The organism is Nostoc sp. (assembly GCF_036917315.1).
Lineage (GTDB): Bacteria > Cyanobacteriota > Cyanobacteriia > Cyanobacteriales > Nostocaceae > Nostoc.
This window is the reverse complement of record NZ_JBALDR010000058.1, coordinates 1-174596: the sequence shown is the minus strand read 5'-3', so window position 1 is coordinate 174596 and position 174596 is coordinate 1. Positions and strand designations below refer to the sequence as shown.

170 protein-coding genes, 1 tRNA gene and 4 pseudogenes are annotated in these 174596 nt (G+C 42.5%); 90 read left to right on the top strand and 85 right to left on the bottom strand.

Going from position 1 to position 174596, the window contains the following annotated elements:
• From V7K84_RS27640 to V7K84_RS27615, 6 genes are all read left to right on the top strand, one after another.
• The coding region (locus V7K84_RS27640) for a trypsin-like serine peptidase (RefSeq protein ID WP_334842827.1) at positions 1 to 720 on the top strand (720 nt) is incomplete at its 5' end.
• Positions 721 to 1052: 332 nt separating this feature from the next.
• Positions 1053 to 2036, top strand: coding sequence for an alpha-ketoacid dehydrogenase subunit beta (locus tag V7K84_RS27635; protein ID WP_099100369.1), 984 nt, complete (start codon positions 1053 to 1055; stop codon positions 2034 to 2036).
• Positions 2037 to 2258: 222 nt separating this feature from the next.
• A complete protein-coding gene (secD, locus tag V7K84_RS27630; RefSeq protein WP_334842848.1) occupies positions 2259 to 3671 on the top strand; it encodes a protein translocase subunit SecD in 1413 nt (470 codons plus the stop codon).
• Positions 3668 to 4657, top strand: coding sequence for a protein translocase subunit SecF (secF, locus tag V7K84_RS27625; protein ID WP_334842824.1), 990 nt, complete (start codon positions 3668 to 3670; stop codon positions 4655 to 4657). Before secD ends, secF begins: the two co-directional genes overlap by 4 nt.
• A 72-nt stretch (positions 4658 to 4729) precedes the next feature.
• Complete coding sequence (locus V7K84_RS27620) at positions 4730 to 5143, top strand: hypothetical protein (RefSeq protein WP_334842822.1); 414 nt, start codon at positions 4730 to 4732, stop codon at positions 5141 to 5143.
• A 410-nt stretch (positions 5144 to 5553) separates the two neighbouring features.
• Positions 5554 to 6021, top strand: coding sequence for a GNAT family N-acetyltransferase (locus tag V7K84_RS27615; protein WP_334842821.1), 468 nt, complete (start codon positions 5554 to 5556; stop codon positions 6019 to 6021).
• A 127-nt stretch (positions 6022 to 6148) separates the two neighbouring features.
• On the opposite strand, the gene V7K84_RS27610 is transcribed toward V7K84_RS27615, so the two are convergent.
• The 6 genes from V7K84_RS27610 to V7K84_RS27585 form a co-directional block, all read right to left on the bottom strand.
• Complete coding sequence (locus tag V7K84_RS27610; protein ID WP_334842819.1) at positions 6149 to 7087, bottom strand: sensor histidine kinase; 939 nt, start codon at positions 7085 to 7087, stop codon at positions 6149 to 6151.
• 97 nt (positions 7088 to 7184) lie between these two features.
• Positions 7185 to 7793 carry an L-threonylcarbamoyladenylate synthase gene (locus V7K84_RS27605; protein ID WP_334842816.1) on the bottom strand — a complete coding sequence of 203 codons (609 nt, stop codon included), beginning with the start codon at positions 7791 to 7793 and terminating at the stop codon, positions 7185 to 7187.
• 63 nt (positions 7794 to 7856) lie between these two features.
• Positions 7857 to 8747: a peptide chain release factor N(5)-glutamine methyltransferase gene (gene prmC, locus V7K84_RS27600; protein WP_334842814.1), complete on the bottom strand. Its 891-nt coding sequence runs from the start codon at positions 8745 to 8747 to the stop codon at positions 7857 to 7859.
• A 25-nt stretch (positions 8748 to 8772) separates the two neighbouring features.
• Complete coding sequence (locus V7K84_RS27595; protein WP_334842813.1) at positions 8773 to 9600, bottom strand: Tic22 family protein; 828 nt, start codon at positions 9598 to 9600, stop codon at positions 8773 to 8775.
• 596 nt (positions 9601 to 10196) lie between these two features.
• Positions 10197 to 10270, bottom strand: a tRNA-Pro gene (locus tag V7K84_RS27590).
• A gap of 309 nt (positions 10271 to 10579) precedes the next feature.
• Complete coding sequence (locus V7K84_RS27585) at positions 10580 to 11131, bottom strand: GNAT family N-acetyltransferase (protein ID WP_334842811.1); 552 nt, start codon at positions 11129 to 11131, stop codon at positions 10580 to 10582.
• A gap of 515 nt (positions 11132 to 11646) precedes the next feature.
• Here V7K84_RS27585 and V7K84_RS27580 point away from each other — a divergent pair.
• Together V7K84_RS27580 and V7K84_RS27575 are read left to right on the top strand one after the other, a co-directional pair.
• Entirely contained in the window at positions 11647 to 12366 is a 720-nt protein-coding gene (locus V7K84_RS27580; protein WP_012410214.1) for a hypothetical protein, read from the top strand.
• 108 nt (positions 12367 to 12474) lie between these two features.
• Positions 12475 to 13392 (top strand): alpha/beta fold hydrolase, encoded by a 918-nt coding sequence (locus V7K84_RS27575; RefSeq protein ID WP_334842810.1) that lies wholly within the window; start codon positions 12475 to 12477, stop codon positions 13390 to 13392.
• Positions 13393 to 13441: 49 nt separating this feature from the next.
• Here V7K84_RS27575 and tsaD read toward each other — a convergent pair whose 3' ends face one another.
• A complete protein-coding gene (gene tsaD, locus V7K84_RS27570) occupies positions 13442 to 14491 on the bottom strand; it encodes a tRNA (adenosine(37)-N6)-threonylcarbamoyltransferase complex transferase subunit TsaD (RefSeq protein WP_334842809.1) in 1050 nt (349 codons plus the stop codon).
• Positions 14492 to 14771: 280 nt separating this feature from the next.
• Between tsaD and V7K84_RS27565 the strand changes: the two genes are divergently transcribed.
• From V7K84_RS27565 to V7K84_RS27555, 3 genes are all read left to right on the top strand, one after another.
• Positions 14772 to 15266, top strand: a complete 495-nt coding sequence (locus V7K84_RS27565) for a Photosystem I reaction center subunit III (protein ID WP_334842808.1) — start codon at positions 14772 to 14774, stop codon at positions 15264 to 15266.
• 39 nt (positions 15267 to 15305) lie between these two features.
• Positions 15306 to 15455 (top strand): photosystem I reaction center subunit IX, encoded by a 150-nt coding sequence (gene psaJ, locus V7K84_RS27560; protein ID WP_334842806.1) that lies wholly within the window; start codon positions 15306 to 15308, stop codon positions 15453 to 15455.
• Between the two features lie 276 nt (positions 15456 to 15731).
• The gene (locus V7K84_RS27555) at positions 15732 to 16253 is read left to right on the top strand and encodes a photosystem I reaction center protein subunit XI (RefSeq protein WP_334842804.1); all 522 of its coding nucleotides are present in this window, start codon (positions 15732 to 15734) and stop codon (positions 16251 to 16253) included.
• Positions 16254 to 16319: 66 nt separating this feature from the next.
• On the opposite strand, the gene gmk is transcribed toward V7K84_RS27555, so the two are convergent.
• From gmk to tyrS, 6 genes are all read right to left on the bottom strand, one after another.
• Positions 16320 to 16919, bottom strand: coding sequence for a guanylate kinase (gene gmk, locus V7K84_RS27550; RefSeq protein ID WP_334842845.1), 600 nt, complete (start codon positions 16917 to 16919; stop codon positions 16320 to 16322).
• Between the two features lie 166 nt (positions 16920 to 17085).
• Entirely contained in the window at positions 17086 to 17352 is a 267-nt protein-coding gene (gene remA, locus V7K84_RS27545; RefSeq protein ID WP_041233849.1) for an extracellular matrix/biofilm regulator RemA, read from the bottom strand.
• Positions 17353 to 17691: 339 nt separating this feature from the next.
• Entirely contained in the window at positions 17692 to 17862 is a 171-nt protein-coding gene (locus V7K84_RS34360; protein WP_442941020.1) for a DUF29 family protein, read from the bottom strand.
• 115 nt (positions 17863 to 17977) lie between these two features.
• Positions 17978 to 18658, bottom strand: coding sequence for a hypothetical protein (locus V7K84_RS27540; protein ID WP_334842802.1), 681 nt, complete (start codon positions 18656 to 18658; stop codon positions 17978 to 17980).
• Positions 18655 to 19386, bottom strand: a complete 732-nt coding sequence (gene pyrF / locus V7K84_RS27535; protein WP_334842800.1) for an orotidine-5'-phosphate decarboxylase — start codon at positions 19384 to 19386, stop codon at positions 18655 to 18657. Before pyrF ends, V7K84_RS27540 begins: the two co-directional genes overlap by 4 nt.
• 21 nt (positions 19387 to 19407) lie before the next feature.
• Positions 19408 to 20598: a tyrosine--tRNA ligase gene (gene tyrS / locus V7K84_RS27530; RefSeq protein WP_334842843.1), complete on the bottom strand. Its 1191-nt coding sequence runs from the start codon at positions 20596 to 20598 to the stop codon at positions 19408 to 19410.
• 173 nt (positions 20599 to 20771) lie between these two features.
• Here tyrS and V7K84_RS27525 point away from each other — a divergent pair, with 173 nt between their 5' ends.
• Positions 20772 to 22697 (top strand): transglycosylase domain-containing protein, encoded by a 1926-nt coding sequence (locus tag V7K84_RS27525; protein ID WP_334842799.1) that lies wholly within the window; start codon positions 20772 to 20774, stop codon positions 22695 to 22697.
• A gap of 68 nt (positions 22698 to 22765) precedes the next feature.
• Here the strand turns inward: V7K84_RS27525 and V7K84_RS27520 are convergent, their stop codons facing one another.
• On the bottom strand, positions 22766 to 23089 hold the full coding sequence (locus tag V7K84_RS27520; RefSeq protein WP_094349476.1) for a DUF1825 family protein: 324 nt from the start codon (positions 23087 to 23089) through the stop codon (positions 22766 to 22768).
• A gap of 126 nt (positions 23090 to 23215) precedes the next feature.
• On the bottom strand, positions 23216 to 24148 hold the full coding sequence (locus V7K84_RS27515) for a J domain-containing protein (protein ID WP_334842797.1): 933 nt from the start codon (positions 24146 to 24148) through the stop codon (positions 23216 to 23218).
• A 222-nt stretch (positions 24149 to 24370) separates the two neighbouring features.
• Between V7K84_RS27515 and V7K84_RS27510 the strand changes: the two genes are divergently transcribed.
• Together V7K84_RS27510 and V7K84_RS27505 are read left to right on the top strand one after the other, a co-directional pair.
• Positions 24371 to 24745, top strand: a complete 375-nt coding sequence (locus tag V7K84_RS27510) for an NINE protein (RefSeq protein WP_194042368.1) — start codon at positions 24371 to 24373, stop codon at positions 24743 to 24745.
• Between the two features lie 14 nt (positions 24746 to 24759).
• On the top strand, positions 24760 to 25293 hold the full coding sequence (locus tag V7K84_RS27505; RefSeq protein ID WP_334842795.1) for a ComEA family DNA-binding protein: 534 nt from the start codon (positions 24760 to 24762) through the stop codon (positions 25291 to 25293).
• A gap of 79 nt (positions 25294 to 25372) precedes the next feature.
• Here the strand turns inward: V7K84_RS27505 and lepB are convergent, their stop codons facing one another.
• On the bottom strand, positions 25373 to 25945 hold the full coding sequence (gene lepB / locus V7K84_RS27500; protein ID WP_334842793.1) for a signal peptidase I: 573 nt from the start codon (positions 25943 to 25945) through the stop codon (positions 25373 to 25375).
• A gap of 1589 nt (positions 25946 to 27534) precedes the next feature.
• Here lepB and V7K84_RS27495 point away from each other — a divergent pair.
• Entirely contained in the window at positions 27535 to 28446 is a 912-nt protein-coding gene (locus V7K84_RS27495; RefSeq protein ID WP_334842791.1) for a polysaccharide deacetylase family protein, read from the top strand.
• Between the two features lie 285 nt (positions 28447 to 28731).
• On the opposite strand, the gene gltB is transcribed toward V7K84_RS27495, so the two are convergent.
• Positions 28732 to 33432 carry a glutamate synthase large subunit gene (gene gltB / locus V7K84_RS27490; RefSeq protein ID WP_334842789.1) on the bottom strand — a complete coding sequence of 1567 codons (4701 nt, stop codon included), beginning with the start codon at positions 33430 to 33432 and terminating at the stop codon, positions 28732 to 28734.
• A 1016-nt stretch (positions 33433 to 34448) separates the two neighbouring features.
• Here gltB and V7K84_RS27485 point away from each other — a divergent pair.
• The 9 genes from V7K84_RS27485 to V7K84_RS27445 all read left to right on the top strand — a co-directional run bounded on the left by V7K84_RS27485 (position 34449) and on the right by V7K84_RS27445 (position 44147).
• Positions 34449 to 36497 (top strand): phosphodiester glycosidase family protein, encoded by a 2049-nt coding sequence (locus V7K84_RS27485; protein WP_442941021.1) that lies wholly within the window; start codon positions 34449 to 34451, stop codon positions 36495 to 36497.
• Between the two features lie 268 nt (positions 36498 to 36765).
• Positions 36766 to 37185, top strand: a complete 420-nt coding sequence (locus V7K84_RS27480; protein WP_099099760.1) for a cupin domain-containing protein — start codon at positions 36766 to 36768, stop codon at positions 37183 to 37185.
• 250 nt (positions 37186 to 37435) lie between these two features.
• The gene (locus V7K84_RS27475) at positions 37436 to 37759 is read left to right on the top strand and encodes a HesB/IscA family protein (RefSeq protein WP_292815805.1); all 324 of its coding nucleotides are present in this window, start codon (positions 37436 to 37438) and stop codon (positions 37757 to 37759) included.
• A gap of 133 nt (positions 37760 to 37892) precedes the next feature.
• Complete coding sequence (gene rpsL, locus V7K84_RS27470; RefSeq protein WP_012410236.1) at positions 37893 to 38276, top strand: 30S ribosomal protein S12; 384 nt, start codon at positions 37893 to 37895, stop codon at positions 38274 to 38276.
• 570 nt (positions 38277 to 38846) lie between these two features.
• Positions 38847 to 39317 carry a 30S ribosomal protein S7 gene (gene rpsG, locus V7K84_RS27465; RefSeq protein ID WP_069070112.1) on the top strand — a complete coding sequence of 157 codons (471 nt, stop codon included), beginning with the start codon at positions 38847 to 38849 and terminating at the stop codon, positions 39315 to 39317.
• Positions 39318 to 39454: 137 nt separating this feature from the next.
• On the top strand, positions 39455 to 41533 hold the full coding sequence (gene fusA / locus V7K84_RS27460; protein WP_334842787.1) for an elongation factor G: 2079 nt from the start codon (positions 39455 to 39457) through the stop codon (positions 41531 to 41533).
• 23 nt (positions 41534 to 41556) lie between these two features.
• Positions 41557 to 42786: an elongation factor Tu gene (gene tuf / locus V7K84_RS27455; protein ID WP_118168986.1), complete on the top strand. Its 1230-nt coding sequence runs from the start codon at positions 41557 to 41559 to the stop codon at positions 42784 to 42786.
• A 183-nt stretch (positions 42787 to 42969) separates the two neighbouring features.
• On the top strand, positions 42970 to 43287 hold the full coding sequence (gene rpsJ / locus V7K84_RS27450; protein WP_008232935.1) for a 30S ribosomal protein S10: 318 nt from the start codon (positions 42970 to 42972) through the stop codon (positions 43285 to 43287).
• Positions 43288 to 43499: 212 nt separating this feature from the next.
• Positions 43500 to 44147, top strand: a complete 648-nt coding sequence (locus V7K84_RS27445) for an LON peptidase substrate-binding domain-containing protein (protein ID WP_094349488.1) — start codon at positions 43500 to 43502, stop codon at positions 44145 to 44147.
• Between the two features lie 140 nt (positions 44148 to 44287).
• Here the strand turns inward: V7K84_RS27445 and pheA are convergent, their stop codons facing one another.
• A complete protein-coding gene (gene pheA / locus V7K84_RS27440; RefSeq protein WP_334842785.1) occupies positions 44288 to 45163 on the bottom strand; it encodes a prephenate dehydratase in 876 nt (291 codons plus the stop codon).
• 464 nt (positions 45164 to 45627) lie between these two features.
• On the opposite strand from pheA, the gene V7K84_RS27435 reads away from it, so the two are divergent.
• Entirely contained in the window at positions 45628 to 46215 is a 588-nt protein-coding gene (locus V7K84_RS27435) for a DUF1997 domain-containing protein (protein WP_322663547.1), read from the top strand.
• 160 nt (positions 46216 to 46375) lie between these two features.
• On the opposite strand, the gene V7K84_RS27430 is transcribed toward V7K84_RS27435, so the two are convergent.
• The 4 genes from V7K84_RS27430 to V7K84_RS27415 all read right to left on the bottom strand — a co-directional run bounded on the left by V7K84_RS27430 (position 46376) and on the right by V7K84_RS27415 (position 53304).
• Complete coding sequence (locus tag V7K84_RS27430; RefSeq protein WP_334842782.1) at positions 46376 to 47032, bottom strand: ribonuclease HII; 657 nt, start codon at positions 47030 to 47032, stop codon at positions 46376 to 46378.
• Positions 47033 to 47040: 8 nt separating this feature from the next.
• Positions 47041 to 49188, bottom strand: a complete 2148-nt coding sequence (locus V7K84_RS27425; RefSeq protein WP_334842780.1) for an Rne/Rng family ribonuclease — start codon at positions 49186 to 49188, stop codon at positions 47041 to 47043.
• Between the two features lie 935 nt (positions 49189 to 50123).
• Complete coding sequence (locus V7K84_RS27420; protein WP_334842779.1) at positions 50124 to 52826, bottom strand: TIGR03960 family B12-binding radical SAM protein; 2703 nt, start codon at positions 52824 to 52826, stop codon at positions 50124 to 50126.
• 148 nt (positions 52827 to 52974) lie between these two features.
• Positions 52975 to 53304 carry an STAS domain-containing protein gene (locus V7K84_RS27415; protein WP_334842777.1) on the bottom strand — a complete coding sequence of 110 codons (330 nt, stop codon included), beginning with the start codon at positions 53302 to 53304 and terminating at the stop codon, positions 52975 to 52977.
• A 471-nt stretch (positions 53305 to 53775) separates the two neighbouring features.
• Between V7K84_RS27415 and V7K84_RS27410 the strand changes: the two genes are divergently transcribed.
• Positions 53776 to 53976 (top strand): hypothetical protein, encoded by a 201-nt coding sequence (locus V7K84_RS27410; protein WP_094349495.1) that lies wholly within the window; start codon positions 53776 to 53778, stop codon positions 53974 to 53976.
• A gap of 619 nt (positions 53977 to 54595) precedes the next feature.
• On the opposite strand, the gene V7K84_RS27405 is transcribed toward V7K84_RS27410, so the two are convergent.
• Positions 54596 to 54961: a hypothetical protein gene (locus V7K84_RS27405; RefSeq protein ID WP_334842841.1), complete on the bottom strand. Its 366-nt coding sequence runs from the start codon at positions 54959 to 54961 to the stop codon at positions 54596 to 54598.
• A gap of 295 nt (positions 54962 to 55256) precedes the next feature.
• On the opposite strand from V7K84_RS27405, the gene clpS reads away from it, so the two are divergent.
• The 5 genes from clpS (at position 55257) to V7K84_RS27380 (ending at position 58912) form a co-directional block, all read left to right on the top strand.
• Positions 55257 to 55538, top strand: coding sequence for an ATP-dependent Clp protease adapter ClpS (gene clpS / locus V7K84_RS27400; RefSeq protein ID WP_104907504.1), 282 nt, complete (start codon positions 55257 to 55259; stop codon positions 55536 to 55538).
• Positions 55539 to 55649: 111 nt separating this feature from the next.
• The gene (locus V7K84_RS27395; protein ID WP_334842776.1) at positions 55650 to 56471 is read left to right on the top strand and encodes a CPBP family intramembrane glutamic endopeptidase; all 822 of its coding nucleotides are present in this window, start codon (positions 55650 to 55652) and stop codon (positions 56469 to 56471) included.
• The gene (locus V7K84_RS27390) at positions 56468 to 57139 is read left to right on the top strand and encodes a hypothetical protein (protein ID WP_334842774.1); all 672 of its coding nucleotides are present in this window, start codon (positions 56468 to 56470) and stop codon (positions 57137 to 57139) included. The genes V7K84_RS27395 and V7K84_RS27390 overlap by 4 nt, the downstream gene beginning before the upstream one ends.
• A gap of 179 nt (positions 57140 to 57318) precedes the next feature.
• The gene (locus V7K84_RS27385; RefSeq protein WP_334842772.1) at positions 57319 to 58365 is read left to right on the top strand and encodes a pentapeptide repeat-containing protein; all 1047 of its coding nucleotides are present in this window, start codon (positions 57319 to 57321) and stop codon (positions 58363 to 58365) included.
• Positions 58319 to 58912 (top strand): type IV pilin-like G/H family protein, encoded by a 594-nt coding sequence (locus V7K84_RS27380; RefSeq protein WP_334842770.1) that lies wholly within the window; start codon positions 58319 to 58321, stop codon positions 58910 to 58912. The genes V7K84_RS27385 and V7K84_RS27380 overlap by 47 nt, the downstream gene beginning before the upstream one ends.
• 53 nt (positions 58913 to 58965) lie before the next feature.
• Here the strand turns inward: V7K84_RS27380 and V7K84_RS27375 are convergent, their stop codons facing one another.
• The 5 genes from V7K84_RS27375 to V7K84_RS27355 all read right to left on the bottom strand — a co-directional run bounded on the left by V7K84_RS27375 (position 58966) and on the right by V7K84_RS27355 (position 63167).
• Complete coding sequence (locus tag V7K84_RS27375) at positions 58966 to 59208, bottom strand: hypothetical protein (protein WP_334842767.1); 243 nt, start codon at positions 59206 to 59208, stop codon at positions 58966 to 58968.
• Positions 59205 to 59405 carry a hypothetical protein gene (locus tag V7K84_RS27370; protein WP_334842766.1) on the bottom strand — a complete coding sequence of 67 codons (201 nt, stop codon included), beginning with the start codon at positions 59403 to 59405 and terminating at the stop codon, positions 59205 to 59207. The genes V7K84_RS27375 and V7K84_RS27370 overlap by 4 nt, the downstream gene beginning before the upstream one ends.
• Before the next feature lie 49 nt (positions 59406 to 59454).
• Complete coding sequence (locus V7K84_RS27365) at positions 59455 to 60093, bottom strand: pentapeptide repeat-containing protein (RefSeq protein ID WP_334842765.1); 639 nt, start codon at positions 60091 to 60093, stop codon at positions 59455 to 59457.
• A complete protein-coding gene (locus V7K84_RS27360) occupies positions 60090 to 61487 on the bottom strand; it encodes a DICT sensory domain-containing protein (RefSeq protein ID WP_334842763.1) in 1398 nt (465 codons plus the stop codon). The genes V7K84_RS27365 and V7K84_RS27360 overlap by 4 nt, the downstream gene beginning before the upstream one ends.
• An 87-nt stretch (positions 61488 to 61574) precedes the next feature.
• Positions 61575 to 63167 carry a photosystem II high light acclimation radical SAM protein gene (locus V7K84_RS27355; protein ID WP_334842761.1) on the bottom strand — a complete coding sequence of 531 codons (1593 nt, stop codon included), beginning with the start codon at positions 63165 to 63167 and terminating at the stop codon, positions 61575 to 61577.
• Positions 63168 to 63756: 589 nt separating this feature from the next.
• Between V7K84_RS27355 and V7K84_RS27350 the strand changes: the two genes are divergently transcribed.
• The 4 genes from V7K84_RS27350 (at position 63757) to V7K84_RS27335 (ending at position 66193) form a co-directional block, all read left to right on the top strand.
• Entirely contained in the window at positions 63757 to 64152 is a 396-nt protein-coding gene (locus tag V7K84_RS27350; protein ID WP_194041932.1) for a DUF1830 domain-containing protein, read from the top strand.
• Positions 64153 to 64295: 143 nt separating this feature from the next.
• Entirely contained in the window at positions 64296 to 64757 is a 462-nt protein-coding gene (locus tag V7K84_RS27345; protein WP_334842760.1) for a DUF4079 domain-containing protein, read from the top strand.
• A 68-nt stretch (positions 64758 to 64825) separates the two neighbouring features.
• The gene (locus V7K84_RS27340; RefSeq protein ID WP_334842759.1) at positions 64826 to 65392 is read left to right on the top strand and encodes a hypothetical protein; all 567 of its coding nucleotides are present in this window, start codon (positions 64826 to 64828) and stop codon (positions 65390 to 65392) included.
• A gap of 27 nt (positions 65393 to 65419) precedes the next feature.
• Positions 65420 to 66193 (top strand): energy-coupling factor ABC transporter ATP-binding protein, encoded by a 774-nt coding sequence (locus V7K84_RS27335; protein ID WP_334842757.1) that lies wholly within the window; start codon positions 65420 to 65422, stop codon positions 66191 to 66193.
• Positions 66194 to 66261: 68 nt separating this feature from the next.
• Here V7K84_RS27335 and V7K84_RS27330 read toward each other — a convergent pair whose 3' ends face one another.
• Positions 66262 to 67035, bottom strand: a complete 774-nt coding sequence (locus V7K84_RS27330; protein ID WP_094349507.1) for a response regulator transcription factor — start codon at positions 67033 to 67035, stop codon at positions 66262 to 66264.
• 599 nt (positions 67036 to 67634) lie between these two features.
• Between V7K84_RS27330 and V7K84_RS27325 the strand changes: the two genes are divergently transcribed.
• Positions 67635 to 67883 carry a DUF6761 family protein gene (locus V7K84_RS27325; RefSeq protein ID WP_099102685.1) on the top strand — a complete coding sequence of 83 codons (249 nt, stop codon included), beginning with the start codon at positions 67635 to 67637 and terminating at the stop codon, positions 67881 to 67883.
• A gap of 345 nt (positions 67884 to 68228) precedes the next feature.
• On the opposite strand, the gene grxD is transcribed toward V7K84_RS27325, so the two are convergent.
• The 7 genes from grxD to V7K84_RS27290 all read right to left on the bottom strand — a co-directional run bounded on the left by grxD (position 68229) and on the right by V7K84_RS27290 (position 73064).
• A complete protein-coding gene (gene grxD, locus V7K84_RS27320) occupies positions 68229 to 68552 on the bottom strand; it encodes a Grx4 family monothiol glutaredoxin (protein WP_094349509.1) in 324 nt (107 codons plus the stop codon).
• A gap of 87 nt (positions 68553 to 68639) precedes the next feature.
• Positions 68640 to 68897, bottom strand: a complete 258-nt coding sequence (locus tag V7K84_RS27315; RefSeq protein WP_094349510.1) for a BolA family protein — start codon at positions 68895 to 68897, stop codon at positions 68640 to 68642.
• 226 nt (positions 68898 to 69123) lie between these two features.
• Positions 69124 to 69732 carry a hypothetical protein gene (locus tag V7K84_RS27310; protein WP_094349511.1) on the bottom strand — a complete coding sequence of 203 codons (609 nt, stop codon included), beginning with the start codon at positions 69730 to 69732 and terminating at the stop codon, positions 69124 to 69126.
• A gap of 642 nt (positions 69733 to 70374) precedes the next feature.
• The gene (locus tag V7K84_RS27305; RefSeq protein WP_334842756.1) at positions 70375 to 71130 is read right to left on the bottom strand and encodes a lysophospholipid acyltransferase family protein; all 756 of its coding nucleotides are present in this window, start codon (positions 71128 to 71130) and stop codon (positions 70375 to 70377) included.
• Between the two features lie 113 nt (positions 71131 to 71243).
• Complete coding sequence (gene tadA, locus V7K84_RS27300) at positions 71244 to 71729, bottom strand: tRNA adenosine(34) deaminase TadA (RefSeq protein WP_334842754.1); 486 nt, start codon at positions 71727 to 71729, stop codon at positions 71244 to 71246.
• Between the two features lie 399 nt (positions 71730 to 72128).
• On the bottom strand, positions 72129 to 72443 hold the full coding sequence (grxC, locus tag V7K84_RS27295; RefSeq protein WP_094349514.1) for a glutaredoxin 3: 315 nt from the start codon (positions 72441 to 72443) through the stop codon (positions 72129 to 72131).
• A 48-nt stretch (positions 72444 to 72491) separates the two neighbouring features.
• Positions 72492 to 73064, bottom strand: a complete 573-nt coding sequence (locus V7K84_RS27290) for a DUF981 family protein (protein WP_334842752.1) — start codon at positions 73062 to 73064, stop codon at positions 72492 to 72494.
• A gap of 355 nt (positions 73065 to 73419) precedes the next feature.
• Between V7K84_RS27290 and glpX the strand changes: the two genes are divergently transcribed.
• The 3 genes and pseudogenes from glpX to V7K84_RS27275 all read left to right on the top strand — a co-directional run.
• Positions 73420 to 74457 carry a class II fructose-bisphosphatase gene (gene glpX, locus V7K84_RS27285; RefSeq protein WP_334842751.1) on the top strand — a complete coding sequence of 346 codons (1038 nt, stop codon included), beginning with the start codon at positions 73420 to 73422 and terminating at the stop codon, positions 74455 to 74457.
• Positions 74458 to 74689: 232 nt separating this feature from the next.
• A complete protein-coding gene (locus tag V7K84_RS27280) occupies positions 74690 to 75976 on the top strand; it encodes a glutamyl-tRNA reductase (protein WP_334842749.1) in 1287 nt (428 codons plus the stop codon).
• 108 nt (positions 75977 to 76084) lie between these two features.
• Positions 76085 to 76198 (top strand): annotated as a pseudogene (locus tag V7K84_RS27275) (metalloregulator ArsR/SmtB family transcription factor); the annotation flags it as partial.
• Between the two features lie 25 nt (positions 76199 to 76223).
• On the opposite strand, the gene V7K84_RS27270 reads toward V7K84_RS27275, so the two are convergent.
• The 4 genes from V7K84_RS27270 to V7K84_RS27255 form a co-directional block, all read right to left on the bottom strand.
• Entirely contained in the window at positions 76224 to 78209 is a 1986-nt protein-coding gene (locus tag V7K84_RS27270) for a sensor histidine kinase (protein WP_334842748.1), read from the bottom strand.
• 12 nt (positions 78210 to 78221) lie between these two features.
• The gene (locus V7K84_RS27265; protein WP_334842747.1) at positions 78222 to 79091 is read right to left on the bottom strand and encodes a substrate-binding domain-containing protein; all 870 of its coding nucleotides are present in this window, start codon (positions 79089 to 79091) and stop codon (positions 78222 to 78224) included.
• A gap of 182 nt (positions 79092 to 79273) precedes the next feature.
• A complete protein-coding gene (locus V7K84_RS27260) occupies positions 79274 to 80056 on the bottom strand; it encodes an ABC transporter ATP-binding protein (protein ID WP_334842746.1) in 783 nt (260 codons plus the stop codon).
• Entirely contained in the window at positions 80046 to 81179 is a 1134-nt protein-coding gene (locus tag V7K84_RS27255) for a branched-chain amino acid ABC transporter permease (RefSeq protein ID WP_334842745.1), read from the bottom strand. Before V7K84_RS27255 ends, V7K84_RS27260 begins: the two co-directional genes overlap by 11 nt.
• Before the next feature lie 238 nt (positions 81180 to 81417).
• Here V7K84_RS27255 and V7K84_RS27250 point away from each other — a divergent pair, with 238 nt between their 5' ends.
• The 3 genes from V7K84_RS27250 to V7K84_RS27240 all read left to right on the top strand — a co-directional run bounded on the left by V7K84_RS27250 (position 81418) and on the right by V7K84_RS27240 (position 83633).
• Positions 81418 to 81615: a hypothetical protein gene (locus V7K84_RS27250; RefSeq protein ID WP_104907481.1), complete on the top strand. Its 198-nt coding sequence runs from the start codon at positions 81418 to 81420 to the stop codon at positions 81613 to 81615.
• Positions 81616 to 81676: 61 nt separating this feature from the next.
• The gene (locus V7K84_RS27245) at positions 81677 to 81934 is read left to right on the top strand and encodes a cytotoxic translational repressor of toxin-antitoxin stability system (protein WP_251959737.1); all 258 of its coding nucleotides are present in this window, start codon (positions 81677 to 81679) and stop codon (positions 81932 to 81934) included.
• Between the two features lie 112 nt (positions 81935 to 82046).
• Positions 82047 to 83633 (top strand): glucose-6-phosphate isomerase, encoded by a 1587-nt coding sequence (locus tag V7K84_RS27240; protein ID WP_334842742.1) that lies wholly within the window; start codon positions 82047 to 82049, stop codon positions 83631 to 83633.
• A 320-nt stretch (positions 83634 to 83953) separates the two neighbouring features.
• Here V7K84_RS27240 and V7K84_RS27235 read toward each other — a convergent pair whose 3' ends face one another.
• Complete coding sequence (locus V7K84_RS27235) at positions 83954 to 84613, bottom strand: Nif11-like leader peptide family natural product precursor (RefSeq protein WP_334842741.1); 660 nt, start codon at positions 84611 to 84613, stop codon at positions 83954 to 83956.
• A gap of 554 nt (positions 84614 to 85167) precedes the next feature.
• Between V7K84_RS27235 and V7K84_RS27230 the strand changes: the two genes are divergently transcribed.
• Positions 85168 to 85434 carry a ribbon-helix-helix domain-containing protein gene (locus V7K84_RS27230; protein WP_334842740.1) on the top strand — a complete coding sequence of 89 codons (267 nt, stop codon included), beginning with the start codon at positions 85168 to 85170 and terminating at the stop codon, positions 85432 to 85434.
• Positions 85431 to 85733, top strand: coding sequence for a type II toxin-antitoxin system RelE/ParE family toxin (locus V7K84_RS27225; protein ID WP_334842739.1), 303 nt, complete (start codon positions 85431 to 85433; stop codon positions 85731 to 85733). The genes V7K84_RS27230 and V7K84_RS27225 overlap by 4 nt, the downstream gene beginning before the upstream one ends.
• A 170-nt stretch (positions 85734 to 85903) precedes the next feature.
• Here the strand turns inward: V7K84_RS27225 and V7K84_RS27220 are convergent, their stop codons facing one another.
• Genes V7K84_RS27220 through V7K84_RS27210 form a run of 3 tightly spaced genes read right to left on the bottom strand, consistent with a single transcriptional unit; the run spans position 85904 to position 89908 of the window.
• Positions 85904 to 87298: a DUF1802 family protein gene (locus V7K84_RS27220; protein WP_334842738.1), complete on the bottom strand. Its 1395-nt coding sequence runs from the start codon at positions 87296 to 87298 to the stop codon at positions 85904 to 85906.
• Between the two features lie 10 nt (positions 87299 to 87308).
• Positions 87309 to 89216, bottom strand: a complete 1908-nt coding sequence (locus V7K84_RS27215; RefSeq protein WP_334842736.1) for a hypothetical protein — start codon at positions 89214 to 89216, stop codon at positions 87309 to 87311.
• 38 nt (positions 89217 to 89254) lie between these two features.
• Positions 89255 to 89908, bottom strand: a complete 654-nt coding sequence (locus V7K84_RS27210) for a hypothetical protein (protein ID WP_334842735.1) — start codon at positions 89906 to 89908, stop codon at positions 89255 to 89257.
• 339 nt (positions 89909 to 90247) lie between these two features.
• Between V7K84_RS27210 and V7K84_RS27205 the strand changes: the two genes are divergently transcribed.
• Both V7K84_RS27205 and V7K84_RS27200 read left to right on the top strand, forming a co-directional pair.
• Complete coding sequence (locus V7K84_RS27205; protein ID WP_334842734.1) at positions 90248 to 90736, top strand: hypothetical protein; 489 nt, start codon at positions 90248 to 90250, stop codon at positions 90734 to 90736.
• 95 nt (positions 90737 to 90831) lie between these two features.
• Positions 90832 to 91164 carry a translation initiation factor gene (locus V7K84_RS27200; protein WP_334842732.1) on the top strand — a complete coding sequence of 111 codons (333 nt, stop codon included), beginning with the start codon at positions 90832 to 90834 and terminating at the stop codon, positions 91162 to 91164.
• Between the two features lie 169 nt (positions 91165 to 91333).
• Here the strand turns inward: V7K84_RS27200 and V7K84_RS27195 are convergent, their stop codons facing one another.
• The 6 genes from V7K84_RS27195 to V7K84_RS27170 all read right to left on the bottom strand — a co-directional run bounded on the left by V7K84_RS27195 (position 91334) and on the right by V7K84_RS27170 (position 96267).
• Complete coding sequence (locus tag V7K84_RS27195; RefSeq protein WP_334842730.1) at positions 91334 to 91471, bottom strand: hypothetical protein; 138 nt, start codon at positions 91469 to 91471, stop codon at positions 91334 to 91336.
• A gap of 145 nt (positions 91472 to 91616) precedes the next feature.
• Positions 91617 to 93191 (bottom strand): group II intron reverse transcriptase/maturase, encoded by a 1575-nt coding sequence (locus V7K84_RS27190; protein ID WP_334842729.1) that lies wholly within the window; start codon positions 93189 to 93191, stop codon positions 91617 to 91619.
• A 543-nt stretch (positions 93192 to 93734) separates the two neighbouring features.
• A complete protein-coding gene (locus V7K84_RS27185) occupies positions 93735 to 93962 on the bottom strand; it encodes an NAD(P)H-quinone oxidoreductase subunit O (protein WP_334842728.1) in 228 nt (75 codons plus the stop codon).
• Positions 93963 to 94048: 86 nt separating this feature from the next.
• Positions 94049 to 94921: a DNA-formamidopyrimidine glycosylase gene (locus V7K84_RS27180; protein WP_334842727.1), complete on the bottom strand. Its 873-nt coding sequence runs from the start codon at positions 94919 to 94921 to the stop codon at positions 94049 to 94051.
• A gap of 251 nt (positions 94922 to 95172) precedes the next feature.
• Positions 95173 to 95388: a photosystem I reaction center subunit IV gene (locus V7K84_RS27175; protein ID WP_094349537.1), complete on the bottom strand. Its 216-nt coding sequence runs from the start codon at positions 95386 to 95388 to the stop codon at positions 95173 to 95175.
• A gap of 294 nt (positions 95389 to 95682) precedes the next feature.
• Positions 95683 to 96267 (bottom strand): PAP/fibrillin family protein, encoded by a 585-nt coding sequence (locus V7K84_RS27170; protein WP_334842726.1) that lies wholly within the window; start codon positions 96265 to 96267, stop codon positions 95683 to 95685.
• Positions 96268 to 96511: 244 nt separating this feature from the next.
• Between V7K84_RS27170 and V7K84_RS27165 the strand changes: the two genes are divergently transcribed.
• Both V7K84_RS27165 and mraY read left to right on the top strand, forming a co-directional pair.
• Positions 96512 to 96754, top strand: a complete 243-nt coding sequence (locus V7K84_RS27165; protein WP_094349539.1) for a DUF3134 domain-containing protein — start codon at positions 96512 to 96514, stop codon at positions 96752 to 96754.
• A gap of 79 nt (positions 96755 to 96833) precedes the next feature.
• Positions 96834 to 97937, top strand: a complete 1104-nt coding sequence (mraY, locus tag V7K84_RS27160; RefSeq protein WP_334842725.1) for a phospho-N-acetylmuramoyl-pentapeptide-transferase — start codon at positions 96834 to 96836, stop codon at positions 97935 to 97937.
• A gap of 180 nt (positions 97938 to 98117) precedes the next feature.
• Here the strand turns inward: mraY and V7K84_RS27155 are convergent, their stop codons facing one another.
• The 4 genes from V7K84_RS27155 to dtd all read right to left on the bottom strand — a co-directional run bounded on the left by V7K84_RS27155 (position 98118) and on the right by dtd (position 101512).
• Positions 98118 to 99869, bottom strand: coding sequence for a diguanylate cyclase (locus V7K84_RS27155; RefSeq protein WP_334842724.1), 1752 nt, complete (start codon positions 99867 to 99869; stop codon positions 98118 to 98120).
• A gap of 137 nt (positions 99870 to 100006) precedes the next feature.
• Positions 100007 to 100516 carry a MogA/MoaB family molybdenum cofactor biosynthesis protein gene (locus V7K84_RS27150; RefSeq protein ID WP_442941019.1) on the bottom strand — a complete coding sequence of 170 codons (510 nt, stop codon included), beginning with the start codon at positions 100514 to 100516 and terminating at the stop codon, positions 100007 to 100009.
• 98 nt (positions 100517 to 100614) lie between these two features.
• On the bottom strand, positions 100615 to 100956 hold the full coding sequence (gene psb28, locus V7K84_RS27145) for a photosystem II reaction center protein Psb28 (RefSeq protein ID WP_194042354.1): 342 nt from the start codon (positions 100954 to 100956) through the stop codon (positions 100615 to 100617).
• Positions 100957 to 101059: 103 nt separating this feature from the next.
• Positions 101060 to 101512, bottom strand: coding sequence for a D-aminoacyl-tRNA deacylase (gene dtd, locus V7K84_RS27140; RefSeq protein WP_334842723.1), 453 nt, complete (start codon positions 101510 to 101512; stop codon positions 101060 to 101062).
• Positions 101513 to 101602: 90 nt separating this feature from the next.
• Here dtd and V7K84_RS27135 point away from each other — a divergent pair.
• Positions 101603 to 102385 (top strand): annotated as a pseudogene (locus V7K84_RS27135) (Rpn family recombination-promoting nuclease/putative transposase).
• Positions 102357 to 102509 carry a hypothetical protein gene (locus V7K84_RS27130; RefSeq protein ID WP_334842721.1) on the top strand — a complete coding sequence of 51 codons (153 nt, stop codon included), beginning with the start codon at positions 102357 to 102359 and terminating at the stop codon, positions 102507 to 102509. The pseudogene V7K84_RS27135 and the gene V7K84_RS27130 overlap by 29 nt, the downstream one beginning before the upstream one ends.
• Before the next feature lie 40 nt (positions 102510 to 102549).
• Here the strand turns inward: V7K84_RS27130 and V7K84_RS27125 are convergent, their stop codons facing one another.
• Positions 102550 to 103668, bottom strand: a complete 1119-nt coding sequence (locus V7K84_RS27125) for a CobW family GTP-binding protein (protein WP_334842720.1) — start codon at positions 103666 to 103668, stop codon at positions 102550 to 102552.
• Between the two features lie 137 nt (positions 103669 to 103805).
• Here V7K84_RS27125 and cysS point away from each other — a divergent pair, with 137 nt between their 5' ends.
• From cysS to V7K84_RS27110, 3 genes are all read left to right on the top strand, one after another.
• On the top strand, positions 103806 to 105251 hold the full coding sequence (gene cysS, locus V7K84_RS27120; protein ID WP_334842718.1) for a cysteine--tRNA ligase: 1446 nt from the start codon (positions 103806 to 103808) through the stop codon (positions 105249 to 105251).
• A gap of 82 nt (positions 105252 to 105333) precedes the next feature.
• On the top strand, positions 105334 to 106773 hold the full coding sequence (locus V7K84_RS27115; RefSeq protein WP_334842838.1) for a TldD/PmbA family protein: 1440 nt from the start codon (positions 105334 to 105336) through the stop codon (positions 106771 to 106773).
• Between the two features lie 252 nt (positions 106774 to 107025).
• Positions 107026 to 108372 carry a TldD/PmbA family protein gene (locus V7K84_RS27110; RefSeq protein ID WP_334842716.1) on the top strand — a complete coding sequence of 449 codons (1347 nt, stop codon included), beginning with the start codon at positions 107026 to 107028 and terminating at the stop codon, positions 108370 to 108372.
• 87 nt (positions 108373 to 108459) lie between these two features.
• On the opposite strand, the gene V7K84_RS27105 is transcribed toward V7K84_RS27110, so the two are convergent.
• The 3 genes from V7K84_RS27105 to coaD all read right to left on the bottom strand — a co-directional run bounded on the left by V7K84_RS27105 (position 108460) and on the right by coaD (position 110061).
• Positions 108460 to 108768: a Ycf66 family protein gene (locus tag V7K84_RS27105; RefSeq protein ID WP_334842715.1), complete on the bottom strand. Its 309-nt coding sequence runs from the start codon at positions 108766 to 108768 to the stop codon at positions 108460 to 108462.
• Positions 108769 to 108931: 163 nt separating this feature from the next.
• Positions 108932 to 109600, bottom strand: coding sequence for a DivIVA domain-containing protein (locus V7K84_RS27100; protein ID WP_334842714.1), 669 nt, complete (start codon positions 109598 to 109600; stop codon positions 108932 to 108934).
• Positions 109510 to 110061 carry a pantetheine-phosphate adenylyltransferase gene (gene coaD, locus V7K84_RS27095; protein WP_334842712.1) on the bottom strand — a complete coding sequence of 184 codons (552 nt, stop codon included), beginning with the start codon at positions 110059 to 110061 and terminating at the stop codon, positions 109510 to 109512. The genes V7K84_RS27100 and coaD overlap by 91 nt, the downstream gene beginning before the upstream one ends.
• Before the next feature lie 295 nt (positions 110062 to 110356).
• On the opposite strand from coaD, the gene lgt reads away from it, so the two are divergent.
• The 5 genes from lgt to V7K84_RS27070 all read left to right on the top strand — a co-directional run bounded on the left by lgt (position 110357) and on the right by V7K84_RS27070 (position 114496).
• Positions 110357 to 111232 carry a prolipoprotein diacylglyceryl transferase gene (gene lgt, locus V7K84_RS27090; protein WP_334842710.1) on the top strand — a complete coding sequence of 292 codons (876 nt, stop codon included), beginning with the start codon at positions 110357 to 110359 and terminating at the stop codon, positions 111230 to 111232.
• Between the two features lie 182 nt (positions 111233 to 111414).
• Positions 111415 to 112239, top strand: a complete 825-nt coding sequence (gene cobM / locus V7K84_RS27085) for a precorrin-4 C(11)-methyltransferase (protein WP_334842708.1) — start codon at positions 111415 to 111417, stop codon at positions 112237 to 112239.
• A gap of 117 nt (positions 112240 to 112356) precedes the next feature.
• A complete protein-coding gene (locus tag V7K84_RS27080; protein ID WP_334842707.1) occupies positions 112357 to 112710 on the top strand; it encodes a phenylpyruvate tautomerase MIF-related protein in 354 nt (117 codons plus the stop codon).
• A gap of 79 nt (positions 112711 to 112789) precedes the next feature.
• Positions 112790 to 113881 (top strand): 23S rRNA (adenine(2503)-C(2))-methyltransferase RlmN, encoded by a 1092-nt coding sequence (gene rlmN / locus V7K84_RS27075; protein ID WP_334842706.1) that lies wholly within the window; start codon positions 112790 to 112792, stop codon positions 113879 to 113881.
• A gap of 141 nt (positions 113882 to 114022) precedes the next feature.
• Positions 114023 to 114496, top strand: coding sequence for a hypothetical protein (locus V7K84_RS27070; protein ID WP_334842705.1), 474 nt, complete (start codon positions 114023 to 114025; stop codon positions 114494 to 114496).
• A 367-nt stretch (positions 114497 to 114863) separates the two neighbouring features.
• Here the strand turns inward: V7K84_RS27070 and V7K84_RS27065 are convergent, their stop codons facing one another.
• Together V7K84_RS27065 and uvrC are read right to left on the bottom strand one after the other, a co-directional pair.
• Complete coding sequence (locus V7K84_RS27065; protein ID WP_334842703.1) at positions 114864 to 115043, bottom strand: replication restart DNA helicase PriA; 180 nt, start codon at positions 115041 to 115043, stop codon at positions 114864 to 114866.
• Between the two features lie 679 nt (positions 115044 to 115722).
• On the bottom strand, positions 115723 to 117600 hold the full coding sequence (uvrC, locus tag V7K84_RS27060) for an excinuclease ABC subunit UvrC (protein ID WP_334842701.1): 1878 nt from the start codon (positions 117598 to 117600) through the stop codon (positions 115723 to 115725).
• A gap of 664 nt (positions 117601 to 118264) precedes the next feature.
• Here uvrC and V7K84_RS27055 point away from each other — a divergent pair.
• Positions 118265 to 118444, top strand: a complete 180-nt coding sequence (locus tag V7K84_RS27055) for a hypothetical protein (RefSeq protein WP_334842699.1) — start codon at positions 118265 to 118267, stop codon at positions 118442 to 118444.
• 21 nt (positions 118445 to 118465) lie between these two features.
• On the opposite strand, the gene V7K84_RS27050 is transcribed toward V7K84_RS27055, so the two are convergent.
• From V7K84_RS27050 to V7K84_RS27020, 7 genes are all read right to left on the bottom strand, one after another.
• Positions 118466 to 118888 (bottom strand): response regulator, encoded by a 423-nt coding sequence (locus tag V7K84_RS27050; RefSeq protein ID WP_334842696.1) that lies wholly within the window; start codon positions 118886 to 118888, stop codon positions 118466 to 118468.
• A gap of 544 nt (positions 118889 to 119432) precedes the next feature.
• Positions 119433 to 120725, bottom strand: a complete 1293-nt coding sequence (locus V7K84_RS27045) for an NF038130 family PEP-CTERM protein (RefSeq protein ID WP_334842695.1) — start codon at positions 120723 to 120725, stop codon at positions 119433 to 119435.
• Positions 120726 to 121128: 403 nt separating this feature from the next.
• Complete coding sequence (locus V7K84_RS27040; RefSeq protein WP_334842694.1) at positions 121129 to 122385, bottom strand: LL-diaminopimelate aminotransferase; 1257 nt, start codon at positions 122383 to 122385, stop codon at positions 121129 to 121131.
• Positions 122386 to 122445: 60 nt separating this feature from the next.
• The gene (locus tag V7K84_RS27035) at positions 122446 to 122781 is read right to left on the bottom strand and encodes a thioredoxin family protein (protein WP_094349563.1); all 336 of its coding nucleotides are present in this window, start codon (positions 122779 to 122781) and stop codon (positions 122446 to 122448) included.
• Positions 122782 to 122955: 174 nt separating this feature from the next.
• A complete protein-coding gene (locus V7K84_RS27030) occupies positions 122956 to 123732 on the bottom strand; it encodes a PspA/IM30 family protein (protein ID WP_334719483.1) in 777 nt (258 codons plus the stop codon).
• Positions 123733 to 123895: 163 nt separating this feature from the next.
• Complete coding sequence (locus V7K84_RS27025; protein WP_334842691.1) at positions 123896 to 124645, bottom strand: PspA/IM30 family protein; 750 nt, start codon at positions 124643 to 124645, stop codon at positions 123896 to 123898.
• A gap of 324 nt (positions 124646 to 124969) precedes the next feature.
• Positions 124970 to 126331, bottom strand: coding sequence for a hypothetical protein (locus tag V7K84_RS27020; protein ID WP_334842689.1), 1362 nt, complete (start codon positions 126329 to 126331; stop codon positions 124970 to 124972).
• A gap of 195 nt (positions 126332 to 126526) precedes the next feature.
• On the opposite strand from V7K84_RS27020, the gene V7K84_RS27015 reads away from it, so the two are divergent.
• Complete coding sequence (locus V7K84_RS27015; protein ID WP_334842687.1) at positions 126527 to 127081, top strand: DUF721 domain-containing protein; 555 nt, start codon at positions 126527 to 126529, stop codon at positions 127079 to 127081.
• A 427-nt stretch (positions 127082 to 127508) separates the two neighbouring features.
• The gene (locus V7K84_RS27010; RefSeq protein ID WP_334842685.1) at positions 127509 to 127823 is read left to right on the top strand and encodes a hypothetical protein; all 315 of its coding nucleotides are present in this window, start codon (positions 127509 to 127511) and stop codon (positions 127821 to 127823) included.
• A gap of 126 nt (positions 127824 to 127949) precedes the next feature.
• On the opposite strand, the gene menB is transcribed toward V7K84_RS27010, so the two are convergent.
• Entirely contained in the window at positions 127950 to 128783 is an 834-nt protein-coding gene (gene menB / locus V7K84_RS27005) for a 1,4-dihydroxy-2-naphthoyl-CoA synthase (RefSeq protein ID WP_334842683.1), read from the bottom strand.
• 140 nt (positions 128784 to 128923) lie between these two features.
• Between menB and V7K84_RS27000 the strand changes: the two genes are divergently transcribed.
• Both V7K84_RS27000 and V7K84_RS26995 read left to right on the top strand, forming a co-directional pair.
• Positions 128924 to 129796, top strand: a complete 873-nt coding sequence (locus V7K84_RS27000) for an Rpn family recombination-promoting nuclease/putative transposase (RefSeq protein WP_334842680.1) — start codon at positions 128924 to 128926, stop codon at positions 129794 to 129796.
• A gap of 138 nt (positions 129797 to 129934) precedes the next feature.
• Positions 129935 to 130954 carry a hypothetical protein gene (locus V7K84_RS26995; protein ID WP_334842678.1) on the top strand — a complete coding sequence of 340 codons (1020 nt, stop codon included), beginning with the start codon at positions 129935 to 129937 and terminating at the stop codon, positions 130952 to 130954.
• Here the strand turns inward: V7K84_RS26995 and V7K84_RS26990 are convergent.
• The 3 genes from V7K84_RS26990 to menD form a co-directional block, all read right to left on the bottom strand.
• Positions 130929 to 132242 (bottom strand): site-specific DNA-methyltransferase, encoded by a 1314-nt coding sequence (locus V7K84_RS26990; protein ID WP_334842676.1) that lies wholly within the window; start codon positions 132240 to 132242, stop codon positions 130929 to 130931. The two genes, V7K84_RS26995 and V7K84_RS26990, sit on opposite strands and share 26 nt — an antisense overlap.
• On the bottom strand, positions 132223 to 132483 hold the full coding sequence (locus V7K84_RS26985; RefSeq protein ID WP_334842673.1) for a helix-turn-helix domain-containing protein: 261 nt from the start codon (positions 132481 to 132483) through the stop codon (positions 132223 to 132225). The genes V7K84_RS26990 and V7K84_RS26985 overlap by 20 nt, the downstream gene beginning before the upstream one ends.
• Positions 132484 to 132660: 177 nt before the next feature.
• Positions 132661 to 134415, bottom strand: coding sequence for a 2-succinyl-5-enolpyruvyl-6-hydroxy-3-cyclohexene-1-carboxylic-acid synthase (gene menD / locus V7K84_RS26980; RefSeq protein ID WP_334842671.1), 1755 nt, complete (start codon positions 134413 to 134415; stop codon positions 132661 to 132663).
• A 167-nt stretch (positions 134416 to 134582) separates the two neighbouring features.
• Between menD and folB the strand changes: the two genes are divergently transcribed.
• Entirely contained in the window at positions 134583 to 134951 is a 369-nt protein-coding gene (folB, locus tag V7K84_RS26975) for a dihydroneopterin aldolase (protein ID WP_190939334.1), read from the top strand.
• A 983-nt stretch (positions 134952 to 135934) separates the two neighbouring features.
• The gene (locus tag V7K84_RS26970; RefSeq protein ID WP_334842669.1) at positions 135935 to 137218 is read left to right on the top strand and encodes a GGDEF domain-containing response regulator; all 1284 of its coding nucleotides are present in this window, start codon (positions 135935 to 135937) and stop codon (positions 137216 to 137218) included.
• A gap of 294 nt (positions 137219 to 137512) precedes the next feature.
• Here the strand turns inward: V7K84_RS26970 and V7K84_RS26965 are convergent, their stop codons facing one another.
• Positions 137513 to 137893, bottom strand: a complete 381-nt coding sequence (locus V7K84_RS26965; RefSeq protein ID WP_334842667.1) for a calcium-binding protein — start codon at positions 137891 to 137893, stop codon at positions 137513 to 137515.
• Positions 137894 to 138343: 450 nt separating this feature from the next.
• Positions 138344 to 139339, bottom strand: a complete 996-nt coding sequence (locus V7K84_RS26960) for a DUF1517 domain-containing protein (RefSeq protein ID WP_334842665.1) — start codon at positions 139337 to 139339, stop codon at positions 138344 to 138346.
• 895 nt (positions 139340 to 140234) lie between these two features.
• On the opposite strand from V7K84_RS26960, the gene V7K84_RS26955 reads away from it, so the two are divergent.
• The gene (locus V7K84_RS26955; protein ID WP_334842664.1) at positions 140235 to 141467 is read left to right on the top strand and encodes a glycosyltransferase family 4 protein; all 1233 of its coding nucleotides are present in this window, start codon (positions 140235 to 140237) and stop codon (positions 141465 to 141467) included.
• Positions 141468 to 141685: 218 nt separating this feature from the next.
• On the top strand, positions 141686 to 142537 hold the full coding sequence (blaOXA, locus tag V7K84_RS26950; RefSeq protein ID WP_334842837.1) for a class D beta-lactamase: 852 nt from the start codon (positions 141686 to 141688) through the stop codon (positions 142535 to 142537).
• On the opposite strand, the gene thiS is transcribed toward blaOXA, so the two are convergent.
• Together thiS and V7K84_RS26940 are read right to left on the bottom strand one after the other, a co-directional pair.
• Positions 142534 to 142746, bottom strand: a complete 213-nt coding sequence (gene thiS / locus V7K84_RS26945; protein ID WP_334842663.1) for a sulfur carrier protein ThiS — start codon at positions 142744 to 142746, stop codon at positions 142534 to 142536. The genes blaOXA and thiS overlap by 4 nt on opposite strands.
• Positions 142747 to 142834: 88 nt before the next feature.
• On the bottom strand, positions 142835 to 143950 hold the full coding sequence (locus tag V7K84_RS26940; RefSeq protein ID WP_334842661.1) for a thiamine phosphate synthase: 1116 nt from the start codon (positions 143948 to 143950) through the stop codon (positions 142835 to 142837).
• 683 nt (positions 143951 to 144633) lie between these two features.
• On the opposite strand from V7K84_RS26940, the gene V7K84_RS26935 reads away from it, so the two are divergent.
• The 7 genes from V7K84_RS26935 (at position 144634) to V7K84_RS26905 (ending at position 149561) form a co-directional block, all read left to right on the top strand.
• Positions 144634 to 146523, top strand: coding sequence for a DUF1565 domain-containing protein (locus V7K84_RS26935; protein WP_334842660.1), 1890 nt, complete (start codon positions 144634 to 144636; stop codon positions 146521 to 146523).
• Between the two features lie 256 nt (positions 146524 to 146779).
• On the top strand, positions 146780 to 146968 hold the full coding sequence (locus V7K84_RS26930) for a DUF6888 family protein (RefSeq protein ID WP_334842658.1): 189 nt from the start codon (positions 146780 to 146782) through the stop codon (positions 146966 to 146968).
• A complete protein-coding gene (locus V7K84_RS26925) occupies positions 146965 to 147144 on the top strand; it encodes a DUF6887 family protein (protein WP_100899738.1) in 180 nt (59 codons plus the stop codon). The genes V7K84_RS26930 and V7K84_RS26925 overlap by 4 nt, the downstream gene beginning before the upstream one ends.
• Before the next feature lie 22 nt (positions 147145 to 147166).
• Positions 147167 to 147340 carry a hypothetical protein gene (locus V7K84_RS26920; RefSeq protein ID WP_334842656.1) on the top strand — a complete coding sequence of 58 codons (174 nt, stop codon included), beginning with the start codon at positions 147167 to 147169 and terminating at the stop codon, positions 147338 to 147340.
• Between the two features lie 270 nt (positions 147341 to 147610).
• Positions 147611 to 148240, top strand: a complete 630-nt coding sequence (locus tag V7K84_RS26915; RefSeq protein WP_334842654.1) for a toxin-antitoxin system YwqK family antitoxin — start codon at positions 147611 to 147613, stop codon at positions 148238 to 148240.
• Between the two features lie 66 nt (positions 148241 to 148306).
• Positions 148307 to 148471 (top strand): hypothetical protein, encoded by a 165-nt coding sequence (locus V7K84_RS26910; protein ID WP_334842653.1) that lies wholly within the window; start codon positions 148307 to 148309, stop codon positions 148469 to 148471.
• A gap of 670 nt (positions 148472 to 149141) precedes the next feature.
• Entirely contained in the window at positions 149142 to 149561 is a 420-nt protein-coding gene (locus tag V7K84_RS26905) for a hypothetical protein (protein ID WP_334842652.1), read from the top strand.
• A gap of 93 nt (positions 149562 to 149654) precedes the next feature.
• Here V7K84_RS26905 and V7K84_RS26900 read toward each other — a convergent pair whose 3' ends face one another.
• Entirely contained in the window at positions 149655 to 150884 is a 1230-nt protein-coding gene (locus V7K84_RS26900; RefSeq protein WP_334842650.1) for a TetR family transcriptional regulator, read from the bottom strand.
• 173 nt (positions 150885 to 151057) lie between these two features.
• Between V7K84_RS26900 and V7K84_RS26895 the strand changes: the two genes are divergently transcribed.
• The 7 genes and pseudogenes from V7K84_RS26895 to V7K84_RS26865 all read left to right on the top strand — a co-directional run bounded on the left by V7K84_RS26895 (position 151058) and on the right by V7K84_RS26865 (position 159247).
• Positions 151058 to 151915: an acyl-CoA desaturase gene (locus V7K84_RS26895; protein WP_334842647.1), complete on the top strand. Its 858-nt coding sequence runs from the start codon at positions 151058 to 151060 to the stop codon at positions 151913 to 151915.
• Between the two features lie 121 nt (positions 151916 to 152036).
• Positions 152037 to 152846, top strand: coding sequence for an Rpn family recombination-promoting nuclease/putative transposase (locus tag V7K84_RS26890; RefSeq protein ID WP_334842644.1), 810 nt, complete (start codon positions 152037 to 152039; stop codon positions 152844 to 152846).
• Between the two features lie 208 nt (positions 152847 to 153054).
• Positions 153055 to 154110: a tRNA dihydrouridine synthase DusB gene (gene dusB, locus V7K84_RS26885; protein ID WP_334842643.1), complete on the top strand. Its 1056-nt coding sequence runs from the start codon at positions 153055 to 153057 to the stop codon at positions 154108 to 154110.
• 317 nt (positions 154111 to 154427) lie between these two features.
• On the top strand, positions 154428 to 154982 hold the full coding sequence (locus tag V7K84_RS26880) for a Uma2 family endonuclease (RefSeq protein ID WP_334842641.1): 555 nt from the start codon (positions 154428 to 154430) through the stop codon (positions 154980 to 154982).
• 162 nt (positions 154983 to 155144) lie between these two features.
• Entirely contained in the window at positions 155145 to 155288 is a 144-nt protein-coding gene (locus tag V7K84_RS26875; protein WP_334842639.1) for a hypothetical protein, read from the top strand.
• A 68-nt stretch (positions 155289 to 155356) separates the two neighbouring features.
• Positions 155357 to 155596: a helix-turn-helix domain-containing protein gene (locus V7K84_RS26870; RefSeq protein WP_334842637.1), complete on the top strand. Its 240-nt coding sequence runs from the start codon at positions 155357 to 155359 to the stop codon at positions 155594 to 155596.
• Positions 155597 to 155601: 5 nt separating this feature from the next.
• Positions 155602 to 159247 (top strand): annotated as a pseudogene (locus V7K84_RS26865) (ATP-binding protein).
• A gap of 683 nt (positions 159248 to 159930) precedes the next feature.
• Here V7K84_RS26865 and V7K84_RS26860 read toward each other — a convergent pair.
• From V7K84_RS26860 to V7K84_RS26840, 5 genes are all read right to left on the bottom strand, one after another.
• Complete coding sequence (locus tag V7K84_RS26860; protein ID WP_334842635.1) at positions 159931 to 161139, bottom strand: alpha/beta hydrolase; 1209 nt, start codon at positions 161137 to 161139, stop codon at positions 159931 to 159933.
• Positions 161093 to 162529 carry an NAD(P)/FAD-dependent oxidoreductase gene (locus V7K84_RS26855; RefSeq protein WP_334842632.1) on the bottom strand — a complete coding sequence of 479 codons (1437 nt, stop codon included), beginning with the start codon at positions 162527 to 162529 and terminating at the stop codon, positions 161093 to 161095. Before V7K84_RS26855 ends, V7K84_RS26860 begins: the two co-directional genes overlap by 47 nt.
• Positions 162530 to 162589: 60 nt before the next feature.
• On the bottom strand, positions 162590 to 163339 hold the full coding sequence (locus V7K84_RS26850; protein WP_334842630.1) for an SDR family oxidoreductase: 750 nt from the start codon (positions 163337 to 163339) through the stop codon (positions 162590 to 162592).
• Between the two features lie 95 nt (positions 163340 to 163434).
• Positions 163435 to 163569, bottom strand: coding sequence for a hypothetical protein (locus tag V7K84_RS26845; RefSeq protein ID WP_334842628.1), 135 nt, complete (start codon positions 163567 to 163569; stop codon positions 163435 to 163437).
• 79 nt (positions 163570 to 163648) lie between these two features.
• Positions 163649 to 164428 carry an SDR family NAD(P)-dependent oxidoreductase gene (locus V7K84_RS26840; protein ID WP_334842835.1) on the bottom strand — a complete coding sequence of 260 codons (780 nt, stop codon included), beginning with the start codon at positions 164426 to 164428 and terminating at the stop codon, positions 163649 to 163651.
• A gap of 40 nt (positions 164429 to 164468) precedes the next feature.
• Between V7K84_RS26840 and V7K84_RS26835 the strand changes: the two genes are divergently transcribed.
• Positions 164469 to 164597 carry a hypothetical protein gene (locus V7K84_RS26835; protein ID WP_334842850.1) on the top strand — a complete coding sequence of 43 codons (129 nt, stop codon included), beginning with the start codon at positions 164469 to 164471 and terminating at the stop codon, positions 164595 to 164597.
• Here the strand turns inward: V7K84_RS26835 and V7K84_RS26830 are convergent.
• The 4 genes from V7K84_RS26830 to V7K84_RS26815 all read right to left on the bottom strand — a co-directional run bounded on the left by V7K84_RS26830 (position 164581) and on the right by V7K84_RS26815 (position 168450).
• The gene (locus tag V7K84_RS26830) at positions 164581 to 166179 is read right to left on the bottom strand and encodes a GMC family oxidoreductase (protein WP_334842625.1); all 1599 of its coding nucleotides are present in this window, start codon (positions 166177 to 166179) and stop codon (positions 164581 to 164583) included. The genes V7K84_RS26835 and V7K84_RS26830 overlap by 17 nt on opposite strands.
• 116 nt (positions 166180 to 166295) lie before the next feature.
• Positions 166296 to 166904: a Dps family protein gene (locus tag V7K84_RS26825; protein WP_334842624.1), complete on the bottom strand. Its 609-nt coding sequence runs from the start codon at positions 166902 to 166904 to the stop codon at positions 166296 to 166298.
• A gap of 55 nt (positions 166905 to 166959) precedes the next feature.
• Entirely contained in the window at positions 166960 to 167772 is an 813-nt protein-coding gene (locus V7K84_RS26820) for an alpha/beta fold hydrolase (protein WP_334842623.1), read from the bottom strand.
• A 99-nt stretch (positions 167773 to 167871) separates the two neighbouring features.
• Complete coding sequence (locus V7K84_RS26815; RefSeq protein WP_334842833.1) at positions 167872 to 168450, bottom strand: DsbA family protein; 579 nt, start codon at positions 168448 to 168450, stop codon at positions 167872 to 167874.
• A 348-nt stretch (positions 168451 to 168798) separates the two neighbouring features.
• On the opposite strand from V7K84_RS26815, the pseudogene V7K84_RS26810 reads away from it, so the two are divergent.
• From V7K84_RS26810 to V7K84_RS26775, 8 genes and pseudogenes are all read left to right on the top strand, one after another.
• Positions 168799 to 169185, top strand: a pseudogene (locus tag V7K84_RS26810) (NF041680 family putative transposase); the annotation flags it as partial.
• 531 nt (positions 169186 to 169716) lie between these two features.
• A complete protein-coding gene (locus tag V7K84_RS26805) occupies positions 169717 to 169926 on the top strand; it encodes a hypothetical protein (RefSeq protein ID WP_334842622.1) in 210 nt (69 codons plus the stop codon).
• 24 nt (positions 169927 to 169950) lie between these two features.
• On the top strand, positions 169951 to 170115 hold the full coding sequence (locus V7K84_RS26800) for a helix-turn-helix domain-containing protein (RefSeq protein ID WP_334842619.1): 165 nt from the start codon (positions 169951 to 169953) through the stop codon (positions 170113 to 170115).
• A gap of 71 nt (positions 170116 to 170186) precedes the next feature.
• Positions 170187 to 170726, top strand: a complete 540-nt coding sequence (locus V7K84_RS26795; RefSeq protein ID WP_334842618.1) for a general stress protein — start codon at positions 170187 to 170189, stop codon at positions 170724 to 170726.
• Positions 170727 to 171071: 345 nt separating this feature from the next.
• A complete protein-coding gene (locus V7K84_RS26790) occupies positions 171072 to 172385 on the top strand; it encodes an NAD(P)/FAD-dependent oxidoreductase (protein ID WP_334842616.1) in 1314 nt (437 codons plus the stop codon).
• Between the two features lie 133 nt (positions 172386 to 172518).
• Positions 172519 to 172989 carry a hypothetical protein gene (locus V7K84_RS26785; protein WP_334842614.1) on the top strand — a complete coding sequence of 157 codons (471 nt, stop codon included), beginning with the start codon at positions 172519 to 172521 and terminating at the stop codon, positions 172987 to 172989.
• 178 nt (positions 172990 to 173167) lie between these two features.
• Positions 173168 to 174196 (top strand): phosphogluconate dehydrogenase (NAD(+)-dependent, decarboxylating), encoded by a 1029-nt coding sequence (gene gnd, locus V7K84_RS26780; protein ID WP_334842613.1) that lies wholly within the window; start codon positions 173168 to 173170, stop codon positions 174194 to 174196.
• Between the two features lie 64 nt (positions 174197 to 174260).
• Positions 174261 to 174449 (top strand): hypothetical protein, encoded by a 189-nt coding sequence (locus tag V7K84_RS26775; RefSeq protein WP_334842830.1) that lies wholly within the window; start codon positions 174261 to 174263, stop codon positions 174447 to 174449.
• The last annotated feature ends 147 nt before the right edge of the window (positions 174450 to 174596 follow it).

The window sequence follows — 174596 nt, the reverse complement described above, 5'->3', positions numbered from 1 at the left end:
TCTAAACTTAGAAAGCCAATAGCCGGCATAACAACCTGTACCCGAAGTTATATTCATCTTTATTATATGCAAATTGTAGGCGCAACAGCTTATCATTGCACAGGAACTTTAATTGATGATGATATAGTTTTGACAAATGCCCATTGCGTTATTGATCCTGATACCCATAAATTAAGTCAAAAAATTCTGTTTATGCCAAACGTCATTAATGGTGTTGTGCAGGATAAAACAGATGTTGTTTTAGTAGAGCAAGTTGTTTACGGTACAGATTTTACAGACGACAAGCTCACAAATCAGATAAACGACTGGGCACTTCTCAAAATTAATCAGCCTCTCGGTCGGAAGTATGGTCATTTAGGCTGGAAATCTTTGCGTTCTTCGACTCTCATTAATAACCCGAAAACGTTATCTTTTGTTGGCTACTCTGGCGATTTTCCCAATCCCAAGAAAAAAGGCTATGAAGACCTGACTGCTGGTACAGGATGGACTGCAAGCTTTGAAACTGGGTGTAGCATTGTTGGGGAGGAGTCAGGGGTACTTTTGCATAATTGCGCCACCGCAGGTGGTTCTTCTGGCGGGCCTCTTATTGCCTGGGTTGGTGAACAACCCTATATTGTTGCCCTGAATAATGCGGAAATTAAGAACTTAGAAACCAATCAGGATATAACCAATCTGGCTGTAAAAATCGATTTCTTGGATAAGTTGGCTGCTGGTAATTAATCCTCGGTGATTTGAATTTTGTAGGACACGCATCTTGCCTGTCCTACAAAATGGTTGATTTTTGGAGTTTTAAATGCACACTTTTCGTATATTGTCAAGATCGTAGTACATAATCTATAGAGGATTTTCTCGTTTGCCAGAGTCAGAGGCGATCGCTCATAAAACATCTAAAATCGAAGTTAAATAGCTTTGATATAGTTATGGCAATCACTCGCTCTATGCTAGGGGCCGTTTATTTAAAAAACCTAAACTCTAACTAGTGCGATCGCTCACTGTATTTGTGACAGCAGCACGATAAAATTCTAAAACCATAATCGTACTAAAAGGTCTAAATGGCAGAAACACTATTCTTCAACGCCTTACGGGAAGCCATTGATGAAGAAATGGCGCGTGATTCCAGCGTATTCGTTCTCGGTGAAGATGTTGGACATTACGGCGGTTCCTATAAAGTTACCAAAGACCTGTACCAAAAATATGGCGAACTCCGCATTCTAGATACCCCCATCGCTGAAAATAGCTTTACTGGGATGGCTGTAGGAGCTGCAATGACTGGGTTGCGTCCCATCATTGAAGGTATGAATATGGGCTTTTTACTGCTCGCCTTCAATCAAATATCCAACAACGCTGGGATGCTCCGCTATACTTCTGGCGGTAACTTTAAAATTCCGATGGTAATTCGCGGCCCTGGAGGTGTAGGACGGCAGCTAGGCGCAGAACATTCCCAACGACTAGAAACCTACTTCCAAGCTGTGCCAGGGTTAAAGATTGTTGCCTGCTCCACACCAAGAAATGCTAAAGGACTGCTGAAATCCGCTATCCGCGATGATAATCCAGTATTGTTCTTTGAACACGTTTTGCTTTACAACTTGAAAGAAGATTTACCAGAAGAAGAATACCTGCTCCCTTTAGATAAAGCAGAAATTGTGCGTGAAGGGAAAGATGTCACAATTATTACTTATTCCCGAATGCGCCATCATGTGCTGCAAGCCGTAAAAACTCTTGAAAAACAAGGATACGATCCAGAAGTTATCGATTTAATATCCCTCAAACCATTAGATTTTGATACCATTGGTGCATCAATACGTAAAACCCATAAAGTCATTGTTGTGGAAGAATCGATGCGAACTGCGGGTATTGGAGCAGAAGTCATCGCTTCAATAAACGATCGCTTATTCGATGAATTGGATGCGCCAGTACTGCGGCTTTCTTCCCAAGATATCCCCACACCTTACAACGGCAATCTGGAACGACTAACAATCATCCAACCAGAGCAAATCGTAGAAGCTGTAGAAAAAATGGTGGCTTTGCGAGTTTAGGGACTAAAGACTGACGAGGCAGAGGGGCAGAGGGGCAGTGGGGCAGAGGGGCAGAGGGGCAGAGGGGCAGAGGAGCAGAGGGGCAGAGGGGCAGAGGAGCAGAGGGGCAAGAAAAGAATAACAATGCCCAATGCCCAATGCCCAATGCCCAATGCCCAAACTCCCAACTCATAACTCCTCAAAAGAACGCTATTATAGCGTTTGTCAGTTGCGAGTTATGGTATGCAAAGACAGCGATCGCTATTAGTTTTGATTTTAGTCCTGATAATCGCCGCTATTACGGTGATTGCCACAATTCCGATACCCCTTGGGCTGGACTTGCGCGGAGGTTCACAGCTCACAATTCAGGTGAAACCATCAGCGGATATTCCCAAAATCACCGAACGAGAATTGGAAGGTGTGAAGAAAGTTGTCGAAGGCCGGATTAATGGTTTAGGTGTTTCTGAGCCAGTAATCCAAACAGTCGGCACAGATAAAATATTGGTGCAACTACCAGGAGTTAACGATCCAGAGCAAGCTGAACGGGTGCTAGGGGGTACGGCACAGTTAGAATTTCGTACCCAAAAGGCGAATACAGAAACTCAACTGCTTGCTTTTCAAGCATCAAGAGCAGAATTGAAATTTAAGCAAGAAGAATTAAGAAAGAGTACCGACAAAGCGGCAATTGTCAAGAATCAAGAAGACTTACAAAAAAATAATCAAGCGATCGCAGAATTGTTTGAAAGCACCGATCCACCGCTGATTGGCAAATACCTCAAGGATGCCTATGGTGAACCCACTCAAGGTAACAACTGGAATGTTGCCATTCGCTTCGACCAAAAGGGTGGCGAACTGTTTGCCAATTTGACGAAAAATCTCGCTGGTACTGGTCGTAGTATTGGTGTTTTTCTGGACAATGAACTAATCAGCGCTCCCACCGTGGGTATAGAATTTGCCGCCACTGGTATTACTGGTGGTTCTGCCGTGATTACAGGACGGTTTACCGCCCAACAAGCCAATGACTTAGGCGTGCAGTTACGCGGTGGCGCATTACCCGTACCAGTAGAAATCGCAGAAAGACGGACAGTCGGAGCAACCTTGGGTAAAGATAGCATTCAAAGTAGTATTTATGCTGGAGTCGGTGGTTTGACTTTAGTATTAATATTCATGGTGTTTTACTATCGACTACCAGGATTGATTGCGGATATATCATTAGTAATTTACTCCCTCTTAACTTGGGCAACCTTTGCTTTGTTGGGCGTTACCCTGACTTTGCCGGGAATTGCTGGTTTTATTCTCAGTATTGGGATGGCAGTTGATGCCAATGTGCTAATTTTTGAAAGGACGCGGGAAGAATTGCGGGCGGGTAAATCTCTGTATCGTTCTGTAGAATCTGGTTTTTATCGAGCATTTTCTAGTATTTTAGATAGCAACGTCACTACATGGATTGCTTGCGCTGCCCTGTTTTGGCTGGGGTCTGGTTTAGTCAAAGGCTTTGCTCTTACCTTGGCTTTGGGGGTAGCTGTGAGTATGTTTACCGCAATTACCTGTAGTCGGACATTGCTATTTTTGGCAATTTCAATTCACTCCTTACGGAAGACAGAACTTTTCTGTCCAAACCTGCCAGCATCGAATAAGGCAGAGGTGACTCCATGAAACTGAGTATTAACAAATCGCGATCGCTTTGGTGGACTATTTCTGCCGCTATCATCCTCGCTGGTATCATCTCAATGGTGATTTCTTGGCAACAACCCAATATTCGCGCACCTTTACGCCCCGGTTTAGATTTTATCGGTGGTACGCGGTTGCAGTTTGTCCGAGATTGCACCAAACCCGGTAACTGCGACAAACCAATTGATATCAACGCTGTTCGGGAAGTAGCAAAAGCGCAGGGACTAGGTGATAGCAGTATCCAACTTGTCTCAGAAAATGGTGCAGAAAATGGCGTACTAATTCGGTCAAAAGATTTGGGTGTCGATCAGCGTACCAAATTACAAAACGCTTTGAGCGAAGAAATCGGCGTTTTTGACCCGCAAAAGAACCAGATTGACTCCGTTGGCCCCACCTTGGGAAAAGAACTGTTTACATCCGGGATATTAGCTCTGATAGTTTCCTTCATCGGTATTACTATCTACATGAGCTTCCGCTTCCAGTTAGATTATGCTGTGTTTGCGATCGTTGCCCTATTGCACGATATCTTGATTACAGTAGGGGCTTTTTCAATTTTGGGTTTGGTGGCGGGTATCGAAGTAGATAGCCTTTTTATCGTCGCCTTACTTACGATCACAGGTTTTTCAGTCAACGATACAGTGGTAATTTACGATCGCATTCGGGAAACCCTTAAAATCCATCCCGAACAGCCGATTGCCGAAATTGTAGATGATGCGGTTAACCAAACATTGACAAGATCGATCAACACTACCTTAACCGTATTACTGACATTATCTGCAATCTTTCTATTTGGCGGGGAAACACTGAAATACTTTTCCCTTGCTTTGATTATTGGTTTCACAATGGGAGCTTATTCGAGTATTTTCATCGCCAGTACTCTTCTAACTTGGTGGCGAGAGCGTCAAGGGGAATCCCAGATGTTAGACAACGCTGATTCGATTGATACATCTCCCAGTTCCCAGGATAGTTAAACTTGTGTATATTTCACAATTGGGTGAAAGCATTTTGAATTGCTCACCCACGCCTTGCAATTTTATTCCCCTATGGATCAACCGGAAGAACGATTAAATACTGTCCCAGACTTAGAGAAATCTGACCCATCGTTTGCTCAACAAGTACAAAGGCTACATCAGCTGACAGTATATGGCAGGTGGCTATTTGTGGGCTGTCTATGGCTGACTGTTGCGCCTGTCTCCTTGTGGGGTCTACGTGGAGAAATTGCTCTGTGGCAACAATATTTTACCTGGGTGGCAGTGAGATTTGGATTATTCTACCATCCGCTGTCTACCTTTGGTCTCGCCTTTTGTTTTGGGATGACTGCCGCTGTTTTAGTTTGGCAAAGTCGGAATATTCTACTCGGACTACCACAGCAGGAAAAACAACGTTTAGAAAAACAAGTTTATCGGATACGTCAACAGGGAGCAACTCATCCTCTATGGAAGTGGGTTTGTCATTAAATTTTCTTTCTCTACACGTACAGCAATTTATAGCAAAATATGACTTAACTCAAAGTTTAAATTGATGGGTAAGCAAGTTCGTAGTGAGTTAGCGCGATCTTCTCCCAAGGGGAGACGCCAAGGGCGATAGCGCAGCGTTAGCGAGTCCGCGAGCGTCTGGGGGTTTCCCCCATGAGCGACTAACGAACCCGTTCGCGCAGCGTCTCCGTTAGGAGAAGGGTAAGGACTTTAGTACTTAATTTTCTCAACACTAAAGTGCTTACTACAAACTTTTCATTACTAGCTTAGACATCTGCTGAAAAAGAATGTAGAGATGTAGTAGTGCTAAGTCTCTACAAGATTTCTGGATCGTGCATATTTAATTTCACCAAATGTCTGCTCAAAGATACTGCTAAAAGTGGATGCCATACATGAACGATCTTCAGATTAAATTTAGCGAACGCAAGTCTGAAATTGACCTTTATCAACTCCAAGAACTGTTAAACGTTTCCGCTTTCTGGGCTAAGGGACGCAGTATTGAAGATTTAGGTATAGCTATTGCCAATAGTGAACCAGTAATTTCTGTCTGGGATCGCGATCGACTCATTGGCTTTGCGAGAGCAACATCTGATGGCATCTATCGCGCCACAATTTGGGATGTTGTGATTCATCCAGAGTATCAACATAGTGGCTTGGGAAGCAATTTAGTCAAAACTGTTTTGAGACATCCCCGGATGAGGTCGGTTGAGCGTGTTTACCTGATGACTACTCACCAGCAGGGTTTCTACGAAAAGATTGGTTTTCAAACCAACACCACCACTACGATGGTGTTACACAATCAAGCTAATCGTGCTTTCGTTTCTGCGACAGAAGTTCAGCTGCAAGAATCATCGAAATAGTTCCGAACAATAAGTGCTGAGTGCTGAGTGCTGAGTATAAGAAGTGTAGTAGTAGTAGGATATGTCAAGAAGCAAGATTTCGTCTCTACTACTCAGCACTCAGCACGGGCTAAACCCTAGCTATCCGCTAACAGCACTCAGCACTACTCACTAGGGGGATAGAGATTTGTAGTCTGGTAAGCTGCTGAAGTGGTTCCTTCACAGTAGTCGAGGGTAAGATTTCTAACTTTCCTCCCATAACTTCCACCAGAGTCTGATTGATTAATAGCCTCATTCCTGGGGAAAGAGTAGCGTTTTTTTGTTCAATCTGGGCCAACCGATCTTCAAATTTGAGCAAATCAATCGGTTCGCTCCAAGGTACAGCATGGGTTGGTAAATCTAGCCAAATGTTTACAAAATTGTTTGTAGGTAGAGTGCTAGTGGAAATACAAATGCTGCCTTCCTCCATCTGAGTAATGGCAGTGTCTATTAAACTTATCAATACTTGGCGGAGCCAGAGATAATCTGTCAAAACATAAATTTCTGAGTCGGTGGGTAATAATTTTAAGGGAAAATTGCGATTTGCCGCCAGCATATAAGTTAAGTCATGAACCTCATCTAAAATTTGGGCTAAGGGTCTGGGCTGAATATCTAATTTATTAGTGCCGTGTTCAGCTCTAGCAACATTGAGAATTTCATCCATGAGCTTCAGCAACTTCAGTGTTCGTTCGTGAGCTTGGGCAATAAATTCTCGCTCTTCAGCTGGATTTTCACACAAATCTGACAAAATTAATTGATGTAAGCCAATCAAACCATTAAAAGGCGATCGCAATTCATGGGTAGTCCGCGCCAAAAAACCAGCTTTAAACTGGCTCATTTCCCTTGCCATAAGGTATGCCAGCTGTGTTTGCTGTAGCTGTTGCGATATTAGTGACATATCCTGTTGAGCTAATGGCGCTACTGGGGATGAGCTAGATGAAACATTTGGCGATGCCTGCTTTGGGCGTAGCCATCGCCCAAATATCTGACGGAAAATCATACCTAGTGCTATTCCTGCTCCTAGATATATCCAGTTGCTCCAATTCATATCTGGCAATTATTAATTTGCTAATTAAGTACAACAGCGCAAACTAAAGTTTCAGATTTCTCTGTTGTTAACACCACGAAAACAACATTATAGCTACCTATACTTGGTTATCACTCGAAATCTCTAACTCGATCGCACCTTGTCGCAAAATTTGCCAATTTATCCCTGTCCATTTAGCAACGGTGGAAGGTACACCCATCCCTGGTATTTCACTCTGGCATTCTGTCGTTGCTAAAGTCAAAATCTGGGGAAACTGAGTCTCAATTTCTGTCATTGTTTGCAAAGGCGGCTGACCAGAAAAATTGGCGCTAGTGGTGGCAAGAGGGCCTGTTTGCGCCAAAATAGTTTGAGCGATCGCACTGTTTGGTACTCGAATCCCAATTGTTGTTGGATCGATGGGATTCATAACTTTTGGTAAGCGTTGACTCGCTGGCAAAACTAATGTCAGCCCTCCTGGCCAATATTTATCTGCTACTTCTTGCCAAACTTTATATTCATTCTCACTACCTTTGACATACGGCCACAAATCTTCAGCACTAGCCGCCATCAAAATCAAAGGTTTGTCTTGACTGCGTTGCTTCGCTGCAAAAATTAATGCTGCTTTTTCTGGCATCGCTGCAAGTGCCGGAACAGTATCCGTCGGAAAGCTCACCAAAAGACCAGCACGTGCGCCAGCTATTAAATTTGTTAAAGAAACTTGGGTCATGTTTACAAGGTTAGGAGTTAGAAGTTAGGAGTGAGGAATTTTATAACTCATCACTCATCACTCCTAACTTTTGTAGGCCAGGGCAAAACGTTCAATTCCAGCTAAATCAGCGTGAATTTGAATCTTACAATAGCTACCTTGATTTTGTAAAAGTTCTCGCACTGCATCCGCTTGTCCAGCCATCATCTCAATTAGCCACACGCCACCCGATTGCAAATAACTGGGGGAGACTTCGATCAAATGACGAATGCAATCTAAGCCATCAGCGCCACCATCCAAAGCTAGATGTGGTTCGTGGTTAACGACTTCTGGTTGCAAAGTAGGTAAGGTGCTGGTAGGTATGTAAGGGGGATTTGATACCATACCACTGAACTGACCTTTTAAGAATGCCAGTGGCTCCCACCAGGAACCTTGATAAAATTGAATCCGGTCAGCAAGACCCAAATTATCAGCGTTGGATCGAGCGATCGCTAGAGCCTCTAAACTGTAATCAACAGCATGAATTGTGGCTTTTGGCAAGACATCTGCTAATCCGATGGCGATCGCACCACTCCCAGTACCCAAATCTGCCCAGTGTCCTGAAACATTGCTAGCAGATGCTTCAGCTAAATCGATTAAACACTCTGTCTCTGGTCTAGGAATCAAAACCGCACTCGACACCGCAATTTTAAACTGACGCCAAGGTGTAACTCCGGCAATGTACTGCACTGGTAAGCGGTCATTTAATCGCCTCTGCCAGAGTTGGTCTAACTCTTCTAGCGGCAATTGCAGTTGAATTTGCGGCCAGTTTTTAAAAGACTCTAAACGTAGTGCCAAGCGGTCTAATCCAGCAACTTCGAGGAGCAACCAATCTACTTCCATTGGTGGGACATCAGTGGCGATCGCTGCTTCGATAGCTGCATTCCGCCACTGCCAAAGTTGTAAACCAGAAACTATCAGATGTTTCTCCCCCATACCTCAACCTTGGAGCGCATATCCGTTATTTTTTCGGAGCGGCGGCAGGAGCTGGCTTGGCACCGGGTGATTGATTTGGCGCCAGGGAGCGAATAAAATTGATCGACTCCCGTGATGGATATAGAACAATTTTATTGATACTAGGGTCGCTGCTGCTATTGAGAGCTTCCATAACACCGTACAAATCTACCACCTGAATTTCAGTATTGGCTCCTTCCTTTGGCACGGCTTTTTTGAATTCCTCTAACAGAGCCACTGCTTGTTCTTTCTCAAAAAAGAAAGGGATGTACCGTTCATTACCTTTAGCAAGGGGAATAGTCAGATAGCTATTATCTTTCTTAAATTTGGGTACAAATAGGGGAATACCATTGAATTGCTCTACCTTTTTACCATTTTGATTGAGCATACTTGTTGCCGAGGCTACTTGCTGTTGCGTCGGAACTAAGGTATAAATCACAGAATCTGATTTCTTTTTGCTTTCTTGGACTATTTTATAGTAGTCTGCCAAGGACAAAGGTCTAACCTGTAGAGTGCCTGCTAACTGGGGATTTTCTTTTTTGAGTCGATTATCAAGGAATTTTTGAGCATCTTGCTTGCTAATAAAAAATCCCACTTGTGACACCGGCTTAGATGCGTTGTTTGCGTTGTTTCTCGAAAGAACTACGAATTCGCCTTTAGGATTGGTGAGCGTGAATACTGGTACTTCTTGGAGCTTTTTCACTACCTGATCTTGTGGCAGAGCGATCGCCTCTAGATTGCCCATTCCTGGTAGATTGCCTATCCCTGAAAGCCCTGTTAAAAATACACTGCCAGCTATACCCAATGTTGCGCCTAAGCGAATAAATGATTTCATGACTGCTCCTCGCATCAATAGTCCAATTAAATTAAACAAATGGTTGGATTTGCACAGCACCAACTAGCTTTAGTTATATAGCAATCTATTTCAGTTTTGAAAAATTCATTGTGCGCGTTGAGGTTAAGTGTTAAGCGTCAACGGTCAAAATCCAATGTTCCCTAACTATTTAGAGTTGCTGTAGTATCGTTTTCACAAATTGGCTGTGCTAACGTTGTGTTTTTCTAGGTTTTGCTTCGCTATTGACCGCGAAATGCCGTAGATGCTTATTATATGTCTTCTCAAACAGCAAAAAGTCTCTCGATCTATCCAACCTTGGAGATGATAAATGCCATTTTATCGGCTTTTTCTAAAATTAGTTGACGCTATTAGTTAATCAATCGTTCCATCTGCGATTGCTTTAATATCTTCTCAAATCTATACAAAGCTCAGTGTGAAAAATCACCTTACTACTTAACTGCAAAATTTACCTGTTAAGCCTCAACAGGAAAACAGCTTAATTGGTCTTCTGCATAAAAATATCCAATTAAATTGCAGATTTCAGCAAATAAAACCTAACTAACTGCTCTAACTGTTAACTATATTAATTAATTGAATCGGGATGACAGGATTTGAACCTGCGGCATCCTGCTCCCAAAGCAGGCGCGCTACCAAGCTGCGCTACATCCCGTTATACTCATCCGCTTTTTTGGGTTTGGTTTTAACTCCCCATCAAAGCGATCGCGCTTTCACAAAAGCGTTAAGGCAATCATATCACATAACACCGCTCATGCCTAATATATTTATATCTTCTGCAAATACTAGCTAGATTAGATATTTAGACTGAATAAAGGTTAAAGGTTTGTCTGCCGACTTAGTTTTACAAGAGATATTACTTGTGCGTTCGTCGGCTAAACCTTGTCAAACCAAATTTAAATAATAGATTTGTACTACTATACCTGATTTTATTGTGCGAATCGGGTTGTATTTGGATTGAGCATTAGTGAGGATACCAGAACATACCTTTGATGCCTTCTGGATCGGCCATAAACCCCATAGTTCGGTAGAAATCTACAACATGGGGATCGGCAAAGAGAGTGACATTACTAATTTCTTCACTCCTAAGTTTTTTGAGAACGTATTTCATCAGCGCCTTGCCCAGTCCTTGACTTTGAAAGTCTGGGTGAACCACTACATCCCAGATAGTGGCATTAAACGCGTGATCTGAGGTAGCACGCGCAAAACCAATGAGCCGCTTTTGGTTTCCTCTCACTTGCCACATTGAGGCAACGAGAAAACTATGCTCAATAGCTTTTTTTACTTTTCTTAGAGGACGACGCGACCAACCAACTGCATCACAGAGTTCTTCTAGCTCATATAGGTCAATATCTCGTTCCGTACTGAAGACGATCCGAGCCTCCTTTGAAGCAGCTTCGCTAATACTACTGGGGCTGGAGTTGCCCGCAGTTTCCGCTGTATGCTCTTCAAAGGGGTTTGTCCTAGTTGTCCCTACAGATTCAGGAGTACTAAACCAAGTTTTCCAAAAACCCATGCCAACGCGGTTCGGGTAGTATAACTGAATTGGTTTCCACTCTCAGGAGTGTTGATTCACTTTTAACATCGCTACCCCCATTTATTACCCTTTACACTCAAAGTTTTTCGGTTGTTTTCGGGATTTGCAATGGTAGCAGCCAGTTAGAGCGTGTTTCACACCAATCATTTTCAACTTTAGCATTTTGTTGTAAAGGCTAGGAGAAATTCACCAAAACGGTAAGGATATAAACAATTCAAAATTCAAAATTCATAATGGAAAAACCTAATCCTGGCAATTGCTCGTATAGAGCTTAAATGCACGTTAGCTTAGGAATGAATTGTATACACGTGATTGGGCATTGAGAAAGAGGCAGAGGGGCGGGGTGTAGGGGGCAGAGAGAGGGTAAAACTACTCTTCTCCCTTGCTCCCTCCTCCCTTCTCTGAGTCCCCAATCCTCAGTCCCCAGTCCTTAACACCCAGCCCCCAACACCCAGCCCCCAGCTGACGAAAGCAAGCGAGTCTTACCTTTAACAATGGCTTCTGGTTTAAAATCTTCGACACTGGAACTCCTAAAGCGCTTTAACCGAGCGTTTCCCCAGTTTTATGAGCAATTCGTCAGTAGTGAAATTCAACTGCAAAATTTGCGGTTAGCCTACCGTCTCTATAAAACTAGACGCGCTGTTATTGAGCTGAAACCGGAAGGTAGCAAAAGTGCCCTGCATTTTGCTTACCGCAACCAGTCTTTTCTCCTCAGCGATATTTTTGGTGTACTAGCAGCTTATGGGTTGACTATCCACGGTTTAAGTCTATACGGTCAAATCCGTCCGCCAATGTTAGTTTTTATCAAACTGTTGGTATCTCGTGGTAGTAAAGCCTTGACCGAGAAAACGGCAGAAAATGTTTGTCGCGCGATTCGGGAGGCTTTAGGAGGTCGGTTTGAGGTAGAAGAGATGCTGGCAGTAGAATTCAATCTTGACACTGGCTTAGAGCAGGTACAAACTGAGTTCTATGTCGATCCGGTCTTTCATCTCCCTGCCTTAGTGATTGAAGCTGATAATCAACCAGGATTATTCTACAAAGTGATGTACGCCATCTGGCAGGAAGACCTGCTGGTAGTCAATGCCAATTTACTGGTTTGGCGCGGACGTACACGGCTAATTCTCTACTTGTTGGGGCCAAATGAAAGCCTGATTCCTGAATATCTGGGTCACAAAATTGCTGAAGGGGTGCGACAGAGGTTGCTGGGTAAATGAAAAAAGTGAGAAGTTATGAGTTATGAGTTAAAAATTTCTCACTTCTAACTTCTAACTCTTTCCACTTTAGTATTTAGTCGCACCCGTCCTTAAGGGTACGATACAAGTATGGCAACTATCGAAATCTTGGGCGTTCCACACGCATACGAGCTAACGGCTCCCACTTCCTGCCCCCATGCTTTAGTATTTATCCACGGTTGGCTCAATAGCCGTGGATATTGGCAACCTGTGATTTCCCGCCTATCAAATGATTTGCAGTGCCTGTCCTATGATTTGCGGGGTTTTGGTGAATCCCAATCCCAGGTAAAAACCGATTTTAGTCGAGCACAAACGTCTTTGAGTCTGACGCCCATCTCCAGTAGTACGGCTGACTCATCTTTCGATTCTCTTTATACTCCTGCTGCGTATACTCAGGATTTAGCAGCTCTCCTGAAACAGCTAAATATTACGAGTGCTTGGCTAATTGGTCATTCATTAGGAGGGACGATCGCTCTTTGGGGAGCAGATCAAATGCCTGAGTGTGTTAAGGGAGTTATCTGTATCAACGCTGGCGGTGGTATTTACCTCAAAGAAGCCTTTGAGCAGTTTCGCTCGGCGGGTCAGAAATTTTTGCAAGTCCGTCCGCGCTGGCTGTCCCAAGTGCCTTTGATTGATTTGCTGTTTACCAGAGCTAGTGTGGCTCGTCCTTTAGAGCGCTATTGGGCACGTCAGCGAGTAATAGATTTCGTTGTGGCTGACCCAGAAGCGGCTCTGGGAACTCTGTTAGACTCCACAACGGAAGAAGAAATCAATCGCTTACCTGAGCTAGTATCCCAACTGAAGCAGCCAGTTTATTTTTTGGCTGGCGCGGAAGACAAGGTTATGGAACCCAAATATGTCCGCCATTTAGCCAGCTTTCACAGGCTTTTTCAATATTGTGGTGACAATGTTCTGGAAATTCCTAATTGCGGACACCTGGCTATGTTGGAACAGCCGGATGCAGTGGCAGATCACATCCGAGCAATAGTCAATAGTCATAGGGCATAGGGCATTGATGATTACAAATGACAAATGACCAATGACCAATAACCAATGACTACTCAATAGGTTGATACAACTTCATCACCTGAGTAAGCCCTAACCTAGATTCAACGCCTAGTGTGAGGGGCGATGTATGACCACGGGATAGATGGTCAGCGGCGGCACAGCCAATCATGGCGGCGTTATCGGTACAGAATTTTAGAGGTGGGAATAGGACGCGTAGGTTATGTTTAACGGCGGCGGCTTGGAGATTTTTTCTCAAGCCGCTATTAGCTGCTACACCGCCACCAATGGCAATTGTGTCTAGACCATAGTCAAGGGCACAGGCGATCGCTCTTTTGGTTAGCGATCGCGCTACCGTATCCTGAAAGCTAGCTGCTACGTCTGCCACTGGTACTTGTCCACTATCTTTCTCTAACTGCTGCACCAAACGTAATACAGCCGTTTTTAACCCACTAAAACTCGCATCATAACGATGAAACCCGCCACCGGGTAGAGAAACTCTTCCTTCTGGTAAAGCAAAGGCTTGAGGATTACCCTGCTGTGCCAACTTGTCAATCACTGGCCCGCCCGGATAACCCAGCTTTAACAATCGCGCCACTTTATCAAAAGCTTCACCCGCAGCATCATCACGGGTTTGTCCCAGAGTTTCGTAGATACCACAATCTTTGACATAAATCAAGCTTGTATGTCCGCCTGAAACCAGTAAGCTAAGAAAAGGGGGATTTAAAGTTGATTCGCTCAAGTAAGTTGCGTAAATGTGACCTTCGAGGTGATGAACTCCCAAAAATGGCTTGTTGTGTACCATTGCTAGAGTTTTGGCAGCAGTTAATCCCACCAATAGCGCTCCTACAAGTCCAGGGGCACAAGTGGCGGCGATTGCGTCAATTTGTTCCCAATCTAGTTGGGCTTGCTCTAGAGCTTGTGCGATCGCAACATTTATCGTTTCCAGGTGCTGGCGAGAGGCTACTTCTGGCACTACCCCGCCATACTGCTGATGGACTGGGATTTGTGAGGCTACAATACTGCTGCAAACTTTACGATTGTTAACAATTGCGACGGCTGTTTCATCACAACTGGTTTCTATTGCTAAAACGGTTGTCATTGAGAGTAATCACTGCTGGGTGCTGAGTCTGGAGTCCTGAGTAATAGAGAGAAAATCTTGCTTCTTTACTACCCTACAACAACAATTCTTATACTCGACGCTCTAACTGGGCACTCAACACTCTATTTTGGTTGAGAAGCTTTAACTTTTATTGACTTAAACTTTACTCGGTTCCCACCCAAGAGTATGATGACTTCCTAGTTATGCAAATAAACAACTGTACAAGCCGCTTCGTTTTGTACAAAGAACTTCTTGTTTTGTAATAAAAGGAAACAACTCTATGCGACGATTGTTTGCTTTGATGTTAGCGATTAGTCTTTGGTTCAACTTTGCCCCCCCAGCACAAGCTTTAGGGGCTAATTTGACACCGTGTAAAGACAATGCCGCTTTTCAAGAGCTAGCAGCTAATGCCCGTAACACCACTGCCGATCCCGAATCTGGGAGAAAGCGGTTTGAGCGTTATTCTCAGGCGCTATGCGGCCCTGAAGGATACCCACACTTGATTGTTGATGGTCGTCTAGATCGTGCTGGTGACTTTTTGATCCCCAGCATTTTGTTTCTATATATTGCCGGTTGGATTGGCTGGGTAGGTCGTGCCTATCTGCAAGCGGTCAAAAAAGACCCGAACACTGAACTAAAAGAAATCCAAATCGATCTTGGTTTGGCACTACCCATAATAGCGTCAGGCTTTACTTGGCCAGCAGCAGCAGTCCAAGAACTTCTGTCTGGAAAATTAGCAGCCAAGGATACAGAAATCCCCATTTCTCCACGCTAAATCAGCTTAACTAATTCATTCGTTTTGGAGATTAAATTCATGGCAGACAAAGGCGATCAATCAGCTTATTTGATTAAATTCATTACCACTGCACCTGTAGCAGCTACCATCTGGCTGACCATCACAGCAGGTATCTTGATTGAATTCAACCGCTTTTTCCCAGACCTACTTTTCCACCCACTACCATAAGTGTCAAATGGAATTTAGGACTGTTGAATCAATGTCTTGTTTTTTGCTTAATATTGTGTAGTTGATTTTTTCAGCTTATTTAGGCAGAATTATCACTAAAATAGCCGGCAAAAATAGTTTTTTGAAACTCGTGATACTGTTTACAGATCGCGAGTTTCACGGTTTTAAAATAAGCTAAATTAATTTTTCTAAACTTCCTAAACAAAATGCTTCTTGAGCGACAATTATTATTAATATAAAAATGCCACCATTTTAATTTAGAGGCGAACATAAAATATGGCACAAGCAGTAGATGCATCAAAGAATCTTCCCAGCGATCCTAGAAATCGGGAAGTTGTTTTTCCCGCATTTGGCGATCCACAGATAGGCAACCTAGAAACCCCGGTTAATTCTTCTCCCTTGGTCAAGGGGTTTATTAATAATTTACCTGCTTATCGCCCAGGTCTGGCTCCTGCTAGACGCGGTTTAGAAGTTGGTATGGCTCATGGTTACTGGCTATTTGGCCCCTTTGCCAAATTAGGCCCACTGCGGGACACAGATAATGCTAACTTAGCTGGGTTACTGTCAGCCATTGGCTTGGTTGTAGTTCTCACAGGCGCTCTATCGCTGTATGCAAATAGCAATCCACCCAAAGCACTTCCTAGTGTTACCGTACCCAAGCCTCCAACAGATGCTTTTAACTCTAAAGAAAGCTGGAACAACTTCGGCAGTTCTTTCTTGATTGGTGGTATTGGTGGTGCAGTAGTTGCTTACTTTTTGACTAGTAATTTAGCACTAATTCAAGGTCTATTTGGTTAATTACTAGGAGTTAGGAGTTAGGAGTTAGGAGTTTAAATTCATAACTTCTAACTCTTAACTCCTAACTTATTTAAACAAAACAGCTTCAATATCATTTAAAGCAGTTTCAAAATCGTCATTAACGATTCTAATATCAAATTCATCTGCGGCTTGAATTTCTTCTTGGGCGCGGAGCAGACGACGGGCGATCGCTTCTTCAGAATCTTGGGCACGAGAGCGTATTCGTTTCTCTAATTCATCAAAGGAAGGCGGTAAAATAAAAATGCTGAGGGCACTGGGGAAGGAAGCACGAATTTGTCTTGCCCCTTCTAGTTCAATTTCCAGCACCACCAACTTACCGGAATGAATTTGGTTAAGTACAGCTTCACGGGGTGTGCCGTAATAGTTACCAGCAAATTCTGCCCATTCTAAAAATTCACCTTCAGCAACTAATTGCTCAAACTTACTGCGGCTGATAAAGTAATAACTTTTGCCATCGATTTCCCCTGGACGGGGAGAACGAGTTGTCACGGATACAGAATAATAGAGTTCTGGATGACGCTCTAGGAGCGATCGCATTAAAGTGCCTTTACCGACCCCACTGGGGCCAGTTAAAACAATTAACCTGCCTAAATGTAAGCATTCTTCGGTAGTCGCACTACTCTGGATGGGTAAAACTGGCATCATCCCTTCAACCTGTGAATCAATCAATACATATTATTCATTAGTCTTGTGTTCCTGGTCTAGTCCACTAGTGACTAAAGAATTTGTAGCAAGAGTGACAGAAAATTTGTCTAATTCACATGGTACTACTGATACGGTGCAAAGAGGAGTGGGAAAAACCCACTGCTAGTCAATTATCTACAGTTTGATGCTCGCGAGAAATCACAAAGCGATTCGCTACCGTTTCCGGCTGAATCGCTGACAAAATTACGTGGCTGGAATCGGTGATAATTACAGCTCTAGTCCGACGACCGTAAGTTGCATCAATCAGTTGACCTCTGTCTCGTGCATCGGTAATAATCCGCTTAATCGGGGCAGACTCTGGACTGACAATGGCAACTACTCGGTTGGCAGACACGATGTTACCAAAGCCGATGTTGATTAACTGAATGTCCATAAAAAAACTGACGCTAAACGCGGTTTGATAAAGCTTGAAATAAACTTCTTTCCATGTTATCGCCAAAAAACGGGAGTTACAACGCTTAAATTCAAGCCAATCTGCATTTTTAAATAATGTCTGCTTCTTTTAGCTATTTATTAGCTATTTTTCCTAAATATATTCCTAAAGATACAGGCAAAATTAGACTGATACAAGCTAATTAGGTGATGTATCTTCATCAAAAGAACTAGTAGCGCAAGGCGAATTCAAAATTAATAATGACACTTGCGGACTCGCTAACAAAATTCAAAATGAATACAGTGTAAGCATTTTACTGATTTTAAATTGGTAGTTTATTTACGCCACGCTATAAAAATTTAGCTTATCTTTAACAAGAGGGTATGCCGCGTCAGAGCATTTCAAAGTCACTAAATAACTTTCGAGCTTGTGTTTTTGCTCATTACCCAATTTTTCAATCTCTTTAATCCAATGATCCCAATCAAGATACTCTAAATTTCGTTCTTGCAATTATTTCAATGTAGTTTTTAACCACAAGTGATAATCCTATTCATAGAGAATTTGAGTAAGTATTTTTAGAAATTACTTAATATTCTTCTAGTTGGCGAAGATTGGGAATTAGGTTTTATTGACGTAAACTTCCAGCTTCACAATCGCGCAACCAAGCTTTAACCCCTTGGGCAACAGTACCGTTACTACTATCGCGCGGTGGAGATAGTGGCTGCTGTTCTGAATGGGAACCAGCTTGAGAAAACATCATTACTAGTTGCCAACCACTTTGAGTTTTAGTCAATAACAGCCAGTGAAATTCTTGCAATTCTACAACTGTCTTACCTATGTACTGCCGCTCCAAGGTAGTAAAGAAAACTTGCTCAACTCCTGATGCAGCACTTTTAGACGCATCTGCACTATATTCTTCAAGGTTAAGGGGCAGAGGAGTAAATTCAGGTCTTCCTGCCACTAACATATAACTGTAAACCTGACTGCTTCTACTGAGGCGACGGGCGCGTTGACTAGCGCGATTGGTATAACTAGGTAATTTTTGCAGTAGCTGTATAGTTAATGTTTCTAAATTTTGCTCAGAACACAAAGACTTTACGCCACTGTTGACATTTTCCCTTTCTGCTAGCGCCGAGGGTTTAGGGGTGGGGTTTATGGAGAAGGCTGGGTAAGCAAAGTTATTTGATACTACAACCCAGAAGCCACAAGCCAAAAGCCAACTATAATTTTTCTGACTGAGCGAAGAGGCAAGATTGTTCTCCCCTGCACCCTTTACTCTGAGTATCTCACAGACTCTTAGCTTCATGCCACCGTGGTTAACTCCTCAGAAATCCTCTTCCAAGCTAACTCAGGCTCAGTAGCAGCGGTGATGGGACGCCCAATCACTAGATAATCTGCACCGGCTTTAATGGCTTGGGCTGGAGTGAGCGATCGCTTTTGATCGCCTTGATCTGCCCAAGTTGGTCTAACTCCCGGACAAACTAGCAAAAAGTCATTTCCACAAGTTTGTCGTAGTTGTGCCACCTCTTGAGGCGAACAAACTACCCCATCCAAACCAGATTCCTGAGCCAGCAAGGCCATTTCTAAAGCGTATTCTGGCAACTCTAGGGGAATCTTTAAATCAAATGCCAACTGCCGAGCAGAAATGCTTGTTAGCAGAGTAATCGCAATTAACTTTGGTGGTTGTACACCTGCTTTTGCAGCCCCTTCCTGTGCCGCCTCAGTTGCGGCTTTCAGGGCATCTCTACCAGCAGTAGCATGAATTGTCAGTAAATCCACTCCGTATCTAGCTGCACTCCGGCAAGCACCAGCAACGGTATTGGGGATATCATCAAACTTTAAATCCAAAAAAATACGCTTTTGCCGAGACTGTAACACTTCCAGAATTTTCGGGCCAGTGCTGGTAAACAACTCTAAACCGACTTTCCAGAAACTAACTTGCGGTAGCCGATCTATAAGAGCGATCGCAGCTTGTTCATCGGGCACATCCAAAGCCACAATAACTCGTTGTCCTAACTGTTCCCTATTCCCCATTCCCTATTCCCCATTCCCCATTTAAGGCACTAAGCGCACAAACTTATTTTTCCCGACTTGTAAAACTTTACCTTGTAATTCACCAGGAGCATCGAAAGTGGTATCAGCATCAGTAATGCGATCGCCATCTAAACGCACTCCACCCTCTTGAATTTTCCGCTTTCCTTCTCCCGTACTTTTGCACAAGCCAGTGACATTGAGAATATACGCTAACTTAGTAGGGAACTGCTGCACGCTAGCTAGAGAGAATTCTGGAACTGCACCTTCCTTACCGCCGCTTTGGGCTGCTTCTTTTGCCTCTTGGGCTGCGGTTTCGCCGTGATACTGTTTAACAACTTCCCATGCTAAAAGTGTTTGGCGATCGCGGGGATTTTCTGGCAGTCGATCCAAAGGTAAATCCGTCAACAGTTCAAAATACTGTTCTAAGAGATTATCGGGAACTCCTTGCAACTTTTGATACTTTTGTCCTGGGTGTTCTGACAATCCGATATAATTACCTAAAGACTTAGACATTTTTTGCACGCCATCCGTGCCAATCAAAATTGGCAACAGCATTCCAAATTGGGGCTTTTGACCAAAATGGCGCTGTAAATCTCTGCCTACAGCAATATTGAATTTCTGATCGGTGCCGCCTAATTCCACATCTGCCTCAACTGCAACCGAATCAAAACCTTGCATTAACGGGTACAGGAACTCATGGATAAAAATCGGATTCTCTTTTTTATAGCGATCGGCAAATCCTTCTTTCGCTAACATCTGCCCCACCGTCATCGTGGAGAGTAACTCCAAAATTTTCTCTAAGTTGAGCTTAGAGAGCCATTCGGAGTTATAGCGCACCTCTAACCTTCCTGGTGTGTCAAAATCCAAGATAGGACGTACTTGATCTAAATAAGTCTGAGCATTTTGAGCTACATCTGCTTCTGTAAGCTGACGGCGCACTTCAGATTTACCAGTTGGATCGCCAATACGCGCTGTAAAATCGCCAATAATTAAAACTGCTGTATGACCTGCATCTTGAAAACCTCGCAGTTTTCGTACTGGTATGCTATGACCTAGATGAATATCAGTACCAGTAGGGTCAATCCCTAATTTTACCCTTAAAGGTTGGTTTGTAGTTAGTAAGAGCCTTTCTAGACTTTCGCTGTTAACATCAACTGATTGTGGGAATACTTCTACTACACCACGACGCAGCCAAGCAAAATCTTGCGTCATGTTAACAGATTCATTATTAGCTATGTTTTGCACACTAGAAGTTAAGTTGGTTATATTCACTGGCAATTTATCCACTTTCTCATCTGCCAAACTACTATAATTGCAAAAAACTAACCGCCTTGCTTCACCCAATCAATTACAGTTAAATTTACAAGTGAGGAAGTGAAATAGCCGTGTCGTCGTCTAGGACTTTTGAAGATAAACAGCCACAGCGTCGGGCTTCATCAGGTTTTGAGTTTTTGAAAGGAGTCGGTCAGGTAACTGGCGGTACTCTCCTCTCAATCACCATGCTGGCAAGTTCCATTGTAGCCGGAGGACTGGTTGGTTTAGCCATCAGTTTCCGTAATTTGCCAGATGTGAGACAGCTACGTAACTTCTTTCCCTCAGAAACGACTTACATTTATGACGTTAAGGGCAAGCTTTTAACGAGTATTCACGGGGAAGCCAACCGGGAAGTCGTACCCTTAGATAGAATTTCTCCGAATTTAAAACGGGCAGTGTTGGCAAGTGAAGATAGCCACTTCTACGATCACCACGGTATCAACCCTACTGGTGTTGGACGTGCTGTAGTAGTTAACGCTGTAGCAGGTGGAGTCAAAGAGGGTGGCTCTACTGTTACTATGCAATTGGTAAAAAACCTATTTTTGTCTCGTAAGCGCGCCTTTACTCGGAAGTTAGCGGAAGGAGTGCTAGCAATCAGGTTAGAGCAAATTCTCACTAAAGACCAAATATTAGAAATGTACCTCAATCAAGTTTATTGGGGTCATAACAATTATGGTGTACAAACGGCAGCCCGCAGTTACTTTAATAAATCATCAGAATATTTAAGCTTGGGTGAGTCGGCAATGATGGCGGGTTTGATCCAAGCACCAGAAGAATTCAGCCCGTTTGTGAGCATGAAGCTGGCAAAACAGAAACAAAAAGAAGTGCTGGGGCGAATGCTGGAATTGAACTGGATCAACCAGTCAGAATACGACAATGCCCTCAAGCAAGAAATCAAACTTGGGAGAATCAAATCCTTTCAAGGTAGTGCCCTACCTTATGTAACTAATACCGTAGCGCAGGAGTTGGCTAAAAAGTTTGGGCGTGAGACACTACTCAAAGGTGGGATGCGGGTGCAAACTACAGTTGACGCCAACTTCCAAATCATGGCTGAGGAAACTGTCGTTAAGTGGCATAAAACACTTCTGGGGCAAGGATTATCTAAGAATCAAATGGCCCTAGTGGCAATCGATCCGCGCACGCATTTTATCAAAGCACTGGTAGGTGGTATAGATCCTAAGACCAGTGAATTCAATCGTGCAACTCAATCTCAGCGCCAGCCCGGATCTTCTTTTAAACCGTTTGTATACTATACTGCTTTTGCTACTGGTAAATATGGGCCAGACTCAACAGTGGTAGATTCCCCAGTTAGCTATCGAGATGGTAACGGTTGGTACTTTCCCAGAAATTATGATGGCGGTTTTAGTGGAGCTATGCCAATCCGCAGAGCTTTAGCCCAATCGCGCAACATTCCGGTGATCAAGATTGGTAAGGCTGTGGGGATGAATAGAGTCATAGAAACGTGTCGTACCTTGGGCATTATGAGTCCAATGGAACCTGTGACTTCCTTACCACTTGGTGCAATTGGTGTCACCCCTTTGGAAATGGCTAGTGCATACGCTACCTTTGCTAATTATGGCTGGCAATCTCCACCAACTGTAATTGCCCGTGTTACCGATAGTAGTGGTAACGTTTTGCTAGATAACACCCCTAAACCACAGCTAGTCCTCGATCCTTGGGCATCAGCCGCAATTCTAGATGTGATGCGATCGGTAATCACTGAAGGTACAGGTAAAGGTGCTGCCCTCGGTCGCCCAGCCGCAGGGAAAACGGGAACAACATCATCAGAAAAAGATATTTGGTTTGTTGGGACTGTGCCACAGTTGACAACTGCTGTCTGGGTAGGGAGAGATGACAACAGACAATTAGCTGACCATGCCACAGGTGGTGTCATGGTTGCTCCCATTTGGAAAGATTTTATGGAGAAAGCACTTAAGAACGTACCCGTAGAAAACTTCAAGTCACCTTCCCAGTTTTCTCGTCCCAAGTCAAATTAAAGTTAGGAGTGATAAGTTATGAGTTATGAGTTTATTGAGAACTCCTAACTCCCAACTCCTAACTTTTGTTAGGGCTGTTTTTCTAGCTCGGCTTTCATCCGTTCTAAAGTGAGGTGCATTTGGTCAAACATTTGTTGCGGGGTGACACCGAACTGACCTAATTGTGTTTTCAGTTGTTCTACTGTCATTTGTGCCATGAAATCTTCTGATAGCTCGAAGCGCTTCATAAAGATGCGGTATCGATCCATCATGGTTTCCATTTGCTCAATAAACAGCTTTTTGCCATCGCGGTCAAATTTGCCGTAGCTGTTGCCAAGCTTGATCAGCGCTTGATAATCCTCAAACAGCTGTTTTGCTTCTTGCTGAACTATTTCAGAATCGAAGAATCCCATATTGCTTATATTAAACTGAGCGCCCAGACTCAGTAGCTTAATAGTTTTACTTCTATTTATTATTTTAGTCTAGGGGAGTAATCTAGTCACGAAGCTTCGGTTCTGGTACGGTTTGCTACCGAAATTTCAACACTTGACTTGAGAACTTTTCCCCTTGTTAAATCGACTTAATAAAGCCGCAATACTCAGAGCTTTAGCCATTGATTTCGGATTGGTATTTTCACCCGGTTCAATTTTCAGTCTGGTAGCGTATTTCAAAGCTAGTGAATCTTGCGGGTTAAGTTTTAATGCTTGACGGATGTAGACCCTGGCCATCCCGATAAATTTCTGTTTGAGATGTACTAAACCTAATAAGGCATAATAGTCACTATTATTTGGCTCTAACTTGATGGCATCGCGCAGTTCTTGCACGGCTAGGGCCCAATTGGCTAGCCTGACGTACTCAATAGCTCGCTGGTAGTGACGTTGAGCGTAGTTTGTCAAAACTGGTTTGACATTAGTTTTTTCATTTAATGTCAATTCAATTGGCTTGATTTCTACTTCAGGGATGATGGGAACAGCTTTTTGCGGTAGAAACAGGTCAGGTTTATGCAACTGTAAATAAACTAAGTTCAGTATACTAATTTGTTGTGTAACTTGATAGAACTGATGCAGTGATTTGTATTGAGCTTCTGCATAAGAGGCGATCGCTTCTTCATAAAACAATTCTGCTTGGGGTGCAGACATTTCTATAATTTCCTTAGCGATGGCACTTTTCCCACACAAAGCTTCCTGCTGTAATACTCTTGCGTCCGATCGCAGCATAGCTATAGCAATCAAGCGCTTGTGTCGATTTTTGAGTTGTTCGTAAGCTGGATTGATTAAATGGCTCAGTATTGCCGTTGCTAATTGTTGGTCTGGATTGCAGCTTTTGGCATAGCGATCGGGATGTAGGAGTTTTGCTAAAGTGTGATAGCGTTTAAAAATCTGGCGATCGTCAGCACTCACAGAAATTCCTAGCACAGCGTAAGGATCGTAAAGCTGTTTAAACCATTCTGGCGGTAGGAAGGTCTGTGACATTGCAGTAATCCGATCCATTAAAAACTTCAAATTAACATCAAAGCTCAATGCACAGTCATGTGAAACTTACTCAAATTTCTTCAAATATTTGTGGGGCTTACCACCCAAAAGTCGGCAGGGCAAAACAGGGTAATTGACTAAAATGAGTGAGTTTTGAATTGTTTCTGTGCTTTTTGGCTGTCTTATTGTAAGAACTATGGTATTCGTATATTTATTAGAAATATGTTGACTAAGCGCAAAAGCCGAAGTGTTGCCGCTGTTTTAGCTTTTTCTGGCACGCTGACAATTTCAGGATTACATAAATTCTATTTGGGACAGCCGCTGTGGGGTGTTTTGTATGTGTTGCTTTCCTGGACGCCGATCCCCAAGGTAGCTAGTGCGATTGAGGGAGTTTGGTATTTAGCCCAAGACGAAGAAGCTTTCGATCGCAATTTTAATCTCGGCAAGTCAGCGGCAAGAAACTCACAAAAGGCGATTAATCAGGTAGGAGCGATCGCTGACGCAATGCGGGAATTAGATGCTCTGCGCCAAGATGGACTGATTTCAGAGTATGAATTTGAACAAAAGCGCCGCCAATTGCTAGACCAGATTTCTTGAGGTAAGCGACAATCATGAATAACTGGCTACCTTTAAATTCCAGATTGCAAAAACTCCGCGCCAAGCTCCTCAACGATCCCTACTATCGCCTACAATCTGGGGAAGAAATTCAGATCGCAGCTCAATTAGGTATCCGCATTGATGCTAATCAAGCCACAGTAGATGATTGGTTACGCCTACCAGGTTTGTCAATTCACCAAGCGCGATCGCTTGTGGAACTTTCACATTCTGGTGTTAAATTTTACTGTATTGAAGATATCGCTGCGGCTTTGGGTATACCAGCGCCGCGCTTAGAGCCATTAAAGCCTCTACTGAATTTTATTTACTATGACCGCGAATCTTTAGAAAATCCTACCCATTTACTCAACCCGAATACAGCAACCGTTGAAAAGTTAGCACAAATTCCATTTATAGATTTGTCTTTGGCAGAAGCAGTAGTGCAAAATCGCCAATCAGCCGGGCCTTACCGTAACCTGGCTGATTTCCAGCGACGGCTGGAGTTAACTGGTGATGCGATCGCCCAGATAATGTATTATTTGAGATTTTAAGTTAAAAGTTAGAAGTCTTAAAATAACTCCTAACTCTGGCAATTTTGGATTGAAAGAAAAATCCAAAATCTAAAACTGATTAAATGAACCCAATGCGATCGAGAGGCCAAAAGCGAAACGCTGCTCGACCGATGACATTTTTTCTGGGTAAAAAGCCCCAATAGCGAGAGTCATTACTATCGTTGCGATTATCTCCCATCACAAAAAATTCGTCTTCTGGGACTTTCACTGGTTGATATGGCTGATTTGGAGGTTCTGCGATGTAGTCTTCTGCCAAGGGTTGACCGTTAAGGTAGACTTTGCCAGAAGCAACACTAATTACCTCACCAGGCTGACCAATAACTCGCTTGATAAACGCTTGGTCTTTGGGATATCCTCGACGTTGTAGTTCTGCGGGTGGCTGAAAAACAATAATATCGCCAGTTATCGGAGGGTGAAAATGGTAGGAGATTTTTTCAACTACCAAGCGATCGCCAGTATGTAAGGTGGGTAACATTGAGTCAGAAGGTATATAGCGCGGTTCGGCGATAAAAGTCCTGATTAAGAATGCCAAACACAGTGCGATCGCAATTAAGATCAGATTTTCTTGCCAACTACGCCATACTTTTAACGACGCACGCTCTTCTTTTGCATCACTTTCGTGAGGAATCATAAAAGTTTCTAGCCAGTTTCAGAAGTGAGACAAATACCTTGATTATTTTGACTCAAAAGGTATATTAATAGGAAAATAGGATTTAGGGTCAACCTATACAGACATCAAATAATACACTTATCCATTTACAACAGATAAGCAAAAGTACTGTAAATAAACTATGAATTGTCTAAGGTAATATAAGCTAATAATTAGGATTGCTAAATAGATTATTAAAAATAAAAATTCTAATTGCTGTAATTATAAGGCAAGTTATGAGACAATCGTAAGTTTTGTTGTTTACTGCAAAAGAAGCTAGTTACAGACTGCTAGAGCGATACAAGCAGTAGGTTTTTTCTTTAAACATAAAATTGGTCGTAGAGCTGCAAAATAGATATACCTCATGTTTGACAGTATCTACCTCACTTTACTGAAAAAAGGCAGAGGCAGTCTTGCTGGAGGTTGAGTTGCAAGAAAATATATTGTGGTCTATATTCTTAAGTGATATTACATAAAGTTAGCCAAGATATAAATGTATTTTTCAATGCACAAATTTGATTAAAATAAGCATTTTTAGTAAAAAATACTACTTTTAAAGATGAAATATAGACTTTATTGCTTTAATAGATAGATGCCATGCTATTGTGATTTTAATCACTTGCCTGTATCTACGAAATTAATTTCCGTAATTACACGGTGACAGTGCATATTAAACTGTACTATTAATTAAGATATAAACATACTTAACGATCGAGAAAAACATTCACAGATAAAAAGCTACTAGCAATTTCGGCTAAAGTATCAGCATCCGAAAGAGAAGTAAGCTGCTGATAGAATTATTTTTGTTGAATGAGTCAAAGGTGACTAGATTTAAAGAATACATGCCCCTTGGCAATAAGAAACTATATTGAATCAATTTTCGTCTGCTCTATTTCATAGAAGGTACAAGGTAACATTCTGTCAGTTGAAAATTTAACTTTTTCTTAAAAAGGAAACAATGGCAACAGGCAGTAAAATATATCCTATCAAGAATATAACTAATAGTTTACCAGACTCTTTTTTAAAGAGATACCGCCCTTTTAAGTAGTTTTGTATGTTAATCAAACAATTCACTTAAGTTGTAAATTATACAGTTTTACTGTCATAAAGTCTGGCTAAAAGTGCAAATTATAAGTATGACAACTGAGTTCATCTTATTTGAAAAGTTATAAAACTTGAAAAGATAATGCTGCCTTAGCGGTGAACTGAAAAACAGCAACTAATTCATAACTCCTATTTAAGAGGATTTTGGGGTGTGGTTAATTATCTGATTGTGTTCCTCTCCTTCTTAGAGCTAGCGGTAATAATGTGGAAGCACAAAGCTTACCTTTTGTGACTGGGTTGAAATTAAACAGTACCAAATATTGTATATTCAACGCTGTCAAAATCTAGAGCATATAGATTTCAGTTAAAGCAATATAGTCTGTCTTATCAATTCTGAATTACCGTTAGTACCAATTCTAATTTTCATGATTACCAGAAAGCAGCTGGTATCTAAATATCTAATAAAAATGTGCTATAACGTACCGTCATAACTGTGGTGATGGTTCGATCTTTGAAGGAGCTTTGAGGTGGAAAACAATAAGTCGTTTCTGTGGCCAGAAGGAATATTAATTGCACTACTTGCTTTAGGTGGTGTTTTTAGTCTTGCTTTTATGATGCTTCTAAGGCCAAATGCTTCGGATGCTCAGAGTAGACCAAGTATAAATATCAAGGATGTATCTGCAAACGTAGGAACTCAGCAGCGCATTGAGAAATTAAAGGCGGCGATGCTTACAAGTTGGCAGCAAGAAGCACAAACAAAGGGTCTAGCCTACCCCATACCATCACGTTTTCAAGGGGCAATCATTAAGGCTGCAAAGCTTACTCAGGGAGAGAAAGTGATTGCTCTCACCTTTGATGATGGCCCTTGGCCTGAGACTACAGAGCAAGTGTTAAATATTCTGAAATCAAATAATATCAAAGGGACGTTTTTTGTAGTCGGGCAGAACCTAAAAAATTATCCAGAGTTAGGAAGGCAGATTGTCGCTCAAGGTCACGTCATTGCCAACCATACTTGGCATCACTGGTATCACTTCTTTAATCAACAAGCAGCTGCTTTTGAAATTGAGCGCACAACAGACTTAATTTATCAAGTTACAGGTGTCAAAACAAATTTGTTCCGACCGCCTGGTGGTATGCTACACAATGGATTAACTGGTTATGCTAAAGGACAAAAGTATGCTGTGGTGATGTGGTCGGCTGATTCCACAGACTACAAGTTACCAACTGTACCAAAGTTGATCGATAACGTGATTAAAGATTCTAAACCAGGTGGGATTGTGCTAATGCATGATGGTGGTGGTAATCGTTCTAGAACTGTGCAAGCTTTACCAGAAATTATTAGCAACTTTAAAAAGCAAGGCTATCGCTTTGTGACTATTCCAGAACTTTTAGAAATCGAAGATACTGACCAAAAGTTGCTAGCGAACAAGAAACAATAATTATTAATTATGGGTAATTAGTCAATACTAATCTGCGAAAAATTAAAATTATATTTTTTGGTTAAAATGCCTAATTTTTACGTTCGGTTAGAGACTGATAATTAAGGGCACTCTAGCAGTGAATCAAAACATTTTTCTCTAAAGAGCGATCGCCCAAATATTGATACTGTATTGATATTATTACATGACTATTACAAAAGTTTTTTGGCGCTGAAAACCTTATTTTATTAAAAGGCAGGCCAGAAGGCCTGCCTCACAAGATTGAATTTATTTGTTAGAAGTCTCTTAATGACTGCTTACCAAACTTAACTCAGTTGTTTTTTCAGGATTGGCTTCTGGACTATCAGCTTCAGAAGGCGGAACTAACTGCCAGAATTTCGGCAAAAATTCTTGCCAGTTTTGCAGAATTTTCTTCGCCTTTGGTGAACCAGTGCGTTCTGCATGATTTTGGATTAATTCTTGCAGTTGCTTTGCACCTAATTCGGTAATCACGCGCTGTATTTTGACAATTTCCGGGTTGACTAACTCACGAAATGAGTCGTCTTCATCCAAGAAGTATGCGAGTCCACCAGTCATTCCAGCGGCTACGTTACGTCCTACTTTGCCGAGGACGACAATCACACCACCTGTCATGTATTCACAGCAGTGATCCCCAGCGCCTTCAATCACTGCTACGCCTTTGGAGTTTCTCACAGCAAAGCGCTCTCCTGCTAGACCGTTGGCAAATAATATGCCGCCAGTAGCACCATAGAGACAGGTATTACCAACTATCACGTTTTGTGATGCGTTATAGGTAGCATCAGTTGGAGGTTTGATGATGATTTCACCACCATGCATCCCTTTACCTACATAGTCGTTTGCTTCTCCTTCTAGGCTGAGAATTATGCCTGGGAGGTTGAAAGCACCAAAGCTTTGCCCAACACTACCTGTAAAGTTGAGATTAATTTGTCCTTCAAAGCCACTGTCACCGTATTGAGAAGCGATCGCACCCGCTAATCTTGTACCCACTGTTCTATCAGTATTGATAATTGGGTAAGTCTTGGTGACAGTAGACTGATCCCTAATAGCAGCCAGAATGTCGGGATCGGCAAGGAATTTGTCATCCAAAACCACGCCGTTGCTGTGAACTTCTTCATGCACCAACCAGCTACGATTGTCTTTGCTATTTGGTAGCTGAAGTAAGCAGTCAAGATTTAGCGATCGCGTTTTGGCGAGATTTACCTCTGGGCGCAGTTTTAACAAATCTGCACGTCCAACGATTTCTGACAAAGAACGGTAGCCAAGTCGGGCTAACAAACTCCGCACTTCTTCGGCAATGAAGTAGAAGAAGTTGACAACTTGTTCCGGTATTCCCGTAAACCGCTTGCGGAGTTCTTCTTTCTGAGAGGCAACACCGACGGGACAATTATTTGTATGGCAAATCCGCGCCATGATACAGCCTTCAGCAATCATGGCAATGGAGCCGAAACCAAATTCTTCGCCGCCCATCAATGCACCTATTACCACATCCCAACCACTCTTGAGTCCGCCATCTACGCGTAAAATCACGCGATCGCGCAAGCCATTTTCCATCAAGACGCGATGCACTTCGCTTAAACCCAGTTCCCACGGTGAACCAGCATGTTTAATCGAACTGAGTGGCGATGCACCTGTACCACCATCATGTCCAGAAATCTGGATAATATCAGCGTTTGCCTTCGCTACACCAGCCGCGATCGTACCAATGCCAACTTCTGAAACTAGCTTCACCGACACCTTTGCTTTCGGATTAATTTGGTGCAGATCAAAAATCAGTTGTGCTAGGTCTTCAATCGAATAAATATCGTGGTGCGGTGGTGGCGATATCAGCGTCACACCTGGTTTAGAGCGCCTTAACATCGCAATGTATTGGCTTACCTTGGGCCCTGGCAGTTGTCCACCTTCTCCAGGCTTGGCACCTTGGGCAATTTTGATTTCAATTTGTTTGGCGTTAACTAGGTACTCTGGTGTGACACCAAAGCGTCCCGATGCTACTTGCTTAATGGCACTATAGGCTCGATCGCCATTTTGCAATCCTTTTAAATGAGGTAAGGTTGGCGAGTGACCAGACTCGTCTACATCATCTAAAACTGTGTAGCGGACAGGATCTTCGCCGCCTTCTCCAGAATTTGATTTACCGCCAATGCGGTTCATCGCGATCGCTAAAGTTTCGTGGGCTTCTCTTGACAAAGCGCCTAAAGACATGCCGCCTGTGCAGAAGCGCTTGACTATTTCATATACCGATTCCACTTCTTCTAGAGGAACCGGGGTGCGATCGCCTTGGAAATCTAGTAAATCTCGCAAGGCTGTTGCTGGTCTGCCTTGGAGGTGCTTTTTGTAAACTTCATAGTGGTCGTAGTTTTTGCCATCTAGAGCCTTATGCAGTGCCTTAACCATTTCGGGGCTATTCATGTGGTACTCGCCGCCAGGACGGTACTGCACAAAGCCCAAGTTTTCTAACTTCTTGGTCGTTAGTTCTGGGAAAGCTTTGACGTGGAAGGAAAGCACTTCATCAGCAAGTTCGGTAATGCTCAAACCACCGATGCGGGAAGTGGTACCACGAAATCCCAGGTCGATTAAATCTCCACCGATGCCAATAGCTTCAAATATTTGGGCTGCTTGATAGCTGGAGAGCAGAGAAATTCCCATTTTGGAGAGAATTTTGAGCAAACCTGACTCTACTGCTTTGCGATAGTTTCCTAAAGCTTGTTCTAGGGTGAGGGTGGGAATTTTTTGCACACCCATTAACTTTTGAGTTTTGGGATCGGACCACCAATCACGCACCGTATCTAAAGCCATGTACGGGCAAACTGCGCCAGCACCATAGCCAATCAGACAAGCAAAGTGATGGGTACTCCAGCATTGAGCAGTATTCACAATCAGGGATGTTTTCATTCGCAACCCCTCACGAATTAGATGGTGATGCACCGCACCTACTGCTAATAGGGGAGGAATGTAGGTATATTCTGTGTTGAGACTGTCATTGACCCGATCGCGATCGCTTAATATTAAAATCTTTGCACCTGCTCGGACTGACTCAGCTGCTTGTGCTTGTAAAGATTGCACTGCGGCTTTCAATCCTTCTGGGCCGCTAGCGATCGCAAATAGAGTTGACAACTCAGCCGTGGCAAATCCTGACAGCTTAATTGCCTCTAATTCTGCATCCGTTAACACTGGCGACTCAAGTTTCAATCTCCGAGCATATTCTGGCTTGGGTTCTAATAAGTTACCCCGTTCGCCCAGTTCGACTTTCAGAGACATCACTAGCTTTTCTCGCAGGGGATCGATCGCTGGGTTCGTCACCTGAGCAAAGCGCTGTTTGAAATAGTCATAAAGTAGGTGGGGCTTTTGTGACAGCACCGCTAAGGGAATATCATCACCCATGCAGAAAGTCGGTTCTGAACCTGCGATCGCCATTGGATGAATCACCATTTCTACATCTTCTGTGGTGTAGCCAAAGGCAGTTTGACGCTGAAGTAAGGTTTGCTTGTCAATTTTGTCAGTTGGACTATGCCCGTTACCATTCTCAGCAGCCAGATGTCCATTGCCATTCACATGTGACGGCTGACTACTGACAATTTGTTTAAGTTCTTGACGGTGCTGTTGCAGCCATTCTCCATAAGGGTGCTGCTTGGCGATGCGCTGCTTAATGTCCCAATTCTTCAGCACTTCATGATTTTCTAAATCCACGGCAATCATTTGCCCTGGGCCGAGTCTACCTTTCTCGACAATATCGGCTTCTGGGAAGTCCACCACACCAGCTTCCGAAGCTACAACAATGTAATCATCTTTGGTGATCAGGTAACGAGCTGGTCTTAAACCATTACGATCTAGAGTTGCACCAACCTTTTTGCCATCGCTGAATACTAAAAGTGCTGGCCCGTCCCAAGCTTCTTGCAAACCACTGTAATATTCGTAGAAATCAACAATTTCTGGAGATTCACGTAAAGAAGGTTGATTTTGGTAAGCCTCTGGAACCATAATCATTAAAGCTTCCAAGGGGCTGCGTCCAGAGCAAACCAGCAATTCCACTACGTTGTCTAGGGTAGCTGAGTCGCTGTTATCAATATGAACTAATGGCTTGAGTTCCTGGATGCGATCGCCCCATACAGGATGATTCAGGCTAGCTTCTCGCGCCATCATCCAGTTGATGTTACCCAATAAGGTATTGATTTCGCCGTTGTGACCCAAAAGCCGCATCGGTTGGGCTAGGGGCCACTTGGGCATGGTATTGGTACTAAAGCGGCGGTGATAAACAGCAAAGGCACTTTTGTAAGCTGGATTTTTTAAATCGTCATAAAAGCTGCCCAAGACAGCAGAACGCACCATGCCTTTGTAGACAATTGTGCGACTTGACAACGAACAGATATAAAATTCTTCTGAGATGTTAGTTGCAGCTTTACTAATTCGGCGGCGGGTAATATACAACTGCCGTTCTAATTCATCACCGCTTTTGTCAACAGAAGCTAACAAAACTTGTTCAATCTGGGGCTGATTTTCTCTTGCTTGTACCCCCAGCAAATCAGATTGCACTGGCACTACTCGCCAACCCAATACAATTAATTTCTCTTCAGCAGCTACTTGCTCAACAGTCACCCTCGCTTGTTGTGCAGCTTGCTGGTCTTGTGGTAGAAATATCATCCCCACAGCTATGCGATCGCTAGATGGAAATTCCTTTCCCCTTTGGGCAAAGTCTTGTTGGAACAACTCCCAAGGAATTGCTGTCAATACTCCAGCACCATCACCAGAGTCGCGATCGGCGCTACAACCCCCCCGGTGTTCTAAGCAGGTTAAAGCAGCTAAGGCTTTTTCGACAATTTCGTGGCTGGTATGATTTTGGCGATGAGCAATAAAACCTACACCACAGGCATCTCGTTCCTCTACTAACCACTTTTGCCCCTGATAGGTATCTCTTGGGTTGATATTCGCTGTGATTTTCTGGTCTTGATTCATCGGTTGATTATTCATACCCTGTTCCTGAAGTATTGAGTTACCAATTTTGCCACTACATTGTGGGAAAAAATTTCTAATTTCAGCGATGGAAAAATATATAGGCACCGAAATTTAGGGAAAAAAAATTTTAACTTCGGTTTTACTTTATCAGTTCCCCCGTGTTAAAATAATTGCGTATTTTTATGTGTTTATGCGGTGTTAGACAAGTTACCTCCGCCAAGACATTATTTTTGCCCTGACAGTTTCTTTTTTATATTTTGAAGCTAAGTATTTTTTCAATTTATTTTTCCAGATGCACGCTAGCTACTCATGGAGCCTATTTCGGCTCACCTGAAACAAAACTAAAACTGAACGCTGCACTATTTTTTAAAGCCACAGCCCAGATAATTCGTAATTGCTCGTGACAATCAAGAACTCACTCTAAGCAGTCGCGTTGCGTTTCTTAGAGAAGCTATGCTAAAAGCTTTACGCTACGCTACCTTAATTCGTGGTTGCAATCAGTGAGGGGTTCTACCCTTCATTGTCTTGTTAACCATTGAATTAAAAATTGAGTCCGATCTGGTGTTCCTTTTTAATTACGAATTACGAATTACGAATTAGTAATTATTTGGTTATCCCGATCCAGCAATAAAATCAGCGTATTACAATATATACCCATTTGACAATTCCCAAATATTGTTGTTGTCTAGAATTTTGCCGCTTACCACTTGCCGCATGTATTACTATTAACTAGACATTACTGAAGTAATAACAGTAGCAACCTTCAGCTAGGATTAAATATTTTAATCCAATTTTGATAACCAAAACTACCGTATATAGTGTGGTTAGAATTAGTGGGAGTTAAAAAGCTTGATTGCAGTGGCTTTAGCGTCTAAGTAAATTAATGTGTGCCTAAAAGAGATAACTAGCCAATATATAGATTACCATATTTATTAAAAAATAAAGTCATGTTTCCTTTATATTTCCAAATAATTGGTTAGTTTAAACCTTGGGTAATAGTTTTCCAAAGTATCTAGTAAATTATGGTAAAAATGCCGAATTGTTGCCAATCAGAGATTAGCGATGGCTTTGCAAACGCCCTTGGCGTTTGCAAGTTTTTTCGGGCTACTGTGTCATCAATACTTTTGACAGCACTGTGCTTAACTACCACCTATGCTACCAACGCCCAGGAGTCCGCAAAAACCACCAAATCAACACCCAGGTTAATATCACAGTCACCCGCACCTCTTTTACCAGGTGTGGCATCCTCTGGTAATCAAATTTCCCTCAATGGTCATACTTTACCAGGAACTTGGTTACAGCGACCTGGAAAATCTGGACAGGTGACAACTCATCTCAGTGACGGAGCATTCAGGCAATTAATTGGAGTAAATTTCTTAAACAGTAGTAATTCAGCGAAGCAACCAATACAGTGGTTTTCGCCGGTGACAAAGCCACAGGTGTTAACCACTAGGCTACTAGGAGCATATCGCTATCTGGATATCACTAATTTTGCTCAAACATCTGGCTGGCAAATTCAAGCTAATGGCAACATTTTGGTGATTGCTACCCCAAAAACACAAATAACAAATATTGTTCAGAGTCAGGAACCTCCAGAAGCGAGTACCCCTTTGCAACAGACTCGGATTCTTGTCGATTTAGATCGTCCCACTCCCTGGCAACTTGCACAAGGGTCAGCGATCGCCAAACCGCAAACTCCGTCTTCCGATCCAGATACGCCAACTCCCAAATCCACTGTACCGCCAAATAGACAGTGGACGATTACCCTGGATGGAATAGCCGACCCTGTTTTGATAGAACGCTATACTCCCCAGCCACCAGTAGCACCACCAACATTGCTGCCAAACCTACTCAAACAATTATCACCAGCTACACCAACAGAACCAACACCACCAGCCCCTGAACCACTGATTCAAAAAGTGGAGGTGGTGAAAAACCAAACGATTATTAGTCTGAGCGTTCCCTTTGGTCTATCGCCTCAAGTTAGTACTGTAGATAACCCCAATCGCCTGATTATCAATATTCGACCCGATCCTCTAGAAGAACAAGATATTACTTGGGCCCCAGGATTGCGTTGGCGACAGCATTATGTCAACTTAGGCACAGAGCGTTTTCCTGTAGTCTGGTTAGAAGTTAATCCCCGCAAATTTGGGCTAACCTTAAAACCTATGTGGGCTAGTCCTGATGGGCTTGCGGGTACTGCTCCCTTAATTCAAACAGCACAACGTTACTTAGCAGTAGCTGGAATTAATGGTGGTTATTTTAACCGTAATAATAAATTGCCATTGGGTGCGATTCGTCGAGATAGTCAATGGTTATCAGGCCCCATTCTTAACCGAGGTGCGATCGCTTGGAATAATTCAGGCCAATTTTACTTCGGTCGTCTCACCTTAGAAGAAACTTTAATCACAGCAAACGACCAGCGCTTACCAATTCTGTTTCTCAACAGTGGTTACGTCCAGAGTGGCATTGCTCGTTACACCTCAGCTTGGGGATCAACTTATACACCCCTGACAGATAACGAAATTATCTTAGTAGTAGAAAAAAACCAAATTACTAATCAGTTACCAGGCGGCAAAGTTGGTGCGACAGTGGTTCCCATTCCCCAGGATGGCTACCTGCTAACTTTACGCGCTAACGCTACTAGTGCTGCCTCCCAGCTACCTATTGGAAGCGCAGTAAGTCTTTCCAGCGCCACTACTCCAGCTGATTTTAGTCGTTATCCCCACATTATCGGTGCTGGGCCGCTACTAATCCAAAATCGTCAAATTGTCCTTGATGCCAAAGGCGAAAAATTCAGCAATGCCTTTATTGCCGAAAAAGCTATTCGTAGCGGTATTTGCACAACAGCAACAGGCACACTGATGATTACTGCCACACATAATCGTGTCGGCGGTTATGGGCCTAACTTGGCAGAACATGCCCAATTGATGCAATTAATGGGCTGTGTGGATGCCCTAAATTTGGATGGTGGTAGTTCTACCAGCCTTTATTTAGGAGGGCAACTACTCGATCGATCTCCCAGTACCGCTGCTCGTGTTCATAATGGAATTGGTATTTTCTTGCAACCACGAAAATGAGGTAATAGGGAATAGAGAAAAACTCACTTACCAATCCCAAATCCCCAGTCACTTTTTAAAGTTTAGAACAAGCTGTCATTTTGCTTGATGAAGACTTGGTGTAGACATCAGAATTTTAGTAGTGATAGTTTACGCTATAAGGTTTGATTTTGCTATGTTTATCAAAGTGCGACAAAATTGCTGATTTTCAAGGTTGCAAGATAGCGCCGGATTTTTTATCAATAATTAAGAGTACCAACGGTTTGTTATGTCTTCAAATGAGGTAACTATGGCTCGATATCAAGAAACTACACAGACTGAAACTCTACACCTCCCTCCAACCATAACTTCCAGGGGCGTTGCTGCAACTGAATTACGTCCTTGGGGTGCTTTTACAGTTTTAGAAGAAGGGCGCGGATACAAAATTAAGCGCATCGAAGTTAAGCCTGGACACCGCCTCAGTCTACAAATGCACCATCACCGTAGCGAACATTGGATTGTCGTCTCTGGTACAGCTAGAGTAGTTTGTGGTGAGAAAGAAGTACTACTGAGCAATAATGAATCAACTTATGTACCCCAATGTACATCTCATCGTTTAGAGAATCCTGGCGTGATCCCCTTGGTATTGATTGAAGTTCAAAATGGCGAATACTTGGGAGAAGATGATATTATTCGCTACCAAGATGACTATGCTCGTACCAAAGATTAAAACTGAAAGAACGTTATTAAAGCTCTAATCCCAAAGCTAAATACATTTTTGTGTAAACCGTCTTTGTAAACGAACTACTACACCCCAGAAGTCCCTACCTAGTCAAGGTGGGGACTGAAGCATGTTAGTGTTATAAATGTAGTAATAGCGATCGCGCTCAAGCCTTTGGTGATTTGGAATTTTGCACAAGCAAGGGTCAACCTATCTGTAAAATGGAAGATGGGGTATTCAATTGCAAAAAACGAGTTCCATGATTCATCTGAGTCAAGCAGCCGTAAGTGAGATTGGGCGAATAAAGTCCAAGCAAACAAATGTCTTGTTTCGATTGGCAGTAAAACCAGGTGGTTGTTCCGGGTTCTTTTATGATATGTCCTTCGATGAAGCAATAAAAGTTGACGACCAGGTTTTCGACTTGGATGAGATTCAAGTGGTCATAGATGCCGCAAGCTTAAATTACCTTAACGGTTTGAGAGTTGATTATTCAGAAGACTTAATGGGTGGTGGTTTTCGCTTCCACAATCCCCAAGCGATCGCTACCTGTGGCTGTGGCAATTCCTTCTCCTTGAGTCCTTAATGATTGAACAATTAGTCAAAAAACAGATGTTTGATCGCTAAGGAAAAATAGCAATTGACATAAAGCCGTAAAAAAAGATATAATCAGGATTTGTTAAAACTTAGACCATAAGCAGCTTTACGCGCTGTAACTCATGCCAACAATACAGCAGCTAATACGAAATGAGCGCGAACAAGCGCGTCAGAAAACCAAGTCCCCGGCTCTGAAACAATGTCCCCAACGTCGGGGAGTTTGTACCAGAGTCTACACGACCACACCAAAAAAGCCTAACTCAGCCCTACGCAAAGTAGCAAGAGTCAGACTTACTTCTGGATTTGAAGTCACAGCTTACATTCCAGGCATTGGTCACAACTTACAAGAACACTCAGTTGTGATGATTCGTGGCGGTCGGGTTAAGGATCTACCAGGCGTGAGATACCACATTATCCGTGGCACCCTAGATACAGCCGGAGTCAAAGACCGCAAGCAAGGCCGTTCCAAGTATGGAACCAAGCGTCCTAAAGAAGCGAAAAAATAGGATTAGGCGATTAATCGCATCCAACACGATTAATCGTCTATCTAAAAACGCTGAAGGGCAAAAGAAGGAGCGCCGTCTTTGTTCTAACAGTAGTGATGAAGACTGCTAAAGTCTGTTTCAAAAAATCAAGCAAGCTACATCTACACTAAGCGAGCAAGTGTAGAAGTTCTGAAGAGAAAGCTGTAACTGACAGCAAATTTCTCATCTGAACATTAAAGTTTATAATCTTGTCGCCTTGAGTATTTAGTTGCAGGTAGCAAGTCAAACAATTTTAGATTTTAGACTTCGGCTACGCTGAGTCGAACGATTTGCGATTTTGGATTGGTCAAACCCACAAGGGAATTAGGCTTACAGACTTTTGATTTGTTCAGATCCTTGCGATCGGAATATATACCGAAAACTTTTAATCCAAAATCAAAAATCAAAAATCAAAAATTGGCAGTAAATAAGTCAGCCTTGCTGCAACGGTCGAAAAAATTGAGGAAGTCTGAGGGTTGGATTCTACCGCTTTTAGTTTCCGGTGTCTGATAGCATATAATTTCGTTGCCAATTCCGAATTAAAGGTGAAGTATGTCTCGTCGTGGTGTTATTCAAAGGCGCCCAGTTCCGTCTGACTCCGTATATAACAGTCGCCTTGTGAGCATGATTATCAGACGGATCATGCGTCATGGCAAAAAATCACTTGCCGCACGCATTGTTTATGATGCATTAAAAACTATTGAAGAACGCACTGGTGCTGGTGCCTTAGAAACCTTTGAAAGAGCAGTGCGAAATGCCACGCCTTTAGTAGAAGTAAAAGCTCGGCGAGTTGGTGGAGCAACCTACCAAGTACCAATGGAAGTGCGTACAGAACGGGGCACTACTTTAGCACTGCGTTGGTTAGTGCAATATTCCCGGTCAAGACCAGGCCGGACAATGGCCAGCAAATTGGCAAATGAGTTAATGGATGCTGCCAACGAAACTGGAAATGCCATTCGCAAACGCGAAGAAACACACCGGATGGCGGAAGCTAACAAAGCATTCGCACATTATCGTTACTAAGTAAAAAAGCGATATATCGCCTTGCCAAAGCGGTATATCGTAAATTTACAAAAAAAGACGGTTTTCCGTAAAAGTATAGAATCTTAACAAAGAGTAATATACAAGATATCATGAGGCAAAAACTATAGGAGGTAGCTGTGGCACGCACGATCCCGCTAGAGAAAGTACGCAACATTGGTATTGCGGCGCATATAGATGCGGGCAAAACAACAACAACAGAGAGAATATTATTTTACTCTGGGATAATTCATAAAATTGGCGAAGTTCATGAAGGAACTGCCGTCACAGACTGGATGGAGCAGGAGCGGGAACGGGGAATTACCATTACTGCCGCTGCTATCAGTACCAGTTGGAAAGATCATCAAATTAACATTATCGATACTCCGGGTCACGTAGACTTCACAATTGAAGTTGAGCGTTCCATGCGCGTGTTGGATGGTGTAATCGCAGTATTTTGTTCTGTGGGCGGCGTGCAACCCCAGTCTGAGACAGTGTGGCGGCAAGCAGAACGCTACAAGGTTCCTCGGATAGCCTTTATCAACAAGATGGATCGCACCGGAGCGAACTTTTATAAAGTTCACGAGCAAATCCGCGATCGCCTGCGGGCGAATGCGATCGCCATTCAACTACCAATTGGTAGTGAAAATGACTTCCGAGGTATCGTTGACCTAGTAAGGCAACGTGCGTATATTTACGCCAATGACCAAGGAACCGATATCCAGGAAACCGATATCCCGGAAGAATTGCAAGCGCAGGTAGACGAATTCCGTACCAAGCTAATAGAAGCCGCAGCAGAAACCGATGATGCTCTGATGGCTAAGTACTTCGATGGCGAAGAACTTACAGAACAGGAAGTTCGGACTGCCCTGCGTAAAGGCACAATTGCGGGGACAATTGTACCAGTACTTTGCGGTTCGGCATTCAAAAACAAAGGCGTACAGTTGATGCTGGATGCCGTTGTCGATTACCTGCCTGCGCCAAGTGAAGTACCGCCAATTCAAGGCTTACTGCCCAATGGCGATACTGTTGAGCGGCGAGCTGATGACAGCGAACCCCTAGCGGCTCTAGCATTCAAGATTATGGCTGACCCTTATGGTCGCCTGACATTTGTTCGCGTTTATTCTGGTGTCCTGAAAAAGGGCAGCTACGTTCTCAACGCTAGTAAGAATAAAAAAGAACGGATTTCCCGCTTAGTTCTAATGAAGGCAGACGATCGGCAAGATGTCGATGAACTGCGAGCGGGTGATTTGGGAGCAGCTTTGGGATTGAAAGACACCTTGACAGGTGACACGCTCTGTGATGATGGATCGCCAGTAATTCTGGAATCCCTATTCATCCCTGAGCCTGTGATCTCGGTGGCGGTTGAACCCAAAACCAAGAACGATATGGACAAGCTGTCCAAAGCTCTGCAATCTCTCTCAGAAGAAGACCCCACCTTCCGTGTCCGCGTCGATCCGGAAACAAACCAAACCGTAATCGCGGGGATGGGAGAGCTACACCTAGAAATTCTAGTAGACCGGATGTTACGAGAATTCAAGGTGGAAGCGAATGTAGGTGCCCCACAAGTAGCTTATCGAGAAACAATTCGGAAAGCTGTGAACAAAGTTGAGGGCAAATTCATCCGCCAAAGTGGTGGTAAAGGTCAATACGGTCACGTTGTGATCAATTTGGAACCTGGAGACCCCGGTACTGGCTTTGAGTTCGTCTCCAAAATTGCCGGTGGTTCAGTACCTAAAGAGTACGTTGGCCCCGCAGAACAAGGAATGAAAGAAAGCTGCGAATCCGGTGTTCTAGCTGGATATCCGTTGATTGACGTTAAAGCGACGCTAATTGATGGGTCATACCACGATGTAGACTCTTCGGAAATGGCTTTCAAAATCGCCGGCTCAATGGCGATGAAAGAGGCTGTGCTGAAAGCTTCACCCGTCCTCTTAGAGCCTATGATGAAGGTTGAGGTTGAAGTTCCTGAAGACTATATCGGGAACGTCATTGGCGACCTCATCGCCCGCCGAGGGCAAATTGAAAGTCAAAGCACCGAACAGGGACTTGCTAAGGTCGCATCCAAAGTTCCACTGGCGACCATGTTTGGCTACGCCACTGATATCCGGTCAAAGACGCAAGGTCGGGGTATCTTCACGATGGAGTTCAGCCACTACGAAGAGGTGCCTCGCAGCGTAGCTGAAACTATCATTGCAAAAAGCAAAGGGAACGCTTAGTTAAAATAAGGAAATGAGCATTCATGGCACGCGCAAAGTTTGAAAGGAATAAACCCCACATTAATATCGGTACAGTTGGCCACGTTGACCACGGTAAAACTACCTTGACAGCAGCCATCACCCTGACATTGGCAGCTCTTGGTCAAGCTGTAGCTAAGGGCTACGACCAAATTGATAATGCCCCAGAAGAAAAGGCACGGGGTATTACCATCAATACTGCTCACGTAGAGTATGAAACCGAAAGTCGGCACTATGCTCACGTAGACTGTCCAGGACACGCTGACTATGTGAAGAACATGATCACCGGTGCTGCCCAAATGGACGGAGGTATCCTCGTAGTTGCTGCTACCGATGGCCCTATGCCCCAAACCCGCGAACACATCCTGTTGGCAAAACAGGTAGGCGTTCCCAGTCTGGTTGTCTTTTTGAACAAAGAAGATTTGATGGATGACCCAGAACTCTTGGAACTAGTAGAACTAGAACTGAGAGAACTGTTAAGCAGCTATGATTTCCCTGGCGATGATATCCCCATTATCAAAGGCTCTGGTCTGCAAGCTCTGGAAGCAATGACCAAGAATCCCAAGACCAAACGCGGTGAAAATCCGTGGGTAGACAAAATCTATGAACTGATGGATGCTGTAGATTCTTACATCCCAACTCCTGAGCGGGATGTTGATAAACCCTTCCTAATGGCTGTAGAAGACGTGTTCTCAATTACAGGTCGTGGTACTGTTGCCACCGGTCGGATTGAGCGGGGTGTAGTCAAAGTTGGCGATAACGTTGAACTAGTGGGTATCAGAGATACTCGCGCTACAACCGTAACTGGTATTGAGATGTTCAAGAAGAGTCTCGACCAAGGTATGGCTGGGGATAACGCTGGCGTACTACTCCGGGGTATCCAGAAGGCTGATATTGAACGGGGTATGGTTATCGCCAAACCTGGTTCGATTAAACCTCACAATGAATTTGAAGGTGAGGTTTATGTCTTAACAGAAAAAGAAGGTGGTCGTAAGACTCCATTTTTCGCTGGCTACCGTCCCCAGTTCTACGTGCGGACAACTGATGTAACTGGTACCATCAAAGCTTACACTTCCGATGAAGGCAAAGAAGTAGAAATGGTGATGCCAGGCGATCGCATCAAGATGACAGTAGAATTGATCAACGCGATCGCGATTGAACAAGGAATGCGCTTCGCTATCCGCGAAGGTGGTCGCACCATCGGTGCTGGTGTCGTTTCCAAAATTATCAAGTAGCACCTTTTTGCTCATAACAAAGGAGCAGAGATGGTATTTATTTTGCCTCTCTGCTCCTTTCTCTTCCCTCTATAAATAAGGTAATAGGTTACAGGGGACAGGTAATAGTTTTCTGTAACCTACAACTTGTAACCGTTAACCTGTAAATACTCCCCTAATTACGCAGAACCTGGAAAATTAAAGATGGCAACTCTACAGCAGCAGAAGATTAGAATTCGCTTACAAGCCTTTGACAGGCGCTTATTAGATACATCTTGCGAGAAGATTGTAGACACGGCTAACCGCACCAACGCTACAGCTATAGGCCCAATTCCTTTACCAACAAAACGCCGGATCTATTGTGTGCTGCGATCGCCTCACGTAGATAAAGATTCACGGGAGCATTTTGAAACCCGTACTCATCGCCGGATTATTGACATTTACCAGCCCTCTTCTAAGACTATTGATGCCCTGATGAAATTGGATCTACCATCGGGTGTAGATATTGAAGTCAAACTTTAATTTATTCATTAGTCATTGGTCATTTGTCCTTTACTAATGAAAAAGGACAAAGGACAAAAGACAAATTACATTAGTATGAATATTTACACAGCCCTGAAGAAATATATCTCAGGGCTTTTATTTAGCTAGGAAACAAATGATAGAATGTAGATAAAGTACGGGAAAAGCAGAGAAAAAGAAATTTTAAAGATTAAGTTTATACCAAAGTAACAATGACATCATCTTCTAAAATTGCAGTTCGCGAACTACCTCTGTTCCCGTTACCCGAAGTAGTTCTGTTTCCTACCAGGCCATTACCCCTGCACATATTTGAATTTCGCTACCGAATCATGATGAATACGATTTTGGAAAGCGATCGCAGGTTTGGTGTTTTGATGTTCGATCCAGTCAAAGGTACAATTGCAAACACTGGTTGCTGTGCCGAAATCATTCATCACCAACGGCTGCCAGACGATCGGATCAAGATGATGACTTTAGGGCAGCAAAGATTTCGTGTATTAGAGTATGTTCGTGAAAAGCCATATCGCGTTGGCTTAGTTGAGTGGATTGAAGACCAACCACCGACTAAAGATTTGCGACCTTTATCAACTGAAGTAGAACAACTACTGCGAGATGTTGTGCGTCTGTCAGCCAAATTAACCGAACAAAACATTGAATTACCAGAAGATTTGCCCGATCTACCAACAGAGTTATCTTATTGGGTAGCCAGTAACCTTTATGGCGTCGCCGCAGAGCAGCAATTATTGCTAGAAATGCAGGATACTGTAACTCGTCTAGAGCGGGAAGCTGAAATTTTAACTTCTACTCGGAATCACTTGGCAGCTCGCGCTGTTCTCAAAGACACGTTTAGTGAAAAGTGAGGAGTTAGGAGGTAGGAGTTAAGAGTGAGGAGTTAGGAAGAAAAAACAAAAATAAAAGATTGACAACTTATAATTTATATTTCCTAGCTGATAACTGGTAAATCCTAAATGATAACTCTTAACTGATAACTCCTAACTTTTTAAGTAACGGCAGCGATCGGTAAAACATTGTAAGCGCCAAGAATTTTTAAAATCTCTGTGTGGATAGTTAATTCTGCTAAAGCAGATTGCATTTGTGCTTCCTTGGCATCTGCTTCTAAATCCATAAAAAATAAGTATTCGCCTAGCGATCGCTTCGTCGGACGAGATTCAATCCGGCTGAGGTTAATTCCTAGTTGAGCAAATATTTGCAAAGGTTTGACCAATGCTCCGGGTGTGTTGGCAGGCATACTAAAAGCCAGTGATGTATGACTAGTAGGAGCTTTTGTTGCCTGGTATCCAGCGTCCACTTCACCCTGACTTACTACCCAAAAACGAGTAAAGTTTTCTGGATAGTCGTTGATGTTACTGGCAAGTATCGGTAATTTGTAGAGTTGAGCAGCTCTACTAGAAGCGATCGCTGCTGTTGTTGTCTCTTGCTCCAATCGCTGTAGTGCTTCGGTTGTAGAATTGCTGGGAATAATCTGTACAGATGGGAGAAACCGCTGTAACCATCCCTGGCATTGTGCCAAAGCTTGCGGGTGAGAGTAAACAGTCTTAATACTATCTAAATTAGGCGCACAAGAAATTAACATATGGGCAATGGGTAATACTAAAGCCAACTGAATTCGCAAACTGTCCAACTGCCAAAGTGTATCCAGTGTTGTAGTAACACTGCCTTCAATAGAATTTTCCACTGGCACAACAGCCAACTGCGCTTGACCATTAGCAACGGCGTACAGTGATTGGGAAATGCTGGGATAGGGGCATAATCTAGCCTCAATTCCCTTACTTTTGCTCAACCAGTTGACATAAAAAATAGTTGCTTGTTCTGCATAAGTGCCGGGAGGGCCTAAATGTGCGATCGATAAAGTCATACTTTTAGCCTTGAGTTGCGAGTTTAATGGGTAAATAAAGATGGTAAATAAAGATTATGATATTTTGGTTTGGTAAATATATCCAACATTTACTCTTACTAAACACTGTTATCTCTAAAATTTACGCACTAAAAATATGTATCTAAGAAAACAAGTTATCGAAATCAGTCTTCTAGCAGATAGATTTCCTAGTAGTTTTTTTGCTCATCCCTCTGAAGATTTAAGAGCAATGATATTGGTTTATCCTAAACAAATATGCATATTATTGATTTTGTGTCAAGAATTAAATTCTAATCTCTATTTCTTGAACTAAAGATAGAATGAGCGTACCAACTTTTTGCTAATGATGTATAGGTGATAAGCAGCAATCGTTTTTATAGTCAATAAATTTTGTACTTTTCTAATAATCAGAACTAAGTTATTAAAAAATATTAAAATTAAGAAACAGATATTTTTATTAGCTCATGGCTACCCGGTTTACTGCCTCCCAATCGGTTGAAATCGCTGTTCCAGAGCAGCCTATTCCCATTCAGCACTACTTGCGTCAGCCTCAACGTCTGGTTAAGGCTTTGGTTGACAATAGCCGGATTCAGCAGCTTTCTGAAGAAGTATTTCGCTTGAAGATGCGTCCGTTGACTTTTATGTCATTGAGTATTCAACCTACTGTAGACATGAGAGTCTGGGCAGAATCAAATGGAATAATTTATTTGCGATCGCTAAACTGTGAAATTTTAGGTTTCGAGTATATTAACCAGCGCTTTGCTCTCAATTTAAAAGGCTATTTGTCTCCCAAAGAGTTTAGCACTGGCACTCGCCTGCAAGGAAAAGCTGATTTAGAAGTAGTGGTGGATTTTCCACCGCCATTTTCCTTTACTCCTAAGCCGATTTTAGAAGCTACTGGCAATGGTTTACTCAAAAGTGTACTGTTGTCGGTTAAGCAACGGTTATTGAATCAACTTTTGACGGATTATCGCTACTGGGTGATATCACAAACCAAAGATAGAGGACTTGACAGTGATAGTACTGAATTACCAATCCTGAATGCTGAGTAATTTGTTAACAAACAGAATTCAGGAGTCAGGAGCCAGAATACCCTTTCAGGGAAGCAAGCTACAGAATTGAATTCTGTAATTAGTAGAAGGTCTGTAGCTTGCTTCCCACAGCTTATCCCCTACTAAACTAATTGATTCTGAATTCTGTATTCTTCTTCAATCACTCAACACTCAGACCTTTGATTTGGCAAGGACGAAAAGACTGACGATGTAGGGGCGAAGGCCCATATTGTTGCAAAGCCAGCAAATGCCGCTGGCTACCATAACCCTTGTTACACTCCAGATTGTACATAGGGTATTTTAATGCTAGACGTATTATCAGATCGTCACGCCAAACCTTAGCGACAATACTAGCAGAGGCAATAGTGAGCGATCGCTCATCCCCTTTAACTATTGTTTGTTGCGGCAATAGCAAATCTTTGATTAACTGATTGCCGTCAATCAAGCAGAGTGCAGGCTGTACCTTTAACTTCAGCACAGCCCGCTTCATTGCTAACAACGTCGCTTGCAAAATATTTATCTTGTCAATTTCGGCAGTAGAAGCAAACCCAATTTTCCAATCTATAGCCAGCGCACAAATTTGCTGCGCTAGCTGAGTTCTCCGAGAACTAGACAACTTTTTACTGTCTTTGATTTTAGCTGCCATCAGTATTGGCAAAGCGCGATCTGGTAAGATCACTGCTGCCGCCACCACAGGGCCAAATAGAGCACCTCGCCCTACTTCATCAACACCTGCAACCAACCCTGGAATTTCTGACAAGGTAGAAAACTCCAACCAAGTGGATTGTTCCAAAGGCGTTGGCAATATTTCTACCATAAAGCAAATTAATTATCCTCGATCGCTGAGGAACGGCGGCGGCGGCGGCGGCTGGCAGTGGCGCTGCTATTAGCTTCATTTTCATCTGCAATTTCGTTCGCGGCAGCTTTCGCAGACAAGCGTCCCGAAGGATTCACAGTCAACTCCGATGGTGGTTCAGTTGGCTCTTCGATCAAAGATTTTTGTTCTGGCTCAATAACTTTTGGTGTCGGTATTTTGCTTGCAGTTATTTCAGGTGTTGCCTTTTGGGCAATAGTGATTATTTCAGGTGTTGCTTTTTGGACAATAGGTGATTCTGAGGTTGATTCGGTTGGGGTCGTTGGCTGTTGACCGGGCTGAATCACATTAATAATCACAGACTTGGTATTTTTAACCTCTTGCTCTAACTTCACCAAGGGAGATATTCCCATCAAGGCAAATATATCCTGTTCTTGAAGGCTCATTTCTACAGTTCTAATCTCCGGTGGTTCTACCACTGGCTTAACTGGTTCTGCCTTAATTATTTTAGTGCGCTCTACTCTTTCTCTTTCACTCCAGCCTGGTTTACCAAGGGTGGGTGAGGGAATTTCTGGCGCAACTCCTAGTTCTGGTTCTATATCCAGGTCTAAATCTGGCTCGTTAACAAAAGTCAGGGGACTGGGAACAATCCGAGCTTCATCTTTCCCGTTTAACCCATTGACACCAATTCGACTACGGCGAGTGCGGGTACGGCGCTTATCATTCAGTTCTTGATAACTAGGATGATTGATCAGATTTAGGTTGCTCAATTCCGAGTCGCCGTCAAATGCTTCCCCAAATCCATCGTATGTTTCTCGTGGTTCCGGGATGCGGGCAGATGGCTGACGTGGTTCTCGGTGAGGCAAGGATACAAAACGTTCGCGCTCTGGTGTCTCTGCCGGTATTGGCAATCGGTTTTCGATTTCTCCAGGCAGACGCACAGTATGTCCTAAACCGCCACAGGTAGGGCAAGTTTCACCAAACAATTCATAAATATTTTGACCCTGACGTTTGCGGGTCAATTCTACTAAACCTAGTTCGGTAAGTTGGGCAATCTGGGGACGAGCTTTGTCTGCTTTGAGTGCTTTATTAAAGTGTTCGAGAACTTGTAGTTGGTCACGTCGCGATTCCATATCGATAAAATCAACGACGATCACCCCGGCGATATTTCGCAGACGCAACTGGCGAGCAATTTCTGTTGCTGCTTCGCAGTTTGTCCACAAAACTGTTTCTCTAGCTGTTGCCGATCGCGTGAACGAACCTGAGTTAACATCAATTACGGTTAATGCCTCCGTCGGCTCGATAATAATATAACCGCCAGAAGGTAGGTCTACTCTCGGTTTCAGGGCTTCTCGAATCGCAGCAGTGATACGGAAGTACTCTAAAATTGGGGAGCGATCGCGATGATGGTCAATCAACAATCCCTGCGGTGTTTGACCGCCACTCCAATTCTGCAAGTACTGTTTGACGCGCTTCAAACCAGTACTGGAATCTACGACAATCCGATTGACATCCGCGCCGTACATATCCCGCAATACGCGCTGGATAAAGTCATCGTCTCGGTTGAGCAGTGCTGGAGCACGGGTGGAATGGGCTTCCTGCTGAATGGCCTCCCATTGCTTTTGCAGTAACTCCAAGTCTTCCATAATCGCTTCTTCAGGTTTGCCTTCTGCTTCTGTACGCACAAGCAAACCCATTCCCGCCGGTTTGACCAAAATCGCCAGCGCTCGTAAGCGGTTGCGCTCACTTTCACTTTTAATCCGTCGGGATAAATTTACGCCCCGACCATAAGGCATCAGTACTACGTAGCGTCCAGGTAAGGTGATATTACCCGTGAGCCTAGGCCCTTTTGTCCCCGTTGGCTCTTTCATTACTTGCACCAAAACTTTCTGTTGTGGTGCAAGTAGTTCTGTAATTGCCGCTGCGGTGCGCTTGAGCTTCAATGGCCCCAAGTCGGTAACGTGAATAAAACCGTTGCGCTCTGGGTCGCCAATATTGACAAAAGCTGCATCTATCCCAGGCAATACGTTTTCTACTACTCCTAAGTAGATATCACCTATTTGATGATGACCCGTAGCAACAACGAGTTCTTGTATTTGATCTTCAGAAAAAACCGCAGCAATTTGGTGCTGCTCCGCGATGATAATTTGTTTCGGCATTCAATTTCCTCAAAAATTGGCAGCACTTACAGGTTTGAGGTTTGTTGTATCAAGTCCGGTTAATTACTTAATAATTCAAAACTACCTGCGTCTCCGCGTTAGTTTTAATTACCAGTGTTTCTCGGTTTGATATTATACTTTCGCTGCCCTCGCAACCCTCAAAAGGCGCTACTGAATAATAAAAATTGCAAATCTGAGCTTCTAAGTTAAATAGCTATTGGCGCTCTTAAGAGCGTTTTTACGGCTGATTATTCCAGAAATGCTGCTATCGTTTAAGCTATTAAATCAACCGTCCGTGGTTGATTTGTGATGCAATACTCTTAATCAAGAGAGTTCTGAGTTGAAGTTCTAAATCCTGAGTGAGCATTGTAACTCAGGATGCTTTCTTTGAGAGTAACCTACTGTATTCGTTAAGAAAAAGAAACTATTTCTATTTTCCATTCCCCGGATTTATCTTAGGGTTATACTCAGCAGCCACAGTTGCTACCCTGCCTTGAGTCGCTTTAAACTAAGACAAGCAACACTTTGCGCGTCTCGCGAACGTCTACAAGTAGGCATAACCGGCAGCAGTTGCTTTAACTCTAAAAAAGTAATGCACTAGCTCTTCGGCACTACCTGGATTAGACATTCAGCAGTTGTTTAAAAAGCATGAATTTAGAGAAGCTAACCGAGCCTGCTGTTAGTTACTGATTCACAAGGTAGCTATATAGAGAGTGTGCATTCTTTAATCTGCTTTTTGTTTGTCTAGGATAAAATCCTAGAAGTTGCACTCTAATATCTTTGCTTTCGCCCCCTGAATACCAGGGTAGTGAACCAGCTAATTCAATGCAGCGCCAGAAAATTTCTCTTCACCCTATTCTAACGCAACCTTGCTAAAAATCAATTCCTGTGAGCTGCCATCTTAGGACAACTACTAGCAAGTTGCCCTACAGGGATTATACCCCTAAAGTTAGCCGATTGCGATGGATGTGCAGGAGTTGAAATTCTACACCAGCCACTGTCTCTAGCATAAACAGGATTTGTTCGGGACGCAACACCAAACCGTCCTGGCGATAGCTACCTAGATAACGGATTACAGATGACATAGATTCTGCAACGCTTTTGTTGGTTTCTACTAACTCCAGTTCAAATAAGCGATCGCGCAGATTTATTAACTGGCTCTTGCCTGATTTAGTTATTTGCTCGTACCAAAGTTCCTCTTTTGCTTTGATTGTATCAATCCAGTTTTGCCATTGTATGGGTGTTGTTTCTGCGAGTGCTACTACAGTAATTAAATACTCTGCGGACTCTAGCAGTTGGGTAGCGGCACTAGTTTTTAAATCTATCTGCTCCACATTATATATAGGTATGTCTGTGGGCATTTCACGAGCCAACTTTTCTCGGAAAGTATCAACTTCCACTGGCACAGTTAACTCAAAATCTGCAATTTCACCGCTGCTAGTAGCCCCTAAAGCCAAAGCAGTTGCTAGAGAAATGCGTGGCATTGGATGAAACCCACCAGTAAAAGCAATTGGTAAGCCTGCTCGTCGAACAACTCGGTCAAACAGACGGATTAAATCAAGATGGCTTATTAAAGCCATATTACCTTGTTTCCCAAACCAAACTCGCAGTCTTTGCCCCTTAGTTGTGTTGGGGACAAATTCGCCAGCAAATTTTGGGATAGCAGGTGATTCAATCACCACGTTATGCCCAAAATCGGTGCCACAAACGCCACAATGAGAACAACCTTCAAAAGAGCAGTCTGGTACAATTGCAGCTTCTAGAGCGCGTTGCAAGTCTTCTTGGAGCCACTTTTTGTCAATCCCGGTATCAATATGATCCCAAGGTAAGGGAATATCGAGGGAGTGGGGAGCAATAAGTGAGGAGTTAGGAGTTAGGAGTTGGGTATTTTCTCCATCTTCTTTGCCCTTGGGCGCTTCTGCGTGAAACACATTCCATTCGCCATTTTCTACTTGGCGGTATTTCCAATCTAAATCGGCTTGGGCGATCGCAGATCCCCAAGCGCTAAAAGCTCGATCTAAATTTTCATACCAGGAATCCATACCAGCACCCAATTCCCATGCACGGCGAACTACTTTGCTCAAATTGCGATCGCCTCGTCCCACAAAATCTTCCATTGCCGAAATGCGGACATCGGTAAAATTTACCTTCACTGCCTTGATTCGGCGGAATTCTTGCCGCAACACGTTTTGTTTGCGCTTAAATTCATCGGTAGAAACTGAGTGCCACTGGAATGGTGTATGGGGCTTGGGCGTAAAGTTAGAAATTGTCAGGTTAAAGTTTAGGGGTTTTCTACCCTTACCTCGACATTCTCGCTGTAACCAGCTTACTGTTTCCGCAATGCCCATAACGTCAGCATCGGTCTCACCCGGCAAGCCAATCATAAAATACAACTTTATTTTATCCCAGCCTTGCTCCCAAGCGGTTTTTACTCCCCGCAACAATTCTTCATTCGTCAACCCCTTATTCACAATGTCTCGCATCCGCTGAGTACCAGCTTCTGGAGCAAAAGTCAGTCCACCTTGGCGCGTACCTCCAAGGATGTTGGCAATATTCTCATCAAATCTGTCTACCCGTTGGCTTGGTAGAGTCAGAGAAATATTTTCATTTTTTAAGCGATTTTTGATTTCCATCCCCACTGCTGGTAGGGACAAATAATCAGAACAACTCAGAGATAGTAGGGAAAACTCATTGTAACCAGTTGCCCGCATCCCCTGTTCAATTGCTTCTACAACCTTATCGGGTTCTACATCCCGTGCTGGTCGAGTCAGCATTCCTGGTTGACAGAAGCGACAGCCACGAGTGCAACCACGCCGAATCTCAATGGTCAAGCGATCGTGCACTGTTTCTACGTAGGGAACCAAACCAATAGAATATGCTGGTATGGGAGTTGCAACCCGTCGCAGAATTCGTTTTGGTACGTCTGGGTGCAGAGGGTGAACTGAGCCATCCTCTGCCATATCGTAAAACTGAGGCACATATACGCCTGGTATCTGTGCCAAATCCAGTAACAGATTTTCCCGACTTAATCCTGTTTGTTTGCCTTCTTCTAATACCAAACCGATTTCTGGCAGCAGTTCTTCTCCATCTCCAAGGGCGATAAAGTCGAAGAAATCAGCATAAGGCTCAGGATTTGATGTCGCTGTTTGCCCGCCAGCGAAAATCAACGGAAAGGATGACTGGGTATCGGTAGATTCTCTGCCTCCCTGCCCCTCTGCTCCTCTGCTTTGCTGCCTCTCTCGCCACGTCAAGGGAATTCCTGCCAAATCCAACATTTCGAGGATATTAGTTGCACCCAGTTCGTAACTGAGGCTAAAGCCTAAAATGTCAAATTCTGCCAGCGATCGCTTTGACTCTACCGCAAACAATGGCGTATTAGTTTCGCGTAGTTTGGCTGCCAGGTCTTTTCCTGGGAGGTAGGCGCGATCGCACAATTGACGCGGTTGGGCATTCAAGACGTTATAAAGGATGATGTGCCCTAAATTAGATGCACCGACTTCATATACTTCTGGGTAGGTTAAAACCCAACGTATTGCTGCCGTATCCCAAGGTTTTCGTACTGCTAACAGCTCGTTACCCAGGTAACGTGCTGGTTTTAAAATATCCGACGTTATTAATTTTTCAACTGCAACAACCACTGTGCTATCTTCTAGCTACCTTAATTACAGCTACCCAAACCCAACATTAGCATTGAATTAGGTCTTCTAACAGATTTTATCGTTGCAACTTACAACTCCTTTACATAAAGTCCGCTTATTGCCTGAACCTTTGTGCTTTTACATAAAGTTATGTTTGAGCCAATTCGGCTTCAGCGTCTAATATTTCAAATACCCTATCGAGTTGCGTCAGTTCAAAAATCATTCTAATTTGTGGGGCAACAGCGCTAAGTTGGCAATTTCTTCCTAAAGTAAGAGCCAGCTTGTGTGTAGATAACAATGCCATCAATCCCGCGCTGTCTAACGATTCTACTGCTGCGAGGTCTACTACCAAGGTGGAAATACCATTTTGCGCCAACGCTGTAGCCATATCTCGTTCAAATTCCAAGGCGTTTGCAGCATTTAAGCACCCTTGGGGGCGAATAACTGCAATTTTGGGATAGTTAAGCACTGCCTGCATAGTTACATCCTATTAAGAATTTTGAAGCGTCAAGCTAAGGATTATTTGAACATAAACTCTATTTTGTTGCATCGACCATACGTCTTAGCTCTCTTTGCTGAATCTTTATTGCTTTAGTATGTCTGTTTAAAGATTGTTATAATTCCAGGTTAAAATGTGTTTATATATACTTTTTTTTTATGTCACTTCAAAAACAATCAACTATAGACGGCCATAGAGCAGACAAATTATCAGTAACTATGCTGAGAAACCTTGCTTAGTCTATAACTAAAGCTAATTTAGTCAAGTCTTAACGTTAGGTTAAATCTCCCACTTTAGCGTTGCTGATGGCATACGGCAAAGTCATAGTGAATTATCTATCTAACTAATTAAATTGTGATATATATCACTACTAAGTTAGTATTTGGATCGCTCTTTATACTGAGACCGATCTGGGATGATTAGTGTCATATTACAGTTGGGTTATTACTTATGAGAACTCAGTACGCTATTCGTAAATTGGTAGAAAAAGCTCTTGACATTAAAAAACTAACTCCTGAGATAGAGAATGAAATCAACTCAGAACTGACGGAACTAGGTTACATTTCTGATGTTGATTACGAAGCACTAGAATTATTAATGGCAGAGATGGATGCTGGACGAATCCAGTTGGTTCCTAGCCTGGGATTCTAAAATAATTCATAATGACGCTTTCTTTCTACGAACGCGAACAGCGTGTCGCAGACAGAAGTTTTGTGTAGCTTGCTTCTCTGTAAGGTTAGAATGACTCCCTAACGTAATTCGTAATTAAATTTAGCAGGGGGATACAAGAGCGATATGATTGCTAGTCTTTTTCTATGAGGTTGATTATTTAAATACTTTAAGGTGGCGTAAACTGTGCTGGTGAACCTCTACATTATGCATTCATCGAAAATTTCCATACAGTTCGCTAAACGCCTAAAAAAATTCCTCCCAATCTGTTTGCTGAATTTGTCCACAAGCAGAATGAACTCGTTGCTAAGGGAGTTGATATCATCAATATGGCTACTGGCGAGCCAGATAAACTTACTTCTAGTCATATCGTTCAGGTGATGCATGAGGCGATTGACAACGCTGCTAACCACAATTATCCACCTTACGAAGGGACGAAATAATGTCTGGTGCGAAGGATGTAGCAATCGAATTTCACAGTCTTCAACGTATGAAAAATGCTGGGAATTAGGGACTGGGGACTGGGAAGATAAGGGGGACAAGGAAGACAAGGAAGAATTATTCAAGAAGTCTCTATGTTGTCTATTTCCAATGGCCCATCCTAATCCCCAATCTCCAACCCTTCTTGATATGCTTGCCAAAGTTGGTGAATAAACTGATTCAGTTGCTGCTTTGCGGCTGAATCAGGTTCAGTTTTTGGTTCTTTCGCTAAAAGTTGGCTCAAGAAGGTAATTACTTCTGTGTCTAATGCTGGGCGAAATAAATTGGCAGGCCAAAGTAAGTCAGATGCATCTCGCAAATCGGTAATTAGAGGTGATTCTTCTATAAAAGTAACCATTAATAAAGGACGCACCCAGCACAACTGGCGGGAAACTACAAATTGAATGACTTCTGCATACAGGTTCCTGTCGCCATACTCTAGAGACACAATTTGTCCCGGTTGAAGAAAATCTAGGCTCATGTCCATTTTGGGCAGGGGCAAGGATTATTTTGCTTGCAACTTCTTTAATCTTAAAAGTGAAAATGCGCTACGTTTAAGAAAAGCTTCTGTAAGATTAGGGTAGCACTCTTACGGCAGCCATGTCTTAGACGTGTGCCTTATCAAGTGGCTACGCAAAACTAATACAACCAATCCCTGCCAGCAAAGGGTTTTCCTCGCATAGTATCTGAGCAGAAATACTATAGAATAGGTAAACAACTGTTGAGCGATCGCAAAACAGAGACTTTGTTGTAGTGAAGTAACGAGAAAAGAGCAAAGAGCCGTGTCAGTTGAAACTATCGAAAAGCCTTCCACAACCCGCAAGCTCGCGCCTCGGTATCGCGTTTTGCTCCATAACGACGACTACAATTCTATGGAGCATGTTGTACAGTCACTAATAGCCACTGTACCAAGCCTTACCCAACCCCAAGCTGTGAGCATCATGATGGAAGCCCATACTAACGGGCTAGCTTTAGTCATTACTTGCGCCCTGGAACACGCTGAATTTTATTGCGAAACATTGATAAGTCACGGTTTAAGTAGCACGATTGAACCTGATGAATAGTCGTTGGTCATTGGTCACTTGTACTGAGCGTAGTCGTTGGCGCAGCCTCTCCAAGAGTTGTATTGGTCATTAGTCGAAGTATAGAGGATTGGCTGGTGACTTAACATTGATATGAAAGAAAACCTTGTCCGTTTAGCTGAACGCCCTGCCCCTATTAGGCTGGGTGCTTTTATTTTGACTTTATTGTTGCTATGGTTGCCATTGGCTACACCAATATACTTACTAGTGCATGATTCAAACTTAGAAAGTATATTGACATTGGTATTGTTATATGCAGTATTTATTTTTCTCCTGAGACTATGGGGTAAATATGTCTACCAACAGCCCCAAATTCTGCGGCATTATGGCTTAGAATTTACGCGGCAAAACGGTGTGGATTTACTGCGTGGCTTGGCTCTGGGGATAATTAATATTCTGATACTTTTTGGAATAGAAAGTTTGTTGGGTTGGTTGGTGTGGCAACAACCGAAAGTTTTTTTGGTGAAAGTTGTTTTAGAGGGTTTACTTGTTGCTTTGGGCATTGGATTTGCTGAGGAGTTGTTATTCCGAGGCTGGTTACTAGATGAGTTACAACGAGATTACAGTTTGCGTGTGGCACTGTGGACAGATGCAACTGCGTTTGCTACATTGCACTTTATTAAACCCTTGGAGGCAATTATTCATACACTGCCGCAATTTCCAGCTTTAGTACTGCTGGGATTAACGCAAGTATGGGGAAAGCGTTGGCGGAGGGGACGCTTGGGTTTTCCAATTGGTCTACATGGTGGTTTAGTTTGGGGTTACTACATTATTAATGTAGGTAAATTAGTGAAATATTCTGGTCAAGTTCCTGATTGGGTAACTGGTGTGAATAATAATCCCCTACAAGGAGTGATGGGGGTGTTGTTAATGAGTGTACTAGCTTTGTGGATACGGGGAAGGACTGAGCGATGAGCGATCGCGTCATATATGAAAATACAAATATTAATCGTATCAGCTATTTGTTTATGAAAAATCAGCAGACAGATAGTGATTTTTGGATGCAGTGGGTATTAGCAAATGCTACTAGCTTCTGTGTAGGTCTTCTTTACTTTCCATTTATTTTCCCATTTAATTTTTTTACTTCATTAGTGCCTGGTCTAGCTCAATGGTTAATACTAAGAAAGCAAATTAGTGGACTCAGCAGATGGTGGATATCAACTAATATTCTTGGTATTATCATATATGGATTCATGGGTGGAAAACTGGCATTTAGCAGTAGCTCATTTAGTAATTTTTGTTATTATTATACACATATTTCTAATATATGTGCAGTATTGGCTTATTCCATCAGTGGATTTTTTGGAGGATTTATCACTGGAGTGCAGCAGTGGTTTTTCTTAAAAAGATATGTTTCTTTATCTCGCTTGCAGACAAGTTGTATATTAGCTAACACTCTTGGCTGGACTTTGGGTGGTTTTATAGGTAGTATTACATTATTAAAAACTATTTTTACTGTCTATTTTTTTATAGGATTACTTGCTTATGGATTATTATTTGGTATGCTCAATGGAGCTATTACAGGAGTGTTTTTAATTAAAATTATCAAGCACAACAATAGGTTAATAACATTAGCCAAGTGATAAAGTTATGCAAAAAGTGTCATCTAAGTTTTGAAAACTTTTAGTGACTTCAATACATTCTTATTTTAACATCTCTTTTTCGCTTGCTTTAATACTACACTAATTTATCACACTTAAATCGCCAGACTCAAACTGGATGTATTTATAGGATTTTTTTAATTAAAAACTAATTAAAATATATGATATTTACGAAAATAAAAATATTAATCGTATCAGCTTTATTACTTACTTTTCTTTCTGGTTGTAAAGATTGTCAGGCTAAAAAAACTTCAAATCCGGCTCATGTGAAGCAGTTGCTAACAACTAAAAAATGTCCCAAGTGTGACTTAGGTGGTGCTGATTTAACAAATGCTGATTTAGCTGGAGCAGATTTAAGAGAAGCTGAACTGACTAATGCTAAATTAGACGGAGCTAATCTACAAGGGGCTGATTTAACTAAAGCTGAACTAAGATGGCGAGATGATGTTGGCGATAAAGGCAAAATGGGTATATCAGAAATTGGGGATGATTACTGTAATGTTACCTATGAGGCTTCATTCAAAGGAGCTAACTTGAGGGGAGCAAAACTTATTCAAACTGACTTATCAAGTTTGGATTTAAGTGAAGCTAATCTGAGTGATGCTGATTTGACTAATGCAAAACTAAACTGGGCAAAACTAAATAAAGTAGATTTAGAAAAAGCTAATTTAAATAATGCTTCTTTAGAGTCAGCAGAACTAGATTACGCTAATCTAAAAAAGGCAAATTTGCAGGGTGCGAATTTAAGTTTGAGTAGCTTGTATCATGCAAATTTAGAAAAAGCTAATTTAAATAACGCTTCCTTAGAGTCAGCAGAACTAGATTACGCTAATCTAAAAAAGGCAAATATACAGGATGCAAACTTAAGTTTGAGTAGCTTGTATCATGCAAATCTAAAAGAAGCTAACCTTACAAGTGCCAATTTAGATCGCAGTTCACTTTTAGGTGCAAATCTGCAAAAAACACAGTTGATAAATGCTAATTTGCAAGGAGCTAAACTAAGCGATTATCTTATTGATACTAATCTAAGTGGAGCTAACCTCAGCAGTGCTTCTCTAACAAGTCTTAATTTACAGAAGGTTATCTACGATTCTAATACTATTTGGCGTGGAGCCTCTTATAACGAGTTTACACAGTTTCCTAATGGATTTAATTCTCTAAATGAGCAAATGGAATTTAAAAGGCTTTCTCCTTTTTCCCCTTTTTAATAATTTGTTATTTTTTAATATTATTTTAATTAACTTTTTTGTCGCTGGATGTGCTGAGTTATATTCGCCAGGTGATGAACCACAATATGAGAAAATTGCAGAAGATAATATTATATCTATGATTCAGAATCAAAAAACCTACTTTTCAACCCATAAAACTTTCCTGAAACCACTTGATAAACCATTAAAATCAAATTCATCTTTTTTCAAAACTGAAAAATGTTATGGTTACTACACTAAAACTATTCCTGAAGTTAATGGTACATCAACTATAAATGGTATTTATATTTATGCAAGACAGGAAGCATGTGATGGCAATTGGGGCATAGATTTGAGTTCTTATGTTGGTGGTGTTTTTGTTGTTCCTATTATTGATGCTAAAGAAATAAAAGTGGTAAGTATCGTATGTAAAAGTAATGGGCCAGGATATGCACCCTTAAATCATCGACCATACTATACAAATGGTTTAGTAGATTGCCCTCATGAAGCCAAAAAAGTATATTTAGAAACTGAATTATTTAAGAATAAAAACGATGACGCAATCTAACACTATTAAACAGCAGCGATCGCAAAGAATATTAGAACTATTTGCGATCGCACCTACGCCACATTTTTGACTGAGATAATTCCTTCACCACACCACTGGATCAGTAACCATCTGTCAGAATCTTTATCTAGTGCTGGCTTGAGACGGAAATTAAAAACCTCTTGCCATACCTCTACTCCATACTGGGATACAAAATCTGCTTCCAGTTCTTTGAACTGTTCCCATTGGCGATTTGCGATCGCGGTCAACATGGGAATGATTGTGGTGATTGAGACTTGGGCGGCGACGGGTGTCATTCTGGATAGTCCTCAAAAATACAAATAATCGGCATGGGTGGTTTTTTGGTGTTGATGATTTTAACCAACCGTTTACCCTTGCTTCTGGCAAGCGCAAAACAGGCTAACTCTGTTTCTGCTGCCGACCAATCCCTTGAATGTGTTACCGGGTCAAACTCTTCTTCATCTGAGTTGTTTGATTGGCTGTCATCGGTCATGCTTTGATTCCTTAATCGGGACTGCGACTAGGTACGGTTACACAAATTTTCACGCAAGCGTTTCAACCACAGTCCCCACCACACAAGCTTTATTCAAATTAACGCCGCTTAAATTTGCACCTTCTAACTCTGCACAAAGTAAATTCGCTCCCGTCAAATTCGCCCCTGCTAAATTCGCCCCTCGCAAGTCAGCTTCTTCAAGGTTTGCTTCACTCAACAAAGCCCCTTGCAAATCGGCGCGACTCAAATCTGCACCTTTGAGATTTGCTCCAGTCAAATTTGCACCGCGCAAGTCAGCACCGCGCAAATCAACGCCTTGCAAGTTCACATTCATTAAATTGGCACCACTCAAGAAAGCACCCGCCAATGACACATCACTGAGTCTGGCTCCCATTAAGTTAGCGCCACGCAAATTACTACCCCGCAAGTCAGCGCTTGTTAAATCTGCTTGCATCAGGTTCGCTCCCATCAAATTCGCCCGCAAGTCAGTCTCTTGGAGGTTGGCTCCCATCAAATTTGCCCCCTCCAAATGCCCTCCTTCGAGCTTAGAACCAGCAAAATTAGTGCCGACAAGGGTAGCGCCAGCAAGATTAATCCGGCTTAAATCCAGTCGGGAGAGTTCCTCGTCTTCTAAATTTGCCCCTGGAAGTTGTTTGAGTTTTCCTAATCTAATGGCTTCAATATTCATGTAAAGTAACTACCAATCTCTTCACTGATCTTGCTGTGGCTATCCCATTGGGAATCAAGTATCCAGATGCCGGCGCTGAATTTGGGTGTCATCAAGGGTAAGTCGAGTCCCTGTTGTAAACCCATAACTAATAAAGCTAAGGTATCTACAAGTTTAGGGTCAAAGCGGGTAGATTGTTGCTGTCTGCACTCATCTAAAGCTTGAGTAAATATCTGTTCCCGGCTTTGATTTGACGATTTTCGCTGATTAAGTCGCCACTGAAAATCTGCTAATAATGCCAAAATTCTCGACTCTAGGGGAATTTCATCTCCAGCTAAACCTGCTGGTTCCCCTGTGCCATTCCACCACTCGCTTTGGTGAGTGATAATTTGGGCAACTGCTCGTAATCTTGGCATGGTTCGCAATACTTGCGCCCCTGGTACTAAGGGACAAGTTAAGGGAGAACTGGGGGCATCTTCTTGGTAGCGTGTGGATATACCGCCAGTGAGAACGCTTTCTGCTTTTTGTAATGGATCTATGCGATGTAACAAAGCCGCTAGCCGCAACCTCTTAATCTGCCATGCGGGAAGATCCAAAAGCTGGGCGATCGCTTCAGCAAGAACTACTATTTCCGCAGCTGCCATTGGATTGTTGACATCTGCCATATCCATCAGTTGCGCCATTCGCAAAAAGGCTTGAATTTCGTTAGAAACCAAGTTGCGATCTAGCGTTTGTTTCTGAAGGGCTGTGGGGATGGATAAATTATCTTGTCCAGTCTGGAGATAATCTACTACACGGGAGACAACTGCACCTAAATTTTGGGATCTGTCCATTGACGGTACAATTTCTTGTTTATCGGCTGTGAGTTTTTCTGCCAGTTCTGGGTTGTATTTTTTGATGTGAGCGATCGCTATTTCTGCTGTCTCTCGCACTAACTCTGGCTCAAATGTCCACAAGCCATAGAATTTGCGCTCTAAGTCTGATGTCGGTACTCCAGCACTGCCATAATCAGCCTCTGATAATTCTTGACAAATTACCATTGCTGTGTATTTAGGCGATAAAATAATTAAGTGCCACTCCTGTGCGACTGGATCGCCTGCATCTAATCCTACTAAGTCTACATTGGGTAGCTGGCTGGTAGGATGTTCAGCAAAGCCAGATTCAGCGGCAGCCATGATGGCAATTTGGCAACTACATTGGGCGATGTCTGCATATCGCCCGGCTTCTTGTAGATACCATTTACCTTGTTGGAAGGCTGCGATGACTAAGGGCGTACCGTCATCGGTTAAGATATGGTCTTCTAAAGCGTGGCACAGGGCAACTAAGGTATTTTTGTAGTAAACACCGAATCGAATTGGCCTGGTGGTATGGCGATGAGCTGCTTCGAGCTGTTGTAGGATTGAACCTTCTAACATGGGATTTGGTAAAAATAACCGCAGAGGCACTGAGGAAGATAGAGGGTGAAATTCAGAATTCTGAATTTCTTCACATTTTAGTGTTTTCTAGGATACACCTGCTAACTGTTTTTCTTTCGTCTCTAATGGTGCTGTCAGTGCTGCTTCTAAGTCAGCACAACCCAGTTTTTCTTCTAAGATTTTCATGACTTCGCGCCCGAAGTCATTGGGGTTTTGTTGCCAAGCTTGCAAGCAGACTTCGCCGAAGAATGAACCAAGGGGTTCGGGATTCCAGAGAAGTTTTTTGGCTGTCCACGGCATCAAGCTCATTGGATCGTATCCTGGTTTGAGGATGCCTTCTTTGAAAGCGTATTCTTCTAAATGAGTATGGGGTTGTAATCCAATAAAGAAGATAGCAGGTTCGACTTTATCTGCACCAAAAATCCGTTCTAGTTCGCGGTGGTAAGCGATGGTTTGGCGGATGGTTTCGGGACGTTCGTCAATCACGTTAAAGGAGTAGTTAACAGAAACTAAGTCGTTGAAACCAGCGGCTTTTAAGTCACGGCAGTTTTGCAAGACGGTTCGCAAGTTATACCCCATCCGCATTTTCCGCACAAGTTCTTGAGAACCACTGGTAATGCCGATTTCAAAGTAGTTCATCCCGGTTTTCGCCATCAACTCACACAATTCGGGTGTCAAATTGTCGGCTCTGATATATGCTGCCCAGTGGATATCTGTCATACCAGAATCGACGATTTTTTGCAATAGTTCTACAGCATCGGCGATAAATTTTTTCGCGGGAATGAATTGGGCATCGGTAAACCAGAAGTTGCGAATGCCGCGATCGTATAATTGGCGCATCTCAGCAACTACTTCATCTGCTGGGTTGATGCGTACTTGTTTGCCTTCAACGACAGTGTAGACGCAATAACAACAGTTGTGAGGACAACCACGTTTAGTTTGTACACCTATATAAAAGTCTTCTTCTTGCAGGTAAAAGTTAAATTCCGGCCAGATGCTTTCGATATAGTCGTAGTTACAAGCTGTTTTTTCTATTGGGGTGGGTTGTTCGTGAATTAGCCGTTGACGTGGTTGAGTTTCTCCAGCAACATAACAGCGTTCATCTCGAAAATCTCTGCCACTTAAAAGTTTTTCCAGCAGAGTTTCGCCTTCACCTACAGAAATAATTGTTCCTTGGGGTAAGCTTTTACCCAATTGTTCGTAAAATACACTGACTGCACCACCACCGACAACTACACGCGCATCAGAATTATATTTTTGGGCACGCTTTAAACCGCGTTTGATTAAGCTCTGGTTTTGCCATAACTCTACATAGTAAGCGATGAAGATTCGTAAACCGCCCAATCCGCCGCGTAGTTTCAATAGAGGATTCTTGGCGTAGTAAAATTCAAAAGCGTTTTGCAGTGGGTTGCCACCACGTCCGCCAACTGGGGCATAAATTTGAATATCCCGCCAAGAGAATACTAATAGTGTCGGTTTAAATTCATCAATACAACGATCCAGAGCCGAACTGTAATCTAAAGGTGGCACTGTTCCCAAATCAAAGATGCGCTGTTCAATATTAGGAAACTGCTTGTGGACATGATCGCTTAGGTAGACAACCCCAATAGGAAAGATGGGGTTACAAGGAAGGCGAACGTAAAGAATTCGATTTTCCATCATCTGTGTTTTAACTTCCATCTTGCCAATCTGTGGAGAAAGCGAGAGAAACATCCAGTCTTAAAGTGTGTACTTGTTTTATTTGGTTTTATTTATCACAATCGTACTTGACATTTTAGCCGATTATTGGTAATCCCGAAGCTGCCATTAGCAACTGCGGAAAACGCTAAAATTGCTGTGCATAAAACATACATGGAATTTATAAAGAGCTTTATGAAGACATTTTTTCATATAGCTTTACCATAACATTGAGTTTATTCATTAAGCGATGATCCCAGCCGATTAATCCTGGGATAGATGAAAGAGCAAAACTCACTTCCTCACTATGCCAAAAGCTAGGGGATCGTTGTTATCTCAATTCCCTAACAATCTGCTTTAAGAAAATTGAACCTTTTATACCAGGAAAAAATATCAAAAACTTTTGTTTATAGTGTATAATTCCGAAAAAGGTGTGAATAATTACAAAATTTTCATAACTGAAAATATATCTTTAGACAGAAATAATCTACAAATACTCAGTTGGTATTCGCAGTTACAACAACTGGGGATCAGTGGGTGCTAGGCTTGGCTAGTGTAATGTAAAATTGTGGCGTAAAGCTCCTCAGCAGTTATGGCTCAAATATTAGATCCTCTACCACCTGAGCAATCAGGAAAAATTCTCTGCTGCTACATTAATGCCACGAGCAAAATACAGGTAGCTCGCATCTCCAATATTCCCAACTGGTATTTTGAAAGGGTTGTTTTCCCTGGACAACGTTTAGTTTTTGAAGCTCCGCGAAAAGGTCAAGTGGAGATTCATACAGGGATGATGGCTAGTGCAATTTTATCCGATAAGATTCCGTGCGATCGCCTGATGCTCGAAGAACCCAGTACTAATGAGTTTGATACAGACTCATCAGATGAAAAAGACCCTTTTAATACCAAACTAATGGTGCAGCAAATTAATACAAAAATCGGAGATACTACAAAACCCTTGCAAATTCTTGGTTTAGCATCGGTTGATTAAAAAAAACAATTTTATCTAAATTTAAGGGTTGCTAATTTAGCAGCCCTTTTTGTTTATTATTTATTGGTCATTTGTCATTGGTCATTGGTCATTAATTATCCTTCCCTGCTCCCCTGCTCCCACTCTCATTTACAATCAATCTTATGAATCTGCCTTCATTTCTTTGGTTGTGGAAAATAGCCGCCTGGTCGATGGGGTTGTCCCTGCTGGCATATCTAATGTTAGCAATCACCGGCGTTTGGATGTTTCGGGCGAGAACTTCGCAACAATTTCCTTTTATTACGCCATTTATGGGCGGTAATAAAGGGGTGCGATCGCTCCACTATACAATGGGCATCAGCATGGTAAGTTTAGTCTTATTACTGCTAGCGATCGGTATTGTTGGCACTTTAGGGCACTTTGGTTCTTTAGGTCACTCGTCACACCTAATCGCTGGATTGATAGTGGTAGCACTAGTTTTACTCTCTGCTTTTAGTGCTACACAAATTAGTGCTAGACGATCTTGGGCTAGACCCTTACACATCGGCGTAAATATTATTTTGTTTGTCGGATTTGCCTGGGTGTCCCTTACTGGTTGGATTGTAGTGCAAAAGTATTTACCGTGAACTGCCATACATCAACTACCAGGGACATAGACCTACCCTACAATGAAGAAAAGCATTGTAATTGAGCCGTGACAGCAAACTCAGCCAATATCTCAGCTTCTATTTTTCGTCTGTCTCCTTTGATTCGGATAACGTTGCTGAGTCTATACATAGCACTCACAGTCCCATTACCTTTTTTATCGCAGGTAACAGCTGCACCCGTACCTCCAGAATTATTGTGGATAGGGATTAGCATCGGTTTAGTTGCCTTGTACGCGGTATTGACAGAACAAGTAATAGTAGATGACGAGGGAATTCAGGTTACTTACCCCGCCTGGGTGCCTCGCTTTTTTCGTAAAGGCTGGTCTTTACCTTGGTCACAAGTCAAAGAGTTAAAACCCCGCACCACTGGTCAAGGAGGGCTAGTTTATTACTTCCTCAGCCAGGATGGTAAAGCTTATTTACTACCGATGCGTGTAGCCGGATTTGCCCGTTTGGTGCAAATTGTGCAAGCAAAGACGACCATTGACACTACAGATGTTCGCCCTTTAGCACAGCCCTGGATGTACCTGATTTTACTGGGATGCACACTGCTGCTACTATTAGTCGATGGCTGGGCGATCGCTACAGCCTTAACTACTGCACAATTAACTTAGGTTATTTCTCTGCAATCCCCAGTCCCGTTGAATACAGCAAAAGCCACACTCAGGCTAGAGCAAGTTAATCTGTTTACAAAGCTGAAAACCCAACTTCCCGGCAATCAGCAAGGGTATCCCATATTGCGAGATATTGACTTGGAAGTATTTCAGGGCGATCGCATTGCCATTGTAGGCCCAGTAGGCGCTGGTAAAACTTCGTTATTACGCCTCATCAACCGCCTAATTGAACCCACGAGTGGTAAACTCTATCTAGAAAATCTAGAATATCGCCAAATTCCCGTCATCCAACTACGGCGGATGCTTGTACTTGTATTACAAGAATCAAAGCTGTTGGGGATGACAGTTGGGCAAGCCTTGGCTTATCCTTTAGTTTTGCGTGGTTTACCCAAACAGACAATTCAGGAACGAGTCAATCATTGGACAGACCAACTGCACATTCCCAATGAATGGTTAGGGCGAACAGAGGTGCAACTTTCTGCGGGACAACGACAACTAGTAGCGATCGCTCGTGCCTTAGTCATCCAGCCTAAAATATTACTATTCGATGAGCCAACCTCTGCCCTTGATACTGGTACGGCTTCTCATCTAATGCAAGTCTTAACCCAGTTGAGTCAAACTCATCAAACCACGATTCTGATGGTAAATCACCAACTGGAACTAGCCCAGATGTTTTGCACTCGGTTATTACACCTACAACAAGGTCATTTATTCGCAAATCAAACAGCCTCAGAGATAGACTGGATTGAATTACGAAAAAGCCTGATTCAAGCAGCAACTCAAGACGATTTTGGATTTTAAATTTTGGATGAGATAGGAATCAGGAATCGTTTTCTTACTCCTCCTCACCCTAATGCTCAGTGCGCCATTCACACTTGGCTACTAGTAAGTGTTGAACGTTGATTATTAAATCTCTCTCTAGCTAACTTTGTTGTTTGTGACTGTGAAATATTGGTATTCAAAATTTCCATGTTAAAACGGTATCCAACATTGCGGATAGTTTGAATCAAATTGGGTTGCCGAGGATCGAGTTCAACCTTTTTCCGCAGCGATAAAACGTGAGTATCAATGGTACGAGGGTTATCAATAGCATCCGGCCAAGCACGACGCAATAATTCCGATCTACTTAGAGGTACTCCCCCAGCTTGTGCTAAAACATACAGCAAACTAAATTCTTGGGGCGTTAAGTCAATAAACTCCCCTTGAAAGCGGACACGACGCTGAACTAAATCGATTTGCAAAGTGCCATAATCCAAATAAGCTGGTGCAGTAGGTGTGCGCTTCCGGCGAATCAGTGCCTCTACCCGTGCCAAAAACTCTTGCATCCCAAAAGGTTTGCTCAAGTAATCATCTGCACCCGCCTTTAAACCTGCGACTATATCAGCTTCACTATTACGGGCAGATAGCATTAAGATTAGAGGCTGCTGCTGACGATGCAACCAACGACAAAACTCAATGCCATCACCATCAGGCAGGTCTGCATCCAAAACTACCAGTGTTGGTTGATGGCTTAAAAATACTTCCCTTGCTTGATAAATACTGGCAGCTTGATGCACGCGGTATTCTAGTTGTTGCAAGTGCCAACCCAACAACGACCTCAGATGGGGATTCCCCTCAATGATTTCTATACAAACCGAACCCACGGTGGCAAGACCCCTTAGCGTCGATGACTTTCAAAGTAACAAGCCCATCTCTAAGGTTTTGTAGCCTTTGTTACTTCAATTGCGATTAACTTTACATTTCCTAATAAAATAAGTGGCAATATCTTTAATTTATGCCTTGCTGATAGGCGATTAGAAATATTATTAAATTTTTATTAAATTTATCTAAAGTGTTGTTAGACTTATGAAAAGTTCTTTTAACTTAACATTTTGCTTTGAGATGGGTGTAATGTGGCAAATATCTATAACCCAACCAGCTAACAACAATAACAGCTTTTCAACCTGATTAAACCTGATGGCAAAAGTGGATTTTTTCGCAAAAATTTCAAAAATTTAGTACTCCCATCCAGGAATATAACATCAATATAATTGGGCTGTGATTGTGAAAATCAAAAAAATAACTTAGCAGCTAACTAGAATTGATGTTTTCTGGAATAAGATGAAAGTAGCTTGTAGCTGCTATGAGGGTAATACCCAAAGTAGATGTGTTGACTTTGAGTTTATGCCAAAGTGAAATTACACTTCACTTTTTAGCGTGAATCATTTACAATTCTCATTCCAAAGAGATTAATACAGCAGTTATGCTCCAAGACACACAAACCATCCGCTATTACCAAAGACTCACCGATGCCTTCATCGAGTTATGGAATCGCGGTTATCGCACGGATGATATGCGGATGTATTTGGATGGATATCTAGCCGCACTGCGACATAGCAACGTCATTGAACCTTTTCTGATTCATCGCCTAGAAGAGGAAGCCAGCCGCTTCTTGTACGATGGTTCAAACTTTGCAGTGCCGCAACCACAGCCACAGCCAGATTACTACTAATTACCATTTGCCTGGTCATTGATAGTAACCGTTAATTACCGCAGATGATTATAGCATATTATCTGTATTGGTCAACGGGTTGTCGTGGTGTGAATTTTGGAGATATTGTATTGATTAAACGCATCCCCTCAGCCCTATATTGGTTTTGCCAATTAGACTGAGGGGATTGTTGTCTAGCAATAAAATCAAGTCCAACAAAGAGTATTTTTGTCAGAAACCGATTAAAAAACCCTTGAAAGGGGAAATAAATAGTATCTCTCCTTTCAAGGATATAAAAAACGGTATATTGCCTTGATTGCGAAGTGCAAATTCAGCAAGCTACTCTTTAGTTTTGGTAAAGAGAGATTACGAAGCTAATGCTACTTCTACCTTTTCTTGCAATTCACCTTTTTGGTACAGTTCAATCAAGATATCAGAACCGCCAAGGAATTCACCATTGATATATACTTGGGGAATTGTCGGCCAGCTAGAGTATTCTTTAATACCTTGACGAATTTCAGGGTCTGATAGAACATCAACCGTCTCAAAGGGAACTCCCAAGGTATTGAGAATCTGCACAACGTTGTTGGAGAAACCACATTGGGGCATTAACTTGTTTCCCTTCATGAAAACTAAAATCTTGTTTTCTTGTAGCAAGCTATCAATTTTGTCTTTGAGTTCTGGTGTCATGGTATTTATGTTTCCTATGTTGGATTCAACAGTGAGAAGTGAGAAGTGAGGAGTCAAAATTCATAACTCCTAACTTCTGACTCTTATTTACGAAGCTGCTGTTGCTTGCCAAGCTTCGGGAGTGTATGTTTTCACCGCCAAGGCATGAATTGCTTCAGTTGACATAGCTTGACCCAAAGCACCATAAACTAACTGGTGCTGTTGCACTAGTCCTTTACCTGCAAAGTGCGATGAAACTACTGTCACCTGATAGTGGTCGCCGCCACCAGTCAAGTCTTGCACCTGAACCTGTGCGTCTGGCAGTCCCGCCTTGATCATTTCCTCAACCTGTTGCGGACTAATCATCGCAATTCCTGAAAAAACTTACTTTTCTATTATTAACAGATATAGAGCAAATGCCTGTGCCAACTTCAGGCTTTGGCAAGGCTGTAGATACACACCCTTCTAAGGTGTATTGCTTGAGAACGCTCAGGTTTTGGTTACGGGGGATAGCTCTATCCTAGCACTGGGGCGTTCCCAAGCGACTGATTAGGGAAATGGGGATAGGAAAAACAAGCAACAAAAATTTAATTTATTTTTTTGGGGATGAAGAGGATGAATTACCACCTTCTCTGGGATAGGGAGAATCAACAAAACCCAACTCAAATAACTGTTTATAGGCTTTCTTGCCTAAATCCCGTGTCGGGTTTTGACTCTTAATTATTTGAACTAACAACGGTACAGCTAATTCTGGCTGATTTTGTGCCCGATGTACCAATGCTAGCTGAAAGGTGGCTTCATCTCGCTTTTGGGCTGTTAATAGAGCTTTTTGACGCTGAGAATCAGAAACTCTGTTGTCAATTCCCGAAAAGCTAGAATTTAACTCTTGATAAAAATTAGATAGCTGATTATAAACTTGACGTGCTTCTTGCAGTTTCTTGGCAGCTAAGGTGTAGTTTTGAGCAGAAACGGCTTGTTCTGCATCTTTTACTAAGCGATCGCCACCTGCAATGCTCAAAAGGCTGTTACTTTCGGTTATGGGGCGGAGGTTATTAGGATCGTTAGGGTCAATGGGTTGTGGTTGGCTGGTAGTGCCTGGTGACTGTGATACCTGAGCATTCACAGGTGATAGCAGGCTGAGGACTGCTATAACTGATAAAACAGTACGGTGCATCAAGGTAACAGCGACAGCAGTGTTCATGGGATCAATTAGTGCGACAACTATACAAGAGAGTTATGGAAACTTCGGGTATCTTAACTCTGTTTTGGTCTTGGACAAAGCAAAGTTACATCCTAAGTATCTCTGATTTAGACTAAAAACCAGTTTAATAGAGTTCCCATTACCCCTGTATACCAACTAACTTATATCGCTGCGATCGGCGATACCTACGGGGGAGTCCGTCACCATCTGTCTGAGTACCTACTTTTCTCCCCAAGAATTATCTCCGGTTAACTGGGATATTTGGCAGGAGAATTTTCCCAAAGCACTGCTTGAAGTATTTGCGTAGGCATCGCACCAAACTAGTTCAGAATAGCGATGTCTTCAGTCGACGCTTCCCAACTTTTATTTAACTGTCTGACCAAATAGTGAAAATATTTATCATCAAGCAATTCGGTAGTTTGCAGGCAATTAATTAGCTATTGGCTCAAAAAATGCCAAATTGGCTGAATATATCATCAATAGAGGGTAATCTATATATGTATACATCCTCAAAGATTGCAAAATACCACTAATATTTTGTGACTTACTCAGGATGAATATAGCAGTTAGCAATTAGTGTCAAATATTGAATTTTGCAGTTTCTGAATTATGCACAGTCAATGATTATGAGGTTTGACTGTATCAAGAATTAGTAATTTCTGCAAATGCGTGATTAGTAACTTTTGTTTCTTGATGGCTCAATTGTTGCAGTGCCTTTGCTAAATCAGTTGTGATGTTTTTTGCCTCTTGTTTTATACAGCCATTCATGTAATCCGCTACTCTGATTGGGGAGCCAATGTCAATACTGACATCTGTACCCCAATTGGGATAAGGTTGGCTGTAATTAATGCCTATGGGTATAATTTTCACTCCCAGCCCGGAATGACTAGATTCAGCACTCAAAGCAAGACGAGCAATTCCTGGCTTCAATTGGTGAACTTGGCCATCACGAAAAATGTTACCTTCTGGAAAGATAACCAGGGTTTTTTGCTGCTGAAGTAGTTCTACTCCATGTCGCAGCGTGCGGATTGACGGATGCTTAGAATTTACAGGAAACCCCCCTAAACGTTGAACAAACCAGCCTTGCAAACCTTGGCATTCATCAATAGTCACCATAAATCGCAAGTCTTGCTTTCTCAGAGAAGCAGTAGCGTAGGGTACAAGCAAGGCATCCCAACGCGCCCGATGTGTAGGCGCAAGGATCACAGGCCCAGTTGTGGGGATATTTTTTTGTCCGGTTATTCTAATTTGTCCAAAGAATAATGGTAATAGGCAGTGACGCCCTAATAAATATGCCAGGGGACTTAACCAAGGAGAAACCTTTGAGGTAGTGCTATCTACCGGAGGATTTGCTGGGATGTGCTGGCAGGTATCGGATGAAGAGTAAAATTCCATCATGACGGATGCAGCTGATTGACGGGTAAAAATTTAACGAAAGGCGTGATTAGTTACACCGTAGATTCTCTTGTGTGACTTGTGTCGTAGTAGATGGACAGTTTTACCTCTGTCCGTTAGTTTACCTTACGCCGCCTAGTAGCAAACCAAGTCTGTAATTGCTGACGACAAGCTGACTCTAGAATGCCTCCGATTACTTGGAGACGGTGATTAGAAGCAGTACTATCGGGGATGTTAATAACTGTACGAATTGCGCCAGTTTTGGTATCGTCTACTCCATATACCAGTGTTCCTAGTCGTGATTGGACGATCGCACCTGCACACATCGGGCAAGGTTCGAGAGTTACATACAGAGTGCATTCATTGAGATGCCAATTTTGTAAAGTTGTTGCGGCTGTCTTGATAGCGAGAATTTCCGCATGAGCAGTAGGGTCTTTGTCGCGCTCTTTTCTGTTTTCTCCTTGTGCTAGCAATTTGCCTGTTGAATTAATGATAACAGCACCTACAGGGATTTCACCTGCATCACCTGCTGTTTTTGCTAATTCTAGGGCATAACTCATCCATTGTTGATGTATAAGATATTCCGTATACTTAGTTAACATATTCTTATCAATTCGATATTCCTTGCCCTAAAGATGGGCAAACTTGCTCTACAGTTTTCTGGCACTTTGTCAAGCTAGTTTTGAGGGTTTAGGTTTTGTAGTAAGGACTTTAGTGCTTATACCAATTCTGTATGAATATGCGCTAAACCATGTTTAAGTACAAGAAAGCAAAATGAACCGCATACCCCTTCGGGGAAGCAAGCTACGCGCAGCGTCTCGTAAGAGTTGGACGCAAAGTAAAAAAAGAAGTTAAAAGGGTTTGGCGCACCTCACAAAGAAATGGTATTAGAAAAGTAAGGACTAAAGTCCTTACTACAAACTTGCTTACTGAGCAATTTACAAATCAAAAATTGCCCAACATCGCATCACCAAGGAAATTGTTGGGGGCTAATTTGATTTCTAAATAGCGGCTTGGGCTAAAAGGGGATCGAGTTGACTTTGTGTGTCTAGCTGATATAGGTCATCGCAGCCGCCAATATGCTGGTTATTGATAAAAATTTGTGGTACTGTGCGGCGACCGTTGGCGCGTTCTGCCATTTTCGCTCTGGCTGCTGCGTCGCCGTCGATTTTGTATTCAGTAAAATTTACACCTTTCCACCACAGCAGTATTTTGGCACGAATGCAGTAAGGACAAGTTTGCCATGTGTAAAGTTCGACGTTGGCTTTGACTCGCTCTGGATGGCGATTTAAGAGGGGATTAAGAAAGTCCAGCATAATTTTCTTAAGCAAGGTTTTAACTATATCTTTAGCCTAGATCGTTGCTTACCGCATCGGCGCTGGAACCCATTTTTGGAAACCCTCTAAATGATTCCAGTAAGCTAAATATCCAGTCAATGCCCAAATTAGAGCGGCTACTATCAGCACTGCTACGCCAATTAGGCGCCAAGTTCGGTTGGTTTTCCAATAGAGAGTTGGTGCTGCAAAAATACCACCTAATCCAGTTAAAATAAAGCCGATTCCCGATAAAAGCGGTTGCTTTGTCAAATTCAAGTTGATGATACGGATGCCGACTACGATCGCAACTGCACCAGCAAAGAAGCCGTAAATTGCGATTGTCAACAAATCCCAATTTTGAGCCAGGGCGATCGCCGCTGCAATAAACAAGATTCCAAATAAGACACTCGTCTCACCGAAGGCAATGTTAAAGCTACCCATGACTGGCCAGGTGAAGCTCATGTGTAAACCAGTTGTAAGTGCGATCGCACCCGTAATTCCAAACCCCGGAATCCACTGTCTTTGATTAGAATTATCTATACCACGGTACACATAGTCAGCCAGGAGAAATAACCCAGCTACCATGTTGATTAACATGAGGGTGATGTAGTCGATAAACACGATTAACCTCTGAATTTGACAAGTTATTTACTCTACGCCTCGTTCTTTATTTTTTAGTGAATCTACCAGCTTTTTAATTTATTATTTTATACCTAAAGATAGATACTAAAGAAAAGCAATGTTCTAGATATACACTGTTACCGATTTGTGCAAGTTTTTAACTTAGTTACGTGTGAACACGTTTTATACTGGAGTAGTTATGAGTAAAAAATTAGGATGTGTTAACTGGCACTTTTCTAACGATTTAGCAGTAAAACTTAACTTTCTTCCACGTGTATCCGCCCTTTGGTAGACTTGAAAACTGAAATAGGCAGATGAAACGACGCAAATTCAAGCAGCTGAGAGGGCAAACTCTGTGGAAAATACACTTGGGTTAGAGATTATTGAAGTAGTAGAGCAAGCCGCAATCGCATCTGCAAAGTGGATGGGTAAAGGCGAAAAAAACATCGCTGACCAGGTAGCTGTGGAAGCTATGCGGGAGCGGATGAATAAAATCCACATGCGCGGTCGCATTGTGATTGGGGAAGGCGAACGTGACGACGCGCCTATGCTATACATCGGGGAAGAAGTTGGTATCTGTACCCAACCAAATGCCGAAAGTGTCTGTAACCCTGATGAATTAATTGAAATTGATATCGCCGTTGATCCCTGTGAAGGCACCAACTTGGTAGCTTATGGACAACCTGGTTCGATGGCTGTCTTGGCAATTTCTGAAAAGGGTGGATTATTTGCTGCTCCTGACTTTTACATGAAGAAGTTAGCAGCACCTCCCGCAGCTAAAGGCAAGGTAGATATCAACAAGTCAGCCACGGAAAACCTGAAGATTCTCTCTGAGGTTTTAGACCGGGGTATTGAAGAACTTGTTGTGGTAGTAATGAAGCGCGAACGCCACAACGATTTAATTAAGGAAATCCGTGAGGCTGGAGCGAGAGTTGCCCTAATTTCAGACGGTGATGTGGGTGCAGCTATAAGCTGCGGTTTTGCTGGAACCAATATCCACGCTCTGATGGGTATCGGTGCTGCTCCTGAAGGCGTAATCTCAGCAGCAGCAATGCGTGCTTTGGGTGGACACTTCCAAGGTCAACTGATTTACGATCCCGCAGTCGTAAAAACAGGTCTGATTGGAGAAAGCAGAGAAGCCAACATCGATCGCTTAAAGTCTATGAATATCAATGACCCCGATAAGGTCTATGATGCTCATGAACTAGCATCTGGTAAAACTATTCTGTTCGCGGCTAGCGGCATTACCAGTGGTAATCTCATGCAAGGTGTACGTTTCTTCAAAGACGGGGCAAGAACTCAAAGCTTGGTAATTTCCAACCAGTCAAAAACTGCTCGATTTGTTGATACAATTCACTTGTTTGGTGAACCAAAAGTTCTCCAACTGAACTAATTTTTAGGGAATGGGGAATGGTAAAAGTAGAGGTAAAGCATTTGGAAAGAAATGTTTCTATAAAAGTGAAAAATCATCGCCAAAAAGCTTTACCTTTATAGTAGTTAGTAGTTAGTAGTTAGTGATTAATGATTGGTTGGAAAACTATCAACCAATAAACAAAAATTCCCCATTCCCTATTCTCACTTAATGCCAGATTGCCAACTACCAACTAGTAACTACAATTTAGCAAATGAATATAGCAGTGGTGGGGTTAAGCCATAAAACAGCCCCAGTAGAAGTCCGGGAAAAACTGAGCATTCCAGAACCACAAATTGAAAGTGCGATCGCTCAACTGGCCAGCTATCCTCATATTGATGAAGTTGCAATTCTCAGCACTTGTAACCGCCTGGAAATTTACATTGTCACCAGTGAAGCAGACCAAGGTATTCGGGAAATAACGCAGTTTCTTGCGGAATACAGTAAATTGCCTGTGATTTCTCTGCGACAACACTTATTTATGCTGCTCCATGATGATGCCGTGATGCACGTTATGCGGGTAGCCGGTGGCTTAGATAGTCTGGTACTCGGAGAAGGTCAAATTCTGGCTCAGGTGAAAACTACTCACAAACTGGGACAGCAATATAGCGGTATAAAAACCATTTTGAATCGATTATTTAAACAAGCGCTGACAGCTGGTAAGCGGGTTCGTACTGAAACTAGTATTGGTACTGGTGCTGTCTCTATCAGTTCGGCTGCTGTGGAATTAGCGCAGATTAAAGTGGCAAATTTAGCTGCTTGCCGAGTGGTAATTCTGGGTGCTGGTAAAATGTCGCGGCTGCTGGTGCAACACCTAATTTCTAAAGGTGCTGTAGAAATTAGTATTGTAAATCGCTCTCGCGATCGCGCCCAAGAATTAACAAAGCAGTTCCCTCAACAACCGATCAATATTCATCCGCTATCGGAAATGATGAGCGTAATTGCCGATAGCGATCTAGTGTTTACAAGTACTTCGGCAACAGAGCCAATACTTGACCGTGCCAAATTGGAAATGGTGTTAGAAGTTCAGCGTTCTTTAATGTTATTTGATATTTCTGTGCCGCGTAATGTTCATGCGGATGTAAATGAATTAGAAAACGTGCAGGCGTTTAATGTGGATGATTTGAAGGCAGTAGTAGCGCAAAACTACGAAAGCCGTCGGAAGATTGCACAAGAAGCCGAGCGACTTTTAGAGGAAGAAGTGGAAGCCTTTGATATTTGGTGGCGCAGTTTAGAAACTGTTACCACTATTAGCTGTCTGCGAAATAAAGTCGAAACCATCCGCGAACAAGAGTTAGAAAAAGCTCTGTCGAGATTGGGTTCAGAATTCGCCGAAAAACATCAAGAAGTGATTGAAGCATTAACACGGGGAATTGTCAATAAAATTTTACATGACCCAATGGTGCAATTGCGATCGCAGCAGGATGTTGAAGCTAGACGGCGCTGTATGCAAACTCTGCAAATGCTGTTCAACCTCGATGCAGAGGAACAGTTTAGTTAAATTAAACAACAAGAACCCCGACTTTTGGTGAGAAGTTGGGGTTCTGAGGCAATCGGTTTTAAATTAGATATACTTCTAATTAGATATTTATCTAATTAGAAGTTAGTTATGCAACCAGAGCAATTTAACATATTACTGCGCTTTTTCAAGGCATTAGCGGATGATAGCCGATTGAAGATTGTAGGTATCCTGGCGAATCAGGAGTGCAGCGTCGAAGAAATTTTATAGAACTATTATCCCAAATCACCTATCGAATCGGGATGGTAATTATAAACTCTGCGCCCTGTCCCGGTAATGAAACGCACTGTAACGAGCCACCATGTTTTTCAGTAATAATCTGGTAGCTAATTGATAATCCCATACCAGTACCTTTGCCAACAGGTTTTGTGGTGAAAAAGGGGTCAAATAGATGTGACTGGATTGCTTCTGGAATCCCTGTGCCATTATCAGCAATATGAATAACGATATTTTCATTCACCTGGGCTGAAGAAATACGAATTATTGGTTCTGGACAAATCCCATTTTGAAAAGCCTCTTCTAAAGCATCAATTGCATTTGCCAAGATGTTCATAAATACCTGATTTAATTGTCCTGCAAAGCACTGAATTTTAGGCATTTCACCATAGTCTTTAATCACTGTGATTTGAGGTCGATGGCTTTGAGATTTGAGACGGTATTGTAAAATTAACAGGGTACTTTCAATCCCTTCATGGATATCAGCGGTTTTAAACTCGGCTTCATCTAAACGAGAGAAGATTCTTAAACTAAGGACAATTTCCCGGATGCGACTGGCTCCAATCTTCATGGAAGTCAATATTTTAGGCAAATCTTCTGTTAAATATTCAATATCAGCTTCTTCTTTAGCATTTTGAATTTCTAGTTCTGGGTAGGGGTAATGTTTTTGATAAAGTTGAAGTAAGCATAATAACTGTTGAGTATAATCATCAGTGTGCTTGAGATTGCCATAGATGAAATTAACTGGGTTGTTGATTTCATGAGCAATACCAGCAACCAACTGTCCCAAAGAAGACATTTTTTCTTTCTGAATTAATTGGGACTGAGTAAGCCTGAGTTCCTGTAAAGTTTGCTTGAGGAAAATATTTTTTTGTCGCAGTGCTTGTGTTCGTTCTTTTATTTTATCTTCTAGTGTTTGGCTATAAACTTCTAGCTTTTGATTCGCTTCATATTGTTCTGCTAGGAGTCGCTTTACCTGTTGAATTAGCTGGTTAAAAGCAATAGCTAAGATTCCCACCTCGTCTTCAGTTGTTACGGGAGCTTGGAGATCAAAATTAGATTCTTGGGTAACTCGTTGTGCTACCTGTGTGACAGCTTTGAGTGGACGAGTAATTGTTCGTGAAATTAAAAACCCAGTAATTGCTAAAATACTGCTTCCCAACAAAAACAACAGTCCTAAATGTTTCCATAATTTATATTGAGCAACCTCTAACAATGATATGGAATACAGCACTGTAGTTGTTAAAGACTGACTTGCTCCTGTAAATACGATACTTTTGGCTAAATAGTTTTTATTATCAATAGTGATTCGTCTAGCAGGCAAATCAGGAAGAGGAAATTGCCAAGTTCCGCTTTTGGATGCCAACAAGGTTGCCGCAACTACACGATTTTGTCTCTGGACAACCAGATGTTTAGAGGAACCCGCAGCAATTTTTTGCAGTAGAGTATCGTCTACTAAGTTACCAATGATGATTCCTCCCAAGAGTCCTGCTGATGATTTGATTCCATTTGTTACTACTTGTAGAACTTGTTGCTTGCCTTCTACATCTACCAAATCGACTAAATGCGCTCCTCTACTAGCAGTGCTGGTAACTATTTTGTCTAGAAACTTGGCTTGACTTAACGAGTTATTCCGTAAATCTATGAGGACATTGCCCTGAGTATCGATTACCTTAATCCAATCCAATTTCAAAACAGACTTAAGTGGTAATAATATCTGCAAAAGCAACCCTTGATTACGCTGTTTAACGGCCTGATTCAGCATATCTCGATTAGCAATTAGCTCGATTTCAGTTTCTAGTGTTTGCTGTTCATGCTGAAAATCCTGATAAACTCGTTCGCTAAAAGTACCGATTTGTTGGCTAAAGTTCTGATTCAAACTATCCGTAAACCACTGTCCTAACACGACTAAGCCCAACATAAAGACGCTAAGACAAACTGCAAGCAGCGGTAGAACAATTTTTTGGCTGAGTCTCAGCCCCCTGAAAAATCTCTGCATGGGACATTCAATTTATTTGGCAGTAACAAAGCCATTATCCTGTAGTAGTTTTTCACCTTCTTTGCTAAAGATAAAATCAATAAAACCCTGAGTAGGTGCTGAAGGTACTTTTTCCCAGAGAATACCTATGTGACGCACCATTTGATATTTACCAGTGGCAAAGTTTTGTGCTTTGGGAGCAACACCATTGAGACTGAGATGATTAACAGGCAATTTATTGATGAGGGAAGATGCCAAAGAAAAAGCACCGAGGGAATTAGGAGTACTTTGTAAGGTTTCGATTAGTTCTCCCTCTTTATTCAAAATCACGGCTTTAGCTGTAGTCTTTTCTTCTCCCAAATAATATTTTCGCAATAACTTTTTTGCTGACTCGTCTTCGGGTCTATCCAAGAGTACAATTTCTGCGTTAGCACCGCCTAATTCTCGCCAATTGGTTATGTCACCTTTGTAAATGGATTTTAATTGCTTGGTTGATAAGTTAGTAACACCTTTAACACTTTTATTGGTGGCGACAACTAACAAATCTTGTGCAAGTTCACGATATTTAATTTTCCCGTTATCTTCTTCTGGTTTGAGTTTATGACTGCTACCAGCAATATCAATAATATCGTTTTTTAGGGCTGCGATCGCACCTTCAGATTGGCTATTGGAGATAAACTCAATTTTGACAGTTTTGTTTTGAGATTGATAAGCTTGCGCTAAAAGTTTTAAAACAGTTACTGTTGAACTAGAACCACCAATTTTGATAATTTTTTGAGCTTGAGAATCAGCTTGGTTAGTAACTTGATTAGAATTTTTTAAATCAGTCGGTTTGACTGAGTTACAACCGCACATACCAAAGAAGATGATGCCGACGATCGTTGACTGAGCAATCTTTTTCATAAGTGAGTCTTTAAATTCCAAAATCCGATATCTGTCCTAAGCTCTCATAGGTTAATATTCCCAAATACTTATAAAATGTAACTGATAAATGAAATAATTCATCATAAATAAAATCCCCGATTTCTTTGATAAGTCGGGGATATATGACTTTCATTAGCAAATATATTTTTTACTTCACCAAATTATTTTCCTAAATAAGCTTCTAGAACTTTGGGATTAGTTTGAATTTCCTCTGGCGTACCGTCAGCCAAATTCTGCCCTTCGGCAAGTACCCAAACGCGATCGCACAAGGACATAACTACATCCATATTGTGTTCGATAATCAAAAAGGTCATGCCATCTTGGCGGTTCCAAGTGATAATGCGATCGCAAATATCATCAATCAATCTCGGATTCACCCCGGCTGCTGGTTCATCCAACAAAATTAACTTGGGGTTAGTCATCAGCGCTCGTCCCATTTCTAACAGCTTGCGTTGTCCACCAGACAAGCAACCAGCGTAATCGTGTGCTTTTTTTGCCAAGCCCACTGATTCTAACAAGTACATTGCTCGCTCTTCGAGTTGCTTTTCTTCCTTAGCAACAATGTGCGGTTGCAACTGCACCTGCCAAAAATTTTCACCCGTTTGTTTTTGCGCCGCCAACAGCATATTTTCTAACACCGACAACCGCGAGAGAGTTCGTGCAACCTGAAAGGTTCGTATTACCCCTTGTTGGGCGATTTGATATGGTTGCAAATTGTGAATCGGTTCGCCGTCAAAAATTACTCGTCCTTTATCAGGGCGAATGAAGTTTGAGAGTAAGTTAAATAAAGTAGTTTTACCAGCACCATTGGGGCCAATCAAGCCCGTAATACTGCCTTTAGCAACTTCGATTCTGGCCTCATTAACTGCTTTGACACCACCAAAGCTTTTAGAAAGTCCCGTGGCTGCCAAAAGGGGAAGTGGGGATGAATAGTTATTTACCAAGGGTGAGTTCCTCTTTTTTCCCTAAGATACCTTGAGGACGCCAAATCATCAGTACCATCAAAATTAATCCGATTACCATGATGCGAAATGCACCCAAACGTGCTTCATCAAGAGAAACGATTCTGGGTAAGACTTCCCGTGTCAGCGCATCGTAAGCAAAGAAAATTACCGCACCTACGATTGTGCCAACATTATTCCCAGAACCGCCTAAAATCACCATAATCCAAGTGTCAAAGGTAATCTGCGGTTGAAAATTATCAGGGTAAATGGCGCTGAGTTGCCAAGCGAAGAAAGCACCAGCGATACCCGCGATCGCACCTCCAAGCATGAGAGATTGTAATTTATACCAAAAGACATTTTTTCCCAGCGCCTTGGGAATTTCTTCATCTTCACGGATGGCTTTGAGAATTCTACCCCAAGGCGATCGCACCAAAATTTCTAAGCGCCAGTATACAAATGCTAAAACCAGCAGCAACACCAGCATTAAACCCGCTTTTGGGTTGTAGTTATACAGTCCGATTACCCCAGAAATATAAATCGCTGCCGCTAAAACTGCTAAGACAATTCCCACACCCAAGCGGGATATAAATTCTTGCTTGCTAGTCGTCCTTTTACCTAAATCAGTAGTCCGAGATATTTGAGTGGTACGAATCCATTGCCACAAAGTAAAGAAGGTTACAGCAGCCAGCAGGGTTAAAAGCCCAATCATTACTAATCTGACAAACAAGCTTGGCTCTGTAGATAGGGGTATGGGATAACTTTGGACACCAAACGCCCCAGAAATCCAAGTGTCGCCCACAGGTAATTCCTGATTATTTACCACCAAACGAATTAATTCGCCCGTGCCAATGGTGACAATTCCTAGATAATCTTCTCGTAAGCGGAGAGTTACAAAACCAATTATCAAACCCAACAAGGCTGCGACAATTGCCCCAGCCAGTGCCGATACAAGTAGGGGTACACCCTTTAAGCTTAACAATACCGTTGTATATGCTCCCAGAGTCATGAAAGCAATATGACCAAAGTTAATTAAGCCCGTAAAGCCCCACTGTAAATTCAGTCCTAGTGCGAATAGAGCAAAAAGCGCTGTAGAAATTGCTAAGAAAATGAGATAGTCAACCATATTAAATTATTTGGGAATTGGGCAAAACAGTTCCGAGTGCTGAGTGCTGAGTGCTGAGTGAGGAGTGCTGAGTGAAGAGTTAGGAGTTACGAATTTTCCCCCTGCTCCCCTGCTCCCCTGCCCCCCTGCCCCTCTGCCCTCTTCCCTGGGCGAATAAATTTTAGCGTAGCTTGAGCGTAGCTAATTTTATGGGAATACTATTTATTGTTGGTATTTGCTGGTAGGGAATAATTAACGTATGAATTTGCTGCGACTTAGAATGCATCACTTAATCGAGCAATTAGGCGATGACGATTTGCAAGACATTTGGAATGTTCTTGAAGCTTTACATTATGACTTTTATATGCTCAAAGCGATACAAAAAGTCAAGCGATCGCAGCAACCGTGGGACATCTTAACCCATGAAGAAGCGGTCAGACTGTTGATGTTTTTCTGATTCAGCAGCGCTTTTGAGCTAGTGCCAGTGGCCCCTCAAGTTTTGGTGAAGGTAACGCCCAGTGAGTCTGGAAATGCGCTATGCCAGGTCTTTTTTGCTAGACCTGAAGAATTTAGAACCTGCCGCCTACGAGCGGGTGCATGATTTTGTTTTTATTGAGTTAGCCCAAAAGTGGCAGTTGAGCGATTTAAAAGAACTGCGACAGCTTGATAGTGAAGGCATTTTTCACCGCTTCACCCTAGACAATTATCTGATTGGTATAGAAATTAGGGGTGAAATTGTGAAATTTCTGCGTGTCATCCCTATGCCAGATGTTTAAAGTCAAGAGTCAAGGGAACACTTAAAACTGTAAACTGTATAAGGCTAGGCAGGGATCGCTATAACCTTACACTAAACTGGTTTTTGAAAAACACTTTATTTGAGATTTCCCTATGGATGCTAGGGCACTTTGGCAACGATACCAAAACTGGTTATATTTCCACGAGGGATTGGGGCTGTACTTAGACGTGAGTCGGATACGGTTCGATGATGCCTTTGTGGAATCGTTGCAGCCGAAGTTTGACAAGGCGTTTGCGGATATGGCTGAACTAGAGAAGGGTGCGATCGCAAATCCCGATGAGAACCGCATGGTTGGACACTACTGGCTGCGAAATCCTGATTTAGCGCCAGCTCCAGAACTTACACAAGAAATAGTCCAAACCCTAGAACTAATCGAAGCCTTTGCGGAAAAAGTCCAAACAGGTGCTATTCATCCTCCCAGAGCCAGCCGCTTCACGGATATTATCTCCATCGGCATTGGTGGTTCCGCTCTCGGCCCCCAATTCGTCGCGGAAGCTCTCGCTCCTGATTTCCCGCCGCTGAAACTTCACTTTATCGATAACAACGATCCCGCAGGTATCGATCGCGTTATCAATCATCTACGGAATAGCCTCGCCAGCACTTTGGTTTTGGTAATCTCCAAATCTGGGGGAACGCCGGAACCCCGCAACGGCATGATTGAAGTTAAAAAAGCCTACGCCGGACACAATTTGGAATTTGCTCAATATGCGGTAGCAATTACCAGCGTTGATAGCAACCTCGATAAGCTGGCCAAAGATGAAGGCTGGCTGGCGAGATTTCCGATGTATGACTGGGTAGGCGGACGCACCTCAGAAATGTCTGCTGTGGGGCTAGTACCAGCCGCATTACAGGGCATTGATGTCCGCGCCATCCTAGATGGCGCAAAAGAGATGGATGACGCTACCCGCGTCCCAGATGTGAAAAATAACCCCGCAGCATTGCTTGCTTTGTCTTGGTACTTTGCAGGTAACGGAAAGGGCGAAAAAGATATGGTTGTTCTACCTTACAAGGACAGCTTATTTTTATTCAGTCGCTATTTGCAACAGCTGGTGATGGAATCCTTGGGCAAGGAGAAAGACTTAGACGGCAACGTTGTCCATCAAGGTATCGCCGTTTACGGCAACAAAGGCTCAACAGATCAACACGCTTATGTCCAGCAGTTACGCGAGGGTGTAGCGAATTTCTTTGCTACCTTCATCGAAGTGTTGGAAGATCGTCAAGGCCCATCCACTGAAATAGATCCAGGAGTTACATCAGGCGATTATCTTTCCGGTTTTCTCCAAGGAACCCGACAAGCGCTTTATGAAAATCATCGCGATTCAATTACAGTCACGATTCCCCAAGTTAATCCCCGAATTGTAGGGGCATTAATTGCTTTGTACGAACGTGCTGTTGGTTTATATGCTAGTTTGGTCAACGTCAACGCCTACCATCAACCAGGAGTAGAAGCTGGCAAAAAAGCTGCCGCCTCCATTCTCGATTTACAAACACGAGTAGTAGCAGTCCTACAAAAAGAAAAAACTCCCCTTTCTCTTGACGAACTCGCCGAGAAGGCAGGCGCATCAGACCAAGTTGAGGCAATTTACAAGATTTTGCGTCACATCCATGCCAATCAGCGGGGTGTAGTTTTACAAGGCGATCTTCAGAAACCCGGTAGTTTGACCGTTTCTGCTAGCTGATAGCTCTAATCTAAATCTCAGATTTTGTCCAGAATTGTTGTCTCAACAATTTTTTATTGTGAAGCATCCTAAATAGAAGATATATCTTCTATCTAGGATGCTTCACTGTATAATTCGTAATACAACTCTTGGAGAGGCTGCGCCAACGGCTACGCGGTAGTTGAATCTCGACTTCGCTCGATTACCGCGCAGCGATGCACTTAGCTTGTCGAAGTGTCGAAACTCAGTACAAGTTCGTAATTCGTAATTAAGTTTTATCACTCAATACCATTTGGTTAAGTATTGCTTTCTTCTCTTCCTTTACCTAATTACGAATTATTTTAATTATGAGTTACCAAGAGGCGTTGATTAAAGTAACTCTTGGGTAAGAAACAGCGATCGGGTAAAAAAGGATTGTTGAGATTTTGACATAAGAAAGTACTGGGTTTATCCCGATGACAAAATGGTGGCACAATTCCCCAGTGTTCTGCTAGCCAAATCCAGTATCCTGTTTCAATTCTGCCGTAGCTTGATACCGTGAGAATCTCTCCAACGCTGTTGTTAATAGATACTAAATCTGACGATGATTTGATTTCAATTAACAACCAAGCTAACTCATCTACAGAAAAGTAATAGCCATTTTCGGCAGCGATGTCGATGAACTGCTGTGGCTCTTTAGCTATTAGTAATTCTTCTTTGAGAGATGGCGTTTTTTGGGCAAAATCAAAAAGATCCCAAATCTGTCTTCTCGTAACTAGAAACCAGGCAAGTTCTTCTGCGGTCAGATTGTAACCGTTTTCTCTTGCTAACTTGAGAAACGGCTCAAGGCTATCGGTTTCTGCTAGTTGACTTTTTAACTGGAAAGTTTGCTCTACTAATGACAAGAAATCAGTAATCTTTTGCCATGTCACTTTGTCAAAGCTTTTGTTAACTTTTATTTTTTCTTTCCAATAAATGTATTTATCTTCTTTAAGAAAGAAATTCCAAATTTGATAATACATGGGTCATCTTGCCTAAATTTCAACTTGGTAGAAGTTTGTGATTAATGAACACCAGTGTAGTAAGTATAATGTGTTTCTTCGACAGTACTAAATTCTTATATCATGTAAATGAAGTTACACAGTGGCTAAGTATTAAATTTCTGTAAAGTTTATCACCATGAAGAAGATATACGCAGGAAAAGATGAAAGATTACGATAATTGCAGTGGGCTACGATTATGCTCATTATTGATTCTCATAAAAGAAAATTAAGTCAATAGATAGTATTAATTATTCATGAATGAATCAACTACACAAAACCTGCACTTCAGTTATTTTTAAACGAACCACAAAGTACGCATACTCCTACGGAGAAGCAAGCTACGCGCAGCGTCTCGTCAGAGAAGAACGCGAAGGTAAGAAAAGAGATATATTTTACTATATTTAGTTAATAGGTAAATCGCGGAGAAAGTAAAAGCGATGCCTACGGCTGGCTACGCCTACGCTATTCAAATTATTTGATTTTAAATATTGTTACAATAAGGTTAAAACTGTCAATAAACAGGAATATAAATCATGAATATCCAAATTAAACCTGAACTAGAGAAAATTATCCAAGCGCAAATTGCTACAGGTAGATATGCAAATCCCGAAGAAGTTATTAGTAAAGCATTGAAGTTGCTATTAGAGTGGGAAAAAGGTTATCAGCAATGGGTTGAAGAAACACGGGAAAAAGTTGAGGTTGCTATCGAGCAACTGGATAGAGGAGAAGGTATTGATGGAGGAGTTGTAGTTGAACAATTGCGGGAAAAACTGCGTAAAGCGAGAGAATTACAAGGATGAAGCAACATATTATCTCTCCAAAAGCCAGTCAGGATTTATCAGAAATTATTGATTATTTTGTCAGGATAAATATTGATGCTGGGGAGGATTTTATTAATAAGTTTGAGAAAAAGTGTAAATATTTAGCTAATTTTCCCAATATGGGACGTAGCTACGGAAATATTAAATCTGATTTGCGCGGCGTTCCTTTGGATAATTATATTATTCTTTATCGACTTATAAATAGTGGAATTGAAATTGTCCGTGTAGTGAGTGGTTATCAAAATTTGGAATCTTTATTTGCAGAATCAGATGAGTAAGTTTGTATTTTAGCTTACTTCTACTTATCTCCTGGCTTTGGCTATGTCTACACGCTTCAGTTATTTTTAAACGAACCGCCTTCTCTGCGAGAGGCTTCGCCAACGCGCAGCGTCTCGCAGAGAAGACGCAGAGAACCCAGAGAGAAGAAAAGAGATATATTGTACTATCTTTAGTTAACGAGTAAATCGCGGAGAAAGTAAAAGCGATCACTCTTCCAATCACTACCTTTAATTCGTCCTAAATAGCCTGTTAAGGGTGAAGAAAGTTCTATCAGTAGATCGTGAACTAATTCATCATTTAGTCGGGGATTATGAGTAGCATTGTAATGAACACGGATTTCTGTAACTGTGAAACTTGGATGTGTAACTTTTGAAGTTTCGTTGTCTTGTTCAGAGAGTTCTTTGGGTACTGTGATTATCTGCGATCGCAGACTAATATCTGTATAAACTTGGTCAATATATTTTTCTAATTCCTCATCAGATTGACCTGCTTTTAAATATTCTTTTAGCTTAAATAAGTCTACTGAATTGCGATGGTTACTTTGCAACTTGACTAACTTCTGAAGCGTTTCTGGTTTAATGATAGCCATACCTTGTATTTTTGCGGCATCTTGTAGTTGGGTTGTTGGTTCACCAGGGCCAATAATTAATTTAGCAGCCTGATTAAAAAGGTCTGGTCGGCGTAGCATTCCCAAATTCAATAGTTGCATCGCAGTATCATTAGGAATCTTTCTACCTGCTTTACATTCACCAAATAATGGGTATGGTTTAGAACAAAATAAATCTAAACCACCTGCACCGCCTTTGTGGGTATAGTCAATCGTAAATCCCAGAAGTTCTAAGCTATCACGCACTACATTTTCAAAATCTGTACCAGCTTGGTAGTTGCTTTTTTTCTCTTCTAGCTCGATGCTGCGATCGCCCAATTTTACAATATCATTTATCCAAGCTAAATTTGGATCGGGTTGCGTAATTAGCTTGTCACTACTCCAACCTAAGAATACTTTGATATCGTGGTCTAATTGTTTAGCTGCTGGTTGACTAATTGTTAGGGATGCGATCGCACTCTGTAATTCTTCCAGTTCAGGATACAGCGGTGGCTGTCGATTTTCTAACTGATGCTTGCGTTGGGCGAAGGTGCGATCGGTCATTACTGGGTTGACTTCAGAAACCGTTAGAGAATTAGGTAAACTAACAAATTTTCCTAGCTTTTCCTGAATCTTGGGATTGACTGATATTTCTTGTAACTGAGGTAACTGATAGACACGCAAGTAAGCCAGGAAAAGATACTGTTGTTGCTGTAGTATCTCCTTTAATACTTTTGGTGTCCATATTGTTAATTTAGACAAAATCTCTAATGGCTTAGTCTCATCTAAAATTTGGCAAAGCTCACATTTAGCCCAAGCTTTAATTGAAGCTGAAGAATCAGCAGGATAAAGTGCAAATCTCTGCCCAGGACGAATAAACATCCTGGGTAAAGCTGCAATTGTTTGCCCCTGTATTAAGGCTTCAATATCAGGGACGGGTAGACATAGTGCTGTTGGAATTGAAAACTGCTGATTCATTTATAGTTAGCTATAGATTGAGTGCGATATTATCAGCATTAGCAACACTTTGAGGAATACTAATAGGTAATCCATCATCAGTTAAATTAGTAGGTTCTTGCCCAGATGGATCGCTGAGTATTTCTCTAATCAAAGGATTATTTATTGCTAGTTTTTCTTGGCCAATAAAATCAAATATCTGTTCATCTGTCAGTTCGTAACTCTCACTGTTATACCAAACAAAATAGATAGCTAAAAGAGGTTTAATGTCTTGGCTTTGCAAGGCTACCCATTCTCCACCCTTTTGTTGCAAAAGTAATCTCAAATGCTTTCTAGCTAATACTGCATTTTGACTAATTATCTTTGAACGCACTAAGCAACCGCGAGTTAGGTTAAATGTTTTGTAATCAATTAGTCGTCCCAAGGCAGCACCTATAACAGTGCGATCTTGCTGAACTACATCTAATCCAATCCTCACTTTATTCTTATTGCCGATAATTTTGAAATCCATAAAGCCATTATTTGCTGCACTAGGCTCTACTTCTTGAATTGATTCGATTGTTACTCCCTCTACAGTTTCACCTATTAAACTATTGAAAGCCACCCAAAGAGCGTCAGTAATTGTTGCTTCTTCTTCCATTAATGAATCAATAGAAACCTCAACATTTGCTAATTCATTATCGAAGTATGGTTGAACCGTATGGATTGTTGTAGATTTAGTAGTTGTTGTAGTGTTTGTTGTTGAATTTGTCGGATTATCAATAATAGGAGAATTAGGTACAAAATTCTCTGCACACCATTTCAAAACTGACCTAACAGTAGGTCTACTCTTACCAAGTTCTCTGAGTTTAGTTTCATCAAATGGGTAGAGACGATGAGGCGGGGTTTGTTGATGTTCCTCATAAAAATCTTGTAACCATTGACTAACTAGAGCAACAATATCATCAGAATTTAGATACTTTAATGCAATTGGTTGCCTATCAGCTTGATCGCTTACTAATCTATCTATAACTGCTTCAGCTTCTGGTAAAGCCTTGATTTGGTCTTCCCAGGTACGAGGATACATTGCTAACAGTAAAACACCTTGTTTAAGACTGTTATATAAATCCTTAACTAAGTTTGCGATAACTTGTGCTGCTAAAAATCCATTATCAGCAGCATCTGCAATATCTAATTCGTCAAAACAAATCACTGGAACTCGATAATAGCTAGTGATATCTAGAATTTGACGAACATTGCTTAATGCTTCAGCTTCTCTATCCTCGCTTTTAGGATTTGGCAATCCCATTGCTTCAGCTTGTGATTGTGCTAATTCTAAACCAGATAGCCAATAGCTTGCATAATTAATATGGACTGGAGAAAGTGTCCACAAAATTGCTTTAACTATGTAAGGGTTGGTTATTTCAGGCTTGACTTTCAGAACACTTTCTGTTAGATGAACTATCGCCTTAGTTGAGTGTTGGCTCAACCAACCTGGATACATATTAATATACTGTTGTGGCGTATAGTTCCATTGCTTTGCTTCGTTAATTAAAGCTGCTGCAATTTCCTGCCATTGCATTACTTTTTGACTACCAAAAGCTCTGAGACTAGAGGCGACACTTTGCAGAAATAGAGACTTAATTTGATTCAAGTTATCATACTTACTCATATAGATAAATAAGCTACTGTCTTCTGTCTGTAATCGATGGCGAATCCGACTAATAATATGGCTTTTACCTAACCCTTTTTCTGCTGTAATTGTGATACCTACAGTTTCACGTTTTCCTTTACTGACTTTATCAACAGCATCAAAAACTGCATTAGAAGCATGAGCATTAATTGAGGGAACATCAGGAAAACTTTTACCCCATATTTGTTGCGGTCTGACCACAATATGGCCTGCAAAAGGGTTTTGATTCTTAATCAAATCATCAATGGTAGATGTGGTGACAGTCATAGTATTGTGAAGTTAATGTGTGAAGAGTCAAATAAGGTTTAAGGTTTCAGGCGTGTGGCGTAGCAGCGTAATCCATCTAATTCTGTAGCTACCGAATCTTCAATTTTGTCGGGTGCGCTGTCTTCTACACTCCCGCCCTGTAGTTGCAAAATATCGTTAGCTTGCGTTTCTAGCAGCCAATCATTAAACTCTGTACGACTCACGCGATCGCCAATTCCTCTTCTAATGCGGTAAATTGGCACTAAATTATTAAAGTTGTACTCATAGTTCAGCTTGTCGTAGACTTCCAACGCCACAGATTTAAACTCGTCGTAAGATGCGATCGCGATCGCACCCTTACCATTAACCAGTACATCTGCACCAGTTACCGCAATATCAATCTGACTAATCCACCGCAACAACGCATTCGCCGCCCAAGTACCGACAATCGTCCCTTCAAACTTAAAATCGCCACTTCTCAAACCCTCACCCAATACCTCTAAACCCTTGCCAGATGTCAGAGAATATCCCTTTTTGGAGATTGCGATCGCACCCTGATTCTGTAATTCCTCGAATATGCCCTGATAATCTGCTACCTTCTGGCCTTTGGATACAATTCGGTCATGAAGTTGACGTTTCTTCACTTCCTGCTGCGTTCCTCCCAAATTCCACAAAGCCAAAAGGAGACGAGTGCTAGTATTTTTTGATGTCATATTGAGTATATTTTTTGGCAAAAAGCATCATAGTAACTGTATCTTTCTAAGTTATTTATGCAGAAAAAATAACCGAGAAATTGCTGAAGATTTCGGCGTTTCAGCTAAATAGACTCATAAAAAATCAACAATATATTTCCTTGGGATGAATACGATTTCTCTCAAAGGCGGGATGGAATGCTTGAGAAAATCGACGAATATGAAAGAGAAACGCTCTAGCTGTGCAGTTGTAAATTGAGTGGTATATGTTTTTTCAATTCCCAGCGAAATAACATGGAATTCCAACTTTGTTTTTGCAACAGCAAGGCTTTTAGCAAATACAGGTGAGAACGAAATCCAATGAACACAATATATAAAGAACGTAAAATAGTTTCGCGTCTATTTGCAGTGCTGCTTTCGGCATTGTTAATGGTGCCCTTGCTGAGTAGCTGCGGAGGCGGTTCCCAAAAGGCTAATGTGCCACCACCAGTAGATGACACCATTGGTAGAACAGTGAGCGATCGCACAAACCAACCTGAAGCTAAGAAAGGATTGGGTACAGGGCAAAAAGTGGCACTTTTGGCGGGTGCTGCTGGACTTTATTATCTCTACAACCAGCATAAAAATGCTTCCCAAGAAGGAGCGCAAGGTAAATACTATCTTTCCAAGAACGGGCGTGTATATTACCGTGATGCTGAACATCGCGCTCACTGGGTAACAGCACCAGCAGAAGGAATTCGAGTGCCAGAATCTGAAGCACAAAAGTATCGGGAATTCCAAGGCTATAACCGGAGTGCCACAGGTCGCGATCTCACTGGTATAACTTCATCCGCAGCTCCGGCACTCTAGATCAGCGAAGCGTGTGTAAAGAAGAAAGCGGGTTTCCCGGAGGATAACGCCGATCGCGCACGTCGGAAACACGAACTTAAATCAGGAGACAGATTATGGTAGATGAATTTTTCCGAAAGGCGAAAGATTTGCTTTTGGGGTCGAACAGCGATCAAGCTGAAGAAGATGCCAAATTGCGCGATCGCAATGTACGTCCAGCCAGCGAAGATCCATACGGCGATCCCGCAGATCCGGCATCTTACGGCGATGTTCGCCCAGCTAGTGAAGACCCCTACGGCGACCCCGCAGATATCTCGTCTTACGGCAATGTTCGCCCAGCTAGCGAAGACCCTTACGGCGACCCCGCAGACACAGGGGAGTTTGGTGATGTCCGTCCAGCCAGCGAAGACCCCTACGGCGATCCCGCAGATCAGGATTCTCGCCGCTAACGCCAAACCAATCTGGTGATATTGGTTTTTATAGGGTGGTGAATTTTGGAATAACAAATAAGGCAGTAGGTTCAAATCCTACTGCCTTTTATTTTGGCTGCTATTTATACAAATTACGAACTTGTACTGAGTTTCGACTGCACGGTAATCGAGCGAAGTCGAGATTCAACTACCGCGTAGCCGTTGGCGCAGCCTCTCCAAGAGTTGTATTACGAATTATTTCCTGCGATCGCTCAATATTTTGACGCACAGATTGAGCCGAAGTATGCAAACACTCTCTTTTTTCATCAGTAAGCGTTAATTCCAAAACGCTCTCAATTTCAGCTGAATTCTGAATTCTGACTCCTGAATTCTTTTTACTTATTTGGTTGAGTCGATGGGGGATATTATTCCCCGCACCTCTCAGTTAAATCTGGGCGTGCGACTTTCACCGCACCCAGCTTTCGATGTTCTCAGCTTGCGCTTTTGCTCATGTGTTTGTAATCGTGGCAACTCTCGTGAATTGCTTCAAGATTATTTTTCTTCCAGTTGGCGTGATTTCCATCAATGTGATGCAGGTGAACCCGTTCCTCATCGATGAACTTCAGACCGCAGGAAGCACATCTATGGTTTTGCTTCTTAAGAGCTTTAGAGGTTTCGCCGTCGTAGAGCTTACTGTTTCGTTCGCTCCAGTAGGCTGTGTCTCCGTCGTATGGTGATTTAGTTCCCTTGACAGAAATGTGTTTGTTTTCGGAGTAGGAAACTGTTGGAAATGCTTTGTCTAGTAATTTCTTGCTAGAGTAGCGGGTTTGCTTGGTTTCCTTGTTGAATACCGTGTAAGCTCTTTTTTGGATGTAGTATAACGAGTTTTTAGACCCGTCCATCTTGCAGAACTTGTGGTAATTTCTCCAACCTCTAACTACCGGGGCTAATTTTTCTGCCTTAGTGGTAGCACCATAGTTCGAGTTGTTGACGATGTGTTTTACTTTCTTACGGAACGCTTTGAAGTTGTCCATTGAGGGAGTACTTTTGAACTTTCCGTTTTTCTGCACTTTGAAGTGCCAGCCGAGGAAATCAAACCCATCTGTCGCGGCGGTAACTTTGGTTTTCTTTTGGCTTACATTCATTCCGCGTTTGCGGAGGAACTCGCTGATTCTTTCAAGTATCTCTGTCGCATCGTCTTTGGGTCGGAGTATAATAACCATGTCATCCGCGTATCGGATTGATGGTTCGATGATGTCGTTGGCTGAGGTTTTAGCAGTGATTCTCCTCCTATGATCATCATGGTATCTGTGTATACTCTCAATCCCGTTGAGCGCAATGTTAGCTAGTAATGGGCTGACCACTCCCCCTTGGGGGGTTCCTTGTTCGGGGAATTCTGGGTTGACTCCTGCCTTGAGGCATCGGTAGATACCGAGTTTTAAGCCTTTTGGGGCGGTGAGTTCGTCCATTATTGCTGAGTGGTTTATCCTATCGAAGCATTTTTCAATGTCGAGTTCAATTACTCGCTTATTTATTCCATTGGCATTGGAGCTAAGGTTTATAAAGATGTATTTTTGTGCATCATGGGCAGAGCGCCCAGTTCTGAACCCGTAGCTCCTAGCGTGGAAAGTGGCTTCGTGTGCTGGTTCGAGTGCATATTTTGCTAGGCATTGCCAGGCTCTGTCCGCGATGGTTGGTATTTTTAACATTCTGGTAGTCCCGTCCTTTTTTGGGATGGGGATTTCCCGTAGTCCTTGATGTTTCCAATTTCCACTGTTCATTTTCAGTAGTTCTTCAAGGTTGAAGCGTTCTTCAAATGAGAGGGATTTCTTCCCATCAATACCAGCCGTCTTTTTACCAGCATTTAGCTGAGATACTTGTCTTATTGCAAGAAATCGAGCCGAGGTTGATTTTAGAATAAGCTTTTGGAGTAACCGAGCTTTCCGCTTGTCTCCAACTTGAACAGCTTTGTACACGCGCTTTTGAAGGCGGAAAAGGTTTCGGCGGAATTTCTTCCAAGGTAAAGCTCTCCAAGATTCACTAGTTTTGTAACTGTGTCTAATCATTTTCTCTTCTAGAGTTTGTGTATTCTGAACACCTCAGACCAATTACGGTCTGTCCTACCCGAATTGTGGGGGTTAATCCGCTCGTCTGGTCTACATGGGGAACGAAAAGCCCCTAGACCCACAACTCGTTTTTTTTCGTTCCCTCGGAGAGATTGATTGTTCCGTTAGATGTAGCCAATTCGACTACTGGATTCCCTGGACTCTTGCCTTACTGATTTTATGTTCGGCGGGAATTGGCTCCAGTTAAATCAGGGGTGTTTAGGGTTGCGCCCTGTTTCTCGGATAAGTCGCTTTTCTAGGCTCTGTTTCATCGTAGGAACTCCCTGTTAGCGCCAGTGTCAACCCGCAACGGTCGTCTGATTGCGCCCTGTTCCCAGCTTCACTCTACAAGAACCGAGCTTGTTCGGTGTGGGCAGATAAGGAGTCAATTCTGAGTCTGAATGGCAAGACTTGCACTTGCATCTGACCGAGAGTTCAGCCTTTAATGACAGTAATCTGCTGTCGGGCTGGATTAGTTATTTGCGGGCTGTTTACCGTGATTTACTAATCAACGAATCGCACAAACTCTTCGAGTTGATCCACACGTAACCAAACATTTGGTGTTGGCACTTTCCCAAACTTAATCAGGGCGTAATCACCTTTGATATCCACAATTTCGCCCTTAGTTTCAAACAAATAAGGAGGAAAGCGAGTATCACTGGCTTTAGCCTCCAGACTGTTTTCTAGTTTTTCGCGCACAGCGCGAACCATATCTCCTTTTTTGACTGCCATGAGTTCCTCTCTCAAATTTGTAACGTCTTTTACCTGCATTTTAAAAGAGTTCCGAGTTATAACTCCTAACTCTTGTAAAGACGCGATTAATCGCGTCTCCTAACTCCCCGTAACGTTTGACACTGGGAGCAAAAATGACTAGATCGCCCAGCTAACCTGATCCGTTGAATTGATGTACCACAAACTCGACACGGTTCTCCAGCGCGGTTATAAACCCAGGCTACACCACCATAATTGCCGTTAGTACCTTTAACATTTAAGAAATTACTAAATGTCGTACCACCAGCCTCAATACTGGTTTCTAACACTTGAATTATGGCGGTTCGCAAAAGTTCAATTTGCTTTAGCTGCAAATCTATACACAAGGTTTCAGGTAAAATCCCACTCTTAAATAATGCTTCATCAGCATAGATGTTACCTAATCCCGCCACCACCGATTGATCCAGTAGCGCAGTCTTAATCGGACGGCGACGGTTTTGGAGTTTGCTTGCTAGATATTCAACAGTGAATTCTGGTGAAAATGGATCTGCTGCCAGTTTTGCCAAACCAGTCATAATACTTTCTACAGCAACACCAGGCGGAACCCACCATATTTTACCGAAGGTACGCTGATCGACAAAACGTAATTCCTGCCGATCGCCAAAGAATAATCTAACTCGCGTGTGCTTATGTAGTGGTTCATCTCGATCCAGCCATAATAGTTGACCGGTCATTCGCAGATGAACCCCTAGCCAGCCGGTTGATGAAGGGGAAAATGAGGAGAGTTCGGCGAGGAGATATTTACCGCGACGATGCCAAGCAGCGATCGCATTTTTTTCAATTCCATTAACAAACTCACCAACAGAAAACGGGTAGGCGATGGTGCGATCGAGCAACACATCTCCACCCGTGATTTCTTGATTGAGGGTCAATTGATTTAGACCCCTTCGGACTGTTTCAACTTCAGGCAGTTCAGGCATTCAAGCTGAGTTAAGCAGGCAATTGTGATTTATTTGAGGGATCGAGCTAGAAGAGATGGGGTAGTAACTTACATAGCCGTAGATGGCTCGTATTACTACCCAAAAGAAACCGTAAATACCCGCAGGGCGGCTCTCTTAGATTAGGGTAGGCTAGGACAAAGAATGAATGAACTGAAATTTTCAGACTTCATACTTCAGACTTAACACTACCCTTCATCATCGCATCAAACAACCCCCTTGTAGCTTTGCTGCTATTTTTTCGGTGCTTTAGCCTTTGGTGCTTCAACCTCGACTAATTCATCCTGGGCAAAGTTGTTGGTATTGATACCAGAGTAATTGACCTTTTCAAAGCGGACAATTACAGGGTATTTGATGCCGCTTTGGTCGATGGAAGCCACAGTTCCTAGATCCTGAAACCAGTAGGATTCAGGGCGGAGAATACGTACTTTAGAACCACGTTGAACCATGATTATTTTCCCTTTTAGTTATCAATCGCCAATCTAGAGGGCTAATTGATTTCACTCTACAACCTCAAGGTCGCAGCAAGAGTCTTTGTTAAGTTATTTGTCTGAATTGGTTACTGGGCATGGGGCATTGGGCATGGTGCAGGGGCAGAGGAGAAAGATTTCCTTTCCTGCTCCCATGCTCCCTCATCTCCCCAGCCACATAGCACATCCAAAATTGCAAAAGGTATTAGACCCCACTTGACAAGGTACACGTTATAGCGTACCTTCGTTCGCAAAAGGTTATTTGTGCAAAGCTTATGTTTTAGTTAAGACAAACACACTTCCCTCATTACCTCTGCCGATCCGTAAGTCGTTATCTATATAAGTGATATCTAACCAGCCTTGCTGTTTGTCACTCTTGATGGCAAAATCAATTCCGGGAAATTTTCTACCTTCTTCAATTTGTTGGATAAAAGTTACCGGAGAATTGTATTCTATTAAACGTTGTAAGCCGATAATAGAACGCTCAAATTTCACTTGGACACGCCGACCTGAAACTGGCTCAAATTTAGCAGCAACGCTGACTAATCCTTCTAAAAAAGGTAAGCCATAAATCTCAGCGATGTTGTAAACACTGGTAGTATCTACCCGGATATACTGATAGATTTGACCCAGTTTACATAAAGGTAGACGATCTAAGTTTAAAAGAGCCTTGCTAGTGGTGTATAGTAATCGCCAATTGCCATCTAGCAAATTACTAGCTTCCACCGGACGGGGTGTAGGATTAAAGTCTTCTAAATTGGCGATCGCTACTAAGATAGACTGTTTCTGTTCTTCGGTCGCCAGTAGACCGCGATTTGTACCAGCGATCGCATCCATAAGAGCCGCTTTTCCCATCATCGCCTGTCACCTCAAAAATCACTCACTTTCCATCAGCATAAACAAGATATTAATGACATATATGTAGAGCCATAAAAATTACTAAGAATCGCTTGAACTAAGCCTTATGCTTATTAAATAAAAAAATTTCTATCTGAATGCGGATTTATCAACTAAAGGGTTGAAAAGATAACTAAATTAATCCGTGTCAAGTGATAGACTCTAAATGTCAACTTACGTAAACCTTTTCTTGCCCTGACTCGATATGTTGAACTCTCCATTACGTGAAGCAGCTCGTAACCAACGAGCCGATGTCATCCCCCTAAAGCCAGAGTCCTCTTTGTTGGACTGGTTACAAAACAATGGTCGCATCATCGCGCGTGACGTTCACGAACCGGATTTTCAAGCTGACGAAGAAGGAATAGACTCCCTAATGGGTGTAGATGATGGAATTGGCTACGACCTCGATGATGATGACGATGATGATATAGGAATCGCTGAGAATTAGCCTTTTCAGGCTAGGGACTTGGTAGTATCCCTAGTTACTAGTATTCAATTTTATAAGTGTGGAGTGAAGGGAAACTTCTGTGGACGCTAAATTATCTCCTGAGCAAGGATTAAACATTTCTGGAATCGCTCTAGCCTCTTTATTAGCCGTAGGGCTAGGTACAACAGCATTCTTCTTGGATTCGATGGCCAATCGGCTACCGTGGCAAAGTATGTCGCTAACTCTGCCATTACTGTTGTGTGCGTTGGGTTCAGGTGTGGTGGGCTATTGGGTAATACCTTTACTTCAAGCACTTAAAACTGGACAAATAATTCGTGAAGATGGGCCACAAGCTCATCTAAAAAAGGCAGGCACTCCCACAATGGGCGGTATATTTTTTATACCTGTATCTGTACTGATTGCCTGTATATTGTCTAACTTTTCTAAAGAGGTGCTTGCAGTTTCGGCTTTGACAATCAGCTATGGATTGATTGGCTGGCTCGACGATTGGCAAATTCTGCGCCGGAAATCAAATAAAGGTATATCTCCCCGCACAAAACTAGCTTTGCAGGTGAGTTTTGCGGCTGTATTTTGTCTATGGCTGATGTTTAATCAACCTTCTAATATTACAAATATTGCTTTGCCTTGGGTGAGCTTCACACTACCATTAGGATTCCTATTTTGGCCTTTAGCAGGTTTTGTGCTAGTTGCAGAAAGTAATGCGACTAATTTAACAGATGGTATTGATGGCTTGGCAGCAGGAACAGTTGCGATCGCACTTTTGGCATTAGGTGCTTTAGTCGCACCAACAGCACCAGGATTGATGGTTTTCTGTGCTGCTTTAAGTGGTGGCTGCTTAGGTTTCTTAGCCCATAATCGCAACCCAGCCCGCGTTTTTATGGGAGATACCGGTTCCCTGGCACTGGGAGGAGCTTTAGCTGCTGTAGCACTATTGACAAACACCTTAGTAGGTCTGTTTATTCTCAGTGGTATCTTCTTCGTAGAAACCCTTTCGGTGATGGCACAGGTAAGTTATTACAAAGCCACCAAAGGCCCCGATGGCAAAGGCAAACGTCTCTTCAAAATGGCACCTTTACACCATCATTTAGAACTTACTGGCTGGTCAGAATTGCAAGTTGTTGGAGTGTTTTATATAATCGCAGCGATTTTGGCTACCATTTGTTTAGCGATCGCTCCATTCTAAATGTTTTAAAAACTACTTGAATATAAAAACAACTCCCATATCTTCAGGGAGTTGTTTTTTTATAGAGTAAATTTATAAGTTTCTGATTTCTATGCCAACTAAAGCGCAAAGGATAGTCATAGAGTCAATCTAAAATCTAAAATTGTTTGACTGCTTGCGGTATTCTAAATTCTTTATTCTTCAATTATAAGTATTTACATATTCCCTAACTCGATTCTTCCCTGTTCGCTTTGCCTCAAGCATCGCTTGATTCGCCCGATTTAGAAAATCTTTAACCGTAATCCCTGGTTCTGATACAGCTATTCCAAAAGAAGCGGTGATGCTTTCGAGGAGCCGATCGCCGTCCTTCAATTGCATTTGTTCAATATCTACCCTTAATTGTTCTACTCGCTTTTTGAGCGTTTCCAGTGTCATATTAGGCATCACAATCACAAACTCTTCACCACCCCATCTGCAAGCAATGTCAAAGGAGCGAATAGATTTTAACAGTAACTTTGCTAATCCCTGGAGAACAATGTTGGCAGTCACATGACCATAGCGCGAGTTGTAAGACTTGAAGTTATCGATATCAAGAAAAATAATACTAAGAGGTTGTCCCGATCGTTCAGCTTCAGCTAGCCTTTGTTCCGTTATGCTTTCCATATAGCTTTGATTAAATAGTTGGGTCATCCCATCCCGCAAGTTTTCATGGGTTAGACGTTGTTTGATCGATAGATTATTCAGTGCAATGCCTAATGTCCTAGCAATAATCTCAGAAGTTTGTCGATCTTCTGGACTGATTTCTTCAAGCGCGTCGAGGTGTAAAATCCCAACTACTTCGCCTTCTGCAAACAATGGAACGCATAAATGTGCGCCACTAACTGGCTCTATTAAGTGACTGCAAATTAATCCTGAATTACGAGGCGATAAAAGGTTGAATTTTCCTCTCCGCAATGCCCAACAATCAGATAGTGAAAATATTTCTTTACTGCTTATTTTATCTCCCCAAATCCTATTAATCTGAACATAATTCTTGGAATTAGCAATTATACAGATACAACCACTCATTGTAGGAAACAGCTTGGAACAGGTGAAAGCTACTACTTGATAGACCTCATCTTCAGACTCACAGGAATAAAGCATATCCGCCATATCTGAGAGATATATAAGTTCTCGTTTTTTTGCTTCCAATTCCAGTGTTTTTTCTTCTAGCTGCCGATTTAAGTCAGTTAGCGATCGCTGTGCTTCTATGGATTCTGTAATATCAATACTGATCCCACCGATACGGTAAGCGCCCGTTGCGTAATCGCTAAACGGAAACTTAAATGATAGCCAGTAGCACGGCTGATTGTTACCAAGTATCTTTACCTGTTCAATCAGCTTCAAAGGGCGTAGAGTCTTCAAAACAACTCGATCGTTTTCCATTATCCTCAGCCCCTCTTCTGGATATGGCAAGAATTCACTATCGGTTTTCCCCAACCATTCTTGTGAATCTACCGAAAATCTAGACTGTAGCTCTTGGTTGTAGTAGAGAATTCTAGATTGCTCATCTTTGATATAGGCTGCAAAGGGGCCATGATCTAAAAATAGCTGTTGCATCTGCTGGCTGCGTTGAAGTTCGCGGGTATCTTCTTGAGATTTGGCGATCGCCTCTACAATTTTATAAGCGGTTGGCATTAGGTAGAGTAAAGCAGATAAAGAAATAAACGCCATTACATCAAGTACGCCTAAATGCAGAAGGGACACTGCCATATATGGCTCAAAGATTGCCAGAAAATGATGAAATCCGCAAAATAGTACTAATCCACCTGATAAGAAAAAGGCTAGCCAAAACTTAGAAGGGATAGTTGCCTTAGTTTTGGTAAAGAAAACCCCTATTACTATGGGGATACCAAAGTATGAAAATGCAGTGATGCTGTGAGCAATTGTGCAATTCCAGTAAATAGGCTCCATTACTGACCTGATATTAAAATTTCATCCGCTTCACTATAATTCTGGGTAGTCTTAAGATGTAAGGATAGAAAGGATGATTTCAGTGCCTCATGCCTTAGTTTTACAAAAGTTATCATGGTAACTTTCTGAACGGCTGCTCATGTCACCCCCTTACCAACCTGACTTACCAAGTGAGTGAGTTCGGGTAAAATCAGTTTTTCCATCGCCAGTCTTACAGCATTACTGGAACCAGGAAGCGAGAAAATTAATTTATCTTGATAAACACCAGCAACAGCGCGAGAAGCGATCGCCCGCGAACCAATTTCTTGATAACTTAAAAAACGAAATAATTCACCAAATCCCGGCAAAGTTTTCTCCAGTAACTTCTCAATGGCATCGTAAGTGGTATCTCTTGGTGCAATACCTGTACCACCATTGAAAATTACAGCATCCAAATTTGCACTTTTACCCAGATTTACTATCTGCCCTTGAATTTGTGTTGGTTCATCTTTGATAATCATGTAGGCTCCTACAGCATAGTTAGCACCAAGGAGTAACTGCTGAATTAGCTGGCCACTTTTGTCTGTTTCCAAAGTGCGTGTATCACTGACAGTAACCACAGCACAAGTTACTATAACTCTAGGCGAGTCTGGGTGGGGTTGTGGCATTATATGTCACTCATGAACTTTTAATAATGGATAATTGGGCATGGTAAATGGCGCATTCATTAGAACATGACAATTACCGATGCCCTATGCCCTATGCCCTATGCCTCGTTTTTGCTCAATCCCAGATCGTTTTCTTCAGCATACCGCTCCATGAAGCGCATAAAACGCTCCCATTCTTGGGCAGATTTCATTACATAAAGTGCTTCTAATTCTTCCGGTTTCCCGTTAATAAATTTAGCTTTAACTTCACGGGTAATTATTTCGCCTTCTTCGTCAATCAAGTACATTCCGGTAATATCTTCGGTGGTACCTTGATCTAAAATTTTCGGATTCGTAAAAATAAAGGTCGCTGTACCACTGTCCCCAGTACGCGATCGCGTCAAGCGCACATCTGGAGTTACCTCTTCGTCAAGACCTCTAGAAAACTGGATTTTCGCCATGATGAATGAATTTAAACTTTTGTGATGGTTAATTTAATATTCTCTCATCAATTAGAACACCACGGTCTAGAGGCTGCTGTTATTCAGCTTTTAGTGTATATACTTAAATCGCTTCTTTCTCAAGTAACAAAGTTACGGGACCATCGTTTTCAATGGTAACTTGCATCATTGCACCAAATTTACCTGTTTCCACCTGCAAATTGCTAGCTCTTAACTTGGTAACAAAACGATTATACAAATCTTGTGCCGATTGGGGAGCGGCTGAACGGTCAAAAGAAGGACGGCGACCTTTGCGACAGTCACCATAAAGGGTAAACTGACTAACTACTAACAAATCGCCGCCAATTTCTTGTATAGATTTCTGCCAACGTTCGTCTCCTTCTTCGTCAGGAAACAACCGCAATTCTAAGCACTTACGCACCATCCAGTCAATTTCAGCATCAGTGTCGGTATTAGCAATACCTACCAGTAAATTTAGCCCCCGCCCAATTTTGCCGACAATTTCACCATTAACTGTAACTTGAGATGATTTGACTCGCTGGATAACAACGCGCATTTTAATCAGAAAATTTATCAACGTTTTGATTTTAGAGCAATATATAAAAACTAAAAACAACGAGTGTCTACCACCTGATAAAATTTCTTAATGTTCGATAACGTTTGTAAGTTCCTTGCCGAAACTTTCTCTAGTGACTTTGCCACTTGGCTGTTAGGAGAATCTATTACCCTTACTGAATTAAGCCCTTCTGAACTTTCTCTGGAACCAATCCGCGCCGATGCGCTGATATTGCTTCAATCCGATGAAGTTGTGCTGCATTTGGAGTTCCAAACCCAACCGAAAGCTGATATTCCCTTTCGGATGATTGATTATCGGTTGCGCGTGTATCGCCGCTTTAAAAATAAGCGAATGCGTCAAGTAGTGATTTATCTTCAACAGACAAATTCAGAACTTGTGCAATAAACCACATTCGCTTTGGAAGAAACTTCTCATAGGTTCGAGGTAATTCGTCTTTGGGAGCAACCAACAAGTGTATTTTTGGAGCATCCAGGATTATTACCATTTGCAGTGTTAAGTCAGACAAATAATCGCACTGCTACGTTACAACAAGTTGCTCAGGAAATTTCAGAAATTACCGCTCAACGTATCCAGAACAATATTGCAGCCTCAGCGTTCATTCTGGCTGGGCTAGTATTAGAGAAAGAGATAATTCAACAATTGCTGCGGAGGGAACTTATGCAGGAGTCAGTAACTTATCAAGCTATCCTAGCTGAAGGTATTGCTGAAGGTCGTGCTGAAGGAGTACGACGTGTAGCGACGAATTTGCTTCAAGAGGGAATTTCAGTGGAAATCGTTGCGAAAGTTACGGGGTTATCCGTAGAGCAGGTACAGCAGTTGGTAAATGAAGAAGTTGGTAATGCAGGGGAGTGAAGAAGCGATTTCTACGACGGGCTACGTCTACGCTATTCTCTCATTTTCATTGCTCAAAATTGATGGTGGAGCGATTAGGAACGCATTCCCAGGTGGAACCTGGGAACGAGTATTAAACTTTTAACTTTTGTACAGAGCGTGATTAATCGCGTCTCTCCTAACTTTTATTTGCCAAAGCCTTTACCGCGAGAGGTTGAAGGTAGACAAATGCATTTTTCAAGTTGACTAATTAAAGCCTCACGATCCAAATTTTGACCAATCAGCACTAGTTGATTTTTCAATTGACCTTTCCATTCATCATCATCTAAGGTGAAGCGTTTACCACAAAGGTGGAAAATATGACGCTTTGGACTTTCATCAAACCACATAATCCCCTTCGCTCGAAAGATATTTGAGGGTAACTGGTTATCTAAGAAATACTGAAACTTCCTAATAGAAAAAGGTTTGTCACTTTGGAAAGAGATGGAAGTAAAACCATCATTTTCTAAATGGTCAGAATGATGGTGATGATCGTGATGGTCATGGTCATGGTCGTGATGATCGTGACCGCATGTTGAGTGGTCATGATCGTCATGATGATCGTGATGTTCACGATCGTGATGGTCGTGTTCATCCACCACTGTGTCAAAATATTTATCTGACTCAAACAGACCAACACTGAGAATTAAAGGAAGTGGCACTTGCGATCGCGTAGCGCGAATAATTCTTGCTCCTTCCTTGACTTCGTTAATTTTTCTTTCTAACTCGTTCAAAGTGGCTTCATCAACCAAATCAGCCTTGTTCAGCACAATTACATCGCCATAAGCAATTTGGCTGTATGCTGCCTCAGAGTTAAATAAATCTAGGCTGTAATTAGCCGCGTCTACCACGGTAATAATCGAATCCAAGCGGGTTAAATCCCGCAATTCCGTGCCCAGAAATGTTAAAGCTACTGGTAGCGGATCTGCTAATCCAGTTGTTTCCACTACTAGATAATCTAGATTTTCTTGGCGTTCTAAAACTTTGTAAACTGCATCTACTAAATCATTATTAATAGTGCAGCAGATACAACCATTATTTAGCTCCACCATGTTCTCACCAGTGGAAACAATTAGCTCGTTGTCGATGCCAATTTCGCCAAATTCATTTACGAGAACAGCGGTTTTTAAACCCTGTTGGTTGTTGAGGATATGATTGAGTAAAGTCGTCTTGCCACTACCGAGGAAACCCGTAATAATTGTTACTGGCATTCCTTGTTTGGGCGTATCCATTGCCGAAGATTCGGGTGTAACTGCTGATTGCATAGCGCTGTTATCAAATAGTCAAAAAATAGTAATGTAGCGCAGATAGTCCAGAAAACACTAGCATAGGGATGCTGGACTGTCATCCCAGCTGCTTTACCCTATTATTACGTATCTCTCTATTTCAGCATTACTCTGTTATGACCCTAACCCTTTACAATACCCTCACCCGTCGTCAAGAACCGTTTGAAACAGTCGAAGCAGGCAAGGTTAAGATGTATTACTGCGGCGTGACGGTATATGACTACTGCCATTTGGGTCATGCTAGAGCTTGCATCGTTTGGGACGTAGTACGCCGATACCTCCAGTTTATCGGCTATGAAGTGCGATATATCCAAAATTTTACCGATATTGATGACAAGATTCTCAATCGAGCCTGTGTTGAACATTCATCAATGGAAGCTGTGGCCGATCGCTTTATCAAAGCATATTTTGAGGATATGGCGCGATTGGGAATCAAAGAAGCTGATGAGTATCCCCGCGCTACCCATACGATGAATGGCATTCAGCGGTTAATTCATGAGTTGGAAAATAAAGGTTTTGCTTATCCTGCTGACGGTGATGTGTATTATGCAGTCCGGCAGTTTGCTGAGTATGGCAAGCTTTCGGGACGCAAGTTAGAAGATATGCAAGCCGGGAAAAGCGATCGCGTCAACATAGAAGATCCAGAGTATCAGAAAAAGAAAGACCCCTTTGATTTTGCCTTGTGGAAAGCAGCAAGACCGGGAGAACCCTCTTGGGAATCACCTTGGGGCGCAGGTCGTCCGGGGTGGCATATAGAATGCTCGGCAATGGTGCGCGATCGCCTGGGTGATACCATCGATATTCATGCTGGTGGTGCTGACTTGATTTTTCCCCACCACGAAAACGAAATTGCCCAATCTGAGGCTGTAACAGGAAAACCCCTAGCGCGTTACTGGTTGCATAACGGCATGGTAAAAGTAGATGGTGAAAAAATGTCCAAATCTTTGGGCAACTTTACCACTATTAGAGACTTACTGGATCGAGGAGTTGACCCGATGGCAGTGCGGTTATTCGTATTGACGGCTCAATATCGTACACCAATTGATTTTACCGACGAAGCGATCGCCGCAGCAACCAACGGTTGGCACACCATTAAAGAAGGTTTACTCTTCGGCTACCAATACGGCAAAAAACTTGGCTGGGGAGTGGGAACTGCTTCACTACTCGCTGAAACTGTTGAACGCTTTCAAGAAACCGTAAATAACGACTTTAATTTTCCTGGTGGATTAACAGTGCTGTTTGAATTAGCCAAAGAACTGCGCCGTGAGGGAAATATTATTGTGCATGAAGGGAAAACCGAAACATCACCAGATGAGTTACAGCGTCAATGGCATACTCTCCTCACATTAGCTGGAGTCTTGGGTTTAGAAGCCGAGATAGAAGCCGAAACTCAAACAAGTAATGGTTTAAGCGATGCGGAAATTGAGGCGAAAATTCAGCAAAGGCAAGAAGCACGTAAAGGCAAGAATTTTGCCGAAAGCGATCGCATTCGTAACGAACTCCAAGCAGAAGGTATTACGCTAATTGATAGCCGTGATGGCACGCGCTGGCATCGTAATTAGAGAGGACTGGGAACTAGGAATTGAATTTTTCCCAATGCCCCATGCCCCATGCCCCATTCCCCATTCTTTATTCCCCAAAATTATGTGGTCTGAACTTAAGAAAGCGATCGCTAGTTTCGATATACCCGCTGATTGGATTGGTATTAGAGCCGTAAAGGAGACTTCTACTAACCGTTCAGTCCGTGACGCCTTACCCCAACTAAATGGCAAATCCTTCACTGTCGGAGCCATGCTGGAAGTTTTGGTCAATGGCTGTCTGGGTTATGCAGCTACTAACTCTCTAGAACTATCTTCCCTTCAAACTGCTGCTCAAACAGCCTATAAACAAGCACTAGCAGCTAGTGAATGGTGGATACATTCCTTCCGTGAAAGTGAGCGCCCTAAAGTTGTTGGTGAATATAAATCTCCATTTCTTGAGCCATTCGATGCTCTGAGTCCAGGCGAAATCAACGATTTACTGGTTCGTATTTGCCAAACGCTCAAAGTTGACGACAAAATTGTGCAAACCATAGCTAGTGCCAGCACAATCGAGAGAGAATCTTGGTTTGTTAGCAGTAACGGCTCAGAAGTCTATCAAAAAATACTATCTATAGGTACTAATTACGGAGCCACTGCCCAAGATGGGGCAGTTGTACAACAGCGTAGCAACAACGGCTCGCAAGCAAACTGTTACCAAGGCGGACTCGAACTATTAAAACAAGAAGATTTATGGCATCGGGTGCGGCAAATAGGCGAACAAGCAATAGAACTTTTGACAGCAGAAGAATGCCCAACTACCCGTACCAATTTAGTTTTAGCCCCAGATCAAATGATGCTGCAAATCCATGAAAGTGTCGGGCATCCTCTAGAAATTGACCGAATTTTGGGAGATGAGCGTAACTATGCTGGGGGCAGCTTTGTTAATAAAAGTGATTTTGGCAACCTAGTATATGGTTCGCCGTTGATGAATATTACCTTTGATCCCACCGTGCCTGGTGAATTTGCCAGTTATGGCTATGATGATACGGGTGCTGTAGCAACACGGGAGTATTTAGTTAAAGAAGGTGTACTGCAACGGGGTTTAGGCAGTCTAGAGAGTCAAGCCAGAGCAGGTGTAGCAGGAGTTGCCTGTGCCCGTGCTTCCTCATGGAATCGACCAGCGATCGATCGCATGGGTAACTTGAATTTAGAGCCTTTAAACGGCACTTTTGAAGACATTATTGGCGGGATAGAATACGGCGTTTACATGGAATCTAACCGTTCTTGGTCAATTGACGATCGCCGCTACAAATTCCAATTTGGTTGTGAGTACGCTAAATTAATTGAAAACGGTAAACTTACCAAAACCCTCCGTAATCCCAACTACCGCGCCACAACACCAGAGTTTTGGCATAGTTTAATTAAAGTCGGAGATGCCACAAACTGGCAAATGTATGGTACTCCTTATTGTGGCAAAGGAGAACCAAATCAGGCCATTTGGGTAGGACACGGTTCACCTGTCTGTGTATTTGCTAATGTCGAAGTTTTTGGTGGAGGAACTTGAAAAATACAATAGTTAGGAGTTAGGAGTTGGTAGTTAGGAGTTTTGAATTAAGTAGGTAGGCATAATTAAACATAAAATAAAATCCTAGCTCGTAGTGAGCGATTCATCGATTAAAAAGGATTATCAGGACTAAAGTCCTTACTACAAACTTTAATTTATTTACGCCTAGCTACTTATAAAATTTTTTTTAACTCCTAACTCGTAACTCCTAACTTTCTCCCTCTCTCTATTCCCTATTAATATTTAATATCCATGAAAATTGAGGAATTATCTGCGTTAGAAGTCAGCTTTAATCGACTGATTGAAAGTCTGCTGATTAAAAAAGCAGAAGATGAACAATTCACCGTGAGACTCAGCAGTGAAATAAGTCAATTTACTCGCTTTAATCATGCAAAAGTGCGACAAACTGGTTGTGTTGCTGATGGTTGGATAGAACTGACTTTGATGCAAAATCAGCGCAACAGTGTTCGGCAGTTTCCCTTTACTGGAAATTGGGAGGTAGACTGGCAGTTAGCATATAGTGCGTTGCAAGAACTACGTGACGAACTTATTCTACTACCCATCGATCCATATCTAGTTTTGCCATCAGGAAATAATATCAGTAGAGAAATACATTCTGGAAATTTATTGGCGGCTGAGGCAGTAGTACCAACTGTGCTAGAACTAGTTGCTGAATTGGATTTTACAGGAATATATGCAGGAGGAGTGGTAATTAAAGCTTATGGTGATTCTAATGGTCAAAAACACTGGTTTGCTACTGATTCTTTTACGTTAGATTATTCTTTATTTTCCCCATCTGGACAAGCAGTTAAGGGTACGTTTGCCGGCAGTGATTGGAATGAATCTAAATATATAGCCAAAATTAGCGAAGCTAAAAAACAACTAGAATTGCTTGCTCACCCAACAAAAGAACTGCCACGTGGACAGTACAAAACTTATTTTGCACCTGCTGCTGTTGCAGATTTATTATTGATGCTTTCTTGGGGAGCTGTGAGCGAAGCTGATATCCAACAAGGAAACAGTGCTTTAGCTGCTTTATGGCGTCAAGAAAAACAACTTTCTCCAAGATTTAGTTTAAAAGAAAATTTTCAGCGGGGATTAGTGCCGCGATTTAATGAATTGGGAGAAATGGCAGCACCAGAGTTACCTGTAATAGAAAAAGGATATTTGGTAAATACTTTGGTGAATTCTCGCACTGCTAAAGAATATCAAAAAATTGCCAACGGCGCTAATGGTTCAGAGACTTTACGAGCGCCAGAAGTAAGTCCGGGAAATTTAGGATTTGAGCAGATTCTTCCGAGTTTAGATACAGGATTATATGTATCTAATTTGCATTACTTGAATTGGAGCGATCGCCACACTGGTAGAATCACAGGTATGACTCGTTATGCTTGTTTTTGGGTAGAAAATGGAGAAATTATCGCACCCATTGAAAACTTACGTTTTGACGAAAGTCTCTACCGCTTTTGGGGAGAAAACTTAGTAGATTTGACAAATTTTCAGGAGTTTATTCCCGAAGTAGGAACTTATGAAAGTCGCCAACTAGGAGGTAGTTTAGTTCCCGGTATGCTGGTAGAAGATTTTACATATACCTTGTAGTTATATTGTGTAAAAATACTCTATTTTTGCTAGAGACGCGTTAGCGAAGCCCAGTCTAAGTCCACGTCTCTACAAAAAATTATAAAATCATCTATCTATGTAAACTGCATTAATTACAATATCTTTAATACTCAGGTAAAGAATTAATAGCAACAATAAAAATTGCTCAAATTGAAGAACCGGATCTAAACGCCAACCTTGATAATACAAGATTACTCCACTTAACAACATTATAATTGGCGTAAATATAAGTTGAAAAATGTAAAGGGCTAAAGCCCAACCTCTAAGCCTGGTTCCACGTTGGGATAGCCAAGCTAGTGTTAAAATTAAGTAAATAATTGCCCAAAGCAAATAAATAATTCCAATTAAACCAGCTATATTTAATCCACACTTCACTTGAGCAAAAGGAAGAATTTATTAAAAATCCTGCTTAATTACAAGCTAAAATTTAAAATTTATTAGTAGGTAGATTCCCTAAAATTATTCATTCATGAAAATTGTTGGGTTAAGCAATAGCGAAACCCAACCGATAATTTTTCCTCATCTCTGGTTAAAACCTCTATCTTTTTTTGCCAGGAGGTGAATTGCGCTGAGTGAGGTTATCAATTTGCAATTGTTGCCGTCCGTTGGTGATAACTCGCAACATCTCTTTGAGATCCTGCTCGATATTTCCCAAAATGCCATCGGCATAAGCATCAGCACCATCTTCAATTTCTTGAGCATGAGCGATCGCATTTTGTCGCATCAGCTCTAACTCTTGCTGACAAGCATACCGCTTGCGGTCAATCTCGGCGAGTGTTTCTTGCATTATTCCCTCACACTCTTGTTGCACTTGTCGCCGCAGTCGTTCAGCTTCCTGTTCAGCCTGGTGAATAATATCGCTTTCAGCTAAAATTTGCGCTCTTTTTGCTTGTGCAGCCTCAACAACCTGCTGTCCATACTCTTCCGCTTCCAGCAGAATTTCGTCCTTTTGTTCGAGAACTGTTGCTGCTTCTTGAAAAAGTGATGGTAAGGCCAGCCGGATGTAATCAAGCTGATCTAGCAGCTTTTCTTCATCTATGAGTGTGCGTCCCGTCAGCGGAATTCTGAGACTAGAGAGAACCATTTCCTCTAGGCGGTTGAGTTCCTGCTGAATATCTATGCTTCCCTCTCCACCGATATATTCTTGAGGGGGGGGATTGCTTCCGTTGAGATTGGGTTCAACATTGGAGATTTCTGATTGTAGCATTGGTATATATCTAGGGCAATGTGTGGGGGAACGAGATGATCGATAGAGCCACCAAACCTTGCAATCTCTTTTACCACACTACTACTTAAAAAACTATACTCATTTGAGGTTGCGAGAAAAACTGTTTCTATTTGGGTAGAAAGAGTTTTATTGGTGTGAGCCATTTGCAGTTCCACTTCAAAATCTGACACAGCTCGTAAACCCCGGATCAAAACTTGTGCTTGTCGCATTTGGGCATAGTTGACGGTAAGACCATCAAAGCTAGCGACTTCTACATTAGGTAAATGTTCTGTAGAAATACGGATCTGATCTAGCCGTTGCTCGACACTAAAAAGTGGCATTTTGTTAGGGTTCCGCAGTACAGCGACAATCACCCGCTCAAACAGCCGACTACCGCGCTGGATAAGATCGAGGTGTCCCAAGGTGATGGGGTCGAAGCTACCAGGATAAATAGCGATCACAATTTTAAATATATCAAAGTTGTTTAGGTGATTATATCGAAACCATTTTGTGTAACTTACTCAAATCTACCATCTTGCGCTCTCGGTAAGGATGGTAAACTCAATTGTTTTAGTGGCACAAGTTATGCTCAACTAGGCGTTAGGAACTAGACTCCTAAATATGAATACTGGATTTTTACCTACGTCCCCACAATGTTGTGGAAGATTCAAGTGTAGTTACAGTATTCAAGACACAAGAAACTCCGTACTTAGCAAAGTGCGCGGGTAGTTAACGAACTTTTCTAGGTAATTTTTCATGGCACTGGATTTTCCCACTTTGCCCTTGGCGTTTCAGTTTACTTCTCCAGGACCGATTCTGGTGAAAATAGGGCCACTCAGTATTCGTTGGTACGGCTTGTTGATTGCCACAGCAGTGTTAATTGGCGTTATCCTTTCCCAGAATTTGGCAAAGCGCCGTAACGTTAATCCTGAGTTGCTAGGTGATTTGTTCTTTTGGTTGTTGATTGGGGCAATTCCTGGCGCACGGCTATATTACGTTTTTTTTGAGTGGTCAAAATATGCCCCAACTCCAGGAAAAATCTTTGCGATCTGGGAAGGAGGTATTGCCATTCATGGAGCGATTCTTGGTGGCGTTGTCGCTGCGTTAATCTTTGCCAAAATCAAGCAGGTTTCTTTCTGGCAATTGGCAGATTTAGTAGCACCTTCGCTGATTTTAGGGCAAGCGATCGGACGTTGGGGCAATTTCTTTAATTCTGAAGCTTTTGGCGATCCTACTAATTTACCCTGGAAACTCTATATTCCAGCAGAGCATCGTCCTTTAGACTATGTTAATTTCGATTACTTTCATCCCACCTTCCTCTACGAATCTCTATGGGATTTAATGGTGTTTACGTTACTAATAACGTTGTTTTTCCGGTCTTTATCCGGTAAGCCACGCCTGAAGGTAGGCACACTGTTCCTAATTTACTGGCCAGCCTACAGCTTAGGACGCTTATGGATTGAAGGCTTTCGTACTGATAGCTTGATGCTGGGGCCATTACGGATGGCACAAGTAGTTAGTAGTCTAGGAATTCTATTGGGATTAGTTGGATTAGCTTGGCTTTACTTACTCAAACGCCCTTTACCCGATGTAGTTCCTTCTCTTAAGGGAAATGGAGAGAGTGGGAGATGAGGGGGACAAGGAGAATAACTATGCCTTATGCTCAATTCCCAATGACTAAAAAATAAAAAATGCCCCAGAGTATTCTCTAGGGCTTAACCAGGGTGCATCTACCATTACTCTCTACTAGGGAAAGAGGGTGAATCCGGAAAGATACTGAAGAATTTGCCAAAAAATTTTTTTGAGGGATTGCCGTGTGTTCTTTTAAGAGTGAATATACAGAAAGCCTAAGCGATAAAAAAACACTATATGCTGTAGAACCATCTGTGTATATTGTCGGAGCAGGCCCTGGAGATCCTGACTTATTAACGGTGAAGGCGCAGAAACTACTGGCTGTTGCTGATGTAATTTTATTTGCTGATTCTTTAGTACCCGAACAGATTTTAGAACTTTGCCGAAAAAATGCCGAGATAATTAGAACTGCGAATCAGACTTTAGAAGAAATTTTGGCGATTATGATCGATAGAGTGCGATCGCAGCACAAATCTTTAGTCCGTCTTCATTCTGGCGATCCTAGTCTCTACAGCGCCATCCACGAGCAAATGCACCTCCTCGCAGAGGCAGATATTCCTTTTGAAGTTATACCTGGTATCAGCGCCTTTCAAGCTGCTGCTGCCAAACTCAAAATAGAACTGACTGTCCCTGGTTTAGTCCAAACCATCATTTTGACACGCATCAGTGGACGTACAGAAGTCCCCGCAGCCGAAGAATTAGCTACTCTTGCAGCACATCAGGCTAGCCTCTGCTTGTATTTAAGTGCGCGTCATGTCGAAAATGCCCAAGCTAAACTACTCGAACACTATCCAGCCGAAACCCTGATTGCGATTTGCTTTCGCATTGGATGGCCCGATGAAAAAATCAGGGTTGTCCCTCTAAATCAAATGGCAGACTCCACTCATCAAGAAAAACTAATTCGCACTACACTTTATATAATCAGTCCAGCACTCTCGACAACAACAGGGCGATCGCGTTTATATCATCCCGAGCATAATCACCTATTTCGCTCATCTCATAACTAAATATTGATTATTCTCCTCATCTCCCTACTCTCCATCTCCCTAATCTTTGTACTCTGTACCTCTGCATTTCGATAAACTTAACAATGTCAAGAAAATCCAAAATCCCAATTCAGTACTATGCCTTTAATTAAAGTGCAAACTTCTGCATCTGCTCCTCAAAAAGCTGAAATTGAGTCAATGCTTTTAAACCTATCAGCCAAGTTAGCGAAACATTTAGGAAAACCAGAATCCTATGTAATGACTGCTTTTGAACCGGGAATTCCTATGACTTTTGCCGGGAATACAGACCCAGTTTGCTACATTGAAATTAAGAGCGTTGGCACGATGAAGCCAGAGCAAACCGCAGCAATGAGTCAAGACTTTTGCCAGCAGATTAACCAAACTCTAGGTGTGCCGAAAAATCGCATTTACATAGAGTTTGCAGACGCTAAGGGTGCAATGTGGGGCTGGAACGGCACAACTTTTGGCTAGTTTCTCGTCATCTTTAGTCAAGACTAACTCGATCTAGCAGGTGTAGGATAGAGATCCAACATCAACTCACGATCTTTTTATGTCTGCTACGCCTCTTGTATCTCAGGTTGACTTCAACTCAGAAAAATCAGAATTAATCCCTCCCCTTCTAGGTGCTTCTCTGGCAGAGTTAACTACTTGGGTGCAGCAGCAGGGACAACCTGCTTACAGAGGAAAGCAGCTGCATGAATGGATCTATGACAAAGGGGTGCGATCGCTAGCTGATATTTCTGTCTTCTCCAAGCAATGGCGGCAAGAAGTAGCAGAAATCCCCATTGGGCGCTCAATTTTACATTACCGCTCTGAGGCTCCCGATGGTACGGTCAAATATCTTTTACGATTAACAGACGGTCAGATTATTGAAACTGTAGGCATCCCCACCTTCGCAGAAAGGGGAGAAGGCCCAAAAGCCCGTCTGACTGTTTGCGTCTCTACTCAGGTGGGTTGCCCAATGGCGTGTGATTTCTGCGCTACTGGTAAGGGAGGCTACAAACGCAACCTAGCACGGCACGAAATTGTCGATCAGGTGTTGACTGTGCAAGAAGATTTTCAGCAACGGGTTAGCAATGTGGTGTTTATGGGACTCGGCGAACCGTTGTTAAATACTGAGAATGTCTTAGCAGCCCTGAAATCCCTCAATCAAGATGTCGGTATTGGGCAGCGATCGCTTACAGTTTCTACAGTGGGTATTCGCGATCGCATCCGTCAGTTCGCGCAAAATAATTTGCAAATCACTCTGGCTGTGAGTCTCCACGCACCCAACCAAGCACTACGCGAAAAACTCATCCCCAGCGCCCGCGCCTATCCTCTCGAAGATTTACTGGCCGAATGTCGGGAATATGTAGAAATCACTGGACGCCGCGTTACTTTTGAATATGTTCTCCTCGCTGGTGTTAACGATTTACCAGAACACGCACTGGAACTTTCAAAATGCCTGCGAGGATTTCAAAGTCATGTGAATTTGATTCCCTACAACCCCATCCAAGAAGTAGACTACAAACGCCCCAACCGCGATCGCATTCAAGCATTTGTTAACGTTCTCAAACAGCAAAATACTGCTGTTAGCGTCCGTTATTCCCGTGGTTTAGAAGCTGATGCTGCTTGTGGGCAACTAAGAGCGAGTAAGAATTAAATCTGTTACAGTCAGTAAATTTAATTACTTTAATTTTACAGATATCTTGACGTTAGTCCCAATTGGTGCAATTGGGTAGCGGTAGAAATTGTTATATTAAGGTTAAGCGATCGCTCAACCCAACCGACAACAAATAACTGTATGTTGAATCGATCATTAACGCTTAAACTATGGCTACTAGCTATTGTTCTTGCAAAAGCTCTGCCGGTGAATTCTCCTGCTTATGGACAAATAATTCAACCGATTCCTCAGCAACCTGAGTTTTTTCAAGAAAGAATGAGACAACAACAAGAGCAAGGAATTCAGCAAACACAAGAACAAATGAAGGAAACATGGCTACGCCTAAACCTTCAACAACAACAACAGCTACAGTTACAACAACTACAACAACAGCAAGAATTTGCACGACAACGGCAAGAACTGATACGCCAGCAGCAATTTAGACTACAACAGGAACAAACAAGACTACAACAACAACAATTTACACAACAGCAACAGCTGAGAATACAACAGCAACAACTTAGACAAGATCAACAAATTAGACAACAGCAACAATTTAGATTACAAGAACAGAGACGACAGCAAGAATTCAGACAACAGAAACAAAACCTGTGAAGTGTTCAAAATTTCTGTTGAATAAGAAAGTGGGGAATACCCTGCAAAAAGCAAGCTACTGACTCGCCGTTAATGTAAAGCGCTAAATCTCCTTTCTTAGAAACGTGCAAAGGACGATTTAGCGCATTTTTTAAACTTACTTCTTCAGATGCTCTCTACAAGACGCTGCGTGTAGCTTGCTTCTTTGTTCGCGCAGCGTCCCGTAGGGAAGGAGTACAACAAGCTCAGAGCATCGCAAGTTCAGTAACCTTCCGACTCAAATTCATACTGAATTCTGACTTTGGACTCCTGAATTCTACTTTTATAAATAACTTTTTTATTAAAAACTAGAGAAAATATTCTCAAATTTTTAATTTTTTATTATTAGCTACCGATGTGCATGAATGCCAGGAGCATACGCTTCAATTACTTTGCCGGTGCGAGTGCAAGTAATCATCAAATAGTCACAACTTGGGCATTGTGTGCGAGTTAATTGACTATCCGAAATATAATAACGCTCTGCATGACTACCACAATTTGGGCAGTAAATCTTTTGTACTGTCTGCATTTTAAAACCCCTGGTTGTAATTATTTTTTATTTGGTAAAGCTACTAGTTAAACCAGGAAAAAATCTGGTTCGACCCAACTTAACAAACTGCTGTAATATTGGCTGATTATTTTAAACAAAACTTCAGGTTTGATAACTTTCCGATATCTTTATCTATTATTCTAGAATTTCAGTGATTTTACCCTCCTACTTTAGACACATAAATTATTTTTCAATAAATGCCGCTTAGAGATTTACTGATCCCCATAATGAATGCCTTGAGAGTGCCTTATTTATAGTCATTTCAGACTAATACAAAAAAAGCCGTTCTTGTATTCAAAAATTAAAACCAATAAATTACTGTATATTTAGTAACAAAATTTTTATCTTAAGATTTAGTTAATCTTTGCTAGCAAGATTGATGACGTTAAATTCTAGTGAAATAATTTCATCAAAATTAGCATACTTATGAGATACCGTAAATTTACGGTATTTACACATCTTAAATTTTAAATTTTCGCAGACAACCTTAACTGAATTCTCTGTGAGAGTGGAACAATACGGTTCGGTTCAGGCAAGAGATGCGATAAATCGCCGTCTTTACAATAATCAGTCCTTTGTAGAGACGGCGATTTATCGCGTCTTTGCGATTTACAAATTTTTTACCCATCAATTGAAATTTGACAGACTATTAGTCTCCTTAAGCAGGATGAAAATAATCGTAAATTTCTTGAGCCAAACGCGGCCCAATTCCTGCGACTTCAGCGAGTTGTGTAGTTGTCGCTTGCCGAATGTAATCAACTGAGCGAAAATGCCCTAGTAGCTGCTTTTGTCTATGATGTCCTAAGCCAGGAATTTCATCTAAACGCGATCGCTTCAATTTATCACTGCGCTGTTGACGATGGAAACTCACTGCAAACCGATGCGCTTCATCCCGCAGGCGCCGTAATAACTGTACCCCTGGTTGTTCTGCATCAGTTGTCAAGGGTTTAGATTCTCCCGGTAAAAAAATCTCTTCTCGCTGCTTTGCTAAACTTACCACTCGTAAGTCTTCTAATAAATTCATCTCTTGCAAAACGGCGACAACTGATGATAACTGACCTTTACCACCATCAATCATGATTAAATCAGGCCAGTCAGGATTACCCAAACGTGTTAATTGCTGATCTTCCGCATATTTACGGAACCGCCGCTGGATGACTTCAGCAAGACTAGCAAAATCATCTGAGTGTCCTGCTGTCACCGTAGGATTTTTAATTTTGTAGTGGCGATAGTGCTGTTTTGCAGGTAATCCGTCGATAAACACAACTTGCGAAGCTACAGCATTTGACCCTTGAATATGGGAAATGTCATAACCTTCGATGCGGTGGGGTACATCTGGTAAATCGAGAATGGCGGCTAAATCTTGCATTGCTTGGTGATTGCGATCGCCAAATTTCTGCATTCTTTGCAATTCATACTGAGCATTTCGCTCTACCATCTCAATTAATTCTGCTTTAGTTTGGCGTAAAGGAGTCAAAATTGTGACTTTTTTGCCTTTACGTTGAGTTAAGACATCCGCCAATATCTCCGCATCTGGTAAATCATGCTGTACCAAAATTTCTAAGGGTATTTCTACGGAATCAGCAGTTTGGTAATGTTCCTCTAAAGCTCGTTGTAAAATAGCTCCTGGTTCCGCATGAGCATCTGCCACAAAGGCTAAACGTCCAACCAATTGCCCAGCGCGAATCTGGAATAGTTGAATGCAGGCGTGCTGTTCGCCAGCTGCCAGTGCGATCGCATCCCGTGAAACAGTATCATCTGGTAAGGAAACTTTTTGGTCGGCTGTCAGCGACTTTAACCCAGAAATTTGATCGCGAATTCGCGCGGCTGACTCAAAATTCAAGTTCTCAGCGGCTGCGTTCATCTGTTGGGTCAAAATATCAATCAGTTCCTGGGTTCGACCTTGAAAAACCATCGCGATTTTTTGGACAATTTTGCGATATTCTTCTGGTGAAATCATCTGTTGACACACACCTGGACAACGCCCTAAATCAAAATTCAAGCAAGGGCGATCTTTAAAAAGTGGTTGAGGTCGTTGTCGCTGTGGAAAAATGCGCTTGCAGATGCGGACAATTTCTCGCAATAAACCAGCATCAGTATAAGGCCCGTAAAATTTATCCTTTTCTTTACCGAATTGCCGCTTACGGGTAATAAAAATTCGCGGATAATCTTCTGACCAAGTAATGCAGAGATAGGGATATTTTTTATCATCTTTGAGCAGCACGTTGAAGTATGGCTGGTGCTGCTTGATCAAATTGGCTTCTAGCGCTAAAGCTTCGGCTTCAGTATCAGTGACAATGAATTCAATTTCTGTCACCAACTTGACCATCGTAGCGATACGTTCAGTCTTGTTGTAGCCATCCCGGAAATAGGAACGGACACGCGATCGCAACTTACGTGATTTACCTATATATATAATGCGATCGCTCCTGTCCCGCATGAAATAAACCCCCGGTTCCGGTGGAATTTCGGCTAGACGGTTTTCTAGTCGTTCTGGCTCTTTAACCAGTGGTAATATTTGAGTAGATATTGTCACAACCAAAATTAGGTAATCTTTCTCTATTTTAAGAAAAATTATTTTTTCGTGCCGATTTAATAAATTATTTATCAAGTAAATATAAAGTAGCAGTCATGAGTGGCATATACCAGAACAGATGAAAGTGGGACTGGGGACTGGGGACTCCTAACTCAGCACCAGCACGAGCCAAACCCTAGCTATCTGCTAACAGCATCAATCCAGGTAGGCTTTTAGTCCGCACAAAGAGAAGTCTGCTGTAGTCACTTCTTTGGCTTCCAAGCTAGAGGCTCGTTCGCCAGAAAACTTACTGCAAGCATTAGAACTTTGGAGCTTACAAGAGTTTGTCTAGCTGCGACCTTAGCTATTGGCTGCTACTGTCAGAATAAAAACTTTGCTTTTTGCATTTATAATTAATATTTTTAAATTAATAATACTTTATTATCTGAAACTTCATAGTTTAGATTAGATAATCATATTTTTGTATTGACTTCGGTTTTTTCTTAATCAAGAATATGCTTCTATATTGCTTGTATAAATATTACATAAAATTTTTATTTATTGATACTATTTATGTTTATTTATTGAATTTATAATATTAAGCGAATTAACGGATTTAGTCAGTTAAATTTACGATTATGATTGAGAAATATTTATTATGATGATTTCATACGAGAGCTATACTATGAATTTACAAGACTTTGAAATCCAGTATCGTGAGGCTATGGCTGAAACTCTCAATGAACTGCAAACAGCAGTTTTGTTATTAGCGCAAGTACAACAGAAAATTTCAACAATTGGCAGTTCTGTACAAAGTATTAGCGAGTCCGTCGAAGAGTTTATTGCTGAACAAAAAGCGGAATAAACACACACCTAGCAAAAAAGTTTATCTGTGGCGACAAGTAAACTGTTCTTCAATTGCAAGGATGAGATCCTTGAGTTTTAAAGGTTTGACAAAATAGCTACATGCACCCAAACTCAGAGCTAGTTCTCGATCTGCTTTAAAAGCAAAGGCTGAAACCACAATGATAGGTATTTTTGACAAATCAGGTTTTTGCTGGACTTGTTTTAAGAGTGAATAACCGTCAACATCTGGCAATTTCAAGTCCAATAACATTAAATCTGGCTCGAATTTCTCTATGGTTGAGAAAAAAGCAGAACCTTCTGATAAACTTTGGACTTCATAACCACAGTAACTTAGATAGTCACTAAGTAACATCCGATTGAGGTAATGGTCTTCAACTAGTAAAATTCGTCTAACTTTGTGTGACTGCAATGGCTGATTTATATTGAGTAATTCTACTGTCATTGCTACCTATTATCTGATTATCTTAATTAAAAGCTAGTAATTATTACCATAAACGAAAACAGTAGTGCATTTAAAAAGTAAAACAAATAGAAATTGTACTTATGTAGTCTAATCAAATATCTGAATAAATCCAATTTAGCTGCACTACAATAATAAAATGGTAGTATAATTAAATCAAAAATTAATCTTTTTTTACGAACTTTTTATAATTTAGAGTATTAAGTTAACATCTTTTTCACAAATTTAATTGCCTAAACTTTATGAGTAAAACTACTTAAGTAATACTGGAACTAATATTGTGGTAATTGTCCTTACTAAAGATGTTAGGGTAAGTAATACCATTGTACGAAATCCATATTACAAAAAAAATCAAGTTGGTAGGTGCATACAGATGTAAAATCTTGCAACCGATTTATTTGTTGCAAGTATTTTTAGAAACAGTATAACCTAGAAGATTAAATTCTCTTATAGCTGCAAGGAATTATTCATCAAAAAAGGGAGCTGTTAGCTCCCTTACTTATTTTTTGGAATGGAAACCGGAGTTTCAACCAGATACTTTTTTTAACTTGCGTTGTGTAACAAAGATACCAGCAACACCTATAATACCAAATACTACTGAGGGTTCTGGTACAGAGGATGGAGAGACATACTTCGGTGTTGACCAAGTATAAATTGCACTGTAGGATACACCATCATCAGAAGCAGTAATACCGGATGCAGTGGGGTTAAAGCTATAGGCATAGTAAGTTTGACCACCAGTAACTACCTTAGCAATTTCACTAGCCGCAATTTCACCTTGATATCCATTTAATGCAGCTTGCAGGGTCAGTACATCTTTAAATGATGTGAGTTGAGAGATTTGACCTGGTAGCTGATTTTTAAGAGTATTCAGTTGAGAAATTTGACCTGGTAGCTGATTTTTAAGAGTATTCAGTTGAGAAATTTGACCTGGTAGCTGATTTTTGAGAGTATTCAGTTGAGAAATTTGACTTGTGAGTTGTTGCCTTTTTACTTGATTGGCTGGAATGTTAGGAGTTGCGTTGAGTTGTGTTTGCAGTGTGGTAATCTGTCCTGGAATTGCGTTGAGTTGTGTTTGTAGTGTTGTAATTTGTCCTGGAATTGCGTTGAGTTGTGTTTGTAGTGTTGTAATTTGTCCTGGAATTGCGTTGAGTTGTGTTTGTAGTTGTGGAATTGAACTTTCAAGTTGTGAAAGGGTTGGTTGAGTTGTTTGTTGAGGAAACTGTGATTGAATTAGCTTCCACTTTTCATCAACCTTAGTAGAAATAGTTGTTGCAAGTTTAGTCTTTACATCCAAGTGACCAACCAACTTCAGTTCCACACCCCCATTCTGACCGAATTGGAAACCACCAATGTTAGGATCTCCCATTCCCAAGGAAGGAAAATAACTAGTTATTAGTGATTTGCTGTCGGCTGAAAACCCGTTCCAAACTGATTGAAATGGTGTGTAGCTACTCAATAAATCGCCTAGCCATTGGGAACCAAAACTATTCCAGTCATTAGCAGTAACACTACTAACGGTGGCACTGTAGTTTCCTTTTGTGGCGGTGAAGCCAACATTAGAACCTGGGGTTTCGCTACTATACCAAAGCTCAACGTTAGAACTGGGGTTGTTATCTGTCAAAGCTTTGATGGCAGCTTTAGTACCACCTTGGGCATTCCCGTTAATGAAGGTACCATTTGAGCCACCAGTGTAAGTGTTAATTTCTCCATTATTATCGAAGCTAAAAGATGTAGCGTGTGCTGGGGCAGTGGCAAGAGCGCTCACACCAACGGCCATTGAGGCACCAATTACAAGTTTCTGAAAAGTCGTTTTCATTGTTTTCAAGTCTCTGTCAGTTTGGAAGTTAAGTTTTAAACTACTGTCGTTTTTAGGCTTGGGCTGTCTTGACCACTGGCTTTTTGGCAATACGGCTGCTTAAAAGCACGACCTGTATTCTTAGCCGTCTTTGGTATCTGAGCGTACAAACCCAGTTTAAGAAACGGAGAGACCTGATTGGGTAAAGTTACTGCCGATTATCAATAAAAAGATGAAGAATGTTTTGATAGTTTTATACGTCTAATTACATATTTTCAGCATTTAGCATAGTTATAAAAGTTACTTTATAATATTTTTAAGCTCAGTACAATACGGTAGGGACAGATAAATGTGCGCCCCCACCGTATGTTCTATTGGTAGACTTTGCCGCCAAAAATCCTTGGCGTTCAGCTTGAGAATAAATTTAATGAAGGAACTCAGCCATTCTTTCCACAGCAGTTTCTAACAAAGCTGGCTCATGCACCAAGGCAAAACGGACATACCCTTCTCCAGATTTGCCAAAGCCAGCACCTGGAGAAACTGCTACACCAGTTTGTTTGACTAGCTGGGTACAAAATTCTACAGAGTTTTCACTCCAAGGTGAGGGCAATTTTGCCCAGATGTACATTGTGGCTTCGGGAGTGGGAACATTCCAGCCAATGCGGTGTAAAGCATTGATGAAAGCATCACGCCGCCTCTGGAAGGTGATAACAGCAGATTTTACGCCAGCTTGAGGGCCAGTTAAGGCAGCGATCGCACCATTCAAAATTCCCCGATACTGGTTAAAATCAACGGCGGCTTTTACCTGGCGTAAGGCGTTAATTAACTGGGCATTACCGATGGCATAGCCAATACGGAAGCCGCCCATATTGTAGGACTTGGAAAGGGTGAAAAATTCAATCGAGACGCTTTTCTCTGGATCGGCTTGCAGAATTGAAGGGACTAAGGATTTTGGATTTTGGACTTCGGCTTGGCTCAGTCGAACGATTTTGGATTTTGAATTGGGAAAAGAATCGATCCACTCCCCAGTTTCCCCAAAGACCAAATCTACGTAGGGAAAATCGTGAACCAACACGAGATTGTGTTGTTGACAGAAGGCGACAGCTTCTTGGAAGAAAGATAAAGGTGCGATCGCAGCGGTGGGATTATGAGGATAACTTAATACCATCATCCGCGACTGGGCCAAAACTGGGGCGGGAATATCAGCAAACACTGGTAAAAAACCGTTTTCTGCCAGCAATGGCATCGGGTAGATTTGACCGCTGGCTAGGTAAACTCCCCCTGCATGGGAGGGATAACCTGGATCGAGCAACAGGGCAAAATCTCCTGGATTAAGTATGGCTAGGGGTAAATGGGCTGTGCCTTCCTGAGAACCAATTAAAGGTAGTACCTCAGTTTGAGGATCGACTTTGATACCAAATTTTTGTTCGTACCAGTTGGCTGCGGCTTCGCGAAATCCTTGGGTACCGTTAAATAACAGATAGCCGTGGGTACTGCGATCGTGGAGAGATTGGGCGATCGCCTCAATAACGTGTGCCTCCGCTGGTAAATCAGAAGACCCCAACGACAAATCAATTACCTCTCGTCCAGCAGCCAAAGCGACTGCCTTGGCTCTGTCCATATCAGCAAATACATTCGATTTTAGGGGTTGTAAACGCTTTGCAAACTGTATGTTAGTCATTAGTCATTAGTCATTGGTACATTGGTCATTGGTCATTTGCTATGAACTATGAACCATTGACTAATTACTATTTAAGTGGGTATCTAGAAGAGCAAATAATTTCTCTTTGCCGATGACTCCCTCGGTGGATATCAAAACTTCCTGTCCTTGAAATAGTCTGAGGGCAGGTACACCTTCCACTTGGTACTGCTTAACAGTCAGTGGGTTGGGGTCAATTTCCATTTTAACGACTTTGAGGCGATCGCTATATTCGCTGGCAGCTGAGTTAATCGCGGGCGACATCAATTGACAAGGCCCACACCAAGAAGCCCAAAAATAAACTAATACAGGCTGCTCGGCTTTTAACACTTCGGTTTCAAACTCAGCATCGGTTATGGTGATTACAGCCTTACTCATTGCAGTCTCCATCAGGTGGCGATCGAAGTTGGCACACACAATACTTTATCCCAAAGTCGTCAATAGTCCATAGTTAATAATTTATAGTGATTAGGATTGTTAACTATTGACTAATGACGTAAAATCCCACAGCCAACAGGTGTGGGACTAGCTTAAATAAGTTTTCTGTCAATTTTACAGTTGATCCAATTGCTTGCGTAAGGAATCCAACTCGGCATCAACTACCTCATTAGATTTAGGAGCAGTGGTTTCTTGTTGCGGTGGCAGTTGGGCTTGATTTTGTGGAGCGGCGGGTGGTAGCATCTGAGCTTTCAAAGCTGCTAATTCATCATCAACATCGTTACCACCTTCCAACAGGGCAAATTGGGTATCTAAATCTGCACCTGCTAACTCTCCTGCTGCCTGGGCCCGGGATTCTTGGATCAAGACTTTTTCTTCCATCCGCTCGAAGGCAGACATTGCACTGTTAGTATTCATCCCACGCACCATGCCTTGGAGTTGCTCTTGGGCTTTGGCAGTAGTGATTCTAGCTTTGAGCATTTCTTTCTTGGTCTTAGCCTCAGAAATTTTGCTTTCCAGCTGGATTAAGTTGCGCTTGAGGGTTTCAACTTGAGTGCTTTGAGTATCTAAACTAGCTTTGAGGGCAGCACTGGTGTCAGTATAAGTCTTCTTGCGCTCTAGAGCTTGTCGTGCTAAGTTTTCATCACCTTTTTGCAGCGCCAGTTGGGCATTGCGTTGCCACTTATTGATTTCATTTTGGGCATCATTATACTGTTTCTCACTGCGTTTTTGGGCGGCGATCGTCTGGGCAACTCCCTGACGCAGCTGTACCAAGTCTTCCTGCATTTCCAGGATGGCTTGCTCTAGCATTTTTTCGGGGTCTTCGGCTTTGTTAACCAGATCGTTGAGGTTAGAACTAACTACTCGCTTAATGCGATCGAATAATCCCATAACTTTGTTTTTCCTTGTGTGATTTACGCTTTTTGTTGGACAGTTAGCTTTTTTACTTTTTTATAGCTACCTATTTCAATGTAATCTTTACCAGTTTGAATCAGTACCTCCTAACAACTCTTAATTGTTAAGATATCGCCAAACTGGGGTAATTAGTAGAACTTCAAGAATCCTGAGTTTTGGGTAACTGCTGTTGGGGAGGCTGCTCTGTCTTTTGGCTCTCCTCGGTTAGGATTTTGTGCTGTGTGTTTTCTGATTGCTTGAAAACCTGTGCCTTCATCGCTGCCAATTCGGTATCTACATCATTAGATTCCAAAGAAGTAAATTGTGTTTCCAAGTCGTCGGTACTAAGTTGAGCTATGGCTTCTGATTGAGCTTCTATCTGTAAAACTTTTTCTTCCATGCGCTCGAAGGCACTCAGACTGTTATTAGTAGAAACTCCGCCGAGCATTTCTTGGAGGCGATAAGACGCTTCAGCAGAACGGGCGCGGGCAATATACATATCTTTTTTAGTTTTCGCCTCGGAAATTTTTAACTCTAGCGATCGCATATCCTTTTTTAGCCTAGCAACTATCTCGTTTTGCTGCTCTATCTGCGAAAAGAGGGCTGTAGTAGTTTCTTTATAGGCTTGGCGCTTAGTCAAAGCTTCACGTGCTAGAGGTTCATTGCCTTGTTGTAGGGCCAATTGGGCGCGGCGATACCATTCTTCCGTTTGAGACTGAGCGGCCGCTGCTTGTCGTTCAGTGCGTTTCTGGGTAGCGATCGCTTGTGCTACACCCTGCCGCAGCTGCACCAGATTTTCCTGCATTTCCAGGACAGCTTGCTCCAAAATCTTTTCTGGATCTTCTGCACCACCGATCAAACTATTGAGATTAGCGCGAATCACCCGCAGGATACGCTTGATTAATTCCATATCGGCTCTCCAACGAAATCCAGTTCTGAGTGCTGTTAGCAGGGCGTTTAGACCGTGCTTAGTAATAAATTTAGTTATAGAGTGCTGAGTGCCTAGTTAAAGTCCTAAGTATAGTAATATTTTTTGTCATCGGGTAGTTATGGAATGCTGAGTGCCTAATAAAAGTTTTGAGTATAATATTTTTTGTTGTGGGGTCGCAAACAAACAATATTCTGTCTCTACCACTCAGCACGGGCTAAACCCTAGCTATCCGCTAACACAACTGGGCACTCAGCATTTATTGACTCAGGACTGTTATCTCATGGTATCGTAGATTTTTGCAACTCATGGCTGCTGAACTCGTGCCTTGATTCCCTTCCCTTCTAACAGTTTCATCTGTTGTTTTACTTGCTCTTTAGTTTTAAAAGCACCCAGATAAATCAATTCTTTGTTAGGCGATAAATAAGCATCAGGAATTACTTGCCGTGCTGAGGCAAAAGCCGCGCCTTTATTATCTATCACTACATGATAAAACCCATCTGTTCCTGGCTTGATTTCTGCATCTGGCTTTGGTGACGTTGCGATTGGCTTGGGCGAGGTTTTTGTCGGTGAAGTGGGAGGTAAATTTAGGGGAGGCAAGGATTTTAGCGTCGGTACTGGTGCTAAAGCGATCGGGTTAGTCGGTTGGGCTGTATTGGGGTTAGAAAATGCCCCTTGAGGATTTGCGGGGTTTTGGGTAACAATTCGATTAGGCACTACAGGGGGGGTTGATTGGACTTTGGGTTTTAAGCCAACTACATCATTGGGATCTCTGACTTCAGGAAACTCTTCAGTAGCTAGATTGGGATATTTGGGTATAGATGTGCTTGGTGGCTGAATTTGAGGTTGGGCATTACTCCCAACTTCCTCAGTATTTTCTGGTGTGGGAGAGGAGTTGCCGTTAAATAAGTTGCCTAAATTCCATTGTGGCAAGCTTTTGGGATTGAAGACTGCATAACCCAAGATAAGACTAGCTACCAATAGCAGCAACATGGAGCCAATACCCAAAGGTGATAGCAGACTGTCGCTAGAATTGCTTGGTTTCTTGGTTTCTGGTTGTTCTTCTGTCAGACTTCGCAGCAGTGCTTCACTAGATTCTAAATAGTCATCTGGGTGCTTGGGGCTATCATCTGTCTGCAAGTGATTTTCGCTTTTAGTATTTTTAACGATCGCTGGCACGATGCTGCTATTAAAGTTGGGTGGGGGTGGTGGGAGTTGAGTTTGTGTTTTAGCTGCATTGGAGGTTGAGGGCACATTAAGATTATTCAGTTCCTCATTGTTTGCCGTAGTTGGTGCTGGGTTCATCTCAGGATTCACAGCTACAGATGCGGGTGAGACATCAATTTTTGCCGTAGCTGGCGCTGGATTCATCTCAGGATTCACGGGTACAGATGCAGGCGATACGTTGGTTTTAATTTCCGTTGCTGATGACTGAGTTGCGCCCAATATTGTCGAAATGGTAATTAACGGTTGGGGTTGTCCGCTGATGTAACTTGCAACACGGGACTGCTTAGATGACACCAAACCAGTTCGCGTGCGTCGGTATCGAGCTAACTCTTGATCTAGCGGCACCTCTAAACTTGCTAGTGCTGCTGCTAGTACTGGTTTCAACCCAGGTGTTTTAGACGATTGATGAGTACTGGAGTCGTTCAGGGGGTTTTGAGTCATTGCCTTTGTGCCTCAAACGTAGATTACTGGAATCAACTTTTTAGATATATTTTGTGACAATAGTAGCGGAAATTATTTAAATAGATAGATTGAGCGTTCGACATTAGTTATTCTTTCTCCCTCTGTTCCCACCCTGCGGGAAGCTAAAGCTACATCTTCTCCTGCTCTGTCACTACTCACTCCCCACTTTGAATAATGTCGTTGAAATCAATTAATGATGTTTTAAGGATTCTGGAAAAGCAGTCTAAATGGCAGGAGCAACCATTTCAACGTCTGCTCAAGTGTTGGGCAGAAGTTGTTGGCCCAGTGGTTGCCGCAAATACTCGACCATTATCGATTCAGCGTGATGTTTTGTCGGTAGCAACTTCTAGTGCTGCTTGGGCGCAAAACCTGACTTTTGGTCGCACATCTCTACTTTTAAAGTTGAATAAAAAGCTGCCAACGCCTTTGGTTGATATTCGCTTCTCTACTGCTGGCTGGCAGAATCCGTCGGTGGAAAGAAAACAGCAACAAATGGTTTCGCCTCATGAGCATCCCAGTTATCTTGGTGATGAGATTAGCCGCCCTGATGTTACACCCACTAAAGATGTAAATGCGGCTTTTGGACATTGGACGAAGATCGTGCGATTGCGATCGCATGGCTTACCCCTTTGTCCCCAGTGTCAATCTCCCACCCCACCCGGTGAACTCCAGCGCTGGGAAGTCTGTTCTGTCTGTGCTGCTAAACAGTTTTCAAAGCAAAATAGTTGAGCAATTATTCGTTGAGCAGAGTTGATCCTGAAATAACTTGCTGCCATTACATCAAATCTTTCTAATTCTTGAGAAAAGATATAGTTTATCGCTAAAATCTGCCGAATGTGGTAACTAAAGCAGACTATTTATCTAAAATTCTATGCCTTAAGGATGGCTTAAGGAGGAAGTTAAATGGCTGGACAAATCAAAAGCTTTACTTTTAGTCTTGATCCCTAATAAGTTTTAGACGATAGCTATATGTAACTGCTCTAGGAATTATTGAAATATATAACAAAATTATAAAAATATCCTGAAGTTTATTTTTTACTTGGGATCGCTGAAACCTATAGAAAATAATGACTTTTTGGCTTTTCTCCGTCTTTATATATAGAAGCAGAATATAAAGATGAAATTCAGCCAGAAACGACACTAAAGATGAATCCGAATGAAACCCATTAAAGTTTTAGCATCTGCCTGTAGATATTGCCGTCATTACCAGCCAGAAGGTCGCCGTGGTGGAACGTGCCAGCAGTTGGGCGCACCAGTTCAAGCGACTTGGAAGGCTTGCTCTTTGGCACTCCCACCTTTTGCACCTTCTTGGGAAACCTTGGAAGATGCTTGGGGTTTACCAGATGCAGCCCCAGTTTTAACATCTTGTCAATCTCTAGCTTCAGATTTAGACAATGCTACTCTTGCCCCGATAGAGGAAATCACGGTCTCTATATCTGAACAGGTAAAAACTAAAGCAGTGGTCATTTAGTCATCCATTATTACTGGACTGAGTTTGTAGTCCATTTAAAATAAGATTTGTTTTTAAGATTTTTAGTGCTGTAAAAGTTGATATATAAAAAATCGCACCTCACTAAAGGGTGCGATTTTTGCAATTCTATGGTAGCCAAGGAAAAGAGCGAAAATCTGGTGGCCGCTTTTCGAGAAAGGCTTGTTTGCCTTCAGACCCTTCTTCTGTCATGTAATAAAGTAGGGTGGCGTTGCCAGCGAGTTCTTGTAAACCAGCTTGTCCGTCACAATCAGCGTTGAAGGCAGCTTTGAGACATCGAATTGCGATCGGACTTTTTTCTAAAATCTCCTGCGCCCATTGAATACCTTCCGCTTCTAGTTGTTCTACTGGGACAACAGAATTAATTAAGCCCATTTCTAGCGCTTGTTGTGCATTATATTGGCGGCAGAGAAACCAAATTTCTCTAGCTTTTTTTTGTCCCACAACGCGGGCGAGATAGCTGGCTCCAAAACCACCGTCAAAACTGCCGACTTTCGGGCCAGTCTGTCCGAAAATGGCGTTATCGGCAGCGATGGTAAGGTCGCAAATCAAGTGTAGGACGTGTCCACCACCGATCGCATATCCAGCCACTAAAGCAATCACCACTTTTGGCATGGAACGAATCAGCCGTTGTAAGTCCAGCACATTCAAGCGAGGGATGCCAGTATCATCCACATAACCCGCATGTCCCCGCACACTTTGATCGCCACCAGAACAGAAGGCATATTTGCCATCAGTATGTGGGCCATAGCCAGTAAATAGGACGACACCAATAGTAGTATCTTCACGAGCATTACAGAAAGCGTCGTACAGTTCAAAGACTGTTTCAGGACGAAAAGCATTGCGTTTATGGGGACGGTTGATGGTGATTTTCGCAATGCCATCAGTTTTTTGATACAGAATATCTTCGTAGGTTTTGGCAGTTTGCCAGTTAATTTGCATTGGTATGGAGTGCGCTGTTGCTTCAAGAATTTTATCGCGGACGTAGGGACAAGCGATACCTACAGTGGGCTACGCCTACGCTAAAATTAGTGTCTCAAGCCTTTACAATCTGGTAATTGTCTGGGTGTGGAGGAATCAAAATGCGACGTGACACCATCTTCTACAAATTATTTAAGCAATTTCCGGGTTTGCTGTTTGAATTAGTAGATGAACCACCTCCAGATGCAGAAAACTACCAGTTTGAATCAGTTGAAGTGAAAGAAACGGCGTTTCGGATTGATGGAGTGTTTTTACCTCCCGCGAATGCAGTTTCCAAAACCGTCTTTTTTGCTGAAGTGCAGTTTCAGAAGGATGAAGACCTATATCACCGCTTCTTTAGTGAGTTGTTTTTGTTTCTCTACCGCAACTCTATTCGTTACGATGACTGGTTTGGAGTACTGATTTTTGCTTCTCGCAGCCTGGAACCTTCCAACTCAACAATTCACCGCGCTTTATTGGAAAGTGGTCAAGTCAGGCGGGTTTATCTGGATGAGTTGGGAGATTTGCGACAGCAACCTTTGGGATTGGGTTTGATGTTGCTAACAAATGTTACTTCTGAAACAGAAGCAGTGGAAGGGGCGCGGTTTTTGCTGGAGCAAGCACGGCAGCAGTCGGAGCAAGCGATAATTGATTTAGTGACGACGATTATTGTCTACAAGTTTTCTAACCTGAGTCGAGAGGAGATTCAAGCGATGTTGGGACTAAATTTGGAAGAACCACGGGCTATTCTGGAAGCGAAGGAAGAAGGACGAGAGGAAGGAAAGGTTGAAGGACGAGAGGAAGGAAAAGTCGAAGGAGAAAGAGCGATCGTTTTACGACTATTAAATCGGCGTGTGGGTAATATTCCTGATGTGCTTCTGTCCCAGATTCAAGGGTTATCGGTGGAACAGTTGGAAGCTTTAGGTGATGCTTTATTGGATTTCTCTACTCTTGCTGATTTGGAAGGGTGGTTACAAGGTGAAGTAAGCGGGTAAGTTTCACCCAGAGACGCAGAGGAGAAGAGCGATACCTGCGGTGGGCTACGCCTACGCACTCCGTAGAATAATTATGGCTACAAATAAAGTTTCTCGAAGTGAAGAAGCATTTGCAGACACGCGGCTATATCAGAAGCGGTGGAAGAAAAAGTGCGATCGCTTAACCTCCGACTGTTAAAACGACTATTTGGTGAAATTGCTGAGGAACAGTTGGAAGCATTAGCTTTGGCGTTTTTTATAGAGTTATGTGTTTTATACTTAAAAGATTGTATCGATTATGGTGCTGGAGATTGTCCTTTGATTTCATTCAGTAGCTATAAAGTAACTGCATCTAAGTGGATTACCATATTTGACTCACCATTCTACCCTGATTCTTTAGATGAAGCTAAAATACTCTACGAGAAAGTTTTGGAGCGTTTCATAGAATTGGTATACGAAGCAACAAGCTCTGCAAATTTACTCGAAATTATTACAAAAGACCCAGATCCTTTACGCATTCAACTTCTTAGAGTATTTCGGAGGTATGTATCACCAGATACGACAGTAGAAATGACCAAGAAAAAACGTGATATTCCCACTATAATTAACGATTTTGGTGATAGATTTCGTAGCTTAGAAGAAGTTAGAAAAAATTTGCAAAGTCGTCCTGTTCCCGATGAAACTCTGATGGCTCTTCTTTTAGAACAGAGTAAACGGGGGCAAAAAGGCTATGACTTGACAGAAGCGTTTTTCTTATGGTTTGACAGAGTATTTGGTAAAAACTATATAATTCGGGGGCCAGTTCGTGCTGGAAAAGATGTAATGCTTGATAAGGTTTTGGATAATTGGGAAGCTCAAACTCCAGCAGATATTTTTATATCTAGATTAGATGGAACCCCCTTGGTAGTTGGATTTGCTCGTTATGACTCTGATAGAGGAGGTTCTCAAGAAGATGATCGGACTGGTGGAAATCGAGATAAAGCAACTGATATTCTCAGATATGCCGATACATATAAAGTGGCTTTAAAAGTATTTTTTTTAAATGATGGCCCAGGATTGCTACTAGGATCTATGTGGAATGATTACGCTCGTCTAGAAAGTTATGGTAGTGGCAAAATAATGGTATGCACTCTGAAAATGCTTGATGAGAGATTTACACAAGATTGGCTTGAAAGTTGAGTTTGCTATCCCAATCATGTATTAAAGTATCAGAGATAAACTCTAATTCTGGTGTTTCTTCAATATATAAATCTAGACCACTTCGTAAAATTCTATTTATACCTATTAAGGACTTTTGTTCATGTTTAGCGGAACTATTTCCGTTAATGAAGTCACCCATTGCTTCTGACCCTTTAACTAAACGCTGAACTATTGTAGATATAGCAAGTTGGGAATTATCAATAGCTATCCATTTTCTACCTAACTCTTCAGCTATAGCAGCAGTAGTACCACTTCCAGCGAATGCATCTAACACAATATCTCCCTCATTAGATGAGGCTAGAATTATTCGTTTTATCATATCTGGATTTTTTTCTGTTGGATAGCCAGTAATTTTTATATTTTGATTGTGGGCATCCTTGAAATCAAGCCAAATATCTTGGACTGAAATACCCTGACTATTATCTAAATAAACTTTTCTTCTTGGGTTTCCTGTTAGTGACCAGTAAATTTCTCCACGTGCATCCATTTCGTCTAAAGTTTCTGGAGTATATTGCCAGTGTTTACCAGGAGGAGGTAGCATTCCTCTCCAGGGTTGACCTGTTGCACCTTTTCTTACACCTGGTGCATGAACAGGAACTTTCTTATAAACTCTTCCAGTCTCCTTTTCAACATATTGATATTCTTTCTTTGCAGTAGTTTCAGTCCAAGGGTTAAAAGGCTGATTCCATATATAATTATCTGTTTTTGTATAAAATAAAATGTAATCAGCGGTGTTTCCATACTGTTTACGTGTATAGTTTTTTGGGTTACATTTTTTTCTTGTAATCAAATTGCGAAAGTTTTTAGAACCAAAAATTTCATCCATTAGAATTTTGACAGCACAAGCCATCTTGTCATCTAAATGTATATAAATAGAACCTTCATCTGATAAAACTTCTCTTAGTAAAACCAGTCGTTGACGTAAAAACTCTAAATATTCTGCACCTTCTATTAGGTCGTGATAAGCATGGTCTCTTTGACGAGACTCAAAACTACTCCCTGTTGCATAGGGGGGGTCAATATAAATTAAACTAACTTTACCCGCGATAGTATCATCGTTCAAGAATGAACTAAGAACTCTTAAATTCTCTCCATAGATGAGTCTGTTTCTTGGATGTTCATCTATACTGATTATGTGATGTAACTTGGCGACAGGAATTTTTAATATATCTTCTATAGGAATTTTTCCTTCATATTCCAGACGAAAAGGAATTACATTTTGTTTTTGACTTTTACGACTATTTCGACTAGGTATTCCTGTTGCCATTTGAGTTAATATCTTCTTCTGCTTGTTTTCTACTATTATTTATTTGTAAGAACTCATCTAAGTCTTTTTGTCTGATACGCCAAATTCTTGGTCCCACTTTTGTAGCTTTAAGATTATTTGATGATATCCATCTTTGTACAGTTCTTTGGTGAACACGAAGAAGTTGAGCTACTTCAACAGTTGTTAAAAACGAAATATCTTCTTCACTCTCATTATTGTTATGTTCTACATGTTGTCGCATTTGTCGCTAAATTCGCTAGAGTCGTTATTGTACTACTAATTTTAATATTTCGCAAGTTTCAGCAGCACCACCAGTACTTAAAACGCTTTACACAAATCACTTTTAATTTTGACACCATAAACATTTTGCAAAATTAATACTTTGCATCTCGGTATTTAGTAATATCTAACGGCAGAGTTAAATTACAATATCTGCGGCAAACTTCTGTAAATTATCCTGTCGCCACTTAGCATCAGCTTTGCGATTTGTCTGCAACTCCAAAACCCGAATTACTGTGGTTGGAAGCTGGTTTAACCTTTCCTGCAAATGTTCCCAACAAGTAATCAATTCATGCTGCACATTATAAGTAGCGCACAACTGAGCAAAATCAATATCCTGGGGAGTGCCAAAAAACTCTTCAAATGGTGGATCAAACTTGGCAATAGGTAACATTTCAAAAATGCCACCGCCATTGTTGTTGATTAACACAATCGTGAGATGTCCGACAAACTTATTGCGGATTAAAAAACCATTGGTGTCATGCAACAGCGCTAAATCTCCCGTTAACATCACACTACTTTGCTGGCGATGAGCAATTCCTAAAGCGGTGGATAATGTGCCATCGATACCATTTGCACCCCGGTTAAAGTGCGATCGCACTCCTAAATTATTTGGTTTCCAGAAATATTCCACATCCCGCACAGGCATACTATTGGCAATAAACAGTGGCGTTCTTGGCGGTAAAATCTGAGAAATTAACCAAGCTGCTTTACTCTCAATGATTTCATCTATTTTCCCCATCGTCTGGTCAACCACTAACCTAACCTTCGCTTCCGCATCACACCATTGCTTTCCATAGTCTGAGGAGAAAGATAAATTTCTCTCCTCTACTTTTATGTCTTCTACAGATATCCGTAAATGCGTCGTCCTCCCGTGCAAAGGGTCGAGGTTTTGATCGCTCTTGTCAATTACCCAGCATCGCGGTTGGGTTGCATCTATCCAGGTACGTAGTTCTTTACTTGTAGGCATTTCTCCCACCTGAATCACCATTTCGGGCGCTAGCTGCTTTGCTAGTTGCTGATTTCGCAAAATCAGGTCATAGGTAGAAATTAAATAGGGGTTGAGTTCGGCATAATTTCTCACTGGGGAAAGCCCCTCAGCTAGCACGGGCCAATTGAGAGTTTGGGAAAGTTGCGCGATCGCTCTACAATACTCTTCTGGTTGCTGGGGTTGGGCAACACCTGCAATAATAATGCCGCGATCGCATTCTTTCCATTCTTTGGGCATGGGGCATGGGGCATAGGGCATGGGGCATGGGTTTGCTATTCCTGCGAAGAAGTCTTCTGATTCCAACTGCGATCGCAAATAACTCAAGTCCGTTCCATCAGGGACAGGTGCTAAGGGATCGCGAAAGGGAATATTCAAATGTACTGACCCCTTTGTAGGAGTTTGCGCCCTTTCCCAGCTATGAATTACCGTTTGTCGCAGGTAAGCTAGCATTCCCAGATCGGCGGAGGGTAAGGCTAACTCTGTTTGCCAATTTGGGTAGTTTCCATATAATCTCAATTGATCTATAGTTTGCCCAGAGTGACAATCTCGCAATTCTGGCGGTCTATCGGTAGTCATTATCAACAGTGGGACGCGACTATATGAGGCTTCAATGACTGCTGGATAAAAATTTGCTCCTGCTGTACCAGAGGTGCAAACTAGTACCACAGGGCGACCGGTTGCTTTAGCTTGTCCCAAAGCAAAAAAGGCGGCGGAACGTTCATCGAGAATGGAAATCGCTTCAATCTCAGGTGCTTGTTGAGCAAAAGCGATCGCTAACGGTGTAGAGCGCGATCCAGGACAAATGATCGCACAAGTCAATCCCAACCGCTTTAGAGTCTCTGTTAAAATATAAGCCCAAAGTTGATTAACATTCCTATAAGCGATCGGCATTAAATCAAACATAGCTATAAAACAATCTTAAATTTTAGATTTTGTCTAGGGAAATTCAATTTAAAATCCATCAATGCGGTGTTGGCTTCAATCACCGCCACGCGAGTTTCTGGGAAAGAAAATCTCCAAGCAAACTTGCTGAACTTTCTACAAAATGCACAATTTGCTCTCAAACTTTTATGGACTGCATTCATTTAACGGGAATTCGCGGCTATGGCTACACTGGGTATCTACCAGAAGAACAGGTGCTAGGACAATGGTTTGAGGTGGATGTGAGGTTATGGTTGGATATCTCCACAGCGGCCAAGACTGACGCGATCGAAGACACTTTAGATTATCGCAGCGTCATTAGCTTGACACAACATTTGATCAAAACGTCTAAATTTGTTTTGGTGGAGAAATTGGTAACAACGATCGCAGATTCTATCCTCCAAGAGTGCGATCGTGTAACAAAAGTCCAAGTCACTCTCAGCAAACCTGCTGCACCTATTCCAGACTTTGGTGGCAAAATTAGCATTGAACTGACTAAAAGTAAGTCCAATCTTTAAATTCACACAATGTGTTTTTTTGCAATATCTATCAGCTAGCAAAGAACAGGGGGTTTACGTCGAGCTTGGAACTTTCTCATAATGAGAATCTTTTCTGCCATTGCTACCTACCAAAAAACTAAAAAACACCGCGATCTGCTGATGAACATTTAACTTGCATATTTTCAGAGGACAGGAATTGTGATTAAGTATTAACCAGAAGCTATAGGGCTAGTATTTTATTTTTAAAATACGCGTAGTGGCGTGGCAAGGCTAAAATAGTGCAGTTAAAAATATCTCAACTATCGAGATTTGAGAAACATAATTAATTTTCTATTGCACATATTTAGGCTTGCCATGCTATTACAACAAAACTGAGACTTTTTTTTAAAGTTCCGGTTTTTATATAAACATTTATAATTAATACGAGTTGACTCATCATTAAAGATTTTAGACAGCTTTAGACCGTAATCTAGACCTCATATAATATAAAATCTATTTGTAGGTAAAGTAGCATTAAAATCTTTAATTACAGGTAACGATTAATTATTAATAATAATTTGATGTATGTATATTAGTATATTACATACGACACGCTCTAGACTTTTTTAACTTATATTAAAGTAATATACTGTGATTTTATGAAATTTTATTCTTGATTAATTTGTATATAGATATTATACTTAGTGTTTATACTTCCCCAAGAAAAAATTATTGTATACATTTTATTTTAAAATCAGTTTTTGAGTGCTTGATAATTACATTATCATTTTAATTTGATGTTTAGTAGCATCATATTAGCTACATAAATTAATCAAAATTAGCTTTGACAAGCATAGAACTTTTCAGAGATTAATAACATGATGCTATTTACTCATTAGTCAGTATTAATATCAAGCAATAATACAGGGTAGTTAGAGATTGTTTATGATAAGATCAGCGCTTTTGACTTGAGTTGACACTAACAACAAGAATCTGAACCTTAGCAAACAGGTTATCCTAACATGTTCGCCCGCAAAATCCTAGTTGTTGAGGATGAAAAAAATATAGCCTCAAATATTAGAAAAAGTTTACAAAAGTTAGGTTATTTAGTATCAGAAATAACTGAATCTGGTGAAGAGGCAATAAAAAAGGTAGCAGAAACTCATCCTCATTTAGTATTAATTGATATCTGTCTAGCTGGAGAAATAAACGGTATCCACGTAGCTGATATTATTCAGAATAACTTTCATGTGCCTGTAGTATATCTAACGGAGTATTCGGAATATAAAACATTAGATAAAAATCAGCTAAGTGGGCCTTTTAGTTACATAGCCAAACCATTTATTGAAAGTGATTTACATTTTGTGATTGAAATGACACTGTACAAACATCAGAGCAAAAAAATATTATACGAAGAAAAACAGAGGTTGATGACAATTATTAATAGTATGGGTTGTGCAGTGATTGTGACGTATGCAAATGGTTGTATTGAAATGATGAATCCCATAGCAGAACTAATCACTGGTTGGAAGCAAAGTGAAGCGCTGGGGAAAGATTTAATAGAAGTCGTTAACTTAGTTAATAAAGATGTAGGAGAAAAAATTGAAAATTTGGCTACTTATGCAATCGAAGCAGGTGAAATTTTCAATTTACCAGAAAACTGTACATTAATTACCAAAGATGGCAAAGAAATAGCGATTGGGGATAATGTTGCACCTATCCGCGATCGAGATGGCAATATTACTGGCGCGGTTTTAGTTTTTCAAGACATTACTAAACGTAAGCAGACAGAGGCACAACTGATCCGCAATGCATTTTATGATGGGCTAACAGAATTACCGAATCGTGTTTTATTTTTAGATCGGCTCAGACAAACTATTGAACGTAGCAAACGCAGAAGTGATTATTATTTTGCAGTTTTATTTTTGGATTTAGATGGCTTCAAAGAGATTAACGATCGCTTTGGGCATGGAATAGGAGATGATTTTTTAGTAGCGATCGCTAGACGTTTAGAGTCATGCTTACGTAGTGGCGATACTGTAGCACGATTTGGTGGTGATGAGTTTACTGTTCTTTTGGAGGATATTAAAGACATAACCGACGCTACCAATGTTGCCAAACGTATTCAAGACTCTTTACGATTGCCAGTGAATCTCAATGGATATCAATTATCTACTACAGCGAGCATTGGTATTACTTGGAATTTTAGTAGTTATGAGGAGCCGACAACTCTGCTGCGGGATGCTGATATTGCTATGTACCAAGCTAAACGCCAAGGAAAAGCTACTTATGCCATATTTAGTTAAGAATGGAATATACTACTCTAGGCGCTACTAAGGTTATGGTATACAACCGAGAAGCCGCATAATTCTGTCATGGAAAAAACTGAAAAACAGAATTCAGGAGTCAGGAGGTGACTGAGCGTAGTCGTTGGCGCAGCCTCTCGTAGAGAAGTGAGCCAGAATGGGCTAAACCTTAGCTATCCGCTAACAGAATTGAATTCTTGATGACTGGCGGACTTAGACAAGCGCTCAGGCGAAGGCTGAAAATAGGTTTAAGTTTGCCCCTTTCATTCTGAATTCTGAATTCTGCATTCTTCTTCAAAACTTATAACCTCTAGCAATCCAATAGAGCCAGTCTGCGATCGCTTCTTGAGTTTCACTGTCAGCATCAATGGCTGCTATTTCAGATAATTTTGCAGAATATACATCTTCATCCTTACCATTAATATAAGCCACTTCGACAAACATATCTTTTAAACACTCATCGTCTGGGGCCATTCCCAGTACTTCCACTTGTTTCTCTTCGACAGCACCTGATTTGCGTCCCTTCTTAGTCCATTTAGCCAAAAAGGGAAAATTCAGAGCCTCTTCGAGGTAGTAGTACCAACCCATAGCCCGGTCTTCTTTGTCTTCAGCATCTACAATAATCTCCGTTTTAATGCGATGCTCTCGGTTTTCGTCGGCTTCAACACTAGGCATAAGATAACACTTTGCGTATAATTCATTTTGATAATACTACCAAAATGTTTCTAAAATCATACTTAAATATATCTATAGCAATCCAATTTGATTTCTGAATCACTCGTAGAGGTAAGGGACTCTTTACTGAGGACTCTTTACTGGAAAGAAGGAATAAAGGTGTACTGAGTTTTGTTCAAAAATCAAATATGAGTCCTATATTATGTCCGCTTAATTACTTATTAACCTGCCAGAACCCCACCCCGTAATACCCTCTTTGCAAACTCTTAGGGCAGTGTGGGGTGCAATTGCTGTGGGAATCATAACTGATTATCTGGAAATGATATAAACTCGACAAAAAACCACTTGTCATTGACAAGCGGTTTTGTAGTTATTGCTCTTAAGGGGAAGTTATTCGTTGCACTAAGATGCAAAGTTTTTTTAGCGCTCAAGCGCAAAATTGTTCAGAGATTAAACAAGTCTCAAATCAGGATAATTCGCCAACACATCATCAGATGTGAGGGTATCATTTTCAGCTTGCGGAGTCCAAAGAACTTCAATTGCTAAAAGCTTCTCGCTAGGGATACTACCAATTTGCCGCAAAGCTTGACGCAAATCATCAGCACTATTAATCGCTGTGGGGATTTCAAACTTACCTAGTGTCGCCGCCAACAATGTGACGATAATGTATTCACCAGGGCCTTCGGTAAATAGGCGGGTGGGATTGTCGAGTTCACCAGCCGGAGGTAAAGCTTCTTTGGCAAGAGCTGCTTTTAGCTGGTTGTTGACGTTAGAAAGAGTTTCTTCGCTAAACTTGCTGCGTTCTGCCAATGACAGCCGATTAAACTGACCTTCAGCTGAATTCAAGCTGGCTTGTTGAGTGCCACCACCTGCATATACAAAGTATTCGGGATGGCGGAGTAAAGCTAGGCTGGCTTCTTGGAGAATTTCTGCTCTGCCTTCTGGGGTGTTAGTATCAGCAGTTTCAGCAATGTGGTTGAGTTCATTTTGCAATTCACGGGCTTGAGCTAACAAACCTACTTGCAAACGAGTTACAGAAACAGGAGAGTTACTGCTGTAATCTGTTTCTGGTGTTTCACCGCTAGAGACACGGCGGAAAGTTTGCAATAGGAAATTAGCGATCGCCAAGAAAATTAAGATGGTAAATATACCACCAAATCCTCCTCCAATACCCCAGAAGGGAACTATGAAGGGAAAGCCAAAGCCACCACCAAAGCCACCACCATAACCACCCCCAGGATAGTATCCGCCCCCGCCAGGAGGTGCATAGGTGCGCGGTGTATAGGTGCGGCTGGAAGGCGCTCTAAAGGAGCCACCACCGATACGACCCCCACTGCGGGCTGCTAATGCGCCATCAGCGTGACCAAGAGCCAAAGCTAACACCAAGCTTAGGGCTAAGAAGGTTTTTAACAGCGGTTTGATGGTTTGTTGTAGTTTTTTACGCATAAGACAATCGCTTGAAAAACGGAATTATTATTTATGATTTCTCCCTATTCTGGGAGCAGTGTTGCAGGATGTCGCTAACGCTAGTCCGTAACAACCAACTTTGTACCATTCACTTTTAGAGGCTACATATTCAATTTACCGCGTCTTATCTTGGGTAAGTAGCGATCGCAGGGGGGATTTCTCGACTGGGGAACCGTACCTGAAGACATGTTTATCCTCACAGAAATTGCGATGTCTACGACGGGCTATGGTTTGCTATGCCTTGGACTAGAAGTTTCAGGATACAGACTACAGTTTTGAATTATACAGATGATTTGAATTTTTAGTGATTATTTTGACTAATTTTTTTAATCCTTCACTGAATAGGTAGTACTACTTCTGAACTTATATACTCAATATTTAGCATGGGCAAAACGCCTTGCTACTGCTAATAGCACTCATTAATACATTTGGCTGCTAATAATTTACGCGTACATAGAAGGCAGGCAAGTATCTGTAATCCTTGTCAGTCATTCCAAATAGACATCATGTCGCTACTAAGTAGTTACAAAAATTTTGGCATTTTGGCACAACAGTCCAGGTTATTTAGGATATTCTATTGAACGTAGCTAAATTTCGGAATTTTCGCAGCAGTTGTTCACTGAGCAATTTCGCTACAAGTGTTAGCTTTGATTTTTTGTTCATTATGCACAGAAACTCTCAAATAATGAGAAATTTGCAACAAAAATAAAATTAACACAATCAAAAAACAATCTTCCTGGCTAATCTTTTAAAATAGGCTTCAAATTTGTCTACCAAATTTGTTTTAAAAGAAATAAAATAATAATGATGGCTTTGAAAGTAATCCTAATTGTAAATATTAAAAACTATTTGAAATATAGTCATCAACTTTATTATGGAACATATTTCTCAACTAACAGCCGAAATCAGAGACAAAGCTGCATACCCAGATATCCTAGTTATATCCCGGATTTTCATGCCGAAAGAAGCTGTAATTGGGGAATATATCTACAATCGCTGTCTTCAAGATCCAGAACGAGTAATTGTGCTGGCAGCTAGTTGCTCAGGAGATCGAGTATTTGATGAAGGTCAACAGTTTCCTGTGTATCGCTGGTATTATCCTAGATGCTGGCGTAGCGGCTATGTGGGAAATATCCTAAAGCCTTTGGTCAATATCGTCTGCTCATTTGTCCTAGCAATTAAACTCTATTTTCGCTATCACTATCGTTATATAGAGTGGGGCCACGGCTATGATTTTCCTTCACTGTTGCTATTGAGCTATTTGTTACCGATTCGCTTTTTTATCTATCTGCACGGCAACGATCTTCTTTGTACTTTACACAATCCCGTGCTGCGATCGCTATTTAAATTAACACTCAAACGCGCCGAAGGCATTGTTTGTAACAGTTCTTATACAAGAGACTACCTCAGAACTGCTTTCCGATTAGATACTCCTACCCACGTCATTAACCCAGTAATCAGACCAGAAAAATTTGGTAATAATGTAGCCAGTCCCAGTAGCCTGGATGATTTACGGGTTCGCGTGCGTCAGGCATACAACATTCCAGATTCAGCAATAGTTATTCTCTCCATCGGCAGACTAGTAAAACATAAAGGTTTCGACCGAGTAATTGATAACATCCCAATATTGCTAACTTTTGGGGTCGATGTTCACTATATACTTTGCGGTCAAGGGCCAAGTGAGTCGGAACTGAAATCTCTGGCACATCGTTTGCGAGTTGATAAGCGCGTCCACTTTGCCGGATATGTACCAGAGCGAGAATTAGCAGGTTATTATGCAGCTTGCGACATATTTGCCATGCTAACTTTATCGGATACTAAACCTAATAATATGGAAGGTTTTGGTATGGCTTATTTAGAAGCAAGTTACTTCGGCAAGCCGATAATTGCCCCTCGTTTAGGTGGTGTTCTAGATACAGTTCAGCATGAAGAAAATGGGCTACTGGTTAATCCCAATTCTGGTTATGAAGTTTTTCAAGCTTTCAATCGGTTGTGCAAAGACCAGCAACTACGCGAGCAACTCGGTCGTAAAGGTAAAGAATTAGCCAAGCGTAGAACTCTCCATCGATCGCTTTATAAATCAGAGGGGAAAAATGCAATTTTGTAAAATGATTTTATTAACTAAACCGGATTGAATCATAAAATTCAAAAAATACCAAAAAGGGCACTTTACTATAAGTCATATTTCTGCATAACCTTTAACAAATTGCTTCGCAAAAAAGCAAGATTTCATTGTAAAATCTCGCTTGTGATGCGATCAAATGTGCAATGAAAAATATCTGGTTTAACATAGAGCAATTCCTTCGGCGTTACACAAAGCAGCGAATGCAATCTTTCGTGTTTACAGTTATTGGATGTCTTGCTGTAGTTAGTGTGATTACCTTTGGGGCAATGTATGTTGTGGCTCAACCTGCTTCAACTTCATCTGAACGTCCCGCTAAAGCGCCAAATTTCGGGCGACACTTTCAAGAATTTGGGCGTGAAGGCTCTATCTTGATTTACGACTCAAAAAACAACCGCATCTATGAACACAATCCTCAACGTAATGCAACTGCGCTCGCTCCAGCTTCAACCTTCAAAATTTTTAACGCGCTGGTGGCACTAGAAACAGGTGTAGTTCCTGATGATGTGGCGGTTCTCACTTGGGATGGAATTCACCGAGACATTGATGCCTGGAATCATGATACAAATTTGCGTCAAGCCTTTAAGGATTCAACTGTTTGGTTTTATCAAGTATTGGCACGTAGGGCTGGACATGAACGGATGCAGCAATTTATTAATAAAGTAGGCTACGGAAACCGTCAGATTGGCACTGTCGCAGACATCGATCGTTTTTGGCTACAACCGCAGTTATTGCAAATTACACCTAAAGAGCAAATTAAGTTTTTGCAACGGTTATATCAAGGCGATTTGCCTTTCTCGCAACGGACAATAAATCTTGTCAAAGATATTATGGTACGCGAACAAACTCCAGACTACACACTGCGAGGAAAAACGGGATGGTTAACGAGTACTAAACCAAATGTTGGTTGGTTTGTGGGTTATTTAGAGCAAAACAAAAACGTCTACTTTTTCGCGACAACCCTTGATATGCAAAAATCGGAAGATGCACCTGCCCGCATTGAGATTACACGACGCAGCCTCAAGGATTTGGGCTTGCTGGCTCAAATCAACTAACCACCACCAACAATAGTTACTACTTCTAAGCGATCGCCTAGTTGCACTTTTGTTTGCGGCCAAAACTGGCGGTGTAAAATTTCACCGTTATATTCTACAGCCACCAAGCGGGGGTTAAAACCCAACTGTTGGAGTAAGTCGGGTAAAGAAGTTTGAAATGAACAGCTATGGGTTTCCCCATTTACCTGAATCGTAATCTCATTAGACATAATATGTATCTGGGGCATTGGGAATTGGGAATTGGAAATTGGGTATTGGTTACTCACTTTGAGCAAATGACAAATGACAAATGACTCTTTAAAGTTCTGGTTTAATGCGATTTAGTTGAGAGAGCAAATATTGCGTTACTAGGGTAGGCTGTTCGGCTTGCATGAGCGATCGCACCACTGCTACACGTTTGGCTCCGGCATCAATGACATCATTGATATTATTCGCATCTATTCCCCCAATAGCAAACCAGGGAATTGAGCAATTTTTCGCTGCATAACTGACATATTCTAAACCTGTGGCAGCTTTACCTACTTTCGTCGGAGTTTCATAAACTGGCCCCACACCAATGTAATCAACACCTTCAGCAATTGCTCCTTGCATTTCTTCTTTATTTGTGGTAGAAAGACCAATCAAACGCTGGGAACCGAGTAATTGCCGAGCAACAGCAATAGGCATATCTTGTTGTCCCAGATGCACTCCATCGGCATCGACAGCTAAAGCGAGATCGACGCGATCGTTAACGATAAACAAAGCACCGTAGATGTGGCATAACTGCCGAAGTTTTCTGGCTTGTTCCAGACGCAAAGAATCATCGGTGGTTTTGTCGCGGTATTGTAAAAGTGTTAATCCACCTTTGAGTGCAGCTTCTACGTTATTCAACAAATTTTCATGTGGGGAAGTAACCAGATACAAATGCGATCGCCACAACAATTGATGGCGCTGATGACCCATTAAACTACTTTCTAGGGTATAAACCTGATAGCGCATCTGCTTACAAGCTTTAGCCATATTTGGCTGGTAAAGCTTGCTGTATTCTTCCAACACCCGTAATGCTTCTTCTATCCGGCAAAAGTTAGCTTGCAAGACCGATTTTATACTAGCTCGTTGTTCTTCTTGAGGATGGGTTAACTCAGTGCCAAGATCGCCTGGTGTATCTCGCGCCGCCCGTAATTCTGAAGTATGCCACTTGGCTACCTCTTGTCGCAGCCGTTTGCATTCAAGAGACAACTGGGCATTATTCAACCCAAATCGGCACCATTCCTCGATAATTCGCAAGCCCTCACGAGCGCGGTCTAAATTGGCATCTAAAATGCGGTAAACAACTTGCTGTGTTTGCTCTTTTTGGCTGTATGGCTCGACCATCACAACAACCCCATTAGTGCTTTCATCGAAGTGTGAATTATCATAAGTCCTAGTAACCATAAGTTAATTAATTCGCTTTTTTTTACTAATTTTTGCGGAATCTACGCAAAACAACGTAGTAGTGAGGGTTACGGTAAATTATCCCATGTTCCTATAGACAGTGATAAGGGTAGTTTGAGGCTACAGTTTCGCACTGAGCTTAGTCAAGTATTTTATGGTAAACAACAAGGTTGCAAAGGACTGCTAAAAGGGAATACACCAGAAAATCCACAATAGATATATTATCCAAAACCTTTGTAGAAACGTAATACTGCTAGTCTCTACAACCCGGATTTCTCACGCATAGTGTAGGCTTCAGGGGAAGAGGAGTGTGGGGAGTGTGGGGAGTGTGGGGAGTGTGGAGGGTAAGACTTCTTACCCATCCTCCCACACCTCCCACACCTCCCCACCCCTTGGATTTCTCACAAGTGAGAAATCCAGGTACAAGGGTTTTGGATAACGCATATTTAATTTCATTCTTATATCTATTTAGATATGAGAGTGAAAATGACGTAGGCACAATTTATGAATTGTACCTACAAATTATTTTGGGCAACGCACAATTAATTTCTGGAGATGTCTAATATCATTTATTACTATGTATTAAATATCGCCAATCGGTCAATATATGAGTAATATTATCGACATAATACTCTCTAGAGAGTATAAGAATTTATGATTACTTATAAGGAGTCGTGTTAAATATGATTCTCCCTCGTGTGTTTACTGAGTACCGTAGAGTAGATGTTCTGTTTGCAAAGCTGAAGTTTCTGAAATCAGCAAGGCTTTTATTTTTTAGTTTTTCAGTATTATCTTTTACTGTAGGTATGGGGGCAGCAAGTATAGCGTTTCTGGGTATCAGCCTGGATAGTGCAAGCGCTCAAATTCCATCGACACCAGATTCAGCGCCTCTAAATCAGAAAACACCTTCTCAGGCTAATGTGCTATTTGTCAACCCTGGTGTTGGAGATGACAAGGCAGGCAATGGCAGCGAATCCGCTCCTGTAAAAACGATTACCCAAGGCTTGCGATTAGCTAACGCTAATACTGTAATTATGCTTTCCTCCGGCACTTATAGCGCCGAGACAGGGGAGGAATTTCCCTTAATACTGAAACCGGGTATTTCAATTCAAGGCAACCCCAGCAATCAAGGTAAAGACATTATCATTCAGGGAGGCGGTGATTACCTGAGTCGGAGCTTTGCCGGTCAAAATGTCACAATTGTTGGAGCAAATCAAGCTTTGCTGACTGGGGTAACGGTGACAAACCCTAATCGCCGTGGTTACGGTTTATGGATTGAATCTAGCAATCCGGTAGTCGCGGAAAATACTTTTACTGGCAGTACTCAAGATGGGATTTCAGTCTGTGGTAATGCCGCACCCACCATTAGTAAGAATTACTTCGATCGCAATGGAGCCAATGGCATCACAATTGCTGGTAACTCTAGTCCGCAAGTGAAAGAGAATGTCTTTCACCAAACGGGTTTTGGGATTAATATTGCCCAAAATGCTGCTCCTATAGTCATAGGTAATCAAATTCAGAACAATAGATCGGGAATTATCGTACAAGCAAATGCCCGCCCGATTTTGCGGAATAATATTATTCAAGATAATAAAGAAGATGGTTTAGTTGCGATCGCTCAAGCAATGCCAGATTTGGGTAGTGCATCCGAACCTGGAAGTAATACATTTCAAAATAATGCCCGCCACGACATTAACGCTAGTGCTGCTAAACAAGTGATTTCTGCTGCTGGTAACAACCTTGTGAGCGATCGCATCACTGGCAAGGTAGATATTAACGGTACAACAGCACTAGCAACCCAAAATTCTCAACCCGCCCCTGTCACCAACAATGCGTTACAAGAAATACCATCAACTGGGGAAATCACCTTCTCATCTCCCGAAGTCTCTGAAACTACTAACGGGCAAACCAGCAACAGCATTTCAGTAAATAATCCTGTTTCTACACAATTAAATAGTCAACGGCTGCCATTAATGCCTGCCAATAATGTACCGCCTTCCCCGCCTATATCCAAACAACCACCTACTTCTAGAGTCGCCGGATTTCCTACTCCTAGCAGCTTGTCAGGTAGACAAATACCAATTAATGCACAGCCACCTGATACACCACAGTTAAATTACGTGCGGATCGATCCTAATACCATTGAGTTTACTGCCCCTAAATCCCCATCCAATTCAGTTGCACAGCCACCAGTTTCAAGTATGAGGAATCAAACACAGCAGCCATTACCAATACTAGAAACTGCTGCCCCAGGTGCTTCAGAACTTTTACCACTTCCCGATCGCAATATCCCCATTGTTAATACTCGCAATCTGCAAACAAGTTCTGCAAATATTCCCTATGGTGGTAACTCTGCAACACAATTTGGTGTACGTTATCGCCTAGTAGTGCCACTTGCAAGTGATAAGGATCGAGATTTAGTAAAATTCCTTGCTCCTGGTGCGTTTCCTACAGTTTGGCAAGGTCAAAGAGTTATGCAAGCAGGAGTATTTAGTAGTGAATATAATGCCAAAGAAATGCTCAAAACACTCTCTAGTAAAGGTTTAAGAGTCATTATGGAGCCTTTGAATTAATTGGGCATTGGGCAAAAGATATGGAATTAGCGAGAAAAGCATCTCAAAAGGAATATTGCTCCACTTGAGAGAGCGAGCGCTTTTCTACTGTGGGGAGGCATCGCTCTTTTAGTCATCATAATTTACTTTTCTGCTTAAGCTAAGTACTAAGCTTAATTTGATACTTTATTCTCTCTTGACTTTTCAGCGGAATTTATAATTGATAAAAGCAATGTTATCCTAACTTGTCACGAATGAACCGATTTAATTTTATTCAATGGTAAAAGCTACGGAACCGACCATCGAACAACTTAAAGCATTCTTTGACTTTTGCGTTCGGGCTAGTAATTTGTTTAGAGATATAGCATTGGTTAGATTTGATCAGAGGACAAGCCGAATTGTGATTTTGATAGGCGAAACCATCCAAGTAGAAATTCTTAGTAATGGGGAGAACATTATCCGATGACAGACTATTTAACTCTTAATGAGCAAGAATTAAGACAATATGTGATATCAAACCCCCAGGATGAGGAGGCATTTCAGCATTACCTCAGCATCATGAGAGCGAAACCGGGAGTAGTGGTAAGCACTCCAGAACAATTAGAGGCTGAGTTAAAACGGCGTATTAATCAAGCTAGTTAACAACATAGAACCCGTTACTGGAATGTCAGTAACGGGGTTTTTTCAATTTAGCAGCTTGACTCAATGTGAATTTTGGGACTTGCTTTTATTCAGCAACGCCGATATTCCCGCGATCGCACACCCTTATATCTGCGCTGATTTGGCGACTTGTGTCTGGATACAGCAGGCTGAGTTTTTCCGTTTTACCAATTACTAAGAAAGTGATTGCCCTATTAGACTTGCCCCTTACCCACATTAATCCATTAATCTATGATGGTGGGTTATTTTCGACAAGCTCGCTGCGCGAACCTACGAAATGTAAACCGTTCTAGGGATGTGTTCCACCTTATAGCCCTAACGTGTAATCTAAAATCTTGCTTTATTTTGCGGAATCAAGCCGAAAAATCATGTACATGACTTACGCATTGACAAAAAACATCATCTATGGAGTTTAGATAATGCCATCACTGTTAAGGTTAGCAAAAATATGCATCAAATAATTCCTAAAAATGCGATTGAGGAAATCAACAAATACTCTGAAAATGACATCGTAAAATCAGCATATTATTCTGTCAACGGTGAAAAAATTGCTTATCGTGCTTGGCATGAGAATAAAATATGTATGGAATATGAGATAAAAAACGAAAAAATGCACGGTTTATTTCGCACTTGGCATGATAATGGAAATTTGTGCGAGGAAAGCTTTTATGTTGATGGAAAAGAACATGGAATTAACAAACAATATGATTATGATGGTAATTTCATCGGTAGTTACGAACTGTATCATGGTACTGGTGTTGATTTGTGGTACTCAGCAAAAGGTGTTATTTCCGAAGAAAGATATTTAAAAGATGGAGAACGTCACGGTTATGAACGATGGTGGAATGATGATAATAAAACTATTTATCGAGAACAGCATTTTCAAAATGGTATAGAACACGGAATTTATCGAGAATGGAATCAAAAAGGTTCTCTCCGTAGGGGATTTCCTCAATATTATGTAAATGGGGAAAAACTGATTAAAGTCAAGTATTTAAAAGCTTGCATTAGCGATAAATCCTTACCCAAATTTCAAGAATTAGATAATTGTAATTATCGAGAATTCCCAGCTATTTAAATCCTTGAGAATAGAGCAAAGTTGGCTACCATCAATTAGAATGAGGGCTGGGTACGCCATCTCTAGTTGCCCCACAATTCCGACATCAAAACTGCGATCGCTGCCAATGTGGTGCAAATTTCTTGCATTGTTACCTCAATCAGTGATAAAGGACTTTGCGTGGCTGAAATTTATATCAATAATCAATCACTGATAGGATTAGTGCGCCGAGTTGAAGAACCGCAGAATTGACGCACTTTATACGGCATCACCGTGCCAAATTGAAGTAAAAAACTATAGCTTAAGTCTCGACTCATGAGTTATGTAGCATTACACCTTTGAGTCATTACGTGTAATGGGGGGCGAAAAGTATTATTTTCTCGTGGTTGTGAGCAGCGTCACTAACCTTGAGTATTTTCCCAACTTATGATCCTAAGTTGGGATTTGAGTTATGACTGGATTAAATAGTTGAATTATATTTATGATACTTTTCTGCGCGATCGCCTTCGCCGTAAATCGGGTTAAGGCAAGAAAACTCATCATCTAATACCTCAAAACGACTTTGGAGTACCTCAAAACGACTTTGGAGTACCTCAAAACGACTTTGGAGTACCTCAAAACGACTTTGGAGTACCTCAAAACGACTTTGAAGTACCTCAAAACGACTTTGGAGTACCTCAAAACGACTTTGAAGTACCTCAAAACGACTTTAAAGTACCTCAAAACGACTTTGAGGTATCTGTTCCTTATTTAATGTTATTTTTTTGGCAAGCTTAATAAAAACCTCAGTACAATCAACTAAAAATAATTAAGTCGATCTTAATTTGCTTTAATTTTTCCGAATTATCTCTCAGAGAAGTTTATTGTTGCATTGGCTAGAGTACATGCAGTAATCCTATAACTTCCTTCAGGAGCGCATCTCATGGCACGACTAAAACGCAGTTCACTGACTCTCGAAAACGCTCTCCGTCGAATTGCAGGAATGCGATCGATTAGCCCGACGCTAGAATTTGGCAACGGATTAAATTTGACAGACTACGACAGGCGCATCCAAACCTTGCAAACCCAGCTATCTACCTACAACACTTTACTCTCTACCCTAGATGAAATGGCAGGTCGTCTCTCTCTAATTGAAGAAGAATTGCGCGGCTACTCTGAAAAGATGTTAATGAGTGTGGCAACCCATTATGGCAAAGACAGTTTGCAATATATGCAGGCGGGAGGCAAGCCACGCAAGAAATTATCACGCCGTTCGAGCAACACCCAATCCCCATCTGAGAGTACAGCTACAACTTTGAATGGTGCAAACAATGGTAAAGGAACCTCTGTTGTTTTACCTTAATCGTTTAACTGCATCATGCTAATGAATTCTTAATTACGAATTACTAATTATTTGATCGCTGGCTCTGCGTCGAAGAACGCCACCTGATACTCTTTATCCTGGTTTATGATCCAAACGGGTAGCTTGCTCTAGGGCGGATTTTTCTTTGGCTCGACGGACATAGGGTTGTAATTGGGCGCGATCGCAAGCTGTAAAAATACTCAGGTTTTCCAAGGTAATCCCCCGCATTAACATTTCTACGCGCCAGGTTTGTTGTGCTTGGGCGATCGCTGGCGTTTGTCCTTGGGGAGTTAATAGTCCTTCACTCCATACTTGCCAACGTGTCTCAAGTTCTGATTCTGAGATGGGTGTACCTATATCATTCAAAAACATGGCTGTTTGAGCATCTTTACGACTTTTCAGCCATTTGATTAAGGGATTATTAGTAAAAGAACCGTAGCGTTTGCCCAAAATCCACTGATTTACTGGCACTTGACGGACAAATCCGGGGATTGTGATTTGTAGGAAGTGCCCTTGAGGATCGTAGATTTGGTGCGATCGCTCCAAGCTAGTTATTTCTGTAGCGGATAACCCAGCCCCAAATAATACGTAAGCCAAGGCATAATCTCGTACTCCAAACTTCCTGGCTTGTTGCAGAATTTCGTGAACTAAACTAGCTGGTAAATCAGCTACTTCTGTGGTAGTGAACCCTCCTTGTAAGGAGTTGATTGCTAATTCTGCTGAAGATGACATGGCTCCATGTAAAAACAACTCCACCAAATTTTCCAGAAAGTCGTCCCGATCCTCCCAAAGTTCGTGAAATTCGCTGGTGAACTCAATTACGGCATATCCCAAGATCATCCCATTTAGCAAACTGGCTAATTTCTCTGCCGGTAAGTAGGTATTTAGGTGTCCTTGCTGGATTACAGTAGCTAAATACTGAGCTACATAACGGTTTGCCTCTGTTACTCCCCTGCCTAGTGCGCGGCGATTTTCTGCCGGGAATTGGTCGGCTTCACCTACCACAGACCGAACGAACTCTGGCACTCGTTCTAATGTATGTAAAGTGTCACTTGCATAATCTTTAAGAGCTTGGTAAACATTGCCGGGAGGTGTTGCCCGTCGCACCAGCGACTCACCTAAATCCTTAAAGGCTGCGGACTCTTCCAGCACAGCCAAAAGCAGTCCATGCTTATTGCCAAAATTCCGAAATAGAGTCACTTCGTTGACTTCGGCTTTTTCAGCAATTTGGCGGGTTGTGGTAGCGCTAACTCCCTGAGCAGAAAACAACTCAAGTGCAGCTTGAATCAGGCGTTGACGAGTGGAAATCAGTTGAGATGACATAGAGAAATGCAAGTGGCACTTGCAGGGGGTATCAGAGTTCTGCTAGCATAACAAATGTAAGTGATACTTGCTTTACTCTACTGTAACTAACTAGTGAGAGGGTGGATAAATCCTTAGTGGGATTATGCCCAATAAAAAGTAAATCACTGCATCATCCATCAACAGGAATTTTTATGACCGCAAATTTTGGGGCGATCGCTCCTGAGAGAGGCAACTCACCTCAACTCAGTTGGACAAATGTGGTATTTTTTACTACATTTCATGCTTTAGCACTTCTGGCTCCTTGGTTTTTCTCCTGGCCAGCATTAGGTTTGCTAGTGTTTCTCCACTGGTTGTTCGGGAGTATTGGTATTTGCCTGGGATATCACCGACTATTGAGTCATAAAAGTTTTCAGGTTCCTAAGTGGTTAGAGTATGCGATCGCCCTCATTGGAGCGTTGGCTTTGCAAGGGGGGCCAATTTTTTGGGTAGGTGGACACCGCCAGCATCACGCCCACACAGAAGATATCAATTTAGACCCCTATTCTGCCCAAAGAGGATTTTGGTGGAGCCATATATTGTGGATTTTCTACCCACGTCCAGAATTTTTTGACTATGACACTTATAAAAAATATGCCCCTGACTTAGCCAAACAACCCTTTTATTGTTGGCTAGATCGTTACTTCTTGCTGTTGCAAATACCCTTCGGGCTGCTGCTTTATGCTCTAGGAGGATGGTCTTTTGTATTCTACGGAGTGTTTCTCAGATGTGTCTTGCTTTGGCACTCAACCTGGTTTGTAAACTCAGCATCACACCTGTGGGGTTATCGCACCTTTGATGCTAATGATGGCGCTCGTAATCTTTGGTGGGTATCTCTCGTCACTTATGGAGAAGGCTGGCACAACAACCATCATACTTATCCTCACATGGCAAAATCTGGGTTGTCTTGGTGGGAAATTGATGTTACTTGGTGGAGTATCTTAGTGTTGCAGACTTTGGGTTTAGCTAAAAAAGTTGTCTCGCGTCCTCCTCAAGGTGCAACTCACGGCTAAATTGCAACTAAATTATCGTGAATTTGTTATGCCGATTGCTTCTTGCAGTCGGCTTACTAATTTTTATCAGTAGTATTTCACGGTAAAATCTAACGGATTAAATCACCGCAATACATTAAGTGTGAAAACTGACAGCATTTTTTATCGTCTTTTTCAAGAACTTCCTGGGATCTTTTTTGAATTAATTGGCAATCCACCCCAAACGGCAGAGACTTATCAATTCTCCTCAATTGAAATCAAGCAAACTGCATTCCGTATAGATGGTGTTTTTCTCCCAACACAAGGAGAAGAAAATCCGATTTATTTTGTTGAAGTCCAGTTTCAAACCGACACCGAAATTTATTCACGCTTGTTTTCAGAAATTTCTTTATACTTACGCCAAAATAAACCGAAAAATTCTTGGCGAGGAGTAGTTATCTATCCCAATCGCAGTTTAGATACAGCAGATATCAAGAATTACAGTGAATTTTTCACAAGCGGGCGTATCAGTCGGATTTATCTTAATGAATTAGGTGAAACTGCATCATTGCCAGTTGGAATTGCTACGATGAAATTAGTCGTCGATGAAGAGGAGACAGCAATTCTAGCTGCTAGACAGTTAATAGACAGAACCCAGCAAGAAATCAACATCGAACCACAACGGCGGCAGTTACTAGAATTGATAGAGACAATATTAGTTTATAAGTTTCCGACGATGAGTCGACAGGAGATTGAAGGTATGTTTGGGTTAAGTGATTTGAAACAAACACGAGTTTATCAAGAAGGCAAGCAAGAAGGCAAACAAGAAGGAGCGCGTGAAGAAAAGTTTAGAATGATACCTTTGTTGTTGAGATTGGGATTGAGTTTTGAAGAAACTGCGAAAGAGTTAGGTTTGAGCTTAGAAGAGATTCAGCAAGAAATTCAAAAACAGCCTCCAAGTCAGGATACGTAACCTACAATTACAGCAGAATTCAGAAGTCAGGAGTCGGGAGTCAGAATGGGCTACGCTCCGCTGTGCTAACAGAAGTCAAACAGGCTTTATACTTGGCTTTGAGACTTAGTTTGTCTACCTCACTAATTTTAAAGTCGGTGTATCCTTTATCGCGGATTTATCTACATATTCTTACTATTTCCCATTTCCATAATTTTTAATTTTTTCTATGATTTCGCTCTCTCCAATTCTCCAAGCTAGACTCTCCCAACCCTTAAAGATTGGCTCCTTTGAGGTAAAAAGTCGGGTTCTCCAGTCGCCTCTATCTGGAGTGACAGATATGGTGTTTCGCCGTCTCGTGCGTCGCTATGCCCCAGATTCGATGATGTATACCGAAATGGTGAATGCTACGGGGTTGCATTATGTCAAGCAGTTACCCAAAATCATGGAGGTAGATCCAAATGAACGCCCAATTAGCGTTCAACTATTTGATTGCCGTCCAGATTTCCTCGCAGAAGCAGCAATAAAGGCAGTTGCCGAAGGTGCTGATACTGTTGATATTAATATGGGTTGTCCGGTTAATAAAATTACTAAAAATGGTGGCGGTTCTTCGTTGTTGAGACAACCAGAAGTAGCAGAAGCAATTGTGCGGGAAGTGGTAAAAGCTGTTGATGTACCTGTGACAGTAAAAACCCGTATTGGCTGGAATGATAACGAAATTACTATTCTCGACTTTGCCAAGCGGATGGAAGATGCCGGGGCGAAAATGATTACAGTGCATGGACGCACCCGCGCCCAAGGGTACAATGGCAATGCCCGTTGGGAATGGATTGCGCGTGTGAAAGAAGTGCTTTCTATCCCAGTTATTGGAAATGGAGATATTTTTTCCGTTGAAGCGGCTGTGAGATGTTTAGAACAAACTGGCGCAGATGGTGTGATGTGTTCCCGTGGGACTTTGGGTTATCCGTTTTTGGTAGGAGAAATCGATCATTTCCTGAAAACTGGGGAGATATTACCGTCACCTACCCCGATTCAGCGTTTGGAATGTGCAAGAGATCATTTACAAGCCTTATGGGAATATAAAGGCGATCGCGGTGTACGTCAAGCCCGTAAGCACATGACTTGGTATGCTAAAGGTTTCGTTGGTGCTGCCGAACTCCGAGGACAGCTAAGTTTAGTTGAAAGGGTAGATCAAGGTTTGGCAATGATTGACCAAGCAATTGAAAAATTGGCTAATGGTTATGAACTTGAAGAAGAAGCAGAAGGTAGTTTGGTAATGCTTTAAAAAGTTGATTTTACCATGAACTTGGAGTGATATTGTTAGTTGCTAAAAGTGACGCGATCGCTTAAATCCCACTATTTCAATTAGAGGTTGTTTTAAAAGTGCTTAGGTGTGATTTTAGGCACTTATTGATCCCCCCTAGCCCCCCTTAGAAAGGGGGGAAAACTTCTTAAAGTCCCCCTTAAAAAGGGGGATTTAGGGGGATCTAAAACTTTTTGCTACCAACAACAAGACTTTTCAAACATCCTCTTAGGGTTTAAATCTCCTTATGTAACTCTTTTGAATTTTGAATGTTTTACTAGCCAAAATGGAGGCTCACAATGTTAGTTTCCAAACACAATGATGTTGTCACCGTCCCCGAAATCCTCTCATTAGAAGACTTTATGGCAAATCCTCCAGAGGGGATGGAGTGGGTAGACGAGCAACTAGTAGAAAAAACAGGGATGACATTAAAACATAGTGAAATTCAAGGCAACATCTACTTTTACTGGAGAAGTTACATCAATTCCAATCAACAAGGTGGGAAAGTTTACACTGAAGTACCTTGTCGTACATATAAACAGGGTCGTCGTCCTGATGTAGCTTATCTAACGCCTGAGTTGGTAACTGAATTTGGCGATCTTCCCACTTTGCCACAGAGTTTTCCCTTGATTGCTGAGATAGTTTCACCCACCGATTTAGCTGAAGAATTATTTCTCAAAGCGCAGGAGTATTTACAGTCCGGTTGCGAGGAAGTTTGGCTAGTGTTTCCTGAAAGTCGGTTAGTTTTTGTAATGACTGATAATCAGGTTTTGGGGTTTAAAGCTGGTGATGTGGTTAGTACTCAAAAAGTATTACTCGGTTTTAGTATAGCCATAGACGAATTGTTGGGTTGAAAAGGCGATCCATCTAACTAATAACCTGCAACTTGGGTTAATAGAGATTTTATCGAATTTAGTTAATAGCAATCGTTAGTAGTTTCAGTAGACCGAAAACTTTTGCGATCGCTAAAAAATCAGCACCAGCGGCTTCCTTCAATCCGTTGCACCGCAATTGTTATGCAGCGACCGAGCGCGATCGTCTTCTCTGCGACACCTTTGGCAGAAGCAGGATTCTGTCCGGTGACGAGATTTCCATCGGCGATGCTGAATGCCTGGTCTATGAGAGAGCGGGGGGTGTCGATAAGTAGAGCTTATGCCTAATGGCAGATATTCTGCTGTTTATCACACCTGTTATATTCAAATAGCTTAAGCAAAGAAGGCAAAACTAAATGGCGGCTGTAAAGCCTGTAGAAGTTGCAGCATTAATTCGGGAAACTCGACAGCTACTGCAACTATCCCAAGTAAAATTTGCAGAGAAACTTGGTGTGTCATTTGGGAGCGTCAATCGTTGGGAAAATGGACGAACCCGACCAATTCCTTTAGCACTCAAGCAGATTGAAACACTGCTGCATAATATGGGAGAAGAGGGTGAGGAACTGTTGGCCAAATACTTTAAAAATCAGGGGTAGCAGGGATGTCATCTAACAGAGAAGGCATGACTGGCAGAAGTATTTTTATTGAGGGTGGCGAGGTTGGAAACCTGATGCGATCGCTCGATTGGTCAAAGACTTCTTTAGGTGATGTAGCTAATTGGCCTCAGAGCTTACGGAGCGCGATTAGCATTTTGCTGCCTTCTAAAGCCCAGATTTGTCTGTTCTGGGGAACGGAATTAATCACGATTTATAATGATGCCTATAGCCCAGCTCTAGCCTCAAAGCATCCTTGGGCATTAGGTCGCCCAGCTAAGGAAGTATGGAGCGAAGTCTGGAATGTTTTAGAACCTTTGGTTAATGGAGTTATTGCAACAGGAGTTGCATTCTGGGCGCAAGATTATTTATTTTTTTTGAATCGAGATGGTTACATAGAGGAAACTTACTTCGATATCTCCTACGACCCCGTGCGAGACGAGAGCGGGAGCGTGGGGGGAGTATTTTGCATTGTCAGTGAAACAACAGGACGGGTGCTGGGCGATCGCCGCTTACAAACTCTGAGCTTACTTGCGAGCGAAACGGCTCAAGCAAAAACTGTAGAAGCAGCTTGCTTGAGTGCAATTCAATCTCTAGCAACAAATTTTTATGATATTCCATTTGCCATGCTGTATCAGGTGGAGGCAGACGGCAGTAATGCAAAGCTGGTTGGAACTACTACTGCAATCGAGCAAATAGAAGCAATACCATCGAGGGTGAACTTAACTCAGCAGAGTGATGCGTGGAAACTCAACCAAGTTTATCAGACCAGAGAAGCAGCAATCATTGATGATTTGACAACTCGGTTTGGGGCTTTGCCCAAAGGAGCTTGGGATAAACCTCCCTCGGAAGCTTGGGTTGTGCCGCTGATCCCATCTGGACAACAACAAATAGTTGGATTGCTGATATTAGGTATCAATCCACACCGCGCTTTCGGGCAGGAGTATCGAAAGTTCTTTGATTTGATAGTAGGTAATGTGACAAGTGCGATCGCCAATGCCCATGCTTATGAAGAAGAACGCAAACGCCTTGAGGCACTAGCAGAACTGGATCGAGCTAAAACGACCTTCTTCAATAATGTCAGCCATGAATTTCGCACTCCTCTAACGCTGATGCTGTCGCCGCTCAAAGAAACGTTAACCGAATTAGATGGAATTATTCCAGCTAAAGCAAAAGTGCAATTAGAGATGGTGCAGCGCAATGGAATACGACTGCTGAAGCTGGTGAATACTCTGTTAGATTTCTCGCGCATTGAAGCCGGACGCACTCAAGCCATCTATGAGCCAACTGATTTAGCTAAACACACCGCAGAACTAGCAAGCATTTTCCAATCTGCTGCTGAGTCTGCGGGATTAGAATTAATTGTAGATTGCCCTCATGTAGCAGAACTCGTTTACGTGGATCTGCAAATGTGGGAGAAGATTTTATTAAATTTGCTCTCGAATGCATTAAAGTTCACCTTTGAAGGAAAAATTATAGTTTCTTTGCACTTGCTTGGCAATATAGTTTCATTGGTGGTGTGTGACACGGGTACTGGTATTCCAGCACAAGAGGTTCCCCGGTTATTTGAGCGGTTTCATCGAGTTGAAGGTGCCAAAGGACGCACCTTTGAGGGAACGGGTATTGGGCTGTCGCTAGTCCAAGAATTAGTCCATCTACATGGTGGGACGATTACGGTTGACAGCACGATAGGTCAAGGAAGTACCTTTACTGTGCAATTGTCAACTGGAACGGCTCACTTACCGCAAGATCGCCTCAAGACTAACCAAAGCAGTGTTTATAGCGTCGTTGGTGCAACATCTTATGTTGAAGAAGCTTTAGGGTGGCTCCCGAAAGAAGCTGTTGAGCAAGATTTCTCTTCTGCCTCAGATAGCCCCTCTGCCTCTTCTGCCCGAATTCTCGTGGTGGATGATAACGCAGATATGCGCGATTATTTACAACGGATTCTGGGGGAGTACTACACAGTGGACATGGCTATTGACGGTGAAACTGCTCTAGCTGTTGCATCCAATACCCCGCCGGATCTGATCCTCAGCGATGTGATGATGCCAAGAATGGATGGCTTTGAGTTGTTACGGCAGTTAAGAGGTGATTCTAGAACACGTGAAATTCCAATATTGCTGTTGTCTGCCCGTGCTGGAGAAGAATCGGCAGTCGAAGGATTAGAAGCTGGAGCAGATGATTACTTGGTGAAGCCATTCAGCCGACGCGAATTGCTAGCGCGGGTTGCCGCCAATCTAGAATTGGGACGAGTCCGCCTTGCTGCTAGTCAGCAGCGCTTTCGCTTCCTGGCTGAATCCATTCCCCAAATTGTTTGGACGGCTGATGCCATCGGGCAGGTGGATTATTGTAGCCCCCGGTTGGTTGACTACACCGGATTGAGCCTTTTGCAAATCCACGGGTTCGGCTGGCAAGACCTGATCCATCCAGAGGATCGAGAACACACTATCTCCGTGTGGACTCAAGCAGTTGAGACGATCGCCGAATACGAGGTTGAACATCGCTTGAGACAGGCTGATGGAACCTATTGATCGAATTAAAGATGAGTTCCTGGCAGTACTATCCCATGAATTGCGATCGCCCCTTAACCCGATTTTGGGTTGGACGAGTTTGCTTCGCAAAGGCTCCTTAGACCAGAGCAAAATTGCTTATGCAGTACAAAGCATTGAGCGTAACGCTAAACTCCAGGTGCAATTAATTGAAGATTTGCTGGATATTTCTCGCATTTTACAGGGCAAACTGAGTTTGAATGTGATGCCCGTCGATCTGGGTGCAGTCATAAAAGCCGCCTTAGAAACTGTTCAATTAGCAGCAGTTGCCAAGTCAGTGCGAATTCAAACAACAATTTCATCCACGCCTGTGAGAATTAACGGAGATGCAGCGCGGTTGCAGCAGGTAGTGTGGAATCTGTTATCGAATGCAGTCAAGTTTACGCCTAATGATGGTGAGATTACAGTTGCTCTAACAATAGCTGGAACTGATGCCCAAATTAGTGTTAGCGACACTGGAAAAGGTATTAATCCTGACTTTATCCCCTACATCTTTGAACATTTCCGGCAAGAGGATGGGGCAACGACCCGTAAATTTGGCGGATTGGGATTGGGATTAGCGATCGCACGGCAAATTGTCGAACTGCACGGAGGCAGTATTCAAGCTGAGAGTTTAGGTATTGAACAAGGAGCAACTTTCACCGTGAAGTTGCCTTTGCCCAAGCATAATGATTACCAAATAAGCAATCAACCAATTTCCGATGGTCTAACGTCGTCTTTTACTTTGCCGTTGCTGAATGTGAAAATACTTGTCGTTGACGATGAATTCGACACCCGCGAGTTAGTTGTCTTTGTTTTTGAGCAGGCAGGGCCAATTGTTACCTCTGTAGCATCGGCGATCGCAGCATTGTCAGTTTTAGTCGAGTTCAAACCTGATGTGCTGGTCAGTGATATTGGAATGCCAGAAATGGATGGTTATATGCTAATACGTAAAATTCGGGCGATGTCACTCAATAAGCCAATTCCAGCGCTTGCACTCACTGCTTATGCTGGAGAGATTAACTCTAAGCAGGCAGTAGAAGCTGGATTTCAACGGCATATTTCTAAACCAATCGACCCAGAGGTACTTGTGCAAACTATTGTAGCTTTAATTTCTTGTACATAGTACTTGACAATTACCACATCTGCGATCGCCGTACTCCTTCCCCCGAATTTCTCACCACACCTCTGCTCCCCTGCACAAGTGCAGGGGAGCAGAGGAGCAGGGGAGAGTTCAAATACCAAGTTCTTTCCCCTCTGCCCCTCTGCCCCTCCGCCCCTCCGCCCCTCCGCCCCTCCGCCCCTCTGCTCCATCAAACGCCTGAAGCTTGTGAGAAATAAGGGTTTCCCTACGGGACGCTATTGCGAACAAAGAAGCAAGCGGGATCTGTCTTCGTATCCTTTGGATGTTGCTTTGGCTATTGCATAGAAATAAGGAAACAGAAACTTAAGTTGTGAGTCTTAGGAATCACCACCCTAAAAGTGCGGTGAGGATGTCAAAGCAGGTAATTACCTGAGAGTAGTTTGTATTACGATCGAATGGCACTAAGATAAGCCGAAAGTCTTGTTTCACCTCGTTCCCAGCCTGTAGGCTGGGAATGTATTTCGAGAGGCTCTGCCTCCGATCAAGCCTTTGGAGGTGGAGGCTTTCAGAATTAGTTCCTAGCCTGGAGGCTTGTTCCAGTCACGGCAAGGGCTGTGTCTTAACTTAGTGCCATTCCGCTTTCCCCTTTTTCCCTAGGCTAACTCGGTAAGCAGCAAAGCGATGGAAGAGCGTCTTTTCCTTTCCCCAAAAACATCGATCGCATCCTATTGCAGATGTTTCTTCAATTCAGCAGCAGCTTGAACAAACAGAGAGCGGACTTGTGGCAGTTCGGCTAAACCATTGAGCAGTCCAAAGTCATGAATCATGCCGTTGTACTGCACCGTTGTCACCTCCACCCCAGCTTCATCGAGCTTGCGTCCGTAGGCTGTGCCTTCGTCATGCAAAATATCGCTCTCTGCAACCACAATTAATGCTGGAGGCAAGCCTTGGAGTTGCTCAACCGTCGCTTGTAAGGGAGATGCGTAAATGTCTTTGCGCTTTTCTGGGTCAGGGATGTACAGGTCATACATCCACTTCATCGTAGGTACAGTTAGGTACCGTTTGTCGCCGAATTGATGATAAGAATTCGTTTCAAAATCCGCATCTACAATGGGCCACATCATGATGTGTAGCTTGATGTGTGGTCCTCCGTTTTCTTTCGCCTTCAAAGCAGTGACTGCTGTCATATTTCCACCGACACTGTTGCCGACCACTGCCAAATTCTTGCCATCCACCCCAATCTCCTCACCATGCTCGGCAACCCATTTGGTCGCAGCATAAATCTCATCGATCGCCTGTGGGTACTGAGCATCTGGCGTGCGCGTGTAGTTGACAAAGACCCCTGCAAATCCTGAAAGCACAACCAGATCGCGAACCATGCGCTTGTGTGTTGGATAATCACCTAACACCCAACCACCACCATGAATAAAGATGAAAACAGGTAATGTGCCTTTGACGCCTTCCGGTCGCACAATATTGAGCGTAATCGAATAACCGTCAGCGATAATTTTCTTCTCAGACTCTTCAATACCTGAAAGGTCTACTGCAACAGAAGCCTGTGCATCCGCGAGTACTTGACGTGCTTCGATTGCAGTGAGTGTCTCCAGTGGCACACCTCCTGAATTCAGCACTTTCAAAAATTCCTTCACCCCACTGGAAAGACGTGGATCGTCTGCAACTTCCAAAATTTTTGCTGCTGACGAGTTTATTTGAGCAACCATGACATTCTCCTTTGATAAGTAGTAAACAATCTGTTGAAATGACACTGTTAAGTAAATTGATTTAACAGTGATATTTGATTCAGCAGTGATTGTGGAATGGCAATCACTTTCTACTGACATTGTTTCCCAGCCGGAATTATTTGTTACTGGTGAAAAGGTTGTTGACCTAGTGGGTCGCTGCCTCGATCGGTTGTTTCCACACCGCAGCAGCATAGAGCGAGTTCTCAAAATCGGGGGCGATATCGCCTGTAATCCGTGCCTCATGATGCGCCCAGTCTTCAAAGAACAAGTCGTGACTGATGCACGATACTATTGCAGGTATGTCGCGGCGGATGCTAAATATGTCACCAATTGGTAAGCCAAAGCTGACGAAACCAGCAGGATTAAATACGTGAATGTCTTTCAGGTAAGGGGCAGTGCCGGGTACTTTTTCTAGGTATTCGCGGGCGTTACCGAAGTAAGGGTGCGTTCCCAAATAGTCGTCGCGCAGGTCTTCTGGTGGCTCGTAGCGATCGCGCCAGAGGGCAATGTGCTGGGAAAAGTCGGCTAATTCGGGACGCTTTGTTGGGTCAACGAAGTAACCAGTGCCAGCGATCGCAAAATCAAACTCGAAAACATCATCATTCACCTGGGTGACAATGCGATTGCCCATTTCCCGTGCCGATTTCACCTGTGCAGATAGGTGTATGTGAAAGTTCGGGAAGGCGATCGCTCGCTCAATCGCGTTCCGTGATGGCGTGGAGCCTGCTTGACGAAAGCGCCAAGCTTGGAACCATCGGGCTGCATCGGGTAGTTGGGGATAGTTGCAGTAAGCACCAGGGTATTCCCGTATCCGAAGTAGTGGTAGAGATGCGATCGCCGATCGCCGTGAAAACAGGTGTACTGCCTTCGCTCCCGATTCCAGCGCCACTCCTGCTGCATCGAAAGCTGAAGCCGCCGCACCCAGCACCGCCACAGTCTTACCGCGCAGTGCTTCAAAATCGATGGCATCGGCGGTATGTGCGTACAACGTGCGTGGTAAGTCAGCCAGTACTGGAGGTATGTATGGGCCACCAGTGCCAGCCACACCATTGGCGAAGATAATTTTGCGCGTAGTCTCTACCTGCGGGACATCGTTTACCTCAAGGTGTAGGCGGAAGAAACCTGTGGCTGGCTCAATCCGCACCAACTTTGTCCGGTAACGAACCTGGATACCGAGGAAGTGCCGATACCAACTGAGATACTCAGCCCATGTCACTCGCCCAATGCGATCGATCGCCGCGTAAGCTTCGGCACCGTGCCGCGCTTCATACCAGGCTTGAAAAGATAATTCTGGGATGCCTAGTTCTGGGCCAGGCACATTTTTCGGCGTGCGGAGCTTTTCCATCCGCGCTCGCGTCAGCCACACGCCTGCATGAGCCTCATCATCGGCTGCATCGATCGCCGTCACGCGACCGATCCCAGCACGCCGTAGCGCAAATGCAAAGGTACTACCACTGCCACTGCCACCTATTATAGTGACATTGCGATCGATGCCAGGGCGATCGGGCACCCAGTTTTCGGGATCGGGGCCGAGCAGGCGTAGTGCTTCGCGGGCAGTAAAATCGAAATTGCTCGTTGTCATATCGATCTCCTCATATATCGTTGCGATGGATGGAAGAATCGGAATAGCATCTTTTGGACTTCAAATCTGTGCCATACCGCCATCCACAAACAACTCAATGCCATTCACAAAGCTGCTGTCATCTGAAGCCAGAAAGACAACGGCTTTGGCAATCTCATCGGGTGTGCCGACTCGTCCCAGTGGGATGGTGCTGGCTTGGCTGTCCACGAATTCTTGCAACTGCTGGTCATTCAGTCCCAAATGATCGTAACCAGGAGTCGGAACCACACCAGGGCTAATGGCATTCACTCGAATCTTGCGTTCTCTGAGGTCGAGTATCCAATTCCGAGCAAACGATCTGACGGCGGCTTTGGTGGCGCTGTAAACACTGAAAGCTGGCGTACCTTTTATAGAAGTAATCGAAGCATTCAGGATAATAGAAGCGCCCTCTGGTAACAGTGGCAGTGCCTTTTGTACAGTAAACAGCAAACCTTTGACGTTTACGTTGAATGTTTTGTCAAAGTGTTCCTCAGTGATTGCTCCAAGTGGGGCAATTTGTCCACCGCCAGCATTAGCGAAGATGATATCGAGGTGTCCTTGTTCTTGCTTAATCGTGGCAAACAGACGATCGAGGTCTGCCAGATTAGAAACATCGCTCTGCACAGCCGTAACATTTTTACCAATGGCTTCTACAGCAGCATCCAGTTCGACTTGGCGACGACCTGTGATGTAGACATAGGAACCTTCAGCAACAAACTGTTTGGCTGTGGCAAGACCGATGCCACTGTTACCACCCGTGACAAGGGCGATTTTTCCTTCTAGTTTTTTCATAATGTTAATCTGATGGGGATTCTGGATTTGTGTGAACCATTGAAGTGTTATCGGTTCTGTTGCATCACAGCTTTGAGAACAGTAGATTTAACCCTTCATTCATTGTGGGAACCAGAGTTGGGGCAAGAACTCTGAAAATCATCTTGGTCGCGGATTTGCCGATCGCTCACTTCCTCAACAGCACCCAGCAATGCATAACCTGCTTTGTTTACAAGCACATCAATAATCATTGTTTACTTGTGCAATGACTCCTGCTTGAGAAAATGGCTTTATTGTCGCGATCGCGATTTTCCTGTTCAAAACACCAGATCAAGCGAGCAGACGCAACGATTCCTCCCAAAGGCGATCGGCGTTGTTCGGGTCGAGGGCGTAAGGGGCAACACCACTGTAGTCTTTGGTTCGCTGGGTAACGATCGTGGCTTCGTTGCAGTCCTCGAAGTAGCGACCACCAATGCCTTCCACCAAGGGGGAGGTTGCCAGCAGAATTGAAGTGGCAGCACCCTGCTCCGGTGTTTTTTGCAATTCTGCCGAGGTCTGGATACCACCAACGTGGCGTTGGAGATTGGTGGCGATCGCCCCAGGCATCAAAGCATTGGCAGTAATGCCATCCCTGAACCAGCGTCCAGTAGCAGCGACAGCGAAGAGTACGTTCGCTGTCTTGGACTGCCCGTATGCCAACCACGGATCGTAGGGACGGAACGCGAAGTGGATATCATCAAATACAATCGGCGAGAACATGTGGGCGCTAGAACTGACAGACACGATGCGCGCAGCACTGTCCGCCGCCAGAGCATCGTGGAGTCCGAGTGTTAGAGCGAAGTGTCCGAGGTGGTTGGTGGCAAACTGCATCTCCCAGCCTTCGGGTGTGTGCTGTTCAGGCAATGCCATTACCCCTGCGTTGTTGACGAGGATATGTAGTGGTTCATTCCACGCGGCAATGAATTTAGCGATCGCTCCTCGGTCGGTCAGGTCAAGTTCGGCGACGTGAATATTTTGATTCCCAGTGGTAGCAGTGATGTCAGCCGCCGTCTTTGCCCCAGCATCGACGTTACGCACAGCCAACGTAACTTCGGCTCCAGCGTGAGCCAACGCCCGCGCCGTTTCTACACCGATACCCGATGCTGCTCCCGTGACGATCGCCCGTTTGCCAGAGAGATCGATTCCCTGTGCTACCTCAGAGGCGGTAGAGTGCCGTCCAAATGGTGTGGTAATTCGTGCCATTGCGTGTTCCTTTATAGATGTTAGGAGCGATCGCTGACTTCTAGATAAGTTGAGTTGGCTGGATTTTCTACTTTGTGCTTAACGAGAAGAGTTTGTCGAGTGCAACTTGTTTTAATTAAATCTGCTGCTTTTTCACCGATCATAATGGTGGGTGCATTCGTATTTCCCGTGGTGATTGTTGGCATGATGGAAGCATCAACAACTCGCAATCCCTCAACTCCATGTACCCGCAACTCAGGATCGACCACTGCCATTGGGTCAATGCCCATTTTGCAAGTGCCAACCGGATGCCACACAGTGCTGCAAGTGTCCCGAATGTAAGCTTCGAGTGCTGCATCACTCTGCTTGTCAGCACCCGGAGCGATTTCCTTACCGCGAAACTCATCCAAAGCACTTGCACCGAACAAGTTACGGAGTAATTTAATCCCTGCCACTAACTTTTGCACATCAGTTTCACTTTGGAGAAAGTTCATTTGAATCATCGGTGTGTCTTTGGGATCGGGGGAACGCAAACTGACACTACCAATGTTTTGAGGATGAGTTAAACAGACGAAACTTGTAAATCCTAAACCAGAGTGGGCATAACCAGGCGGTGCCAACACAACTGGGCCGAAGAGAAACTGTAAATCTGGCGCGGCATCCAGATTACCCGGAGTATGCAAAAACAAGCCAGCTTCAGCGATACTACTGCTGCTTGCCGTGTGTAAATCCTGAGTTGCCTCGTGTGCCACGGACACAACAGGGTGGTCTTGGAGGTTTTGACCGACACCCGGCAAATCAACCACTACCGGAATTCCCAAAGTTTGCAGGTGTTCTGCATCACCAATACCGGAAAGCATCAGCAGCTTGGGCGAATCGAACGTGCCAGCGCTTAAAATCACTTCGGAGTTTACCCTAACCTGGTGCAGCATGTCCTCGTGCAGATATTCTACCCCAATAGTGCGGGTACCCTCAAACAACAAGCGAGTTACCAACGCTCCTGTGGTTACAGTCAAATTGGGACGCTGGAAAATGGGTAGCAGGAAGGCAGCGGCGGCGCTGTGGCGCTTACCATCCTCGATCGTCAACTGATAGAGTCCTGCTCCTGACTGCTGCGTTCCATTGGGATCGGGATTGTGGTCATATCCTAGTTCCACTGCTGCGTCTACAAAACGTTGGGATACCACAGCAGGCGCAATCAGATCGGTGACGCTCAACTCTCCATCGACCCCGTGAAATTCAGACGCGCCTCGTGAGAAGTTTTCTGATTTCTTGAAGTAGGGCAAGACATCAAGGTACGACCAACCGGGATTGCCCAATGACTGCCAGTGGTCATAATCGTGAGAATTACCCCGCAGATAAATCATGATATTAATCGAACTGCTGCCGCCCAGGACTTTGCCACGGGGACAAAAGATTTTGCGGTTATTCAGGTAGGGTTCTGATTGGGAGAAATATGCCCAGTCCACCTCAGAACCTAGTAGACTGAGACATTGCGCTGGGATGTGAATTTCTGGTTTTGTATCGGGATCACCCGCTTCAAGTAGTAACACAGTTGTGTCGCTGTCTTCTGTCAGACGGTTGGCAACCACACAACCAGCCGAACCTGCACCAATTACAATGTAGTCATAATTAGCCATAAAGTTCTCTTCCTCTGTTATCTACAATGGATAAATGGAGTCAAGAATGAACTGATTAAAGAGCGATCGCTGAAATACTGTTAGTTATTTGATTTACAACACCCGATCTGCTGAATTTAACTGCGTACCAATGGTGTATCCACCAAATGTTCTGCCAGAAACCAAACTTGCGTCTCATTGGTTCGCAGGACTTGGCTCATTAACAAGTCGTTAGTGCCGCTATCTTGATTTGCTGCTGTTTTATCGATGGCTACTCTCAATTCCCCAACGATCAATTCGTGGGCTTCTAGTAACCGCGACAACATCACAGGTACTTCCTCAACACCGTTGGGCGGACGCTTAATCTTAGTAACTTCTGCTACATGACGTGGGTCAGCGATCGCCACACCTCCCAGTGTTTGTACCCGTTCACCCAGTGCATCAATTAACTCAATTTGTTCGCTGGCGTGTTTGTCGAGTAACAGATGCAGTTGATAAAACGTATGTCCGCGCATCAACCAGTGATGTTTCTTGTAAAGGTGATAGAGAATAATCGTATCTGCCAAAATTTGATTGACTAAAACACAGCTTTCGCTGCGGGCGCTGGGGTTGAGAACAATTGGCAAATCACGAAGAGTACCATACTGCTGAATTTCATATCCATGTTGATGCAGTAAGGGTTGACTGCCATCGACTTCAGTGATACTTGTATTTTGAGTCGGCACGATCGCATCTCCTAGAGTCATAATTAGGTTTGTTCTATTTGTATGTACCGAGAAACTGCTTCTCTTAGGATTCGGATTACTTCACAGCAGTGCTGGCTGCTTCAATCACTTTGGTAACTTCTTTTGGATGAGAGATAAAAGGAACATGGCTGGAGTTAACTTCGGTTGTCTTAGCATTAATCCGTTTAGCCATAAATCGTTGAAGTTCAGGGTTGATGGCGCGATCGCTTTGAGTCACGATAAACCAAGAAGGAATCGTTTTCCAGGCGATTTCATTCACTGATTGCTCAAACGCGGCGCTGGCGATCGGCTTTTGGGTTGCTGCCATCACTCGCGCCTCAGCCTTTGATACGTCTTGGGCAAAAAATTCGTGAAACTTCCCGCGATCGACATAGAGAAAGTTTGCAGCATCAGACACAATTGCCGTACTAATCGGAGGTGCTGCGTACCTTTTATTCAAATCACTCGTCTTTTCACCGGCATCTGGTGCGAAAGCATTAACATAAACCAGAGCTTTCACCTGTGGATTGCCAGCTGCCGCACCCGTGATTACATTTCCACCATAGGAATGTCCAACTACTACAACAGAACCCTTCTGATTCTCAATCACCCGCTTCGTCGTTGCCACATCATCAGCAAGAGAAGTCAGCGGAATCTGCACAGCAGTCACTCTGTAGCCATCCTGCTCTAACAATGGAATAACGTGTTGCCATGATGTACCGTCAGCATAAGCCCCATGAACGAGAACGATCGCAGGTTTAGAGTTGGACGTTTGAGGTAATTCCTTGGAGGTGGCTGGTGTTGGATGCATTGATATTCCAACGACAACACTTAATGCAAATAACCACAGCAACAATTTTTGAACTTTTTTCCATGTAAAAACCATCATTGCGATCGCCTCTGTATTCTTGCTAAATTGCTGAAATCTCTAATTCTTGCCGTCCGTATAGAAGTTATGAAATACTTGTTGGGATAAGCATCAAAAACCTTAATCATTTGCAGCAACAATGGCTGCCATTATCTGCTCAACAGTCCAGCGATGCCTGCGGCGGGCTTCGTCTACGGGATAGCGAATTCCATTAATAAACAAAGCGGGTGCAGCCTCCACTCCACTTCGCAGTCCACCTTCAATATCCGCATTGATAAGATTGACATACGCTCCCCTGGATAAATCCTGCAAAAATTGAGAAATATCAAGTCCTAAACGATTGGCATACTCGACTAGATAGCCATTTCCCAATTCCTGTTGATGGATAAACAGCATCTCATGCATTTGCCAAAACTGCCCTTGAGCTGCTGCTGCTTCTGCGGCCTCCGCTGCCCGTTGAGCATGAGGATGAATCTGTTTCTGGGGAAAGTGACGGAAGATAAAACCTAAATTGTTTTCTCCAAACTCCAGCTTCAATTGCTGCCCGGCAACTTTAATCAATCGATAGACGTTGGCACTTTGAAAACATTCATAATCTCCATACATGACGAATACTACAGCAGCATTCAGTACACCTTGAATATGATCTTGGGTTGAAGGCAGAACGAATAAAGAACGATGATCGCGGTTGTAAGTCATGTTTCGGTTTGTATTAAGCAAACTTAAGCCTTACAACCCAACTGCGCTAACATTGCTATGGATTCAATATAGACAATTGACCCTCTCTTGTCGTCCACTCTGGGTTGACATTTTTATACAATCTAGTGATGGATGAACCCGTCCAGCTTATAGTGGAAGGTTGTCTCCAACTAAAGTTTGAGTCTAAAGCCAATCGAAAGGGGAAAAAGTAAAAATTCCCTTCCCTTCCCTCCTTTTTCGTCACTTACAAACTGACTGGACTTTGGACTAAAAGGCTAGAGAAAAGCAGTCAGCAGTAACACTGACTGCCGTAAAGTCAATGAAAGTAATCGATAAATCATTGACGTGATGATCCTGACACAACTAGAAAAATTTCGCCAAGCTATCTACGATAGTTTGGGGAAGGCCAAAGATGCAGTATTTGAATTGATGGATGCAGTATTGACAAGTCCGAGCATCCCATCATTTGTAAGCTTGTCACAAAGCCCGGTATTTCGGCGGCAATGGTCGAGCATTTATGCAGTACTACATGATAGTCGTCTACCGAAAATGTTGCTGATGAAGCTACTGGTACAAGAGGTAGCGACAGATGAACAACCATTTATAGCAGGAGATCATAGCTTTTGGGCACGACCAGAAGCGAAGACACTAAAAGAAAGAACTTTTTATGGGGATAGAGGGGGGAGCATAGGCATCGGACAAAGTTACAGTACATTAGCCTGGATACCACAGGCGTTGAACCCTCGTAAATTGGCTAAGGTATTGAACTTTAGTATGAATTTAGATTCCAACCTTAGTTGGAGCCAACTTTACATTGATATATGGACTGATTCATCAATCATTGTATTGTACAAAAATTTCAACTTTGAGTGGACGACAAGTTAGAGTTAATTACATATATTTAATTCAGGCAAATATTAAAAGCGATTTAGTTGCAATATTTCAGTTTACTTGACACAAAGAGAGTAAGAAGAGGGTTGTATGCTCAACGCTGATGCTGAACATACAGTATCAGTGAGCTTTGACCGTGACCTGATATTTCCCAATTCTTGCCTGATATATCTAAAAAAGTGTACATTGCTCGCATCAATGTTCGTGTTTTGGTAACAGCACGATCGGCTTTACGTCATCGTCAGATCAATTGTGTTATTGATTCTTATTCATGGTCTTCTGGCAACAGAATAATTTCTCAGTATTTCAAACAGTTTAGATCATCTACTAATTGAGGTCAGTAATCTCAATCAATATTTCGTTGAGGATAGCTTTATGACACGTATGCCATTACTAGTTGAAGATGATTTTGAGTATTCCAAAGTTTCAACTCAGAGTAACTTTTTTGGAAAGTCTCCTATTAATCATGCACTCACTGCTGTCGCCCAAGAGGTCGCTAGATTGCTTCAACACGCAAATCCTGTTCAAGCTGATGGCAGCAACCACGCTGAAACAATTGCAATTCGAGCCATAGAACTGGAATAAAGCCAAATTCTTACTATTGAACCGTTGACTGAGCGCGAGTTAGAGGTATTGCAACTGATTGTTGACGGGCACAGCAATGATGGAATCGCCCAAAATTTGTGCATCAGTACGGGTACGGTGAAAACTCATGTTCGCAATATTTTGAAGAAGCTCTGTGCCAGAGGCTACGCCAACGCACTCAGGCAGTAATCCGGGCGCTTCAATTAGGTCTTGTTCACTAAAAAATGCTGTTTAATTCTCACTTATAAAGAGTCAAATCTATGTCAGATAAACACGAAACTGTGAAAGTTTTTCCATCCCATATTGAAGCAGAAACCGCCGTATTAGAACTGCAAAAAGCGGGCTTCGATATGCAAAAGATTTCGATCATTGGCAAGGACTATCAAACCACTGAGCATATCCGTGGCTTTCTTACCTGGAAAGATACGGCTAAAGCTGGAGCCGGAGAAGCAGGTTATTGGGGCAGCTTTTTTGGTGGACTATTTGGCATTCTCACAGGGGTTGGTTTGCTGTTTATTCCAGGAGTCGGCCCTGTAATTGTAGCTGGACACGTTGCCGGAGTGCTGGCAGGTTGGCTTGAAGGTATGGTTGTGGGGGGTGTAGGAGCTGCTGTTGCAGGGGGGCTGGCAGGTGCCCTTGTAGGATTGGGTATTCCCAAAGAGCAAGCCCTGAAGTACGAAACAGAAATCAAAGCTGGCAAGTTTATGGTGATTGTTTCAGGAACAGATGAGGAAATCTATCGATCGCAACAGATTCTAACTAGGGTAAATCCTAAAGCTGCTCAAGAAGTTGTTGTTTAAATTAACAGCAGCCACACCTTGTAATGTCATATTTTATCAGGAAAGGCAGAGGGCAGGAGGCAGAAGGCAGAAGGGAATTCTGATTCCTGCCCTCTGCTACGACCGCAGGGAGTAAGGGTTTAAGACCCCCACAAAACAAGAAAATTTGGTGGCCTCAATTAAGTACGGTGTTGAATCCCCTACAAAACATTGAACCTTCTGCCTTCTGCCCTCTGCCTCCTGCCTTATTCAATTCTGGCCTCATCTCTTAATTATGCCGCCCCTAAAGCTCTGATCGTTCCAGAGTTCTGAAACCCCACGAAAGCTTCAAGGTTTAGCTCAACTTAGCGATACTGCTTTACTAAAATGAATTCTTCTCGCCCTACAGTGATTGTCGGAGCAGGCTTCGCAGGTCTTTTTACAGCCTTGCATCTGCGTCATCAACAAGACTTGCGCTCGATCGTTTTGATCGATCCACAAGAACGGTTTGTCTTCAAGCCAATGTTGTATGAACTATTGACAGGTGAATTGTCAGAAGATGCCATTTGCCCGACTTATAAAGAATTGCTGCAAGGCAGTGATATCAACTTTGTACAGGGCAAAGTAGTGGCGATCGACCTGCAAGAAAAACGTCTTAAGTTAGCTTCTGGCTCAGATTATATCTACGATCGTCTGGTCTTAGCTGTTGGCAGTATTCAGGGTTATTTAGGAACAGAGGGGGCACAAAAAAACGCATTCGCATTTCGGACACAAGAGAATGCGATCGCTCTGGAACGCCAGTTACGAGAATGTTTGCAACGTGCTAGCCAAACGGATGACGAAACACAACGGCGATCGCTCCTCACGTTTGCTGTCGTTGGGGCAGGCCCGACAGGGGTAGAAATGGCAGCAACCCTGGCAGATTTGTTACCCGACTGGTACGCCCAACTCGGCGGCGATATTCGTCAGATTCGCATTGTCTTAATCAATCATGGCAAGACGATTCTCGCAGGCGATGTCAACGCAAGTTTGCAGTCAGAGGCTCTCCACGCTTTCAGAACTCGAAAAGCACCTGTTGAGTTGATATTAGGCGTAGGGGTAAAAGCGGTTGCTCAAGACCACCTGGAGTATCAACTTGCCAACAGCACTGAGATAAAAACGCTGTTGACTCAAACCACCATCTGGACAGCCGGGACTGCCGTGAACCCACTCATCCAAAATCTCAAGTCCCAAATTCCCGCAGATCGCCTGGATAAGCATGGGCTACCGCTTGTCACCTCAACTCTGCAACTGCTGGATTTTCCAGAAGTGTTTGCCGCAGGCGATTGCGCGGACGTGCAGCCACAACCCTTACCGGCTCTAGCACAGGTGGCATATCAGCAAGGTGCGAGTATTGCCCACAATTTGATTGCCCTTGCTAAAGGAGCATCCCCTAGCCCAGCCCATGTGAATCTTCGGGGTACGCTAATGAAATTGGGTTTAGGAAATGGGGTAGCAAACTTGTTTCACAAAGTGCAGATAACTGGCAAACCTGGCGATCTAATTCGCAGTGCAACGTATTTGGAAATGCTGCCCACCCCACTGCATGACTTTAAGGCAACCACAGAATGGCTGAAGGAAGAAACTTTCCATCGCTATCATAGACCCAAGATGAAGCCAGAAACCACCGCAAAACAGCCTCTTTCTTCGGTTGAACAATGAGAGCGATCGCTCATCCATCTGTGTATGCCACTGGATTAGAGTGGACAACCTCCTCACCACCGCCAAGCAAAAACTTTTTACCACATTCCATGCAAAGCCGTCCTTTATGACGGCGTTTCTACCCATTTTTCTGATGAAGACACGAACAACAAAACGATTGATTGGTGGAATCTTAACGATCGGCATGATCGGACTGCTACACTCGCAGCCTCTCTTCGCGCTTACAGTCAGCCAAGCTCAACCAAATTCCTCTCAAGACTATGTACTTCCCTACCGGGGCAGTTGGACGGGAACCTTCCGTACTGTAGGTTCTCAGGGGCAGATACTTGTATTTATCGATCCTGCCGGCAAACTGTACGGAAGTTTGAAGTCTAATGATGGTGAGAACTTTGCTCAAATTAGCGGTTATCATCGCGGAAGTAAGTTTCATCTGGTTTTCACCCCTCCACCCAGCAGCCTTAACCAGTTTGGCACCGCTACTCCTTACACCGTTGATGCAACCGCAAAGTGGGAGCAAGGGGTGAGTCGATTTGTCATCTCAGCCCCAACTAGAACGGGTCACTCACAATTATATACATTTGAGAAATCAATCGATAATCGATAAAACAATACATCGAACGGAGTTGCGATCTTCCTCTGGCGAGGCTTAAGCCCATCGCTTCCCTTTTGCACAGGTGATTTGAGCAGGAAGGATCAAATATTGCTGTTCTGTTAATGAACCAGAATCTTATCTCTAATCAGAACCGACTCTATGCAAACGAGAATTACATTGGAGAAAAATTATGCAGATGGGAGTGATTGGTCTGGGACGTATGGGTGCGAACATTGTTCGGCGACTGCTGCAAAACAACCATGAATGTGTGGTGTTCAATCGCACACCTGACAAAGTGAAACTGCTTGCATCAGAAGGGGCGATCGGCACTTACAGCTTGGATGATTTCGTTCAGAAGCTCGATAAACCTCGTGCGATTTGGTTGATGGTGCCAGCCGGAGAACCAACCGAGCAGATGGTGAAGGAACTGGCTGCAAAACTGGATTCCGGCGATATCTTAATTGATGGGGGCAACTCTTACTACATTGACGATATTCGACGGGCAAACGATCTGATGCAAAAGGGCATTCACTACCTAGATGTGGGAACCAGTGGCGGAGTGTGGGGTTTGGAGCGGGGTTATTGCATGATGATTGGTGGAACTGAGATGGCGGTTCAGTATCTCGATCCCATTTTTAAATCATTAGCTCCCGGACGGGGTGATATTCCGCGTACTGCTGGACGGGAAAAGGTGGGCGGTACGGCTGAAGAAGGCTATTTGCATTGCGGATCGAATGGGGCGGGGCATTTTGTCAAGATGGTGCATAATGGCATCGAATATGGCTTAATGGCAGCCTACGCAGAAGGATTGAATATCTTGCATCACGCCAATGTGGGTAAGCAGAACCGTGTGGCTAATGCTGAAACGACCCCCCTCCGCAATCCTGAACACTATCAGTATGACTTTAATTTACCTGAAGTTGCCGAAGTTTGGCGACGGGGCAGTGTAATTGCCTCCTGGTTACTGGATCTAACTGCGATCGCCCTCCTGGAACAACTAGACGTATCAGGCTTTGGGGGGCGCGTGTCTGATTCAGGCGAAGGACGCTGGACGATCGCAGCCGCCATTGACGAAGGCACTCCTGTCCCTGTACTCAGCGCAGCCTTGTATCAACGGTTTAGCTCACGCGGCGAAAATGATTTTGCGGATAAGCTGTTGTCTGCCATGCGTTTCCAGTTTGGCGGACACGTAGAACAACAGGCAAAGATAAAATCATGACGATCGCCACTGCACCTCAGTCTCAAGTTGAAAGCTCGGTTCATCCAGCTGAACCTTTTGCGACATCATCGCGCAACTCGGTTCGGCTGGAATGGTTAAGGAAGAAGACGAACAATGGCAGCGCGTCATTATTGAAAAACCATTTGGACGCGATCTAAATTCTGCTCGCACCCTAAATGAAAATATCAGTGGCGTACTGAAGGAAAGCCAAATTTACCGTATCGATAACTACCTGGGTAAAGAAACTGTCTAGAATATTATGGTGTTTCGCTTTGGGAATGGACTGTTTGAGCATATCTGGAATCGTAAGCTGTTGCGCCTACAATTTGCATATAATAAAGATGAATATAACTTCGGGTACAGGTTGTTATGCCGGCTATTGGCTTTCTAAGTTTAGAAC

Bases quoted from the DNA above. Each gene is read 5' to 3' on its own strand.
- V7K84_RS27635 (WP_099100369.1), top strand. From the start codon at position 1,053: ATGGCAGAAACACTATTCTTCAACGCCTTACGGGAAGCCATTGATGAA.
- secD (WP_334842848.1), top strand. From the start codon at position 2,259: ATGCAAAGACAGCGATCGCTATTAGTTTTGATTTTAGTCCTGATAATC.
- secF (WP_334842824.1), top strand. From the start codon at position 3,668: ATGAAACTGAGTATTAACAAATCGCGATCGCTTTGGTGGACTATTTCT.
- V7K84_RS27620 (WP_334842822.1), top strand. From the start codon at position 4,730: ATGGATCAACCGGAAGAACGATTAAATACTGTCCCAGACTTAGAGAAA.
- V7K84_RS27615 (WP_334842821.1), top strand. From the start codon at position 5,554: ATGAACGATCTTCAGATTAAATTTAGCGAACGCAAGTCTGAAATTGAC.
- V7K84_RS27610 (WP_334842819.1), bottom strand. From the start codon at position 7,087: ATGAATTGGAGCAACTGGATATATCTAGGAGCAGGAATAGCACTAGGT.
- V7K84_RS27605 (WP_334842816.1), bottom strand. From the start codon at position 7,793: ATGACCCAAGTTTCTTTAACAAATTTAATAGCTGGCGCACGTGCTGGT.
- prmC (WP_334842814.1), bottom strand. From the start codon at position 8,747: ATGGGGGAGAAACATCTGATAGTTTCTGGTTTACAACTTTGGCAGTGG.
- V7K84_RS27595 (WP_334842813.1), bottom strand. From the start codon at position 9,600: ATGAAATCATTTATTCGCTTAGGCGCAACATTGGGTATAGCTGGCAGT.
- V7K84_RS27585 (WP_334842811.1), bottom strand. From the start codon at position 11,131: ATGGGTTTTTGGAAAACTTGGTTTAGTACTCCTGAATCTGTAGGGACA.
- V7K84_RS27580 (WP_012410214.1), top strand. From the start codon at position 11,647: ATGGCTTCTGGTTTAAAATCTTCGACACTGGAACTCCTAAAGCGCTTT.
- V7K84_RS27575 (WP_334842810.1), top strand. From the start codon at position 12,475: ATGGCAACTATCGAAATCTTGGGCGTTCCACACGCATACGAGCTAACG.
- tsaD (WP_334842809.1), bottom strand. From the start codon at position 14,491: ATGACAACCGTTTTAGCAATAGAAACCAGTTGTGATGAAACAGCCGTC.
- V7K84_RS27565 (WP_334842808.1), top strand. From the start codon at position 14,772: ATGCGACGATTGTTTGCTTTGATGTTAGCGATTAGTCTTTGGTTCAAC.
- psaJ (WP_334842806.1), top strand. From the start codon at position 15,306: ATGGCAGACAAAGGCGATCAATCAGCTTATTTGATTAAATTCATTACC.
- V7K84_RS27555 (WP_334842804.1), top strand. From the start codon at position 15,732: ATGGCACAAGCAGTAGATGCATCAAAGAATCTTCCCAGCGATCCTAGA.
- gmk (WP_334842845.1), bottom strand. From the start codon at position 16,919: ATGATGCCAGTTTTACCCATCCAGAGTAGTGCGACTACCGAAGAATGC.
- remA (WP_041233849.1), bottom strand. From the start codon at position 17,352: ATGGACATTCAGTTAATCAACATCGGCTTTGGTAACATCGTGTCTGCC.
- V7K84_RS27540 (WP_334842802.1), bottom strand. From the start codon at position 18,658: ATGAAGCTAAGAGTCTGTGAGATACTCAGAGTAAAGGGTGCAGGGGAG.
- pyrF (WP_334842800.1), bottom strand. From the start codon at position 19,386: ATGGGGAATAGGGAACAGTTAGGACAACGAGTTATTGTGGCTTTGGAT.
- tyrS (WP_334842843.1), bottom strand. From the start codon at position 20,598: ATGACGCAAGATTTTGCTTGGCTGCGTCGTGGTGTAGTAGAAGTATTC.
- V7K84_RS27520 (WP_094349476.1), bottom strand. From the start codon at position 23,089: ATGGGATTCTTCGATTCTGAAATAGTTCAGCAAGAAGCAAAACAGCTG.
- V7K84_RS27515 (WP_334842797.1), bottom strand. From the start codon at position 24,148: ATGTCACAGACCTTCCTACCGCCAGAATGGTTTAAACAGCTTTACGAT.
- V7K84_RS27510 (WP_194042368.1), top strand. From the start codon at position 24,371: ATGTTGACTAAGCGCAAAAGCCGAAGTGTTGCCGCTGTTTTAGCTTTT.
- V7K84_RS27505 (WP_334842795.1), top strand. From the start codon at position 24,760: ATGAATAACTGGCTACCTTTAAATTCCAGATTGCAAAAACTCCGCGCC.
- lepB (WP_334842793.1), bottom strand. From the start codon at position 25,945: ATGATTCCTCACGAAAGTGATGCAAAAGAAGAGCGTGCGTCGTTAAAA.
- gltB (WP_334842789.1), bottom strand. From the start codon at position 33,432: ATGAATAATCAACCGATGAATCAAGACCAGAAAATCACAGCGAATATC.
- V7K84_RS27485 (WP_442941021.1), top strand. From the start codon at position 34,449: ATGCCGAATTGTTGCCAATCAGAGATTAGCGATGGCTTTGCAAACGCC.
- V7K84_RS27480 (WP_099099760.1), top strand. From the start codon at position 36,766: ATGGCTCGATATCAAGAAACTACACAGACTGAAACTCTACACCTCCCT.
- V7K84_RS27475 (WP_292815805.1), top strand. From the start codon at position 37,436: ATGATTCATCTGAGTCAAGCAGCCGTAAGTGAGATTGGGCGAATAAAG.
- rpsL (WP_012410236.1), top strand. From the start codon at position 37,893: ATGCCAACAATACAGCAGCTAATACGAAATGAGCGCGAACAAGCGCGT.
- rpsG (WP_069070112.1), top strand. From the start codon at position 38,847: ATGTCTCGTCGTGGTGTTATTCAAAGGCGCCCAGTTCCGTCTGACTCC.
- tuf (WP_118168986.1), top strand. From the start codon at position 41,557: ATGGCACGCGCAAAGTTTGAAAGGAATAAACCCCACATTAATATCGGT.
- rpsJ (WP_008232935.1), top strand. From the start codon at position 42,970: ATGGCAACTCTACAGCAGCAGAAGATTAGAATTCGCTTACAAGCCTTT.
- V7K84_RS27445 (WP_094349488.1), top strand. From the start codon at position 43,500: ATGACATCATCTTCTAAAATTGCAGTTCGCGAACTACCTCTGTTCCCG.
- pheA (WP_334842785.1), bottom strand. From the start codon at position 45,163: ATGACTTTATCGATCGCACATTTAGGCCCTCCCGGCACTTATGCAGAA.
- V7K84_RS27435 (WP_322663547.1), top strand. From the start codon at position 45,628: ATGGCTACCCGGTTTACTGCCTCCCAATCGGTTGAAATCGCTGTTCCA.
- V7K84_RS27430 (WP_334842782.1), bottom strand. From the start codon at position 47,032: ATGGTAGAAATATTGCCAACGCCTTTGGAACAATCCACTTGGTTGGAG.
- V7K84_RS27425 (WP_334842780.1), bottom strand. From the start codon at position 49,188: ATGCCGAAACAAATTATCATCGCGGAGCAGCACCAAATTGCTGCGGTT.
- V7K84_RS27415 (WP_334842777.1), bottom strand. From the start codon at position 53,304: ATGCAGGCAGTGCTTAACTATCCCAAAATTGCAGTTATTCGCCCCCAA.
- V7K84_RS27410 (WP_094349495.1), top strand. From the start codon at position 53,776: ATGAGAACTCAGTACGCTATTCGTAAATTGGTAGAAAAAGCTCTTGAC.
- V7K84_RS27405 (WP_334842841.1), bottom strand. From the start codon at position 54,961: ATGGACATGAGCCTAGATTTTCTTCAACCGGGACAAATTGTGTCTCTA.
- V7K84_RS27395 (WP_334842776.1), top strand. From the start codon at position 55,650: ATGAAAGAAAACCTTGTCCGTTTAGCTGAACGCCCTGCCCCTATTAGG.
- V7K84_RS27390 (WP_334842774.1), top strand. From the start codon at position 56,468: ATGAGCGATCGCGTCATATATGAAAATACAAATATTAATCGTATCAGC.
- V7K84_RS27385 (WP_334842772.1), top strand. From the start codon at position 57,319: ATGATATTTACGAAAATAAAAATATTAATCGTATCAGCTTTATTACTT.
- V7K84_RS27380 (WP_334842770.1), top strand. From the start codon at position 58,319: ATGAGCAAATGGAATTTAAAAGGCTTTCTCCTTTTTCCCCTTTTTAAT.
- V7K84_RS27375 (WP_334842767.1), bottom strand. From the start codon at position 59,208: ATGACACCCGTCGCCGCCCAAGTCTCAATCACCACAATCATTCCCATG.
- V7K84_RS27370 (WP_334842766.1), bottom strand. From the start codon at position 59,405: ATGACCGATGACAGCCAATCAAACAACTCAGATGAAGAAGAGTTTGAC.
- V7K84_RS27365 (WP_334842765.1), bottom strand. From the start codon at position 60,093: ATGAATATTGAAGCCATTAGATTAGGAAAACTCAAACAACTTCCAGGG.
- V7K84_RS27360 (WP_334842763.1), bottom strand. From the start codon at position 61,487: ATGTTAGAAGGTTCAATCCTACAACAGCTCGAAGCAGCTCATCGCCAT.
- V7K84_RS27355 (WP_334842761.1), bottom strand. From the start codon at position 63,167: ATGGAAGTTAAAACACAGATGATGGAAAATCGAATTCTTTACGTTCGC.
- V7K84_RS27350 (WP_194041932.1), top strand. From the start codon at position 63,757: ATGGCTCAAATATTAGATCCTCTACCACCTGAGCAATCAGGAAAAATT.
- V7K84_RS27345 (WP_334842760.1), top strand. From the start codon at position 64,296: ATGAATCTGCCTTCATTTCTTTGGTTGTGGAAAATAGCCGCCTGGTCG.
- V7K84_RS27325 (WP_099102685.1), top strand. From the start codon at position 67,635: ATGCTCCAAGACACACAAACCATCCGCTATTACCAAAGACTCACCGAT.
- grxD (WP_094349509.1), bottom strand. From the start codon at position 68,552: ATGACACCAGAACTCAAAGACAAAATTGATAGCTTGCTACAAGAAAAC.
- V7K84_RS27315 (WP_094349510.1), bottom strand. From the start codon at position 68,897: ATGATTAGTCCGCAACAGGTTGAGGAAATGATCAAGGCGGGACTGCCA.
- V7K84_RS27310 (WP_094349511.1), bottom strand. From the start codon at position 69,732: ATGAACACTGCTGTCGCTGTTACCTTGATGCACCGTACTGTTTTATCA.
- V7K84_RS27305 (WP_334842756.1), bottom strand. From the start codon at position 71,130: ATGATGGAATTTTACTCTTCATCCGATACCTGCCAGCACATCCCAGCA.
- tadA (WP_334842754.1), bottom strand. From the start codon at position 71,729: ATGTTAACTAAGTATACGGAATATCTTATACATCAACAATGGATGAGT.
- grxC (WP_094349514.1), bottom strand. From the start codon at position 72,443: ATGCTGGACTTTCTTAATCCCCTCTTAAATCGCCATCCAGAGCGAGTC.
- V7K84_RS27280 (WP_334842749.1), top strand. From the start codon at position 74,690: ATGAATATAGCAGTGGTGGGGTTAAGCCATAAAACAGCCCCAGTAGAA.
- V7K84_RS27270 (WP_334842748.1), bottom strand. From the start codon at position 78,209: ATGCAGAGATTTTTCAGGGGGCTGAGACTCAGCCAAAAAATTGTTCTA.
- V7K84_RS27265 (WP_334842747.1), bottom strand. From the start codon at position 79,091: ATGAAAAAGATTGCTCAGTCAACGATCGTCGGCATCATCTTCTTTGGT.
- V7K84_RS27255 (WP_334842745.1), bottom strand. From the start codon at position 81,179: ATGGTTGACTATCTCATTTTCTTAGCAATTTCTACAGCGCTTTTTGCT.
- V7K84_RS27250 (WP_104907481.1), top strand. From the start codon at position 81,418: ATGAATTTGCTGCGACTTAGAATGCATCACTTAATCGAGCAATTAGGC.
- V7K84_RS27240 (WP_334842742.1), top strand. From the start codon at position 82,047: ATGGATGCTAGGGCACTTTGGCAACGATACCAAAACTGGTTATATTTC.
- V7K84_RS27235 (WP_334842741.1), bottom strand. From the start codon at position 84,613: ATGTATTATCAAATTTGGAATTTCTTTCTTAAAGAAGATAAATACATT.
- V7K84_RS27230 (WP_334842740.1), top strand. From the start codon at position 85,168: ATGAATATCCAAATTAAACCTGAACTAGAGAAAATTATCCAAGCGCAA.
- V7K84_RS27225 (WP_334842739.1), top strand. From the start codon at position 85,431: ATGAAGCAACATATTATCTCTCCAAAAGCCAGTCAGGATTTATCAGAA.
- V7K84_RS27220 (WP_334842738.1), bottom strand. From the start codon at position 87,298: ATGAATCAGCAGTTTTCAATTCCAACAGCACTATGTCTACCCGTCCCT.
- V7K84_RS27215 (WP_334842736.1), bottom strand. From the start codon at position 89,216: ATGACTGTCACCACATCTACCATTGATGATTTGATTAAGAATCAAAAC.
- V7K84_RS27210 (WP_334842735.1), bottom strand. From the start codon at position 89,908: ATGACATCAAAAAATACTAGCACTCGTCTCCTTTTGGCTTTGTGGAAT.
- V7K84_RS27205 (WP_334842734.1), top strand. From the start codon at position 90,248: ATGAACACAATATATAAAGAACGTAAAATAGTTTCGCGTCTATTTGCA.
- V7K84_RS27200 (WP_334842732.1), top strand. From the start codon at position 90,832: ATGGTAGATGAATTTTTCCGAAAGGCGAAAGATTTGCTTTTGGGGTCG.
- V7K84_RS27190 (WP_334842729.1), bottom strand. From the start codon at position 93,191: ATGATTAGACACAGTTACAAAACTAGTGAATCTTGGAGAGCTTTACCT.
- V7K84_RS27185 (WP_334842728.1), bottom strand. From the start codon at position 93,962: ATGGCAGTCAAAAAAGGAGATATGGTTCGCGCTGTGCGCGAAAAACTA.
- V7K84_RS27180 (WP_334842727.1), bottom strand. From the start codon at position 94,921: ATGCCTGAACTGCCTGAAGTTGAAACAGTCCGAAGGGGTCTAAATCAA.
- V7K84_RS27175 (WP_094349537.1), bottom strand. From the start codon at position 95,388: ATGGTTCAACGTGGTTCTAAAGTACGTATTCTCCGCCCTGAATCCTAC.
- V7K84_RS27170 (WP_334842726.1), bottom strand. From the start codon at position 96,267: ATGATGGGAAAAGCGGCTCTTATGGATGCGATCGCTGGTACAAATCGC.
- V7K84_RS27165 (WP_094349539.1), top strand. From the start codon at position 96,512: ATGTTGAACTCTCCATTACGTGAAGCAGCTCGTAACCAACGAGCCGAT.
- V7K84_RS27155 (WP_334842724.1), bottom strand. From the start codon at position 99,869: ATGGAGCCTATTTACTGGAATTGCACAATTGCTCACAGCATCACTGCA.
- V7K84_RS27150 (WP_442941019.1), bottom strand. From the start codon at position 100,516: ATGCCACAACCCCACCCAGACTCGCCTAGAGTTATAGTAACTTGTGCT.
- psb28 (WP_194042354.1), bottom strand. From the start codon at position 100,956: ATGGCGAAAATCCAGTTTTCTAGAGGTCTTGACGAAGAGGTAACTCCA.
- dtd (WP_334842723.1), bottom strand. From the start codon at position 101,512: ATGCGCGTTGTTATCCAGCGAGTCAAATCATCTCAAGTTACAGTTAAT.
- V7K84_RS27130 (WP_334842721.1), top strand. From the start codon at position 102,357: ATGAAGAAGTTGGTAATGCAGGGGAGTGAAGAAGCGATTTCTACGACG.
- V7K84_RS27125 (WP_334842720.1), bottom strand. From the start codon at position 103,668: ATGCAATCAGCAGTTACACCCGAATCTTCGGCAATGGATACGCCCAAA.
- cysS (WP_334842718.1), top strand. From the start codon at position 103,806: ATGACCCTAACCCTTTACAATACCCTCACCCGTCGTCAAGAACCGTTT.
- V7K84_RS27115 (WP_334842838.1), top strand. From the start codon at position 105,334: ATGTGGTCTGAACTTAAGAAAGCGATCGCTAGTTTCGATATACCCGCT.
- V7K84_RS27110 (WP_334842716.1), top strand. From the start codon at position 107,026: ATGAAAATTGAGGAATTATCTGCGTTAGAAGTCAGCTTTAATCGACTG.
- V7K84_RS27100 (WP_334842714.1), bottom strand. From the start codon at position 109,600: ATGCTACAATCAGAAATCTCCAATGTTGAACCCAATCTCAACGGAAGC.
- lgt (WP_334842710.1), top strand. From the start codon at position 110,357: ATGGCACTGGATTTTCCCACTTTGCCCTTGGCGTTTCAGTTTACTTCT.
- V7K84_RS27080 (WP_334842707.1), top strand. From the start codon at position 112,357: ATGCCTTTAATTAAAGTGCAAACTTCTGCATCTGCTCCTCAAAAAGCT.
- rlmN (WP_334842706.1), top strand. From the start codon at position 112,790: ATGTCTGCTACGCCTCTTGTATCTCAGGTTGACTTCAACTCAGAAAAA.
- V7K84_RS27070 (WP_334842705.1), top strand. From the start codon at position 114,023: ATGTTGAATCGATCATTAACGCTTAAACTATGGCTACTAGCTATTGTT.
- V7K84_RS27065 (WP_334842703.1), bottom strand. From the start codon at position 115,043: ATGCAGACAGTACAAAAGATTTACTGCCCAAATTGTGGTAGTCATGCA.
- V7K84_RS27055 (WP_334842699.1), top strand. From the start codon at position 118,265: ATGAATTTACAAGACTTTGAAATCCAGTATCGTGAGGCTATGGCTGAA.
- V7K84_RS27050 (WP_334842696.1), bottom strand. From the start codon at position 118,888: ATGACAGTAGAATTACTCAATATAAATCAGCCATTGCAGTCACACAAA.
- V7K84_RS27045 (WP_334842695.1), bottom strand. From the start codon at position 120,725: ATGAAAACGACTTTTCAGAAACTTGTAATTGGTGCCTCAATGGCCGTT.
- V7K84_RS27040 (WP_334842694.1), bottom strand. From the start codon at position 122,385: ATGACTAACATACAGTTTGCAAAGCGTTTACAACCCCTAAAATCGAAT.
- V7K84_RS27035 (WP_094349563.1), bottom strand. From the start codon at position 122,781: ATGAGTAAGGCTGTAATCACCATAACCGATGCTGAGTTTGAAACCGAA.
- V7K84_RS27030 (WP_334719483.1), bottom strand. From the start codon at position 123,732: ATGGGATTATTCGATCGCATTAAGCGAGTAGTTAGTTCTAACCTCAAC.
- V7K84_RS27025 (WP_334842691.1), bottom strand. From the start codon at position 124,645: ATGGAATTAATCAAGCGTATCCTGCGGGTGATTCGCGCTAATCTCAAT.
- V7K84_RS27020 (WP_334842689.1), bottom strand. From the start codon at position 126,331: ATGACTCAAAACCCCCTGAACGACTCCAGTACTCATCAATCGTCTAAA.
- V7K84_RS27015 (WP_334842687.1), top strand. From the start codon at position 126,527: ATGTCGTTGAAATCAATTAATGATGTTTTAAGGATTCTGGAAAAGCAG.
- V7K84_RS27010 (WP_334842685.1), top strand. From the start codon at position 127,509: ATGAAACCCATTAAAGTTTTAGCATCTGCCTGTAGATATTGCCGTCAT.
- menB (WP_334842683.1), bottom strand. From the start codon at position 128,783: ATGCAAATTAACTGGCAAACTGCCAAAACCTACGAAGATATTCTGTAT.
- V7K84_RS27000 (WP_334842680.1), top strand. From the start codon at position 128,924: ATGCGACGTGACACCATCTTCTACAAATTATTTAAGCAATTTCCGGGT.
- V7K84_RS26990 (WP_334842676.1), bottom strand. From the start codon at position 132,242: ATGGCAACAGGAATACCTAGTCGAAATAGTCGTAAAAGTCAAAAACAA.
- V7K84_RS26985 (WP_334842673.1), bottom strand. From the start codon at position 132,483: ATGCGACAACATGTAGAACATAACAATAATGAGAGTGAAGAAGATATT.
- menD (WP_334842671.1), bottom strand. From the start codon at position 134,415: ATGTTTGATTTAATGCCGATCGCTTATAGGAATGTTAATCAACTTTGG.
- folB (WP_190939334.1), top strand. From the start codon at position 134,583: ATGGACTGCATTCATTTAACGGGAATTCGCGGCTATGGCTACACTGGG.
- V7K84_RS26970 (WP_334842669.1), top strand. From the start codon at position 135,935: ATGTTCGCCCGCAAAATCCTAGTTGTTGAGGATGAAAAAAATATAGCC.
- V7K84_RS26965 (WP_334842667.1), bottom strand. From the start codon at position 137,893: ATGCCTAGTGTTGAAGCCGACGAAAACCGAGAGCATCGCATTAAAACG.
- V7K84_RS26960 (WP_334842665.1), bottom strand. From the start codon at position 139,339: ATGCGTAAAAAACTACAACAAACCATCAAACCGCTGTTAAAAACCTTC.
- V7K84_RS26955 (WP_334842664.1), top strand. From the start codon at position 140,235: ATGGAACATATTTCTCAACTAACAGCCGAAATCAGAGACAAAGCTGCA.
- blaOXA (WP_334842837.1), top strand. From the start codon at position 141,686: ATGCAATCTTTCGTGTTTACAGTTATTGGATGTCTTGCTGTAGTTAGT.
- thiS (WP_334842663.1), bottom strand. From the start codon at position 142,746: ATGTCTAATGAGATTACGATTCAGGTAAATGGGGAAACCCATAGCTGT.
- V7K84_RS26940 (WP_334842661.1), bottom strand. From the start codon at position 143,950: ATGGTTACTAGGACTTATGATAATTCACACTTCGATGAAAGCACTAAT.
- V7K84_RS26935 (WP_334842660.1), top strand. From the start codon at position 144,634: ATGATTCTCCCTCGTGTGTTTACTGAGTACCGTAGAGTAGATGTTCTG.
- V7K84_RS26930 (WP_334842658.1), top strand. From the start codon at position 146,780: ATGGTAAAAGCTACGGAACCGACCATCGAACAACTTAAAGCATTCTTT.
- V7K84_RS26925 (WP_100899738.1), top strand. From the start codon at position 146,965: ATGACAGACTATTTAACTCTTAATGAGCAAGAATTAAGACAATATGTG.
- V7K84_RS26920 (WP_334842656.1), top strand. From the start codon at position 147,167: ATGTCAGTAACGGGGTTTTTTCAATTTAGCAGCTTGACTCAATGTGAA.
- V7K84_RS26915 (WP_334842654.1), top strand. From the start codon at position 147,611: ATGCATCAAATAATTCCTAAAAATGCGATTGAGGAAATCAACAAATAC.
- V7K84_RS26905 (WP_334842652.1), top strand. From the start codon at position 149,142: ATGGCACGACTAAAACGCAGTTCACTGACTCTCGAAAACGCTCTCCGT.
- V7K84_RS26900 (WP_334842650.1), bottom strand. From the start codon at position 150,884: ATGTCATCTCAACTGATTTCCACTCGTCAACGCCTGATTCAAGCTGCA.
- V7K84_RS26895 (WP_334842647.1), top strand. From the start codon at position 151,058: ATGACCGCAAATTTTGGGGCGATCGCTCCTGAGAGAGGCAACTCACCT.
- dusB (WP_334842643.1), top strand. From the start codon at position 153,055: ATGATTTCGCTCTCTCCAATTCTCCAAGCTAGACTCTCCCAACCCTTA.
- V7K84_RS26880 (WP_334842641.1), top strand. From the start codon at position 154,428: ATGTTAGTTTCCAAACACAATGATGTTGTCACCGTCCCCGAAATCCTC.
- V7K84_RS26875 (WP_334842639.1), top strand. From the start codon at position 155,145: ATGCAGCGACCGAGCGCGATCGTCTTCTCTGCGACACCTTTGGCAGAA.
- V7K84_RS26870 (WP_334842637.1), top strand. From the start codon at position 155,357: ATGGCGGCTGTAAAGCCTGTAGAAGTTGCAGCATTAATTCGGGAAACT.
- V7K84_RS26860 (WP_334842635.1), bottom strand. From the start codon at position 161,139: ATGCTGCTGCGGTGTGGAAACAACCGATCGAGGCAGCGACCCACTAGG.
- V7K84_RS26855 (WP_334842632.1), bottom strand. From the start codon at position 162,529: ATGACAACGAGCAATTTCGATTTTACTGCCCGCGAAGCACTACGCCTG.
- V7K84_RS26850 (WP_334842630.1), bottom strand. From the start codon at position 163,339: ATGAAAAAACTAGAAGGAAAAATCGCCCTTGTCACGGGTGGTAACAGT.
- V7K84_RS26845 (WP_334842628.1), bottom strand. From the start codon at position 163,569: ATGATTATTGATGTGCTTGTAAACAAAGCAGGTTATGCATTGCTGGGT.
- V7K84_RS26830 (WP_334842625.1), bottom strand. From the start codon at position 166,179: ATGGCTAATTATGACTACATTGTAATTGGTGCAGGTTCGGCTGGTTGT.
- V7K84_RS26825 (WP_334842624.1), bottom strand. From the start codon at position 166,904: ATGACTCTAGGAGATGCGATCGTGCCGACTCAAAATACAAGTATCACT.
- V7K84_RS26820 (WP_334842623.1), bottom strand. From the start codon at position 167,772: ATGATGGTTTTTACATGGAAAAAAGTTCAAAAATTGTTGCTGTGGTTA.
- V7K84_RS26815 (WP_334842833.1), bottom strand. From the start codon at position 168,450: ATGACTTACAACCGCGATCATCGTTCTTTATTCGTTCTGCCTTCAACC.
- V7K84_RS26805 (WP_334842622.1), top strand. From the start codon at position 169,717: ATGACACGTATGCCATTACTAGTTGAAGATGATTTTGAGTATTCCAAA.
- V7K84_RS26795 (WP_334842618.1), top strand. From the start codon at position 170,187: ATGTCAGATAAACACGAAACTGTGAAAGTTTTTCCATCCCATATTGAA.
- V7K84_RS26790 (WP_334842616.1), top strand. From the start codon at position 171,072: ATGAATTCTTCTCGCCCTACAGTGATTGTCGGAGCAGGCTTCGCAGGT.
- V7K84_RS26785 (WP_334842614.1), top strand. From the start codon at position 172,519: ATGAAGACACGAACAACAAAACGATTGATTGGTGGAATCTTAACGATC.
- gnd (WP_334842613.1), top strand. From the start codon at position 173,168: ATGCAGATGGGAGTGATTGGTCTGGGACGTATGGGTGCGAACATTGTT.